Genomic DNA, 228,782 nt, shown 5'->3' on the forward strand with positions numbered 1-228,782 from the left:
GCGCGCGTTCGCGGTGGGGAACGCGCCGATCACCCCGGCCCGGCAGGCCGCGATCACCAGCTCGGGGCCGGACACCCGCAGCATCGGCGCCGCGATGACCGGCAACCGCAGCCGGTCTGCGATCGACGCGGGCAGCCTGGACGGGGGTGGGGACGACGTCATGGCAGTCGGCCCTCCGGCACGGAGGTCAACATCGAGATCGAGGTCAGTTCCACAGCGCGGCGATCTTTCCGGCGACGCGGCGACCCTGGGTGCGGCCCGCGACCGCCGCCGGGCTGCGGACAGCGGGATCGAGCAGGTCGGTCCCGAACGCGGCCAGCGCCTCGTCGTCGGGTTGCACCACCTCGACGCGGCCGGTCAGCTGCTCGACCTGGTCGTCGAAGCCGGGCTCGACCATCGGCGCGACGACCAGCACCCGTCGGTAGGACTGCGCCAGGTCCATGTTGGTGAACCCGCGCACGCCGCCGTCCATGTAGCGGGCGTCCCCGATGGTCACCGGCGGCCACACCCCCGGCACCGCGCAGCTCGCCGCCACCGCGTCGACCAGCTCGACCCCGGAGTCCTTGTCGAACACGACCGACTCCCCGGTCCGCGCATCCACCGCAACCAGGTACAGCGGCCACCCCGGCCAGTCCTGCTTGGGTAACCGGGCCGTGATGACCACGCGGCGGGCCTCCTCGGACACGGTCTGCGCGCTGAGCGCCAGTGCGCCGATCCGGCGGCGCAGCTCGCTGACGTCCGCCGTCTCCTCGGCCAGCGAGCCCATGGTCCGCATGAGATCGTCGAGGGAGGTTCCGTTGGGAGCCAGCTCCTCGTTCTGCCGGGCCGGGTCGGCCTGCCGCTCGAACAGCTCGGCCAGGGTCAGCCCACTGCCCAGCTGGGCACCCACGGTGGACCCCGCCGAGGTACCGATCACCAGGTCGGCGCCGGTCACGTCGGCGCCCTCCTCCGATAAGCCGAACAGCACCCCGGTCTGCCAGGCGATGCCGGCCAAACCACCGCCGCCCAGCACCAGTGCGCGTTCCTGCTCCATGGGGCGACGCTACCGCGCGCGCACAGGCCACACCCAGCGAACCGGGACCGGCGCGCCTCAGGTCAGAGGTCCAGCTCACGGTGCCGGGCACCGGTCGAGCGGGGATGATTGGCCGTGGCGCTACCCCCGGAAACCGCGATCGGAGCTGACGTGGCGGACCCCCACACCCCGGTACTGCGGGTGACCGGCGTGGACTTCGTCCGGGAACGCCGGGAGATCCTCGCTGGGATCGACCTCACGGTGCGCGCCGGGGAGCACTGGGCGTTGCTCGGCGCGAACGGTGCCGGCAAGAGCACGCTGCTCAGCCTGTGCGGCGCGGTACAGCACCCGACCAGGGGAACCGTCGAGGTGCTCGGCTACCAGCTCGGCCGGGTGGACATGCGGGAACTGCGCGGCTGGATCGGCCACGTCGACCCGCGCCAGCCGCTGGACGTGCGACTGACCGTCGAGCAGGCGGTGCTCACCGGCGCGACCGGCACGAACGGCCTGATCCCACGCTGGAAGCCGACCGCCGAGGAGCTGCGCCGGGCGGACGAGCTGATCGGCCTGCTCGGCATCGCAGCGCTGCGCAACGCCGGGCTGACCACCCTGTCGCAGGGCGAGCGGGGCCGCACCCTTGTGGCTCGCGCGCTGATGCCGGAGCCGCACCTGCTGCTGCTCGACGAGCCGAGCACCGGGCTGGACCTGGCCGCCCGGGAGCGGCTGCTCACCGCGATCGACACGCTGCGCGCCGAGCACCCCGAGCTGGCCAGCGTGCTTGTCACCCACCACCTGGAGGAGCTGCCGGCCAGCACCACCCACGCGATGCTGCTCGCCGGGGGCGCCACCCTCAGCTCCGGACCGGTCGACACGGTGCTGACCAGCGAGAACGTCAGTGCCTGTTTCGATCACCCGGTGCTGATCACCCGCTCGCTGCGGCGCTGGGGCGCCCAGGCTCAGCCCGCCGGGCACACCGAGCTGCCCGAGTGGCAGGCCGACCAGCTTGCCGCGCCGGACCTCGGCCGCCCGCACCGCCCGAACCCCACGCACCGCTAGCGCCCCACGCACCCGCTAACGCCCCCGGCGGACCCAGAACCAGCCCGCTGCCACCAGGTACAGCGCCGGGAGGAGCACCACGGTGGCGGCGCCGAGCCAGGAACTGAGGCCGGCCAGGGCGAGTGCCGACGCACCGCCCAGCGCGGCGGCCCGTGCGGCGAACCGGGTCGCGCCGCGGGGTGAGGCCGTGGTCAGCCAGCTCCACGCCCAGCCGCCGATACCCAGCACCGCGGCCAACAGCGCGCAGGCCAACAGTGCACCCACCGGCAACGCGGTCAGCGACGTTTCGGCCGCCCCGGCGCGGACGATCAGCCCGCCCGCCGCGAGTGCACCGCCGGCGACGAGCGCGGCCCGCACGGTCAGCGCGCCCCCGCCACTCAGGTCCAGGTGCTGTGTGCTGCTCATGACATCCAGCGTGACCCGACAGACCTGTCACGTCCATTTCACGTTTCTTCACCGCAACGTACAATCTGACTACATGATTGACCGACGGCTGCACGTGCTTCGGATGGTCGACCAGCTCGGCACCATCACGGCGGCGGCCGGGTTAACCGCCACCGCGTCGACCGGCCGGCCAGGGCCGCGACTACGCCGGCCGACCGCGCTGCGCACCGCGAGGAACGCGATCAGACCGAGCGGTGACAGGAAGATGGTCAGCAGCAGGATCAGGCTGACCGGCACGGCGGGTACGGCCAGCGAGCGCGCCTCGAAGTACATCCAACGGCCGAGGAACAGGTCGAACGCGACCAGGTGCGCCCAGATCGCGGCCGCCCCGTAGGGCTGGCCGAGGAACGCTCGCAGCGACGGCAGGTCCGGCTGGCTGACCACCCGCCACAGCTCGCCGAAGTGCGGCAGCGCAACAACGAGGTAGACCGCCAGCGGCAGCAGCGTCACCCACGGCGAGGCGAGCACCCTCGGCGTCACCGACCAGCGCGGCGCCAGGATCATCAGCGCCCAGAACGGCGCGGCCAGGTAGAACGTGAGCTGGAACAGGGTGTCCGTCATGCCGTCACCCCGGTCCGCGCGGCCGATCCGCCGGCGCCGGGCGATCCGCCGCCCGGTCGGCGGCGCAGCACCCACCCGCCCGCCGACAGCGTGCCGACGACGAGCACGGCGAGCGCGACCAGCGTCGCCGCGTCGGGCCGGACGAGCGACTGACCGCGCTCCGCCTGCCAGGTGAGGACGGCGACCATCCCGGCGTACGCCGCCGCCGCGATCACGATCAGCTCGGCACGCAGCCGAGACGACCGCAGCCACGACAGCCGCACGGCCAGCACGGTGAGCAACAGCGCCAGCAGCGGCAGCGCCTGCAGTGCGTGCATCCCGACGAAGTGCGGGATGCGCAGGTCGCCGCCGGTGGTGCTCCAGCCGGTCAGCGGCATACCGGGACCACCGTCCGGGACCCCGACACTGTGCGCACCGATCATCCGCTCGACGCCGCCGACGGTCCTCGGCACGGTCTGCGCGGGCGTCGAGGTCATCAGCGCGCCCAGTGCGAGCCCGACCAGCGAGATCAGCGCGCCGAGGCGGATCGCCCACCGGCTCGCGGGGTCGGCGACCGGCGCCCGCAGCACCAGCCCAGTGAGGACCGCGGTGCCGATCCAGAGCGCGGCGATGGTGCCGCCCATGGTGATCCACAGCGCGCTGTCCAGCGGGGTGGACATGTTGAAGTGGCTGGGCCGGCCGCGCACGACCTGGACCACGATGACCACGTACTCGACGGCCAGGAGGACCACGATCGCGCTGGACACCACCGACGCGAGGCGCCGCCGCGTCGCCAGCAGCGAGTACAGCCAGGCCCAGGTCAGGCCGTATACGGCTATCGAGATCGCGAACTTCAGCGGCTTCAGCCAGATCGGCGCGCCGAGCAGGATCCGGTCGTCGACGGCGAGGCCGACCGCCGAGACGACCGCCATCACGGCCATCACCCCGGCGAACCACGCCATCGGTCGGTGCCACCCGCGCACCCGGTCGGCCAGCTGTTCCATGGTGTCTCCCATGATCGGATAGTGGAACTATCTATTATGGGAAGCTAAGGTATCCATCTGGTCCGCGTCCACCTTTATCGCGGAATGTCCGGCGGAGAGGTCCGAGTTCATGCGAATGGCCGAGCTGAGCGCCGAGTCCGGTGTTCCGGTCGCGACGATCAAGTACTACCTGCGCGAGGGCCTGCTGCCGCCCGGCGAGCGGACCAGCCCGAACCAGGCGCGGTACGACCGGGAGCACGTGCGCAGGCTGAAGCTGGTGCGGGCGCTGCTGGACGTCGGCGGGCTGTCCATCGCCCGGGTCCGCGAGGTGCTGGACGGGATCGACGAGCACGACGACATCCACAAGGTGCTCGGCACCACGCAGCGCGCCCTGCAGCTGAGCCGCATCGCGGTCGACGAGCCGACCCGGGAGTGGGCGATGGCGCTGCTGGCGAAGGTGGGCGCGCTGCGCGGCTGGGAGCTGCGGCCCGACAACCCGGTCGTCGACTCGGCCGTCGGCACCCTCGGCGCGTTCGCCGCGCTGGGCCGCACCGAGCTGGTCGAGCGGCTGGCCGGCTACGCGGAGCTCGCCGACCAGGTGGCCGCGCTCGACCTCGCCGGCATCCGGGGCCTGCCCGAGCGGGAGACCGTCGTGGAGGCCGCCGTGGTGGGCACCGTGCTCGGCGACGCCCTGTTCGCCGCGCTGCGCCGGCTCGCCCAGGAGCACGCCTCGGCCACCAGTTGGCCCGCCAGTCCCTCCTAAAGCGCGCGCAGCGCGGCGATGCGCTCGTCCAGGGGCGGGTGGGTGTGGAACAACTTGTTCAGCCGGGACAGCTTGCCCTCGGACTTCTCCCTCGGCGTCGGGGTGCCGTACACCGTCGAGAGCCCGCCGGAGCTGATCGAGCACAGCCGCTCGCTGGCCGCCCGGATCGCCTCGTCAGTTGGTAGTGGGTGAGGTCGGCCGGCTGGCACCGACGAAGTCGCGGCGCCGGATCGGGCCAATCGTCACGGCCTGCCCCACGTCCGGCGCATTGATCATCGCGGTGCTCGAGATGGCCAGTCCGACGTGCCCGACCGAGCGCGGACCGCCACCGAAGAAGACCAGGTCACCCGCCTTGATCGGCTGGTCGGCCGACAGCCGGGGGCCGGCGTTGTACTGCGCCTGGGCGGTCCGCGGGATCGGCACGCCGGCCGAGGCGTAGGCGGCCGAGGTCAGCCCGGAGCAGTCGAACCCGCCGTCGGCGCGGCTGTTGCCACCCCACCGGTACGGCTCGCCGAGCTGAGAACGGGCGAACGCCACGGCGGCCGACGCCGCCGGCATCGTCAGCGGGCCCCGCACGCAGATGATCTCGTCGGGGCCGGAGCTGACCATGGCCGCGTGCAGCTCGGCCAGGTCGGTGATCTCCCTGGTGCAGGCCACCGGCCCGGCGCGCTGCCGTTCCGGCCCGCGCTCGCCGTCCGGGACCGGGGCGCGCTCATCGTCCTGGCCGCCGCGGTGTTCGTCGGACTCGCCGTTGGATTCGCCGTTGGGTTCGCCGGTGGGTTTGTCTCCGGATCCGCCGGTGGGTTCGTTGTCGGAGTCCCAGCCCGATTCCCACTCCCAGTCGTCGGGGTCCCTCGTGGCCCCGGCGCCCGCGCCCGCGCTGCCGCCCTCGCCAGAGCCTGTGTTGCCAGTGCCAGAGGTGCCAGAGCCTGTGTCGTCGAGGCGGCCCGATGCGGTCCGCTCGGCCACCGCCGAGCTGGGCAGCGTCCCCGGCTCCGCCGCCGGGTGCACGCCGCCCTGCGAGCCGCCGAACACCGCGGCCAGCACGACGTACAGGGGCGCCACCACCGCCAGTACCCCGCCGATCAGCGCCGCACGGCCGGCCAGGTCGCCCCGCCCGGTGCGTACCAGCACGCCGCGGGAGTGGCCGGGCCAAGACATGAGGCCAAGGGGACACCGCCGAGGCCCGGCCGCGGGGCGGAACCGGCCCGGCCGTATGCGATCGCGAACACCGGCCGGCGGCCACCGCCGACCTACCGGGCCGACTCCGGCTCGCCCGACCCCTGAGCGGATTCCGGAGCGGATTCCGGAGCTGATTCCCAGGGCCGCGCCGGCGGGACCCCGAGCGCCGCGGCGTACTGCTCGTTCAGCCCGTTCCAGCCGTAGTCGAGGGCCTTCGTGCCGACCACCGGACCGAATGGGGCGCCGGCGAGCAGGGCGTCCGCCACGTCCAGGCAGATGTGCCAGCCGGCGGCCAGCGCCGAGGACCAGGCACCGTCGGCGAAGCTGTGCCGCAGCACCAAGCGGGTGCCCTCGGCCGTGGGCAGCAACTCCCAGCGCAGGACATCCGACCCGAACGCGTGCTCGAGCAGCCGGGGTGGCTCGACCCGCAGCACGGAGCCGGTCATCGGCTGCTCGGTACCGTCGGCGTCGAGCAAACCGAGGATGGCGGGACCTTCGCTGGTCAGGTCTCGATCGGGCAGGTAGGGAGCCCACTCGCGGAGCTGACCGCGCTCGGACAGCGCCCGCCACACCTTCTCCACCGGGTGGCGCAGGTCGCGGGTGAACACCAGGGTCCAGCCGTCCTGGGTCTCGACCCGCTGCACCGGAGCGAGCGGGCTGGGTTGATAGGTGTTGTTCGGCATGGCTTCAACATGCCCCATCACGTATATACCTGTCAAAGAATATTGTCGCGGTTACCCCGTAGGAAGGAGCCAGATTCCCTTTGCCCGCCGTCGCGAGGACCGTCGGTGCCAGCACCGCGAAATGAGGTGACCCACCGTGCTCGAGAGCTTCCTGTCGGTCTTCCGGAGCTACCAGCGCGAGCTGGTCTGCGGGTACTGCGGGAGCGTGATGGCCTGGATCGGGTTGCGGCCGTTCCGGCATCCCTCGGTGCGCCACGTGGGCGGCCACGACGTCTTCCCGATGGGCGAGGCGCTGTCCATGCGGGTGGCGCGCACCCGGCTGGCCGACGCCGAGCGGGCCGCCCGCGATCCGCTGTTCAGCCGCGACCCCGATCTGCCCTGCTTCATCGAGCACACCGAGCGGCAGATCAACTACCTGCGGGTACAGGGCGGCGAGCCGGTGTACGAGTTGATCTGTACCGAGTGCGGCGCGAACTACATCCGCTCCATGCCCGACCTGAGCACCCAGGTCCGCCGGGCGCCGTCCGGCAGGGTGCCGATCCGGTAGCCGACGGCTGCTCCACGGCCGGCGCGGACGCGCGCCGCGGCCGAACGCCTGCTCCCGGAGACTGAACCAGCCGAGATCACTCGTCTCCACCCGGCCACGGCGCGGCCGGGGACACTAACGTGAGCGGCATGCCGCATTTCGACGTCGTCGTTCTCGGAGCCGGACCGGGCGGGTACGTCGCCGCCATCCGGGCCGCACAGCTGGGCCGCCAGGTGGCCGTCATCGAGGAGAAGTACTGGGGCGGGGTGTGCCTCAACGTGGGCTGCATCCCGTCGAAGGCGCTGCTGCGCAATGCCGAGCTGGCGCACATCTTCACCAAGGAGGCCAAGACCTTCGGCATCACCGGCGAGGTGTCCTTCGACTACGGGGTGGCGTTCGACCGCAGCCGGATCGTGGCCGACGGCCGGGTCAAGGGCGTGCACTTCCTGATGAAGAAGAACAAGATCACCGAGTTCGACGGCCGCGGCACGTTCCGAGACCCCCACACCATCGACGTGGCGCTGTCCGGCGGCGGCTCCGAGACGGTGACCTTCGACGACGTGATCATCGCGACCGGCACCGAGACCAAGCTGCTGCCCGGCACCTCACGCTCCGAGCGGGTGGTCACCTACGAGGAGCAGATCCTCACCCGCGAACTGCCCGGCAACGTGATCATCGCCGGCGCCGGCGCGATCGGCGTGGAGTTCGCCTACGTGCTGAGCTGTTACGGCGTGCAGGTCACCATCGTGGAGTTCCTGGACCGGATGCTGCCGCTGGAGGACGCGGACGTGTCCAAGGAGCTGGCCAAGCGGTACCGCAAGCTGGGCGTCGAGGTGCTCACCTCGACCCGCGTGGAGTCCGTCTCCGAAGACGCCTCGGGCGTCACCGTCACGGTCACCGGCAAGGACGGCGCGACCAGGCAGCTCAAGGCCGACAAGCTCATCCAGGCGATCGGCTTCGCGCCCCGGGTCAAGGGCTACGGGCTGGAGAACACCGGCGTCCAGCTGACCGAGCGCGGCGCCATCGCCATCGACGACCGGATGCGCACCAACGTGCCGCATGTCTACGCGATCGGCGACGTCACCGCGAAGCTGATGCTGGCCCACGTCGGCGAGGCACAGGGCGTGGTGGCCGCCGAGACCATCGCCGATGCGGAGACGTCTCTGCTGGACTACGTGATGATGCCGCGCGCCACCTTCTGCCAGCCGCAGGTCGCCAGCTTCGGCTACACCGAGGCGCAGGCCCGCGAGCTGGCCGCCGAGAAGGGCTGGAAGGTCAAGGTCGCGCAGTTCCCGTTCACCGCGAACGGCAAGGCCCAGGGGCTCGCGGACCCCGGCGGGTTCGTCAAGCTGATCAGCGACGAGACCTACGGCGAGCTGCTCGGCGGGCACCTGATCGGCCCGGAAGTCACCGAGCTGCTGCCCGAGCTCACGCTGGCGCAGAAGTGGGACCTCACCGCGAACGAGCTGGCCCGCAACGTGCACGCCCACCCGACGCTGTCCGAGGGCCTGCAGGAAGCCTTCCACGGCCTGCTGCACGGAATGATCAACTTCTAGTCCGGCCCGTACCCCGTGAGTGGCGAGTGGTCCTATCGGACCACTCGCCACTCACGACCGTTACAGCGCGGCTTTGACCGCCTCGAGCGCCTTGGCGACCGCTTCCGCCGCCGCCGGCACCGCGATGCCGAAACTGACGTAGCCGTGCACCAGGGTCTCCGCGTTGTGGAGTTCCACCGGTACACCGGCCGCGCGCAGCAGCTCGGCGTAGCGCACCCCGTCGTCGCGGATCGGGTCGTACTGCGCGGTGGCGATGTACGCCGGTGGCAGGCCGGCCAGACTCTCCGCGTTCGCCGGGGCGAGGGTCGCCGGCCGGGCGTCCGCGTCGTGGCCCTTCAGGTACAGCTCGAGGAAGGCGAACGTGTCGGCGGCGGTGAGCACCGGGGCGTGGGCGTTCTCGGTCATCGACGGCAGCGCGAAGTCCAGCGTGGTCGCCGGGTACCAGAGCAGCTGGAACTTGACCGGCGGCCCACCGGCGTCGCGCGCCAGCTGGGACACCACGGCGGCCAGGTTGCCGCCCGCCGAGTCACCGGCCACCGCGAGCCGGGACGGGTCGGCACCGAGTTCGGCGGCGTGCTCGGACACCCACTTCAGCGCGGCGAACGCGTCGTCGACCGCCGCCGGGTACGGGTGCTCCGGGGCGAGCCGGTAGTCCACCGCGACCACCACGGCGCCGACCCCGCCGGCGATCGCCCTGGCCGTCGCGTCGTGGGAGTCCAGGTCACCGATCACCCAGCCGCCGCCGTGGTAGAAGACCACCACGGGCAGGTCGCTCGGGTCGGAGACGGGCCAGTAGATCCGGGTCTTGATCCCGCCGGTGATGGTGCGGTCCTCGACGCGGGGCAGCTCCGCCGGCGGCGGCATGGCGGCCATCCGTTCCCGGATCGCGTCCCGCACCCCCTGGTAGCCGACCTCGGCGATACTCGCCATCGGCAGCGCGTCCAAGACCAACTTCATGACTGGGTCAATGGGCATGGTCGAACCCTACGGCCGCGCGCCCCGACCCGCCCATGGATCTTGACGCTCGCCCGGACCCGCGCCCTCGGGCCGGTTCAGCCACTCTCAGCGTGGCTCGACATGGCCGTCCAGGCGGTTCGGGCACCTTCCCGGACATCTTCCCGGACATCACTGGCCCATCCAGGCACGGCGGCTTGACAACATGGAACGTTCCAGGTTATATCGGTTCACCGACCGTTTTGGGGGAACTGCCGCCGACCCACCGGCCGCCGCGGCAACGGTCGACCAGGGGGCCACCGTGTGTTCATCGTTCACCGTCGGCCAGACGTGACAGCCGTGCTGCCCAGCCCGCCTGAAGCCGGCTACTTCGCCGAGCACACCGTGCATTCACTCGCCGCCGCTCTGCGCGCCGGCCAGGTCTCGCCCGGCGAACTGGTGGATCACGCACTGTACGCCGCGGGCCGGTTGGCGCCGATGTTCAACGCCTTCGTGACCATCGACGCGTGCGGCGCCCGGGAGGCCGCCGAGTGCGCCGCCGCCGAGCTGGCCAGCGGCATCGACCGCGGTCCGCTGCACGGCATCCCGGTCGCGGTGAAGGACATGGTGGCCACCGCCGGCCTGCGCACCACGATGGGCGCGCGCCACTTCGCCGGGTACGTGCCGGCGCGGGACGCCGAGTGCGTGCGCCGGCTCCGGGCGGCCGGGGCGATCGTGGTGGGCAAGACGACCACCCACGAGTTCGCCTACGGTGCCACCGGCGACCGCTCGGCGAACGGCGCGGCGCGCAACCCGTACCGCCCGGGCCACATGTCCGGCGGGTCCAGCGCGGGCTCGGCGGTCGCGGTGGCCGCCGGCATCGTGCCACTCGCGGTGGGTACCGACACCGGCGGTTCGGTGCGGATCCCGGCCGCGCTGTGCGGCATCGTCGGACTGCGCCCCAGCCACGGCGCCGTGCCGACCGGCGGCGTCTTCCCGCTCGCACCCTCGCTGGACACGGTCGGCCCGATGGCTCGCACCGCCGCCGACTGCCGGGCACTGTGGCACGCCCTGTCCAGCCCGGCGCTCGATACCGAGCCGCGCGGGTCGGCCGGGCCGGACGACCGCCCGGCACCGGAGCGGCCGCGGATCGGCTGGCTCGCACCGGACCGGATGTGCCCCACCGACCCCGAGGTCACCCGGGCCGCCCGCGCGAGGTTGGACGACTTCGCCGCCGACGTGGTGGACGCCGCGCTGCCGGACCCTGACGACATCCGGCGGGCCTACTCGACCCTGCAGGGCTTCGAGGCGCACGCGGTGCACGCCGCCCGGCTCGCGGTGGCCGCCGACCAGTACGACGACGAGGTGCGCGGCCGGTTACGGGCCAACGCCCGGATCTCCGCGCCGGAGTACCAGGACGCGCGAGCGGTGCAGCGGCGGGCCCGACGGGCGGCCAGCGAGCTGCTCGCCGAGCACGACCTTCTCGCGCTGCCGACGGTCGGCATTGTCGCGCCCCCGGTGGGTACCCGGTCGGTGTGGGCGGGAGATCAACGGGTCGAGGTCCGCGACGCGCTGCTCGGACTGACCCTGGCGTGGAGTGTCACCGGGATGCCCGCGCTGTCCATCCCGGCCGGGCTGGTGGACGGCCTGCCGGTCGGACTGCAGCTCGTGGCCCCGGCCGGCGGTGAGGACCTGCTGCTGCGCATCGCCGAGCGGGTCGACGCGGAGCTGATCGACGTCTGAGCTGATCAGACGCTCACACAGACCTGGTGCTGCCCGCACAGACCCTGCAACCTCTGTGCGGATCGCGCTGGCTCTGTGCGAGCCGAAGGAGCGCTAGGCGGGGACGTGCTCGAGCAGGCCGAGGTGCGCCAGCGCGGCGCGCAGCACGGTCACGTCCGACTCCTCCGCCGGCACCAGCGGCAGCCGCAGGCCGCCGACCCGGTGCCCGAGCAGGTTGAGCGCGGCCTTCACCAGGATCGGGTTGCTGTCCAGGAACAGCACGCGGTAGATCTCCCGTAGCGAGGCGTCGATCTCGGCGCGGTGCTCCGGCTCGTCGACCATCCGGCGCATCTGGTCACCCACCACGTGGCTGGCCACCGAGATCGCCCCACAGCCGCCGAGGTCCAGGGTGCGGGCGAAGGTCTCGTCGTTGCCGGTGTACAGCCCGAGGCCGTCGACCTGCGCCAGGTTGTCGTTGTTGGCCTGCTTGACGTAGTCGATGTGCTCGATCTGGGCCAGCTCGGCGAGCAGCTCGTTGGGCAGGTCGAGCACCACCCGGGACGGGATGTTGTAGAGGATCACCGGCTTGTCGGTGGCGGCCGCGATCTCCCGGTAGTGCGCCACCAGGCCGCGCCGGTTCGGCTTGTTGTAGTACGGCGTCACCGAGAGGATCGCGTCGGCGCCCAGCTCGGTGGCCCGCTCGGTCATGTGCACCGAGTGCCGGGTGTTGTTCGACCCGGTGCCGGCCACGATGGTGGTGCCCCCCGGCCGGTTGCGGCAGGCCAGCTCGACGACCCGCAGGTGCTCCTCGCTGAGCAGGGTGGGGGCCTCGCCCGTGGTCCCGCAGACCACGAAGCCGTCCGAGCCGTGCGCCGCGAGGTGGTGCATGAGGCCGACGAAAGCCCCCTCGTCGACGTCGAGGTTCTCGTCGAACGGGGTGACGATCGCGGTAAGGATGGCGCCTAACGACATGCCGACAGCTTCTCGCGTGCGGACCGCGGTGTCGAATCGCCTTAACGCCATTCGACGGACGCCCGGGTCGTGAGTGGCGAGTGGTCCCCCAGGACCACTCGCCACTCACGGGGTTACGGCAGGTGGACGTACTCGTACTCGAACGGCTGGCCGTTGATGCCGGTGTTCGGCGGGGCGATCCAGCCGGCGATCTTGCCGGGCTCGTACACCGGGCGCATCAGCGAGCGGACGTGCGCCTTGTCCTCCTCGGTGGGCAGCCAGCAGCTCTCCTTGGCCTTCCAGGAGTCGGCGCCCACCAGCTGCCCGGCCGGCGTGATGTGGTGGTCGGAGAAGAACCCGACCTGTCGGTTGAAGCCGACGTGCGGCAGCGAGAGCTGCCGGTCGATGCCGGCCTTTTCGAGCACCCGGTTCCACCGCTTCATGCCGCTCTGGCAGTCCTTGACGTACTCCGTACGCAGGTCGTGGTTCAGCGCCAGCAGCGCGGACACCTCGTCGGTGGTCAGCACGCCGTCCCGGACGACGTCGACGTGCGCGGCGTCGTCGGTGAGCAGGTGGTCGTCGCGGCGGCGCTCCTCCTGCCAGCGGCCCTTCAGCCCGGCGGTGAAGTAGTTCGCCGCGTTGGTGGACTGCTCGGAGCCGAACAGGTCCAGCGACACCGAGTAGTGGAAGTTGATGTAGCGCTGGATCACGTCGAGCGGGATCCCGCCGTGCGCGGCCACCTCGTCGGTGTCGTACTCGCGCATCAGCTGCGCGGTCCGCCCCACCACCCGGTCCACCCCGGTGGTGCCGACGAACATGTGGTGCGCCTCCTCCTTGAGCATGAACTCACAGGTGCGCGACAGCGGGTCGAACGCCGACTCCTTCAGCGTGCCGAGCTGGTACTTGCCGTCCCGGTCGGTGAAGTAGGTGAACATGAAGAAGGACAGCCAGTCCGGGGTCTCCTCGTTGAACGCGCCGAGGATCCGGGGCGAGTCGAGGTCGCCGGAGTTACGTTGCAGGAGCGCCTCGGCCTCCTCGCGGCCGTTGCGGCCGAAGTAGGCGTGCAGCAGGTACACCATCGCCCACAGGTGCCGCCCCTCCTCCACGTTGACCTGGAACAGGTTGCGCAGGTCGTAGAGCGACGGCGCGGTCTCCCCCAGCCGGCGCTGCTGCTCGACCGATGCCGGCTCGGTGTCGCCCTGGATGACGATGAGGCGCTGCAGGTCGGCGCGGTACTCGCCGGGCACCTGCTGCCAGACCGCCTCGCCCTTCTGCTCGCCGAACGCGATCCGCCGGTCCGCGTTGCGCTCGGCGAGGAAGACACCCCAGCGGTACTCCTCCATGGCCACGTGGCCGAAGTGCGCCCAGCCCTCCCGACCGACGTCGACCGCGGTGCGCAGGTACACGTCGTCGGTGGGCAGCGCCGGGCCCATCGTCTTCCACCAGTTCAGGAAGTTGGGCTGCCAGGACTCCAGCGCGCGCTGCAGCTTGCGGTCGCCGGCCAGGTCGACGTTGTTCGGGATCTTCTCGCTGTAGTCAATGCTCATCGCTGTTCCCCGTCGCTCAGACGCGCTTGCGGTCGAATTCGGCGCGGCGGCCGGTGCCGTAGCGGCGCAGCGCGCCTTCCGGTCCGGACGCGTTGGGCCGTACGAAAATCCAGTTCTGCCACGCGGTGAGCCGGGAGAAGATCCGCGACTCCATGGTCTCCGGGCCGACGAACCGGTGGTTCGCCTCCATGCCGGTCAGTGCATCGGGCGACAGCGACCGGCGCTCCTCCAGCATGATCCGGATCTCGTCCTCCCAGTCGATGTCGTCCGGGGAGTCGGTGACCAGGCCCAGCTCCAGCGCCTCGGTGGCCAGCAGCCGGCGCCCGGTCTCCTGGCGCAGCTTGGCCAGGAAGTCGTCGTCGCCGTAGAACCGCGAGCCCAGTCGGGACAGCCCGTTCGACATCGGGAACGCACCGAAGTTGGACTCGGAGAGCACCAGCTGGGCCGGCTCACCCTCCTCGGTGCCCTCCGGGGAGTCCTCCTCCAGCAGGCCGTCCAGCATGTACTGCCGGTCGCAGGCCAGTGCCAGCTCCAACAGCGCACCGGCGAAGCACGAGCCGGGCTCGATCAGCGCGATCAGGCTGCGGCTCGTCACGTCCAGCCGCTTGAGTACCCGCTTGAAGTAGTGCCGGATCTCGTTGACCAGCCAGTCGCCCGGGTTACCCGCGGAGCCCGAGTGCTCGGCGATGACCCGCTCGAACGCCAGCGCGTCCTCCACGTCGCCCCTGGTGCGGATCACCCAGGTGCCCAGCTCCAGCTCGTTGGCCCGCAGCCAGAGGATCAGGTCGTCCAGCTCGCGGGTCATCGCCAGCGGCCAGAAGTCCGCGCCGAGCTCGTGCACCCGCGCCACGGTGTCCGGGGTGTCGCCCTCCGGGCCGGCCACGGTGATCTCCACCTGGCCCTGCTCCCGGTCCAGCTTCGCGGTGACGTGCCGGTAGCGGATCTCGTCCTCGGTGCGCACCGGCTCCAGCGGCGGCAGCGTGATGCCGGCTGCACCGGCAGGGCGGCTGGAGCCGGCCGCGGCTTCGGCGGCGCGCTCGGCGACCAGCTCGTCCCACTGGCGTTTCGGGATGACCTCGTCGACCAGCTTCCACTCGACGGCCTGCTTGCCGCGCACGCCTTCGGGCTTGGTGGCGAACACGTCCGCCCGGTCCTTGCGCACCCGGCGCTTGTCGGTGACCCGGGTCAGACCGCCGGTACCGGGCAGCACGCCCAGCAGCGGGACCTCCGGCAACGACACCGACGAGGAGTTGTCGTCGATCAGCAGGATCTTCTCGCAGGCCAGCGCGAGCTCGTAACCACCGCCGGCGGCAGTGCCGTTCACGGCGGCGAGATAGGTCTGGCCGGAGTTCGCGGTGGCATCTTCCATGCCGTTGCGGGTCTCGTTGGTGAACTTGCAGAAGTTCACCTTCCAGGGGTGACTGGACTGGGCCAACATACGAATGTTCGCGCCGGCGCAGAAGTTGCGGTCCTTGGCGCTGGTCACCACGACCGCGCGCACCTCCGGGTGCTCGAAGCGCAGCCGCTGCGTCGCGTCGTAGAGCTCGATGTCCACGCCGAGGTCGTAGGAGTTCATCTTGAGCTCGTAACCGGGGACCAGCCCGCCGTCCTCCGCGATGTCCAGCCGCAGGTAGGCGATCTCACCCTGGAGATCGAGCTTCCAGTGCCGGTACCGCTCCGGGCTCGTCTGGAACGACACCTGGGGTTCGTCGGTGCTCATCCTGGTCCGCTTCCGTCGACAGGTGTGGTGGGAGTATGTCCAATACTCTACAGAACCCTGTCATTACGTCAAGCGTTTGTAGAAAGTCATCTAGTCGATGTGTGCTGGGAGCCCCGACTCGGTGTGCTGAGAGCCCCGACTCGCGGTGTAAGGGGTCAGGCGTCGGCGGGGTCGGGTTGTGTCCGGGCCAGGACGGCGCGGGCCATGGTCACGTGCACGGCGTCGACCATCTGGCCGTTGACGAGCCCCACCCCGGACTCGGCGGCCTCCAGTACCGCGCGGGCGTGGTCCAGTTCGGCCGCCGACGGGGTGAACACCTCGTGCGCGATGCTCACCTGGATCGGGTGCAGGCAGATCTTGCCGGGGTAACCGAGCTCCCTGGCCTGCTCGGCGTCGCGGCGGAACGCCTCGGCGTCGCGGACCGCCGCCACCACCTGGTCCAGCGCGGCGACGCCGGCCAGCCGGGCCGCCAGACACACCTGACTGCGGGCGTAGAGGACCTCGGTGCCGCCCGCGGTGCGCCGCCCACCCAGGTCGGCGATGAAGTCCTCGGCCCCGAAGTACGCCGCGTCCGGGCCTTCGGCGAGCAGCGGGCGGGCATCCGCCACGCCGAGCGCGCTCTCCAGCCCGACGATCACCAGCGCGCCGGCAGGCAGCGCGGCCCGCAGCTCCGCGAGCTCACCGGGGTGTTCGTACTTGGGCAGCACCACGCCGTCCAGCTGCGCCGCGCCGTCCTGGTGCGTCGCCCCGATCGCGCCCGCCGCGGCAGCCACGTCCGCCTCGTACCACGGCGTGCCCACCCCGTTGATCCGCAGCAGCACCCGGTCGGCGCCCGGCCGCTCGGCCGCCAGCGCACTCATCGCCGTGGCCCTGGCCTCCTCCTTGGCCGACGGCGCCACCGCGTCCTCGAGGTCGACGATCACCGCGTCCGGGCGGCTGCGCACCACCTTGGCCAGCATGTCCGGCCGGTGCCCCGGTACGAACAGCACGCTGCGCGGACTGAACCCGTTCACGCGGCCGGCTTCCTGGCCACCAGTGACTTCAGCGTCGCCACGATCACGTCCTCCTCGCGTTGGTTGCGCACGGTGAACCGGGAGGTCACCACGCCGCCGTCGCTGCCCTTCGGTTCCACCGCGAGCACCTCGGTCTCCACGTGCAGAGTGTCGCCGATCCGGGTCGGCGCGACGAAGCGCAGCTCGTCGATGCCGTAGAACGCCTTCATCGCCGGCGGCCAGAAGGTGACCAGCCCGAGCGCCACCGACAGCACCAGCGCGCCGTGCGCGATCCGGCCGCCGAACCGCCCGTCCGCCGCCGCGTACTCGACGTCGGTGTGGATCGGGTGCCAGTCGCCGGAGAACATCGCGAAGCTGACCAGGTCGGTCTCGGTGATGGTGCGACCGCCGGTCAGGTGGGTGTCGCCGACCGAGATGTCGTCCAGGTATGCGGTGATCAACTAGCGTCCTCTCCGGAGGGACCGTCGCCCGGCGACTCGGCCGGGCGCCGGTGCATCAGACCGGTGCGCCTGGCCCGGCACACCAGCTCGTCGCGCTGGTTGTAGGCGCGGTGCTCGAAGACCACGATGCCGGCGTCCGGCCGCGACTTCGACCCGCGCGCCTCGACCACCTCGGTCTCCACCCGGACCGTGTCACCGGGGAACACCGGCGCCGGGAACCTGATCGCGTCCATGCCGAGCTGGGCCACGATGGTGCCCAGGGTCAGCTCCGGCACGGACAGCCCGACCACCAGCGCGACGGTGAACATGCTGTTGACCAGGGGCCGGCCGAACTTGGTGCCGGCCGCGTAGTCGGCGTCCAGGTGCAGCGGCGCCGGGTTCATCGTCATCGTCGTGAACAGCACGTTGTCGGTCTCGGTCACGGTGCGCCGGGTGGCGTGCTGCACCACGGTGCCGACCTCGAGCTGTTCGAACCAGCGCCCGGTCACCGGACGTGCGCTCATGCTCTGTTCCCCTCTCCAGTGGAGTCCGGCCCGAAGTCCGGCGCCCGGCCGGACCGGAATGCCGCGAGCCCCTCGGCGGCGGCGCTCGAGTGGCGCAGGTGGTCGACCAGGGTGGCCCGCTCCGCGGCCAGCGCCTCCGCCACCGGCGTGTCGATCGACGCCCGGTACAGCCGTTTCTGGCCGGCGAGCGCGGCGCCGCTGTGCCGGGACAGTCGGGCGAGCAGCTGCTCCAGCGTCTGCTCCAGCTCGGCGGGCGCGGCCACGTGGCTGACCAGGCCCCAGTCGAACGCGGTCGCGCCGTCGATCATCTCGCCGGTGTAGAGCAGCCGCCGGGCCAGCGCGCCGGGCAGCGCCCTGGGCAGCCGCACCGACCCGCCGGCGCCGGGGAGCAGCCCGTACTCCAGGTGCCGGTCGCCGATGCGCGCGTCCGCCGACACCACCGCCAGGTCGCAGCCCAGCAGGATCTCGCAGCCGCCGGCCAGCGCGTAGCCCTCGACCACCGCGACGGACACGAACGGGCCGGCCTCCAGCGCGTCGATCATCGCGCCGATCTCGACCAGGTACCCGGTGACCGCCGTCTCGTCACCGAGGATGGTCTCCAGGTACTTCAGGTCGGCGCCGGCGGACAGTGTGCCGCCGGCGCCGCGCAGTACCAGCACCGAGCAGCCCTTGCGCGCGGCGACCTCGAAGGCGTCCCGCAGCCCGGCCAGCACCGCCGGGCTCAGCGCGTTCATCGCCGTCGGCCGGTCGATCAGCACTCGTGCCACCACCCCGTCCACCTCAACGCGGACGTCCACAGGCTCCCTCTCTTCGCAGTTCAGGACCTGTGAGTGGCGAGTGGTCTCCTGGGACCACTCGCCACTCACGGGTCAGCGGCGGATGGTGATGCCGGCCTTGTCGCGGTCCCAGAACTCGGCGAGGCGCTCGGTGGCATCCACCTTCAGCTTGTACTTCTCGATCTTCTCGCTGGGTGTCTTGGGCAGCGCCTCGATGACCTCGAGGTAGCGCGGCACCATGTAGTACGCCATGTTCTCGGCGCAGAACTCGATCAACTCGGCGAAGTCCAGCGGGGTGTCTGGCGCGGGCACCAGGTAGGCCATCACGTCGTCCTCACCCAGCTCCGACGGCACCGGGACCGCGGCCGCCTCCAGCACGGCGGGGTGGCGGCACAGCACCATCTCCACCTCGTAGGCGGAGATGTTCTCGCCGCGGCGGCGGATCGCCTCCTTCTTGCGGTCGGAGAAGTACAGGTAGCCGTCCGCGTCCAGGTGCCCCCGGTCGCCGGTGTGGAACCAGCCGTCGGTGTGCGCGGCGGCCGTGGCATCGGGCATCTTGTAGTAGCCGAGCATCACGCTGCCCGGTTCGTTCGGCCGGAGGCAGATCTCGCCGACCTCGCCGGGCGGCAGCACCCGGTCGGCCCCGTCCTCGCCGGGGTCGACAGGGTTGTCGGACACGATCCGGACGCTCATGTAGTCGCGCACCCTGCCGGCCGAGGGCACCTTCTCCCTCGGCTCGTCCGGGCCGAACACGGTGACCGCGCAGTTCTCCGTCATCGCGTACACCGAGGTCACCGCGATGCCGTAGCGCTCGGCGAACCCGTCCACCAGCGTGCGCGAGATCGGCACCAGCATGGCGCTGCGCACGGTGTGCTCGCGGTCGCCCTCCGAGCGCGGTAGCTGCCAGATGATGTTGGCCATGGCGCCGAGGGCGTTGAACACGGTCGCCCCGGACTCGCGGATCTCGTCCCAGAACCGCCGCGCGGAGAACCCCGGCGACAGCGCCACCGACGCCTCGGCCCACAGGGCGGCGTAGATGGTGAACCACAGCGCGTTGGCGTGGAACACCGGCAGGCAGGTGTAGAGCACGTCGTCGCGGCGGTACCGGGTCAGCGAGGCCATCTGCCGGCCGACCGCGTGCCCCTGCGAGTGCGGGCTGACCGCGCCCTTGGACGGGCCGGTGGTGCCGGAGGTGTACTGCAGCAGGTGCGGGTCGGCCGCCTTGACCTCGGCCATACCCGGCGGGTCGTCGTCGGGTCCGGTGGCGGCGAACTCGCGCAGCCGGTCCGGCCCGAACACCTGACGTACCCTCGTGGCCTTGGCGGCGGCGGCGGTCGCGCGCTCGCGCAGCTGGTCGGACACGCACAGCAGCACCGAGTCGGACTGCTCCAGCAGGTAGGTCAGCAGCTCGCCCTTGGCGGCGGTGTTCAGCGGCACGGCCACCGCGCCGATCTTGCCCAGCCCCCAGATCGCCCAGAGCAGCTCCGGCTGGTTCGGCAGCATCAGTGCGACGTGGTCACCCTTGCCGATGCCGGCGCGCAGGAAGCCGTGCGCGTAGCGGTTGGTCAGCCGGTGTGCGTCGGCGTAGCTGTCGGTGTGCCCGCCGAAATGGAGGAACGGGCGGTCCGGGATGCGCGCGGCCTTCTCGGCCAGGACGTGGCCGATGGTGCGGTCCCGCAACGGATAGTCGAACATGCCCAGCTACCCCTCCTCGACCACGCGGATCACGATGTCCAGCGCCGACGGGTCCTCCATCGCGCTGGTGTCGCCGGTCGGGCGCCCGTGCACCACGACGTCGCGCAGCAGCCGGCGCATCAACTTGCCGGTGCGGGTCTTCGGCATCACCGGGGTCAGGTAGATCGCGGCCAGCCGGGCGTAGCCACCCAGCTCGGCGACCACCCGGCGGTCCAGCTCGGCGCGCACCTGGTCCGGGTCGGGATCCCCGCCGGCACCGGGTTCGGGGCGCAGCGTCACAAACGCGACCGGCACGGTGCCCTTGGTGTCGTCCGGGATGCCCACCACCGCCGCCTCGACCACGGCCGGGTGCCCGGTGACCGCCGCCTCGATCTCCATCGTCGAGATCCGGTGTGCGGCCACGTTGATCACGTCGTCGGCCCGGCCGAGCACCCACAGGTGTCCGTCGGCGTCGCGGACCGCCTCGTCGTTGGTGGCGTAGCGCCCGGGGAACCGGCCGAAGTAGGTCGACAGGTAGCGGTCGTGGTCGTCCCACACGGTGCGCGCCAACGTGGGGAACGGGCTGGTCAGCACCAGGTTTCCCTTCACCCCGGGCGGTACCGGCAGACCGTCGTCGTCCAGGATGTCGAAGGTGTGGCCGGGCACCGCGGTACCCACCGAACCGGCCTTGATCGACTCCACCCCGTACACCGGGTAGCTCCACGTCGAGCCGGTCTCGGTCTGGCCGTAGGCGTTCACGATCGGCACGTCGAACGTCGTGGTGGCCCAGTCGAACGTGTCGACGTCGAACGGCTCGCCCTGCGCGGTGATCAGTTTCAGCGCCGGCAGCGGGTGCGCGGCGGCCACGTCGTCGCCGAAGCGGCGCAGCATCCGCAGCAGCGTCGGCGCGGCGAGCACCTTGGTCACCCGGTGCCGCTGGCAGATCTCGTAGAACCGCGCGGTGGACGGGGTGTCCAGCGCGCCCTCGTAACAGGCGATCGTCATGCCCAGGGCCAGCCCGCCGACCACGGCCTGGATCGGGAAGGTCAGCCAGCCGACGTCGGCGGCCACCCAGTAGACGTCGCCGGGTTCGTAGCCGGCCTGCCAGTGCGCGTTCGCCCAGGTGCCGAGCAGGAAGCCGCCGACGCTGTGCACCACGCCCTTCGGCCGTGACTCGGTGCCGCTGGTGAAGATCAGGAACGACGGCTCGTTCGGGTCCAGTGGCACGCACGGCGTACCGGCCCCGCCGGCCTCGCACACCGAGGCGTAGGAGTGCTCGCCGTCGCGCAGAGCGGTAGTGCCGGCGGCCAGGTCGCCGGTGCGGTCCACCACGACGGTCGCGCGCAGGTCCGGGGTGCGGGTGCGGGCGGCACGCAGCGTGGCCAGCAGCTCGACGCGTTTCGCCCGCCGGTAGACCGCGTCGGCGACGACCACCACCGACGCCCGGGACGCGATCAGCCGCGCGGCCACCGCCTCCTCACCGAAGCCGGCGAACAGCACGGTGTAAATCGCGCCGATCCGGTTGCAGGCCTGGATCGCGGTGAACGACTCCACCAGGTTCGGCAGGTAGAGCGCCACCACGTCGCCCTTGTGCACGCCCAGCTCGAGCAGCCCGGCGGCCAGCGCGGTCGTCTCGGCGGCCAGCTCGGCGTAGCTGTAGGTGCGGGTGTCGCCGGGTTCGCCCTCCCAGATCACCGCGGGCCGGTCCGCGGTCTCCGGGTCCTCCGCCCAGCGGTCCAGGCAGTTGTCCGCCACGTTGAGCCGGCCGCCATCGAAGTACCGCGCGTCCGCCAGCTCGCCGGTGCGCACCGTGTGCCACGGGGTGGACCAGCGCTGTTGGCGCGCCACCCAGGTCCAGTAGTCGTCCGGCTCCAGCTCGCGGGCCGCGCGCAGGGCATCGACCCGTTCGGGCACCGACCACTCCGGGCGCAACGGCCGCAGCGGCGTGTCGATCAGCTGGGCGAGGCTGTCGGACATCGTCGTCCTCCTGAGGCTCGGGCGGGCCGCTTCGTCACGGACGTCCGGTCAGACCGGACTGATCAGGTGGTGGCGACGGCCGGGCTGGCGGGTCCAGCGGTCCGCGTCGACCAGCCGGGCGGACAGCTCCGCGCGCAGCCGATCGGGCTGCACGACGGCGTCGACGATCAGGTCGCTGCCCATCCGCAGCAGGTTGATGTCGGCGCGCTGCTCGACGGTGCGGGCGGCCACGAACGCGGCCCGCTCCGCCTCGTCCTCGATCGCCGCGATCTTGTTCGCGTACACCGCGTTCACCGACGCCTCGGCCGACATCGGGCCGATCGTGGCGGTCGGCAGCGCCAGGGTCGCGCGCGGCTCGAAGCCGGGGGCACACATCGCGTAGAAACCGGCCGCGTAGGCCTTGCGCAGCACCACCGAGTACTTGGGCACCTCGGCCGAGGCCATCGCGGCGATCATCTTCGCGCCGTGCCGGATGATGCCGGCCCGCTCCACCTCGACGCCGACCATGAACCCCGGCACGTCCTGCAGGAACACCAGCGGGATGTTGAACGCGTCGCACAGCGAGATGAACTTGGCCGCCTTGTCCGCCGAGTCGACGAAGATCGCCCCGCTGCGCACCTTCGGCTGGTTGGCCACGATGCCGATGACCCGGCCGTCGAGCCGGGCCAGCCCGGTGACCAGCTCCTGCGCCCAGCGCGCCTTGATCTCGAAGAACGTGCCGCCGTCGACGAGGCGGTCCACCACGTCCCGCACGTCGTAGCTGACGTTGGGGTCGACCGGCACCAGGCCATCCGGCCACTCGGGCTGCTCGGGCTCGACCGCCTCGACCCGGGCCGGCGCGGCGCGGAAGTCGTCCGGCAGGTAGGACAGCAGCAGCCGGGCGGCGGCGACGGCCTCCCAGTCCTCGTCGAACACCTCGTCGCCGCAGCCGGAGACCTCGGCGTGCATCATCGCGCCGCCCATGGCCTCCAGCGTGGTGCGCTCGCCGGTCACCTTCTCCGCGACCCTCGGGCTGGCCAGGTACATCGAGGCGTTGCCGTTGACCATGCCGACCCAGTCGCAGAACGCCGGCATGTACGCCCCGCCGGCCGCCGACGGACCGTGCAGACAGCACAGCTGCGGCACCCGCCCGGACAGCCTGACCTGCAGGTTGAAGATCGCCGACGCGCCCCGGCGGCCGGGGAAGAAGCCCATCTGGTCGGTCAGCCGGCCGCCGGCGGAGTCCACCAGGTAGACCACCGGCAGCAGGTCACGGTCCGCGCGCTCCAGGATCCGGATCTGCTTCTCGCAGGTCAGCTCACCCCAGGAGCCGGCCTTGACGGTGAAGTCGTGCGCGATCACCGCGACCGGCCGCCCGTACACCCGCCCGACCCCGGTGATCACCCCGTCGGCCGGCAGGTGGTCGGCGGCGGCCGAGGTGGCCAGCAGCCCGTCCTCGACGAACGTGCCGGGGTCGAACAGCACGGCCAGCCGGTCGCGCACCGGCAGCTTGTCCGGCCAGCGCGCCGGGTCGCCACCCTTCAACGCGCGCTCCGCGGCCCGCTCGACGTCGGAGATGCCGGGCGCCCCGTTCGCACTGATCGCCTCGGTACTCACACATCTCCCCTGGTCACGCCATGCCCCTGGTCAGTATCTCCAGCTGGATCTCGTCGGTACCGCCGCCGATGCGCAGGATGCGGACGTCGCGGTAGTGCCGGGCGACCGGTGACTCCTCGACGAAGCCGGCGCCACCGAACAGCTGCACCGCGTCGTCCACGATCCGGTTGGCGGAGATCGCGGCGAGGTACTTCGCCCTGGCCACCGAGCGGGCCGCCTCCGGATGACCGGCGTCCAGCCGGGCCGCCGCCTGGTAGGTGATCAACCGGGCGGCCTCCAGCTCCACCTCCATCGCGGCGAGCCGGTGCCGGATCGTCTGCAGGTGGGTCAGCGGCTCACCGAACGCCTCGCGCTGCCCGGCGTACTCGCGGGCCAGGTCCAGGCATTCGGCGGCGTGCCCGATGCCCATCGCGGCCAGCGCGACGCGCTCCAGCTGGAACGCCTCCATGATCTGGTAGAAGCCCCGGTTCTCGGTACCCAGCACCGCATCGGCGGGCAGCGCGACGTCGTCCAGCAGTACCTCGCGGGTGTCCGAGGAGTGCCAGCCCATCTTCGCCAGCGGCCTGCCCAGACTCAGGCCGTCGGTGCCGCGGCCGACCAGGAACAGCGTCAGCCCACCTCGGCCGGCATCCCCGGTGCGGGCCGCCACGATGATCAGGTCGGCCAGCCCGGCGTTGGTGATGAACATCTTGCGGCCGTTGAGCAGCCAGCCGTCCTCGGTGCGCCGGGCGGTGGTGCCCACGCGTGCGACGTCGGAGCCGGTGCCCGGTTCGGTCACCGCGATCGCGGCCACCGCCTCGCCGGCCGCCAACGGGGCGAGCCAGCGGTCCTGTTGCGCCGGGGTGCCGTGCCGGATCACGTGCGGCGCCGCCATGTAGGCACTGACCAGCGCGGTCACCGCGATTCCGCCGCTGGCGCGGGCCAGTTCCTCGGCGAGCAGGGCGACCGCGAGCCCGTCCCCGTCCGCGCCGCCGTGGGCCTCCGGGGTGATCAGCCCGAGCAGCCCGGCCGAGCCCAGCTGCTTCCACAGCTCGGCGGGGAAGCTGCCGGCCTCCTCGGCGGACTCCACCAGCGGGCGCACCTGCCGGTCCACGAACGCCCGGGCGCTGGCCTGGAAGTCCTGGTGCACCTGGTCGAGCTCCCAGCTCATCAAGCCTCCGACCGCTGAACGCCGATGTTCCGACCGCTGTTCGGTCTCGTCGGCAGAAATCCCGACCGACCGGGCGGTCGGGTCCTATAGAATCCGAGCCACCGGTGGCTGTCAAGTACGGTCCCGGGAGCGCGGCGGCGCCGCGCGGATACGGGCTCGACGGGAGGCACGCATGACCGAAACGGCGATCAGCCGGGCGGACGTCCAGCGCGCCCGGGTCACCTCCGTGTCGGCCGAGATCTTCAGCAGGCGCGGCTTCCGGGCCACCTCGATGAACGAGATCGCGGCCGCCGTCGGACTGTCCAAACCGACGCTCTACCACTACTTCCGCAGCAAGGAAGAGCTGCTCGTCCGGATCTACGCCGACGTGCTCGACGAGAGCCTGGCGATGGGGCAGCGGACCGTGGCGGACGCCGCCACCCCACTGGACGCGATCCGCGACCTGATCACCTCGCGGGTGGTCTACACCTGCGAGCACCAGGCGCTGCTGAAGGTCTGCTTCGAGGAGGAGCACGAGCTGCCGCCCGAGCTGGCCGAGGAGGTGCTGCTCCGCCGCCGGGCGTTCGAGCAGTTCTTCGTCGCCGCGCTGGGCCGCCACCTCGCCGAGCACCCCGGCGTGCGGCTGCCGATGGCGCCCAAGGTGTACGTGAACATGTGCCTCGGCGCGGTCAACTGGTGCTACAAGTGGTACCGCCCCGGCGGCCCGTCCACCCCGGACGAGCTCGGCCGGCAGATGGCCGACACGCTGACCGCCTCGCTCGCCTGACCCCGCCCGCCCCCTGCCGGCACTCAGGTTTGTGCAGGCAGGCCACTCGGACCATTTGGCTACCGGCGACCGGGGCCACGCGGCTAGCGTCTGAGGTCTCAACCACATACTGCTCTGGAGGCGACATGCCACTGCCCCCGCCCGATTCCAGTGCGCTGCGCAAGGTGTCCGACGACTACGGGCTCGGTCTGACGCCGGCGGACGCGGAGTCGTTCCAGCCGTTCGTCGCGGCACTGCTGGCGTCCTGGGACGCCGTCGAGGAGCTCTACAACGAGACCGCGCCCAAGGCCCCCGAGCGCGACTGGCAGCACCCCGCCGACGCCGACAACCCGTACAACGCCTGGTACGTGACCACCGAGCTGACCGGTGCCCCGGAGGGCCCGCTGGCCGGGCGGAAGATCGCGATCAAGGACAACATCACGGTCGCCGGCCTGCCCATGACGAACGGTTCGAAGACGGTCGAGGGCTTTGTGCCCACCCGGGACGCCACCGTGGTCAGCCGGGTACTCGCGGCCGGCGCGACCATCGCCGGCAAGGCCGTCTGCGAGGACCTGTGCTTCTCCGGGGGCTCGCACACCTCGCGCTCCGGCCCGGTGCGCAACCCGTGGGACGAGACCCGTTCCACCGGCGGCTCGTCCAGCGGCAACGGCGCACTGGTCGCCGCCCGGGTGGTCGACCTGGCGATCGGCGGCGACCAGGGCGGCTCGGTCCGCATCCCGGCCTCGTTCAGCGGCATCGTCGGGCACAAGCCCACCCACGGCCTGGTGCCCTACACCGGGGCCTTCCCCATCGAGCAGACCATCGACCACCTCGGCCCGATGACCCGCACGGTGGCCGACGCCGCGCTGCTGCTGTCCGTCCTGGCCGGCCGCGACGGCAACGACCCCCGCCAGCCGGCCGACCTGACCGTGCCGGACTACCTGGCCGCGATCGCGGAGTCAGCCGAGGGGCTGCGGGTCGGCGTCGTCACCGAGGGGTTCGGGCACGAGAACTCCGAGCCTGGCGTGGACGCGGCGGTGCGCGCTGCCGTGGACACCCTGCGCGGCGCCGGCCTGAGCGCGGCGGAGGTGTCCATCCCGTGGCACCTGCACGGCCCCAAGATCTGGGACGTGATCGCCACCGAGGGCGCGGCCGCGCAGATGGTGGACACCAACGGCTACGGCATGAACTGGCAGGGCCTCTACGACCCCGAGCTGATCGAGCACTACGGCAACCAGTGGCGGGCGGCGCCGCACGAGTTCTCCCAGACCGTGCAGCTGGTGCTGCTCACCGCCGGCTACGCGAGCGGACTCGGCCGCAACAAGCACTACGCGATGGCGCGCAACCTGGCGGTCCAGCTGCGCCAGGCCTACGACGACGCGCTGGACCGCTTCGACGTGCTGGTGCTGCCCACGCTGCCGCTCACCGCGACAGTGATCCCCGGCCCGGACGCACCCCGCGAGGAGGTGCTCGCTCGTGGCCTGGAGATGCTCGCCAACACCTGTCCGACGGATGTGACCGGACACCCGGCGTGTTCCGTCCCCGCTGGTCTCTCCGACGGGCGGCCGGTTGGCATGATGATCGTCGGCAAGCATTTCGACGACTCGACCGTGCTGCGGGTGGCACACGCCTACGAACGGGCGGTCGACGGCTTCCCGGCTCCGCCGGGGGTCAGCGTGTCCGCCGGGCAACAGGCCTAGCCGCGCGCTGCCGCCGTCAGGAGAGAGAGGGGAACCCATGTCCGGCCCGTCGACACGACCGGGCGGGTCGGGCGCCGCCGCCAATGGCCACGACGCCCCGCCCACCGAGCCGGGAACCGGACCCAACCAGGTCGTGGTGATCCGCGCCGCCGACGCCGAGACGCTGGCCGGCCCGACCATCAAGATCCGGCTGCTGGCCGACAGCTCGGCGACCGGTGGCGCGCTGAGCACGCAGCGGGTGACCATGGCCGAGGGCGCGGACGGCGCGACGCCGCACCTGCACCGGATGTCCAGTGAGCTGTTCTACGTGCTGTCCGGGTCGGCGGACGTGCTCACCGGCGACCGGGTGATCACTGCCTACGAGGGTGACCTGGTCGTGGTGCGGCCGGAGACGCCGCACGCCTTCGCCGCCACGCCGGGGCATTCGGCCGACCTGCTGATCGTGATCACGCCGGGGGTGGAGCGGTTCGAGTACTTCCGCCACCTGGGCCGGATCGCCACCGGTGAGGCGACGGCGGAGAGCCTGCTCGACCTGCAGGACCACTACGACACGCAGTTCCTGGTCAGCCCACCCTGGCGCGCCGCCCGGGCCAAGCCGACCAGCTGACCCAGCACACCGCGACCGGCCGGCCAGCCCCACACTGACCGGCCGGCCGGCCGCCGGCCGCCGTGCGAGCACTCCCGCGAGTCGGGGCTCTCAGCACACCGAGTCGGGCCTCTCAGCACATCGAGTGGCGCAGCGGAATTCGTCAGCGCGAGTCGCGGATTCCGTCCGACGGACCGCGGCCGGACCCCTCGGCCGCCGGACGATCTACCGGCCAAGTCTCCGGCCCGCGGGTACAGTCCGCCGCAATGCCCTGGTGTGTTCGAGGAGGACCCGCGACAGTGCCCGTCACCCGACTCCTGGTGGCCAACCGGGGCGAGATCGCCGTCCGGATCCTGCACACGGCCGCCGCGCTCGGGCTGCCCACCGTCGCGGTGTATGCCGCCGACGAGGCCGACGCGGAGCACCCGAGGAGGGCGGACCGCGCGGTCGCGCTGGCAGCCACCGGCCCGGCCGCCTACCTGGACATCGCCGCCCTGGTGACGGCCGCGGTCGACTCCGGCTGCGACGCGGTGCACCCGGGTTACGGGTTCCTGTCCGAGCGGGCGGACTTCGCGGCGGCCTGCGGCAAGGCTGGGCTGACGTTCGTCGGGCCGTCCCCGGAGACGCTGGCGCTATTCGGCGACAAGGCCAGGGCGCGACAGCTCGCGGCGGAGGTGGGCGTCGACGTGCTGGCCGGTACCGACGTACTCACCGGCGCCGACCCGGCCACCGACCTGGCCACCGCCCAGGAGTTCCTCGCCTCGCTGGGCGCCGGCGGAGCAATGCTGGTCAAGGCGGTGGCGGGTGGCGGCGGCCGGGGCATCCGACCGGTGCACGGGCCCGACGAGCTGGCCGAAGCACTCGACCGCTGCCGCTCGGAGGCGGTGCACAGCTTCGGCGACGGCGGGCTGTACCTGGAGCGGCTGCTGCCCGGCGCCCGGCACGTCGAGGTGCAGCTGCTCGGTGACGCCGAGGGCACGGTGATCGCGCTGGGCGAGCGGGACTGCAGTGTGCAGCGGCGCCGCCAGAAGCTGCTCGAGATCGCGCCGGCCCCCGGCCTGACCGCGGCGGCCCGCACCGGGCTGCGCGACGCCGCGGTGCGCCTGGGCCGGGCCGCCGACCGGCTCGGGCTGGCCACCGCGGAGTTCCTGGTGACCGGGGACGAGATGGTGTTCCTCGAGGTCAACGCCAGGCTGCAGGTGGAGCACACGGTCACCGAGGAGGTCACCGGGCTGGACCTGGTGGAACTGCAGCTGCGGGTGGCCGGCGGCGCGACTCTGGCCGAGCTGAGCCTGGATCCGGAGCACCCGCCGGTGGCCAGGGGCATCGCGGTGCAGGCCAGGGTGAACGCCGAGACGCTCGGCGCGGACGGCTCGGTGCACCCGGCCGGCGGCACCCTGACCCGCTTCGCGCCACCCACCGGGCGCGGGGTGCGGGTGGACACGCACGCCGGCACCGGCCGCGAGGTGAGCCCGCGCTACGACTCGCTGCTGGCCAAGGTGATCGTCTCCGACCCGGGCGCCGGCGCCGACCAGGCCGGGCTGGCCCGGGTAGCCGCGCTGGCCGGGCATGCGCTGGCCGGGTTCGAGGTGGTCGGCACCGCGACGAACCTCGGCCTGCTGCGCGCGCTGCTGGCCCACCCGGGGATCGGCAACGGCGCCCTGCACACCGGTTTCGTCGACGAGCACCTGACCGAGCTGCTGGCCGCCGGAGACCGGTACGACGCACCGCACACCACCGGCGCACCGCACACCACCGGCGCACCGCGCACCACCGGCACACCGGACACCGCCGCCACGCCGGAAAACGAGAACCCCGAGACGGCGTACCCCGAGGGCACCGTCACCGCCCCGCTGGCCGGCGTCGTGGTGGAGCTGCCGGTGGCGCCCGGCGAGCACCGGGGTGGCGGCGGCACCCTGGTCGTGCTCGAGTCGATGAAGATGGAGCACGAGGTGCGCGCGGCCGGCCCGGTCACCGTGCGGGAGGTGCTGGTGACCGTCGGCGACGCGGTCGCCGAGGGCACCCCGCTGCTGAGCACCGACCCCGCCGAGCGCACCGACGGCGACCTGGCCGATGCCGCCACCGAGGACCTGGACCGGATCCGCCCGGACCTGGCGGAGGCGCGCCACCGCCACCACGTCGGGCTGGACGAGGGCCGACCGGAGGCGGTGGCGCGGCGGCACGACAGCGGCCGGCGCACCGCCCGGGAGAACCTGGCGCAGCTGTGCGACCCGGGCACGTTCACCGAGTACGGCGCACTGGCCATCGCCGCGCAACGCCGCCGGCGCACGGTCCCCGACCTGATCGCCCGGACCCCGGCGGACGGCCTGGTCGCCGGCACCGGCGTGATCGGCGGACTGCGCTGCGCGGTGCTGTCCTACGACTACACGGTGCTGGCCGGCACCCAGGGCGTGCAGAACCACCGCAAGACCGACCGGCTGCTGGAGTTGGCGCACCGCCAGCGACTGCCGGTGGTGATGTTCGCCGAGGGCGGCGGCGGGCGCCCGGGTGACACCGACCAGCCCGGATTCACCGGGCTGGATGTGTCGACGTTCCGGCTGGCCGCCGAGCTGGTCGGCCAGGTACCCACGGTCGCGGTGGTCAGCGGCTACTGCTTCGCCGGCAACGCCGCACTGGCCGGGGTGTGCGACGTACTGATCGCCACCGAGGAAGCCAGCCTCGGCATGGGCGGTCCGACGATGATCTCCGGCGGCGGACTGGGCGACGTGGAACCGGGTGCCGTCGGGCCGATGTCGGTACAGGTGCCGAACGGTGTGGTGGACCTGCTGGTGGCCGACGACGCGGCCGCGGTCGCCGCCGCGCGCCAGTACCTGGCCTACCTCGGCGGCCCGGACGCCGGGCCGGCCGCCGGCTGGGAGTGCGCCGACCAGCGCCGGCTGCGCCACCTGATCCCGGAGAACCGGGTGCGCAGCTACCCGATCCGCCCGGTGCTGGACACCCTGTTCGACACCGGCAGCGTGCTGGAGCTGCGCGCCCGGTACGGCGTCGGCATCCTGACCGCGTTCGCCCGGATCGAGGGCCACCCGGTCGCCGTGATCGCCAACGACCCGACCCACCTCGGCGGCGCGATCGACGCCGAGGCCGCCGACAAGGTCACCCGGTTCCTGGGCATCTGCGACGCATACCGGCTGCCGGTCGTCTCGCTGTGCGACACCCCGGGGTTCATGGTCGGCCCGGACGCCGAGACCACGGCGACCGTGCGGCGGTTCGGGGCGATGTTCGTGGCCGGCGCGCAGCTGCGCTCGCCGCTGTGTGCCGTGGTGCTGCGCAAGGGTTACGGGCTGGGCGCGATGGCCATGACCGGCGGCAGTTTCCGGGCGCCGCTGCTGATGGCGGCCTGGCCGACCGGCGAGTTCGGCGGCATGGGGCTGGAGGGCTCGGTCCAGCTGGGCTACCGTGCCGAACTGAACGCGATCGACGACCCGAAGGCCCGGCACACCCGCTACACCGAACTGGTCGAACGCGCTTACCAGCACGGCAAGGCATTGAGCACGGCCGCCGCGTTCGAGATCGACGACGTGATCGACCCGGCGGAGACCCGGACAGTGCTGTCGCGGGTATTCGGTTGGAAGAAGTGAGCGTGGGCGCGGCGAAACGAATTCGGATGGCCGACGTGGCCCAGGCGGCCGGCGTCTCGGTCAGCACCGTCTCGCACGTGCTCAACGCGACCCGCTTCGTTGCCGAGGAGACCCGGATCCGGGTGGAGCAGGCCGCCGTCGGTCTCGGCTACGCGATGCGGTTGCGACGCGAGGCCCCGACCGGCCCGACCATCGGGCTGGCACTGACCGGAGCGTCCAACCCGTATCTGGCCGAGCTGATCCTGGGCGTCGAGTCGGAGGCCCGCCGGGCCGGCTACGCCATGCTGTTCTGCGACACCCACGACGAGGCGGACACCGAGCGGGACGCGGTCGCGCTGCTGCAGTCGCGGCGGGTGGACGGCATCGTGCTGGCCCCCACCCGGGGTTGGGAGCGGCTCACGCTGCCGTTGCTGCACCGGCACAACACCCCGTTCGTGCTGGTCGACCGGTTCGCCGAGGTGCCGTGCGACCAGGTCGGTACGGACAGCGAGGCGGCGGCCTGCCGACTCGTGGAGCACTTGATCAAGATCGGGCACAGTCGGATCGGCATGCTGGTCGGGCTGCCCGGCCTGTCCACCAGCGTCGAGCGCGTGCGCGGCTACCAGCGGGCCCACCGGACCCTCGGGCTGGGGCTGCACCCCGAGCTGATGGTTGACGGCGATTCCTCGGTGCCTGGCGGCCGGCGGGCCGCGCTGCGCCTGCTCCGCCGCGAGCCTCGGCCCACCGCACTGTTCGCCGCGAACAACGCGATGACCATCGGGGCGTTGCTGGCGTTGCGCGAGGAGAACCTGGCCGTCGGCCGGGACATCGCCCTGGTGGCCTTCGACGACCTGGAGTGGGCGGAGGCAATGAGCCCGCCGCTGACCGCCGCCGCCCAGCCGTTCCACGCGATCGGCGCCCGCGCGGTCCAGCTGCTGACCCGCCGCCTCGACGACCCACTGGCCAGCCGGGAGATCGTCCGTCTGCCCGCGTCACTGGAGCACCGGCACAGCTGCGGCTGCGGCGTCCCGCTCACGGGCGCTGACTCGTCCAGTGCATGGAGAGCGAGGTCGCGGCCCGCACGGTCCTGATCTCGACGAGCTCACCCAGGATGGTGGCGCGGTCGAACACCACGGCGCTGTCGCCGAGCCCGAGGGTGACCCGGTCACTGAGAAATACCGGTGTGCCCGCCGGCTGCCCGAGGTGCTTGGCCAACGGCGCGGTGAGGACACCGGGGCTCAGCCGTTCGCGGGCGCTCTGCACGACGACTCCCGCCGCGGCCAGGGCGCTGTACAGCGGGGTCGCGGTGAAGTCGACGTCCGAGAGTGCGTCGGCGAGCACCGCCGGGACCCAGGACACCTGGTGGATCGCCGGGGTGCCGTCGAGCCGGCGCAGGCGTTCGATGCGCAGTGCCGGTACGGCCGGGTCGACCCCGAGCTGGTCGGCCACCCGGCGCGGCGGGCGGCGCCGGCTCCGGCCGAGCAGCGCCGTCTCGACCGCGTGGCCCTGGGCGCGGAGATCGTCGGCCAGGCTCTGCATCGAACCGAGGCTGTAGCTGGCCTTCGGCGCGGCGACGAAGGTGCCCCGTCCCGCCTGCTGGCTGACCAGCCCCCGCTCGGTCAGCAGTTGCAGCGCCTGCCGCAAGGTCATCAACGTGACCCCGTACGCGGCGCTCAGCTCCCGTTGGGCGGGTAGCGGCTGACCTGGCTCGTAGAGCTCCGACTTGATCTTGGCGTCCAGGTCCTCGGCGATGGCGGCGTACTTGGGTCGCCGTCGCTCGCTGCCGTTCACCCTTGCCCCATCAGCCGCCGGTGGAGTCCAACGCCGCACGCATCCGCGCCACGCGGGCGCCGATCTCCGTCGCCCCGGCCCCGTCGAGCACCCTACGCATCAGGGCGGACGCGACCACGACACCGTCCGCGGAGCGCGCCGCGGTGGCCGCGTGCTCCGGGCTGGAGACACCGAAGCCGAGCAGCACCGGCAGGTCGGTGAGCTGGGTGAGCGAGCGCGCCAGCTCGGGTCCGGAGTCGTGCAGCTCGGTCCGTTCGCCGGTGGTGCCCATCAGGCTCACCGCGTACACGAAGCCCCGACTGCGGCGTGCGATCTCCCGCCGCCGTTCCGAACTGGTCGAGGGGGCGGCGAGCAGCACGAGGTCGACGCCGTGCCGCCGCGCCGCCCCGGAGAGCGGTGCCACCTCGTCGACCGGCACGTCGGGCACGATCAGCCCGGTCACGCCCGCGTCGCGCAGGGCACCGCAGAACCGGTCCGGGCCGTCGTGGAAGACCAGGTTCGCGTAGGTCATCGCGACCAGCGGCACGGACAGCTCGAGCGCCGCGACGTCGTCGAGGATCCGGCCGACGGTGGCTCCCCTGCTCAGCGCCCGGTCCGAGGCCCGCTGGATGGTCGGGCCGTCGAGCATCGGGTCGGAGAACGGCAGCCCGATCTCCAGCACGTCGGCGCCGGCCTGCTCGCTCGCGCGCAGGTAGTCGGTCCAGTTCTCGGTGATGCCACCGGTCACGTACGCGGCCAGGACCTTACGCCCCGCGTCCCGGGTCGCCCTCGTGGTGGTCTCCAGGGAGCTCAGCACGGTGTTCATCCCAGTGGTCATGACACCTCCATCAGGGTCGACATGTCCTTGTCGCCGCGGCCGGACAAGGTGAGCAGCACCGTCGACCCGGCCGGGATCTCGCCGCTGGCCGCCGCGCGCAGCACCCACGCGACGGCGTGCGCGGACTCCAGCGCGCACAGGATCCCCTCGGCCCTGGCCAGCCGGTGGACCGCGGCGACGACCTCCGCGTCGTTCACCGTCACGTAGCGGGCCCGACCGAGGTCGGCGAGGTAGGCGTGCTCAGGGCCGACCCCGGGGTAGTCCAGCCCCGCCGAGATCGAGTGCGCCTCGGTGATCTGGCCGTGCTCGTCCTGCAGCACCATCGACCGGAACCCGTGCAGCACGCCGACCGCACCGAAGGTCAGCGCCGCCCCACCCTCGGCCTCGACGCCGACCAGCCGCGCCGGGGTGTCGAGGAAACCGGCGAACGTCCCGGCCGCGTTCGACCCGCCGCCCACACAGGCGACCACGTAGTCCGGCACCCCGGCGGGCAGCTCGGCGGCGCACTGGCTCCGCGCCTCGTCACCGATGACCCGCTGCAGCTCACGCACCATCCAGGGATACGGGTGCGGCCCGAGCACCGAGCCCAGGCAGTAGAACCCCTCCTCGACCGAGGCCACCCAGTGCCGTAGCGCCTCACTGCACGCGTCCTTCAGGGTGCGGCTGCCCGAGCTGACCGGCACCACCTCCGCGCCGAGCATCTCCATGCGGAAGACGTTGAGCCGCTGCCGCTCGATGTCCCGCTCCCCCATGAACACCGTGGCCCGCATGCCCAGCAGCGCGGCCGCGGTCGCGGTGGCGACGCCGTGCTGGCCCGCGCCGGTCTCCGCAATCAGCCGCTGTTTGCCCATCCGCTTGGCCAGCAACGCCTGCCCCAGCGCATTATTGATCTTGTGGGATCCGGTGTGCATGAGGTCTTCACGCTTGAGCAGCAGGGTGACGCCCAGCTCGGCCGACAGCCGCGTCGACGGGGTCAGCGCGGTCGGCCGCCCGGCGTAGACGGACAGCACCCGGTCCAGCTCGGCGTGGAAGGACGGATCCGCCCAGGCCGCCCGGAACGCCCGCTCGACCTCCTCGCACGCCGGCACCAGCGACTCCGGCACGTACCGGCCGCCGAACTCGCCGAACCGCCCCGAACGTCCCGGATCACGGGCGTCCGCCCCTTTGACCGCACTCCCCGCCTGAGTCATACCCACCCTCACTGTTCTAGAACTGTGTAGTCCCAGGTGTACCACATCTGGCGTCAACAGTTCTAGAACAATCTAGCCGCGCGGCCAGCCCGATCCACGCGCCACACAGACCCGCTACGAACCGCACAGACCCTGCAGCCTCTGTGCCGCCGGCACCCGGTCTGTGCGACCTGAGCGAGGAGTTCGAGTGGGCGCTGCGCAGGCTGGTCACCGGGGTCGGCACTATGGGCACATGGCACAGGTAACCGTCACCGCGCAGCGGGTGATCCACGGGCCGGTCGAGCAGGTCCGCACCGCGATCGCCGACTACCAGAGCACCCGGCCGAAGATCCTCACCGACCACTACAGCGACTACCAGCTCAAGGGTGGCGGGCACGGCGCCGGCAGCCTGGTGCACTGGAAGCTCGCGGCCACCGAGAAGCGGGTGCGCGACCAGCTCGTCGAGGTCAGCGAGGCCGACGGCGCGCTGGTCGAGTCCGACCAGAACTCCAGCATGGTCACCACCTGGACGGTCAGCCCGGCCGACGGCGGGCACAGCACCGTCGAGGTGCACACCACCTGGAACGGTGCCGGTGGTATCGGCGGATTCTTCGAGCGCACCTTCGCCCCGGCCGGCCTGCGCCGGATCTACGACGGCGTGCTCGGCAACCTGGACTCGGTCATCCAGTCCGACTGACCGGCGCGAATCGAAGTGTCGGAAGGGTCAGCCCTGACTTCAGCGCGGCTACCCCTTCCGACACTCCACCCCCCACCTGCCGGAGAAAACGATTCCCCAGCCGAGGGGTTAGGCTAACCTAAGTTCGTCGGGGAGCCAATGCTGGGGACCGAGAATGACCGAACAGACCGCACAGGCCCGAAACCAGCTTGTCCAGCCTCGCCACTCGCGGGGGTGGTAGGTCAACGGCCACGCAGCGGGGTGCCCCAGTCGGTCTGCTCGCGCAGCTGGCGCTTGAGGATCTTGCCGCCCGGGTTGCGGGGCAGCGGATCCTCGCGCACCACGACGAACTGCGGGATCTTGAAGTCCGCGAGCCGATCGCCGAGGTAGGCCAGCACCTCACCGGCGTCGACGGTGCCGCCCGGCGCGGCCACCACCACCGCGCCCACCTTCTCGCCCATCACCGGGTCCGGCACCCCCACCACCGCCGCGTCGACCACCCCGGGCGCTCCGGCCAGCGCGTTCTCCACCTCGACCGAGTAGACGTTCTCGCCACCCCGGTTGATCATGTCCTTGGCCCGGTCCACCACGTACACCAGGCCTTCACCGTCGATCCGGGCCAGGTCACCGGTGCGCAGCCAGCCGTCGACGAAGGTGTCCCTGCTGGCGTCCGGCTTGTTCCAGTACCCGGGCACCACGTTCGGCCCCCGGATGAGCAGCTCGCCGACGCCGGCACCGTCCGGCGCATCGACCGCGAGGTCCACCACCGGCGCGGCGAACCCCACCGAGTCGGCGTGCTCGGCGGCCCACTCGTGCGGCAGGTACGTCGAGATCGAGGCCGTCTCGGTGAGCCCGAAGCCGTTGCCGACCCGGGCGTTCGGGAACCCCCGCATGATCCGGTGTACCAGGTCCGGCGCGATCGGGGCTCCGCCGTAGGACAGCCTGCGGACGGCGGTCACATCGAAGTCGCCGAAGTTCGGCTGTGCCATGGCCAGCGCGTAGATCGCCGGCACGGTGGTCAACAGGTTGATCCGCTCGTCCACCACGGTCCGCAGGAACTGCTGCACGTTGAAGGTCGGCAGTACCACCGTGGTGCCGCCGAGTGCCAGGTGCACCAGCAGCTGGCTGTTGCAGCCGGTGACGTGGAACAGCGGCACCGAGATCAACCCGCGCTGCTCGGCACCGGTCGAGCGGTCCACCTCGATCACCCGCAGCGCGGTCTCGACGTTGGACAGGAAGTTCTCCTGGGTGGTCATCGCACCCTTGGGGAACCCGGTCGTGCCGCTGGTGTAGAAGATCGCGGCCAGGTCGCCGTGCTCGAGGTGCTCCGCCGCCTGGTGCGGCCCCTCCGGCAGCGGCTCTCCGGGGCGCAGCACCACCGCCGCGCCGGAGTCCGACAGCACGTACTCGATCTCCGGCTCGGCGAACCGGGTGTTCACCGGCACCGCCACCGCACCGGCCAGCTGGGTGCCGAGGAAACCGAGCACCCAGTCGATCCCGGCCGGCAGCAGGTTGGCCACCCGGTCGCCCCGGCCGACCCCGGCGTCGGCCAGTCCGCCGGCCACGCTGGCGGCCCGGTCCCACAGCTGTCGATAGCTCAGCCGATCCGAGTCCGGGCGGCCGACCTCGACCAGCGCCTCGGCGTCCGGCGACCGCTCCACGCTGACGCGGAACATCTCCACCAGCGAGGACGGCAGACCGGTGTAGTGCGCGAGGCCCCGGTCGTCCCGGGTGATCCCGGCCGAGTCGAAGGGCGCGTTGCCGCGCGGCACGGACCGGGCCGCCTCCGGGCCGGCCGAACCCACCGGACTCACCCCGCCGCCGTGAAGTAACGCCTCGGGTTGTCCACCAGCATGGTGTGGATCTGGTCCTCGGCCACACCCTGCTCGCGCAGTGCGGGCAGCACGTCGTTGCTGATGTGGCGGTAGTGCCAGTTCGGGGCGGCCGCCTTCAGCATCTGCTGGGACGCCTCACCGGAGAAGAAGTCCATGTAGCAGGCGGCGTCGTGGCCGAGCACGATCCGGTCCGCGTAGCCCTGCGCGCACAGCGCGACGATGGTGGCGATCCGGTCCGCGGTGGGGTTGTACATGTCCAGGCCGAAGCGGTCACAGCCGATCGACGCGCCCTGATCCATGATCCACTTGAGATAGCCGGTGTCGTTGCTGTCCCCGGCGTGCCCGACGACCACCTTGGTGAGGTCCACGTTGTGCTTGGCGTAGAAGTCCAGCGCGAGCCGGCCGGTCTGGTGGGCGGCGTTGGTGTGCACGGTGATCGGGACGCCGGTCTCCTGGTGCGTCTCGCAGATCGCCGTCTGTACCCGGGTCTGGTCCGGGGTGAGCCCCGCCTCCTCCACCACACACTTGAGGAACGCGGCCTTGACGCTGGTACCGCTGATGCCCTCGCGGATGTCGCCGACGAACATCTCGGTCATCAGCTCCGGCCCGCCGAGCAGGGTGTCCGGGCCGCGGTAGTGGAAGAAGTGCGGGATGTGGTCGAAGGTGTAGAGCCCGGTGGCGGCGATGATGTTGATGTCCACATCGGCGTTGACCCGCTGCACGCGTGGGATGTAGCGACCCAGTCCGACGACGGTCGGGTCGACGATGGTGTCGACGCCGGCGGCCTTGAGCTTGCCGAGCTTGGCCACCGCGTCGGCAACGCGTTCGTCCTCGTCCCACCAGTGCTGGCCGTAGTTCTGCATCACATCCGCGGTGAGTACGAAGACGTGCTCGTGCATGAGCGTCGTGCCCAGCCTGTCCAGCTCGACCGGACCCCGGACCGTTTCTACCGCCGCCATCTAGCGCACCTCCCGCGCCCAGCCCCGGTGCTGGGCTACCTCCCACCTCACGCTGGGCGGGTTTCATCATCATGGTGGGGTGTCGAGCGCGGGGTCAATGCGACCGGCCGGGCGGCAGCTAAGGTCCCGTCGTGGCCGTCCCCGAGCTCAACACCGCTGGGCCCCACACCGCTGGGCCCAGCAGTGTGGAGCTGTTCAGCGGCGGCGGCGGGTTGGCGCTTGCCATGCACCGGGCCGGGTTCCGTCACCTGCTGGTCAACGAACTGGAGCGGCGGCCCTGCGAGACGCTGCGGGTCAATGGTGCCGCGAGCCGGCCTGACGCCCCGGACGGTTGGCCGCTGGTGCCCGGTGACGTGCGGGCGCTCGACTTCACGCCGCTGGCGGAGCGGGTGGACGTGGTGGCCGGCGGTGTGCCCTGTCAGCCGTGGAGCCTCGGCGGCGCGCACCGCGGCTGGGACGACCAGCGCAACCTGTGGCCGGAGCTGTTCCGCTGCGTGCGGGAGACCCGGCCGAAGGCGGTGCTCGCGGAGAACGTCCGGGGGCTGCTTCGGCCGTCCTTCCAGCCGTACTACTCCTACATCCTGCGCGAGCTCGCGCTGCCGTTCGAGCGGCGGGTGGACGGCGAGGACTGGCGGGACCACGACCGCCGGCTGACGAAGTCACTGGACCGGGACCGGGTCGACCCCGCGGAGCGCTACGACGTGTGGTGCCTGCCGGTCAACGCCGCCGACTACGGGGTGCCGCAGGTCCGGCAGCGGGTGTTCGTGGTGGCCTTCCGCCGTGACCTCGGGTTGACCGACTGGCGCCCGCCCACCCCGACGCACTCCGAGGCCGCGCTGGCCGCCACCCAGGCCGACGGGTCCTACTGGGCGCGGCACCGGCTGCCGGACGGACCGCCCTTTGCTCTGCGCACCTATACCCAACAGCCCGGTGGCGCCGGGTCGGCGAACGGGTCGACGAGCGAGCTGGCCGCGTGGCGCACCGTGCGGGATGCCATCGCCGACCTGCCCGAGCCGCCGGAACCGTTCGAGGACCGCGTCGAGCACCCGGACTGGCTGCACCACTACGGCTGGCCCGGCGCCCGGGTCTACCGCGGCCACACCCCGAACGAGCTGGACCGCCCGGCCAAGACTGTCAAGGCCGGGGTGCACGGGGTGCCCGGCGGGGAGTCCGTGCTGCGCCGCGACGACGGTACGGTCCGGTACCTGACGGTGCGCGAGGTGGCCCGGATCATGACCTTCCCGGACAACTGGTGGCTGGCCGGCCCGCGCGGCGAGCAGATGCGCCAACTCGGCAACGCCGTGCCGGTGACCCTGGGCGAGGCGATGGCCACCGCCGTGCACGCCGCGCTCGCCGGCCGCGGCACGGCGTGAGTACCCCGGGGGCCGATCGCCCAGTGTTGATCTTCGATCTCGGCGGTGTCCTGATCGACTGGAACCCCCGGTACCTGTTCGACACGCTCATCGCCGACCCCGCCCGCCGCGAGCACTTCCTGACCGTGGTGTGCCCGCCCGCGTGGAACCTCGAGATCGACCGCGGCCGCCCCTTCGAGCAGGCGGTCCGCGAGCGAACCGAGCAACACCCGGACTGGGCCCCGTACATCCACGCCTACTGGCGGCGCTGGGAGGAGATGCTGGGCGGCCTCATCCCGGGCATGGAAGGCCTGGTCGGCGAGCTGCGCGCCGCGGGTGCGGCGCTCTACGCGATCACCAACTGGTCGGCCGAGACGTTCCCGCTGGCCCGTGAGCGGTTCCCGCTACTCGGCGTGTTCGACGGCGCGGTGGTCGTCTCCGGCGAGGTCGGCCTGGTCAAGCCCGAGCCCCGGATCTACGAGCTGGCACTGGAGCGCTTCGGTCTGCGGCCCGAGCAGTGCCTGTTCATCGACGACAACGAGCCCAACGTCGCCGGCGCCCGCCGCGTGGGGATCGCCGCGACCCGGTTCGTCGACGCGGCGACCCTGCGCGCCCACCCCGCCGTGGCCGCCCACCTGGTCACCCCGTAACCCAGGGGCCGCCGCTCTCGGCCGCACACCCGTGCTGTACGCCGCACACCCGTGCTGTACGCCGCACACCCGTTGCAGTGGGTGCGCGGCGCACAAAGGGGGTGTGCGGCGGGCCAGGCGCGGCTACTGGTCCTTCGACGCCAGGCCGGGTGGCGCGGAGCCGATGGCGCGCTGGATCGCCTCGGCCAGCGCGAGCGCGGTCTCCTCGGTGAGCTCGAGCGCGACCCGGGCGGACGGGCCGAGCGCCGGGTTGAGCACGTCGATGTTGACCGTGTGCCCGTACTGGGCGTGCACCGGGTGGTCCACGTAGACGGTCGCCTCCTGGGCGCCGAACCAGCCCCGCGCGCCCTTGGCACTGCCGTCGACAGAGATCTTCTCGGTCAGGTAGGTGCACATGGCGGCCTCCTCAGGCGGACAGGTTGGTGCCGAAGAAGTCGAGGATCTTGCTCCAGCCGTCCACCGCGGCCTCCGGCCGGTAGGCGGGCCGGTCGACGGAGAAGAACGAGTGCCCGGTGCCCTCGTAGCTGTGGAACTCGTGCGGCTTGTCCAGCTTGCTCAGCTCGGCGTCCAGCGCCGCCACCGAGTCCTGGTCCGGGAACCTGTCGTCCTTGCCGAACAGCCCCAGCAGCGGTGCGCTCAGGTTCGGCGCCAGGTGCAGGATCGGCTGCATGTGCTTGGGCATGCCCTCCGGCGGGTCCTCCACGACGAAGGCGCCGTAGCAGTCGACGGCCGCATCCACCGGCAGCGAGCAGGCGGCCAGGAACGTGTGCCGCCCGCCCGAGCAGTAGCCGATCACGCCGATCTTGCCGTTCGCGCCGTCCAGACCCTTCAGGTGCACCGATGCCCCGGACACGTCGCCGACCAGCCGCTCGTCCGGCACACCGCCGAGCGCACGCACGGCGGCCGCCGCGTCGTCCGGGTCGGCGCCGGGCGCCTCCCGGGCGTACAGGTTCGGGCACAGCGCGTTGTAGCCCTCCACCGCGAACCGGCGGACGATCTCCTTGGTCGACGCGTCGTAGCCGGGCATGTGGTGGATCACCACCACCCCGCCGCGGGACCCGCCGTCCAGCGGGCGGGCCAGGTAGGCCTCGATCTGGTCGCCGCCGTGACCGCTGATGGTGACCGTGCCGGCGACGATGGCGTTCGTCAGCCCGTCCGTGTTGGGGGAGCTCATGACTGGTTCCTCTCGGTGCTCGGGTCTGGTGTCCCGGTGTTGGGGTCGGGCGTCTCGGTGCTCGGGTCGGGCGTCTCGGTGCTCGGGTCGGGCGTCTCGGTGCGGACCACGCCACCCCGGAAGACCGAGGCGAGCGCGGAGATCACCGCCATCACGGCGGCCGCTGTGAACACCGTAACCAGACCGTGGTGGAACGGCTCGGAGATCAACTGAGGAAAGAACTCAGTTCCGGTCAGGGTCTCCCGGTTGGCGGCCGGCAGCGTGGGCAGCACCCCGCTGGGGCCGAGCAGGTGCGCGATCGGGTTGGCGCCGAGGAACGCTGCGAACAGGGTGCTCACCGGCGGCAGGTTGGCCACGTCGGCGGCGACCGCGACCGGCACGCCCTGGGCTCGCAGCCCGGCCGACAGGGTCTGCGGCAGGGTGCCGGCCAGTCCGACGACCATGAGCGAGAAGAACACCCCGATGGACAGCGCGGTGCCCGAGTTCTGGAAGGTCGACCGCATGCCGGACGCGACGCCGCGCTCCCCGGGCGGCACGCTGCTCATCACCCCGGACGTGTTCGGCGCGGAGAACATGCCCTGCCCGATACCGCTCAGTGCCAGCAGCGTCGCGAACACCGGGTAGGAGAAGTCGACCGGCAGCGCCTGCAGCCCGAGGAACGCACCGGCCATCAGCAGCAGCCCGCTGGTGGCCAGCGTCCGCGAGCCGAACCGGTCGGACAGGAAGCCCGAGGTCGGCCCGGCGAGCAGGAAACCGGCGGTCAGCGGCAACATGTAGATGCCGGCCCACAGCGGTGTCTGCTCGAAGCTGTAGCCGTGCAGCGGCAGCCAGATGCCCTGCAACCAAATGATCATCATGAACTGCAGGCCGCCTCGGGCGATGGCGGTGAGCAGGGCGGCCAGGTTGCCGGCGGCGAACGCGCGCACCTTGAACAGCCCCAGCCGGAACATCGGCTCGGCCACCCGGGTCTCGATCACCGCGAAGATCACCAGCAGCAGCGCGCCGACCGCGATACCGCCGCGGACCATGGGGTTCGACCAGCCGGTGGAGTGCCCGCCGTAGGGCTGGATGCCGTAGGTGATCGAGGCCAGGATGATCCCGGCGCCGGCCGCGAAGGTGATGTTGCCCGGCCAGTCGATCCGGGCCGCCCTCGGGCTGCTCACCTCGCGCAGGCTGCGGTAGGACCAGACGGTGCCGAGCAGACCGAACGGCACGCTGATCCAGAACACCGCCCGCCAGTCGATCTCGGCGAGCAGGCCTCCGGCGAGCAGGCCGAGGAACTGGCCGGCCAGCGCACTGATCTGGTTCACCCCGAGCGCCATGCCGCGCTGCTCGGACGGGAACGCGTCGGTCAGGATGGCCGCCGAGTTCGCGGTGAGCATCGAGCCGCCGACCGCCTGCAGCACCCGCCAGCCGATCAGCCACAGTGCGCCCTGCCCCCCGTGCAGCGGGTCGAACGACAGCGCCACGGACGCCACACTGAAGATCATGAAGCCGCGGTTGTACATCTTGACCCGGCCGAACATGTCACCGAGCCGACCCAGCGCCACCACCAGGACGGCCTGCACCAGCAGGTAACCCAGGATCATCCAGAGCAGGTAGCCGATGTTGCCGGGGTCCAGCGGATCCAGCCCGATGCCGCGGAAGATCGCCGGCAGCGCGATGATCACGATCGAGCCGTCCATCGTGCTCATCAGCACGCCGAGTGTGGTGTTGGACAGCGCCACCCACTTGTACCGGTCGTCGCGAACCGAGGACGGCTCGAGTAACTCGGTCACCGCCGCACCACCAGGTCGATAGTTAGCACAACTACGTAACTTAGCCCGGTCGTCAGAATCCGTCGACATCCGCAAGCTCACCGCCACCTGCCGGATCACGCGAACGCCGTCGCGGCATCGTTCGGCGACAAGCGGCTGTCCACCGACGCGATCTACCAGGCGCACAACGACTTCCACCTGCGGGCTCGGTCTTGTTACCGAGCTGCACACGGTGCAGGTTGAACGACGCGAAAACGTGCCTACTGTGCAGCTCGGTAACAGGCGGCCGCTCAGCTACCGCCGCGCGACGCCGCCCCGGTCCGCTGAGCGGCTAGTGCTGTTCCGGCTCCGGCTCGGTGACCACGGCCAGCACCTGGCCGGTGTCGACCTGCGCGCCGGCCCGCACCGGGAGCTCGGTCAGGGTGCCGGTGCGCGGGGCGGCGATGGTGTGCTCCATCTTCATCGCCTCCAGCACGACCAGCGGCTGACCCGCCGTCACCTCGGCGCCGGCCTCGGCGAGTACCCGGAGCACCGAACCGGGCATCGGCGCGAGCAGCGAGCCGGCCGCCACCGCCTCGGTCGGGTCGGGGAACCGGGGCACCTCGCGTAGCGCGCTCGACCCGTCCGGGCCGTCGACGTACACCCAGACGCCGGCCCCGTCCACCCGGTGCACCGCGTACGCCCGGCGCACCCCGTCGACCTCCAGGGTCACCGAGTCCGGGCTCGTCGCGAGCAGCCGCACCGACTCCCCGACCGGCTCGCCGTCGACGGTGACCCGCAGCCCGTCACGGCCGAACCGGTACACCACCTCCAACGTCTGTTCCCCCTCGGCGTAGCGCACCCGCTGCCCGGCCCCGCCGACGTTGCGCCACCCCGACGGCACACCGGGCAGCACGGTCGCCGCCGCCCGGCTGGCCGCCTGCCCCGCGAGCGCCGCCGCCACCGCGCGCACCCGTGAGTGGCGAGTCGTCTCAGGGGACCACTCGCCACTCACGGGGTCGTGGCGGGTGAGGTAGCCGGTGTCGGTGCGGCCGGCCAGGAAGTCGGGCTCGCGCAGGATGGTGACCAGCAGGTCGCGGTTGGTGGTGACGCCGTGGATCCGGGCGCCGGCCAGCGCGCGGGCCAGCCGGCGGGCGGCGTCGGCGCGGGTGCGGCCGTGCGCGATCACCTTGGCCAGCATCGGGTCGTAGTGCGGGCCGACCACCGAGCCCGGCGCCACGCCGGCGTCCACCCGGATACCGGGACCGGGCGGCACCGCGAAGTCGTGCAGCGTGCCGGTAGCGGGCAGGTACCCGGCCGGCACGTCCTCGGCGTAGAGCCGCACCTCGATGGCGTGCCCACCGATCCGCGCGCCGAGCACCTCCGGCGGGAGCGCCTCCCCCTCGGCGATCCGCAGCTGCAGCTCCACCAGGTCCAGTCCGGTGATCAGCTCGGTGACCGGGTGCTCCACCTGCAGCCGGGTGTTCACCTCGAGGAAGAAGAACTCCCCGGCCGCCGTGAGCACGAACTCCACGGTGCCCGCGCCGGTGTAGCCGATCGCCTTGCCGGCCGCCACCGCGGCATCCCCGAGCGACGCGCGCAGCGCCTCGTCCACCGCCGGCGACGGCGCCTCCTCGACGATCTTCTGGTACCGCCGCTGGATGGAGCACTCCCGCTCGAACAGGTGCACCACGGCCCCGTGGCTGTCGCCGAGGATCTGCACCTCGACGTGGCGGGGGTCGGCCACGTAGCGCTCCAGGAACACCGTGCCGTCGCCGAACGCGGACGCCGCCTCACGGCGCGCCGAGTCCACCGCGTCGGCCAGCTCGGCGCCGGAGTGCACCACCCGCATCCCCCGGCCGCCGCCGCCGAACGCGGCCTTGACCAGCAGCGGGAAACCCACCTCGGCGCCGGCGGCGGCCAGTTCGGCGACGTCCAGCTCACCGTCGGGGTCGAACACCGCGCCGGGCAGCACCGGCACCCCGGCGGCATCCATCAGCGCCTTGGCGGCCACCTTGTCGCCCATCGCGGCGATGGCCTCCGGCGACGGCCCGACGAAGGTCAGCCCGGCGTGAGCGCAGGACCGGGCGAACCCGGCGTTCTCGGACAGGAAGCCGTAGCCGGGGTGCACCGCGTCCGCCCCGGTGGCCCCCGCGGCGGCCAGCACCGCGTCGGCGCGCAGGTACGTGTCGGCCGGGCTCACGCCGGGCAGCCGGACGGCCTCGTCGGCCAGTGCGACGAACGGTGAGTCGGCGTCAGCGTCGGAGTACACCGCCACCGTCGCGATACCGAGCGACCGCGCGGTGCGGAACACCCGGGCGGCGATCTCGCCCCGGTTGGCCACCAACAGTTTCGTGATCATCGTGCTCACATCCGGAAGACGCCGAAGCCGCGCCGGCCGGCGACGGTGTTGGAAGAGGCGGCGGACAGCCCGATGCCGAGCACGGTGCGGGTGTCGCGCGGGTCGATGATGCCGTCGTCGTAGAGCCGCGCGGTGACGTAGAACGAGTGCGACTCGGACTCGATCTGCGCCTCGATCGCGGCGGTCCGCTCGGCGTCGGCCCGCTCGTCGAACGACCGCCCGGAGGACGCCGCCGAGGCCCGCCCGACGATGGACATCACCCCGGCCAGCTGCGCGGCACCCATCACCGCCAGCTTGGCGCCGGGCCAGGCGAACATCAGCCTCGGGTCGTAGGACCGACCGGACATGCCGTAGTTGCCGGCGCCGTAGGAGGAGGCCATGTTGACCGTCAGGTGCGGCACCGTGCTGTTGGCAACCGCGTTGATCATCTTGGCGCCGTCCTTGATGATGCCGCCCTGCTCGTAGCTGGCGCCGACCATGTAGCCGGTGGTGTTCTGCAGGAAGACCAGCGGTGTGTCGGTCTGGTTGGCCAGCAGGATGAACTCGGTGGCCTTTTTGGCCTCCTCGCTGAACAGCACGCCCCGGTGGTTGGCCAGCACCCCGACCGGATAACCGTGGACGGTCGCCCAGCCGCAGACCAGCGCGGTGCCGTAGCGCGGCTTGTACTCGCCGAACTCGGAGCCGTCGACGGTGCGCGCGAGCACCTCGCGCGGGTCGAACGGCACCTTGCCGTCGGCGGAGACGATGCCGAGGATCTCGTCCGGGTCGTAGCGCGGCGGCTCGGGGTTCAGCGCGGGCGCCGGGCCGAGCTTGTGCCAGTTCAGCTGCGACATGATCATGCGGCCGAGCCGGATCGCGTCCAGCTCGTCGACGGCGAAGTGGTCGGCCAGCCCGGAGACGCGGGTGTGCATGTCCGCACCGCCCAGCTCCTCGTCGTCGGCGACCTCGCCGGTGGCCATCTTGACCAGCGGCGGGCCACCCAGGAACACCTTGGCCTGCTGGTCCACCAGTACCGCGTAGTCGCACATGCCCGGTACGTACGCCCCACCGGCGGTGGAGTTGCCGAACACCAGCGCCACGGTGGGTACGGCGGCCGCGGACAGCGCGGTCAGCTCGTGGAAGATCCGCCCGGCCGGCACGAACAGGTCGGCCTGGGTGGGCAGGTCGGCACCGCCGGACTCGACCAGGTTGACAACCGGGAGCCGGTTCACCCTGGCTATCTCCAGCGCGCGCAGCGTCTTGCGCAGCGAGTACGGGTTCATCGCGCCGCCGCGCACGGTGGGGTCGTGGGCGATGATCACGCACTCCACACCGGAGACCACGCCGATGCCGGTGACCACGCTGGCGCCGACGGTGAACTCGGTACCCCAGGCGGCCAGGCTGGACAGCTCCAGGAACGGCCCGTCCGGGTCCAGCAGCAGCTCGATGCGTTCCCTGGCGAGCAGCCGGCCCCGGTCGCGGTGGCGCTGTTGATAACGTTCGCCGCCACCCGCCGCGGCCAGCTCGAGCTGTTCGGTGAGCTGGTCCAGCACCTGCAGCTGGGCGGCACGGTTGGCGCGGTAGGAATCGCCGGTGGTGTCCAGCAGTGACGTCAGCACGGGCATCGGACGGCTCCTATGTGACTCTCAGTTCACTAGGACGCTATCTCATCAGGTGCAATACTGGCCAGATGGCGGCCAGCCCACCCGAGCACCCCGGCTCACCGAGCCGTCGGCGGCAGCGCGATCCGGAGCGCAAGGCACGGATTCTGTCCGCCGCCGCCGAACTGGCCGCGCGGCGCGGTTTCCACACCATCGCGATGTCGGACATCGGGGCCGAGGCCGGCATCGTCGGCTCCGGCGTGTACCGGCACTTCGCCAGCAAGACGGCCATCCTGGTCGCCCTGCTGGACCAGGTGATGAGTCGGCTGCAGGACGGCGCGGCAGCCGTCGCCGGCCGCGCCACCGACGACCGGAGCGCCCTGTCCGCGCTGGTCAGAGACCACATCCAGGTGGCCATCGAGGACCGCAGCGTGCTCGCCGTGTACCACCGGGAGGCGCACAACCTGCCCGAGGACGACCGCAGGAGGCTGCGCCGGGCGCAGCGGCTCTACCTCGAGGAGTGGGTGCACGTGCTCGCGCCGCTGCGGCCCGAACTGACCGACGCCGAACTGCGGGTCGCGGTGCACGCGGCGGTCGGCGCGATACAGTCCACACTGTTCTTCCGGGCCGGCCTGGCACCGAGGCGCCTCGCCGAGCTGCTGGACGGCCTGGCCCACGGCTGCCTCGGCGTCGCCTCCGCCACTAGTGAACCCGTAATCACTACGCCGGCCTGATCTCAGATTTTTCCGATTTCGCCTCGCCGGCTGTCGATCCGGGCCTCGGTCGTTCGTGTAGAGGGTGAGCGGCCGACAGCCCGCCGGCCGCGACTCGAGAGGATCCGACATGAAGCAGTACCTGCTCAGCGTGATTCAGCCGGACGGCGACCCGCCCCCCGCCGAAGTGTTGCAGGCGATCGTGCGCGATCTCGACGTCCTGCACCAGGAGCTCCGCTCCGCCGGCGCGTGGGTGTTCGCCGGTGGGCTGCACCCGCCGGGCACAGCCACCGTGGTGCGGGTCTCCGGCGACGAGACCCTGCTGACGGACGGGCCGTTCGCGGAGGGCAAGGAGCACCTGGGCGGGCTGTGCATCATCAAGGCCGCCGACCTGGACGAGGCTCTCGAGTGGGGCCGCAAGGCCAGTAGGGCGACCACGCTGCCGATCGAGGTGCGGCCCTTCCAGGGCGAACTGGACCAATGACCGCCGGCCCGACTCCGGGCGCGGCGTCGGCCCCGTCGGCCTCCGGCCCGCCGGTGCTCCCCCGTACCGAGATCGAGCGGGTGTTCCGCGAGGAGCACGGTCGCTCGGTGGCCGTCCTGGTCCGCCTCTTCGGCGACATCGACATCGCCGAGGAGGCGGTCCAGGAAGCGTTCGCCGCCGCCGCGGCGCGCTGGCCGGACACCGGCCTGCCGCCGAGCCCGGCCGGCTGGATCATCACCACGGCCCGCAACCGGGCGGTCGACCGCCTGCGCCGGGAGTCGTCCCGGGACGACCGGCACACCGAGGCGGCCCAGCTGTACACCCGCACCGAGCGGCACCTGACCGAGGAGGGCCCGGTGTACGACGATCGACTGCGGCTGATCTTCACCTGCTGTCACCCGGCGCTCGGTCCGGCCGCGCGGGTCGCGCTGACCCTGCGGCTGCTCGGCGGGTTGAGCACCGCCGAGATCGCGCGCGCCTTCCTGGTCCCGGAGCCGACCATGGCGCAGCGGCTGGTCCGGGCCAAGGGGAAGATCAGGGACGCCCGGATCCCGTACCGGGTGCCCGCCGACGCCGACCTTCCAGACCGGCTGCGCGCCGTGCTCGCGGTCCTCTACCTGATCTTCAACGAGGGTTATACGGCGAGCTCCGGTGACCGGCTGGTCCGCGACGAACTGTGCATCGAGGCCATCCGGCTCGGCCGGCTGCTCGCCGAGCTGATGCCGGACGAACCGGAGGTGCTCGGGCTGCTCGCACTGATGCTGCTCATCGACTCGCGCCGGGCCACCCGCACCGGGCCGGGCGGCGAGCTCGTGCGGCTCGCCGAGCAGGACCGCGGCCGGTGGGACCGCGAGCTGATCACCGAGGGCCAGCGGATCGTCCGGCGCTGCCTGCGGCGCAACCAGCCCGGCCCGTACCAGATCCAGGCGGCCATCAATGCCGTGCACAGCGACGCGCCGGTCGCCGCCGACACCGACTGGCGGCAGATCGTGGCGCTGTACGACCAACTCCTGGCGCTCGCCCCGAGTCCGGTGGCGGCACTGCACCGCGCGGTCGCGGTCGCCGAGGTGGACGGACCCGCCGCCGCACTCGCCCTGGTCGACGACCTCGACCCCCGGTCCGACAGGGGACGCGAGCCCGGCTCGGTGGCGGGCGCGGGCACCGGGCCTGGCGCGGGGTTGGCGGGCCACCACCTGTTCCACGCCGTCCGCGCCGACCTGCTCCGCCGGCTGGGCCGCACCGGCGAGTCGGCCCAGGCCTACGAGACCGCGCTCGCGCTGACCGAGAACACCGCCGAGCGCGCACACCTGCACCAAGCCCGCCGGACACTGACCTGAACACGCACAGCCAGATACCATCCCCGGCCCGCACAGACCGGGTGTAGGCCGTACATAGGCTGCAGCATCTGTGCGGCAGGTACACCGTCTGTGCGAGCCACTGCCTCAGTCGCCGAGTGAGTCCAGCCTGTCGACGCCGAGTTTGCTCAGGTAGTCGGCGACCGCGGCGGCGGAGCTGGTGCGGATCGCGAGGTAGCCGTCCGGCCTGATCAGCACCAGCTCACCGACCGAGGCGGTGTAGGCCCGCGCGGCGTGCCCGCCGTTGTCGAGCACATCCGTTCCGATGCCGACGACGCGGACCGGGCCGGCGGGCTGCTCGGGCCGCACGTCGAAACCGAGCAACGTCCAGTGCGGCCCGCGCAGCAGGTCGAACAGCCGGACCGGCCGGCCGGTCACCGTCACGCACGGCGCGTCCGGAGCACGGTCGCCAGCCACCGGGCCAGCCGCCGCCCCAGCCACCGAGCCAACCGCCGGACCCCCCGCGACCTCCCCCTCGAAGGCCACCGGTGCCAGTGGGCCGCCCCGGTAGCTCAGTCCCAGTTGCAGCGTCTCCTTGCCCGCCTCGCCGCGGCTGCCGATCGGGACCCGCAACAGCCGACTGGACAACCCGAGCACGCCGGCGGCCACCGGCAGCCGCTCGGCCTCGTAGCTGTCCAGCAGCGCAGGGTCCGCGCCGGCCAGCACGTGGGCCAGCTTCCAGCCGAGGTTGGCGGCGTCCTGGATACCGGTGTTCATGCCCTGCCCACCGGCCGGCGAGTGCACGTGCGCGGCGTCGCCGGCCAGGAACACCCGCCCGACCCGGTACCGGTCCACCATCCGGACGTTGAGCCGCCAGCGGGACAGCCAGCTCGCCCCGCGCAGCCGCACCCTGCCGGTACCGACCGCCTCGTCGACGACGGCCTGGAAGGCGTCCAGCGACGGCTCGACCGGATCACCGGGCAGCAGCGGTGCCTGGAACTGGAAGGTGTCCGTCGCCGGCAGCGGGCACAGCGCGAGCATCCGCCCGGTGGCCCCGAGGAACATGTGCCAGTGGTCGCGGTCCAACCCGTCCAGCACCACGTCGCCGAGCAGCATCCGCACGTCCTCGTCGGTCTTGCCGAGGAACGACACACCGAGCAGCTCCCGTACCGCGCTGGACCCGCCGTCGCAGCCGATCACGTAGCTCGCCGCGATCCGGGACCCGTCGGCCAGCTCCACCGACACGCCCTCGGGGGACTGCGCCAACCCGACCACCTCGGTGCCCCACTCCACCTCGACGCCATGGCCGGAGAGCAGCTCGCGCAGCGTCTCCTCGACCCGCCACTGCGGGATCACCAGGGTGCGGGCGTACGGGCTGTCCGGGGTGGGCTCGACGCCGGGGTGCGGATCGACGTCCTGGTGGGTGCCGTCGGCGGCGTGCCGCCGGATCGGCAGCCGGAACCGGCCGGTCGCAATCAGCCGCCCGCTCACCCCCAGGCCGTCCAGGATCTCCAGCGTCCGAGGTTGCAGTCCCTTGCCCCGGGACCCGCTGGACGGGTTCACCGCGGCGTCCACCACCCGGACCCGGACACCCCAGCGAGCCAGCTGACTCGCCGCCATCAGCCCGGTGGGCCCGGCCCCAACCACCAGTACATCCTGTTCGCGCATGGACACAGGCTAACAAAAATGCGACTACGTCTTAAAGTTGACTACGTCTCATTCGAGGCTGAGTGTCATACTGAGCCGCATGAGGACTCTGCGCGAACGGAAGAAGGCGCGCACCCGGGCCGATCTGCAGCGGCACGCCCTGCGCCTGTTCCGCGACCAGGGCTACGCGGGGACCACCGTGGACGAGATCGCCGCCGCCGCCGAGGTCTCCCGGGCCACCTTCTTCCGGTACTTCCCGAGCAAGGAGGACGTGGTCCGCTACGACGATGTGGACGCGGTGCGGGACGCCGCTTTCGCCGCCCAGCCGGCCGGCACCCCGCTGCTGGTCGCGCTGCGCACCGCCCTGCGCGCCACGTTCGACCAGCTCGGACCGGAGAAGCGCGAGCTCGAGGAGCTCCGGATGAAGATCGCCCGCACCGTGCCCGAGCTGCGCGACCGCAACGACGTCACCGTGGCGCGGGCCGCCGAGCAGGTCGCCAGGTCCACCGGCCGCGACCCGTCCGACTTCGACGTACAGCTGTGCGCCGGGGTGATCCTGGGAGCCCGGCTCGCCGCTCAGTCACTGTCCGACCGGACCCCCGGACTCAGCTTCCTGGAGGCGATGGACGCCACCCTCGCCCGCCTGGAGACCGGCGTGCCACTGGCCGGCGAGCCGATCGTGCACCCGGCCTGACCAGCGCCGTCTCGTGCCGCCTCCTCAGCTCTTGCCGCCGCCCTGCTCGGCGGCCAACACCGCGGCGCCGACGATCCCCGCGTTGTTGAGCAGCTTCGCCGGCACCATCTCGGTGCGCACGTCGACCAGGTGCAGCCACTGGTCGGCCTGCTTGCTCACCCCGCCGCCGACCACGATCAGGTCCGGCCAGAACAGGGCCTCCATGTGCTGGAAGTACCGGGTCAGCCGGGCCGCCCAGTTCTTCCAGGACAGGTCCTCGCGCTCGCGGGCGGAGTCGGCGGCCCGCGACTCGGCGTCGTGCCCGTCGATCTCCACGTGACCCAGTTCGGTGTTCGGCACCAGACACCCGTCCATCACCAGCGCCGAGCCGATCCCGGTGCCGAGGGTGGACACCAGAATCACGCCGTCCCGGTCCTTGGCCGCGCCGAACCGCACCTCGGCGAGCCCGGCGGCGTCCGCGTCGTTCACCACGAGCGCATCCCGCCCGGTGGCCTTGCCCAGCAGCTTGTGCGCGTCGGTGCCGATCCACGCCGGGTCCACGTTGGCCGCCGTGCGCACCAGACCGTGCTGCACCACGGCCGGGAAGGTGCAGCCGAACACGCCGTCCCACTTGAAGTGGTCGAGTACCTCGCGCACCGTCGCCGCCACCGCGTCCGGGGTGGCCGGCTGCGGGGTCGGCACCCGGAACCGGTCGTCCGCCAGCTTGCCGCGGCGCAGGTCGACCGGCGCACCCTTGATACCGGACCCACCGATGTCGATCCCGAAGCCGTGCTTGCCCATGCCCGGCAGCCTACGTCGACGGCACCGCCGCCCGAGCCTCCGGACGGCTCCGCCGCGCGAGGTCAACAAGAAGAGGTGAACCCGGCGCGGTCGTGAGTGGCGAGTGGTCTCATGGAACCACTCGCCACTCACGGGCTTTCCGGATCAGCGCAGGGCGACGGTGCCCTTGCCGAGTACCACCACGCCGCCGTCGGACACGTGGTAGGAGTCCCGGTCCCGCTCCAGGTCGACGCCGAGGTGCGCGCCCGCCGGCACCACCACGTTCTTGTCCAGGATCGCCCGGCGGACCACCGCGCCGGCGCCCACCCGCACGCCGTCGGCCAGCACCGACTCCTGCACCACCGCGCCCTGCTCCAGGTACACCCCGGGGGAGAGCACCGAGTGCACCACCTGCGAGCCGGACACGATGCAGCCGGCGCTGACCATCGACTCCTGGGCCGAGCCGCCGCTGACGAACTTGGCCGGCGGCCGCTGCGCGGGCAGCGCGAAGATCGGCCAGTCCGCGTTGTACAGGTTGAAGATCGGGTGCGTGGAGATCAGGTCGCGGTGCGCCTCGTAGTAGGCGTCGATCGTGCCGACGTCGCGCCAGTAGCCGTGATCCCGCTCGGTCTCGCCGGGCACCACGTTGGCGTTGAAGTCGTACACCGCCGCCAAACCGCGCCCGACCAGCTGCGGGACGATGTTGCCGCCCATGTCGTGGCGGGACTCGGCATCGACGGCGTCCCGGTCCAGCGCCTCCCGCAGTGCCTCGGTGGTGAACACGTAGTTGCCCATGGACACGTACGACTCGTCCGGCGAGTCCGGCAGCCCCGGCGGGTCGGCCGGCTTCTCCAAGAACTCCGAGATCGTGGTGCCGTCCTCGGTGTGGATCACTCCGAACGCGCTCGCCTCGGACCGCTTCACCCGGATGCCGGCGACGGTCACCCCGGCGCCGGACTCGATGTGCTGGTCGATCATCTGCGACGGGTCCATCCGGTACACGTTGTCCGCGCCGAACACGGCGACGATGTCGGGTGACTCGTCGTTGATCAGGTTCAGGCTCTGGTAGATCGCGTCCGCGCTGCCCAGGTACCAGTGCGGGCCGCGGCGCTGCTGGGCCGGCACCGGCGTGACGTAGCCGCCGGTCAGCGAGGCCAGCCGCCAGGCGGTGGAGATGTGCCGGTCCAGCGAGTGCGACTTGTACTGGGTCAGCACGGCAATCTTGTGCACCCCGCCGTTGACCAGGTTGGAGAGCACGAAGTCGATCATCCGGTGTACCCCGCCGAACGGGACCGCCGGCTTGGCCCGGTCCAGGGTGAGCGGCATCAGGCGCTTGCCCTCACCTCCCGCCAGGACGATCCCGAGCACCCTTGGCCGCTTGGCCATCTGCATTCCCCTCACGCTGGTCGGTCAACGCTGGCTTTCCAGACTCCGGTAGATCGCGACCGTGCGCGCGGCGATCGCCCCCCAGCCGTACTCCTCGACGGCCCGCTTCCGGCCCGCCAACCCCATCGCCCGCGCCCGCTCCGGGTTGTCCAACAGCTCATTGACCCGCTGCGCGAAGGCGTCCTCGAAACCACGCGGGTCGGCCGCGCTGTAGGGCACCAGCAGACCGGTCACCCCGTTGCGGACCACGTCCGGGATGCCGCCGACGTCGCTGGCCACCACGGCGGTCTCGCAGCCCATCGCCTCCAGGTTCACGATGCCCTGCGGCTCGTACACCGAAGGACAGGCGAACACGGTCGCCCCGGACAGCAGCTGGATCACCTCGTCGCGCGGCAGCATCTGCTGGATCCAGTGCACCCCGTCGCGGCTGGCCTGCAGCTCGTCCACCAGGCCGATGAACTCCTTGGCCAGCTCCGGGGTGTCCGGCTCGCCGGCGCACAGCACCAGCTGCGCCTTCGGGTCGAACTTGGCCGCCGCCCGGACCAGGTGCGGCACGCCCTTCTGCCGGGTCACCCGGCCGACGAACAGCACCGTCGGGCGGTCCGGGTCCAGCCCGTACCTGACCCAGGCGGACCGGTCGTCGGTGTACTGGTAGATCTGCGAGTCGATGCCGTTGGGCACGATCCGCACCTTCTCCGGGTCCACCGTCGGATAGACCTTGAGGATGTCCGAGCGCATCCCGTGGCTCACCGCGATGACCGCGTCGGCGTTCTCGATCGCGCTCTTCTCCGCCCAGCAGGACAGCGCGTAACCGCCGCCGAGCTGCTCCACCTTCCACGGCCGCAGCGGCTCCAGCGAGTGCGTGGTGACCACATGTGGGATGCCGTAGAGCAGTTTTGCCAGGTAGCCGGCCATGTTCGCGTACCAGGTGTGGCTGTGCACCAGCTCCCGGTCGGCCACGGCGGCGGTCATCGACAGGTCGATGGACAGGGTGGCCAGTGCCGGGTTCGCGCCGGCCATCGCGGAGCTCGGGGTGTGCCCGTGCGCCCCCTCCCGGTCCTCGCCCCAGCACTGCACGGTCAGGTCGACCAGCGGGCGCAGCTCACGGGACAGGAAGTCCACGTGCACCCCGGCACCGCCGTAGACGTTCGGCGGGTACTCCCTGGTGAGCAGCCCTACCTTCATTCAGGCATCGCCTCCCAGCGCGGCGGAGACCACGTCCTGGGCCTCGGATTGGATCTGGGCCAGGTGCTCCGGGCCCTGGAAGCTTTCCGCGTACACCTTGTAGACGTCCTCGGTACCGGACGGGCGGGCGGCGAACCAGCCCGACTCGGTGACCACCTTCAGCCCGCCGAGCGGCGCGCCGTTGCCGGGTGCGGCGGTCAGCTTCTGGGTGATCGGCTGGCCGGCCAGCTCGGTGGCGGTCACGTCGTCGCCGGAGAGCTTGCCGAGGCGGGCCTTGGCCTCCCGGGTGGTGGCCACGTCGATGCGGGCGTAGGCCGGCGCGCCGAACCGGTCGGTGAGCTCGGCGTAGTGCTGGCTGGGGCTGCGCCCGGTGGTGGCCAGGATCTCCGAGGCCAGCAGCGCCATGATGATGCCGTCCTTGTCGGTGGTCCACACCGTGCCGTCGGACCGCAGGAAGGACGCGCCGGCGCTCTCCTCGCCGCCGAAGCCGATGCTCCCGCTCAACAGGCCCGGCACGAACCATTTGAAGCCGACCGGCACCTCCACCAGCCGCCGGTCCAGGTCGGCCGCCACCCGGTCGATCATGGACGAGCTGACCGCCGTCTTGCCGACCCCGGCATCGGCCGGCCAGCCGTTGCGGTGCCGGTACAGGTAGCCGATGGCCACCGCGAGGAAGTGGTTCGGGTTCATCAGGCCGTGGTCGGCGGTGACGATGCCGTGCCGGTCGGAGTCGGCGTCGTTGCCGGTGGCGATCTGGAACTCATCCTTGCGCGAGACCAGCGACGCCATCGCGTACGGCGACGAGCAGTCCATCCGGATCTTGCCGTCCCAGTCCAGCGTCATGAACCCGAACTGGGGGTCCACCGCCGGGTTCACCACCGTCATGTCCAGCTTGTAGCGCTCGGCGATGGCGCCCCAGTAGGCCACCGACGCGCCGCCGAGCGGGTCCGCCCCGATCCGCACCCCGGCGCCGCGGATGGCGTCCAGGTCCACCATCGCCGGCAGGTCCTCGATGTAGGTGTTGAGGAAGTCGTACTGGCGCACCCGCTCGGAGCCGATCGCCCGGTCGAACGGCGTCCGCGACACGCCTGCCAGCTTCGCCTCGAGCAGCTCGTTGGCCCGGTCGGCGATCCAGCCGGTGGCGTCGGTGTCGGCCGGGCCGCCGTTGGGCGGGTTGTACTTGAAACCGCCGTCCGGCGGCGGGTTGTGCGACGGGGTGACCACCACGCCGTCCGCCAGCGCGGACGGGCCGGGCGCGTTGAACCGCAGGATCGCGTGCGACACCGCCGGGGTCGGCGTGAACCCCGGGACGCTGCCCGCATCCGCGTCGACCAGCACGTCCACCCCGTTGGCCGCGAACACCTCGATCGCGGTGCGCCAGGCCGGTTCGGACAGGGCATGGGTGTCGCGGCCGATGAACAGTGGCCCGGTGGTGCCCTGCCCGGCCCGGTACTCGCAGATGGCCTGGCTGGTGGCGGCGATGTGGTCGTCGTTGAAGGTCGCGTTCAGCGAGGAACCGCGATGCCCCGAGGTGCCGAACGCGACCCGCTGCGCGGCCACCGAGGGGTCCGGGTGCTCGTCGTAGTAGGCGCCGATCAGTTTGTCGAGATCAACGAGGTCCTCGGGAAGCGCCGGTGTGCCGGCGCGCGGATGGACGGCCATCTGTGCCTCCTCTGCGTCGGGAAGGTCCGCCGAGGAGCGGGTAGCGGCCCGATCGCCGCTATCCGCTGCCGCCGAGCTTCAGCTGGTGTGCCTCGGCCGGCGACCGGCGGCCGTCAGTGTGGCAAGCGTGCCAGGTCCGCGGCTCCTACGATGCCCGCTTCGCCGCCCAGTTGCGCAATAAGAACCTTGGCGAGCGGCCGGCGGCCGCGCCCGGTGAGCCGTTCCAGGTACGCCTTCTCCACCGGTTCACGCAACAGCTCCCCCGCGTCGGCCACCCCGCCACCGATCACGAACACCGCCGGGTCCAGCGCGGCGGCCAGGTCGGCCATGCCGTAGCCGATCGAGCCGGCGATCACCCGGTAGATCTCCAGCGCGGCCGGGTCGCCCTCCTGGGCCGCCCGGGTGACCTCCGGGCCGGTGATCTTCTCCGGGTCACCGCCGGCCAACTCCAGCATCCGCTGGGCCAGCGACGGCGAGATGCGGGCGAAGTCCTGCGCGTCCCGGACCAGGGCACGGCCGCTGCCGTACTGCTCCCAGCAACCCCGGTTGCCACAGCCACAGCGCAGTCCGCCCTCGATGACCACGTTCATGTGGCCGATCTCGGCCGCGACGCCGAACTCGCCGCGGACCAGCTGACCGCCGATGATGATGCCGCCGCCGATGCCGGTGCCGATGGTCAGCACCACGACGTTCTGCTCACCCTTGGCGGCACCGAACCGCACCTCCGCCCAGGCCGCGCAGTTCGCGTCGTTCTCGACCACGACCGGCAGCTTCAGCCGCTCGGTCATCTCGGCACCGAGCGGCTCCGCCCGCCACAACAGGTTCGGGGTGAACAGCACGGTGGACCGGTCGGCCGAGACGAAGCCCGGCGCGCCCATCCCGACCGCGTCCACCTCGTGCCGCTCACGCAGCTGCCACACCAGGTCGGCGATCGCGTCGTTGACCGAGCCGGGTGTGCCGGCCGGCGTGTCCACCCGCAGTTTGTCGATCATCACGCCGTCTTCGTCGACCACGGCGGCCGCCACTTTCGTGCCGCCGATGTCGACTCCGATGACCAGCCCCATCGCCTGTCTCCCTCTGCTCAAGTAACGCCGCTGGCCAGCCGATCCCGCACCCCGGACGCGGGGTCAGAGCATGTCCTCGAGCTCCTTGCCCTTGGTCTCTTTCACAAACTTGATCACGAACAGCACCGCAAGGAAAGCGAACAGTGTGTAAATGCCGTAGGCGAAGCCCAGACCGATGCTGGCCAGCGGCGGGAACGTCACCGAGATGATGAAGTTGGCGATCCACTGCGCGGCGGCGGCCACCGCCAGCGCCACGGCCCGGATCTTGTTGTTGAACATCTCGCCCAGCATCACCCAGACCACCGGGCCCCAGGAGCAACCGAAGAACACCACGAACAGGTTGAACGCCACCACCGCGATCGGTCCGGCACCACCCAGGTGTGGCTCACCGTCGACCACCGGCGCGGTGCCGAAGATGATCGCCAGCGTGAGCAGGCAGACGAACTGGCCCGCGGCGCCGACCAACAGCAGCGGCTTGCGGCCGATCCGGTCGACGAGCGCGATGGCGATGACCGTGGTGAGGATGTTGGTCACCGAGGTGATCACGCCGGTGAGCAGCGCGTCCTGCTCGGTGAAGCCGACCGACTGCCAGAGCACGGTCGAGTAGTAGAAGACCACGTTGATCCCGGTGAACTGCTGGAACACCGAGAGCAGGATGCCGACCCAGACGATCGGCAACAGCCCGCCACCGGACTTGCGCAGCACCGACATGCCCGCGTGCTCATCCTTGCCGACCAGTGTCTGGACGATCTCGGCGATCTTCGCCTTGACGTCGCCGCCGACGAACCGGCGCAGCACCGCACCGGCCGTGACCAGGTCGTTCTTGGCCACCAGGTAGCGCGGCGACTCCGGAATCGTCAGTGCCAGCACGCCGTAGACCAGCGCCGGGACGGCCAGCGAGAGGAACATCCAGCGCCAGGTGGCGATGCCGAACCACAGTGGGTCGGACGCCGCGCCGGAGACGGCCACCAGGCCGAAGTCCACCAGCAGGGCGACGAAGATGCCGGACACGATGGCCATCTGCTGCAGTGAGCCGAGCCGCCCGCGCAGCCGCGCCGGCGAGATCTCCGCGATGTAGGCCGGCGCGATCACCGACGCGGCGCCCACCCCGGCACCACCGACCAGCCGCCAGAACGCGAGGTCGTAGATGCTGAACGCGAAGCCCGACCCGAACGCGCTGACCAGGAACAGCACCGCGGCGATCACCATCACCCGGATCCGGCCGTACTTGTCGGCCAGCGACCCGGCGAACCAGGCACCCAGCGCCGCGCCGAGCAGCGCAATCGCCACGGCGAGGCCGAGCAGGAATGCACTGGCATGGAAGGCGTCACCGACCGCCTTGACCGCACCGTTGATCACGGCCGTGTCGAACCCGAACAGGAACCCGCCTAGCGCGGCGGTGCCGGCGACCAGGACGGTCCGGCCGGTATTCGGGCCCGTCTCGCCCACCTGCTGTGCCCCACCATCGGATGCTGTGGCCATCTCGATCCTCCTTGATCTTGGCAGCCCACACCGCGTGCAGCCTAGTGTGGTCTGGGCCACACCTTGAAATCAAGACTTGCATGCGGAAAGCCATACCCATGCTAGTTGCGTTCGACCATTCGGCGCATCCGCCGTGCAGGTCAGAGCGCTAGTCGGCGACCCGCGCGACGTCCACGGAATTGTCCCGCGCCGCCGCCAGGACAGCCGGCGACGCGCCGCCGGAAGCGATCACCAACGCCCCGAGGAGTTGCGACCGGGAGCCCAGCTCGGCCAGCACCATCTGCACCGCCTGCGCCGCACTCGGGATGCCCTGGCGCTTCAGCGCGCGCTGCATGGACTCCACGATCAGACCCTCGGCCTGCGCCAACTCGCCGCCGACGATAATCCGATCCGGGTTGAAGATGTTGCACAGGTTTGCCACCGCCACACCCACGTGGTGCCCCGCGTCCTCCAGTACCCGCCGGCACGCCACGTCGCCGCCCTGGGCCAGCGCCACCACGTCCGCGATGGCCAGCCCGGTGCCGTGGGTGGCCGCCAACTGGCCGAGCAGTGCCGGGGTGCCGACCAGGGTCTCCAGGCAGCCCCGGTTACCGCAGCGGCACAGGGCACCGAACTCATTCATGGTGGCGTGCCCGATCTCGCCGGCGGTACCGATCGAGCCCTGATACAGCTCGCCGCGGATCACCAGGCCGGCGCCGACCCCGTCGGACAGCTTCAGGTAGGCCACGTTCTCCGCGCCCCGGCCGGCGCCCCAGCGGTCCTCGGCCAGCGCGCCGAGGTTGGCGTCGTTGTCCACCCGGACCGGCACCCCGAGCGTCTCGGTGGCCAGCGCGGCGGCGTCCACCCCGACCCAGCCGGGCAGCTGCGAAGGGGCGCCGACCTCTCCGGTCCGCACGTCGATCGGCGCCGGCAGCCCCATGCCGACGCCGACCACCAGCTCGCGGCCAAGACCCAGCGTGGGCAGCAGCCGGTCCACGATCCGACCGATCTCGGCCAGCCCGTCGTGCACCCGGTGATCCCACTCCAGGGTCACCCGTTCCTCGGCCAGGATCTCGTAGGCCAGGTCGGCGATCGCCACCGTCAGATGGCGGTGGCCGAAGTCGGCGGCCACCAGCACGCCGGCGCCCCGGGACAGCCGCACGGCCTGCGCGGTGCGGCCGTGGCTGACCGTTGGAGACACCCTTAGCAGGCCGGACGTGGTCAGCTCGCGGACGATGTTCGACACCGTGGAGGGCGCCAGCCCGGTGAACCGGGACAGCTCCGCCTGCGTCATCGTCCCGCTGAACTGCAGCGCTTCGATCAGCCGCGCCTGGTTCGCCTCCTTCAACGAGGTCGGCGAACCGGGACTGGGCCGGCGTGCACTGGGCTCCACTTCGCGGATCATATCCATCAGGCGCACGACTGCCAGGCCGTTCTAGGCCGTTAGCGTTCATCTCGTGGCCGCGCGAGCGCGCTTTGCTCTACGTAGCCTGTTGCGTATTCCTACGCAGAGCAAAGGGCCGCTCCAGCGAGGGTTTTACCGGCGCACCAGCGAGCGGATCAGGGCGATCAGCGCAACGGTCCGGGACCGCCGGGCCCAGGCGAGCACCGACACCACCGCGAGGACCGCGACCGGCGGGACCAGCACCGGCCCGGAGCCGAAGAAGATCAGCGTGATAGCCACAGCGCCGACCATCAGCGCGACCTGCGCCAGCGCGGCCAGTCCGCAGAGCACCGGGATCAGCAGCGCCACCGCGCCCAGGATCTCCAGGGTGCCGACCAGGTACATGCCGGTGGTGCCCAGGCCCATCATGGTGAAGCCGGCGACCGCCATCGGGTCGGCGGTGACCTTCGGGACCGCCGCCATCACGAACACGCCGGCGGTGAGCACCTGCAGCACCCACAGCGCCACGTTCGCGCCGCGCGCCCGCCCAGCCCGCCCGGCCCGGGCGGTGGTGATCGGAGTGCTCGTCTGAGTAGTCATAACCCTGTCCTCCAGCTCGACGCTCTGTTGCCACTGCGTCGAACTGGCTGGCCGGGTTTTGACACGCGCCGCGCTCTTCGGCGACGCTTCACCCGAACGGCTCAGCGGGTGGTCACCGGCACCGCGACCGGGCCGCGCAGGTTGAGCCGGCCGTTCCAGGTGAGCTCGCCGGCCAGCGCCAGGGTGGGGAACCGCCGGATCAGCCGGCCGAGGGCCACCCGCCCCTCCAGCCGGGCCAGCGCGGCCCCCAGACAGTGGTGCGGGCCGCCGCCGAAGGACACCTGGCCGCGCGCGTTCGGCCGGTCCAGGTGCAGCTGGTCGGCGTCGGGGCCCCAGAACTCCGGGTCCCGGTTCGCGGAGGCCAGCCCGGCTATCACGAAGGACCCGGTCGGGATGACCCGGCCGCCGACCTCGTAGGGCGCCACGGTGATCCGCCGGGACTGCTGCACCGGGCTGTCGTAGCGCAACAGCTCCTCGACGGCATTCGCGTCCAGGTCGGGGCGCCCGGCCAGCAGGGCGAACTGGCCCGGGTTGCGCAGCAGCGCAGTGGCTCCGTTGGCGATCAGGTTGACCGTGGTCTCGTGGCCGGCCACATACAGCAGCACGACCTGCGCGACCAGCTCTTCGTCGCTCAGGACGTCGCCGTCGTCCTCGGCCTGGATCAGCGCGGTGAGCAGGTCGTCACCGGGAGAGGTGCGCTTGTCGGCGATCACCTCGGCGATCCGCGCGGAGAGCTCCTGGCCGGCCGCCACGATCGCGGCGATCACCTCGGGGTCGGTCACCGGTTCCAGTGAGCGGACCAGGGTGCCGGCCAGCTCCCGCAGCCGGGCATGGTCGGTGTCCGGCATGCCGAGCATCTCGCAGATCACCGTGAACGGCAGCGGATAGGCGAGCTCCGCGACCAGGTCGGCGCGACCGTCCTCGGCGATCCGCGCCTCGATGCGGTCCAGCGCCTCGTCCACCAGCTCGGTCATCCGGGGCTCCAGCGCCTCGATGGCCCGCACGGTGAAGGCCTTGCTGACCAGCTTGCGCAGCCGGGTGTGATCAGGTGGGTCCCGGTCCAGCATGGATGCGGCGGGGCCCGAGCCACCCTCGCCGGCCGCCGCCGCGCGCTGCTCGCGCACCGGGCTCGGCCCCGCGTTACGGTCCTCCACCGAGTTCTTGGACCGCAGCAGCGCGACCACATCACCGTGACGGCCCAGGATCCAGAAACCCAGCGGGTGCTGGTGGACCGGCTCCTTGGCCCGCAGCTCGGCGTAGTGCGGGTAGGGATCGTCGGCGAACCCCGGGGCGAACGGGTTGAACACGTACCCCTCGTCCGAGTTCGGTTGGGCCTCCGCGACGGTCTCCGACATCGTGAGCCCCTACCTTCCTTGCCGCTGACCACACCGACAGCGCGTTCGCATACCGTGAGTATGTTCTAGTCGCTGGGAATGTCCACGTCAAGCGAAATAGGCGTCAAGCGAAATAGGGCTGGGCGGCCGACCTGACGGCCTGAGCAGGCCCGACCTGCTCCGACTTGACACCACCGGACGCGATGACCCTATATTTCCGACAGCGTTGACGAAAAAGGTCCCCGGTTCACCGACGCAGCGGGCACCCTTCTGTCGAACGTACGGGCAAGAGCCCTCGGTCAGCGATATCGGGAATGGACGACGAGTGGAGCGCGCGGTGTCGATACCGAGGCTGGGCGTGATCAGCGGCGTCATCAGCGGCGTGATCAGCGGCGTGATCAGCAATGAGTCCGGCGGTCCGCCCTGGGGACCGGGCGACGCCACACCGGCCCCGCCCGGGTCGACCGAGCGGCCCAGCCGCCGCGACCTGGCCGAGCTCGGCGGCATCTTCCGGATGCGCCGGCTCATCGAGCCGGAGCTCTGTGCACAGGCGTGCACGCTGCACACCGACGCCGACCTCGACGAGCTGGCGGCCATCATCCCGGACTACCACGACACCAGCGTCGATCCGGACGAGTTCTACCGCGCGCACCGCGAGTTCCACGTCCGGCTGCTCGCCCCGGCCGCCACCGCGTGGGATCTGCGCGTCCTGCGACCGCTCTGGCAGGAGACCGACCGCTGCGTCCGGGCCCTGCTGGACCAGCTCGGCATGCACCCCGCACTGATACCGGGCGGCGCCCCGCCCTGCAGCGAGCTGCTGGACAGCTTCCGCACCCGCGATCCCGAGCAGGCCCGGGTAGCCAGCCGGCGCCATCTCGACCTGAACGCCAGGCGGGTGCGGGAGTTCATGACCGGATCCAACTGACCGGGGTCAGTCCAGCTTCTTGAACAGCTCCGGCGAGCCGGCGGTGATCGCGGTCATGCCCCCGACGGTGAAGTCGGTCAGCAGGTCGATGATCGTCTCGGTGTCCGGCTCGTTGCCCTGCCAGGACAGGGCGTTCAGCGCCTCCGCCATGCCGACCGCCATGGTGATCAGCGCCTCGGCCGACCGACCCAGGTGGATGCCGCGCCGGGCGAACCTCCGCTGCAGCGACTCCACGTACACCCCCGTCACCCGCCGCCGGATCTGGGTGAGCACCGGATCCCGGGTGCGGATCGCCTCCTGCACGAGCTGCCCGGCATCCGGGTGCAGGTCCAGGTAGCGCAGCACCTGACCGAAGTGGGCCCGCACCCAGGTCCTGTCGTCAAGCTCGGCGTCGAGCTCGGGAGGCGTGCCGAACAGGTTGTCCAGCTCCTCCATCACGCCCAGGACGACAGCGTCGAACAGCGCGTTCTTGTCCCCGAACTGCTCGTAGACGGCCTGCCGGGTGACCCCGGCGCGCTGGGCGATCTCCTCGATGGTCGCCGCTCGCAGACCGGCCCGCGCGAACACCGGGCGGGCAGCCGCCAGCACCAGCGCACGCTGCTCCCCGGCGGGCACCTTGCGCGGGCGGCCAGGCCCACGCCGAGTCTGATCGGACATCACGGACAGCCTAGTTCGCCCAGCCCGGAGTGGGTCGCGGCCGGCGGCGGGAGCAGTCGACCGTCGACCACTTTCGGGGTCACCGGACCCGCTCGACCAGGCGTGCCGACCCGATACTCAGGCCATCCTTGATACACACGAGCGGGTGATATCTTCGCGTCCCCCAGCGTGCGCTACGGTACAGATCGGTCACGTTCAGTCATGCTGCGCGTTGGCTCGCATTCTCCCGCGCTCGCCGTCGCGGCCCCCGGAAAGGACCGTCGGTTTGTCCGCCCCGCCGAACCACGCGCCCGACCCTTCGTGGTGGCGCGGCGGGCCGCGACAGCCGCGCCCCGGGCTGGCCGAGCTGGTCCTCGGGGTGGCCACGACCTCGGTCACCGAGCATGACGCGGAGGCCCTGCTGCGCGGGGTGTGTGGGCAGCTGACCCAACTCTGCGGGCTCGCCGGCTGCGCCGCCGTGGTGTTCGACGGGTCCACCGGCGCGGTACGCATCCTCGTCGCCTCGCACCCGGAGGCTGAGCAGCTGACCCGGCTGGTGCAGCAACTCGGCCTCGGTATCGGCTCGGCCGCGATCAGGGCCGGCCGGGACACCGCCCTGGAAGACCTCACCCAGTCCGCCCGCGCCGGCCTCGCCGAGGCCGCCGCCCGGGTGGGGCTGCCGGTCACGGCGGTGGTGGCGCTGCGCGGCGCCGACGAACTGGTCGGCTGCCTGCAGTTGTTCGGCCGCACCATGGACACGCTGGCCAGCGGGTTGCTCAGCGAACTGGCTCCACTGGCCGACGTACTCGGCGCCGCGCTCGGCAACATCGAGGCCTACCGGCACTCCGCGTCGCTGGTCGCCAGCCTGACCACCGCGCTGGACCGGCAGGGCCCGATCGAACAGGCCAAGGGCATGCTCGCCGAGCGCCACGGGGTCGACCTGGATGCCGCCTACCGGATGCTGCGCGAGCAGGCCCACCGGCGGGCCACCACGGTCGTCGCGGTAGCCGCCGAGTTGGTCAACCTATCCTGGCGGGCCACCGGAGCGATGGCCGAGCACACCCCGGTCGGCGAGCCGCGGCCCCGGCTCGAGGTGCCCGAACAGAACGGCGGCGAGCTCACGGCGGAGTTATCCCCGTCCGCCGCCACCGAGGCACCGCTGCCCGAGCAGCGCGGCGGACCGGCCGAGGTCGAGTCGCACCCCGCCACCTGAGGGCATAAAAGTGGCTGGCGTCGCTATCGCAACGCCAGCCACTCACGAGCTTTGACCTGGACGGACCTACGCGGCGGTGACCCCGGCCGCGCTCACCGCGGCGGTGCGCAGCGAGTCCGGCACGGTGAACCGGTCACCGTACTTCTTGGCCAGCTCGTCGGCGCGGGCCACGAAGCCGGCCTTGCCGCCCGGGTAACCGTCGATGTACTGCAGCACGCCGCCGGTCCACGGTGGGAACCCGATGCCGAAGATGGACCCGATGTTGGCGTCCGGGATCGAGGTGAGCACGCCCTCGTCGACGCAGCGCCACGTCTCCAGCGACTCCACGAACAGCATCCGCTCAGACAGCTCGTGCACGTCCACGTCGTGGTTGTCGGCGCCGAGCTCGGTACGCAACCCCGGCCAGAGCGCGCCGCGCTGACCGTCGACGTAGTCGTAGAAGCCGGCCCCACCGGAGCGACCGGGCCGCTTGAACTCGTCCACCATCCGGTCCACCACGGCCTCGGACGGGTGCTCCACCCAGGTGCCGCCGTCGGCCTCGACCGCCGCCCGGGACTCCTTGCGGATCTTCTGCGGCAGGGTCAGGGTCAGCTCGTCCATCAGCTGCAGCACCGGGGCCGGGTAGCCGGCCTGCGAGGACGCCTGCTCGATGGTCTGCGGGTCGATGCCCTCGGCGACCATCGCGATGCCCTCGTTGATGAAGGTGCCGATGACCCGGCTGGTGAAGAAGCCGCGGCTGTCGTTGACCACGATCGGCGTCTTCTTGATGCCGAGGGTGAGGTCGAACGCCTTGGCCAGCGCGGCGTCCGAGGTGCGCTCGCCACGGATGATCTCCACCAGCGGCATCTTGTCCACCGGGGAGAAGAAGTGCAGCCCGATAAAGTCGCCCTGGCGGTCCAGACCGGCGGCCAGCTCGGTGATCGGCAGCGTCGAGGTGTTCGAGCAGAGCAGTGCGTCCGGCTCGACGACCTTCATCGCCTCCCGGAACACCTCCTGCTTGAGCTTGACCGACTCGAAGACCGCCTCGATGATCACATCGGCGCCGGCCAGGTCGTTGTAGTCGTCGGTCGGGGTGATCCGCTGCAGCAGCGCCTCACCCTTCTCCAGGGTGACCTTGCCGCGCTTCACACCCTTGGCGACCAGGCTCTCGGAGTACTCCTTGCCCTTCTCGGCGGCGGCCAGCGACACGTCCTTGAGCACGACCTCCCAGCCGGCCAGGGCGCACACGTAGGCGATCCCGGCGCCCATCATCCCGGCGCCGAGCACCGCGACCTTCGTGGGCTGCCACTTGTCGTGGCCGTCCGGGCGGGACTTGCCGTTGTTGATCGCCTGCAGGTCGAAGAAGAACGCCTTGGTCATGTTCGTCGACACCTGGCCGACGACCAGCTCGGTGAAGTACCGGCCCTCGATGCGCAGCGCGGTGTCGAAGTCGACCTGCGCGCCCTCCACCGCGGCGGAGAGGATGTTGCGCGGCGCCGGCATCGGCGCGCCCTTGAGCTGCTTGCGCAGGTTGGCCGGGAACGCCGGCAGGATGGCCGCCAGCTTCGGGCTGGCCGGGGCACCCCCGGGGATCTTGTAGCCCGGCTTGTCCCACGGCTGGGCCGCCTCCGGGTTGGCCGCGATCCAGGCGCGCGCCTTGTCCAGCATCTCCTCCGGCGTCGCGGCCAGCTCATCGACGATGCCGACCTCGAGCGCCTTGGCCGGGCTGTGCCGCTGCCCCTGGGCGAGCACGCCCATGAAGCCGGCCGCGATGCCCAGCAGCCGGGTGATCCGGGTGACCCCGCCGCCGCCGGGCAGCAGGCCGAGGGTGACCTCGGGCAGTCCGTAGACCACGCCCTTGGCGTCCAGCCCGATGCGGTGGTGGGTGGCCAGCCCGATCTCGAGGCCGCCGCCCAGCGCGGTGCCGTTCATCGCGGCGACCACCGGCTTGCCGAGCGTCTCGAGCTTGCGCAGCTGGGCCTTCACCTCGGTGACGTTCTTGAACACCTCCGGCGCGTCGGCCGGCGTGGCCTTGATCAGGCTGTCCAGGTCGCCACCGGCGAAGAAGGTCTTCTTCGCGGACGTGATGATCACGCCGGTGATGTTGTCCTTGTCCTTGGCGAGCGCGTCGACGCACTCGCCCATGGCCGCCTTGTAGCGGTCGTTCATCGTGTTTGCGCTGCGGCCGGGATCGTCGAGGGTGACGACGACGACGCCATCGGCGCCCTTCTCCCAGCGGACCGCGTTCTGCTCGCTCACGGTGTTCAGACCCTCTCGATGATGGTGGCGATGCCCATGCCGCCGCCGACGCACAACGTGGCCAGGCCTCGACGCAGCTCGCGGCGCTCCAGCTCGTCGAGCAGGGTGCCGACGATCATCGCGCCGGTGGCACCGAGCGGGTGGCCCATCGCGATCGCACCGCCGTTGACGTTGGTCTGGTCGTGCGAGATGCCCATGTCCTTGATGAACCGCAGGGCCACAGCCGCGAACGCCTCGTTGATCTCGAACAGGTCGATGTCGTCAGCCGTGAGGCCCGCCTTGGCCAGCGCCTTGCGACTGGCCGGCGCCGGGCCGGTGAGCATGATCGTCGGATCCGCGCCCGAGACCGCGGTGGACACGATGCGCGCCCGGGGAGTGAGCCCGGCGGCCTTGCCGGCCGCCTCGTTCCCGATCAGGCACAGCGAGGCGCCGTCCACGATGCCGGAGGAGTTGCCGGCGTGGTGCACGTGGTTGATCTTCTCGACCCAGTGGTACTTCTGCAGCGCCACGGCGTCGAAGCCGCCCTGGTCACCGACCATCGCGAAGGAGGCCGGCAGCGAACCCATCGTGTCCAGCGTGGAGTTGGCCCGGATGTGCTCGTCCCGGTCCAGCACGGTCAGCCCGTTGCGGTCGCGCACCGGAACCACGGAGCGCGCGAAGTAGCCGTTCGCCCAGGCCTTGGCCGCCCGGGTCTGCGACTCCACCGCGAAGGTGTCCACGTCCGTGCGGGAGTAGCCCTCCAGCGTGGCGATCAGGTCGGCGCCGATGCCCTGCGGCACGAAACCGGTGGTGTACGAGGTGTCCGGGTCCATCGCCCAGGCGCCGCCGTCCGAGCCCATCGGGACCCGGGACATGGCCTCCACGCCGCCGGCCAGCACCAGGTCCTCCATGCCGGAACGGACCTTCAGCGCCGCGGTGTTCACCGCCTCGAGGCCGGACGCGCAGAACCGGTTGAGCTGGACGCCCGCCACCGTGTCCGGCAGACCGGCGGCGATCGCGGCGGTCTTGGCGATGTCACCGCCCTGGTCGCCGACCGGCGAGACGACTCCGAGAACCAGGTCGTCGATGGTCGCCGGGTCCAGTTCGGGGAACCGGCGACGGATCTCGTCGATCAGGCCGACCACCAAGGAGATGGGCTTGACCTCGTGCAACGAACCGGAGGCCTTGCCTCGGCCGCGGGGGGTGCGGATCGCGTCGTAGATGTACGCGTCGGGGATGCCCCCGGTAGAGCTACCGGTGCTCATAGCTGATGAACCTCTCCAGGCTCGGGTGCGGCATTGCAGTCAACTCCTTTGTTACAGCAGCACTGTCATATAGGTCAAGCACTCGGTAGGCTTCCTTGCCGTGACCGCCGCCTCATCCGCCGCAACCGAAGAGCTCACCATCGACCAGTTGGCCAGCCGCAGCGGGATCAGCGTGCGCACCATCAGGTTCTACGCGGGCAAGGGCATGCTGCCGCCGCCGAAGCTGCGCGGCCGCCTCGGGCTCTACGGACCTGATCACCTGAGTCGACTGGACCTGATCTCCGAGCTCATCGGCCTCGGCTTCACCCTGGCCGCCATCGAGGGCTTCCTGGCCACCCTGCCGGAAACCATCGCGGTCGAGGACCTGGTGCTGCAGCGGGCGCTGCTCGCGCCGTGGGTGCCGGAGCGGCTCGAGTCCGTCACCGCCGACGAGCTGGACCGCCGCGCCGGCCGCGAGCTGAGCCCGGAGGAGCTCGCCTCGCTGGAGGCCCTCGGCGTGCTCGAGCTGCAACAGGACGGCACCGTCATGCTGCACGGCGCGGCCGCCCTCGCCTCGGCGCTGGCCAGCCTGGACATCGGGCTGCGCCCTGAGCTGCTGCGCCGCTCGCACGAGCTGATCGGCCGGCACACCGCGGCGCTGGCCGAGGACCTGATGCGGCTGTTCCAGGACGAGGTGCTGCAGCCCTACCGGGACCGGGGCCGGCCGGTCGCCGAGCGGGCCCACATGCGGGAGCTGTTCACCCGGATCAAGCCGATCACCGTGCAGGGCGTGGTGACCGCGTTCGGCCGCGCGATCAACCGCACCATCCGGGAGCGCTACACCGACGCCGGCTAGCCGCCCGGTAACGAGCGGTACGGGGTGGGCGAATTTCCTTCCTGAGTGAAGCCCCGGCTGTCCTACGCTGGCGGCTCGTCCCGAGGAGGACCCATGCGCAGCGACCTTTTCGCCCCCAGCCATGCGGAGGCACAGACCACCAAGGCCGGTCTGACCCTGCAGAACTCGAAGATGCTCAAGGTCGCGCTGAACGGCGATGTGATCGCCAGGCAGGGCGCGATGGTGGCCTACCAGGGCCAGATGAACTTCGAGGGCCTCGGCTCCGGTGGCATCGGCAAGTTCATCAAGCAGCAGCTCACCGGCGAGGGCATCCCACTGATGCGGGCCACCGGCCAGGGCGACCTGTTCCTCGCCGACCGGGCCGCGGACATCTTCCTCATCGACCTCGAGGGCCAGAACGACGGGCTCACCATCAACGGCGCCAACGTGCTCGCCTTCGAGTCCACCCTGAGCTGGGACCTGCACCGGGTGCAGGGCGCCGGGATGCTGTCCACCTCGGGCCTGTTCAACTGCCTGTTCACCGGCGCCGGCCGCATCGCGATCACCTGCAAGGGCTCGCCGGTGGTGCTGAACGTGGACCAGCCGACCTACGCCGACCCGCAGGCCGCCGTGTGCTGGTCCGCTGGGCTGCGCACCGGGTTCCACCGGGCCGACCAGCTGGGCCTCGGCACTCTGCTCGGCCGCAGCAGCGGTGAGGCGTTCACCATGAGCTTCACCGGCCAGGGCTTCGTCGTGGTGCAGCCGTCCGAAGAGGTGGCCGGCAGTTTGGTGGGCGGCACCGGCAGCGGTCAGCAGGCCGGTACCACCGGCAGCGGCCTCGGCGGCGTACTGGGTGGGATGCTCGGCGGCCGGTGACCCCGGAACGCGCGCCCAGCCGCTGAACAGGGCCGCTGAGCAGGGCCGCTGAGCAGGCGCACCGGGCCGACCGGTCCACTGGGCGGACCGGTCCACCGGGCGGACGGCCCTAACACCTTTCGAGTGACACCTGTTCTTGGGACACTCCCAGGATGCCCCGCGACTGGCCGCTGACCGGGCGCTCGGGCCAGCAGGCCCGGGCGGTGGCCGCGCTGCGCGAGTCCGGCGGCGTGGTGCTCGCGGGCGCCGCCGGGGTGGGCAAGACCCGGCTGGCCAGGGAGATCACCGCCGACGCCGGTCGCCGCGGCCGGACCACCCGCTGGGTCGGCGCGACCGCGTCATCGCGCAACATCCCACTGGGGGCGTTCGCCGCACTCGTCGCCGAAGCCGGCGGCGGGACCGAGCTGACCCTGCTCGGACGGGTCGGCGCCGCGCTGCGCGGGGCGGTCGAGGTGCTCGCGGTGGACGACGCGCACCTGCTCGACGACGTGTCCGCCACGCTGCTGCACCAGCTGGCGCTCGAGCGCACGGTCCGGCTGGTCGTGACCGTGCGCCAGGGCGAGCCGGCGCCGGACGCGGTCACCACCCTGTGGAAGGACACCCTCCTCGAGCGGCTGGAGGTGCCGGGCCTCGACGAGCGGGACACCGTGGCGCTGGTCGAGTCCGTGCTCGGCGACGAGTTGGAGACGGCGAGCGGGCAGCGGTTGTTCGCGGTGACCAGGGGCAACGTGCTGCTGCTGCGGCACCTGGTCGCCGGCGAGCGCAGGTCAGGGCGGCTGGCGCCGGTCGACGGGCAGTGGCGCTGGCTCGGCGAGCCGGAGATCGGCCCGGAGCTGCGGGATCTGATCGACGCCCGGATCGGGCTGCTCACCGAGCAGGACCGGCGGCTGCTGGAACTGGTGGCCTTCGGTGAACCGGTCGGGGCGGAACTACTGGGCTCGCTGGTCGGGCACCCGGTGGTGGACTCCGCCGCCGAGCGCGGCCTGATCGTCGTTTCGCTCGCCGACCGGCGGTTGGAGGCCCGGCTGGCGCACCCGCTCTACGGCGAGGCGGTCCGCGCCAGGGCCGGCTCGCTCCGGGCGCGGCGCCGCCGGGGCGAGCTGTTCCGCGCGCTGGCCTCGACCGGTCACCGGCGCACCGGCGACGTCCTGCGCCTGGCCGTGCTCTCGCTGGACAGCGACACCCCGGCGGACGCGGCGCTGCTGGCTGACGCGGCGACCGAGGCCGCCGCGCTGTCGGACTGGGGGCTGGCCGAACGACTGTGCCGGGCGGCCTGCGACGCGGGCGGCGGGTTCGAACCGCGACTCGCGCTGGGGCTGACGCTGTCCTGGACGGTCCGCCCCGACGAGGCGGAGCCGGAGCTCGAACTGGCCGCCGCGCTGGCCGCGACCGACGAGCAGCGCGCCAGGGCGGCCGGCCTGCGCGCGGCGAATCGCGGCTTCCTGCAGGGTCGGCCGGGCGAGGCGATCGCGCTGCTCGACGAGGCCGGAGCGGCGCTCGGCGACGGCGACCCGGCGGCGCGCCTGCACCTGGACGGGGTACGGGCCATGTTCGAGCTCGCGCTGGACCGGCTGGGCGAAGGGCTCGCGCTCGGCACCCGGGTACTCGGTTCCCCGGGGGCACAGAGCTTCGCGGTCAGCTGGGCCGGTTACGCGGTGGTCTGCGCGAACGCGCTGCGCGGGCGGACCGACCACCTCGACGAGCTGGTGGACCGGGTGGTGACGGCCGCGGTGAGTTCCTCGGAGACCGCGCCCATGCAGTTCAACGTCCGGTACTGGCAGGCCTACGGGCTGGGCCTGGCCGGGCACCCCGGCAGGGCCCGCGAGCACCTGGCCTGGCTGCGCGAGCTGCCTGGCCGGTACGCGACCATGGCCCGGGATGCCACCGGTGGGCGGATCGCGCTGGACAGCGGCCAGGTCCGGACGGCGGCCCGGCAGCTGCGCGCCATCCTCCCGTTCTTCCCAGGTCGCGGCGGCGGCTGGACGGCACTGTTCGAAGCGGCACTGGCGCAGGCGCTGGCCATGGCCGGCGACGCGACCCAGGCGCGGGACGCGCTGGCCAGGGCCGAACTCTCCCGCCATCCGTTGATGCGCTGCGTGGAACCGGAGATAACGCTGGCCAGGGCGTGGGTGGCGGCCGCCGAGGGCGCCGTCGGACAGAGCATCGAGCTGGCCGTCGCGGCCGCCGAGCTCGCCGGTGCCTCCGGGCAGCTGGCGGTCGAGGTGGTGGCCAGGCACGCCGCCGTGTGCTTCGGCGACACCCGGCAGGCCGCCGCGCTGGCCGGGCTCGCCGATCGGGTGGACGGGCCCCGCGCACCCTCGGCGGCCGCGCACGCCGCCGCCCTCGCGGCACGTGACCCGGATGCGCTGCTCGCGGTGGCCGGGGAGTTGGAGCGGTCCGGACTGGTGCTGCTTGCGGCGGACTGCGCCGCACAGGCGGCCGAGGAGTTCCGGGCCCAGGGTCGCGCCGCGCCGGCCGCGTTCGCCGGTGCGCGGGCCGCTGCGCTCGCCCAGCGCTGCGAGGACGCCCGCACGCCGGCGCTGCGGGCCGGCACCGCGCCGCCGATCAGTGCCAGGGAACGCGAGGTGGCCACCCTGGCCGCCACCGGCCTGTCCAACCGCCAGATCGCCGAGCGGCTGCACGTCTCGGTCCGGACCGTCGAGGGGCACATCTACCGGGCCTGCACCCGGTTGGGCCTGGCCGACCGCGCCGCGCTGGCCGACCTGGTCGGCTCGCCGATCAGCCGGGCCTGACGTCCAGCTCGGTCCGGTGGCCCTGCCCAAGGCGGACCACCCGGTCGGCCGGCCCGGCTGGCCGCACGGACCGGTCGGGCTCGGGCCCGACCGGTCGGGTCGGCCGGGCCCGAGCCCCACCGGTCCGGGGGTCAGCCGGGCTTGATGTTGAGGTTGCGGTGGAAGACGTTGCCGGGGTCGTAGCTCGACTTGATCCGGGCCAGCCGCTCGTACTTCGCCTCGCCGTAGGCGGCGTGGACCCGCGACTCGTCCTGCTCGGTCAACGCGTTGATGTAGCAGCCGACGCCCGGGGTGTGCGGCCGCAGCGCCTCCCAGCAGGACCGGGCCCACGCACGGTCGGCCACCAGCAGCTCCGGCTCCGGGCACACGCCGACCATGAACACGGCGTACTTCGGCGTGCGCCGGCCGCTGAACGCGGTGTCCTCCTCGCCGAACTCCGAATACGCCCCGTCCAGCCGGTAGAACAGCATCACCGACAGCGGCGAGCTGCGTAGCGGCACCTGCTCGGTGATGACCTCGATCGCCCCGTCGGTGATCTCGTCCAGATAGGCCGACTTCTCGTAGCAGTGCATCCCCCACGCGTCCGCCTCGTCGAACAGCTGCTGCACCGCCGCGAACGGCATCGGGGTCACGAACTCGACCAGCGGCGGCAGCTCGGCACGGATGCCGGCGACGACCTCCGCGTGCTGCTCGGCGCTGCCGAATCCGGTGACCAGCAGGGCGTAACCGGGCTGGCCCTGGTACTGCTCCGGTACGAACGGGGCCGGCGGCGCGTTCAGCCCGGCGATCAGCACGTTGAGCCGCCGGTCCAGGCCGGGGATGACCTCGCGGGCCAGCCGGAGCACCTGCGCGCCCTGCTCGAGCCCCCAGAACAGGAACCCGAGGTGCACGATCGGGCCGACCTCGTGCAGCCGGAACTCGAACTCGGTGACCACGCCGAAGTTGCCGCCGCCGCCGCGGATCGCCCAGAACAGGTCGGCGTGCTCGTCGGCCGAGGCCCGCAGCACGCTGCCGTCGGCGGTCACCACCTCGGCGGAGACCAGGTTGTCGATGCTCAACCCGCCCAACCTGGTGAGCCAGCCCATGCCGCCGCCGAGGGTCAGCCCGCCGACACCGGTGTGGCTGACCATGCCGCTGGGCACCGCGAGGCCGTGCTCCTGGGTGGCCGCGTCCAGGTCGGACAGCAGCGCGCCGCCACCGACCCGCACCAGTTTCGCCACCGGGTCCACGCTCACCCGGTTCAGCGGGCTGAGGTCGATCACGAGGCCGTCGTCCACGGTGCTGGCGCCGCTCATGCTGTGCGCACCGCCGCGCACCGCGATCTCCAGCCCGCGCGCGACGCCGAACTCGATCGCCAGCGCGACATCGGACGCAGAGGCGCACCGGACGATGACCGCCGGCCTGCGGTCGATATCGCCGTTCCAGACCCGGCGGACCTCGTCGTAGTCGGCGGAGCCGGGGGCACTCAGCTGGCCGTCGATCGAAGTCCGCAGGATGTCGAGGCCACTGCCGAGCGTGCTGGTCATGTCAGCCAGCGTGACGTGGGACAGTCCGCGCGTCACGGGTAGCCGACTACCCGACCGTCGCCGGTGGACTACGCGTTCGTCAGGTCATCACCCGGGTGGACGCCGATCTCGAGAGGGTGCCCACCGCCGAGGCGCGCCCCGAGCCGGCGGCCTGACGGCGCACTAATGTCGGTGACATGGCCGCACCCACCGACTCCGAGGTCTTCACGTTCCCGGTCAACGTGCGCTACATGGAGGTCGACGTCCAGGGCGTGGTCTTCAACGGCTGGTACCTGACCTACTTCGACGACGCCATGACGGCGTTCCTCAACCACCGGGGGCTGCCGTACCTGGAGATGATGGCCGCCGGTTACGACGTCCAGCTGGTCCGCTCGGAGATCGACTACAGGTCCGGGGTGCGGTTCGGCGAGTCGATCGTGGTGGCGGTGGCCCCCTCCCGGTTCGGCCGTACCAGCTTCGCCCTGGACTTCCAGGTGCGGCGGGACAACGGCGAGGCGACTACGAACGGCCGGATCGTGTACGTGGTGGTCGGCCTCGAGAACGGCACGGTCCTCGGCAAGCGGGAGATCCCGCCGCTGATCCGGGACGCGCTCGGCGACCCCCGGCCCCTGCACTGACCCCGTGAGTGGCGAGCGGTCCCAGGGGACCACTCGCCACTCACGACCCCGGCTCAGCGCTTGCCGGTCACCGACGCCAGGTAGTCCGCGATCCACCCGTCGGACTGGTGGGCGGCCCAGACGCGCGCCACCTCGGGGTCCTCGTCGACGCGGTACCTGGCGATCCGTTCCACGGTGTCCCGGCGCAGCTGGGCCTTGGTCAGCGCGAAGGTGTCCGGCGGGCTCGCGGTGGCCAGCTCGGTGGCGGCCGCGACGGCGCGCTCGAGCAGCTCGCCGGGCTCCACGACCTCGTCGACCAGTCCGAGGGCGAGTGCGTCGGGCGGCGTGAAGGTGTCCGCACCGAAGACCAGCCGGCCGGCCGTCTTGGCACCGACGGCGTGCACCATGATCTCCAGCGGCACCCGGGGGAACGGCACGCCGACCTTGAACTCCCGGACGCCGATCTGGCCCTTGCCGGTCGCCATCAGCCGCAGGTCGGCGCAGCAGGCCAGCACACAGCCGCCGGCGATGGCGTGCCCGTTCACCGCCGCCACCAGCGGCCGCCCGAAGGTGAACACGGCGTGCAGCGCCTCGCTCAGCGCCGGCAGGAACTCGGCGAGGTAGTCCGCGCCGCCGTCCAGCAGGCTGCGCAGGTCGACACCAGCGGAGAAGGCCCGGCCCACGCCGGTGAGCACGACCGCGGCCGGCTGCTCGGCGGCCAGGGCCGTGAAAGTTTCGGTGATGTGGCGCAGCAGCACAGTGTCCATCACGTTCACGGGCCCGTGCGCGATGCTCAGCACGGCGACCGACCCGGCGTCCGTTCGCTCGATCATTTGGGAAACCTACCGTCCCCAGCCCCCGCTGACCGGCCAACTCTGGCACGCTGCCGAAGGAAACATAGGCCCCGCCGCATGGGCTGCAGCGAGCTGTCCGGTGAGGTCGTCCGTAGGGCACACAAGCCTTGAACACAGACGCGGGAGTTGAGTCATGGCGCAGGAGGTACGCGGGGTCGTCGCGCACACCAAGGGCAAGCCGGTGTCGGTGGAGACGATCACGGTGCCGGATCCGGGTCCGGGCGAGGCGGTGGTGAAGGTGCAGGCCTGCGGGGTCTGTCACACCGACCTGCACTACCGGGAGGGTGGGATCAACGACGAGTTCCCGTTCCTTCTCGGGCACGAGGCGGCCGGGATCGTGGAGTCGGTCGGCAGCGGCGTCACCGATGTCGAGCCGGGCGATTTCGTGATCCTGAACTGGCGGGCGGTGTGCGGTACCTGTCGGGCCTGTAAGCGCGGGCAGCCGTGGTACTGCTTCTCGACGTTCAACGCCGAGCAGCCGATGACGCTGGCCTCGGGCCAGGCGTTGTCCCCGGCGCTGGGCATCGGCGCGTTCGCGGAGAAGACGCTGGTCGCGGCCGGGCAGTGCACGAAGGTGAACCCGGCGGCGAAGCCCGAGGTGGCCGGACTGCTGGGCTGCGGGGTGATGGCCGGCATCGGCGCGGCGATCAACACCGGTGGCATCGGCCGGGGCGACTCGATCGCGGTGATCGGCTGCGGCGGCGTGGGCAACGCGGCGATCGCCGGCGCCCGGCTGGCCGGGGCCACCACGATCATCGCGGTGGACATCGACCCCCGGAAGCTGCAGTGGGCGAAGGACTTCGGCGCCACGCACACGGTGAACTCGCGCGAGGTCGACCCGGTCGAGGCGATCCAGGAGCTCACCGACGGCAACGGGGCGAACGTGGTCGTCGACGCGGTCGGCCGGCCGGAGACGTTCAAGCAGGCGTTCTACGCGCGTGACCTGGCCGGTACCGCCGTGCTGGTCGGGGTGCCGACGCCGGACCTGATGTTCGAGCTGCCACTGATCGACATCTTCGGGCGCGGCGGGGCCACCAAGTCGTCCTGGTACGGCGACTGCCTACCCAGCCGGGACTTCCCCGCACTGATCGACCTGCACCTGCAGGGCCGGCTGCCGCTGGAGAAGTTCGTCTCCGAGACGATCAGCCTGGACGACGTGGAGGAGGCCTTCCACCGGATGGAGCGCGGCGAGGTGCTGCGCTCGGTGGTGCTGCTGTGAGCGCCTCGGACGCGATCGGGCACCTGGTCACCTCCGGCACGTTCTCCCTCGACGGCGGCACCTGGGACGTGGACAACAACGTCTGGCTCGTCGGTGACGCCAACGAGGTGCTGGTGATCGATGCGGCGCACGACGCCGACGCCATCGCCGCCGCCGTCGGTGATCGGCGGGTGGTGGCCGTGGTGTGCACGCACGCGCACGACGACCACGTCAACCAGGCGCCGGCGTTGGCTGACCGGTTCGGTGCGCCGATCCTGCTCAATCCGGCCGAGGCGCCGTTGTGGCAAATGACCTGGCCGGACCGCAAGCCGGACGGCGAGCTCACGGACGGCGACGTGCTGCGGGCCGGCGGTATCGAGCTGCGGGTACTGCAGACGCCGGGGCACTCACCCGGTTCGTCGTGCCTGTACGCGCCCGAGCTCAGCGTGGTGTTCACCGGCGACACCTTGTTCAACGGCGGCCCCGGTGCCACCGGGCGGTCGTACTCCAGCTTCGACACGATCGTCGAGTCGATCAGGACGAAGCTGCTGACACTGCCCGCCGACACCGAGGTGCGCACCGGCCACGGCGACTCCACCCGGATCGGCGCCGAGTCGCCGCACCTGGAGGAATGGATCACCCGAGGCAGCTGACCCCCGTGAGTGGCTAGCGTTGTCAGAGCAACGCTGGCCACTCACGACTGGTGAACCGCGGCTCAGCTGTGGCTCAGCCGCGGTTCGGGCGGCCGGCCCGGGTGAACGGCAGCACCAGGACCAGCAGCAGGGCGGCCGCGCCGAAGGTCACCCGGAACCCGAACAGCTCCGCCACCGCGCCGAGTCCGACCGCCCCGGCGCCGGTACCCGCGTCGAAGGCGATGTTCCACAGCGCACTGGCCCGGCCGTAGCGTGCCGCGCCGGCCGCCGCGAACAGCGCCACCATCGAGTCGTTCTGCACCAGCCCGAAGCCGAACCCGACGAGCACCGCCCCGGACGCGAGCAGCACCGCCCCACCGACCGACGGCGCCGGTGCCACCAGTACCTCGGCGAGCAGACCGACGACCGCGATCAGCACCCCGGGACCGAGCAGCCGCCCGCCAAGACCACGGCGGTCCACCAGGTGACCGGCCACGACCCGGCCCAGCAGCGCCCCGCCGGCGGTCCCGAACAGCGCAACCGGCACCACCACACCCGGCCCGGCGAACGCCAGCGGCAGGAACGTGATCAGCGCACCCTGGGCGGTCGCGCAGCCCAGCATCGCCAGCACCGGGCCGACCGAGCCTCTCGACCGCGCTCCAGACCCGGTCGGGGCGACGGTCGGCGGCGGTGTCGCGGCCGGCGGCGGCACTAGCCCGGGCGAGGCGCGCAGGTCCGGAGAGGCGAGCGGGTCGGGTTCGGGCAGTGACGTGACCGGGGCGGAGCGCGCGCCCGAGGTGGTGCGCAGGAACGGCAGCAGCGGCACGCCGAGCAGCGGGACGGCCGCCACCACCAACACCGCCGCGAACCCGACGTGCTGCACCACACCCACCCCGGTCGGCAGCAGCACCAGCTGCGGCACCCCGGTGGCCAGCCCGAACAGTGCGGTCGAGCGGCCGTGCTCGGCGGGCGGCACCAGCTCGGCCACCAACGCCCCGCTGGCCACCGTGAACAGCCCGAACCCGACTCCGCGCAGCGCGGACAGCAGCAGCACCGGCGGCAACTCCGCCGACAGCGTGAGCAGCGGCGTCGGCGCCCCGAGCAACGCCAGGCCGGCCGCCAGCACCACGCGGTGCCCGAACCGGCGCAGCAGCCACGGCACGCCGAGCTGGGTCAGCACCGTGGTGAGCATGAACACCCCGGTGCTCACGCCGGCGCCGAACGCCCCGGAGCCACCCGTCGACACCCACAGCGGCACCACCGAGAGCAGCAGCGAGTAGCCGCAGGTGGCCAGGGTGCAGACGCCGAGCAGGAGCCGGAACGGGCGCCGTGACGCGCTCCGGCCGGGTGGGTCCAGTAGCCGGCGGGTCACGCCGGCACCGCCGCTGCCGCTTCCGCTGCCACCGGCGCTGCCACCGGCGCTGCCACCGGCGCTGCCACCGCCGCCGCGGCGCCCAGGGTGCGACGAACCGGCGGAACAGCCAGTTCGATCGCGCGCCGGGACATCGCTGCCTACGGTAGATCGCGTGCCCGGTTCGACGAAACTCTTCACCGACGCCGACTACCCGGCCGACCCCTACCCCGGCGTCACCCCGGACTGCTCGTTCGTCCACCTCGACGGGGTGGCGCGGCGGCTGGACCCGGACCCGACCCGCTACGCCGGCTGGCGGGTCAGCACGGACGGCGGTCGTGTCGAGGATCTGGACGACTGGCTGGCCGCCCAGGGTGCGCCGCCTCTCGCGGCCCGGGTGCCGGTGCTGAGCTACGGGTCCAACCGGTGCCCGTCGAAGATCACCTGGTTGCGCCGGCAACTCGGGCTGAGCGGGCCGGTCGTCGTACTGGACGTGCTGACCGAGGGCGTCGCGGCGGTGTGGGCGGCCGGGCTGCGCACCCGGGACGGCCAGCGACCGGCGGTGCTGGCCGCCGCGCCCGGGGTCACCGAACGGCACGCGCTGTGGCTGGCCACCCCGGCGCAGGTCGCGGTGCTGGACCGCTGCGAGGGGCGTGGCGAGCGGTACCGGCTGGTCCGGTTGCGCACCGGGCGGGTGCGCGGCGCGGACGGCACGGTGTTCGACAGCCCGTGGTGCTATCTGGGCGCCGGGCCGATCCGGGCGCCGCTGCTGGTGGCCGGCGCGCCGGTGCGCTGCGCGGAGCTGCGCCAACAGGACGCGTGCCGGCTGATCGGCACCGCCGCCGCCACCGACGGGCTGGACGCCGACGAGGTGAGCGGAGCGCCGCACCCGGACCAGTGGCCCGCCACCCTGTTCGGCTACGGGTTGCTGCAACCGGGGCGGTCCGGCTGGCCCCTCGTCGCGCCGCACGCCGCCGGGCCGGGCCGGGCCGCCCGCGCGCGCGGAACCAGGTACGACACCGGGCTGGGCTGGCCGGCGATGTTGCTCGGCGAGCACCCGGACGTCCCCGGCACACTCACCCCATTGCGTGATCCGGTCGGGCTGCTGCCGGCGCTGGACGAGTACGAGGGACCCGACTACCGGCGGGTACGCCTGACGCTGCCCCACGACGGAGCCGTGACCTGGGCATATGCCTGGGTAGGCGACCGGGGCCGGCTGCGGGCGACGGGCCGCGACGACACGCCCGGGTGTACCGCGGCGACGAATTCGGCGGCCGGCTCGGGGATTAACGGCCAGCCGATCGGGGTACAGGACACAGAAATCAGGCGGTAAGGGGCCCGATTCGGGGGATCCCTGGCCGGTGAAGGGAACGCGATGAGCTCAGCTGCCGACTCGACGGCACAGAACGAACCCGACGAACGGATAGTTCGGCGGGCGGTCGCCGGTGCCGCGATGGGCAACGCGGTGGAGTGGTTCGACTACGCCATCTACAGCTACCTGATCACCAGCGTCGGGCTGAACTTCTTCCCGGACAGCAGTCCGGCCGCCCGCACCCTGCTGACCTTCTCCGGTATCGCCATCCCGTTCGCGCTGCGCCCACTGGGCGGCATCGTGCTCGGCCCGCTCGGTGACAAGTTCGGCCGCCAGCGGGTGCTCTCGATGACGATCCTGTTCATGTCCGGTGCGACGTTCCTGATCGGTCTGATCCCCAGTCACAACACGATCGGCGTCGCGGCGCCGATCCTGCTGGTGGTGCTGCGGCTGATCCAGGGCTTCTCCACCGGCGGCGAGTACGGCGGCGCGGCCACGTTCATCGCCGAGTACGCCCCGGACAAACGGCGGGGCTTCTTCGGCGCGTTCCTCGAGTTCGGCACGCTCGGCGGCTTCGTGCTCGGCGCCGCACTGGCCACCACCTTCCAGCTCTCCCTGTCCGAGGCCGCGATGAACAGCTGGGGCTGGCGGATCCCGTTCCTGCTCGCCGCGCCGCTCGGTCTGGTCGGCTTCTACCTGCGGAACAAGCTGGAGGACACCCCGGCCTTCCAGCAGCTCTCGCACGGTGAGACCCAGCGGGTGCCGCTCGGGGAGATGCTCTCGAACAACTGGCCGCAGATCCTGAACCTGATCGGCATCGTGATCCTGCTGAACGTGGCGGACTACACGGTGCTGACCTACATGCCGACCTACCTGACCCAGGTGCTCGGGATCAGCGACGCCGAGTCGAACCTGACGTTGATCGGCATCATGCTGGTGATGATGGCGCTCATCGCGCCGGTGGGCGCACTGTCCGACCGGGTCGGCCGCAAGCCGATGCTCCTCACCGCCGCGGTCGGGTTCCTGGTGCTCAGCTACCCCGCTGTGGCGCTGATCAACCTGAAGAGCGTGCTGCCGGTGACCATCGGCCTGGCCGTGCTCGGGCTGCTGTTGCTGCTGATGCTGGGCACGATCGGCTCCACGTTCCCGGCGATGTTCCCGACCAGGAACCGGTACGGCGGCATGTCCATCGGCTACAGCGTGTCCACCGCGCTCTTCGGTGGCACCGCGCCGCTCGCCATCTCCGCGCTGATCACCAAGACGGGCAGCACGTCGATCCCGGCCTTCTACATCATGGTGGCCGCGGTGATCGCGATCGTGCCCATCGTGCTCATCCCGGAGACGGCGCGGAAGTCCATCTCGCACGCCACCGAGGTGCCCGGTACCCGGCCGGAGTTCGCGCACGCGTAGCGCCCACATACCCCCCGGGGAGCACAACGACCTGCTGGTCGACGCGGCGACGCACAGCGCCTAGCCGACCAGCAGGTCGACAATCAGGTAGACGTTCAGCACGATGACGAGCGCCGCGATCAGGCTGGCCGCGAGCGTGGTGACGCGCCGGTTGACCAGCGCGCCCATCACGTCGACCCGCCGGGTCAGCAGCACCATCGGCACGAGCGCGAACGGGATGCCGAAGGACAGCACAACCTGCGAGGCGACCAGGCTGCCGGTGGTCGGCAGGCCCAGCCCGAGCACCACCAACGCGGGCAGCATGGTCAGGGCGCGGCGCAGGAAGATCGGGATGCGCCGGCGGATGAACCCCTGCATGACCACCTGGCCGGCGTAGGTGCCGACGCTGGACGAGGACAGTCCGGAGGCCAGCAGCGCCACCGCGAAGGCCAGCGCCGCGCCGCCACCGACCAGGTCACCGAGCCCGGCGTGCGCGGCCTCGATGGAGTCGACGCCGGAGTGCCCGGTCGACCCGGACTCGGCACTGAACAGCGACGCCGCGATGACCAGCATGCACAGGTTGATCACACCGGCGGCGCCGAGCCCGGCGTACACGTCGAGCCGCTGGAACCGCATGACCTCACGCCGCTCGGCGTCGTCACGCACCGCGATCCGGTTCTTGGTCAGTGCGGAATGCAGGTACACCACGTGCGGCATGACGGTGGCGCCGATGATGCCGGCGGCCAGCAGCACGCTGCTCGAGTCGGGGAAGATCGGCAGCAGCCCGCTGAGCGTGCCCCGGACCGACCCGCCGACGGTGACCAGGTCGTAGGCGAAGCCGAGGAAGACGAGGGCGAGCAGCCCTGCGATGGCAAGCTCGAACCGCCGGTAGCCGCGCTGCTCGAGGGCCAGGATGCCGAACGCGATCACCGCGGTCATCAGCCCGGCCGGGAACAGCGGCACCCCGAACAGCAGGTTCAGCCCCACCGCGGCACCGACGAACTCGGCGAGGTCGGTGGCCATCGCGACCAGCTCGGCCTGCACCCACAGCCCGCGCGAGACCGGTCGGGGAAGGTACTCGCGGCACAGTTCGGGCAGGTCACGGCCGGTGGCCACGCCGGTCTTCGCGGAGAGGTACTGCACCAGCATGGCCATCGCGTTGGCCACCACGATGACCCACACCAGCTGGTAGCCGTACTGCGCGCCGGCCTCGAAGTTGGTGGCGAAGTTGCCGGGATCGACATAGGCCACGGCCGCCACGAAAGCCGGGCCGAGCAGCGCGAACGCACCCCGGAACCGACCCCTGGCACGCAGCTCGCGCAGGGATGCCCCGGGCTGCGCCAGCTCCGGCGCCGCGCCGGGACGAGACTTCGTCATGCCTAACTTTAAGATGTGGAGCGACGAACAACAAGGCGAACACCAGACGGACCTCAGGTTCCGCCGTCGACACCGACCCACATCGCATTGACCAGCGCCGGACCCAGCTGGCGAACCGCCGCGGTGGACAGCTCACCCACCCGGACCAGGTAGGACCCGCCGTACGGAGCGCGCTCGACCACCTCGAGCCGGGCGCCGAGCTGGATACCCTCGGCGGTCAGGTGCCGCAGCATGCCCGGGTCGACGTCGTCGACGCGGACGAACTCACCGGCCGTGCCCGGCTCCACGGTGGACAGCCGCCGCGCGCGCAGCGGCTCCAAGCGGCCCTCCTTGGTGGGGATGGGGTCGCCGTGCGGATCCAGCCTGGGGTGGCCAAGGCGCTCGGCGATCCGGTCGAGCAGACGGTCGGACACCGCGTGCTCGAGCACCTCGGCCTCGTCGTGGACCTCGTCCCAGCCGTACCCCAGCTCGGTCACCAGGTACAGCTCGATCAACCGATGTCGCCGGACCACGCCGAGCGCGACGTGCCGACCGGTATCGGTGAACTCGATGTTGCCGTATTTCGGGTGCTCCAACAGCTCGAGTTGGCAGAGCTTGCGCACCATCCCGGACACCGACGATGCGGAAACACCCAGCCGCTCGGCCAGCCGGGTCGTGGTGATCTTGCTTTCCTCGCGCTCTTCGAACGCGTAGATCACCTTCAGGTAGTCCTCAACTGACGCCGAGTACCGCTCGGACTCGGAACTCACGGCTATCAGCGTAGGCGAACTTGCCTGGATCGCCACGGGCGGTCCGAACATGAGTGGCTGGCGATGCCCCGTTGCAACCGCCAGCCACCCACACCTGTCAGCCGATCGCCGGGCCGAGCCCGAGCGACTGCGGCGTGCTCGAGTCGGGCGAGGGCTGCCGCAGCCCCTCGTCCAGCGGGCCGAACTCGGTCATCAGCGAGGCGCTGCCGCCCCACGGCGTCTGCTCCTCGGCGACCAGCGAGTTCGTGGTGAGCAGCAGCCCGGCCACCGAGGCGCCGTTCTGCAGCGCGGAGCGGGCCACCCGCAGCGGGTCGATGATGCCCATCTCGATCATGTTCCCGTAGCGGCCCTCCAGGGCGTCGAAGCCTTCGTCCGGCCCGATCTCCACGCCCATCCGCTGCACCTTGGCCACCACCTCCTGACCGGGGTAACCGGCGTTCGTGGCGATCAGGTAGGCCGGCTCGGTGAGCGACCGGCGCACGATGTCCGCGCCGATCGCATAGTCGCCCTTGAGGTCCAACGCGTCGAGCGCCTTCTCGGCGTGCACCAGCGCGGCCCCGCCACCGGCCACGATGCCCTCCGCCATGGCCGCCCGGCAGGCGGACAGTGCGTCCTCCACCCGGTGCTGCAGCTCCTTCAGCTCGGCGTTCGTCGGCGCGCCGACCCGGATGACCGCGATCTTGCCGGTGAGCGCGCCGATCCGTTCGGCCAGCACGTCCTCGTCCACCCCGTACTGCGCGCGCCCCATCTCCGAGCGCAGCTGGGTGATCCGGAAGCCGAGGTTCTCCGCCGTACCGGCGCCGCCGACGATGGCGGTGCTGCTGTCGGTGACCCGAACCTGCTCGGCGCGCCCCAGGTGCTCCACCCCCATGGTCTGCAGGTTGAAGCTGGCGTACTTGCTCAGCACGGTGCCGCCGGTGATCGCGGCGATGTCCTCCAGCTTGTGCAACCGGCGGTCACCGAAACCGGGGGCACGGACCGCGCAGGCCTGGAAGGTGCGGTTCACGTGGTTGTGCACCAGCATGCTGAGCGCGGTGCCCTCGATGTTCTCCGCGATGATCAGCAGCGGCCGCGGCGCGCGCATGATCTTGTCGAGCAGCGGCATCAGGTCCCGGACCTGGGTGATCTTCTCGTTGGTGATCAGGATGTACGGGTCGTCCAGGACCGCCTCCAGCCGGCCGGGGTCGGTGACCAGGTAGGGCGAGACGAACCCGTTGTCGAACTCGAAGCCCTCGACGAAGTCCACGCTCATCCCGTACTGGGCGGCCTCCTCGACGGTCACGATGCCGGTCTGGCCGACGGTGTGCAGCGCCCGGGCGATCACCCGGCCGACCATCACGTCGTCGTTGGCCGAGATGCCGGCCACGTGGGCGAAGTCCTCCTCGGTCTCCACCAGGTGCGCCACGGACTGCAGGTGCTCCACCAGCGCGCCCACGGCGAGGTCGATACCCCGCTTGACCAGCACCGGGTTACCGCCGCTCCCGATCGCCTTCATGCCCTCGCGGACGATGGCCTGGGCGATCACGGTGGCTGTGGTGGTGCCGTCGCCGACCATGTCGTTGGTCTTGATGGCGGCTTCCTTGACCAGCTGGGCGCCCATGTTCTCGAACTGGTTCTTGAGGTGGATCTCCCGTGCGATGGTCACCCCGTCATTGGTCACCACCGGGCTACCGGTGATCTTCTCCAGGATGACGTTGCGACCCTTGGGGCCGAGCGTCGACTTGACCGCGTCGGCCAGCTTGTCGACCCCCGCCTGCAAGAGCGCGCGGGCCTCCTCGTCGAAACGTAGCTCCTTTGCCACCGTGTCTCCTTAGGAAATGTCAGTGCTGGTCAGCGAGTGAGGATGGCGCGGCCGCGGGTCCGGATCAGGGGACGAGGATGGCGCGGCCGCGGACCCGACCGTGGTCGAGATCGTCGAGCGCCTCTACCGCCGCATCGAGCGGGTACTGCCTGGTGTGCAGGGTGACCTTGCCGGCCTGGGCCAGGACCATCAGCTCGGCGAGGTCGTTGTAGGTGCCGACGATGTTCCCGATGACGTTCTTCTCGCCGCCGACGAAGTCCAGCGTGGGCGCCCGGAACTCGCCGCCGTAGCCGATGATGTACTGCGAGCCGGCCGGCGCGGTCATCTGCCACGCGTCCTGCTCCGCGCCGCCCTCTGCGACGAAGTCGAACACGACGTTGGCCCCGTTGCCGCCGGTCAGGTCCTTGACGGCGTCGATGTGGCTGCCGTCGGCCAGTACGGTCTCGTCGGCGCCGATCTGCTTGGCCAGCTCCAGCGCCTCCGGGCTGCGGTCCACCACGATGATCTTGGTGGCGGTGAGTGCGGCGAGGGTCTGGATGCCGATGTGGCCCAGCCCGCCGGCGCCCTGCACCACGGCGGCCGTGCCCGGGTACAGCGACGGCACGGCCTTGCGGACCGCGTGGTAAGCGGTGATGCCGGCGTCGGCCAGCGCGGCGACGTCGGCCGGGTTGGTGTCCGGGTTGAGCTTGACGCAGGCCCGGGCGGTGGTGCGCAGGAACTCGGCCATGCCACCGTCGTTGTCGGACAGACCGGGGAAGAACGCATCCTCACACTGCATGTCCCGCCCGGCGCGGCAGGCCAGGCACAGCCCACAGCTCGGCTGCGGATGCAGGATCACCGTGTCCCCGGGGGCGACGTTGGTGACGCCCTCACCGACCGAGTGCACCCAGCCGGCGTTCTCGTGGCCGATCGTGTACGGCAGGTGTGGGCCCATCGCCTCGGCCCACTGGCCCTCGATGATGTGCAGGTCGGTTCGGCAGACCCCGGCCCCACCGATCTTCACGATGACGTCGAGCGGTCCGGAGAGCGTCGGCTCCGGAACGTCCTCGACCACCGGTGGCTTGTGGTAGTCGTGCAACCGCACTGCCTTCATGTGTCCTCCTTCGTCGGACCCGTGAGTGGCGAGTGGTCCTGGGGGACCATTCGCCACTCACGATGCTTGATCAGGCCTGGGTGCCGGCGGAGCCTGTCACGAGTTCTTCCCCGGGTGCCTCGGCGTCACCGGTGGCGGTGTTGGCGCCGAGCTGGGCTTCGGCCGGTACCGGGATGTCGTAGAGCCGGGCGGCGTTGAGCCCGAGGATCTTCTTCTTGCTGTCGGTGGTCAGCCTGGGGTAGTCGGAGAACTGGTCCTCGTCCGGCATCTGCCAGTCGACGAGGCCTTCGACCTGCCACTTCGGGGTCCAGATGTTGTAGTCCCCGCCGTAGAGCATCTTGTCCTCGCCGACCCAGAACAACAGCTCGCCCATCACCTTGGCGAAGAACTTCGGCCGCGCGTACATCAGCCCGCCGACCACCACGCTCAGCCCCGCGTAGACGTTCGGCTCCTGCACCGCCATGAAGCAGAAGTCCTCGATCCGCGGCAGACCCACGTGCTCGACGATGAAGTTCAGGCCCTGGAACGACGTCGCGGCGGTATCGACGTCACGCACGTCGAACGCGTCCTTGTCCAACGGCCAGATCGTCGGGCCCTTGTGCACGTGGATGTTCTTGATGCCGAGCTCCTGGGACTTCTCCAGGAACCGGAACGCCTCCGGGTCCCGCAGCGTCCAACCCCGCGAACCCTGGCGCCACTCCGCCGTGTACAGCTTCACACCGGTGAAGTTGTAGCGCTTGTGGTCCTCTTCCAGCTGCTTGATGCCGGCGTCACCCTCGCGCGGGTCCCAGCGGCCGTTCACCAGGAGCTTCCCGGGGTAGCGCTCCGCGAGCGCCCCGTTGCGCTCCAGCGTGTTGAACCCGTCCTTGTACCACTCCTTCAGGTACGTCGACTGGAAGATCGCCACATCCACGTGGCCCTCGTCGAAGACGTCCCGGACGAAGTCCTCCTCGGTGACCTTCAGGTAGTGGTTCCAGTCCCAGTGCGTCTCGGGCGGGCCCAGCTTGTGGTAGCCGTAGAAACAGTCGATCCAGCCCTTCGCGTACTGCTCCGCCCCCGGCACCCAGTTTTCCTCACTGGCATCCCAGAAATGCGAGTGGGAATCCACCACGAAGTACTTCTCGCCGTCCTTCTCGTACATTTCCAGAGTCCTTTCGAGTGCGGAAGGCCCGTGAGTGGCGGGCGTGGCCGGGCCACGCGCGCGCCACTCACGAGCCGCAGGCAGTTAGGTGGTGGCCTTCAGGTCGAAGCCGATGTACTCGGCGGCGTCCTCCGGGTTGGCGAACATGATGGTGCGGTCGTCGAGGTGCACCATCCGCCCGTAGTGGGTGGACATGTTCTCCTCGAACTCCGCCGCGTCGAACCAGCCCTCTTCCTCACCTGCCGCGTCGTCCACGTCGGCGTAGACCAGGTCGAACCGTCCCGTGCCGTCGATCCGGATCATCGAGGGCAGCGGGGTCACCGTCACGTTGTCCAGCTTCCGCAGCACCTCCGCGACCACGGCGCCCACCTGGTTGTTCATCAGGGTGAAGCCGCACTTGTTGGATGCGGTGTTGTCCGACTTGAACGGACTCTCCGAGGTCTTGAACGCGGTCACTGGTTCAGCTCCTTCGGTGTGTCGAGGCCCAGCTCGGACAGGATTCCGGTGAAGCGGTGCTTGGCCCGGTCCAGCGCGTCCTCGAACCTGGGCGGCTTGAAGTCCGGTTGCGACCACAGCGGCTGCAGGGTGCGGGCCGCCTCCAGGCACTGCGGCACCCAGTTGGACAGCCAACCGTTCATGATCTCTTTGTTGTGCTCGGCGAACTCGCGGTCGCTGACCCTCGGCTCGAACATGGCAATGGTCATCCGCAGGTCACGCTGCGCGTAGTCGTGCTCACCGGCGCCCATGACGGTGGGGGTGACGAAGTCGCCGTTGCCGGCCGCGCACTGCTGAACCAGGCCGCTGCGGAACAGCTCACCGACCAGCGGCTCGAACACAACGTTCGCCGCGAAGATCGTCTCGCCCCAGTCGTCCTGGATCGCGGGGAGTGCCTCGGTGACCCTCCGCACGCCCTGCCAGATCGGGTCGGAGTTCCACGCCTCCAGGTGCGCGCTGCCGTCGAAGCGCTCGATCTCCTCGGAAAGGGTGAGGTTGTACAGCGCCAGGTCCTGGGCGAACCGGATCTTGTGCATGCCGTTCACCGCCATGGCGGTGTTGTGCATGTTCGTCGGGCCCGACCGGTTGGCGTGGGAGAACACGTACAGGCCGAGGATGTGCTCGACGTGCATCCAGGCACCGACGTTGTGGGCCACGAAGTGCACCCAGTTGTTGTTCCACTGGTCGAACGCCTTGGCCTGCCGGGCGTTGTCGATGTTCTGGTTGAGCTGGCGGACGACGTTCGCGCCGTAGCGGTAGAGCGTCATCTCCCACTCTTCGTTGGGGTCGCGGAACTCGTGCCAGCCGTGCGCCGGCCAGACGAAGTCCTTCGGCAGGCCGCCGGACCCGACGCCCTTCGGCGGCTCCGGGTCGTCGACACCCCAGGCCTTGAGCTTGGTCCAGGTCAGCGGGTAGCCCGTCTCGCCGTCCGCGAAGCCGTAGATCCAACCCTGGGCCAGGTAGTGCCGAGGATCCGGCTGCACCTCGACGGTGACGTCCTCGTAGTGCGTCTGCTTGCGCTTCTGCGGCTTGAAGTAGTTGTACCGGCGGGCGGTCGAGTCGGGGAACTCCTTGGCGCCGGCCTCGGCGTCGGTGAAGTTGACCTTCGGTACCGACCGTTCCTGTGCGGTTGTCATAGCGCTCTCCTCGCCCCGGCCGAGCCGGGAGATCGTTACTGCCCGGGTTCGCCCGTCGTGGTGAACTTGTCGTAGTAGATCCGCGCCTCAGCGACGCCGAGCTTGGCCAGCAGCGGCATGGCCGCCTCGACCATCGGCGGCGGCCCGCAGACGTAGGCGTCCTGCCCGGCGAGGTCGGACTGCAGCCGCTTGACCACCTCGGTGATCAGCCCGGTCTCGCCCTCCCAGCCGCACTCGGCGGTGGGCTCGGACAGCGCCGGCACGTACCGGAACCCCGGCAGCGACTCCTCCAGTGCCCGGAGCTCTTCCTCGAAGCACAGGTCGGCCCGGGTGCGTGCGCCGTAGTAGAAGGTGGCCTTGCGGGCGATGCCTCGGTCGGACATGGACCGCAGCAGGGACAGGATGGGTGCCATCCCGGCCCCGCCGCCGACGAAGACCAGGTCCGAGTCGTGGCTCTCCCGCAGGGTGAACACCCCGAACGGCCCGCTCACCGTCAGCTGGTCGCCGACCTTGAGCTCGTCGTCCAGGTATCGGGAGAACAGCCCGTCCGAGTACACCTTGATGACGAACTCCAGTCGGCCTTCCTCCCGGCTGGAGGTGTTGGCCATGGAGAACGACCGGTGCTCGTCGGTACCCGGCACCGCGATGTCCATGTACTGCCCGGGGAAGAACTTGACCTCCTTGGGCTCCAGCAACCGCAGCACCAGGTGCCGCATGTCGTGGGTGACCGCATCGTTCCCGACGACCTCGGCGACCGCCGAGACGATCGGCAACCCGGACCGGATCATCTCCTCGTCGTAGTTGAGCAACTCGATGGTCAGGTCCTCGTAGGCATGCGCCCGGCAGAGCAGGGTGTAGCCCTCGTCCTTCTCGTAGTCGGGCAGCGCGAACGTTGAGTACGAGTCGTGCTCGACGTCCTCGCCGTCGAGGATGAACGACTTGCACGCGGCGCACTGGCCTTCCTTGCAGCCGTGCATCAACATCACGCCCTGCTCGGCGGCGCCGCGCAGGATCGTCTGGTCCTCGTCCACCTCGATCTCGATGCCGACCGGTTCGAACCGCACCACGTGCTTGTCCGCCATCGCGTTTCCTCTTATTCGGCGAGTCGGGCGTCCCAGCACACTGAGTCGGGCGTCCCAGCACACCGACGGTGTGCTGGGCGCCCCGACTCAGGGTGCTGAGAGCCCCGACTCGCTGTGCTGGTTCGCCCGACTCGCGGAGCGGCGGTCAGGTCTGGGCGGGTGCCGGCCGGCCGGCCGGTCCCTGCCTGCGGTAGTCGGCCGCCCAGGCTTCGCGCTGCTCGGGCGTCATCTCGTTGAGCACCACGTTCGGGCTCGCCAGCGGCGGGCACCGACGCAGGTGGTCCAACGTCCACATCTTCGACGGGTCGAGGTTCAGGTGCGGCTGCGCGACCAGGGTCTTTCCGTCGTCGCGCACGAAGCCCATGTCGGACACCACGTCGGCCCAGTTCCAGCCGTGGTACAGCGTCTCCCACTCGCGGTGGCCGACCAGCCGACCCATGTTCGGCGTCTCACGGCCCTGGTAGATGGGCCGGAAGGCGGTCGTGTCGGTCCACGCGCAGACCTCGTGGCAGTACGTGCGCACCACGCCGTCGACCTCTTCCATGACCATGTCCTCGCGGACCAGACACGGCACCATGCAGGTCCAGCAGCGGTTCGGGTACACGTAGTCGACGTCCTCGAAGACGATCGGGTTGTGCCCGTTCGGCGTGGCGAGGCGGTTGTAGTTCTCCCACCACTTGCCGTACTTCTCGTACCAGCCCGGGTACTTGTACTCGAACCACTCGAAGTCGTCGTCGGTCATCGCGTCGATGCGCCAGTAGTTGGCCAGCCAGCCGGTGGCGAAGAACTGCGCGACCTCGTGGACGTAGCCCTTCTCCCAGATCTGCTTCCACGACTCTTCGATCAGGTCGTGCGGGATGACCAGGCCGTACTTCTCCAGCGGCACCAGGTAGCTGCGGTAGTAGTCGTCGTAGATCCAGCGGCGCCACATCTCCGCGTAGGACTCGCGCTCCTTGCGGCGGTCCTTGGTGCCGTACTCGATGAACGTGCCGATCGCGGCGTCCACCACGCGGTGGTTGTTCCACCACGCGTAGCGCAGGTCGCGCTCGAGCAGCTGGTGGTTGCTCTCGTCCGACAGCGCCATCAGCAGCGTGGCGTAGCCGTTGGAGATGTGCCGCGACTCGTCCGACTGCACCGAGTGGAACACCGTGGGCAGCAGGTAGTCGCCGTTCGCGGCCGCCTCGGCCGGCATGGCCACGAACAGCGTGTTGGTGAACGCCGTCTCGGCCACGATGGTCAGGTAGATGCTGGCCGCGGTGATCGCGTCGCCGGTGATGAAGCCTTCCGCGAACTGCCGCCCGATCGTGCCGCAGTAGTCGTTGTGGAAGTTCCGCAGGCTCGAGTTGAAGCCGGCCGGGTCGATGTAGTTGTTCATGTAGATGCGCTTGAGGTTCTGCTGGATCGTGCTGTGCCGAACCTCGTCGATCATCTGGATCGCCTGGCCGTTGTGCAGCTCCGGGTTGGGCACCGTGTGGAACAGCATCGGCATCGACCGGGCGGCCGAGATCTCGGGCAACGGGATGATGCTCAGGAAGAGCTTCTGCCACTCCAGCCAGCGCTCCTGCACCTGGCGGAACATGTTGCCGCGGATCGCGCCGTCCTGTGCGCCGTAGACCCGGTGATCCTTCTCCTCCTGCATCGGGAAGTAGGACCGCAGGACCTGCTTGAGCGGGTCCTTCTTCTGCGCCTTCTGGAAGGTGTAGTCAGTGCCGTACTTCTGGTACGGCGTGTGGTACATCGGTTCCCAGGAGAGTTCCTGGATCTTCTGGTGCGCCTTTGCCACGCTTTGGCGACTCATGGGTCACTCCTCGCCCCTGCTCGGGTAGGCCAGGTGCGCTTGCCCTGACCACATGCCTCGTGACTCCGCCTGGCGAAGTCCTTCTTGCTGGTGGCGTGCGTTCTGAGGAGGACTGTCGGTGGCTTTCGGCGGCGCTTCCGGCGGTGTCCTCCCCGTGCTAGGGATCACACCGGGTCACGGGAGTGACCGGGGTCTCATCATGAGACGAGGACGGGCTCCCTCGATCGGGTGAACACCGCACGGCGCGAGTTCGCGAAGACAGGTGACCGCGGTCTCATCATGAGACATCGGCCGGCCAGCTCGAACGCCTACCGTTCATGGCGCTAGCGGCGTAACTTCGAGATGGTTGCCCTCGACGTGATACCGCAGCACCACGTCACCGACGGAGTTGGCGAGGAGGCAGCCCGTATTGCCCGACGCGTCCAGACCACCACATCCAGGACACGCTCCTAGTCCGCGACTGGCCGCCAGTCGCGAACTGGCCCATGCCCGCGAGTGCTTCCTGACCTTCGACAACGTGACACCCGGTGTCGTCCGCCCGCCGATCATGGCGTCCTGGCGACGGTCCCGGGACTTCCACGTCTCCGCCGACCATTTCGAGCTGCAGTACGCGCCGAACCCGGACCGGGCCGCCTCGCTGGCGCACAGCGCGAACCGAATCATCTCCGAGGCCAGCGCACAGTTCAGCAACGAGCCGGTCAGCGTCATCCTGACCGACTCCGAAGGCGTCGTGCTGGAGCGCCGGACCGGCGACTCGCGGCTGCAGCGAGCCCTGGACCAGGTGTCGCTGGCGCCCGGGTTCAGCTACGCCGAGGAGTTCGTCGGCACCAACGGCATCGGCACCGCGCTGGAGGGGCGCGGCCCGGCCCAGGTGTTCGGCCACGAGCACTACGTGGAGAACCTGGAGGAGCTGGCCTGTGCCGGTGCCCCGATCCACCACCCGACCACCGGCAAGGTGCTCGGCGTGGTCGACCTGACCTGCTGGCGCACCGACGCCAACCAGATGATGGTGGCCGCCGCGTCGACGCTCGCCCGGCGCATCGAGGAAGCGCTGCTGGAGCACACCGGCCGCCGGGAGCTCGCCCTGCTGCAGGACTACCTGGCCGCCTGCCAGCGCAACCGGGGCCCGGTGCTGGCGATCAGCAACGACCTGGTGATGCTCAACGACGCCGCCCGCCAGCTCATCGACCCGATGGACCAGGTCACCCTGCTCGGGCTGGCCAGTGAGGCGCTGGCCGCCGGCAAGCCCAGCCAGTTCAGCTGCCCGCTACCCAGCGGCGTCACCGCGCGGGTGCACTGCCGGCCCAGCTGGAGCGATGCGTCGGTGATCGGCGGCGTGGTGAACGTGCACCTGTTCACCCGGGTGGCCGCCAACACGCCGAGTGTCCTGCCGACCCCCGGCCCGCTGCCCGGCATGGTCGGCGTCGGCGCCCTGTGGACCACCTGCTGCCAGGAGGTGGAGACGCACTTCCGGTCCCGGGAGTGGCTGCTGCTGGAGGGCGAACCGGGCACCGGCAAGTTCACCGTGGCCAGGGCCACCCACCTGGCCCACACGCCGGGCGGACACCTGCGGGTGTTCAACGCCGACGAGCTCGCCGTCGAGCTGACCGGCGCGGCCGGTTCGGCAGGTTCGGCTGGCGCGGCCGGTTCGGCCGGGGCGTCAGCCAGTGGCGGCGATACGGAGCAGGCCGACGTCGGGACAGCTACCAGCCGATGGCTCGACAGCGTGCGCGAGGAGCTGACCGACGGCCGGGGCACGGTGATCCTGCGGCACGTGGACCGGCTCCCGGACGAGGTGCTGGACGAGCTGAGCGCGCTGCTCGGCCTGCTCGACGCATCCCCGCAGTCCCGGGACGGCGAGCGGCAGTGGGTGGTGGCCACCCGGTCCTCCACCGGGCCGGTGGACGGCGCGCTGGAGCGGCTGGTCAGCCGGTTCCCGCACTCGGTGGCGGTGCCGCCGTTGCGCCACCACATCGACGACCTGCGCGAACTGGTGCCGTTCCTGATCTCCCGGCTCACCCGCGGTGCCAGCCTTCGCTGCTCACCGGACGCGATGCGAGTGCTGATGCGCAACCGCTGGCCGGGCAACACCGAGCAGCTCTACCAGGTGATCCGCAAGGTGGTGACGCACCGCAGGACCGGGGTGATCACGCCGGCCGACCTGCCGCCCGAGGTACAGGCGACCAGCCGGCGGGTGCTCACGCCGCTGGAGTCCATCGAGTGCGACGCGATCATCGCCTGCCTGCGCGGGGCGGACGGCAACCGCGCCGAGGCCGCCCGGCACCTGGGCATGTCCCGGGCCACCATCTACCGCAAGATCAGGGAGTACGGCATCGTGATCCCCCCGTCCAAGGGCTGACCGAGGGAACCCCGCCCCGCCGCCTTCCGCGAGTCGGGGCTCTCAGCACACCGAGTCGGGGCTCCCAGCACACCTGAGGAACTCAGCGGCTCACGGCTCGCCGAACACGGTCGCCCGGATACGGGCGAGCTCGTCCCTGGTCTCCTCGAACTTCTGCCGGTTGCCGTCCGCTCTCGGTTCGATGCTCAGCGCGCGCAGCAGCTCGGTGGCGTGCAGGCCGGGGTCGCCTGCGTCGCTGAAGGTGGGGTGCAGCCCCTGTTCAGCGAGGTGGTGGAAGACCAGATTCACGACGGTCCACGGGTTATAGCTCTCGTTCGACGCCACTGGATCCACCTGGCCGATCGTTGACCCGGAGGATGACAGCAGGCGTCTCATCTTGCGACTGTTGTCCTCCGCCGGTGTGGCTGGACCCAGTGCGGCCGATCACAGCGGGGCCGCGACCGGGACCGCGGCGGGCCGGGATGCGATATAGGTGGAGCACGGAGCAAACCCGAGGAACACTGAGCTACCTGGGCGGCCGGCCACTGAACGGCTCTCAGCCAAGAAGGGGAGGCCGGTTTTCGATGGTCGCCATTCTGGAAGCCGCCCGCCACCTGCGCTGGCTGCTCCCGGTGAACCACTGGTCGCCGCTGCTCGGGTTGCTCGGCGTCATGGTTTGTCTGCTCGCCTGGGGCCCGGTCGCCAGGCTCACCGGCTGGCGGCGGTGGCCCACCCTGTTCGCCATGGTCTCGCTGGTCGCCGTGTTCACGCTGACGCTCGCGCCCAAGGGTTGGGAAGGTAACCACCGCTCGCTGGCCCAGTGCCTGCCGTCCGACTGGGCGGAGTTCGGCTCCTCGGCCGGCCATGTCGGCAGCGGGGTGGAGAGCTGGCTGAACATCGCCATGCTGATGCCGCTCGGCTTCGGACTGATGCTGGCCAGCCGGCGGGTGGTCTGGCCGAGTCTGCTGATGGTGCTGCTGCCGGTGGCGATCGAGCTGACCCAGGTGCTGATACCGGGGCGGGAGTGCTCGGTGTCGGACTGGCTCGCCAATTCGCTCGGCGGGCTGATCGGGGTAGCCGTCGGCTGGCTCACCCAGCGCTGGCTCCGGGCCCGCAAGGCCGCCCGGCCCAGTGCCCCGCCGACCCCTCAGCCGGACGCCTTGACCAACTCGTAGCGGGCCAGCGCCTCGAGCCGTTCCGCCGCGTGGTCCACGATCGGCTCCGGGTAGCCGGGAGGAGGGCCGCCGGGCAGCCGCCACGGCTGGTGCACCGCCTTGCCGGGCACCTCCCGCAGCTCGGCCACATAACGGCGCACGTAGCCGCCGTCCGGGTCGAACCTCTCCCCCTGGCTGGTCGGGTTGAAGATCCGGAAGTAGGGCGCGGCGTCGGTGCCGGAGCCCGCCGTCCACTGCCAACCGTGCTGGTTCGATGCCAGGTCGCCGTCCACCAGGTACCGCATGAAGTGCCGCGCGCCACGCCACCAGGGCAGGTGCAGGTCCTTCACCAGGAAGCTGGCCACGATCATGCGCACCCGGTTGTGCATCCAGCCTTCGGCGCGCAGCTGGCGCATCCCGGCATCCACCACCGGGTAGCCGGTGCGCCCCTCGCACCACGCGGTGAACAACCGCTCGGACTCCGCGCCGTCGTCCCAGGGCAGCGCGTCGAAGCGGCGGTCGGCGTTGTGCCGGGCGGTGCGCGGGTGGTGCCCCAGCACGTCGGCGTAGAAGTCGCGCCAGGCCAGCTCGGCGCGGAACGTGCCGGCGGCCGACTCCGGCACCTCCGCCCGGTCCGGGTTCGCCAGGTCGGCGAGCAGGGTGCGCGGGTGCACGCAGCCGAAGCGCAGGTACGCGGACAGCCGCGAGGTGCCGGGCTTCGCGGGATGGTCCCTGGCGCGCTCGTAGTCGGCCAGTGCGCCGTCCCGGAACGCGGCCCAGGCCCGGAGCGCCGCCGCCTCGCCTGGCGCTGGCAGATCGGCGGCACAGTCGGCCCAGTCGGCGGTCCAGTCAACGGCCCGGTGAGCCCGGTCAGCGGCCCGGTCGGCCCGGTCGGCTGACCCGAGGGGAACGGGCCCGGGGAGCGGAGTGGCGAGCCCGGTCGGCGGGTCCAGCCAGTCGAGGGTGTCGGTCCCGGTGGCCGCAGGCGCCCGCCAGCCGTGCGCGAGCCAGGCCCGCTGGAACGGGGTGAACACCCGGTAGGGCAAACCGTCGGCCTTGCGCACCCGGCCCGGGGTCACCGCGTAGGGCGAGCCGGTGCGCACCAGCTCACCGCCGTCGGCCGCCAGCGCGGCGGCCACCCGCTCGTCGCGCGCCCGCCCGTACGGGCCCGCGTCCGTGCTGACGTGCACGGTCCGCGCGCCGACCTGGCGGGCGACCCCGGGCACCACCCGAGCGGGGTCGCCTCGGCAGACCAGCAGCCGGCCGCCCAGCGCGGCGTCCAGCTCGCGCAGGCAACCGGCCAGGAAGATCCGTCGGGCCGCCCCGGACGGCGTGAGCAGCCGGGCGTCCAGCACGAACAGCGCGAGCGCGCGGGGCGCCGCGTCGGCGGCGGCCAGCAGCGCCGGGTGATCAGCCAGCCGCAGATCCCGCCGGAACCACAGCACGGCGGTGTCGGTGGGCACCCGAGGTCAGCCTCCAATCAGCAGCTCAGCCCAGATCAGCCCCGGTCCGGGACCGCGATGTAGTTCCGCTCCGGCGAGCCGGTGTACAGCTGGCGCGGGCGGCCGATCTTGGTCTGCGGGTCGTGCATCATCTCGCGCCAGTGGGCGATCCAGCCGGGCACCCGGCCGAGCGCGAACAGCACGGTGAAGAACTTCGTCGGGAAGCCCATCGCCCGGTAGATCAGCCCGGTGTAGAAGTCGACGTTCGGGTACAGCTTGCGCTCGATGAAGTAGTCGTCGGCGAGCGCGCGCTCCTCCAGGGCGAGGGCGATGTCCAGCAGCGGGTCGGATACGCCGAGCTTCTTGAGCACCTCGTCCGCGCTCTGCTTGACGATCTTCGCGCGCGGGTCGTAGTTCTTGTAGACGCGGTGCCCGAAGCCCATCAGCCGGGCGCCGTGCTCGCGGTCCTTGACCCGGCTGATGAACTGGTCGATGTCGCCGCCCTCGACGTCCCGGATCCGGGTCAGCATCTCCAGCACCGCCTGGTTGGCCCCGCCGTGCAGCGGCCCGAACAGTGCGTTGATGCCGGCCGAGATGGACGCGAACAGGTTCGCCTGCGACGAGCCGACCATCCGCACGGTGGACGTGGAGCAGTTCTGCTCGTGGTCGGCGTGCAGGATGAACAGCACGTCCAGCGCGCGGACCAGCTCCGGGTCGGCCTCGTAGGGCTCGGCCGGGAAGCCGAAGGTCAGGCGCAGGAAGTTCTCCACCGCGCCCAGCGAGTTGTCCGGGTAGAGGAACGGCTGGCCGATCGACTTCTTGTAGGCGTACGCGGCGATCGTCGGCATCTTGGCCAGCAGCCGGACGGTCTGAAGCTCCACCGCCGCGTCGTCGAACGGGTCAAGGCTGTCCTGGTAGAAGGTCGACAGCGCGCTGACCGCGCTGGACAGCACCGGCATCGGGTGTGCGTCGCGGGGGAAGCCGTCGAAGAACCGCTTCAGGTCCTCGTGCAGCAGGGTGTGCCGACTGATCTTGTTCTTGAACGACTCGAGCTCGGCCTTGGTGGGCAGCTCGCCGTAGATGAGCAGGTAGCTCGTCTCGGCGAAGGTGGAGTGCTCGGCCAGCTGCTCGATGGGGTAACCGCGATAACGCAGGATTCCGGCGTCGCCGTCGATGTAGGTGATCTCGGAGGCGCAGGCGGCGGTGTTACCGAAGCCGTTGTCCAGGGTCACCATCCCGGAGACGTTCAGCAGCTTACCCAGCTCGATGGCCGAGGAGCCTTCGGTCGGCTCGACGATCGGCATCTCGTACTCGCCACCCGGGTAAGAAAGGACAGCGGTTTCGTGGGCTGTGTCGCCCTTGGATGAAGACATGTGGAGGTTCCCTCTCACACTCGGATGACGCTTTGGGTTCAATCCCAAACTAGTGCCTGCACCGCTAATTCGGCGTCTTGAGCGGGGCGGACGCGCTCAGTTCCGCGGCGGTCGGTGGCTCGGCCCCGGGACGGGCACAGGTCCGCGCGGCGGCCAGCGCGGCGAAGCTCAACACGTCGTGCCATGCCTGTAGGTCCAGGTCGGCAAGTCGGTTGCGGTCGAGCGCCCCATGTGCATACAGCCTGGCCAGCAGCGCGGCGTGGGCGGTGTCGCCGGCGCCGATTGTGTCCACAACCACAGTGGGAGCGCCCGGCACGTCGATCGTGCCGGCGGGGGTGACCGCGGTCAGCCCGTCACCGCCGCGGGTGATCACCACGGCGGTGACCCCGGCTTTCAGCCACTCGTCCGGGTGATGCAGGCCCAGCCAGGAGGCGTCCTCGTCGGACACCTTGAGCAGGCCGACGGAGGACAGCCAGCCGCGGAAGCGCTGCCGGTAGGCGTCCGGGTCATGGATCAGGTCCGGCCGGATGTTCGGGTCCAGACTGATCAGCCGGCCAGCCTCGGCCTCCCGGCGCAGCACCGTCTCGTACACGCTCGCGCCGGGCTCGAGCACGAGCGACAGGGTGCCCAGCGCCACCGCGGCGGTGTCGGCGGGCAGCGGGCCGGGGTCGGTGATCAGCCGGTCGGCGGTGCCGTCGGTGTAGAAGCCGTAGCGCGCGGAGCCGGAGGGTTCCAGGCCGACCACCGCGAGCGTGGACGGCTCCGGGCCGCGCTGGACCAGCGAGATGTCCACCCCGGTGCGGCGCAGCCGGTCCAGCATCGCGTTGCCGAACGGGTCGGTCGACATCCGGGACAGGAACCGGGCCGGCACGCCGAGGCGGCCGAGCGCCACGGCCACGTTGTACGGCCCACCACCCCAGCGCGGGAGCAACGGGCCGCTCGGGTCACGGGTACCCGGGCTCGGTACCAGGTCGACCAGCGCCTCACCACCGACCACGATCATGAGCTGACCCGACCCTTACCTCGATCACGAAACGGCAGCTGGGAGCGAACCTGCGGTCGACACTGACTCACCACGCTCGGAGTCTGGCAAGCGGCGCGAACCGTGTCGACCGCCGGAGGGCCAGTTGCGCGAATGATTACGCGGAACGCGCGGGGTGCTGGGTCACTCGTGCGTCCGATCGGGGTCGACCCGCCCGACCACGAGATGGTTGACCAGCCAGCACAGCACGCCCACGTAGCTGAACGCGGTGAGCAGCGCGACCACGAAGGCCGCCAGGAACGGCACCCAGAGCGCACCGCCGATGCGCGCGGCGACGTCACCGGTCAGCGCGTAGATCCCGGTGCCGAGGATGTCCCCGACCACGAAGAACAGCAGCAGTTTGGGGCCGATCGCCCGCTTCAGCTCGGGCTGTCGAGGTGCTTCCGCCAGGGATGACGCCGCATGATCCACCATCCTGAGACCTGCTCAGCAACGGTGGCGGGTGTCACCCTGTATGACCGGATAACGGCCCCGGGGCGCGGTAGCGCCAGAAGGTGGGCAGCAGGACGGCCGCGATCACGGTGGCCACGATCACCGCGACACCACCGCCGGCGGCGGCGGGGCCGGTACCGACGGCGGCGGCGGCCGGGCCGTGCCAGATGTCGGCGAGGCGGGGGCCACCGGCCACCACCACGATGAACACACCCTGCATCCGGCCGCGCATCTCGTCGGTGGCGACCACCTGCAGCATCGTGGACCGGAACACCGCGCTGACCAGGTCGGCGGCACCGGCGAGCGCCAGGCACGCCACCGCCAGCCAGAGCAGGTGGGTCAGCCCGAAGATGGTCACCCCGAGGCCCCACACGCAGATCGCCACGATCACCGCCACACCCTGGCGGCGGACCCGGTGCAGCCAGCCGGAGAACAGCCCGCCGGCCACCGCGCCGATCGCGATCGCGGCGTACAGCAGGCCGAGGGCGAGACCGCCGCCGGCCGGGTCGTGGAAGGTCCGCTCGGCCATCTCCGGGAACACCGCGCGCGGCATGCCGAACGCCATCGCGATGAGGTCCACCAGGAACGACATCAGCAGGATCTTCTGGGTGGCCACGTAGCGGAAGCCGGCGATCACGTCGCGCAGCCCGGCGGTGGGCCGCACGCCGCGCTCGTTGGGCAGCGGCGGCATCTTCGGCAGTCGCCAGGTCGCCCAGAGCGAGGCGAGCAGCGCGATGGCGTCGACCAGGTACAGCGTGGAGAGGCCGATCAGCGGGATCAGGGCGCCGGCCAGCACCGGGCCGACGATGGCGCCGAACTGGAACACCGTCATGTTCAGCGCGTTGGCGGCCGGTAGTTCGGGGGTCGGCAGGATGCGGGGCAGCACGGCACTGCGGGTCGGCTGGTTGATCGCCAACAGACCCTGCTGCACCGCGAACATGCACAGGATCAGCCACACCGAGCCGAGCCCGCTGGCCGAGGTCACCCACAGCAGCAGCGACATCAGCGAGATGCCGGCGCCGGAGGCCAGCAGCAGGGTGCGGCGGTCGATCGCGTCGGCGATCGCGCCGCCCCACAGCCCGAAGACGACCAGCGGAACCAGCCCGAACAAGCCGGTCAGGCCGACGAAGCCGGAGGACTGGGTGAGGTTGTAGATCTGCACCGGGACGGCGACGACGGTGAGCTGGGCGCCGATCGTGGTGATCACACCGGCGCCCCACAGCCGGCGGAACTCCACGGTGTTCAGCGGCCGGGTGTCTGCCAGCGCACCGCGGAACTTGCCGGCGAGAACCCTGGTGGCACCGGGTCGAGGGGCGTCCGGGTCGACCGGGACGGTGATTTGCTCGTGCGTGATGTGCTCGTGCTCGGAGGGCCCCGGTTTTCGGGGCCCCGGATCATGAGGCTCGGAAGGGCGCGCAGGTGTCACGTTAAAGACTTAGCACGGCGAACTATCGAGTTTGTTCCCGATTCGGCGGGTGATGTCCCCGGCCGCACCGGTCAGGGCGCCAGGCGGTGGATCGTCCAGCGTTGGTCGGGGGTGCGGTCGTAGGTGAGCCGGTCGTGCATCCGGTCCTTGCGACCCTGCCAGAACTCCACCCGGTCCGGGCGCAGCAGCCAGCCTCCCCAGTGCGGCGGCACCGGCACCAGTTCGGAGTCGGAGAACCGCCGGGTGACCGCGTCCAGCGAGTCCTCCAGGGCTTGGCGGCTGGACATCACCACCGACTGCGGCGAGGCCCAGGCGCCGAGCTGGGAGCCCCGGGCCCTGGTCGCCCAGTACCGCGCGGTCTCCTCCCGGCTGGCCCGCTCCACGGTGCCGCGCACGTTCACCTGGCGCTGCAGCGCGTACCACGGGAAGGTCACCGACGCCCGCTGGTTGGAGCGCAGGTCGCGGCTCTTCGCCGAGGTGTAGTTGGTGTAGAAGACGATGCCCCGGGTGTCGATCCCCTTGCAGAGCACGCTGCGGGTGGATGGCGAACCGTCCAGATCCACGCTCGCCAGCACCATCGCCGTCGGCTCGGCCAGCTCGGCCGCGGTGGCCTCGGCCAACCAGGCGGCCAGTTGCAGGTCCCAGCGCGGTGCCAGGTCCGCCGCGTCCAGCGTCGTCCTGAGCTCGTCCCGCACCCGATCGACCCGGTCTACCGTCATACCGACCCCTTCCGCCCCGGACCTGACCGTAGGTGGGCACCCGCACTGATCGCCAGGGCTGATTGGCCCGCGGTTCTGATCGAGTGGGGTGCTGATCTCCAGAATCCCATGTGGTACGGATGCGCCCATGGCGTTTCCCCCGCTCGTGGTGCCCACCGGACTCGAGCTGATTGGCCAGGTGACCGGCGAGGACTCGCCGAACCGCACCGGCAGCCGGTTCGGTTTCCTGGCCACTGACCTCGGCATCCTCTGGGATGACGGCGAGGGCGGCGTGCTCGCGGCCTTCGGCGACACCTACGGCGATGGCTGGGCGGGACCCGGAGCCGGCGCCCGGACCGCCGACCACCGGCGCAACGTGCTGGGCCGGTCCACCGGTACCGAGCTGCGCGCCGGCCTGGTGCTGGACGAGATGACCGAGGACCGCCCGGGGCACGCCGCCGAGATCCTGCCGGCCGACCCGCACCGGCGCCTCGAGTCCACGGTGATCCCCACCGCCGGCATCGCGGTGGACGGCGTGCAGTACATCCACTACATGTCGGTCAAGGTCTGGGGCGTCCCCGGTGGCTGGCGCACCAACTACGGCGGCATCGCCTACTCCCGCGACCGGGGCATGACCTGGCACAAGGACCGCGACGCGCGCTGGCGCAACACCTGGCTGCGCGGCCGGCAGCCGTTCCAGATGGGCGCCTTCACCCGGGATCCCGCCGACCCGGCGTGGGTGTACCTGTTCGGCACCCGCAACGGCCGCTTCGGCGACGTGCACCTGGCCCGGGTGGCGGCCGGGCAGGTGGCCGAGCCGGGCAGCTACGAGTACTGGACGGGCAGCCACTGGAGCGAGTTCTGGCACCGGGCCAGGCCGGTGGCGGCCGGCCCCTGCGGCGAGCTCTCGGTGGCCTACCACCGGGGTCTCGGTTGCTGGCTGATGGTGCACCTGGACGACCGCGCGGGGCGGATCCTGTTGCGCTCGGCGGCGGCGGTGACCGGTCCGTGGAGCGACGGTCAGACCCTGGTCTCCGGTCAGGAATACCCGGCGCTGTACGGCGGGTACCTGCACCCGGGCGCGCTGGACGGTGACGAAATCTACTTCACGATGTCCCAATGGGGGCCGTACAACGTCTACCTGATGCGCGCTGACCTGGCCAAAAAGTGACTCGATAAGTATATCTACCATGCGCGTTAGTGATCCCTAACACTGGGCATTGCACAGGTGGCCCGGGGGGAGCAAGGTTTCCCCAACCGTGTGACCTGCGCCATGGCCGCTCCGCTGACCTGCGAGGCTGAGGCGCACAAGCGGTTTCCCACACCGGTGTTGGGAACTGACGAGGAGGACCCGTGTCCACAGCTGCCAGCGTTGCCTCCGCCACGAGCGGGACCACGCCGACCGCATCCACCGGGAGCCCGGAGGTACCGCCTCCGCCACCCGGGTTCAAATCGGGGCTCGAGGGCCATGTGGCCTTCCGCACCGAGATCGCCGAGCCGGACAAGGACGGCGGAGCCCTGCGTTACCGGGGCGTCAACATCGAGGACCTGGTCGGCCACGTGACCTTCGGCAACGTATGGGCGCTGCTGGTCGACGGCCGCTTCGGACCCGGCCTGCCGCCGGCCGAGTCGTTCCCCATCCCGGTGCACACCGGGGACGTCCGGGTCGACGTGCAGGCCGCGCTGGCCATGCTCGCGCCGTACTGGGGCTACCGCCCGCTCCTGGACACCGCCCCGGAGGAGGCCCGCGAGCAGCTCGCCCGCGCGTCGGTGATGGCGCTGTCCTACGTGGCGCAGTCGGCGCGTGGCATCGGCGTACCGGCGGTGCCCCAGGCCCGCATCGACGAGTGCACCACGATCACCGAGCGCTTCATGACCCGCTGGCGCGGCGAGCCCGACCCCGCGCACATCAAGGCGATCGACGCGTACTGGGTCTCCGCCGCCGAGCACGGCATGAACGCGTCCACCTTCACCGCCCGGGTGATCGCCTCGACCGGGGCCGATGTCGCGGCGTCGCTGTCCGGGGCGATCGGCGCGATGTCCGGTCCGCTGCACGGCGGCGCGCCGGCCCGGGTGCTGCCGATGATCGCGGAGGTCGAGAAGACCGACGACCCGGCCGGCCTGGTCAAGGGCATCCTGGACCGCAGGGAGAAGCTGATGGGCTTCGGTCACCGGGTGTACCGGGCCGAGGACCCGCGCGCCCGGGTACTGCGGCGCACCTGCCAGGAGCTCAAGGCACCGCGCTACGAGGTGGCGGTCGCCCTGGAGCAGGCCGCGCTCACGGAGCTGCGGGAACGCCGGCCGGACCACCCCATCGAGACGAACGTGGAGTTCTGGGCGGCGGTCATCCTGGACTTCGCCGAGGTCCCGCCGCACATGATGCCGGCCATGTTCACCAGTGCCCGCACCGCCGGCTGGTCGGCGCACATCATGGAGCAGAAGCGGGAGAACAAGCTGGTCCGCCCGTCCGCGCAGTACATCGGCCCCGGCCCGCGCCGCCCCGAGGAAGTCGAAGGCTGGGCCGAGATAGCCCACTCCTGACCGTTCTTAGTGGCTCGCACAGACCGCGAACAGGCCGCACAGACCCTGCAGGGTCTGTGCGGCCGTCACGGGCTCTGTGCGAGTGGGGAACGACCGGGGCTCAGCGGGCCAGCTTCTCCACCGGGCTGAAGCGGGCCGGGCGGCCGGCGGTGTGCTGTTCCAGCCAGGCCGCGCGTTGGGTTCGCTTGCGCTGGTCCAGCCGGTCGGCGTAGCCGGGGACGAAGCGGCGGCCGAGCTCGTTGCGCAGGTTGGGCAGCAGACCTCTCAGCGGCAGCAACCGCCGCCAGGCCGGTGGCACCGCCAGCTCGCCCGCCGTGAAGGTCTCCTCGGTCAGGAAGAACCTGGTCCAGTCCCGCACGGTGCGCTGCTCGGCGGCCTTGCGCGCGCGGTCCGCCTTCGAGATCTCGTCGGACGGGCCGAACGCGGCGACGAACGACTGCGCGAGCATCCGGCTGTCCGGGCCGTCGCTCGGGTCGTCGGCGATCAACATCAGGTAGGACAGCCGCCACCAGTCCTCGACGGTCTCCGGGTAGAAGGCCGGCTCGACACCCATCAGGTAACCGATGTAGCGCCAGAAGTGCATGTGGTCGAGGATCTCGTCGTTGCTCGGCCAGTAGCCGATCAGCTTGGTGTGCTCGTTGAGCAGGAACGACGTCAGGATCGTGCCGAACTGGGCGTTCTGGCTCAGTGGGGCGCCCAGGCGCTCGGCATCCCACTCGCGGTGCCCGCCCACCCGGCGGCGGATCATCGAGTGCATCACCCGGATGGTGACCGCCGTCTTGCGACCCGCACCGCCCTGGCGCAGCGCCCCGGGCTCCGAGGTGTCGATCCAGAACCGGCAGGTCTCCAGGTAGCGGCCGAACGCGGTGCCCCCGGTGTAGCTCCCGGTCAGCACCAGCGGCTTGTAGATCATCTCGAAGCGGTAGCCCTCCAGGGAGATGAGCCCGAAGTAGTAGAACGCGTCCACCGCGTAGCGACGGAACACGGCCGCGCCGCGCTCGACCCGGTCCCAGTCCAGCCAGGCCGGCTCGGTGTCCAGGTGCTCGAACAGCGCGACAAGCTCAGCGGGGGCGTCCGGCACGGCGGCGATGCCGTGCTCCAGAGCCCGGTCCATCAGCCGGCGGGCGTCCCGGGCGTAGCCGCCGTCGAACGCGGCACTGATGTACGCGTCGGAGAGCGGGTCGGCCCTGGCCCGGTCCCGGCCCAGCTCGGTGGCGACCTCGTCGGGCAGTGCGAGCGGGCCGGACACGAAGCGCCCGAACACGCTCATCAGCTGCTGGCTCCGCTTGCTGCCGCGGTTGGCGAAGTAGCGGAACGAGCTGGGCACCTCAGGTGTCACGACGGACGGCCGCGTGGTGGTCATAGTGGTCACGGTAGCGCATTAAATAGACACTTGACAATATTATCTGACCGACATCCCGTCCGACATAAGCTGACCCGGTGACCGAGCAGCCAGTGACCGAGGAGCCGGTGACCGAGGAGTCCCACGGTCGACCGAGGGGCCGGCCGCGCAAGGACTCCGGCCCGGCGCCGATCGACGACGTCCTCGCCGCCGCGCTGCACGCGTTCGCAACCCACGGCTACCAGGGCGTGTCGGTGCGCACCCTGAACCGCGAGCTCGGGGTCAGCCACAACCTGCTGCACCAGCGCTTCGGCTCCAAGGAGGCGATCTGGTACGCGGCCGTGGACTGGGGTTTCGGCCGACTGACCGAGGAGCTCGTGCGCTCCGGACAGAACCAGCCCGACCCGGTGCAGCGGCTCCGGGCGTTCATCCGGTCCTTCGTGGCGTTCTCCGCCCGCAACCCCGACCTGCTCCGGGTGGCCAACTCGGAGGGCGGCACGGCCACCGAACGACTGGACTACCTGCTGCGCACCTACGTACGGCCCACCATGGAGCGGATGGTCCCGACGTACCGCGAGCTCGTCGCGTCGAAGCGGGCCCGCCCGGTACCACCCGAGGCGATCTACTACCTGATCACCTCAGGAGCCGGCGCGATGTACAGCAACGAGGCCATGACCAGGTCGTTGTTCCCCGCCGAGGCACTGGACCCGGACCGGGTCGAGGCGTATGCGGAGAGTGTCACCAACATCATCATGGACGGCCTGATCCAGTAGTCCGCCCGGTCCGACCGCGCGCGAACTGGGAGCGGGCGAGCGACACTGCTCACCCTGTGCGGCCGCGGGCGGCCCGGATTGAGACACTCAGGTACGTGACGACGTCTACGAGCCCGACCACCCTGGAGATCCCCGCCGACCTGAAGCCGTCCGACGGCCGCTTCGGTTGTGGACCGTCGAAGGTACGTCCGGCCCAGCTCGAGGCGCTGGTCCGCGACGGGGCCGCGGTCATGGGCACCTCGCACCGCCAGAAGCCGGTCAAGTCGCTGGTCGGCCGGGTCCGCGCCGGGTTGAGCGAGCTGTTCTCGCTGCCCGAGGGCTACCAGGTCGTACTCGGCAACGGCGGCACCACCGCGTTCTGGGACGCCGCCGCCTTCGGCCTGGTCCGGGACCGTTCGCTGCACCTGACCTACGGCGAGTTCTCCGCCAAGTTCGCCACCGTGACCAAGGGCGCGCCGTTCCTGGCCGACCCGGTGGTGGTCACCGCTGCGCCGGGCAGCGCGCCGGTCCCGGTGAGCGACCCGTCGGCCGACGTGCTGGCCTGGGCGCACAACGAGACCTCCACCGGTGTCGCGGTGCCCGTGCTGCGCCCGGCGGGCACCACCGCCGGCCAGCTGGTCGCCATCGACGCCACCTCCGGCGCCGGCGGCCTGCCGGTGGACATCGCCGACACCGACGTGTACTACTTCGCGCCGCAGAAGTGCTTCGCCGCCGACGGCGGGCTGTGGCTGGCGCTGATGAGCCCGGCCGCGCTGGAGCGGGTCGCCGAGCTGGGCGCCTCGGACCGCTGGATCCCGGAGTTCCTCTCGTTGACCACCGCTGTCGACAACTCCAGCAAGGACCAGACGTACAACACCCCGGCCGTGGCCACGCTGTTCCTGCTCGCCGACCAGATCGACTGGATGAACGGGCTCGGCGGCCTGGACGGCTGCGTGGCACGCACCGCCGACTCCTCCTCGCGGCTCTACGAGTGGGCCGAGAAGTCGTCCTTCGCCACGCCGTTCGTCGCCGACCCGGCGCACCGTTCCCAGGTCGTCGGCACCATCGACTTCGACGACTCGGTGGACGCCGCCGCGGTGGCCAAGACGCTGCGCGCGAACGGCATCGTGGACACCGAGCCGTACCGCAAGCTGGGCCGCAACCAGCTGCGCGTCGGCATGTTCCCGGCCGTTGAGCCGGCGGACATCAGCGCGTTGACCGCCTGCATCGACTGGGTCGTCGAGCGGCTCGGCTGAGCACCCCGACAACCGGACACCGACAGACAAACAAAAAGGCCCGTCCCCGGCGCTGGACCGGCGGCGGGCCTTTTTGTGCCCCGAGAGTGGTATGGGTGAGCTGAGCTCAGCGGCGGATGCGGGCGTGCCGGCGGGGCGGCGGCGGCGTCCACCACCCGACCGGTTGGCGGACCGGGCGGCGCGATCGGCGGTCGACCAGCACCGCCAGTGCCACCAGGAACGGCAGCGCCAGCAGGGCAATCACCAGGAACAGTGCGCCACTCATGCAGACCTCCGGTTGCGCATCTGTCTTGATCTCCGGGAGTACAGTGATCACCAGTCCTGGTTTACCGAGACCGTAGTCAACGCGCGTTTTCTACGCACGTAAAAATCGAGTGAACCCTGACACGGAAGGTGCACGCGTGACGGAGCGGCGGCACGGGCTGGCCCGCATCCAGGTGGCTGCCACGCTGCGTCGGATGCGCGAGCAGGCCGGTGTGAGCAGGGACGCGGCGGCCCGCGAGCTCTACTGCACGGTGTCCAAGATCGGTGACATCGAGACCGGCCGCTCCGGGGTGAAACCGGCCGAGCTGGAGAAGCTGCTCGACCTCTACGAGGCGACCGGCGAGGACCGGGGCGAGCTGATCGAGACCGCCCGCACCTCGCGCAGCCGGCGCAAACGCGACGCCTCGCGGTCCAACATCCCGAGCAGCGAGAGCCGCTACATGGACCTGGAGTCGCAGGCCCGTTCGGTCACCTTCTTCTCGCCGGAGCTGCTGCCCGGCTTCCTGCAGACCGACGGCTACGCGCGGGCGCTGGTGGAGTGGTCCGGCCAGCACGACATGGCCGAGGTCAACCAGCGGATGTTCCTGCGGGTGGAGCGGCGCAAGCTGATGACCCGGCTCGACCCGCCGCCGGCCGCCTACTGGTGTGTGCTCGGCGAGGCGGCGCTGCGGGCCAACGTGGGCGGCCCCGTGGTGATGGCGGAGCAGCTCGACTACCTGCTGGAATGGTCCCGCACGATGCGCCACCTGATGATCCAGGTGCTGCCGCTGGGCTCCGGCGGGCACGCCATGATGGGCACCACCCACACGCTGCTGCGGTTCGACCCGCCGGCGCGGGAGATCCTGCACGTGGACACCCATCCACGGAACGTGTTCTTCGACAACGAGGCCGACGTCACCGCCGCGGCCCACAGCCTGGAGCTGATCAAGGCCCAGGCGGTCGGGCGCGAGGAGAGCCTCGCGCTGATCAGGCGGGTGCGCAACGACTACAAGGAGATGAGCGGGCATGCCACGCTGGAATGAGTGGTTCACCCCGCGGCACTCGGGCAACGGCGGTAACTGCGTCGAAACGTTGATCACTAAAAATGCGGTGTACGTACGTAACTCGAAGCGACCCGCCGAGGCCCCCGTCGAGTTCACCCACGACGAGTGGCGGGCCTTCATCGCGAGCGTCCACGATTCGGATGACTACACTCTGCCGGGCTAGGCTGCATCTCCCATGGGGCGTCCGACCCCAGGTCGGCGCGCCTCCCGGATAGGCAGCGAGCCGGCCACTACCGTCACTCGGACGAGCGTAAGGGCGAGCGGAGGGCTGGATGCGCGCGCTACGGGTCGTGGGGTACGGAGAGGATGGCGTCGTCATCCTCGAAGACCCGGACCGGCGCGAGCGTTTCACCGTTCCGGCCGATGAGCGGCTGCGGGCCGCGGCGCGCGGCGACGTCCAACGACTCGGTCAGATGTCGATGGAGTTGGAGAGCCAGTTGCGACCACGTGAGATCCAGTCCCGGATCCGGGCAGGCGCGTCCGTGGAGCAGGTAGCCGCGGCCGCCGGCGTCCCGCTGCAACGCATCGAGCGGTTCGCCTACCCGGTGTTGCTCGAGCGTTCCCGCACCTCGGAGATGGCGCGCCAGGCGCACCCGGTGCGCGAGGACGGGCCCGACCTGCGGACCCTCGACGAAGTGGTCGAACACACCTTCGGGCTGCGCGGCCAGGAGTACAGCCAGGTCGAGTGGGATTCCTTCCGCGGCGAGGACAACAAGTGGGTGGTCGCGCTGAGCTGGTCGGTCGGCCGCTCCGAGATGACCGCGCGCTGGACCTACCACCCGGGGGCGCACGGCGGCACGGTCACCGCGCTGGACGAGCACGCCACCGATCTGGTCGACGGGCACCTCTCCCGGCCGCCCCGGCGGGTCGGCCCGGTGATCGACTTCAGCAAGCCGGATGGCGCCGAGGAGACCGACTCGCCCCCGGCCACCAGCACCCCGGCCCCGAAGGCAAGCTCGCCCAGCACCACCGAGCGGTCCACCGCCGCCAATGACCGACCCACCGACCGGGCCAACTCCGGTGCCGCGGAGCGGGCCGCCAACCGCGCCACCGGAACCGACCAGTCGGCCGGCCGGCGCGCCACCAAGACCACTACCGGCTCCGGTCCGCGCGGCCGGGCCGAGGCCGCCAAGTCCGGCCAGGGCGACGGCGGCTCGAACGCCGGCGCCGCCGAAGCGGCCAAGCCGGACAGTTCGACCGGGGCGGCGGCCAAGCGCCCCGCCAGCCGCAAGGCCAAGCCGGTGATGCCGTCCTGGGAGGACGTGCTGCTCGGGGTCAAGCGCAGCTAGAGCGTGTCTCTCAATCCTATGCCGAGTGGCGTGGTGGCCAGGTGGGCGCATCGCAAGGCGGCGCCTTCTTCGGAGTCGCCGTCGGTGCGCAAGTCCTTGGTCAACCGAACGCCGCGCTGGATGATCATGACGGCAACCAGTGTGACGTTCAGTTGACCTTCGATCATGCCGGCAGCCAGCCGGCTCGGTGCTCAGTTGGAGGCGCCGAAGATGACCTCCACGAGCAGCCCGAGCCAGGCGAGCACCAGGCCCACTGCAACGCCGTAGCCGATCCAGCGCCAGAACGGGACCCGGTGCATCAGCCAGATCGACGGCGCCATGCCGAGCCCGATGAGCACGTTCGCCGGTACCGCCAGCCAGCCGAAGGACGCGGCGAGCGCATCGGTCAGGATGACGTCGAGCGCGCCGACCATCGCCGCGACCAGCGCGGTCACCGTCAGGCCGGTGGCCCACGGGGTGGGCTCCGGCCGGTTCACCCGACCTCTCGCGCGCGAGCGGCGTAGAAGGCCAGCGCCGCCGCGGTCGCCACGTTCAGCGAGTCCACCCCGTCGGCCATCGGGATGCGCACCCACTCATCCGCGGCGGCCAGCGCGGCCTCGGTCAGTCCCGGCCCCTCCGCGCCGAGCAACAATGCGATCCGCCCACCGGCCAACCCGGCAGCCGGCAGCGGGCGGGCCGACGGGCGCGGGCTCAGCGCGACGATGCGCCGTCCGCCGGCCCGCAGCAGGTCCAGCGAGCCCGGCCACGGCGGGTCGGCCGGCAGCGTGGCGAACGGCAGCCGCAGCACGTGACCCATCGACACCCGGACGCTGCGCCGGTACAGCGGGTCTGCGCAGTGCGGCCCGAGCAGTACCCCGTGCACGCCGAGCGCGGCGGCGTTGCGGAACAGGGCGCCCAGGTTCTCGTGGTCGTTGACGCCCTCCAGCACCGCGAGTACCCGGCCCCGCGCGGCCAGCGCGACGGCGTCCGCGGGGGAGGTCCGGTCGGCGACCGCGAGCACGCCGCGGTTGAGGTGGAAGCCGACCACCTCGGTCATCACCTCGGCGCTCGTCGCGTAGGCCGGCACGTCGGTGTGGCCGGCGCCGGCCAGGTGATCGGCCAGGTCGTCGGCCAGGTCGGCCAGCCGGGCGGGCACCCCGAGCAGCGCGCGCAGCGGGTACGGCGATTCGAGCAGCCGGCGCACGACGATCACACCCTCCGCGATCACCAGACCCCGCCCGCCGGGGCGGTCCGGGCGCCGGTCGGCGGTGGTCAGGTCGCGGAAGTCGTCGAGGCGGGGGTCCGCCGGGTCGTCGATCGTGATCATCCGTGCCACCCGGGCATCGTTCCAGTACCGCCGCGGCGGCATCCGGGAACCCCGCTGGTCGGCGCGTTTTGAGGCCGTCTCAGGCGCCGGGCACGATGTTGCTCACAACCCTCATCATCCGGACAGCCGTAGCATCCGCGCCGTCCGTGTGTCACGGTGATAGGCCCGTCCGGAACCCGCCATTAACCCGAACGAGGAGGGCCGTGTGGGCCGAGATTTGGCCCGAAGTTCATTCACCCGACGCGAACGACAGCAGTACCGGGGCAAGGTGCACCGATGCCTGAGCGCACTGTCCACGATGCTGCGCGATGGCGCCTTTGCCGGTGACAGCGAGGCAACGACCGGCCTGGAGGTCGAACTCAACCTCGTTGATCAGCGGCTCGATCCCGCAATGCGCAATGTGGCGGTGTTGGACGGGGTCGATTCACCCGAGCTGCAGTCCGAGCTGGGCCGGTGGAACGTCGAGCTCAACATGCCTCCTCGCCCGCTCCCCGGCGAGCACGGCCGCTATCTGGAGCACCACCTGCTGGACATGCTCGCGGAGGTCGAGAAGCAGGCCGAGACGGTAGGCGCCCGGGTGATGACCATCGGCATCCTGCCGACAATCACCGAGGAGCACCTGGTCGCCGAGCGGATGTCGCCGTCCACCCGCTACACCGCGCTCAACGAGCAGATTCTGAACGCCCGGGGCGAACCGGTCCGCCTCGACATCGAGGGCGTCGAGCTCGACGGGGACCCGGCCGAGCGGCTCCAGATGGACTTCGACTCCATCGCGCCGGAGGCGGCCTGCACCTCGTTGCAGCTGCACCTGCAGGTACCCCCGGACGCCTTCGCGGCGCACTGGAACGCGGCCCAGTGCGTGGCCGGCGTGCAGCTCGCGGTCGGCGCGAACTCCCCTTTCCTGCTCGGCCGCCGGCTCTGGGCGGAGACAAGAGTTCCGCTGTTCCTGCAGGCCACCGACGTGCGCTCGGTCGAGCTGCGCAACCAGGGGGTGCGGCCGAGGGTCTGGTTCGGCGAGCGCTGGATCAACTCCATCTTCGAGCTGTTCGAGGAGAACGTCCGCTACTTCCCCGGTCTGCTGCCGGTCGGCGGCGACCAGGACCCGCAGACCGAGCTGGCCGCCGGCCGGGTGCCCGCACTGGACGAGCTGCGGCTGCACAACGGCACCATCTGGCGGTGGAACCGGCCGATCTACGACGTCGCGGACGGGGTACCGCACCTGCGGGTGGAGAACCGGGTACTGCCGGCCGGGCCGAGCGTGGTGGACATGGTCGCCAACGCGATGTTCTTCTACGGCCTGCTGCGGGTGCTCACCGACCGGGACCAGCCTCCGCTGTGGTCGCAGCTGCCGTTCGCCGCCGCCGAGGAGAACTTCAAGGCGGCCGCGCGGGAGGGCATGCACGCCACCCTGTACTGGCCGGAAGAGGGCTGGGTAAGTCCGGACGAGCTCGTGTTGCGGCGGCTGTTGCCGATGGCCGCCGAGGGCCTCGCGCAGTGGGGTGTCGCGGACGCGGTGTCCCGGCGGTACCTCGAGGTGATCGAGCAGCGCTGCCGGGCCCGGTGCACCGGAGCCGGCTGGCAGCAGCGCACCGTGGACGCGCTGGAACGCCGCGGCATGGACCGGCCGGACGCGATCCGGGGCATGCTCGAGCGCTACCTGGACGGCATGGGCAACAACGCCCCGGTACACACCTGGCCGCTGCCGAAGTCAGTGCGAGCCCGGTAGCACCGGTCCCGGCTGTCAAGACCTGAGCGCGGAACATTCGCGATTGCAAACGCTCGCGACCATTCCGCCCATCTCGCTGGACGGCCGTTCCTATAGTCGTTTTCGTCAGTCCCGGTGACGGAAAGTGCCAGCCGGCGCCGGGATTGACCGCGGACAGTGACGGCTCCGCACGTCGACATGGCGCTGTTGACAGACCCAAAGCCCGTCGGTCCGGGGGTATCCAGGCACGGCAGCCCCCGCAACCGAAGTACCTCCGGACCGACGAACCAATCTCCAGCACCACCCGAGGCCCGTCCCCCGACGGGGTGAGGGCTAGTCAGCGTGTCTTTTTACGGATGAGGAGCGGCCATGTTCCGACGCAGGCGCGAGGCCTCCTTCCGGCCTCCGGCGTCGAGCGCCTGGTGGCCGGCCGGGGTCGACTCGACCGGCTCGAACCCCGCTCCCGCGCTGCCGACCGGCGACCCGTTCGGCGGCTGGCCCGCGTTCCCGGTCAACGGCACCGACCCGACCGATCCGGTACTCGGGCAGCCCGATCCGCCGGCCAGCTGGGCCACCCCGGCCGCCGCCCCGCCGCCCCGCTCGGCCGCCGCGTTCCCGGCCCCGGCCGCCGCGTCCGCCGCGCCGGCCGCGTTCCCCGCCCCGCCGGCCGCCCCGATACCCGCCGCTCCCCCGGTGCCCGACGCGCCGGGTGCCGAGCTGCCCACCACCTGGATGCCGCTGCTCACCCACGCTGACGACAAGCAGCCGTTCCAGACCAACCCGGAGGCCGACCCGGCTGACTCAGACCGGGCCGACTCCCCCCGAGAGTCCCGTCGGGTCCGCAACGGCCGCCGCCGCGCCGCCAAGCCCCGTGCCACCTCGACCGACCCTGAGCTGCCCGAACCGGCCGCCAGCCCGGAGTCCAGGGTGGCCGCCACGCCGATCGGCTTCCCGGCCCCGGAGGTGCCGGCCGACGCCGCCTTCGCCAACGGCGCCACCACCTGGCTGGACCCGGTCGCGCCGCTGAACCCGATGGAGGCCGCCGCGCTGGCCGGTGCGTTCGCCGCCGACTACCTGTCCTGGGACGAGGCCTCCCCGGACCGCCGAGGCCAGGTGCTCGCCCAGTACCTGCCCTCCGACGTGGTGGGGAGTGCCGCGCTGCTCGGCTGGTCCGGCAAGGGGCGCCAGCGCGCGGAGTTCTCGCTGCCCGGCGCGGTGCACCCGGATGGCGACGGCCGGGTGGTGGTCGACGTGCGGGTGCGGGTCACGCCGTACCGCGCGGTCGGGCAGCCGGCCGACCCCGCCCCGGCCGGTGAGCTGGAGGTGGCCGGGGTGCCCGCGGTCGCGCCCGCCCCCACCGCGCGCGGCTGGAAGAGCCTGGACTCCTACTGGGTGCGGATGACCGTGCCGATCACCCGCGACCAGGGCCGGCTCGTGGTGGACACCTGGGACGAGCAGCTCGACCAGGACGGCGAGGACTCCGCCGATCACGCCGACGAGAACGCCGACCTCGCCGAGGACCTCGATGACGTCGATGACGTCGTGGGTGTCGGATGAGCCAGCTGCGGGCGCCCCGGCTCGCCGGCGTGGGCGGGGGCGTCGGCACCACCACGCTGGCCACCGCGCTGCGCGGCTACGACCGGGGCCGTGCCGCCGACCAGGGCGTCGAGGTACTGGTCGCCCGCTCCACCGGCGGCTCGCTGCACCAGGCCGCGACGGTGATCGCCTGGCTGGCGTCGAACAGCCGGCCGCGCCCGGTGCTGGCCGTCGTCGCGGACCAGCCGGCGCCGATCCGGGGTCCGCTGCGGGCCCGGCTGCGGATGATCGAACCGCAGGTCAGCGCGCTGGTCGTGGTGCCGTACGTGGTGCACTGGCGCGAGCTCACGGACCCCCTGCGGGAGGCCGCCCGACTGTCCGAGTGCCCCGCCGACCAGCTGCCCAAGGCGCTGCGCGGTTACGGCGAGGCGCTCGCCGGGCTCGCGGAGGCGGTGCTGCGCTCCGGGCTGCTGACCGGCGCCCGCCCCGGCGGCCCGCACACCCCACCGCCGGCCAACCGGACCACCGGGCCGATCGGTCGCACCCTGCCCACCCGCGCCCTGCCCGACCGGACCCTGCCGAACCAGGCCGTCCCGAACCAGGCCGTCGCCGCCAACACCGGCGCCTACCCGGCAGTCGGCAGCACCGGGCCACACGCCGCACTCCTCGGCACCGGGCCACACGCCGCCGTCACCGGCACCGGCGCCTACCCCGCCGTCACCAGCACCGGCCCGCACACCGCCGTCGACCGCTCGCTCGCTCCAGCCGCCGCCCCCGGAGGACGCTGATGATCGCCGCTCGCACCGCCCTCGTCACCCCGACCGGGACCGCGCCGAACCCGCCGCCACAGGCACCGCCGGGTATCAACGAGCTGGCCAACGAGCTCATCGGCTGGCTCAAGTGGGGCGTGCTGGCCGTCGGCATCACCGGGATCCTGGTCTGCGCCGGAATGATCATCATCGGCCGGCGGCACCGCGGCGGGCTGGCCCAGGAGGGACTGCTCGGCTCGCTCTGGGTGCTCGGCGGCCTGACGCTGGCCTCGCTGGCCGCCGTGCTGGTCAGCGCGTTCGCGGGCGCGGTGACCCAGTGATCGGCACCGCGCACGCCGCCGCCGCGCTGCTCGCCGACGGCGCGCCAGGACCCTCGTTCGCCGCGATCGTGGAGTCCGCCGCCCGGGCCGCCGCCACCCTGGTCGGCGACGCGGCGAGCTGGTGGACGGTGCCCAGTACCTCACTGCTGCAGCCGGCGGTGCTCGGCGCGCACAACGCACTGCGCCCGGTACTGCTGCTGGTACTGACCGCCTCGGTGCTGGCGCAGTCCATCCGGATCATCGTGATGCGCCGGGGCGAGCCGCTGTTCGCGGTGTTCGGCGGCCTGGTCAAGTTCGCGGTGGCCGCCGCGCTCGGCGTCACCGTGCTCCAGGGCGCGCTGTGGGCCGGCGACGTGCTGGCCACCAACCTGCTCGGCACCTCGGCGGTCGACTTCGGCACCACGATGCGGGAGGCGCTGACCGCCCGCCGGGGCGGCCTGGCCGAGCCGTTCCTGCTGTTGCTGCTCTCCGTGGTGGTGTTGGCGCTGGCCGCCGCGCAGTGGATGGCGATGGCGCTGCGGCAGGTCGCACTGCTCGCGGTGGCGGCCACGCTCCCTCTGGCCGCCGCCGGTTCACTGACCGCGATCACCCGCAACTGGCTGTCCAAGCTGATGCCGTGGGCGCTGGCCATGGTGGTGTACAAGCCGGCCGCCGCCCTCATCCACGCGGTCGGCGAGCAGTACCTGACGCAGCTGGCGGAGCCGGGCGGCCCCGGGGTGAGCACCGTGCTGGCCGGCATCGTGGTGCTCGCGCTCGGGGTGGCCGCGCTGCCGATGTCGCTGCGGCTGCTGTCCTGGTCCTCGGTGCGGATCTCCACCGGCGGTCTGTCCGGCGACGCGATGGCCGGCGCGGTCGGCGCGATCCGGCTCAACTCGCGCAGCGCCACCTCGGCATCGGTGCAGCTGGCCACCTTCATGGAGAACGCCGGCCCGGGCAGCCACCAGCGGCTGATCACCGGGGCCGGCCCGGTCCACTCGCCGGGCGCGATCGCCGGAGCCAGGGCGACCACTGCCGGGGTGTCCCCGCGCGCGGGGAGCGCGCCGCCCGCGGAAAGCACGCCGCCGTCCCCGTTCGAACGGGGCCTGACCCAGCAGATCCCCCGCTACGTCGAGCCCGCCGCCGGCCCGATCGCAACTCTCACCCCGACCGCGAGCACGCGAGGAGCCCGGCGATGAGCAGCTACCCCGAGCAGCGCCCCGAGCCCCGGCTCTACGGGCACTGGCGGCCCGAGCGCGGCTGGGGCGTCGGCTCGCTGGGGCCGGCCCAGACCAGCATCGTGTTCGCCACCGTGCTGGCCCCGGTGCTGGCCGCCTCGGTCGCACCCAAGGCCGCCGTCGGGCTGGCCCTGGTCTCGATCCTCGTGGTGCTCGCGGTGACCGTCCGGGCCGGCGGCTCGACGGCGGCCGAGGCGATGACGCGGCGGTTCCGGTTCACCACCGCACGGGCCAAGGGCTGGACCGAGCTGTCCGGCGGCCTGCTCACCGAGCACCCCCGTGCGCACGACCTGCCCGGCCCGCTGGCCCCGCTGGTGGCGCTGGACACCGACGACGGGCGCGGCGGCCGGCAGGCCCTGGTGCTGGACCGGCACACCGGCACCCTGTCCGCCGTGCTGCGCTGTGCGCCGGCCGGGCTGGACCTGGCGGACCGGGCCAGCGCCGACGAGTGGGTGGCCTGCTGGGGCGCCTGGCTGGCCGACCTCGGGCACCGGCCGGTGATCCGGCACGTCGCGGTCACCGTGGACAGCGCACCCGGCGGCCTGGCCGACACCGACTACCTGCGCGGGCGGCTCGCCCCGGACGCCCCGGTTGCGGCCCGGAACCTGATGCGGGAGCTGATCGAGCTCTCCCCGTCGACCTCGGCGCAGACCGACACCCGGGTCACCGTCACGCTGGACCCGTCCCGCGCCGCACCCCGCCCGCCGGACCTGCTGGCCTCGGTCGCCGAGGTCACCCGGTGGCTGCCGGGGCTGGAGGCCGGCCTGTCCTCCTGCGGCGTCGCGGTGCTCGGCCGGGAGTCCGTCTCCAGCCTGACCTCCCGGATGCGCTCGGCGTTCGACCCGGCGTCCCGGGACGAGATCGCGCGCCAGGGCGAACAGCAGCAGCTGCAGCAGTGGTCGCAGGCCGCCCCGATCGCGGCCAACGAAACCTGGGACACCTACCAGCACGACTCGGGCATCTCGGTGTCCTGGGCGCTGCGCGAGGCTCCCCGGCAGGCGGTCAGCGCGCGGGTGCTGGTGCCGTTGCTGGCCCCCGGTCCGTACTCCCGCCGGGTCAGCCTGCTGTACCTGCCCTACCCCGCCGACCAGGCGGCCGCCCGGGTGGAGAGCGAGGTCACCGCCGGCCAGATGCGGCGGGCCTGGTCACAGCGCACCCGCCGCGACGAGACGCAGCGCGACCGGGACGACCGGGACCGCGCCGTGGCGGCCGCCCGCGAGGAGGCCGAGGGCGCCGGCGTCGGCCGGCTCACCGTGTACGTGACCACCACCGTCACCGACCCGTCGGAAGTGCCAGGGGCCATCGCCGACGTCGAGCAGCGGGCCGGCGCGGCCAAGCTGCGACTGCGTCGGCTGTGGGGCGCCCAGGCATGCGGGTTCGGCGCCAGCCTCGGGGTGGGCCTGAACCCGACCGAGCTGGCCAGCCGCGGCCGGGGTCGGTGAGCCGGCGATGACCAACTACGACGGACTGTTCGGCCGGCCGGTGCCCAGGGCCTGGGGCTGGCCGGTCGCCGGCGGCGGCCGCGCCCCGCACGTCGAGGGCGGCACCCTCTACGCCGGCACCAGCAGCCAGCTCTGCGGTCTGTTCCCGTTCGCGGTCAGTTCCGGCAGCTCGGTCCGGGGGGTGCCGATCGGCCGGCACCTGCTGACCGCCGAACCGGTCGGGCTGGACCCGGCGGAGTGGCTGCGCCACGGCCTGGTGTCCAACACCGGGGTATGGGTGCAGGGCCAGCCGGGCATCGGCAAGTCGGCGATCATCAAGCGGATGCTCACCGGGCTCGTCGCGTTCGGTGGGATCGCGGTGGTGCCCGGGGACGTCAAGGGCGAGTACACCCCGCTGGTCGAAGCACTGGGTGGCGCCGTCTGGCGGGTCGGCCGGGGGTTGCACGCGCTGAACCCGCTGGACGCCGGCCCGCTGCGGGCGGAGCTGGCGGCGGCAACCGGGTCGGCCCGCGAGCGGCTCGCCGAGACGGTCCGGGTACGCCGGCTGACGCTGCTGGAGGCGCTGGTCTCCATCGTGCGCCGCGGCGAGGTGGACGTCACCGAGCGGCGGCTGCTGGGCGCCGCACTGGACTCCTCGGTGACCGCATGCGCCCGGCAGTCCGCACCGGGCGAGCCGATCGTGCCGGACGTGCTTCGCGCGCTGTCCGAGGGCAGCGAGGAGCTGCGCGGCATCGTGGCCAGCCCCGGTGCCGCCGGGTACCGCCGCGCGGTCCGCGAGCTGGTCAACACGCTCGCACTGCTCTGCGACGGCACCCTGCGCGGCATCTTCGACCGGCCCTCCACGATCACCTCCGACCTGGCCACGCCGGCCGTGTCGCTGGACCTGTCGGCGCTGGACGACGATGACGACGACGCGCTGGCCGCCGGCATGCTGTGCTCCTGGGCCTGGTCGACCGCGGTCGTCGACGGCGCCAAGGGGAACGGCCAGCAGCGTTCGGTGGCCGTGGTGCAGGACGAGCTGTGGCGGGCGCTGCGGGTAGCTCCGGGGCTGGTGGAGCGGTCCGACCGGATCACCCGGCTGAACCGCCACCGCGGCGTCATCTCGTTCCAGGTGACGCACTCGATGGACGACCTGGAGACGCTGGCCACCGCGACGGACCGGGCGAAGGCGCGCGGCATGGTGGCCCGCAACGCCACCCTGGTGCTCGGTGGGATGGCCGAGCAGGAACTGGACCTGTTGCGCCGGATCACCCCGCTGTCCGAGGGCGAGGCGGCCCTGGTCACCTCGTGGGCGGCGTCCCCGACCTGGGTCGGCGGCGCGCTGCACCCCGGCCGCGGCAAGTACCTGATCAAGTCGGGTGAGCGGATCGGGCTGCCGGTCTCGCTGCGGCTGACCCCGGGTGAGCAGGCGCTCTACGACACCGACGGCGCGTTCGCGCCCGGCCGGCGGGCGGCCGGGTCCGGCCCGGTCGACGGCGCGGCGGGCTACGGCTCGATCGGGCAGGTGCTCGGCGCCGCCTCGGCGGTGGGGGCGGTGTCCGGGCTGGTCCCGAACGGCGCGGGCGGACCGAGCGACCCCGGTTCGGCGATACCGACGGGCCGTCCGGCCCATGCGCATTCGGCGCGGTGAACGATGCTCCGGACAGCAGGGTGGATGCGCGGCCTCGGTGCTGTCGCCGTGGCGATGGCCGCCCTGCTGACGTTGCTGATCATGACCGCCGCCGGGGACGACGCCGGGCCCGGGCTCACCGGGGTCGACCCCGCCAAGGTCCCGGAGCTGGCCAAGCAGATGCTGCCGGTGATCGACGACGTGGTGCGCAACCAGTGCCCGGAGCTGCCGCCGGTGTGGGTGGTCGCCGAGGTGATGGCCGAGTCCGGCTGGAACCCGCACGCCTGGAGCAACGACAGCAACGGCGGCGCCGCCGGGCTGTACCAGATCAACCAGCGCAACTGGGTCGTCGCCGGCGGGCAGCAGTGGGCGTCCTCGCCGCCGCCGGCCAGCTCGGACATCTACCAGCCGGAGACCCAGTTGCGGGTCACCATCCCGTGGGTGTGCGCGAACCTGCGCGCCGTCACCGGGCACCTGCGGGCCACCGGCAAGCCGACCTCGCCGTTGGACGCCATGCTGGTCTGCCACATCGCCGGCTGCGGGCGGGTGACCGGCAGCTCCGCCGGCGTCCCGAGACCCGGTGAGGCGGGCTGCGGCGGCGCCTGCGTGAACCTGATCAACCGCTACCTCAACCACATCCACCAGTTCGTGGCCCAGTTCAGCGCCCCGGTGGAACCGCCGCCGCTGCCCCAGCCACCTCCGCCGGCACCGGCACCGGCACCGGCTCCGACTCCGGTCGTGCGGCCGGCTCCGGACGAGGTGCGGGCGCTGGGCGCGGTCCAGGCCCAGGCGGCAGTCGCCGGCGCTGACGCGCGGATCGCACCGGCGTCGGTCGCCGGTCCCGGTGGCCTGGGCGGCGCGGTGACCGTCGGTGGCATCACCACCGCCGCGCTGCCCGCCGCGCCGGCCGCGTTCCTCGGGCCGAGGACCGGCTGCACCCAGCACGACCCGACCACCTCGGGTTGCCTGACCGCCGCCACCCGCTACGGGCTGGCTGCCGAGGCGGCCGCGTTCGGCGACTACCACCAGGGACCGTCGGTCAGCCGGGCCAGCTGCTGGGACGCACACGCCTGGAACCCGAGCAGCGACCACGCCAAGGGCCGCGCCTGCGACCTGTTCCCCGGCGCGGCGGGGAGCTTCGCACAGGGCGCGCCGCTGTCGCAGGGCTGGCGGGTGGCGAACTGGTTCCGGACGAACGCGGCCGCGCTGCACGTCAGCTACCTGATCTGGCAGGGCCGGTACTGGGACCCGAGCACCGGTGACCAGGGCGGCTGGGGCGAGCGCTACGGCGGCGGCGGGGTTTACAACGTGCGGGACGCAACCGGTGGTCACTACGACCACGTACACGTGAGCTTCGCGGAGTGATCATGGGATTGACACGCCTGCCACTGGTCGCCGGAGTGGCCATCGCCGTCCTGCTGGGCGGGATCTGGCTGATGGTCGCCGGCCCCGACCACGACCCGTCGTCGGCCTGGACGCCGGATCAGGGCACGTTCAGCCCCGCCGACCGGGACACGCTGGGCGCCGCGCCGGTGCGCCCCGGCGCGGTGCCGGCCGGCCCGGACCCGGCCGTCGACTTCGCCGACCCGCGCGCGGTGGCCAGTGCCTACGTCGTCGCCGCGTACAGCCTGCGGGGCAGCGACGCCGGCACCACCAACCGCAGGGCCACCCCGTACGCGGCGCCCAGCACACCGCCCAACACGGTCGGGGTACTCGTGCTCGCGCCGCCCCCGGCCGGCCACACCAGCGCCGTCACGGTCACCGACGTGGTCCAGGTCAACGGCGAACCGACCGACACCCGTCGGGGCTACCTGGTGGGTTACCGCACCTCGGAGCGGCCCGCCCCGGCCGGCGCGGCCGCCGCACCCGGGGACCGCACCACCCGATACCTGTTGCTCGTCCGCCAGTTCGACGGGCGCTGGCTGGTTGCCGGTGACACCACCGACGGCCAGGTCGGCGAGCCGTGAGCCGGAAGGAGTTCTGCTCATGACCGAGTCCGAGAACCACCCCGAGGTGACCGACAACGGCGCTGCCGGCGCTGCCCAGGATCGGGGTGACCGCTCCGGCGCCGCCCGGCCGGCCGGCCGCCGCCCGGTGAGCATCCTGCCCTGGGAGGCCGCCGAGCCGAGCTCCGAGCAGTCCAACCGCCCTGGCCGGCCGGCCCGCCGGTCACCGGTACCGCCGAGCGGGCTGCTCTCCGCACCCGCACCGGCCAACCGCACCGAAGCGGACGACCCGTTCGCCGCACTGCCGCCGTGGCTGCCGCCGGTGCGCCGCCCCGCGCCGGGCCGCCCGTTCCGGCCGGGCCGGGGCACCGGGCCGGACCGCGGCGCCGGACCGGGACACCGAGGCGATCCCGGACATCGGAGGGAATCGGGTTACCGGGACGAGCCCGGTTACCGGGGTGAGCCGGGTTACCGGGACGAGCCCGGTTACCGGGACGAGTCGGGACCCGGGCGCTCTGAGCAGACCGGTGCCCATCCGGCGCCGCGGCTGCCGCTCGGTCCGCCGGGCCCGCGCACGCCGTCCGAATCGTGGCTGCCGCCCGGTCAGCCGCCGTCCTTCCCGCAGGCATTGGAGCCACCAGCGAGGCCGTCCGACCGGCGCACACCCTCGACCAACCGAGCGCCCCGGTCCGGGTGGACCTCGCTCGAGCAGCCGTCCCCGTCGGCCGAGCCCGGCGGTGCGGTGCCCCCGGCGGGACGAGCCGCCCTCTCGGCGGCCGTCGGCACCGGGGTCGGCGGGTCCGGACTGTCGGTCGAGCCGGTCATCGGCCGCGAACGGCCGGCCGCGCCCCACCCGGCCGCTCCCGAACCGACCGGTCCGGCGACCGCCGCACCCGCACTCCGGCCACCCGCGGCCCAGCCACCCGCACTCCAGCCACCCGCAACCCAGCTACCCGCGCCGGCCGCGCAGGAACCGGCCCCCGCCCGAGCGCCAGCCACCACCCAGGCTCCGGCCACCACCCAGGCATCGCTCACCACCCAGGCATCGCTCACCACCCAAGCACCGGTCACCAAGGTCCCGGCACTGCCCGAGCTGGAGCCGCGGCGCCGGCTCACCGCCGACGCGATCCGGCACGAGCAGATCGTCTCGCCGGACCAGGAGGTGCCCCGGATCGGCTGGCGGAAGGCGGTGTACTCCGTCACCGGCGGCCGGGTCAACCCGGGTATCGGCGCCGCCGAACGCGAGTGGCTGCAACTGCTCGACCGGGTCCGCCGCCCGATGGCGGGCGCCCGGCAGATCGCGGTCACCTCGATCAAAGGCGGGGTCGGCAAGACCACGGTGGCGGCATGCCTCGGGCTGATGCTGGCCGAGTACCGGGGCGACGGGGTCGTCGCGGTGGACGCCGACCCGGACGCCGGCACCCTCGCCGACCGGCTCAGCGGAGCGGCCTCGGTCACCGTCCGGGACCTGCTAGCCAGCCTGGACAAGATCAAGTCGCTCAGCCAGCTCGGCGAGTTCACCACGCTGGCCGGCCGACTGCGGGTACTCGCCGGTGAGCAGGACCCGGCGATGGGCGAGGCGTTCCGGTGCGAGGAGTACCAGCGGGTGTGCCGAGCGCTGGCGCGGTTCTTCGACATCGTGATCACCGACTCCGGCACCGGCCTGGTGCACTCCACCATGCGGGGAACGCTCGAGCTGGCGGACCGGCTCATCGTGGTCGGTTCGCCGACCGTGGACGGGGCGAGCCGCGCGAGCAAGACGTTGGACTGGCTGCTGGCGCACGGCCACGAGCGGCTCGCCGAGGAAGCCGTGCTGGTGCTGTGCCTGGACCGGGGCAGCAACCGGGTGGACCGCGCCCAGCTCTACCAGCACTTCTCGGAGCGCTGCAAGGACGTGGTCGAGATCCCGGCCGACCCGCACCTGTACTCCGGCGGGCTGATCGACCCGGGGCTGCTGCAGCCGGCCACCCGGGAGGCCTACCTGAGGCTCGCGGCGGTCGTCGCCGACGGGTTCTCGGCGCGGGGCTCCCTGGCGCCGATCGGCGGGTGACACGCGGGCGATATGCCGTGATATGCATCGGGGCCCCGCCCAGTGAGGTTGCCGGACGAGGCCCCGATACGTTCCCGAACTGACGCGCCGCTCCCACCACGAAGCGACGTGTATTAAGTTAGCCTAGCCTTCCTTTCCACGCAAGACCCCGTCGCGGATCAACCCCCGACAGAGGGACACCGGCCGGTGCGGGCGACCGAGACACGGCCTCGGACAGCGCCGAGGTTCCACCGGGATCCGGTCTTCATCATGATCAAATCGGACTGACGTGGAACTCGCCGGTTCAGCCGGCGGTCGAGGTCACACCCGAGCCGGCCAGGGCCCGATCACGGCGGCGCAGCGTCCGCCGCAGCACGAGCACGACGACCACCACCGCGAGCACCGACGCCGCGCCACCCACCACGGTGGGCGCCCGGCCGCCCCATTTCTCGCCGAGCAGCCCGAGCAGCGGCGCGCCCAGCGGCGTACCGCCCAGGAACACGAGCATGTACAGACCCATCACCCGCCCGCGCATCGACGGCTCGATGGACAGCTGCACACTCGAGTTGGCCGCCGTGGTGAACACCAGCGAGGCCAGCCCGGTGGGCACGAGCACCGCGGCGGTGGACACCAGCGTCGGCATCAGCCCGGCCACCGTCTCCAGCACGCCGAAGACCAGCGCCGCGCCCACCACCAGCCGTAGCCGGGGCCGGCCGACCCGCCGCGCCGCGAACGAGGCGCCGATCAGCGAGCCGACCGCGAGCACCGTGGTCAGCATCCCGTAGCTCGCCGCGTCGCCGTGGAACACGTTGCGGGCCAGCAGCGGCAGGGTGAGGTAGAAGTTGATGCCCAGCGTCGACACCACGAACACCAGGGCCAGCACGCCGATCAGCACCGGCCGCCCGGCCACGTAGCGCAGCCCCTCGACCAGCTGACCGCGCGCCCTGGGCACCCGGGGGGACCGGAACAGCTGCTTCGGGTCCATCGCGAGCATGCCGCTGAGCACCGCCACGAAGCTCGCCGCGTTCAGCAGGAACACCCAGCCGGTGCCGATCGCGGTGATCAGTAGACCGGCCACCGAGGGCCCGACGATGCGCGCGGTGTTGAACGTCATCGAGTTCAGCGCGACCGCGTTGCCCACCTGCCCGGGCCCGACCAGCTCGGAGGCGAACGCCTGCCGGGCCGGCACGTCGATCGAGGAGAACACGCCGAGCAACAGGCACAGCAGGTACACGTGCCACAGCTGCGCCAGGTTGCCGACGTCGAGCAGGCCGAGCACCAGCGCGCACAGTCCCATGCCGCTCTGGGTCATCAGCAGCATCCGGCGCTTGTCGTAGCGGTCGGCCAGCACGCCGCCCCACAGCGAGAACAGCAATGTCGGGGTGAACTGCAGTGCACTGGCCACGCCGAGCGCGACCGGGCTGTTGTGCGAGAGGTCGAGCACCAGCCAGTCCTGCGCGATGCGCTGCATCCAGGTACCGACCAGCGAGACCACCTGGCCGCCGGCGTAGAAGCGGTAGTTGCGCACCCGCAGCGAGGCGAACATGCCGGCGCGCTCCGGCACCGGGCGCTCCGGGAGCAACTCCGGCTCGGACAGCTCCAGCTTGGACAACTCCGGCAGGGGCACCGGGGGATCCGTCGCACCGTCCACCGGAGCCCCGGTCGCGGGATCAGCCGCGAGGTTCGCGGGAGGGTCTGACGTCGCCGCGTCGGGCGGCACGGGCGGCGGGCGCTCCGGTGCCGGGGTCGCGGGTACGACCGTGCTGCGGGTGGGCAGGGTTTTCGGGGTCCGCAGCTCAGTCACTTTGTCAGGCGCCCGCCATTCTGTCGATGATCTCGGTAGCCCTGGCCAGGGTTTCCCGTTCCGAGTCGGTGAGCTCGGCCAACCGCTTGTTCAGCCAGCGTTCCTTGGCCGTGACCTCGGCGGCCAACAGCGCGGCACCCGAGGTGCTGAGCTCGATGATGGACTGGCGCCCGTCGGTCGGGTGGTCCCGCCGGGAGACCCAGCCGGCTTCCTCCAGCGCCGCGATCACCCTGGTCATCGATGGCGGCCGGACCCGCTCAGAGGCGGCCAGCTCGCTCGGCGTCATCGACCCGCAGCGGTGCAGCGTGGCCATCGCCGAGATCTGGGTGAGCGACACGATCTCGTCGGTACGTTGCGAGCGGAGCCGACGGTTCAGCCGGACCACCGACAGCCGCAGCTGTCCGGCGAGGTCCGAGCCGGTGTCGTGGACGAGCTCCATGTCCTTAGCTTACCTTACGAAAGCGGCGCATCATGCTCCTGTGCCCACGCTGGGTGACATCCATCGCCTGATCGGCGGAACACTGTCCCACAGGTGGCCGCATCCGGTACGACTGTGGCTCCCCTAACCCGTCCACCGCCGGGATAGCGAGGTCAGCCGGTCGGCGTAGCGTGTGCGATGTGTACGACCCACCGCCACCGCCAGCTCGGCTGGTCGAGACCACCCGGATCGTCGGTGCCATGACCGCGGTGTGGTTCCTGGTGTGGGCAGGGCTGCTGATCGCACACCTGACCGGCGGCCGCCCGCTCGACATCTGGTTCGACACCACGCTGTGCGGCTGGGTCCTCGGCGTGTTGGGTTACTCGGTCTTCCGGTGGCAGCGCTGGGCCGCCCGCACCGGCCGCCGGGGTGCCCAGCGGGTCACGGACTGAGCTCGGACCGGGCCGCGAGCAGCGCGCGCACCGGGTCGCTGGCGTGCCAGCGGTTGTCCTGCCACCACACCGGCACGTCCAGCCGGCGGACCTCCGGGCGGCTGAGCTCGACGGTCAGCCGCTCGTGCAGCCACAGCGAGCCGTCCGGTACCGGCACCCGGAGGACCGCGCAGACCGCCACCACCTCGGGCAGCGCCGCCCAGGCAACCTCCCGGCCGGCCGGGCCACCCGAGCCACCCGGGCCGGCCGAACCGGCGGCCGGCGAGCCTGACGCGCCGCCCGGGTCGACCACGCGCCCGGCCACCACCTCGGAGGCCAGCGGCAGGTCGAGCAGGTCGGCCAGCGCCTCGACACCGTCGACGTCCAGCCGGCCGGCCACCGTCTCCCCCGGGGGCAGCGCCGGCGCCAGCCAGGACCGGTCGAGCAGCACGGCGTGGTCGGCCTCGAGCACCGAGCCGTCCGCCGCGCGCAGCCGCTCCGGCGGATCCAGCTCACCGACCTCGACCCGGTCGGCCAGCACGGCGTCGGCAAGCTCGGCGTAACAGGCCCAGGTCAGCGCGGCGTCCGGGGTGCGCTCGGGGTCGCCGAGGCGGGTGATCAGGTCGGCTGCATCGGCGGTGTCGGCCACCGTGGCGTCACCGCGGACACCGATCACCGCGAGCAGCCCGTCGTCGCCGACCGCGTCTCGCACGGCGGCCGGGACCGTGTCGAACAGCCCGGCCAGCGAGCCGGCGGACGGCAGTCGCCAGTACCGGGCCCGGCGACCGGCCAACCGGGCGTGCCGGGCCAGCCACCACGCGGTGTACCCGCCGGGAGCCCGCAGCGCCGGCCGGTAGTGCGGGTCGGCGGCGAGCACCCGCAGCGCGGCCGGCCAGGCGTCGTCGGCCACCAGGTCCAGGTCCCGGACGGCGACCAGCTGGGACGGCCGCTCCTCGGCGGCGTCCCACCAGAGTTCCTCGTCCGCCAGGTCGTGGTCCGGTTCGGTGGCGTTGTCGTCGACCACCAGCGCGAACGAGTCCAGCACGCCCACCGCGGTGAGCACCCGCCTCGGCCAGCCGTCGGCCAGCTCGGCGGCCAGCACGCCGATCGGGGTGCCCGGCTCCAGCAGTGGCGCGAGCACGGCGTCCGGCAGCATCAGCTCGTCGGCCCGGCACGGCTCGCCGTCGGTGTCCGACAGCGCCAGCCCGGCCAGCCACGGGCGGGCGGCCAGCGTGTCCGGCCCGGTCTCCACCTCGGCGAGCAGCCCGAGCACCAGGCCGACCAGCGCCCGGGTGTCCACACCGTCCTCGGCCTCGGCCACCGACCGGGTCACCGCCTCGGCCACGCTGTCGTGGTCCAGCAGCTCGGCCGGCCCCGCCTCGGCGGTACCCAGCCGGTACAGCAGTGGGTGCACCGCGTCCGGGTGCACGATGCGCAGACCGGGCAGCTGCACCTCGGCCACCGCACCGGCCAGCCCGGCTGTTCCGCTGCCGGGGCCCGCGCCCGCGCCGGCCGTTCCGCCGCCGGACGCTCCGAGGCCGGCGAGCGCCAGCGCGGTGCGCGGGCCGGTGACCGTGCGCCCGTCCACCAGCGGCACCGGCAGCGCGGCCAGCTCGTCGCGGGCCGACGGCAGCCCGTCCACCGCCGGGGCCAGCGCGGCGTACAGCTTCCGCCACCAGGCCGGCGCCCGCCGCACCCCGGCCAGCCGCTCGGCGAGGCCGGCCAGCGACAGCGTGCCCACACCCAGCTCGGTGAGCACCGCGCGGGGCGCACCGGCCACGCTGTCCGCGAGCAGGCCGGGCACCACGTCGGTCAGCAGCGCGGTCAGCGGCCCGGTCAGCGGCCCGGTCAGCACAGACGCCGGCGCCGGCAGGTCGAGCAGCACACCGTCCTTCGGCGCCACGTCCGGGCCGAGCGCCGTCGGCAGCCAGGCGGCGTCGGTGAGGACGGTGCCGACCGCCGCCCGCAGCACCGCGTCCAGGTCGGAACGGGGGAAACCGGGGCGCGGGGCGAGCTCGGTCCGGTCCGCCGGCGCCACCGTGAGTACGAGTTCCCGATAGGCGTCGGCGGCACGCGCCACCACGGCGTCGGTGGCCGGCCCGGTCCGGATCCGCCGCCGGGACGGCTGCATCGGCAGGCTGGCCAGCAGCCGGGCCGGCAGCGCCAGCCGCTCGTCACTCGGGGTCGGCGCGTGCAACACGTCGGAGTCCAGCGGGCGCGGCCGGCCGTCGGCGTCCAGCGGCAGCGCCCAGCACACCGACCAGTCCGCCCGGTCCTCCGCCGCGCGCCCGGCCGACCGGTCGGCGAGCTCGTCCCAGCGACCGCTGCGGCGGACCAGCAGCCACCGGTCCGCACCGGGTTCCAGGGTCACCGTGCCGTCCGGGTGGTCGGTCCTTCGGTGCACCACCGCTGTGCCGCCGGAGCCGATCACGGTGAGCTCCACCAGCCACGGCAGCGCGAGCAGCAGGTCGGCGGCGGCGGACTCGGCGCCGGTGAGCACCTCGCCCGGGTCGGTGCCGGCACCCTCCACCGGCAGCCGCACCTCGGTGCTGTAGCCCTCCGGCGGCGCCGGCTCGGTCGGGGACAGCGGCCAGCACAGCCGCAGCACCGGCGGCCGACCGTCCCTGCGGCGCAGTTCCTCGGCCGCCACCCCGGGCAGGGCGGCGACCTCGGCGGCGGTCCGGGCGGCGGAGAACGACACGCCGCCGCCGGACGAGGCGATCCGCGGCTCGCGGCTCACCCCGAGCACCGCCGCGAAGCCGACCCCGAACCGGCCGACCGACTCCGAGTCGCGCTTGGTGGAGGCCCGCAGCGAGGCCAGCGCGGCCACGCCGGCGGCGTCCAGCGGCGCCCCGGTGTTGGCCACCCACAGCTCGACCGGGCCGCCGCCGGTACCCGGGACCAGCCGCACCAGCAGCCGACCGGGCGCACCGGCGCGCTGTGCCGCGTCGGCGGCGTTCTGCGCCAGTTCGACCAACCAGCGGTCCGCGTAGCCGCCGAGCAGCAGGTCTTCCTCGGCGTTCGCGTCCTCCCGGAACCGGGTCGGCGAGTCGGCCCAGGCGGCAAGCGTGCCGGCCCGCAGCGCGGCGGTGCCGAACGGATCTAGAACCAGCTCGGACCGCTCAGCGTTCACCGGGACACTAACGGGGCTCCAGCTCCACGCCGTCGTCGTAGACCAGCTCGCCGATCGGCGACAGCGGGCCGCCGTCGGACTCGACGTCGGAGTGCGCGCCGCAGCCGTACTCGGCGTGCACCACGGCGCCGTCGGCCGGGGCGTACTCGTTCGCGCAGGCGCCGAAGGCGGCGCGCAACGAGCCGGCGAGCGGCAGGTAGAACCCGCAGGTCCCGCAGGTGCCGGGGGCGGCCTTGGCCATGTCGGCGCGCGGGCCGTGGTCGCCGTCGCGCCAGCGCTCGGTGGCCTCGACCCGGCCTTCGCGGCTGAGCACCTTGGGCCGGCCGAGACCGACCTCGTGCGCCGTCTCCTCCACCGCCGGGTCGTCCGAGTGCAGGTAGCCGGGCACCAGCCGGGCATCGTCCGGGTCGGTCGGCAGCAGGTCGCCGACGCCGAGGTCGCCGGCCCGGACCCGCTCCTGCCAGGGCACCCAGGGCGGGGCGACCAGCGCGTCGGGGCCGGGCAGCAGCACCGTCTCGCTGATCGTGACCCGCTCGTCCGGGCCGCCGACCGCGACGGTCACCCCCCACCGCCAGCCCCGGTAGCCGGGCTGCGCGGCGGCGAAGTAGTAGGTGGCGGAGTGCTCGTCCTCGCCGAGGACCTCCTCGAACCCCAGGATCGCCGCCTCGCCGGCCAGCTCGACGGCCGCCGCACGGGCCTCGTCCACCGAGGCCATCAGCCTGGGGTCGGTCGGTACCGAGGGGGCGGCATCCGTCAGGGCCGGCACAGCTTCCTCCGGGGCTCGGTCGTATTCGGGAGATGCGGAGATCACGGGGTCAATTGTGCCACTCTCGGCGGCATGCCCCCCCTGGTGACCCGTGTGCTGGTCGCCGTACTGCTGCTCGGTGCGCTGACCGGCTGCCTGCCGACCGGCTCCGAAGGGGCCGAGGCGAGCACCGAAGCGAGCACCGAAGCAAGCACCACGGCGATCACCGAGGGCCTGGCAGCCGGGGTACCCCGGCTGCACCCGGAGGTCCTCGGCACGCTGCCGCACAACACCGCCGCGTGGACCGAGGGTCTCGAGATCGACGGCGGAGTGCTGTACGAGAGCACCGGGCTGGCCGGGAAGTCGCGGCTGAGCGAGCTGGACCCGGACACCGGCCGGCTGGAGCGCGCCAGCCCGCTGCCGGCCGACCTCTACGGCGAGGGGGTCACCGTGCTCGGCGACCGGATCTGGCAGCTGACCTGGAAGGACGGCGTGGCGCTCGAGTGGGACCGGGCCACCCTGACGCCGGTCCGCCAGGTGCCGTGGACCGGCGAGGGCTGGGGGCTGTGCCACACCGGGGACGGCCGGGTGATCGCCAGCGACGGCACCGACGTGCTCCGGGTGCGCTCCGGGACCGACCTCGCTCCGCTGGGCACGCTCACCGTGCGGGTCGCCGGACGGCCACTGCCCGGGCTGAACGAGCTCGAGTGCACACCGGGCGCGGTGTGGGCGAACGTCTACCGGACCGACTGGCTGGTCCGGATCGACCCGGTCAGCGGGGCGGTCACCGCGGTGGTGGACGCCGCCGGGCTGCTTCCCGTCGACCAGCGCGGCGGCACCGACGTGCTCAACGGCATCGCCGCGATCCCCGGCACCGACGAGTTCCTGCTCACCGGCAAGCTCTGGCCAACCCTGTTCCGGGTCCGTTTCGTGTCCTGAGGCTTCGTGTCCTGAGGCTTCGTGTCCTGAGGCGCGGGCGGCTCGCCGACATGCGGTTTTCAAGATCAGGTCGACACCAGTCCGGTTCTCCCGAAGGAAAACAAGACTCACGTCGACCTCGGTGCGCGATCGGCACCCCAGCGCACCCCGGGGCGAATCCGACAAGATCACCCGTCTCGGCCCAACGGGTACCCGGCCGGGCTAGTCCTTCGTGGCCGCGCCGGGCGGCGGATGCGGAACAATGGCCAGGTGCGCAAGTCCCGGGATGAAGAACCGCCTCGGGTGGCTCGCGCGGGCTGGTCCTCCGGGGCGCGCCGCCGCAAGATGTGGGTGACGGTCGACGGGGGGCACACCCGGGGGCCACTCCGTGACCCGCTGCGCACCGACGAGCCCGCGCCGGCCGACCGCACCGACGGGCCCGCCTACCCCGGCGACCAGCGGTACTACGCGGACGAACCGCGCTACGCCGGCGAGCCGCACCACAGCGGCGGCTATCCCGACGACGGGCGCTACGCCGACGACCAGCACTACTCCGGCGGCTACACCCGCGACGCCCACTACACCGACGACCCTCCGCACTCCAGCCTCCCCCGGTACAGCGACGCCCCGCGCCACACCGACGCACCCCGGTACGCCGCCGACCCGCACCGCTACGCGAGTGACGACGAGCCGTTCGACTACGAGCAGCATGTCGACGACCCGGAACCGGCGCCGGAGCCCGAGCAGGGCGACACGCCGAGCGCGCACCGGGCCGAGTCGTCCATGCCGCGCAAGCTGACCGTCACCCGGGTGGCCGCCTGGCGCAGCCGGCAGCTCACCGGACAGGGCGTGCGGGCGTTCCAACGGGCCGCCGAGGCCGACGGCGCCGGGCGCTCCGGGCTCACCGCGCTGACCTACGCCACGATGCTCAACTACGCCAACGACGCGGCGATCGCGGTGGCGTTGGCCAACACGCTGTTCTTCTCCGCCGCCACCGCCGAGAGCAAGACCAAGGTGGCGCTCTACCTGCTCATCACGGTCGCCCCGTTCGCGCTGGTGGCACCGGTCATCGGGCCGCTGCTGGACCGGCTGCAGAAGGGCCGGCGGGTGGCACTGGCCGCGTCCTTCGTCGGGCGCGGCGTGCTCGCCCTGGTGATGGCCTTCCACTTCAACGACTGGGGCCTCTACCCGGCGGCGCTGGGTGTGATGGTGCTGTCCAAGTCGTTCACCGTGCTGCGCGCGGCGGTCACCCCGAGGGTGCTGCCGGAGGCCATCACGCTGGTCACCACGAATTCCCGGCTGACCACGTTCGGGCTGGTCGCGGGGGCGGTGTTCGGTGCCGGGGCGGCCGGCTTCGCCAAGCTCACCGGTTCCCAGGGCGCCCTGGTCTACACCGCCGTGCTGTGCGTGCTGGGTGCCTGGCTGTGCCTGCGCATCCCGCGCTGGGTGGAGGACACCGAGGGCGAGGTGCCGGCGTCGATGCGGGGGCGGCCGGCCGGCGCCAAGCGGCAGCCGATGGGCCGCCGGGTCGTGGTGTCGCTGTGGGCGAACTGCGCGATCCGGGTGCTCACCGGGTTCCTGACGCTGTTCATCGCGTTCGTGGTCAAGGCGCAGACCGTCCAGGACCCGTCCCGCCAGCTGGTGCTGCTGGCCATCGTCGGCGCGGCGGCGGGTGTGGGCAGCTTCGTCGGCAACGGGGCCGGGTCCCGGCTGGACTTCGCCCGCTCGGACGCGCTGGTGTTCGGCTGCGTCGGGGTCAGCGTGGCGGGCGCGGTCGCGGTGGCGGTGTTGCCCGGGATACCGGTGGCAGCGGTCTGCGCGCTGCTCGCGTCCACCGCGAGCGCACTGGCCAAGGTGTGCCTGGACGCGGTGATCCAGCGTGACCTGCCGGAACGCTCGCGGGCGTCGGCGTTCGGCCGCTCCGAGACGGTGCTGCAGCTGGCCTGGGTCTTCGGCGGGGCGCTGGGTGTTCTACTTCCACCGGTGTACTGGATCGGTTTCACCTCGATCACCGTGGCGGTGCTGCTGACCGGCGGTCAGGCCGTGCTGGTCAGCCGGGGCAGCTCGCTGCTGCCGTGGATCCGGCACCGCGAGCAGCCGGTGTTGGGAGCGTCCTGACCATGTCTGTCCCCCCGCGCGCCAGCCGGTTGATCGGGTTTGCGCTGGTCGGCGGCGCGCTGCTCACCGGCTGCGGGCAGAGCGGACCGCCCTCGGTGGAGTTCAGCTCGGCCGCCGGCACCGTCTCGACCGGCCCGGCGCAGTACTGCGACCTGGCGGTCACCCAGTGCGCCAACCACCCGGACGCGGTGATCAAACTCGCCGTACCGCCCGGTGCGCCGCTGCGGATCAACGTGCCCACCGACGTGGCGGCCGCCCCGTGGCACGTGGTCTTCTCCTACCGGGTGGCGAACGGCGGCTCCGTGGACGGTCGAAGCCCGGTGTTCCCACCCAAGGAGCGCACCGACTACCAGCTGGTGCTCCCCGACCCGGCCGACCAGCTGCTGACCGCTCAGGTGCAGCAGTTCGGCGGCAACCCCAGCACCGGCCCGGACGGCGAGATGTCGTTCCCGATCCGCGGCAGCTGGGTCCTGGCCACCAGCTGACCCGCCGCGGCGATCAGCCGGCCTTGCGGAGCTGACCCGCCGCGGCGCTCAGCCGGCCTCGCGGAAGGGTGCGCCCAGCCGGAGCTCGACCCGGGCACCGCCCAACGGCGAGCGGTCCATGGTCATGGAGCCGCCGGAGTCCACCGCGATCCGCCGCACGATGTCCAGCCCGAGCCCGGTGGAGCCGGCCCCGGAGCGCCCCCGCCCCAGCTGCGCGGCCGGCGGAAAACCCGGCCCGGCATCGTCCACGATCAGCGACCCGCCGCCGTCCGGTGCCACCGTCACGATCAGCCACATGGGCGTGCCGTTCGGGGTGTGCGCGAAGACGTTGCCGAGCAGTGCGTCCAGGGCGGCCCGCAGGTCGGACCGCGACACCCGCACCGGTACCGGCTCCTCCGGCGCGCCGATGCCGATCACCCGTGCGGTGTCCTCGGCCAGCGCGGACCAGAACCGCACCCGTTCGCTGGCCACCGCGACCAGGTCCGCCTCGGCGGCGCCGGGCTCGCGGCTCCAGCGGACGGTCCGGATCACCTCGTCCACGGCCTGGCTGAGGGCGATGAGGTCGGAGTCCAGGCGGGCGGCGGCCGTTCGGTCGGGCAGCCCGTCGACCCCGAGCCGCAACGCGGTGAGCGGGGTGCGCAGCCGGTGGGTGAGGTCCGCCGAGCGCACCCGCTGGGCTTCCATCAGGTGCTCGACCCGCACCGCGAGCCGGTTCAGCGCGGCGCCGACCCGGTGGATCTCCGGTGGGCCGCCGGGCTGGATCCGGGCGCTCAGGTCACCCTCGGCGATGCGCTCCGCGCCGGCACCCAGCGCGTGCAGCCAGCCGACCTGGCGGCGGACCAGTAGCTCGGCCACCAGCACCCCGCCGAGCAGCAGGGCCAACGCCAGCCCGACGACCAGCAGCCAGCTGCCCAGCGCGGCCCGCTCCCAGCTGGAGTCCGGCATCGCCACCCGGACCACCGAGGACGACCCCCCACCGGGCCCGCGCGCCGGCAACAGCACGTCCACCCGCCCGTCCAGCCCGATCGTGGCCGCACCCCGGCGGGCGGCCGCCAGCACCTTCGGGTCCAGCGGCGCGGGCACGCCGAACACCCGGCCGTCCGGACGGTAGATCGACACCGCCAGCCCGGCGTCCATCGGCTCGGTGGGCAGTGTCCCGGCCGCCACGGTGTCCGCGACCGGCACCAGACCCTGCGCCCGGATGACGGCGTCCAACAGCGCGCGGTGCTGGTAGTCCGCCCTGGTCAGGATGAGCACCGGCGCCATCAACACCAGCAGCGAGACGCCCAGCAGCACCGCGACCACACCGGTCAGCTGGCCACGCACGGCTCACGCCCCTGGCGCGTCCAGCCGCAACCCGACACCCCGGATGGTGTGCAGGTAGCGGGGCGCCTTGCCGCTCTCCCGCAGTTTGCGGCGCAGCCACGACACGTGGACGTCGACCGTCTTGTCCGCCTGGCTGTACGGCGAGCGCCAGACCTCCGCGAGCAGCTCCCGCTTGCTGATCACCTGACCGGCCCGGCTGGCCATGTAGGCCAGCAGGTCGAACTCCTTCGGCGACAGCGGCAGCGGCTGGCCGTCCAACTCGGCGGTGCGCGCGCGCAGGTCGATGGACAGGCCGCCCAGCACCAGGTTCGGCCGGTGCCGCTCCGTTCGGCCGCCCCGGCGCAGCACCGCGCGGACCCGGGCCAGCAGCGTGCCGAACCCGAACGGCTTGACCAGGTAGTCGTCGGCGCCGGCGTCCAGCACCCTGATCATCCTGCTCTCCTCGTCGTGGCAGGTGACCACGATGACCGGGATGTCCGGGACCGCCGCGCGCAGCATGGGGAGCAGCTCGAGCCCGTTCAGATCGGGCAGGGAGAGATCGAGCAGCACCAGGTCCGGGCGGTACCGGATGGCCGCCCGTAGCCCGGCCATCGCGGTGTCGGCGGAGGTGGTGGCATGGTCCGACGCGCCGAGGGCCTGAACCAGCCCCAAGCGGGTGTTGAGGTCATCCTCGATGACCAGAACGTGCGGCACGGCGGGGAACCTAGCCGCGATTGCTATAACACTGGTGGCCCATAGAGTAGACTCTGCCACGCTCCGTGGCGGACCGGGGGAATTTTGCCGGCCCGACTCGTCCGAGCCACGAAAAGGGCTCGCCCAGTAGGGCGTCTTCGCGGCACTTTAGGGCTTCTTTAGCCCGGTGTTATTGATCAACATGCGAGAATCAGGCGACGAACGACGCTCCGCGCGCCCCACACCACCGCGTTCAACCGACGCGCCGTGCCGAGGGCGAAGAGCGCAACCACTGGGAGGTGCGGTGTGCGGTCATTCCCTACGGCGTGCCCTGCCCTGCCAGCCGCGGCACCTCGAGGGCCCGTCGGAGCTCGGGTTCCGATGACTAACCAGGCGGAAGAGTCGACTCAACACCTTGACGGCGTCGCCCACGCGATCGCGGGCAACCCGCGCCTGTGGCGCACCCTGCTGTTCGCGCACACCCCGGACACGAGCGGCGACTGCCACGCCTGCTTCGGGGTCCGGTGGCCCTGCGGCACCCGGACCCTGGCCGAGCGGGCCGAGGAGATCCACGCCGCCAGCTGATCTTGCCCCTGGGGCCGGGGGCCGGGCGCCGCCGCAGGCGCCTGCGCGAGCCCGCCGCCGCAGGCGCGCCCCGCCGCCGCCACCGTCGCCAACGCGCACCACCGTCGCCAACGCGCCCCGCCGCCGCCGGCGCGCCCGCCGCCAATGCGATTGTTACCGAGCTGCACACCAGGCAGGTTCTGGCGGCCCGCGACCGGCCTCCTGTGCAGCTCGGTAACAACAGGCACGCTCAGCTCGGCCCGCGACCGGCCTCCCGTGCAGCTCGACAACAACAGGCACGCGCAGCTCGGTTCCACCGCCGACTCCGCGAGCTCTAGAGCGGGCCGCGGACCCGGCCGGACTTGGTGGGGAAGTCGCGGCCGACCGGGCGCGGGGTGTCCACCGGCACCTCGGGCAGCCAGCTGTGACCCGGGCCGGTCCAGCCGCGCTCGCGCACCAGCTCCCGGGCCGCCTCGGCGTACTCGCCGACCAGCTGCTCCAGGTAGAGGTGCCCGTCCAGATGGCCGGTCTCGTGCTGGAAACAGCGGGCCAGCGTGCCGGTGCCGGCCAGCGCGATCCGGTTGCCGGCCAGGTCGAAGCCGGCGACCTCGGCCGTCGCCGCCCGCCGGGTGGGATAGCTCTCGAACGGGACGGACAGGCAACCCTCCATATCCACCTCCGGGTCGCCGGCCGGCGGGATCTCCGAGGTCGCCAGCTCCGGGTTGACCACCACACCGGCGTGCCAGACGTTGTCCGCATCGGGGCAGTCGAAGACGAAGACCCGCAGGTCGACGCCGATCTGGTTCGCGGCGAGGCCGACGCCGCCGGCCGCGTACATCGTCTCGAACATGTCCTCGGTCAGGTCGCGCAGCGCGCTGTCGAACTCGGTGATCTCGCGGGTCGGGGTGTGCAGTACCGGGTCGCCCGCGATCCGGATGGCATGGATGGTCACTCCGCCGATCCTGCCTTGCGCCGCGGGCGGCGCGGGCACCTGTCAATGACATGTCTACGAACCGGTGGCAGTCTGGGGTGTGACGTCCGGGCCGCGTTGACCGGCCGGCCACCAGTGCTGCCCATCGGAAGGTGCTCATGCCCGCGCAGGACCTGGATTTCCAGACCTCGGTGTTCGACAAGGACTACATCACGCTCGGGGACCGCCGTGAGGCGATCGTGCGCGGCGGTCGGCACCTGTTCGACCGGCTGCCCCGGGCGTTCGACGGGGTCGGTCAGATCGGTGTCATCGGCTGGGGTCCGCAGGGGTCGGCGCAGGCACAGAACCTTCGTGACTCCCTCGACGGCGCGGTCCGGGTCACCGTCGGCCTGCGCGCCGGCTCGCCGTCCTTCGAGGCCGCCCGCGCCGCCGGCTTCAGCGAGGCGGACGGCACCCTCGGTGAGATGTACGAGGTGATCGCCGGTTCCGACCTGGTCATCCTGTTGATCGCGGACGCCGCCCAGGCCGAGCTGCACGAGCAGATCTTCGCCGCGCTGCGCCCCGGTACCACGCTCGGGCTCTCGCACGGCTTCCTGCTGGGGCACCTCACCGACCTCGGCGAGCAGTTCCCGGCCGGCGTCGACGTGATCGCGGTATGCCCGAAGGGCATGGGCAAGTCGGTCCGCGCGCTCTACGTGCAGGGCCGCGAGGTCAACGGCGCCGGCATCAACGCCAGCTTCGCGGTGCAGCAGGACGTCACCGGCCACGCCACCGACCGCGCGCTGGGCTGGGCGGTCGCGCTCGGCGCCCCGTTCACCTTCCAGACCACGCTGCACTCGGAGTACCTGTCCGACCTGTCCGGCGAGCGCGCGATCCTGCTGGCCGGCGTGCACGGCATCGTGGAGAGCCTCTACCGGCGCTTCCGCGACCAGGGTCTGACCGACGAGGACGCCTTCCGGCACTCCGTCGAGTCGGTCACCGGGCCCATCTCCCGGATCATCTCCAAGGACGGCCTCGACGGCGTCTACCACCGCCTGAACGTCACCGACCGGGCCGTGTTCGCCGACGCCTACTCGGCCGCCTACCCGGTCGGCCTGGAGCTGACCCAGGAGATCTACGACGAGGTCGCCTCCGGCAACGAGATCCGCAGCGTGGTGCTGGCCGGCAAACGGCTCGCCCGCTTCCCGATGGGCAAGATCGACCAGGCGGACATGTGGCAGGTGGGCGCGAAGGTCCGCGCGGACCGGGTCGAGGCCGACATCCCGCTCGACCCGTTCACAGCGGGTGTGTTCTGCGGCGTGATGATGGCCCAGGTCGACGCACTGATCGAGCGCGGCCACCCCTACTCCGAGATCGCCAACGAGTCGGTCATCGAAGCCGTCGACTCGCTCAACCCCTACATGCACGCCCGCGGCGTCGCGTACATGGTCGACAACTGCTCCACCACCGCCCGCCTCGGCTCCCGCAAGTGGGCCCCGCGCTTCGACTACCTGCTCACCCAGCGGGCCTACCCGAGCATCGACATCGAGGGGGAGACCCTCGACACCACCCCGTTCGAGGGCTTCGAGAAGCACGTCATCCACCCGGTGCTGCGGGTCTGCGCCGAGCTGCGGCCCTCGGTCGACATCTTCGTGGAGTAGGCCGGTGGGGTAAGCCAGTGGAGTAGGCCACTCGCGGGGCGCTTCCCGTGGCGGTCGGCCGCGGCGGACGGTAGAACAAGGTCGTCTCGACGTCGTAGGCCGGCCGGCCCGGCCGGGTGGTGCGGAGGTTGGATGGATGTCTGGCCTGGTTCGCGCTACCCGCTGGGGGCGACCTACGACGGCGGCGGCACCAACTTCTCGATCTTCTCCGAGGTAGCCGAGCGGATCGAGCTGTGCCTGTTCGACGACGAGGGCAAGGAGACCCGGGTCGAGCTGCCCGAGCGGGACGGGTTGATGTGGCACGGCTACCTGCCGAGGGTGGGCCCGGGGCAGGTGTACGGCTACCGGGTGCACGGACCGTACGACCCGGCCGCCGGCCTGCGCTGCAACCCCGCGAAGCTGCTGCTGGACCCCTACGCGAAGGCCATCGACGGGCGGATCGAGTGGGACGAGGCGCTGTTCTCGTACCGGTTCGGCGACCCGGACTCGTACAACGACACCGACTCCGCGCCGTACGCGATGAAGTCGGTGGTGGTCAACCCGTTCTTCGACTGGGCGGACGACCGGCCGCCGCGCATCCCGTACCACCAGTCGGTGATCTACGAGGCGCACGTGCGGGGCATGACGATGGCGCACCCCGACATCCCCGACGAGGTGCGCGGCAGCTACGCCGGGCTGGCCCACCCGGTGATGATCAAGTATCTGCGCGAGCTCGGGGTGACCGCGGTCGAGCTGATGCCGGTGCACCAGTTCGTGCACGACTCCACCCTCGCCGAGAAGGGCCTGTCCAACTACTGGGGCTACAACACGATCGGCTTCTTCGCCCCGCACAACGGGTACGCCTGCTTCGGTAGCCGGGGCGAACAGGTGCTGGAGTTCAAGACCATGGTGCGCGCGCTGCACCGCGCCGGCATCGAGGTGATCCTCGACGTGGTCTACAACCACACCGCCGAGGGCAACCACCTCGGCCCGACGCTGTCCTTCCGGGGCATCGACAACCAGGCCTACTACCGCCTGGTCGACGGCGACGAGAAGCACTACTACGACACCACCGGCACCGGCAACAGCCTCAACGTGCGCCATCACGAGTCACTGCGGCTGATCATGGACTCGCTGCGCTACTGGGCCACCGAGATGCACGTGGACGGGTTCCGGTTCGACCTGGCCTCGACGCTGGCCAGGGAGTTCTACGACGTGGACCGGCTGGCGGCGTTCTTCGACCTGGTCAACCAGGACCCGGTGGTCAGCCAGGTGAAGCTGATCGCGGAGCCCTGGGACGTCGGCGACGGCGGCTACCAGGTCGGCGGCTTCCCCGCGCTGTGGACGGAGTGGAACGGCAAGTACCGCGACACCGTGCGGGACTTCTGGCGGGGTGAGCCGGCCAGCCTCGCCGAGTTCGCCTCCCGGTTCACCGGCTCCTCGGACCTGTACGAGGCGGACAACCGCCGGCCCATCGCCTCGATCAACTTCGTGACCGCGCACGACGGGTTCACCCTCAACGACCTGGTCTCCTACAACAACAAGCACAACGGCGACAACGGCGAGGACAACCGGGACGGGGAGAACCACAACCGGTCCTGGAACTGCGGCGTGGAGGGACCCACCGAGAACGGGAAGATCATCACGCTGCGGGAGCGGCAGAAGCGCAACCTGCTCGCCACCCTGCTGCTGTCCCAGGGCGTGCCGATGATCGCGCACGGCGACGAGCTGAGCCGCACCCAGAGCGGCAACAACAACGTGTACTGCCAGGACAACGAGACGAGCTGGGTCGACTGGCAGGCCGCCCGGGAGCACGCCGTGCTCACCGAGTTCACCGCCAAGCTCACCGCGCTGCGCGCCGCCCACCCGGTCTTCCGGCGCCGGCGGTTCTTCCAGGGCCGGCAGATCCGCGGCTCGCGCATCGAGGACATCGCCTGGCTGCGCCCCGACGGCGAGCAGATGACCGACAAGGACTGGGAGGTCGGGCACGCCAGGACAGTGGCGATCTTCCTCAACGGCCAGGGCATCCCGGAGCGCGACGAGCTCGGCCAGCGGATCGTCGACGACTCGTTCCTGCTGCTCTGCAACGCCCACCACCAGGCGGTCCCGTTCACCCTGCCGGACCAGAACTACGGGCACGGCTGGGAGGTCGTGATCGACACCGCCGACCCGCTGCTGGCCAACGCGCGCCGCAAGCAGCGCGAGGCGGTACCGGGCGGCCGGCTGCGCGTTCTCGGCCGGGCCATGATCGTCCTGCGCCGGCTCTACTGACGCTCTACTGACCTCCGCCGGCTCTCGGGGTCAGGCTCTCGGCTCCGGCCCGGGGTCAGGCTCTCGGGTCAGGAGACGGGCCGCCAGGTGCCGTCGGCCGCGACCTGGCCGAACACCACGTCGGCGAAGTGCACCCCGAAGCCGATGGTGCCCGGCTCGGCCAGTTCGGCGACCAGCCGGCGCCGGGCATCGGCGGCGGCGACCGGGTCGTGGTCCGGTGCGGCACCCCAGTCCGGATGCTCGATCTGGATCGACGAGTGCATCGCGTCGCCGAAGGCGATCAGCCGCTGCCCGCCCGAGGAGATCACATAGCTCGCGTGCCCCACGGTGTGCCCGGCGGCGGGCAGCAGCCGCACCCCGGGAAAGATCTCCTCACCGTCGGCCGCGGTGCGCACCCGGGGAGCCAGCGCCGCCAGCTGCTCGGCGCTGGTGCCGGCCGCCTCGGCGAGGTGGCGCCCCGACCACTCCGGCTCGGCGATCCGGTACTCGGCGTTGGTGAACGCTGGTCGGTCGCTGCCCGGCGCCGGGTGCGCGGCCCAGCCGACGTGGTCGAGGTGCAGGTGGGTGATGGCCACCGCCTCGATCTCGTCGGGACGGCGGCCGAGCTCGGCCAGGTTGTCCAGCAGCGCACCGCCGTAGACGGCGCCGTGCGGGTTACCCGGCTCGGCGGGCGCGGACCGGGGGCCGAACCCGGCGTCGACGAGCAGCGCCCGGTCACCGTGTTCCACCAGCAGGCCCCCGATGCTGGCCACCAGGTTGCCGGAGTCGTCGAGGTACTCGGGGTGCTCCGCCCAGGTCTGTTCGGTGCTGGCCGGCAACCAGGCGCGCGGCGCGAGCTGAACCGCGCCGTCGGGCACGTAGGTCACCGTCAGCTCGCCGAGGCGCAGTGCGCGGAGCCCCGCCGGCCGCCGCAGCCGGTCACTGGTCCCGGTCCCGGACTTTGACACGAAGTTGGTCATGCCCTGAAACTAAACTTCTAACTGTAAAGATTCAAGCTATAAATATGTTTGCTTGAGGCATTTGCTAGGCTGAGCGGGTGAGCAGCCCGGATCCCCAGGTGGCCGCCGAGCGTGAGCTCTGCGGCCTGGTCACCGGGCTGTCCCGCCAGATCGGCGACCACGTCCGCGAGCGTGCCGTGAAGCTGGGGCTCACCGCGCCGCAGGCCACCGCGCTGCGTGAGCTGACCGGGCCGATGACCATGTCCGAGCTCGCCGAGCGGATGGGCTGCGAGCCCTCCAACGCCACCTTCGTCATCGACAAGCTGGAGAAGCAGGGCCTGCTCGAACGCCATCCGCACGCCACCGACCGGCGCGCCAAGCAGCTGGTGCTCACCGTCGAGGGCGTCGCGCTGCGCGAACGCCTCATCGAACTGCTCATTCAGGACTCGCCGCTCGCCGGCCTCACCCCGGCGGAGCAGCGCGTCCTGCAGGGCCTGCTGCACCGGGCCGTCACCCGGCTCTGAACCAGCCGGGGCGGGAAGGTCTCCCGTGCCCTCACGCGAGTGGTGGCCCTGCTCGACGAGTTCCTGACCAGCGTGTGGAGCCTCGATGCTGGTCAGAACCGGGAGGTGGCCCCCGCGACGACTATGCTGCCCGCCAATGAGCGGCGGTTGATGGACGATGGGCTTCGGCGACTACCTCTACAGCCATCTGTCCAATTTGCTGTTGGACAGCTTCCAGCACGTCAGCGCGGTGATCCAGTCGATTGTGCTGGCCACGGCCATCGGTGTGCTCGTCGGCATCGCGGTCTACCGGGGTCCGATCGGCTCGGCCGTGGCCACCGCGCTCACCAGCGCCATCCTGACCATCCCGTCGTTCGCGCTGATCGGGGTGCTCATCCCGGTACTGGGGTTGGGCGTCAAACCGACGATCACCGCGCTGGTGCTCTACGCACTGCTGCCGATCGTGCGCAACACCATCGTCGGGCTGGACAACATCGATCCGGCGATCACCTCGGCCGCACAGGGCATCGGGATGAACCGGTCCCGGGTGCTGACCCAGATCGAGCTGCGGCTGGCCTGGCCGTCCATCCTCGCCGGGATGCGGGTGTCCACCCAGATGCTGATGGGCATCGCCGCGATCGCCGCCTACGCCAAGGGGCCGGGACTCGGCGTGCACATCTTCTCCGGGCTGTCCCAGATCGGCAGCGCTAACGCCATCAACAACGTCGCGGCCGGCACCCTCGGCATCGTCATCCTCGCGCTGATCCTGGACGGGATCTACGTGCTCATCGGCCGACTCACCATCTCGAGGGGGATCCGTGACACGGACAGCTGAGGAACGCGACGCGGGGACCGCGGGCGCCGTCTCCGGGGTCGAGATCCAGCTCGAGCACCTGAGCAAGCACTACCCCGGCCAGGAGGGTGCCGCGGTCGACGACGTCTCGATGCACATCCCGGCCGGCGAGATCACGATCTTCGTGGGGCCGTCCGGCTGCGGCAAGACCACCACCATGAAGATGATCAACCGGCTGATCGAGCCGAGCTCGGGCACCATCACCATCGGCGGCCAGGACGCGCTCTCGCTGGATCCCGACAAGCTGCGCCGCACGATCGGCTACGCCATCCAGCAGGCCGGGCTGTTCCCGCACATGACGGTGGCGCAGAACGTCGGCATGGTGCCCAGCCTGCTCCGCTGGCCCAAGAAGCGGATCGCCGACCGCGTCGACGAGATGCTGGACCTGGTCGGGCTCGACCCGGGCCAGTTCCGCGACCGGTTCCCCCGGCGGCTCTCCGGGGGCCAGCAGCAGCGGGTCGGGGTGGCGCGGGCCCTCGCGGCGGACCCACCGGTGCTGCTGATGGACGAGCCGTTCGGCGCGGTCGACCCGATCACCCGGGGCAACCTGCAGGACGAGCTCATGCGGCTGCAGACCGAGCTGCACAAGACGATCGTGTTCGTCACCCACGACTTCGACGAGGCGGTCAAGCTGGGTGACCGGATCGCGGTGCTGGGGCCCCGGTCGACGATCCTGCAGTACGACACCCCGGACGCGATCCTGGCCAACCCGGCCAACGACACGGTGGCCGGGTTCGTCGGCGCGGGCGCCTCGCTCAAGCAGCTGACGCTGATGCGGGTGCGCGACGTGACACTCACCGAGGAGGCCATCACCGCGCGGCCGGACGAGACGCCGGCGCAGATCCGCGAGCAGCTGGAGGCGCGGGACCGCAAGTACGCGCTGGTGCTGGACGACCGCGACCGGCCCCAGCGCTGGGTGCACATCGGCCAGCTCAGCGGTGTCACCTCGCTCGCCGAGGCCGGCCGGCCGATCACCGACTGGGTCACCACGCAGTCCACCCTGCAGGACGCATTGGAGGCGATCCTGGCCGAGGGTGGCGCCGCGGTGGTCACCGGGGAGCGCGGCCGCTACGCCGGCACCATCGACATCCACACCGTGATGGACACGATCAGCCACCTGCGCGAGACGCACGAGACCAAGGCGCCCGCCCCGGCCGACGAGCCGTCATGAGCACCGCCACCGAAACCGCCGCGCCGGCCACCGGTGCGGCGCGGGCGGACTCCGCCGCGCGCCGCGCCGAGGCGATCCGGCTGTGGTTCCAGCCCGTCGTCGCGGCGCTGCTGGTGGCCGCGATGCTGACCTGGGTCGCCGTGGGCAACTTCGACGAGATCGAGGTCCAGACGGCGAACTTCCCGGCCATCGGCCGGCTGACCCTCGAGCACATCGAGCTGTCGCTGATGATCACGGTGATCGTGCTGCTGGTCGCGGTGCCGCTGGGTACCGCGCTGACCCGGCGCTGGGGCAAGCCGGTCGCCCCGCTGTTCCTGGCCATCGCCAACATCGGGCAGGCCGCACCCTCGATCGGCGTGCTGGTGCTGTTCTACCTGGCGGTGTACGAGGCCGGCTGGTCCGGCTTCTGGATCTCGGTACTGCCGATCGCCTTCTACGCGCTGCTGCCGGTGCTGCGCAACACCATCCTCGGCATCGAGAGCGTCGAACCGGCGCTGATCGAGGCCGGCCGCGGCATCGGCATGTCCCGCCCGGTCGTACTCGCCCGCCTGGAACTGCCGCTGGCCATGCCGTTCATCCTGGCCGGTCTGCGCACCGCGCTGGTGCTCGCGGTCGGCAGCGCGACGCTGGCCACCTTCGTCGGCGGCGGCGGGCTCGGCGAGATGATCGACACCGGCTACAAGCTCAGCCGGACGCCGGTGCTGGTGATCGGGGCGGTGCTCGCGATGGCGCTGGCGCTGCTCATCGACTGGCTCGGCGGCCTGGCCGAGCGCTGGATCGGGCCGAAGGGCCTGCGGTGAGGGCCTGGTCGAGGCCCGTCGCGGCGGCGCTCGCCGCCCTGGTCTGCGCGGTGCTCGCCGGCTGCGGGCTGACCTCGGGTGCCGCGGTGCCCGGTCGGGTCGGCCCCGGTTCGATCACCCCGGTGCCGGCGCTCGAGGGGGTGCCGATCACCGTCGGCTCCAAGGACTTCAGCGACAACATCAACATCGCCTACCTCATGATCTACGCGCTGCAGGCCGCTGGGATGAAGGTCCAGGACCTGACGAACATCCAGGGCTCCAACAGCGCCCGCACCGCGCTCAAGACCGGGCAGATCGACCTCTACCCGGAGTACACCGGCACCGCCTGGATCAACTACAACGGCCACACCCAACCGATCGTGGATGCCGAGGAGATGTTCCGGGCCGTCGCGGCCGAGGACGCCCGGCAGGGCATCAGCTGGGTCGACATGGCCCCGGCCAACAACACCTACGCCATGGCCATGGGTCCGGGGGTGACCCAGAAATCCGGCCTCAAGACTTTGTCCGACCTGGCGAAGTTCGCCAAGGCGAACCCCGAGCAGGCCACCGTGTGCCTGGAGACGGAGTTCGCCAGCCGCACCGACGGCTGGCCCGGCATGATCGCCAAGTACGGCTTCACCGTGCCGCCGTCGAACGTGCACGTGATGGGCACGGGCGCGGTGTACCCGTCGACCGCGTCCGGGCAGCCGTGCGCCTTCGGCGAGGTGTTCACCACCGACGGCCGCATTCAGGCACTGCACCTGACGGCACTCGACGACGACCTGCACTTCTTCCCGAAGTACAACGTGTCGGTCTCCATCCGCTCGGCGGTGCTGGAGCGGTACCCGCAGATCGCCGGCGTGCTCAAACCGGTCATGGACAAGATCACTAATGACGTGATGATCGAGCTCAACGCGGAGACCGACGTACAGGGCAGGGACTGGTCCGAGGTCGCCAAGGACTGGCTGCAGCGCAACGGGTTCGTCACCAACGCCCAGTAGGGGCCGGGCGCCTCAGGTGCAGACCAGGTGCCAGGTGATCAGGTCGTGCAGCTCCCGGGCCTGGTCCTCTGCCTTGCAGCCCAGCTCGTAGAGCGTGTAGAGCACCCTGATCCCGACCGTGGTCGAGGAGGCGACCGACTCGCCGGCGGTCGCCAGGTAGGACACACTGGTCACCCGGGCGTACGGCACCGAGGTGAGCGCCCGGCGGTCGTCGCACGAGGTCGTCTCCACCATCAGCAGCCGGCGGTTGGTGACCGCGAGCAGCCGGACGCCGGTTTCGCAGCCCCGGTAGATGCCGTCCAACGCCTCCCCGTCGAACAGGCTGTCGTAGATCACCCCGAGGTCGGTCCGGTCGTCAGTGGCGGGCGTCTGGACGCCCGCGCAGGTGAGGTCCATCGCCGGACTCATGGGTACTCGGGCCACGGTGGGCCTCCTCAGTCTCGCCCCCTGTGATATCCCCGCTACAGGCGGTTACCCCGCCGATATGCAGGGCAAACGGCACCGGGGCGGACCGCGCAAGGCGTACCTGGATGGTCCAGACTAGGCCGAACGGAGGAACACCGAGATGGCCCAGCGGCCCCGCCGCCGGCGCACCCCAGCGGGGCCGGCGCACCGCGGCGTGTTACCGAGCTGCACACGGTGCAGGTCGTCGGCGACCAGAACCTGCCTGGTGTGCAGCTCGGTAACGACAGGCCGCGCGCGGTGCACGCTCGCGGCCCCGGCTGATGCCCGGAATGCTCCGGTGCGCCATGCCGTTGGCCATGACGAGGGTCACTTCCGAGAACCGCCACCGAAGGTGAGTGAATCGATGAGCTCTGCAGCAACGCCGGTACCGCTGGGCACCGTGGGCGTCTGGGCCGGGACCTGGGCGCTGACCGCCGACCGCGCGGCCGAGATCGAGCGGTTGGGTTACGGCGCCATCTGGGTCGGCGGCTCCCCCGAAGCCGGCCTGGAGCTGGTGGAGACGCTGCTCGCGGCGACGTCCACGATCTCGGTGGCGACCGGCATCGTGAACATCTGGAGCTCGGACGCCCGCGTCGTGGCGGACTCCTACCACCGGCTCGAGGCCGCCTACCCCGGCCGGTTCCTGCTGGGGGTCGGGGCCGGCCACCGCGAGGCGACCAGCGAGTACGTCAAGCCGTACCAGGCGCTGGTGGACTACCTGGACGTGCTGGACGAGCACAAGGTGCCCAGCGACCGCCGGGTGCTCGCCGCGCTCGGTCCCCGGGTACTGCGGCTGGCCGCCGACCGCGCCGCCGGCGCACACCCCTACCTGGTGACCCCGGAGTACACCAGGTCCGCCCGCGAGACGGTGGGCGCGGCACCGCTGCTGGCCACCGAGCACAAGGCGACGCTGGGCACCGACCCCGAGCAGACCAGGGCGGCGGCCCGGCCGGCGGTGCGGAACCCGTACCTGAGCCTGTCGAACTACCTGGCCAACCTGCGCCGGATCGGCTTCTCCGACGCCGACCTCAGCGACGGCGGCAGCGACGCGCTGATCGACGCACTGGTGGCTCAGGGCTCGGCGGAGCAGGTTGCGGCGCGGTTGACCGAGCACCTGACCGAGGGCGCGGACCACGTCGCCGTGCACGTGGTGCCCAGCGCGGACGACCCGCTGCCGCAGCTGACCGAGCTGGCACCCGCGCTCGGCCTCACCGCGCGGGGCTGACGCAGGCGGCCGCCCGGGCTGATCACGCGGGGTCGGCCGGACCGGGCACAGTCAGGTCGGCGCGGTCAGGTCGGCAGCGCGGTGCTCACGCAGAGGCCGCGCACGGTGACCGCGAGCAGTACGACGGCGGCGGCGAACAGCACGACGATGGCCACCAGCAGCCAGAGCGTGCTGGCCGCCGTCACCCGGCCGACCACGTTCGCCCCGGACCCACGCGACCGGGCCGGTTCCGGGGCCATCGATTCCGGGGCTACCGATTCCCGGGCCGCCGGCTCGGTGCGGGCCGGTTCCGAGCCGGCCGATCCCGGGGCCGGCGGCTGAGGTCGGGCCGGTTCCGGTGCCGAGGGGTGGCCCGGTTCCGGGCGCGACGCCGGGCGTTCCGGGGCCGTTTCGGCGGCCAGCGGCAGTCGGGGGGTGGAGACCGGTCGGCTCGGCGGCCGACCCGGCAGCCGGGGGCTCGAGATCGGCCGGATCGGCGGCGGCGCCCACGCCGGCGCACCGGGGTTCGACGGCGCTCCCGGGTTCGACGGCGCTCCCGGGTTCGACGGCACGGCCGGCGCGAACGGGCCCGCCCCGGGACGCCGGTGTTGCGCGGAATGCCTCAGCGCCGCCGGCGGTGGACCGGGCGAAACAGCACCCGGCTCCGAACCGGCGGAACCGGAACCCGGGCCGACCGACCCGGCTGGCGCGGCCCGCTCGGCCCGTACCCGCCGCAGCAGCTCCTCGACCGGGATCGACGCCGTCGGCGGCTCGTCGTCCGGCGGCCGCCGGGGCTCGCGCACCACGGCACCCCCCGAGGCTCGACGGACCTGCCAGGCACCCGCTCCGGGCAGGCTAACCGATCAATGACGACCGGCGACCGTTCGACACTCGACGATGCGCGGCCGCGTTCACCGCTGGACGGCTCAGCCGTCCAGGTCCCGGGCCACAGCGCGGACCACCTCGGCGGCCAGCTTCGAGGAACGCCGGTCCGGGTAACGGCCCCGCCGCAGGTCAGGCTGCACCTTCATCTCCAGCAGCTTGATCATGTCCTCGATCAGGCCGTGCAGTTCCTCGGCGGGGCGTCGGTTCGCCTCCACCACCGATGGCGGGGCGTCGATCAGCCGAACGGACAGCGCCTGCGGGCCACGCCGGCCCTCGGCCATCCCGAACTCGACCCGCTGCCCAGACTTCAGTGCTTCCACCCCGGACGGCAGAGCTGCCTTACGGACGTAAACGTCCTGGCCCCCGTCCTGGGAGAGAAAGCCGAAGCCCTTCTCAGCGTCGTACCACTTGACCCTGCCGGTCGGCACCCTGCTCACCCGTCCCTTGCTGAAAACATAACGAACGCGCCCCGAGCGACGTCGGAGCGCGCCAAACCCCAGCCTAGCGTCCAGCGGGGGTCCGGCACCCAACTTATGCACGTCCTTCTGAGCGACTCCCCCACCGCGGGGGCAGAAAGCGTCCCCTACTCGGGCCCGGTCCGCGCGGCGGCGGTCAGCCCGAGCAGCTCCACCGAGCGGGCCCGCATCTCGACCTTGCGGACCTTGCCGGTCACCGTCATCGGGAACTCGTCCACGACGCGCACGTAGCGCGGGATCTTGTAGTGGGCCAGCCTGCCGGTGGCGAACTCGCGCACTACCTCGGCGGTCAGCGCCTCGGCACCGGCCCGCATCCGGATCCAGGCGCACAGCTCCTCGCCGTACTTCGCGTCCGGCACGCCCACGACCTGCGCATCCAGTACATCGGGGTGGGTGTAGAGGAACTCCTCGATCTCCCGGGGATAGATGTTCTCCCCGCCGCGGATGACCATGTCCTTGATCCGGCCGGTGATGTTGAGGTAGCTCTCCTCGTCCATGATCCCGAGGTCGCCGGTGTGCATCCAGCGGCCGGCGTCGATCACCTCGGCGGTCTTGGCCGCCTCGCCCCAGTAGCCCAGCATGACCGAGTAGCCCCGGGTGCACAGCTCACCGACGGTGCCCCGGGGCACGGTCAGCCCGGTCTCCGGATCGACGACCTTCACCTCCAGGTGCGGCAGCACCCGCCCCACGGTGGACACCCGCCGCTCCACCGAGTCGTCCGCCCTGGTCTGGGTGGACACCGGCGACGTCTCGGTCATGCCGTAGCAGATCTGCACCTCGGTCATCCCCATCCGCGCGATGACCTGCTTCATCACCTCGACCGGGCACGGCGAGCCGGCCATGATCCCGGTGCGCAGGCTGGCCAGGTCGTAGGACTCGAAGTCCGTGACGGCGAGCTCGGCGATGAACATGGTCGGCACCCCGTACAGCGAGGTGCAGCGCTCCTTCGCCACCGCGGCCAGGGTCAGCTCCGGGTCGAACCCCTGCGCCGGAATGATCATCGCGGCGCCGTGCGAGGTGGCCGCCAGGTTGCCCATCACCATGCCGAAACAGTGGTAGAACGGCACCGGGATACAGATCCGGTCCTCCTCGGTGTAGCCGCACAGCTCACCGACGAAGTAGCCGTTGTTCAGGATGTTGTGGTGGCTCAGCGTGGCGCCCTTGGGGAAGCCGGTGGTGCCCGAGGTGTACTGGATGTTGATCGGGTCGTCCGGACTGAGGTTCGCCTGCGCCTCCACCAGCCGGGCCCGGTCCGCTCCGGCCGAACCGGTAGCCAGCACCGCCCAGTCCGGCGACTCCAGCAGCACCACCCGCTCCAGCGCCGCGCAGCGCGGCCGCACCTCCTCGATCATGGCCGCGTAGTCGGAGGTCTTGAAGGCGCTCGCGGCGACCAGCAGCCGCACCCCGGCCTGGTTCAACACGTACTCCAGCTCATGGGTGCGGTAGGACGGGTTGATGTTCACCAGGATCACGCCGAGCTTGGCGGTGGCGTACTGGACCAGCGTCCACTCGGAGCGGTTCGGCGCCCAGATCCCCACCCGGTCGCCCTTGACCAGCCCGGCGTCCAACAGCCCGAGCGCGAGCACGTCGACCTCGGCGACGAACTCCCGGTAGCTCCACCGCCGCCCCGTGGCCACCTCGACCATGGCGTCCCGATCAGGGAAAACGGCGGCGGTGCGGTCCAGGTTGTCGCCGATCGTGTCGCCCAGCAACGGCAGGTCGGACATACCCGAGGCATAAGACGGCACAGCGGGCACAGACGGCACGGCGGGGACGGGCGGGGCGGCCGAGCTCACGGCGTCTCCTCACAGACAACGACGGGTGCGGGCCACCATCCTTGACCAGGCCGATGTCGGGCGCCAGTGGTCGCGGAGCCCTGGCCGCCCTGGTGAACCACCTCGACCTGACCGAGGGTGGCCACCATCCTGCGGTCGCCGCTGGAGGTGCTGCTCGCTTGCCAGCGGGCCGGCACCGGCACCGACGTGAGCGCCGAGCTCGCCGCACTGGACGTCCCGGTGCTGGTCGTGCACGGCGACATCGACGCGTCCGCCCCGTTGGAGGTCACCGGCCGGCCGACCGCCGAGCTCATCCCGGACAGCCGCCTGGTGGTCTACCCCGGCGGCCCGCACGGGCTGTACCTGACCCACCGGGACCGGCTGAACAAGGAACTTCTCGACTGGCTCGCCGGCTGAGGCCGATGCTGGCGCCTGAGGAGGGCGCGGTTCCGCTCCCCGTCGGGAAGTGCTGCGCGGCGGTGTGACTCATGGCGCACATTTCGGGCCGAAATGTGAGCCATCGCGCACACGGTTGAAAACGTCGCCGTCGCCGTCGCCGTCCCGGCCGGTTACGGGGTGGCCTGGGGCTCCCGGATGGCCAGCACGGCGGCCAGACTGATCAACCCGACCACGATCATGTAGAGCGATACGGACAGCGAGGTCCCGGTGCTGGTCTGCAGCGCGGTGGCGATCAGCGGCGCGAACCCGCCCCCGACCACGGCGCCGACCGCGTAGCTGATGGATGCTCCGCTGTAGCGGTAGCGCGCCTCGAACATGCCGGCGAACAGCGCCGGCTGCGGGCCGAACGTGGCGCCGAGCCCGGTGCACAGCACGATCACCGCGACCAGTAGCCAGATCGGCTGCTTGGTGTCGAAGAGCAGGAAGAACGGCACCGCCCAGACCACCAGCAGCACCGAGCCGAACAGGTACACCGGCTTGCGCCCGGTGCGGTCGGACAGGATCGCCGAGCCCACGATGGTAACCAGCCAGACCACACTGCCCGCGATCACCACCGCGAGCAGCAGGTTGCGGCCGAGTTTGAGCACCGTCGTGCCGTAGGACAGCAGGTAGGCCAGGAACACGTAGCCGATCGCGGTGTTCGCGATGAAGCTGACCGAGGCCAGGAACAGCTCCCTGCCGCGCTCCCGGAACACATCCACCACCGGCACCTGGCTCTGTGCCTGTTCGTCGCGCAGGGTGCGGAACACCGGGCTCTCCTCGACCTTGAGCCGGACGAACAGCCCCACACCCACCAGCACGATGCTGACCAGGAACGGCACCCGCCAGCCCCAGGCGGTGAACTGGGGGCCGGACACCGTGTTGCTGAGCAGGAAGAACATCAGCTGGGCCAGGATCAGGCCGCCGGGCACCCCGATCTGCGCGGCCGCGCCGTAGCGGCCGCGCTTGCCCATCGGCGCGTGCTCCACCGCCATCAGGGCGGCGCCGCCCCATTCCCCGCCGGCCGAGAGCCCCTGCAACAGCCGCAGCAACAGCAACAGGATCGGCGCCCACACCCCGATCTGCCCGTAGGTGGGCAGCAGCCCGACCCCGACCGTGGCCAGCCCCATCAGCAGCAGCGAGGCGATGAGCATGCGCTTGCGGCCGATCCGGTCGCCCCAGTGTCCCCACAGCACGCCGCCCAGCGGGCGGGCCAGGAAACCGACCCCAAGGGTGGCGAAGGCGGCCAGCGTGCCGGACGCCGGGGATAGCGTCGAAAAGAACTGCGAGCCGAATATCAGCGCGGCCGCTGTGCTGTAGATGAAATAGTCGTACCACTCGACGGTGGTGCCGACCGCGCTCGCGGCCGCCACCCAGCGGAGCTGCCGGGGATCGGTTTCCGGGACCGAGGCAACGGACCGCTCTGGATTCATGCGCTAGTCCCCTCGGAAAGGCCGCGCGGGCCACTGGTCCACCCCGACCAGTGATCTCACTCTTTCACGAAAGAGTGACCTTCTCCTAGAGCCCTGCGGTAAACAGCAACCGGTCCGCGGTGCCCTCGACCGCGCCGCCCCTGATCACGTTCGGGGTGGCCTGCCGAATGATCCACTGCTTCAGGGTGGCCGAGGCGGTGTCGCCGAACCGCTGCTTGTACAGCGCGGCCACCCCGGCCGCGAACGGCGCGGACATCGAGGTGCCGGAGTACGAGCTGGTACCCCCGCCGGGCACCGGCGCGATGATGCCCTGGCCCGGGGCGTACAGCGAGACACAGGGCCCGGTGCTGGAGGTGCTGGCCCGCTGGTCGTCGATCGTGGAGTTGGCCACCACCAGGGCGGCCGGGGAGTCCCTCGGGGCGAGGTCGCACGAGTCGTCGCCGGTGTTGCCCGCCGAGGTGGACACGAACACCCCGGAGTTGGCGAGCCGGCTCACGGCGGCGCTGAGCGTGCTCGAGGGGGCCTGCGCGTAACGCCAGGACAGCACCGCCACCGCCGGCTTGCGCGCGTGGCTGGTCACCCAGTCCACCCCTTCGATCAGGTTGGACAGCTTGCCGCCGCCCCGGCAGTCCAGCACCTTGACCGCGTGGAGTCGGGCCTGCTTGGCCACGCCGTAGGTGGTCGACCCGGCGATGCCGGCCACCACGGTGCCGTGTCCGTCGCAGTCACCGTCCGGCCCGCCGGCGAAGTTCACGTCGAACGACGCGCGGCCGCCGAAGTCGGGGTGGGTCGTGTCGATGCCGGTGTCCAGCACGTAGATGTTCACCCCGGCACCGGTGCCGTGGGTGGTGTAGCTGTCCGAGAGCGGGAGGTTGCGCTGGTCGATGCGGTCCAGGCCCCAGTTCCTCGGGTTGTCCTGGCGGTGGGCCAGCGCGGGGCCGTCGTTGTCGCCGGGTGCGGTGCGGGGTCCCGGCGGCGCGGGCCTCGGCGGCGGCACGGGCTTCGGGTTCGGCGGGGCCGGGGCGGCTGGTGGGCGCTGGCGGGCGCCCGGCGAGGTCGCGTACGGCGACGTCGCGTATGGCGTGGTCTCGGCCGGCGCGCTCGCGTACGGCGTGGTGCCGGTGGCCGGCGAGGTGGCCGCCGCTGGACTGTCGGCAGGTGCCGCGTACGAGCCGGTGCCGGTGGCCGGCGAGGTGGCGTCCGGCTGTTGCGTGTAGGTCCCCGCGCCGTCGCCGGGCGTGCCGCTGTCGGGCGGGGTGCTGCCGGGCGGGGTGCTGCCGGGTGGGGTGCTGTCGGGCGGGGTGCTGCCGGGCGGGGTGCTGCCGGTCTCGACGGCCTGCGAGGTGGCGTCGGGTTCCACCGAGAGCACGCCGGGGCGGGTGCGCAGCCGGGTCGCCTCGGCGTCGGTCAGCGGCGCGGCGAAGCCGAGCACCGCCTGGTTGAACCGGGCGGTCGGCGCGGTGCGAGCCTCGGCGGCGACGCCGTCCACGTTCTGTCCGGCGGCGACCTGCACCACGTATCCGCTGGTCGGCACCGGAGCCGCCACGGCTGGTACGGGCGCGAGGGCCGGCAGCAGCATCCCGACCGACGCGGTCACGGTGGAGAGCGCGCACTTCAGCCCGGGAACGATCACAGAGAGCAACGTTAAAGACCATTTAGGGATTCATCAATGACACGACACGGGGCTCCTGTTGTTTGAGAGTCTAACGAGAGCCAGAATCACTACTTTGGGTGACCATATTGCCTCTGATTCACCGGACCGCCGGGTGGACCTGCACCTCGGTGGCCTTGACCGCGTACCAGAGCGGCACCCCCGGAGACAGCGGCTCGGCGGCGCCCAGGTCGGCGACCGCGCCCGGCGTCACGTCGGCGGCCAGCCCAGCCACCCAGGCCGGCCCGCCGTCCAGCGGCTCCGCCCGCAGCCGCACCACCTCGCCGCGCGGTTCCATGCCGGCCAGGCGCACCTGCACCACGTTGCGCGGGCTGCCGTGCGGGCGGTCCCGGAACACCGCCACCGCGGCCGGCGGGAACACCGCGACCGCCGGCGCACCGGCCACCGGGTCCTCGCCGGTGTGCAGCCCGGCCACCACGGTGCCGTCGGCGGTGCGCAGCCCACCGGGAGCGCCCAGCCCGGGCACCAGGTTCAACCCGGCGATGCGAGCGGCGAACGGGCTGCGCGGCCGGGTCAGCACGTCCCGGGTGGCGCCCTGCTCGACGATCGAGCCGCCGGTCAGCACAACCACCCGGTCGGCCAGCACCAGCGCGTCCAGCACGTCGTGGGTGACTAGCAGTGCCGTGCGGGCCACGCCGCCGTCCGGGCCGCGCACCACCCGGCGCAGCAGCGCGCGCAGCGCCGGCGCGGAGTCGATGTCCAATGCGGCGAGCGGCTCGTCCAGCAGCAGCAGCTCCGGCTCGCCGGCGAGTGCGCGGGCCAGCGCGACCCGCTGCGCCTGGCCGCCGGACAGCTGCGACGGGCGCCGTCGACCCAGCTCGGCGACGTCCACCTCGGCCAGCAGGTCGCGGGCCCGGTCGGCCGCCGCCCGCTTCGACACGCCGTGGCAGCGCGGCCCGAACGCCACATTGGCCACCGCGGTCAGGTGCGGGAACAGCAGCGCCTGCTGGGCCAGCAACCCGACCCCGCGCTGGTGCGTCGGCACGTGCACGCCGGACCCGGTGTCGGTGAGCGTGCGCCCGTCCAGCACCACCCGCCCCTCGTCCGGCCGCAGCAGTCCGGCCAACACACCGAGCAGCGTGGACTTGCCGGCGCCGTTGGGCCCGAGCACCGCGACGATCTCACCCCGGGCCACCGTCAGCGACACGTCCAGGGTGAACTCGCGGCGCCGCACCGAGGCGGTCAGCTCGAGGAACCCGCCGCGCCCGGTCGGCTCGGCGGCGGTCGGCGCTCCGGTGCTCAACGCAACCCCTCGGCGACCCTGGGCCGGGCCACCGCGATCACCACGATCGCCACCACCACGAGCACCAGGGACAGTGCGATCGCGCCGTCGGTGTCGATCTCCCGCTCCTGGTACACCAGCAGTGGGAGGGTCTGCGTGGTGCCCTGCAGGCTGCCCGCGAAGGACACCGTGGCGCCGAACTCGCCGAGCGCGCGGGCGAACGCCAGCACCAGTCCGGAGCCGAGGCCCGGCAGCACCAGCGGCACGGTGACCCGGCGGAACGCGGTGAACGGCGCGGCGCCGAGCGTGGCCGCTACCGTCTCGTACCGTTCACCGGCGGTGCGCAGCGCGCCCTCCAAGCTGACCACCAGGAACGGCATCGAGACGAACGTCTGGGCGAGCACGACCGCCGCCGTGGTGAACGGCACGGTGACGCCGAACCACAGCTCCAGCAGCCGCCCCGCCGGCCCGGTCCGCCCCAGCGTGTAGAGCAGCGCCAACCCGCCGACCACCGGTGGCAGCACCAGCGGCAGCAGCACCACCGGCCGGGCCAGTCGGACAACCCGGGAACGGGACCGGGCCAGCACGGCGGCCAGCGGGCCACCGAGCAGGAGGCAGACCACGGTGGAGATCGCGGCGGTCTCCAGCGACAGCCGCAGCGCGGCCAGCGCGGCGTCACTGGTGACCAGCTCGGGCAGCCGGCTCAGGTCGGCGCGCAGGATCATCCCGACCACCGGGAACGCGATCAGCAGGAAGCCGAGCACCGCCGGCACCCACAACGCCACCGGCAGCCCCACGCCGACGGTGTGCCGGTCATCCGGTTCCGGCCGCCGCGAAGCCCGGCCCGAGCGGCGGGAGAACCGGCCCTGGCCCGGCCGGCCCCGGGTCAGCGGGTCGGTCATAGCCTCACGGCGTGCCGAAGCCGGCGTTCTTCAGCACCTGCTGCCCATCCGCCCCGCGCACCAGCGCAACGAACTTGGCCGCAAGGTCCGCGTTCGGCGCGTTCTTGAGCACCGCGATCGGGTACTGGTTGGGCGCCTTGGCCGCCTCCGGGAAGTCCACGCCCTCGACCTTGCCCTTGCTCGACTTCACGTCCGTCACGTAGACCAGCGCGGCGTCGGCGTCCCCGGTGGAGACCTTGCTCAGCGCGGAGCGCACGTCGACCTCCTGGCTGACCGGCTTCAACGTGACCCCGGTGGCCTTCTCGACCTGGGTGGCCGCACTGCCACAGGGCACCTGCGGCGCGCAGACCACCACCTTGAGGTCGGGCTTGGTCAGGTCGGCGAAGGTGTGGATGCCCTTGAGGTCGCCCGGTGCCACCGCGATCTGCAGCACGTTGGTGACGAACACGCTCGGGTCGCCGCTCACCAGGCCGGCCTTGGACACCGTGGCCATCGTCGAGGTGTTGGCCGCGGCGAAGACGTCGGCCGGGGCACCGTTGACGATCTGCTGGGCCAGGTCGGAGGAGCCGCCGTAGTTGAACCGGACGGTCGAGCCCGGGTTCTGCGACTCGAAGGTCTTGCCGAGCTGGTTGAACACGTCGGTCAGCGACGCTGCGGCGGACACGGTGAGCGTCGCGGCGCCCGGCGCCGCCGAACCGGACGGTCCGCCGGACTGCGACGCCCCCCCGCCGCCGCAGCCGGCCACCAGTGCTGAGGCGAGCAGCCCGCTCGCCACCATCACCAGGCTCTTCTTCATGGAGCTCCTCCAGGGGTTTCCACCACGACGTGCGTTGACTTGATCACCGCAACGGCCATCGAGCCCGGCTGCAACCCCAGTTCCTTGACCGCCTCCGTGCTCATCAGCGACACCACCCGGTGCGGTCCGCACTGCAGCTCCACCTGGGACATCACCCGGTCCGAGATGATCTCGGTGACCAGCCCGACCAGGTGGTTGCGCGCCGAGCGGCCGACCGTGGACGGGTCCGGCGCGGCGTGCGCCTGGGCGCGGGCGAACTCGGCCAGCCGGGCGCCGTCGATCACCTTGCGGTTCGAGGCGTCCACCTGCACCGGCAGAGTCCCCGCGTCGACCCACCGACGTACGGTGTCATCACTGACACCGAGCAGGCGAGCGGCCTCGGCGATCCGGAACTGCGGCACGGTGCGAATTTTACCTCCGTGGCCGCGGATTCGCGCACCACCGTGCACTGCGCTGTACCTGGTGCCTCTCAGCGCCGTACTCAGGGGAAACGACCGTCCGTGGGTCGGCCGACCCGGCGCCGCGCCCTTATCCTGCCGAGGTGGACTTCCAGCCGAGCGACACCGCAGTCGACTACACCCAACGGATGCGCGCCTTCCTCGACGAATCGGTGCTGCCGGCCGAGCCGATCTACGAGTCGTGGCGCGCCGAGCGGCGGGGCACCCCGAACGAATGGGACACCCCGCCGATCCTGGAGCAGCTCAAGGACGACGCCCGGTCCAGGGGTCTGTGGAACCTGTTCCTGCCGGACGTGTCCAAGCTGTCCAACCTGGACTACGCGCACGTCGCCGAGGTGTCCGGCTGGTCGCCGGTGATCGCCCCGGAGGCGATCAACTGCCAGGCGCCGGACACCGGCAACATGGAGACGCTGCACCTGTTCGGTACGCCGGAGCAGAAGGAGCAGTGGCTGGTCCCGCTGCTGGACGGCGAGATCCGCTCCGCGTTCGCGATGACCGAGCCGGACGTGGCCTCGTCCGACGCCACCAACGTGCAGACCTCGATCCGCCGCGATGGGGACGACTACGTCATCAACGGCCGCAAGTGGTGGATCTCCGGCACCGCCGACCCGCGCTGCGCGGTCTTCATCGTGATGGGCAAGACCGACCCGGACGCCCAGCCGCACCGCCAGCAGTCCATGGTCCTGGTGCCCCGCGACACCCCGGGCGTGGAGATCATCCGGAACCTGCCGGTGTTCGGCTACCAGGACCAGCATGGGCACTCGGAGATCCAGTTCACCGACGTGCGGGTCCCGGTCTCGAACCTGCTCGGCGAGGAGGGCGGCGGGTTCGCCATCGCGCAGGCCCGGCTCGGCCCGGGGCGGATCCACCACTGCATGCGGCTGATCGGGATGGCCGAGCGGTCCGTCGAGGCGATGGTCGCCAGGGCCACCTCGCGGGTGGCGTTCGGCCGGCCGCTCTCCGAACAGGGTGTGGTGCGCGAGCAGATCGCGAACAGCCGCCTGGAGATCGAGCAGGCCCGGCTGCTGGTGCTCAAGACGGCGTGGCTGATCGACCGGGGCGGCGCCCGCTCGGCGCGGACGGAGATCGCCGGCATCAAGGTCGTGGTGCCCCGGATCGCCTGCGCGATCATCGACCGGGCCATCCAGATCCACGGCGCCGGCGGCATGAGCGACGACTTCCCGCTGGCCTACTTCTACGCCTGGGCCCGCGCGCTGCGCATGGCCGACGGGCCGGACGAGGTACACCTTCGCTCGGTGGCCCGCGAGGAGTTGAAGAAGGCCCGGTAGCGCCTCGGGGCGTCCTGCCCGACCTGCCGGGGTGCCCCGGCGACCCGGTAGACGTGCACCACGTGGTCGACGTCGGTGCTGGCAAACAGATACCGCCCGCTCGCGTTCGTGCCGATGTCGATCGCCCGAGATGTTTGTCCCCGGTGTTACCGGCTTCGGGGGAGTTCGGAGCCCAAATCCGCGTTCGCGGTTCCCCCCCGCGGATGTCTCAGCAGATGCGGATCATGCCTATTGCCGCAGGTCAACCGGGCTCGCTTCACTCGGTGTGAGCCAACTTCACGCGGGTAGGCTCGTTGACGTGACTACCACCGAACTCGGTCTGCCCGGGTTGCGAACCGCGCCGGGCGCCGCCCCGGCGCGGCCCGACGACCCCCGGTTGATCGACCGGTTCGGCCGGGTCGCGACCGACCTGCGAGTGTCGCTGACCGACCGCTGCAACTTGCGCTGTACATACTGTATGCCAGCAGAAGGCCTGGACTGGGCGCCTACCGAGGAGCTGCTCACCGACGACGAGATCGTCCGGCTGGTCGGCATCGGGGTGCACCGACTGGGTATCAACGAGGTCCGGTTCACCGGCGGCGAGCCGACTCTGCGGCGCGGCCTGGAGTCGATCCTGACCCGGGTTTCGGCGCTGACGCCCCGCCCGGAGATCTCGCTCACCACCAACGGGATCGGGCTGGCCCGCCGCGCGGAAGCGCTTGCGGCCGCCGGAGTGGACCGACTGAATGTGTCGTTGGACACACTGCGCCCGGAGCGGTTCAAAGCGATCACCCGGCGGGACCGGATCACCGACGTGCTGGACGGGATGGCCGCGGCCCGCGCCGCCGGGCTGAACCCCGTCAAGGTGAACACCGTGCTGCTGCGCGGGGTGAACGACGACGAGGCGGTGCCGCTGCTGCGCTACTGCCTGGACGCCGGCTACGAGCTGCGGTTCATCGAGCAGATGCCGCTGGATGCCCAGCACAGCTGGCAGCGGTCCGAGATGATCACCGCCGCGGAGATCCTGTCGCACCTGCGGGAGGCGTTCACCCTCACTCCCGACCCGACCGAGCGCGGCGGCGCGCCGGCCGAGCGGTGGCTGGTGGACGGCGGCCCGGCCGTGGTCGGCGTCATCGCCTCGGTGACCAGGCCGTTCTGCGGTGACTGCGACCGCACCCGGCTCACCGGAGACGGCCAACTACGCTCCTGCCTGTTCGCCCGGACCGAGACCGACCTGCGCGCCCTGCTGCGGGGCGGCGCCGGCGACGACGAGATCGCGGCCGCCTGGCGCACCGCGATGTGGGCCAAGGCGGCCGGGCACGGGATCGACGACGCCGGGTTCCTGCAGCCGGATCGCCCGATGAGCGCTATCGGAGGTTGAGTGTGGTCACCGTGCGGTACTTCGCGGGCGCCAAGGCGGCCGCCGGGGTCTCGTCCGAGAGCGTCGCGCTGAACGACGGCGACACCGTGCGCGACGTGCTCGCGCTGCTCACCGTCCGGCACGGCGCCGCGCTGGCCCGGGTGTTGGACGCGTCCAGTCTGCTGCTCGACGAAGTGGCGGTGCGCGACCGCTCGCTCCGCCTTCCCGCCGGCGCCACCCTCGACGTCCTCCCCCCCTTCGCCGGCGGCTGACCCCCCACTCCCCTAGTTACCGCGAGTCGGGGCTCTCAGCACACCGAGTCGGGGCTCTCAGCACACCGAGTCGGGGCTCTGAGCACACGGCCAGGCGCCGGTTCCCGCGCTCCGGCACGCTGGACGGATGTCGGGTTGGTCAGCGGGCGGCAACGAGGCTCGCGTCGTGGTGGTCACCGGGGCGAACCGCGGTCTGGGGCTCGAGGTCGTGCGGCAGTGCGCGGCGGATGGGGACACGGTGCTGCTCGGCAGCCGTGATCTCGCGGCCGGCGAGCGGGCCGCCGCCGAGTTGGCGGCCGCAGGGGTGCCGACCGGTCGGGTACTGCCGGTCGAGCTGGATGTCACCGACGCCACCGGGCTGGTCCGGTTGGCCACCCGGCTGACCGGCGAGCTCGGCCTGGACCGGATCGACGTGCTGGTCAACAACGCCGCGGTGCACTACGACACCTGGCAGAACGCAGCCAACGCCGACCTGCGGGTGGTCCGCGAGTCGCTGGAGACGAACGTGGTCGGTGCCTGGCAGACGACGCAGGCGTTCCTGCCGTTGCTGCGGCGCAGCGCGCACCCTCGGGTCGTGATGGTCAGCAGTGAGGGTGGATCGCTGGCTTCGATGGGCGGCGGTATCCCGGCGTACCACGTGAGCAAGGCGGCGCTCAACGCGTTGACCCGGACGCTGGCCGGTGACCTGGCCCGGGACCGGATCCTGGTGAACGCGGTGTGTCCGGGCTGGACGGCCACCGATATGGGTGGTGCGGGTGGCCGGCCGGTTGCCCTGGGCGCGGCGAGCATCCGGTACGCCATGGACCTGCCGGACGGCGGCCCCACCAGCACGTTCACCCGGGACGGCCGGCCGATTCCCTGGTGATGGGTGTGCTGGGAGTCCCGACTCGGTGTGCTGTGAGCCCCGACTCGCGGTGACGGAAACCCCGACTCGCGCTGACGGTGGGTTAGTGGACGGCGGAGGGGAGGGTGGCGGTGTACGAGGGCCACCAGCCGGCGGGGGTGCGGACGGACTCGGCGGCCAGTACGGCGTGCACGATGGCCCGGGTGACGCAGTCGGCGCCGGCGGCCAGCAGCTCGTGCAGCTCGGCCAGCTCCGGTGCCGGGCGCGCGGTCGTGGACAGCGCGAACGTGGTGTCACCGTCGACCATGGTGTGCACCGGACGCACCGCGCGGGCCAGCCCGTCCGCCCCCATCCCGGCCAGCAGCGTGCACTGCGCCTTGGTGAGCGTGGCGTCGGTGCCCAGCACGGACAGCGTGGTGGCCCGCAGCGGACCGTCCAGCGCGCTGCGCAGCAGGCCGCCCTCCAGCGCGGCGGCCAGCTCGGCCGGGTCCGGGGCGCGCAGCCCGGCGAACTCCGTGTCCAGCCCGAAACGGGCGCCGTACAGCTCGCCGGTCGCCTGGTGCACCGCCGTCCCGGCCGCGTTCAGCACCACCAGCGCGGCCACGGTGGCACCGCTGGACAGCACCGCACTGGCCGTGCCGATACCGCCCTTGAGCGCGCCGACCACAGCACCGGTACCGGCACCGACCACGCCGCACGGCACCGGCCCCGTACCGGTGGGACCGATCGCCGCGCGGTAGGCGGCCAGCCCCGTCCCGGCGTCCGGGCGGGCACCGAAGGAACCCCCTCGGCCCAGGTCGAACACCACCGCGGCGGGCACGATCGGCACGATCTGCTCGGGTGCCGGGCCGACCGGGTAGCCCACCCCGTCCGCCTCCAGCCCGCGCATCACGCCATCGGCCGCGGCCAACCCGTACGCGCTGCCGCCGGACAGCAGCACCGCGTTCACCCGCTGCACCGTCCGGCGCGGGTCCAGCAGGTCGGTCTCCCTGGTACCCGGGGCGGCGCCGCGCACGTCGACCCCGGCGACCGCGCCGGCCGGCGGCGCCACGATCACCGTGCTGCCGGTCAGCAGCCCGCTCTCAGCGACAGCAGCGGCACCGGCACCGGCACCGGCACCGCGCAAGGTGACGTGCCCGACCCGGAGGCCGGGCACGTCGGTGAACCCGTTGGTCGGCCCGGGGTAGGGACCGCTCAGCTCCTCCGGCCCTTGATCACCCGCAGCACGACGAACAGCAGGATCAGGCCCAGCGCCACCGGCGCCAGCCGCTTGAGCACCGGCGCGCCGGCGGTGTCCAGCAGGTCGATCGCGTCGACCTCACTGCGCGTCGGCTCCTGCGCACTGACCAGCTTCGGTCCGGCGCCGTTGGTGCTGGCCGAAGCCGGCGTCGAGGTGGCGGTGGCGACCGCCGCCGAGCCGACCTCCGGCGCCTTGCCGGTGGCCGGCGCCTCGGCACTGCCCGGTGTTCCCGACGCGGCGGAGGTCCCGGTGGTGGCCGACTTGTCGGCCGGGGCCGCGGCCGCCGCCGGCGCCGCGGCCGAGGTCGCGCCCGGGCCCAGCTTCTTCGCCAGGCAGGACGAGAACTGGCCGACGATCTTGTCGCTGACGTCGGCCATCACACCGCGGCCGAACTGCGCCGGCCGCCCGGTGACGGTCATGTCGGTGACCATCTTGATGGTGGTCTGGGTGTCGCCGTCGGCGGTCAGCGTGCCGGTGACCGTGGCGCTGGCGGTGCCGTTGCCCCGCGAGTCGCGCCCGGAGGCCTCGATCACCACCGTGTGTGCGCTGTCGTCACGCTTGACGAAAGTGCCCTTGCCCTTGTAGGTGAGCGAGATCGGCCCGAGCTTGACCTTGACCGTCCCGGTGAACGAGTCGTCCTCGTAGGACTCCAGGGTCGCCCCCGGGAAGCACGGCGCGACCTTGCGCGGGTCATTGAATGCTTCCCACGCCTCGTCGATGCCGGCCGGAACGGTGAACGTGTTCTCCAGCTGCATTGGTTCCAAACTCCGTCCGAAACGCCGTGAACGCCCGCCCAGCCGGGTCGGCCGGGGCGGGCGCCCACGAATCAGTGGTTGTTCAGCCGGCCGCGGTCAACACCGCGCGGCCGGTGAGCACCCTGGCCAGATGCTCACGGTAGTCCGCCGCGGCATCGGCGTCACTGGGAGCCGAGGTGCCCTCGGTCGCGTGCGCCGCCGCTGCCTTGGCGCTGTCCTCCGTAGCGGGCTGGCCGACGAGTGCCCCCTCGACCCCGCTGGCCCGGATCGGCGTGGTCCCCATGTTGGTCAGACCGACCCTGGCCTCGGAGATCACGCCACCGTCGACCTTGAGCGCCACCGCGACGGCCACCATGGACCAGGCCTGTGCGGTGCGGTTGAACTTCTCGTAGTGGTGCTTCCAGCCGGTGTAGCGCGGGAAGCGGATCTCCACGAGCAGCTCGTCCTCGGCGAGTGCGGTGGTGAAGTAGTCGAGGAAGAACTCCGACGCCGCCACGGTGCGCCGCCCACTGGGGCCGGCGAGCACGAACTCGGCCTCCAGGGCCAGCGCCACGGCGCCGAGGTCACCCGCCGGGTCGGCGTGCGAGAGCGCGCCGCCCAGCGTGCCCCGGTGCCGCACCTGCGGGTCGGCCACGGTGGCCGCCGCGTCCGACAACAGACCGACGTGCTCGCGCAGCAGCTCGTCGCGCACCACGTCGTGGTGGGTGGTCATGGCGCCGACCGCGATGCGGTCGCCGTCCTCGCGGACACCGCGCAGCTCCGCGATCCCGCCGAGGTCCACCAGCAGGGTCGGCGCGGCGAGGCGCAGCCGCAGCACCGGCAGCAGGCTCTGCCCGCCGCCGAGCACCTTGGCGTCCTCACCGCCCTCGGACAGCGCACGTACCGCCTCGTCCAGCGTGGTCGGCCGGACGTAGTCGAACTGGGCCGGGATCACAGAACCTCTCCTTGCGGGTTGTTCGGGTCGATGGAGCCCAGCCCGGCGCCCGGCGAATGGACGTCGGTCGGGGTCTCCTGGGTTGTGTTGCCCTTCGCCGCCTGGATGGCCCGCCACACCCGCTGCGACGTGGTGGGCATCTCGACGTTGGTGACACCGAGGTGGCGCAGTGCGTCGATCACGCCGTTGACGATGGCCGGCGTCGAGGCGATGGTGCCGGCCTCGCCGACCCCCTTGACGCCCAGCGGGTTCGACGTCGCCGGGGTGCTCACGATGGCGGTGTCGAAGCTCGGCAGGTCGGCCGCCGACGGCAGCGTGTAGTCGACGAGGGTGCCGGTGACCAGGGTGCCCTGGTCGTCGTAGGTGGCCTCCTCGAACAGCGCCTGCGCGATGCCCTGGGCGAGGCCACCGTGCACCTGCCCCTCGACGATGAGCGGGTTGACCACGGTGCCCACGTCGTCAACGCAGACGTAGCGGCGCAGCCTGACCTGGCCGGTCTCGGTGTCGACCTCCATCGCCGCCAGGTGGGTGCCGTGCGGGAAGGAGAAGTTCTCCGGGTCGTACACCGCGTCGGAGTCCAGCGAGGGCTCCATGTCCTCCGGGTAGTCGTGCGCCATGAACGCGGCGAACGCGATCTCCTGGATGGACTTGCCCTTGTCGGTGCCCCGGACGGTGAAGTTGCCGTCGCTGAACTCGAGGTCGTCCTCGGACGCCTCGAGCAGGTGGGCGGCGATCTTCTTCGCCTTGACGACCACCTTCTCGGCGGCCTTGACGATGGCGATGCCGCCGACCACGAGCGACCGCGAGCCGTAGGTGTCCAGCCCCTTCGGCGAGACCTGGGTGTCACCGTGCAGGACCTCGACGTCCTCGTACGGCACCCCCAGCTGGTCGGCGACGATCTGGCTGAACGCCGTCTCGTGGCCCTGCCCGTGCCCCGAGGCGCCGGTGATGACCTCGACCTTGCCGGTGGCCAGCATCCGGATGCTGGCGGCCTCCCAGCCGCCGGCGCCGTAGGCCAGCGAGCCGAGCACCCGCGACGGGGCGAGCCCGCACATCTCGGTGAACGTGGAGATCCCGATGCCGAGCTGGATCCGGTCGCCCGAGCGCCGCCGTTCCTCCTGCTCGTGGCGCAGGCCGGCGTAGTCGAACGTGGCCATCGCCTGGTCGGTGGCCTGCTCGTAGTTGCCCGAGTCGTAGGTCAGCCCGACCACCGTGGTGAACGGGAACTCACCGTGGGTGATCCAGTTCTGCCGGCGCAGATCCATCGGGTCGCGGCCGAGCTCAACGGCGAGCTCGTCCATGATCCGTTCGATGGCGAAGGTGGCCTCCGGCCGGCCGGCGCCCCGGTAGGCGCCGGTGGGCGTCTTGGTGGTGAACACAGGGGTGCAGGTGAACTTGAGCGCCGGGAACTTGTAGATCGCGTTGAACATGAATGCGCCGAGGACCGGTACGCCCGAGCCGACTAGGTCGAGGTAGGCACCCATGTCGGCGAGCAGGTGCACGTCGAGGCCGGTGACCGTGCCGTCCCTCTTGGCGGTGATCGTGATGTCCTGGATCTGGTCCCGGCCGTGGTGCGCGGCGAGCAGCGACTCCGAGCGGGTCTCGGTCCACTTGACCGGTTTGCCCGTCTTCTGCGCCAGCACGACGCAGAGCATCTCCTCGGGCACGACGGCGAGCTTGCCGCCGAAGCCGCCCCCAACGTCGGGGGCGATGACGCGGATCTTGCTCTCTGGCACGCCGAGGGTGACCGTGGTCATCGTGCGCAGGATGTGCGGCACCTGGGTGGCGGCCCACAACGTCATCTGCTCACCCGTCGGGTCGCAGACGACCGAGCGCGGCTCCATGAACGCCGGGATCAGCCGCTGCTGGAGGAACCGGCGCTTGACGACGATCGAGTCGGGATCGGCCTCGGCGGCGGCGAGTGCCTCGTCGAGGCTGCCGCCGGTGCCTGCCGCTCCCGAGTCGAAGACCCAGGTGGCGTTCTTGTTCGTGCCGAGGTCGGGGTGCACGAGAGTGGCACCGTCGGCGACGGCGGCTTCCATGTCGAGTACCGGCTCGAGCGGTTCGTAGTCGATTTCGACCAGGTCGGCGGCGTCGCGCGCGGTGGCGGCGTCGCGCGCCACCACCACGGCCACGCCCTCACCGGCGAAGTGCACCGTGCGGGACGCCAACAGCGGGCGTTGCGGGGCCTTCTCGTCCGGGGTGAGCGGCCAGACATGCGGCAACCCGACGGCCTCAACGCCCAGGTCGGCGGCCGTGTAGACGCCGATGACGCCGGGAGACTGCTCGGCGGCCGTCTTGTCCAGGGACGCGATCGTCGCGTGGGCCAGCGGCGAGCGGACCACGTGCATGTGCAGGGTGCCGTGCGGCGTGATCGAGTCGGTGTACCGGCTGCGGCCGGTGATGAGTCGGGCGTCCTCCTTGCGGGTGCGCGCACGGCCAACTTCAGTGGTGGTGGGTGCTGGGGTCTGTTCGGTGACGGTCATCTAGCTAGCGCCCCCGGCTACCGATGCTGAGGTGGCGGCCGATTCGGCGGTGTCCGGCGTGGCGCTGGCCGGCTTCATCTTCTGCGCGGCGTCGCGCACCGCCTTGACGATGTTCTGGTACCCGGTACAGCGGCAGAGGTTGCCCTCCAGGCCGTGCCGCACCTCGTGCTCCGACGGGTCCGGGTTGTCGCCGAGCAGATCGATCGACTGCATGATCATGCCGGGGGTGCAGTACCCGCACTGCAACGCGTGGTTGTCGTTGAACGCCTTTTGCACCGGGTGCAACTGGCCGTCGCGGGCCAGTCCCTCGATGGTGGTGACCTCGCTGCCGTCTACCTGGACGGCCAGCACTGAACACGACTTCACGCTCTGCCCGTTGAGATGGACCGTGCAGGCTCCACAGTTGCTCGTGTCGCAACCGATCACGGTCCCGGTCTTGCCGAGTCGTTCACGGAGGTACTGGACGAGCAACATGCGGGGCTCGACATCGTCGGCGTACTCCACGCCGTCGACCGTGACCCGAACCTGTGCCATGAGCCTCTACTCCTCACCGCGACCGCGGAACGGCGCGCAGCTCTTGCCGGGAACGACCGAGACCCCACCGACGGTTGGTGATGCGCGCCAGCGGACGCCACGGTGCCGCTCACTCTCTTGTGGCAGCCAACACATCGAACTCCGGATGATCGGAGGTCGCAAGATCAGGTGACGCATGGGACGACCAGCGAGAATAGGTCACACTCGCGTTTCCCCCGGTGCCTGTGACGGCGCTGCCGCGGCTGCGGCGCGAACCGTCGAACGGGTCCGCTGACGCGGGTCTGAGGTCCGGTCAAATCCACCCATTTGGGCCAACGTGATCGGAGCGGGCGAACCTGTGTGCGCCAGTCCTACCGGATTGCGCTCGGCTGGCGACGCTGCGTCACCCATCTGCCCGGTGGTTACTGTCGCTACTACCGCCTAGCGTCGAAAACCGACCGATCGTCGCGCGCCGCATCTCGCGCCCGCGCCCGATCGGCCTGACTAGCGGGGGTGTCGCGGTGCCAGGCTGGCTCGGCGTCGGTCTGGTCGCCGCCTTCGGACTGGTGGCGGTGCACCGCGGCATACGCCGGGACATGCCAGGCGCGATGATGGCCGCCGGCATGGCCGTCATGTCGGTCGGGATGGCCGGCATCGGCCCGACCTTCGTACACGGGCCCTGGTGGGCCGCCGGGTTCGCGGCGGTGGCGGTGTGGCCGCTGGTCAAGCCCCCGAGGGCAGGTGTGTGCGGCGGTCCGCTCGCCCACCTGCTCGGCGGCGCCGCGATGATCTATATGTGTGCGCTACCCACGATGCGGACAGTGGGCGGCACCGGGGCCGCGCTGACCGCCAACACCGTCGCGCTGACCCCGACCGGCCACCACGGGAGGGCCGGCATGGGCCCGATCGACCTACCGGGTGCTCCGATGGCCGTCCCCGGGCCGTTCGGCGCCGCGCTCGCCCTGCTCGGCTGGGCGCTGGCCTGCTACTTCCTGCTCGGCACGGTGACCGCGCTGACCCGCCGGGACGCCGGTGGCGCACTGACCGCGCCCCGGACCGCGGTGCTGGGCGAGGCTGTCATGGGCTTCGGCACCGTGGTCATGCTCATCGCGTTCACCTAGGCACGCCATTGCGGGTCACTCGGCGCCAGCGGTCCGACCAACGATCCAGGCCGGTGATCATCGGGCGCAGCGGCGCGAGGGTTCGACTCCGGGCGGCCCCCCACCACAGACCGGTGCCGTAGCCCAGGTCGTCGGCTCGGTGGGCGAGCACGTACCGCACCGGGTCCAGCCCCGGCTCTCCCGGCTCGGGACGGTGTCGGTGCCAGTCCAACAGCCCGTCGGCCAGCGCCGCGACCAGCACCGCGCGGCGCACCCGGCCCGACACCAGGCACCCCAGCCCGGCAACCGGCCACCAGTGCCGGACGAGCAGGCCGGCGGACTGGTTGGCCGCGCTGGACAGGCCCAGTCCGATGAGCAGCGCGGCCACCCGACCGGGCTGGCGCAGCCGCGCCGGGTTCGTGGCAGGCGGGTTCGTGGCAGGCAGGCTCACGGCAGGCGAGCTCACGGCAGGCAGGCTCGCGGCGGGCGGGCTCGCGGCGGCTGTTGCCGGCGGCGCCAGGGTGCGGCGCAGCCGCCACCAGGCGAACCCGGTCACCGCGGCGGCAGCCAGCGCCCCGGACCGCCGCTGCGCGCCGACCAGCACACACACCGCCGCCGCCCACGGGGCCAGCACCATCGGCGGGACCGAGCCCGGGTGGCGCAGTGCCAACGGAGCGGCCCCGGTGCCGTAGAAGGCCTTGCGGACCCACCAGCCGACCGGTCGCGCGCGGTGCTCGTGGGCAACCACCGCGGCGGGCTCGTAGCGCAGCCGCCAACCGGCCGCGTGCAGCCGCAGGACCAGGTCGACGTCCTCCGCGACGTGCAGCTCCTCGTCGAACCCGGAACCCAGTGCTGCCCGCCGGACCAGCAGTGCGGCGCTGGGCACGTACGCAACCCTGGAGCGGGGCACGATCGGGCCAGGGTCCGGGCCGAGGTCCAGCGAGGAGCGCAGCCGTTCGTAGCGGTCCAGCCAGCCCACCGCGCCGCCGGCCGGGGGCAACGCGGCGATCCGGGGCGCGGCCAGGGCTACTGCCGGGTCGGCCAGGTGGGCCAGCAGCGGCGCCAGCCAGCCGGGTTCGGGCACCACGTCGGAGTCCAGGAAGGCCACCAGCGCGGTGCCGGCGGCGGCCGCACCGGTATTGCGGGCGGCGGCCGGGCCGCGCGAGCTCGGGTGTCGGATCAGCCGGACGCGGCTGCGCAGTACCGACTGCTCGACAATGGCCCGGCAGGCGCCCGAATCGGCGGAGCCGTCGTCGACCACGATCACCTCGGCCAGGGCGGGCGCGAGCGTGTCGGGCGCGGGCATGGCGGGCGCGAGCGCGGCGGGCGTGGCGAGCGCGAGCGCGAGCGCGGCGAGCAGCCTGCGCAGGCCGTCCGGGCGGTCCTTGACAGGCACCACGACGGTCACGTCGGCGGGCCCGGGACCAGCGGGGACGCCCAGGTCGAGCAGCGCGGGGTGGGCGATGCCGGCATCCAGCAGCCGCCGCGCCAGTCGCGCCGAGGTGGCGTCCCGGACGACGAGGTCCGCGCAGCCTGGACAGGCTCCCGCGTCGAGTAGCCGGCGGGCCGCCGGTGCCAGATGCAGCAGCCGACCGGAGGACATTCCGAGCAGGGCCGCGCCGCCGTCCAACCGTCGGGTCCGCCGGTCCAGCCGCACCGCGAACCCGTCGGGGAGCCGGGTGTCGGTCACCTAGTGTCCTGAGTCGGAGTTCCTGTGCCGAATTCGGTGATCCAGGCGGCGGCTGGCAAGGCCGCAGATCGCCTGGATATCGGGCATATCCAGGCGATCGAGAACGCAGCCAGGCGTCGTCTGGGTGCCGAAGTCGGTACAGAGAACTTCCGACTCAGGAGACTAGGCATCCGCGAGTTCGCTTTACTCTGCGTAGGCATACGCAACAGGCCCGCGCACCTGGCGCGCCCCGGACCCGCCGGTCCGCTCACCCGATGAACCCGCCGTCGGCGTGTACTACGGTGCCGGTGACCGCGGAGGACTCGGGCTGGCAGAGCCAACAGACCGCCGCCGCCACCTCGGCCGGGTCGAGCAGCCGGTCGACCAATTGATGTTTGCTGAACTCGGCGGTCGACTCCAGCCCGTACAGCGCGGCGGTGGCGGCCAGCATCGCGGTGTCGGTGGAGCCCGGCGAGACGGCGGTCGCGGTGACCCCGGTACCGCGCAGGTCGGCGGCCAACCCCCGGACCAGCCCGAGCACCCCGTGCTTGACCGCGCAGTACGGGGCGAGGTGCCACAGACCGCGGTGCGCGGCGGACGACGCTATCGCCACGAACCGCCCGGTACGCGGCTCGGGCTGGGCCAGCAACGCCGGGACGGCCGCCCTGACCAGGTGGAGCACGCCACGCAGACACACTTCGTACAGCGCGTCCCACTCCGCGTCGGTGGTCTCCCACAGCGGTTTGCCGCCGCCCATGGTGGCCGCCGCCGCAACCGTCGCGTCCAGCCCGCCGAACTCGGTCACGGCCAGCCGCACGGCGTCGTGCAGCGCCGACTGGTCGCGCACGTCGGCGACCACCGGCAGGACGGCGTCGGGGTGCTTGGCCGCCACCGCGTCCAGGTCCTCGCGACAGCCCAGCGGATAGTCCAGGTCCGGGTGGTCCTCGCAGCCGTCCACCGCAACCACCCGCCAGCCGTCGCCGGCCAATCGGTGCACCACGGCCGCGCCGATCCCCCGCGCCGCCCCGGTCACCAGCGCTACTCGCCCGATATGTGCCACACCGGCGATCGTGTCACGCTGGCCGCATGCTCGACACTCGACTCGACGCCGGACCGGTGCTCCCCGCCTACGGCCGGCGCTCGCTGGCCGAGCTCACCCCTTCCCTGTTCACCGCGCTGGGCGTGCCGGGGCTGGCCAACCCGCTCGGCATCGCGCCGGCCCGGCGGGTGTGCCTGCTGCTGGTGGACGGTCTCGGCGCGAACCAGCTCGCCGAGCACGCCGCCGACGCGCCGTTCCTGGCCGGGCTCGCGGCGCACCCGAAGGAGGCCGGCGCCGGTTCGCTGACCGCCGGGTTCCCGTCCAGCACACCGGTCAGCCTGAGCACACTGGGCACCGGCTCGCCGCCTGGTGGGCACGGTGTCCTCGGCGTGAGCTTCGAGGCCAGCCACGGCGAGCTGCTGGACTCACTGCGCTGGACAACGCACCGCGGCGGGCACCCCGTCGACCAGCGCGAGGAACTTCCGCCGGAGTGGGTGCAGCCGCTGGAGACCACGCTGCACCGCGCCGCCGGGGCGGGTGTCGAGGTGCGGGTGGCGTCCGCCCCGATGTTCGACGGCTCCGGGCTGACCAGGGCGGCGCTGCGCGGCGGGCAGTTCCGTGGCGTGCACGCGCTGGGTGACCTGGCCGCCGAGCTGATCACCGCGCTGAGCGCCCCCGGCCCGGTGTTCTGCTACGGCTACCACGCGAACCTGGATGCGCTCGGGCACGTGTACGGGCCCGGCTCGCTGCAGTGGCGCCTCGAGCTGACCATCGTGGACCGGGTGACGGCGCTGGTCGCCGAGGCGCTGCCGCCGGACGGCCTGCTCGTGGTCACCGCCGACCACGGGATGATCACCGTCGACCCGGAGCAGAAGTTCGACGCGGACACCGACGCCGCGCTGCGCGCCGGGGTGCGGCTGCTCGGTGGCGACCCCCGGTCCCGGCACGTCTACGCCGCGCCCGGGGCGGCGGACGACGTGCTGGCGGCCTGGACCGAGCGGCTCGGTGACCGGGCCTGGGTGCGGACCGGTGACGAGGCGGTGGCCGACGGCTGGTTCGGGCCGATCGCGTCGCCGGAGGTGCGGTCCAGGATCGGCGACGTGGTGGTCGCGGTGCGCGGCTCGGCGGCGGTGGTCCGCTCCAAGGCGGAGAAGTTCCTCGCCGCGCTGCCCGGCCAGCACGGTTCGCTCACCGCCGCCGAGCAGGACATCCCGCTGCTGCTGCTGCGCGGTTGAGCGCCCTTTGCTCTGCGCACCTATACGGAACCGATCGCGGTCGGGTACGTGTTGTCCGGCAGCCACTCGCCCCGCCCGGACGGCAGCAGGTCGAGGGTCTGCCACACCGGGTTGATCAGGTCGATGCCCCGGCCGGTGCTGTCCGGGTAGTCGGCGCTCTGGGTGTAGGCGTGCCGGACCTCGTCGCCGACCCTGGTGAAGACGCTGACGGCGGGGAACTGGCCGCCCCGGGAGCCCTCGACCCCCAGGTCGGGGATCAGGGTGGAGTCGAACCCGGACACCAGCCGCAACCCCTGCCAGCCGCGCCGCCGACCCCAGCCGCGCAGCTTGTCGATCGGCGCCCTGGCGATGACTGCCAGCCCGGCGCGGCGCCCGATGTGCTGCGCGACGCCGTGCAGCCCGTCCACCCACATCGAGCACATCGCGCACGCCGCGTCGTCCTCCGGGTGGAACATCAGGTGGTACACCACCAGCTCGTCGTGCCCGCCGAACAGCTCGGCGAGTGTCACCGCCGACATCGGCCCGTCGGCGGCCAGGTCCATCGGCCCCTCGGTGAGCTGGTAGCCCGGCAGCACCGGCCCGGCGGGCAGCGCCCGGCGCCGGGCGGCAACCGCCTCGACCTGGTCACGCAGCGCCATCTCGGCCATCACCAGTGCCTGCCGCGCGGCCCGGTACTCCTCGCTGGCCGCGGCCGGCCACATCGGCGGTGTGTCCGCCTCGACGTGCAGCGTGATGCTCTTGAGCTTGGTCCACCATTCCGTGTCGGTCATGCTCCGCGCACCGCCTCGGCCAGCCGCGCCAGCATCATCGTCCAGCCGCCCGAGTGGTCCGCGACAGCGGCGGCCGGCAGGCCGCGGTGCACCAGTCGCACCCGGGTGCCGGTGTCGATCGGCGACAGGGTCACCTCGACGGTGGAGCCGCCCGGCGGCACGACCGCGTCGGGGCCGCTGAACCCCCAGGTGAACACCACCCGTTTCGGTGCGTCCACCTCGACGAACTCGCCCTCCATGGAGAACCGCCGATGCTCCGGGCCGGCCCCTTCGTGCACCTGGTGGCAGACGCCGCCCGGACGCGGGTCCAGGGTGGCCTCGACGGCCAGCCAGCGGGTGAGCTTCGCGGGATCGGTGAAGAACTCGAAGACGGTCTCCGGAGCCGCGTCGATGTCAATCTCCCGGATCAGCGGCTCAGCGGTCCCGGTCGGCATCTTTTCTCCTCTGCTCGGCTTCGGCGGCGACCTTCAGAACGGCGAGCCGGTCGTCCCAGAACTCCTCGAAGAAGGCCCGCGCCTCGGTGAACCCCTCGAACCGGGTGCGGTAGAGGCGGCGGGTCCCGTCACGGCGCTCGTGCAGCAACCCGGCGTCCCGGAGTACCCGCAGGTGTTGCGAGACGGTCGGTCGGGACACGTCCGGGAAGTGCGCGGCGATCGAACCCGCCGACGCCTCCCCGACGCGGACCAGCCGCAGGATCTCCCGCCGGCGCGGCTCGACCACGGCTTCCAGTACGGCTTGCATGAGAGATAATGTAGGCAATCACTTACGTAGGTGTCAAACTACGGATCGGGTTGTTGCGTATTCCTACGCAGAGCAAAGCGCCGCGGACCGCCCGGTCAGCAGGCCCCGTCCACCGCCACAACACACCCCTCGACCAGGGCGGACAGCATCGCCACCCCCTCCTCGGCGCTCGCCCCGGCCGGATCGCCCAGCACCCCGTTCGCACTGACCGCGCGCACCCCGCCGGCGCGCATCGCGGGCAACAGCGTGGCCAGCGGACCGGTATTTCCCGGCTGCGCCAACTCGAGCCGCACCAGCTTCGGGGCCAGCGCCAGCAGCAACGACGTCTCGGTACGCCCGGCGTGGCCGTCCCGCACGAAGCCGGCGCCGGCGGGCAGCCCGCAGCCGTGCCAGCGCACGTCGCGCCCCTCCGCGCGCAGCAGCTCGACCGCCGAACGCAGCACGCCCACGTTGCCGCCGTGCCCGTTGACGAACACCAGCCGCCGCGCCCAGCGCCCGGCCGAGCGACCCAGCTCGACCAGCACCGAACGCAGTGCGTCCTGCCCGATCGAGACCGTGCCGGCGAACATCTCGTGCTCCCCGGACGCCCCGAAGCTCACCGAGGGCGCCACCAGCACGTGCTCGCCGAGCCTGGCGGCCGCGCCGCGCGCCACCGCCTCGGCGATCCGGGTATCGGTGTCCAGCGGCAGGTGCGGGCCGTGCTGCTCGGTCGAGCCGACCGGGACCAGCAGGGTCACCGTCGCCGGGCCGTCCAGCTCCGGCCAGGTCCGCCCGCCCAGGTTCATCGCGCCTGTCCTAGCAGTCGTGCCACCCGGTCCCCCTCGATGATCGCCGCGTCCAGCCGCCGAGGTGCGAGACAGTCCCCGACCCGGTGTACCAGCGGGCCGGCCGCATCCAGCTCACGCCACAACTGATCCTCCGGCTCGCCGGGCAACGCGCACACCACGGCGTCGAGCTCCCGCCGTTCGAGCACTCCGGTGGGATGGTGCAGCACCTCGACCGTGACCCGACCGTCGGCAGCCGCGGCACCGAGCACGACCCGGTCGGTGGACTGCCGCAGTCCGGCCTCGGCGGCGCGGCGGCGGAACCGCTCCCGGTCCAGGGTGAGCCCCAGATCCTGGCCCACGACCAGTGCCGGCGTCATCATCTCCACGGCGCAACCCCGGGCGGCGAGCAGCTCGGCGACCGAGGTGGCCTGGTGGAAGCCCAGCTCGTCGTACACCAGCACCTGACCGGCCGGCGCGCACCGCCCGGCCAGCACATCGCGCACGTCGACGACGCCGGGCACCGCCCACCCCGGCGGCGCCGGCCGCGACCCGGTGGCGAGCACCACGACGTCCGGAGCCAACCGCCGGACGAACGCGGCGTCCACCTCGACGCCGGTCCGCACCGCGACCCCGAGCTGGGCGCACTCTGCCAGCAGGTCGGCCACCACCTGACCGAACTCCACGCGGCCCGGGGCGCGCGCCGCCAGCAGCACCTGCCCACCGGTGACCTCTGCGCGTTCGCACAGGGTGACCCGGTGCCCCAGTGCGGCCGTGGTCGCGGCGGCCCGCAGCCCGGCCGGGCCGCCACCCACCACCAGCACCCGCCGCCCGGCCGCCGGCGGTGCGACCGGGACCGACTCGCGCCCCGCTCCCGGGTTCCGCACGCACCCCAGCCACCGGTTCATCCCCACCCGGGCGACGCACTCCTGGTTGCAGCCGAGGCAGGTCCGCACCGGCTCGCCGCGCACCGCCCGGCCGGCGAACTCCGGGTCCGCGAGCTGCCCGCGCACCACGCTGACCAGGTCGCAGGCCCGGTCCGCGAGCGCCTGTCCGGCCTGCGCCGGCGTGGTGAACCGGCCGATCCCGACCACCGGCAGCCCGCTGGCCTCGCGCAGCGCGGTCGCCACTTCCAGTGCGTAGCCCGCCGGCTCGCCCATCGGTGGCGTGATCCGGTACTGCGTCGAACCGGCCACCCCGACCGCGGTGTTCAGGTAGTCCAGCTGCCCGGTGCCGGCCACCAGCCGGGCCACCTCGACGATCTCGGCCAACCCGAGCCCGGCCGCGCCGGCACCCGGCAGGTCGTCGCAGCCCAGCCGGACGCCGAGTACCCGGTCCGGGCCGAGCGCGGCGCGCACCTCGGTCAGCAGCTCGAGCAGGAACCGGACCCGCCCGGCCGGCGAGCCGCCGTAGTCGTCGGACCGGTGGTTGGTGGCCGGGGAGAGGAACTGCCGGACGATCGAGGACTGCGAGCACTGCAGCTCGACGCCGTCGAAGCCGCCCGCCACGCAGCGGGCGGCGACCTCGGCGTAACCGCTGATCAGCTCAGTGATCTGGGCGGCGGTCACCGCGACCGGCACCTCGCGGAACAGCCGGTCCGGTACCGCCGACGGCGCCCACACCGGCCGCCGCGAGTACATCCCACTGGACTGGCCGCCGTTGTGGTTGAGCTGCGCCAGCACCGGGACGCCGTGCGCGTGGACCGCGTCGGTGAGCCGGCGGTACCCGGGCAGCACGGCCGGGTCGTAGCCGCGGATCAGCTTCTCGTACGGCCGGTCACCCGGGTGCACGGTGTGCTCCTCGGTGACGACCAACCCGCTGCCACCGGCCGCCCGCGCCGCGTAGTAGGCCGCGTGCCGCTCGGTGGGCAGCCCGTCGACGGCGAAGTTGGTCAGGTGCGCGGCGAACACGATCCGGTTGCGCAGGGTCAGCCCGCCGACCCGCAGCGGGGTGTCCAGGCCCGGAGGCGGCGTCTCGGCGACCCGTGCCAGCGCTGTCCTCCTCCGTCGGATCCGTGAGTGGCGATTTGGGCTATAACCCGACTCGCCACTCACGGGTCCGACAGCTGCACGGCGACCTTCCAGGACTGCCTCGTACACGGTGCGGGGTGCCACGCAGTCGCCGGCGCGCGGCAGGTCGGGGCAACCCAGCCAGAGCGTGTCCTCGGGCAGCCGGTGCGCGCAGTCGATCACCGCGGTGCACGGCACGGTCCGCCGCAACCCGCTGTGCACGTCCTCGAGCTCGGCACGGCCGTCGGCCACGGCGCGGAGTGTGCTGTACAGCTCGAGGGACACCCCGGCGCGCCGCAGGCGGGCGTTGGCGTCGGCCAGGTCACCGGTGCGGGCGAGCTGGGTGCCGGCCACCGGGTCCGGGGTGACCAGTACGCACCGCAGCCCCGCGGCGGCAACCTGCTCGGCGACCCCGACCCCGGTCCAGTCGCCGATCGGGTCGTGCACCACGATGTCGGCCGCCGCCGGCAGCGCCGCGCGCACCGCATCGGCGGCCGGCACCGGGCCCGACCCGAGCACGTCGGCCTGGAACGCGGCGGCCGGCCGGACCAGCACACCGGGCCCGACCCGGAACGCCGGCGGGGACGGCCGCGACCCGGTACACAGCAGTACCCGGACGCCGTCCCGGGTTGCCGCGCCCAGCACCGCGGCGTCGACCTCCGTGCCGGTCCGCACGTCCACCCCGAGCCGGGCCAGCTCGCGCTCCCACCAGTCGACGAGCAGCCCGAACCGGGCCCGCCCCGGCAGCGCGGCCGCGAGCCGCGCCGCACCGCCGAGCAGCACGGCACGCTCCACCAGCCGCACCCGGTGCCCGCGCAGGGCCGATACCCGCGCGGCCTCCAACCCGGCCGGCCCGGCGCCCACCACCAGTACAGACCCGCCGGCCCGACCGCCCGGCCCGGCTCCGCGCATCGGGACAGGCCCGCCGGCGGGTCCACCCGGCACCGCCGGCGGGGCCTCCTCGAACCCGGTCCCCGGCTCGCCCTCGTCGGAGATGACCGGGTTGCGCGGGTCCCGCACCGCGCTGTGCTGGTTGGACAACGTGGCAGGCCGGATCCGCTCCGGGGTGCCAGCTCTGGCTAACGTCACGAGCGTCGGGTCGGCCAGTTGCGCCCGGGTCATCTCGACCAGGTCGGCGGTGTCCTCGGCGAGAGCCGCGCACGCCATTCCGACGTCGACCACGCTGCCCTGCAACACCACCGGCAGCGCCGACCCCGCGCCGCGCAGCGCGGCCCGCACGGTGGCGGCCAGCGCGCGGTTGAAGCCCGGCGGCGTGTGCCCGTCCGGGCGGGTGGCCGACAGGCTCAGCGCGCTACCCCGCACCGGGACGACGTAGTCGAGCAGCGGGGCGAGCGACGGCAGCAGCGCAGTGGTGCCGGCCGGGGTGATGCCGCCCCACGGGGCCAGCTCGTCGGCGCACAGGCGCAGGCCGAGCAGTGTGCCGTCGGGCAGTGCGGCACGGACGGCGGTCAGCACCTCGTGCAGCAGCCGACCCCGATCGGACCCGTACCCGTCGGCCCGGTGGTTGGTCAGCCCGGACAGGAACTGGCGCAGGATCGAGTGCTGCCCGGCGTTGAGCTCCACACCGTCGCACCCGACCGACCCGGCCAGCGCGCCGGCGTCGGCGAACCCGACGATCAGCTCGTCGAGCTCCGGGCGTTCCATCGCCAGCGGCACCTCACGGCTGACCACGTCGGCCACCCGCGACGGTGCCCACAGCGCCCGCTGGTGGTACGCCGAGGAACCCTGCCCACCGGCGTGCCCCAGACCGGCCAGCACCAGCGACCCGTGCGGCCGGCAGGCAGCCACCACGTCCGCCCAGCCGGGTCCGCAGACCGACGCCAACGGCGCCCGTTCGTAGGGCCAGTCCGACTCGTGTACCGAGGCCGTCTCGGTGACGATCACGCCGGCGCCACCGGCGGCGCGCAGCGCGTAGAACGCCGTGTGCCCGGCCGACAGCGCCCGCCCGGCGGCCAGGTTGGTCTCGATCGGGCCGAACAGCACCCGGGACTGCGCGGTCCGCCCACCCAGCCGCCCAGCGCCGGTTAGCCGCCCAGCACCGGTTAGCCGGCCAGCGCCGGTCAGCTGGTCCGCGCCGGTCAGCTGGTCCACGCCGGTCAGCTGGTCCACGCCGGTCAGTCGCCCACCGGAGTCGGGCACCGAGGTGCGGCGGTCAGCTTCCGGCGACCGGCACCGCGGGCAGCTCGGACATGTCGGCCAGCGGGCTGGCATCACAGGCCCGGTCCGGCCGCCGGGGCGGCGGCGCGAGCATGATCGGCACCGGCTCGCGGGAGTTCACCCGGGAGTTGCGCGGCGCCGACCGCGAGTGGTCCACCTCCGACTTCGGCAGCTGCAGCGAGTCGCCGCGCGCGGCCAGCGCCGCATCGGCGTTGCCGAGAACGCACTCCGGGTCCGGTCCGTCCAGTGGCAGCCCGGTGAAGAACTTGGCCGCCATGCAACCGCCCTGGCAGGCGTCGTAGTGCCCGCAGGAACGACACGCACCACCGGTCTGCGGCTGGCGCAGCTCGGCGAACAGCTCGGAGTGCCGCCACACCTCCTGGAAACCACCGGGCGAGCGCACGTTGCCGGCCAGGAAGTTGTCGTGGATCGCGAACGGGCAGGCATACACGTCACCGACCGGGTCGATCAGGCACACCACCCGCCCGGCACCGCACAGGTTCAGCCCGGGCAGCGACTGGCCGTAGGCGGACAGGTGGAAGAACGAGTCACCGGTCAGCACACCGTCGCCGCGCGCAACCAGCCAGTCGTAGAGCTGACGCTGCTGGGCCGCCGTGGGGTGCAGCTCGTCCCACACGTCCGCACCGCGACCGGAGGGGCGCAGCCGGGTGATCCGCAACTGGGCGCCGAACTTGTCCGCGATGGCCTTGAACTCGTCCAGCTGGTCGACGTTCTGCCGCGTCATCACAACGCTGATCTTCGGCTGGCCGAAGCCGGCCTCGGCCAGGTTCTCCAGCGCGCGCATCGCGGTGGCGTACGAGCCGGGACCGCGCACGTGGTCGTTGACGTCGGCGGTCGCGCCGTCCAGCGAGATCTGGACATCCACGTAGTCGGTACGGGCCAGCTGTGCGGCTCGCACCTTGTCCAGCTTGATCCCGTTGGTGGAGAACTTCACCCCGACGTTGTGATCGATCGCGTAGTCGAGCAGCTCCCAGAAATCCGGGCGCACGGTCGGCTCGCCGCCGCCCACGTTGACGTAGAAGACCTGCATCTTCTGCAGCTCGTCCACCACCGCCTTGCACTCGGCGGTGGACAGCTCACGGGGGTCACGCCGGCCGGAGGACGACAGGCAGTGCACGCAGGCCAGGTTGCAGGCGTAGGTGAGCTCCCAGGTCAGACAGATCGGTGAGTTGAGCCCGTACTGGAAGTGCTCGGTCAGCTTCATTGCGCCTCTGCCTCACTGTTCCGCGGCGGCCGCGGCTCGATGGTCCCCGCCTGGGCCAGGCCGGCCAGGGCCCGCAGGTACGCCGGCCGCTGGGCGGTCGCCACCCCCGCCGCCTCGATCGCGGCGTGGACGTCCGGGTGCCGCTCCAGCCCGGTGACCACCTCGACCAGCTCAGGGGTCTTCAGGAAGGACAGCTTGCGGGTACCGAAGTGGTAGACCAGCGCCCCGAACGGTTCCGGGCGCAGCGCCACACTGGGGCTGCACCGGTACCCCCGGGCCGGGTCGAACGCCTGACCGGCACTGCTCGCATCCCGGTCAGGCTCCACCGCTGGCACCGCTTCGGCGCCCGTCTGTACTACTGCTTCCGGCATCGGAGGATGGCTCTAGTAGACCCCGCACATGCCGTCGATCGAGACCTCCTCGACCAGGGTCTCCTCCACGAGGGACTCTTCGGTGGCGCTGTCGACGTGCTCACTGGGGCTCATCGGACTCCTCCATCACGCAATAATCGGCCTCCGCACGTTATTGACCATTAGCGCGGTTACGCAAGGGTGGCGTAGCTCGCCTCGCCGGTCGGCCGGTGCGCACCCGTCCGGTCGGGCAGGCTCGGCGGCCGGCGCGCGGACCGCTCGCCGGACGCGTCAGCTGGGCGGACACCGGCGACAGCGCGCCGCCCCCGGCTACCGGCAGCCAGGAGCTTGCGTCGTACCCCGGTACCGCCGCCAACCGCGGCCCCATGATCTCCGGAGCTGTCGGCACCGTGCCGGTGTGTCCCTCGAGCACCGGGGACGCCGGGACGTCGGTCAGGAGGTCGCGCCGACGTGGATCGGACCCTCCCGGTCGGCGAGCCGGTTGCCGCCGCCACCCCAGTGCAACGCGATCATCTCGGCGGCGATGGACACCGCCGTCTCCTCCGGGGTGCGGGCGCCCAGGTCGAGGCCGATCGGACTGGCCATCCGGGCCAACTCCTCCTCGGTGAGCCCGACCTCACGCAGCCGTTCCAGCCGGTCCTCGTGGGTGCGCCGGGAACCCATCGCGCCGAGATAGCCGAACTCGGGCAGCCGCAGCGCCACCTCCAGCACCGGCACGTCGAACTTGGGGTCGTGCGTCAGCACGCAGATCGCGGTGCGGCCGTCGATCCGCCCGGCCTCCGCCTCCGCCTTGAGATACCGGTGCGGCCACTCCACGACCACCTCGTTGGCGCCGGGGAACCGGCTGGAGGTGGCGAACACCGGGCGGGCGTCGCACACCGTGACCCGGTAGCCGAGGAACGAGCCCATCTGGGCCACCGCCGCCGCGAAGTCGATCGCGCCGAACACGATCATCCGGGGCGGCGGCGCGAACGACTCGACGAAGACGTCCAGCCCCTCACCCCGGCGCTGCCCGTCCACGCCGTAGTGCAGCATCGCGTTGCGGCCGGCGTCCAGCAGCCCCCGCGCATCGTCGCGCAGCGCGTCGTCCAGCCGCGCCGACCCGGTGCTGCCCTCCACCCGGTCCGGCCAGAGGACCAGCCGTTTCCCGATCCGTTCGACCGGCCCGGCGACCACGGTTGCCACCGCGACCGGGTCCTCCGCCTTGATCGCCTCGACCACCTCGCGCAGCTGCGGGAACGTCTCCTGGTCGATCTTCTCCACGAACACGTCGAGGATCCCGCCGCAGGTCAGGCCTACCGCGAAGGCGTCGTCGTCGGACACCCCGTAGCGCTGCAGCACGGACCGGCCGTCCCCGAGCACCTGGTTGCCCAGCTCGTAGACCGCGCCCTCGACGCAGCCCCCGGAGACACTGCCCACCGCCTCACCACCGGTGCCGACGAGCATCGACGCACCCGGCTGTCGGGGCGCCGAGCGGAAAGTGGCCACCACGGTAGCCAGCGCTGTCGACTTCCCGCCGTCCCACCAGGACACCAGCGAGTCCAGTACGTCACGCATGGGCCATCACCTCCAACAACCGCTCCAGCGTGGCCAGACTGTGCCCGGCCAGCAGCTCATCCAAGTGTGGCAAGGCCGCAACTATTCCCCCTTGGATCGGGGCGTAGCCGTCCTTGCCCGCGTGCGGGTTGACCCAGATGATCCGGTGGGCCAGCCGGCGCAGCCGGGACAGCTGCTCTGCGAGCGTCGTCGGCTCGCCCCGCTCCCAGCCGTCCGAGAAGATCACCACGACCGCCCGGCGGGCCACCCCGCGCTGACCCCAGCGGTCGATGAATGCGCGCAGCGCATCGCCCAGCTTGGTGCCGCCGGACCAGTCCGGGATGGCCCGGCCGGCGGCGGACAGCGCGCGCTCGGCGTCGCGGTGCCGCAGCTCACGGGTGATCCGGGTCAGCCGGGTGCCGATGGTGAACACCTCGGCGCCCGAGCCGGCGGCCGGCATCCGGCGCACCACCACGTGCGCGAACCGCATCAGGGTGTCCGCGTACGGCGCCATCGAGCCGGACACGTCGATCAGCAGTACGACCCGGCGAGGTCGCCGTCGCGGCGCGCGGCGGCGTAGCTCCCGGATCTCACCCTGGTTGCGCAGCGCGGCGCGCAGGGTGCGGCCGGGATCCGGGGTGCCCCGCTTCGCCGGCCGGCGCCGCCGCGAGGTGCGCATCGGCGGGTCGGCGCGCAGCAGGGACAACAGCGCACGCAGGTGCTCCCGCTCGGCCGCGGTCAGTTCGGCCAGGTCACGGTGCCGGAGCACCTCGGTGGCGCTGGCCGCCACGCGCAGCCGGGTGATCTCCGGACCGTCGGGGTCCGGGTCGTCCTCTTCGGCCGGCTCGTTGTCCCGGGTCAGCGCGGCGAGCTGGGACGGCGGTGGCGGGCGCTGGTCCTGCACGGTGGTCCGCTGCCCGCGCAGGGTCGGCTCGAACCAGGCCTCGAACGCCGCGTCGTAGCGGCCGATGTCGTCGGGGTCGGCGCACAGGGTCAGCCGACCGGCCCAGTAGGTCTGTGGCTTGCTGGTCACGTCCAGCTCGTCCAGCGCGGTGAGGAAGGCCGCGACCCGGTCGGTGGTGACCGCCAGACCGGCGTGCCGCAACGCGGCGGCGAAGCCGACCAACCCCGGTACCGGGTCGGCGTCGCGGTCACCACAGCCCCCCGGGCCGACCAGCCCGGCGAGCGGGGTGGGTAGCGGGCCTCCGAACTGGCTCATCGGTGTTATGCCAGCACCGCGTCGAGCTGGGCGCGCACCCGGTCGGCGTCCTCCCGGTACTTCAGTACCGCGCCGAGTGACGCCGCCGCCGCATCCATGTCCAGCTCGCGGGCGCCGAGCAGCTGCAGCGCCTGCGCCCAGTCCAGCGACTCGGCCACCCCGGGCGGCTTGAGCAGGTCGAGCTGGCGCATCTTGCGGACCGCGCCGGCGACCTGGGCGGCGAGGCGCTCGGGCACCCCGGGCAGCCGGCTGCGCAGGATGGCGATCTCCCGGTTCACATCCGGGTGGTCCAGCCAGAGGTAGAGGCAGCGCCGCTTGAGCGCGTCGTGCACCTCGCGGGTGCGGTTGGAGGTGAGCACCACCAGCGGCGGCCGCACGGCACGGATCTCACCGACCTCGGGGATGGTCACCGCGTGCTCGGTGAGCACCTCGAGCAGGAAGGCCTCGAACTCGTCGTCCGCGCGGTCCACCTCATCGATGAGCAGCACGCTCGGCGTGGTCTGCAGCGCGCGCAGCACGGGCCGGGCGATCAGGAACCGGGGGTCGTAAAGGGATGCCTCCACCGCCTCGGCGTCCAGTCGCTCCTCAGCCGCGCCGGCAGCCGCCTCCAATGCCCGCAAATGCAGTAATTGGCGGGGGAAATCCCAGTCATAGAGAGCCTGACTGGCGTCGATACCCTCATGGCACTGCAGCCGGATCAGCTCGGCGCCGAGGACCTCGGCCATGGCCTGGGCCAGCGCGGTCTTGCCGGTACCCGGCTCGCCTTCGCAGAACAGTGGGCGGTTCATCCGCAGCGCAAGGAACGCGGCGGTGGCCAGCCCGTCGTCGGCGAGGTAGCCGGTGGCCCGCAGGGCTGTCGCCAGCTCGGCGGGGGACGCCGGGGCGGCCCGGTGCTGGTTGTGGACGGGGTTACTCACCGGACCAGCATGACCGAGCGCACCGGTCGGGTGCCAGTTGAACGCTCGCCGTCCGCAACGTTTTAATAGTGACACAGATCATGTGATCTGTATCACACCTTCCAGATTTGAACTAACTTGGCTCCAGCGTATCCGTCTCGTGATAAACCCGTTATGACCTGCATGAATGCGAGGTGTGATGACGAACACGTGCGTGATCGTCGCGCTTACGTGACGAGGCTCGCAATCGGGTTTCTTGACGTATACCCACCCAAAGTACGTAGCGTGCTCCTCGGCCGGTGAAACGCCGGTTGAACAAATGACACCTGAGGCGCTGCACGGAACCTTGCCCAGCACCTCAGGGGCCACCGAGAGGAATGACCACTGGGCAAGGGTGGGGGAACCATTTAAAGGTGTGTAAACCACACCAGCGGGATTTATTCGGTGGGAACCGTCGGGCGCAACACCTGCGCCCGGACCCGGCAGCTAACCCTACAAGTGCGGTGTGGAGAGCGTCATGACCCGATCTCGAGGCACCTCCCGCGCCCGAAGTTTCGGCTCGCGGAATCTGGCTCGTGTCGTCGTCGCCGGCATCGTTGTCGCTGGTACTCCCCTAGTCCTCGCGGGAACCGCGAACGCCGCCCCGGACGACGTCTGGGACCAGATCGCCAAGTGCGAGAGCGGCGGTAGATGGAACACAAGCACCGGAAACGGATACTCCGGCGGACTCCAGTTCTCTCCGTCGACCTGGCGCGCCTACGGAGGCTCGGGTAGTGCCTCTGGCGCCAGCAGGGCGCAGCAGATCGCTGTTGCCGAGCGGGTTCTGGCCGCACAGGGCTGGGGCGCATGGCCCAGCTGCTCGCGCAAGGTCGGTGCCCGTGGCAAGGCTTCCGCGCGCACTGTGTCGCAGCAGACCTCCGCCACCAAGACCGCCAAGACTCAGGTGAAGCCGAACGCACCGGTGGCCAAGCCGAATGCACCGGTTCTGGCGGCCGCTCCGGCTACACCCGCCAAGCCCGGCGTAGTCACGCCCGCCGCACCGGCAACGCCCGCCAAGCCCGGCGCCAAGTACACCGTCGTACCCGGTGACAGCCTGTCGAAGATCGCCCAGACCCGGAACATCCCCGGTGGCTGGCAGGCGCTCTACGACCACAACAAGGCCGTTGTGAGCAACCCGAGCCTGATCAAGGCCGGACAGCAGCTCGACCTCGGCTGAATTTCAGTTTTCAACACGCGAGCAGTTTTCAAACACGCGGGCTCCTGAGCTGGACGAGCTCCCCGTGACGAGTGGCCCGGCGGTCCCGACGACCGCCGGGCCACTCGCACGTCGCCGGTACGTCATGTCGCGCGCCGGTATCGCGGCTCGCCGCGCGTGAGCCGCTGCCCGCGTCGTTGCGGTGCTGCGTGGTGCGGGGCGCCGCGCCGTTGCGGTGCTACGCCGTTGCAGCTGCCCCGTTGCGACCAAGGAGTACCCGCCCCACCGGACCCTAAACATCGGATCGGCACCAGTTTCTCGGGCTATTTTTCGCCAAGATTGACGAAGAAGTCACACGGCGCATGCCTATACGACATTTGCGGACAGGCCGGACGACAATCACGGCGCCACCATTCCGATTCCGCCGCACTCACCACCCGCGAGCCTCCGTCGCACAGAGCGATTGGGGCGACACAGAGCGAACAGAGCCGCCACAGCCGTTGCAAGGGCTGTGCGGAACTCGAACGGTCTGTGCGAGCGTCCGGAACGGCAGACACCCGCCGGCGCCCGGCTACGGGCAGTTGACCCACTCGTCGGTGCCGTCACTGAACCGCTGGCGCTTCCAGATCGGCAGCTGCCGCTTCACCTCGTCGACGAGCTCCGCGCACACCGCGAACGCCTCCTGGCGGTGGTCGGCGGCGACCGCGCAGGCCAATGCCACGTCACCGATGCTCAACGGGCCGATCCGGTGGCTCACCGCGATGGCCCGCACCCCGGTGGCGCGCGCGGCGACCTCCTCGGCCACCTGGCGGATCACCTTCTCGGCGGTGGGGTGCCCGCTGTACTCCAACTCGTCGACGTTCCTGCCGCCGTCGTGGTTGCGCACCACGCCGGCGAAGGTCACCACCGCGCCGGCGGCGACGTGGCCCACCAGCTCGGCGTGCTCATCGACGCTCAAGGGGGTCTCGACGACCACGGCGCGAAGTACCTGGGTGGACAGCACGGTCATCGGTGATCGCCTCCTCTCAACTGGTCCACGGCGTGCTCCAGCACCCCGTCCAACACTGCCAGGCCGTCCCGCACCCCACCGGTCGACCCCGGCAGGTTGACCACCAGGGTGCGTCCGGCCACGCCGGCCAGCCCCCGGGAGAGCACCGCGGTGGGAACCTTCGGGGCCCCGGCGGCTCGGATCGCGTCGGCCAACCCGGGCACCTCGTAGTCCAGCACCCGGCGGGTGATCTCCGGGGTGGCGTCGGTCGGCGAGATCCCGGTTCCGCCGGTGGTGATGACCACGTCCGCCCGGTCCGCGACGGCGGCCCGCAGCGCGTCGCCGACCGGCTCGCCGTCCGGCACCACGGTCGGGTCCGGGCAGTCGAAACCGTGCTCGCGCAGCCAGTCCACGATCAACGGGCCGCCCCGGTCCGCGTAGACGCCGGCGGCCGCCCGGTTCGACGCGGTCACCACTCGGGCGGTACGCGGCGACTCGGGGCCAGGCGCGGGGGTGCCGGGCGCGGCCGAGGGACTGTCAGGCGCGGGGCCGGCGAGCGCGGGGCTGCCGGGTGCGGGGCTGCCGGACGCGGGGCCGTCGGACGCAGGGCCGTCGAGCGGGGGGCTGCCGGGTGCAAGGTCGTCCGCGGCGTCCAGCGCGGCGGAGTTGTCGGGCGCGCCCATCAGCGATCGTCCGGCCGGGTCCAGCTGCCCGTCTTGCCGCCGTCCTTGCGCTCCACCCGGACCCCGTCCAGCACGGCGGCCGGGTCGACCGCCTTGACCATGTCGTGCAGCGTCAGGCCGGCCACCGCGACGGCGGTCAGCGCTTCCATCTCCACTCCGGTGCGGTCGGTGGTCTTCACGGTGGCGGTGATGCGTACGGCGGCCGGGTCCAGCCGCAGGTCGACGGTGACGCCGGTCAGCGCGATCGGGTGGCACAGCGGCACCAGGTCCGGGGTCCGCTTGGCGCCCATGATGCCCGCGACCCGGGCGGTCGCCAGTGCGTCGCCCTTGGGCAGCCCGTCGCGGCGCAGCAGCTCGACGACCTCGGCGGTGGTCCGCAGCACGCCGGTGGCCACCGCGACGCGGGCGCCGGGCACCTTCTCGGATACGTCGACCATCCGGGCCGCGCCGGCCGCATCGACGTGAGTCAGCTCCACTCCACCGACCCTACGTCCGGCGTCGGGCCGCTCACAGGTTGCCGCGCGCTTGTGATCTGTATCACTTGCGAGTCCAGGACGTTTCGTTTCCCCGTCGTGTCTCGTTCGTTATCAGGTCGGCCCGTGAACTGCACGGACAGTCACATCTCGCGCAACCGTGGGATGCCGAATATCTCAACCGGGTTAAGCGCGCCCCCTTTGCGATCCGGCGATCGTCGCCTAGCGTCACCTCCGGTCCGCCGATCCCCAGCCTTGCCCGGCGGCCCCCGGTGCCCGCCGCGCGCTCCCCTGTCCAGCGGTCATCGGCCCCCGAGCGAAGCGTTGGACAGGGACGGGAGTCTCGGCCACGGCCGGGACAGCCGCCAGCTCCCCGGCGGTATCCCGGGTCGCGCGACCAAAGTGGAGACCACGCATGTCTCGATTCGGTCCGCGCTACCGAGGCCGCCACCGAAAGCCGTCGACCACCGGCAACACGATCGCCAAGACGGCCCTCGCCGGCGCCGTGGTGAGCGCCCCGCTGGTCACGGCGGGTCAGGCGCAGGCCGCGCCGGACAACGTGTGGGATCGGGTCGCCCAGTGCGAGAGCGGCGGTAACTGGGGCATCAGTACCGGCAACGGCTTCCAGGGCGGGTTGCAGTTCACCCAGTCCACCTGGCGCAGCTTCGGCGGTTCCCAGTTCGCCTCGACGGCCAACCGAGCGAGCCGGGAGGAGCAGATCGTCATCGCCGAGAAGGTGCTCGCCGGGCAGGGCTGGAACGCCTGGCCGGTGTGCTCCCGCAAGGCCGGCGCACGGGGCAGCTCGGCCACACAGCGCACGGTCGCGGTCAAAGCCCCGGCGAAGGCGCACCCGGCCAAGCCGACCCCGCGCCTCGGTACCCGCGCCCACGGCACGGACCGCCCCGCCGAGACGCCGGCCGTCCCAGTGATACCCGCGCCCCGACAGCCGTCCGAGCAGCTCCCGGCTGTGCGACCGGCCGTCCAGCCGCCCGCCCCGGCCGCGCCCCCCGCGCTGGCCCCGCTGCTGGCCGCCGCCACCCAGCCGGACGCGAAGCCGGCGCCGGCCCTCACCGCACTGCCCCAGGTGCACCGGCCCGCCGACACCGCCGCCCCGGGGGTGGTGCTCGCCGCCGCCCCACCGGCAATCGAGAAGGCCGCACCGGCGCCCGCCCCGGCTCCTGTGGCGGCCGCTCCGGCCCCTGGCGCTCTCGCGGCCGTCCAGACTCCGGTAGCGGCCCCGGCTCCCGCGGATCCCAAGCACGCCGCGCCCGCTCCGGTGGCGGCCCCGGCTCCCGCCGGACCGAAGCACGCCGCGCCCGCCCCGGTGGCGGGTACTCCGGGCGCCGGGCACACCTACCTTGTGCGGCCCGGCGACACCCTGTCCGGGATCGCCGCCGCGCAGCGGGTCCCCGGCGGCTGGCAGTCCATCTACGAGGCCAACCGGGGCGGCCTGCACAGTGCCAACCTGATCCGACCCGGTCAGCAGCTCAACCTCGGCTGACCGCCGAATCTGCATGATCAAAGTAACCTGGGTCCGGTCTGACCGTAGTCGAGACCGGACCCAGGTTACTTTGATGTTCGAGTGACACCACACAAACGATTAAGCTGCATCGGACCTGGCGCGCACAACGGGGGTGCACCGCACAAGGCCTCCCGTTACCGAGCTGCACACCAGGCAGGTTCTGGCGCCGGAAGATCAGCCTCCTGTGCAGCTCGGTAACCACAGACACCAGGACCGCCCCGCCGCTGCACCGGGCCAGGCAGCCGCACTCCACGGCTGTGGCACAGACCGCCCGCGGGTCGCACAAACGCGGCATGGCGGTTCCAGCCTGTGTGCGAGCCACAAGGACTCTGTGCGAGCCACAGCCACTCGCGCTCAGTGCGCGCCACAACGCGCTCCCGGGCGCGTCACAACCCGCCCCTGACGCGGGAGCGGAGCGACACCAGGACTCCCCAGAGCCACGACGACCCCGCGGGGCTCAGGAGGCCTCGCGGACCGCCCTGGCGACCTCGGTGGCCACCGAAAGGTCGAACACGCTGGGCACGATGAACGACGGGTTCGGCTCGGCAACCACGGCGCCGATCGCCGCCGCCGCGGCGCGCAGCATCTTGTCGGTGATGGTCCGGGCCTGCGCGTCGAGCAGGCCGCGGAAGAAGCCGGGGAAGGCCAGCACGTTGTTGATCTGGTTCGGGTAGTCCGAGCGGCCGGTCGCCACCACGGCGGCGTGCCGCTGGGCGAGGGCCGGGTCGACCTCCGGGTCCGGGTTGGCCAGCGCGAACACGACCGAGTTCGACGCCATCGAGGCCAGCTCGGTCTCGCCGAACAGGTTCGGCGCGGACACCCCGATGAACACGTCGGTACCGACCATCGCCTCGGCCAGGGTGCCGGAGCGGCCGTCGCGGTTGGTGTGCTCGGCGATCCAGGTCAGGTTCGAGTCGGACTCCAGACCGCCGCGGCCGGGGTGCACGATGCCGTCCACATCGACCGCCAGCACGTCACCGGGGCCCTCCGGCAGCATCAGCCGGATGATCGCCGAGCCGGCCGCGCCGACCCCGCACACCACGATCCGGCAGTCCGCGAACGACTTGTCGACCACCCGCAGCGCATTGCGCAGCGCGCCGAGCACCACGATCGCGGTGCCGTGCTGGTCGTCGTGGAAGACCGGGATGTCCAGCATCTCGCGCAGCCGGGCCTCGATCTCGAAGCAGCGCGGCGCGGCGATGTCCTCGAGGTTGATCCCGCCGTACACCGGGGCGATCGCGCGCACCGTCTCGATGATCTGCTCGGTGTCCTGGGTGTCCAGGCAGACCGGCCAGGCGTCGACCCCGGCGAACCGCTTGAACAGCGCCGCCTTGCCCTCCATCACCGGCAGTGCGGCCGCCGCGCCGAGGTTGCCCAGCCCGAGCACCGCGGAGCCGTCGGTGACCACCGCGACCGTGTTGCGCTTGATGGTCAGCCGGCGGGCGTCCTCCGGGTTCGCCGCGATCGCCAGGCAGATCCGTGCCACCCCCGGGGTGTACGCGCGGGACAGGTCGTCCCGGGTGCGCAGGCTGACCTTCGGGTTGACCTCGATCTTGCCGCCGAGGTGCACGAGGAACGTCCGGTCGGAGACCTTGCGCACCTCGACGCCGGGCAGCGCGGCGAGGGCATCGGTGATCTCCTGAGCATGACTTTCGCTCAGTGCGTTGCAGCTGATGTCGATCACGTTGTGGTCGACGCTGGCGTCGACCACGTCGAACGCGGTGACGACCCCGCCGACCTTGCCGACAGCGGCGGCGAGATCACCCGCCGCGCCGGCCGACGGCGGGGCGGAAACTCGGGCGGTGATCGTGTATCCGGGACCAGGAGCTGGCACCCGGTCAGCCTACGACGTCTGGCGCTCGGTGAACTCCCAGAGGGCCGCCGGGGTGTCGACATCACGCGGGTCGGCCAGGTCGCCGCACTCGACCAACCGCAACGCCGGGTGTCCGGCCAGGTAGCCACGGGCGCCGGCATCTCCGCGAGCACTATCCCGCACGCCGGCCCAGTGCGACCGGCCCAGCAGTACCGGGTGACCGGGTACCCCGCGGTAGGAGGCGCGCGCCAGTACCTCGGGACCGGTCGAGGCGGCCTCGGCCAGCCGGGCGATCGCGGCGGCACCGACCCCGGGCAGGTCGACGAGGTGGACCAGCACGGCCGAGGGCTCAACCGCGGCGGACGACTCGGCGGTGATCGGTGACTCGGTGAGCTCGGCCGACCGGGCCAGCGCATCGAGCCCGGCGCGCAGTGACGCGCCCATGCCCTCGGCCCAGTCGGCCGCGACGACCGCACGCACGTCGGCGGGCAGCAGCTCGGCAACCTGGTCGGCGGCCGCGCCGAGCACCACCACCAGCGGCGTGCAGCCGCCGCCGCGCAGCGCGTCCAGCGCGCGGAGCAGCAACGGCCGGCCGGCGAGCTCCACCAGGGCCTTGGGCCGGCCCATCCGGCGCCCGGCGCCGCCGGCGAGCAGCAACCCGACCGGCGGCATCGCGCTCAGCGGTTGATCTCGGTGACCGGGTGCTCGTAGGGAACGGAGCTCAGCGGGAACTCCAGATCCCCGAACGGGGACAGCGAGCCCTGGGTGGGCGCCGCCAGTTCACTGACCGGGTGGCCACCGTCGGGCAACTCCGGCCAACTGGGGTCGATATGCTCCGGACGAGCCGACTTGGCCACCGTCTCCTCCTGGTCTCAGGTAACAGGGAACGCGGTCATGCCCCGGCCTCGAGGCACCCCGCACGCGACCAAGGCTACCGTGGAGCAGATGCCCGGCACTTCCCTGCTCGACTGGCTGCGTGCCAGCGACGACTCGGCGCTTACCGCGCTGCTTCGGGCGCGCCCTGATCTTGCGGTGCCACCGCCCCCGGACCTGACCGTGCTGGCGACCAGGGCGGGCATCCGGGCCTCGGTGAACAGGGCCTGCGAAGACCTGGACACGGTGACTCTGGCGGTGCTCGAAGGGCTGGCGGTGGCCGGCGCGGACGCCGAGCCGGTGCGACCGGACCGGGTCCGCGCGCTGTTCGGCACCCAGATCCGGGTAAAACGCATGTCGGCCGCGCTGGACGCGCTGCGGGAGCGGGCGCTGATCTGGGGTGACACCGAGATCCGGATGCTGCCGGCCGCGCTCGAGGTGACGTCGCGCTATCCCGCCGGGCTCGGTCGGTCGGTCGCCGCGCTGGCCGACCCGGCCGAGCTGCGGAGGCTGCTGGCCGACACGCCGGAGGCGGAGCACCGGGTATTGGACGCGCTCGCCGCCGGGCCGCCGATCGGGCGCAGCAAGGAGCCCGGCGCCGGCGTGGTGCAGCGGCTGCTCGCCAGGGGTCTGCTGCTGCGGGTCGACCCGGAGACCGTCGAGCTGCCCCGCGAGGTGGGGCTGGCGCTGCGTGGCCCGGCGCCGCTGGGGAGCCTGGTCGCCGACGAGCCGAAGCTGGACGTCACCGACCGCGGCCCGGAGCGGGTCGACGGCACAGCCGCCGGCGCGGTGCTGGAGTTGCTTCGCCGCGCTGAGCTGCTGCTCAACGCCTGGTCCGAAGAGCCGCCGCCGGTCCTGCGGTCCGGCGGGCTCGGCGTCCGTGACCTGCGCAAGACCGCCAGGGACCTGGGCCTGGAGGCACCCGAGGCGGGCCTGCTGATCGAGGTGCTGGTGGCCGCCGGGTTGATCGCCGACTCGGAGGGTTCCGGTTCGGCGACCGCCGGCTCGGAGTGGGTACCCACCACGCAGGTCGACCTGTGGGCCGCCGGTGGCCCGGAACAGCGCTGGCTGACGCTGGCCAGGGCCTGGCTGACGTTGCCCCGGCTGACCGGTCTGATCGGTCAGCGCGACGACGCCGACAAGATCCTCGGGCCGATGTCGGACGAGCTGCGCCGTCCGCTGGCGCCCCGGGACCGGCGGCGGGTGCTGGACACGCTCGCCGAGCTGCCGCCCGGGCAGGGCGTGGTCAGCTCCGAGCGCCTCGCCGCCGTATTGGCCTGGCGGGCGCCCCGGCGCGGCGGCCGGCTGCGCGACGAGCTGGTGCTCTGGACGGTGGCCGAGGCGACCCTTCTGGGCGTGGTCGCGCTCGGTGCGCTGACCGGCCCCGGGCGGGCGCTACTCACCTCGACGGACCCGGCCCCGGTACTCGCCGCGCTGCGCGCCACGCTGCCCGAACCGGTGGACAAGGTGTTGCTGCAGGCCGACCTGACCGCGGTCGCCCCGGGTCCGCTGCGCGCCGATGTGGCCGAGGACATGGCGCTGATCGCCGATGTCGAGTCGGCCGGCGGGGCCACCGTCTACCGGATCACCGAGGCCAGCATCCTGCGCGCGCTGGACACCGGTCGCGCACCGGCCGAGCTGCACGAGCTGTTCAGCACACGCTCGGCCACCCCGGTGCCGCAGGGACTGACGTACCTGATCAATGACGTGGCGCGGCGGCACGGTCGACTGCGCGGCGGCACCGCCCGCTCGTTCCTGCGCGCCGACGATGCGGTGCTGCTGGCCGAGGTGCTCGCACACCCCTCGTCGGACGCCTGGGAGCTGCGCCGGATCGCGCCGACGGTGCTGATCAGCGAGCTGCCGCTGGTGTCACTGCTGGACGGGCTGCGCGCCGCCGGGTTCAGTCCGGCCGCCGAGGCCGGCGACGGTACCGTCCTCGATCTGCGCCCCCGGGGCCGGCGGATCCCGGCGAAGCCCCGCCCGGCGGCCGCCCGGACCAGCCTGCCCACGCCGGACGACAAGCAGCTCGCCGCGCTGATCGCGTCGATCAGGGCCGGCGAGCAGGCGGCGACCATGCGGCCGTCCACCGCCGGCGGGGCCAACGGCACCAACGGCTCGGCCGCAACCCTGGAGCTGCTGCAGGGCGCGGCGCGGCAGCGACGCAGCGTGTGGATCGGCTACATCAACTCACTCGGCGTGGCCAGCCGGCGCATCGTCGAGCCGGTCAGCGTGGGCGGCGGGGTGCTGGAGGGCTTCGACCGCCAGCAGGGCGACCTGCGGCGGTTCATGCTGCACCGGATCACCTCGGCGGCGGTCGTGGAGGACTCCGGGCAGCACGCCGAGGAATCGCCCTAGCAGCGCAGCGCGCTGAAGAACTCCGCGCGCCGACCCGCTAGGCGCGGGCCATCCAGTACTGCATGGCGTGTTCGACCAACCCGATCAGCGTCTGCTTGGTGGACTCCCGGTCGCGGGCGTCACAGCTCACCATCGGGATCCCCGGGCTGATCGCCATCGCCTCCCGGACGTCGTCGATCCGGTGCGTCAGCAGGCCGTCGAACCGGTTCAACGCCACCACGTAGGGCAGCCCCCGGTCCTCGAAGAAGTCCACCGCGGCGAAGCAGTCGGCCAACCGGCGGGTGTCCACCAGCACGACCGCGCCGATGGCACCGCGCACCAGGTCGTCCCACATGAACCAGAAGCGGTGCTGCCCGGGCGTGCCGAACAGGTAGAGGATCAGGTCGGAGTCGAGCGAGACCCGCCCGAAGTCCATCGCGACGGTCGTCGTCCGCTTGTTCGGCGTCGACCGGAGATCGTCCACCCCAGCGCTCGCCTCGGTCATGACCGCTTCGGTGGTGAGCGGCACGATCTCCGACACGGAGCCGACGAACGTTGTCTTCCCGACCCCGAAGCCGCCCGCAACGACGATCTTCGCCGATGTCGTTGCGGCCCTGGCGACGGCCTGTGACGACCTAGAGACGGCGGAGTCCACTGAGCACCCTTTCCATCAATGCGAGGTCAGGAACGTCGCCGTTGCCACTGACCGTCTGATGCACCACCACGAGGCCGAGCCCCGCCATGTCCCCCAGCAGCACCTTTGCCACCCCGAGCGGTACCGAGAGCAGCGCGGCCACCTCGGCGACCGAGCGGGCCTGGTCGCACAGTTCGGCGACCGAGCGGTGCTCGAACTGCAGCACGCCGAGCTGGTCCCGGCCCCTGGCGCTGGTGGACACCAGGGTCTCGAGCTCCAGGGCGTAGCCGGACCGGGTCCGGCCTCTGGTCCAGGTGTACGGCCGCACGACCGCCGAGTGGCCGGCCTCGGCCGAGTAGTTCGACTCGGCCGGCGGCTCGTCGATCTGGACTCCGTCCCAGGACGGGGCCGGATCACGGTCGGCCGGCATCGACTCGGTATCGGGGCCCGAGCCCTCCTGCTTCTCCTCGGCGCGGCGCCGTCCCCAGCGCCGAGGCCGGGAGGGCCTGCCGCTGTCGAAGCTGAAGCCGTTCATCACGTCGGCGAACGTCGGCTCGGGGCGTCCTCGCCCGTCCTCAGGACCGGTCGTCATCGCAACTCACCGCTCCTGCCGCTGACCGTGTGTCTCGGGGCCATCTAGCGCCCCAGGGAACCCTGCAGCTCGGCGCGCAGCTCCGGGGTGAGCAGCTGCCCGACCCGGTCGACCAGCAGCGTCATCTCGTACCCGATCAGCCCGATATCGCAGGTGGGCGACGCGAGCACCGCAAGGCAGGAGCCATCGCTGATCGACATGAGCAGCACGATGCCACGTTCCATCTCGACCACGGTCTGCACCACGCCGCCGGCCTCGAAGCACCGCGCGGCGCCCTGCGTCAGGCTGATCATTCCGGAGGACACAGCGGCCAACTGGTCAGCCCGATCACGCGGTAACCGGGCCGACGCGGTGAGCAACAAGCCGTCGGCGGACACGACCACCGCGTGGGCCACACCAGGCACCCGCTCGGCAAAGTTGGTGACTAACCACCCGAAACGGTTCGGGTCCGGACCGGTCACGAGTTCTCCTCCCCGAAGTTCTCCTGCGATTGACGCCCGCCGGTGCTGGCCGGCTCAGTGGATCGGCGGTGCCGGCTCTCCCGGCCCTGCCGGACGCCCTGCTGATAGCTGGCCAGCCGGCCTCGAACCTGTTCCGCACTGCGTGCCGGGATACCCGGTGGGGTGCCCCCGCCGTCCTCGCTCGGGCCACCCGGGATGAGGTTCGACCGGGGCTGGCGCTTGGGCAGGCCGGCGGTGGTGAGCTCGGACCTGACCGGCTCCGGCATCGGCTGCAGGGTCGACTCGTCGCCACTCCAGCCGGCGCCCGGGTCGGCCGGCTCGTCACGGCCGAGACCGGTGGCCCCGCCGCCCTTGCGGGCGCCGACCTCCCAGTTCTCCCGGAACCATGCCGACGCCATCGCCTCGAAGATCGGCGACGACTCGTCCTCCCGGTCCGGGGTGGCGGTCGCGGTCTCCGACCGATCGGCCACCGGCGTCCGGTTGGCCAACCGCTCCGACCGGCTCGATGCCACGTCGGACCGGCCGCGCGGTGCCTCCGGCGACGCGTGGACGGGGTAGCTCCGGTTCTCGGCCGGTGCGGCGCCCGACTCCGCCGGAGGTGCGGGCAGTGGGCTCGCCGCGGTGGGCTGAGCCGTCTCGCCGGCGTCCGGCTGGGCCGGGGCCTGCGGCCGGTGCCGAGCCGGCGCCTGGCGCGGGCCCTGCCCGGCCGGGGCCATCGGGAACTGGCCGCTGGCTGATCCGGTCGGCTGACCCGGCTGACCCGGCTGACCGGGCTGACCGGGCTGACCGGGCTGACCGGCCTTCTGGCCGAACCGCATCGGCGGCGGCGGGCCCTGGCCGGCACCGCGCAGATACGGCCGTTGCGGCATCCGGCGCTGGGCGTCCATCGGCGGCTGCCCGTTCGCCGGCATCGGCCGGCTGCCCTCGACACCGTCCTGCCTGGCCACCATCGGCCGGCTGCCCTCAACACCGTTCTGCCTGGCCACCATCGGCCGGCTGCCCTCAACACCGTCCTGCCGGGCCGGCATCGGCCGGCTGCCCTCGACACCGTCCTGCCGCGCCGGCATCGGGCGACTGCCCTCAACACCGTCCTGCCGCGCCGGCATCGGGCGACTGCCCTCAACACCGTCCTGCCGCGCCGGCATCGGGCGACTGCCCTCAACACCGTCCTGCCGCGCCGGCATCGGGCGACTGCCCTCAACACCGTCCTGCCGCGCCGGCATCGGGCGACTGCCCTCAACACCGTCCTGCCGCGCCGGCATCGGGCGACTGCCCTCAACACCGTCCTGCCGCGCCGGCATCGGGCGACTGCCCTCAACACCGTCCTGCCGGCGGCGGTTGTCGCCCCGCTCCGGACGTGCCGCCGGGGCGGCGCCGGGCGCCGGTCGATCTGCGTCGCGCTGACGGTCGGCGGCCGGTGCGTCGGCGTCCTGCCTGGCGTCGGTGAACTGCCTGGTGGTGGCCTCGTCGGTGGCGCCGACCTCGGTGAGCCCGGCGGAGTTCCGCACCGCGTCCGCCCGGCCGGCCGGTGGCTGCTCCCGCACCCCGTCCGGCCTCGGTGTCGCTCCGGTCAGTGCGGCCCCGACCGCGCGGCGGGGCAGCCCGCCGGTCTCGCTCGGCGCCGACCGCCTTGGCAGGCCAGCGGGGTCGGCATCGGGGCCACCCTGCCTCGGCGACCCGTTGGCTCCGGTGGAGTTGACCCCGCCGAAACCGGTTCCGGTGCCGTTGACCCTGCCGCCGGTGCCGTTGACGCCGGCCCGGTTGCCGCTGGTGCCGTTGATGCCGGTGCCGTTGACCGCGACGCCGTTGGCCAGCCCACTAGACGCCGAGACGCCGGCCCGGCTCACCGCCTGGCTGGAACCGGTGGACAGCGCATTGGTGGTGCCGATGCGGTCCGCCACCACGTCGGAGGCGATCAGCTCGCTCGGCAGGGTCACCGAGGCGGTGACGCCGCCGCTGGTGCCGCGCGCCTGGTCGGTGCCAGCCAGGCGGACCCCGACACCGTGGCGGGTAGCCAGTCGGCCGACCACGAACAGGCCCATCCGGCGCGACGCGGACACGTCGACCTCGTTCGGCCCGGACAGTCGGTTGTTGGCCGCGAGCAGATCGGCGCCGGGCATGCCGACACCCTGGTCGGCGATCTCCACCAGCACGTTGCCCTCGGCGGTCATGCTGCTGCTGACCACCACCTGGGTGTCCGGCGCGGAGAACGCGGTCGCGTTGTCCAGCAGCTCGGCGACCAGGTGCACCATGTCGCTGGCCGCGCGGCCCACGACGGCCGCCGTCGGCGGCTGCTGCACGACCACCCGCTGGTACTGCTCGATCTCGGACACGGCGGCACGGAGCACGTCGCCGATGGGTACCGGCGCGCTGCCCCGCTTGGCCAGGTCGCTGCCGGCCAGGACCAGCAGGTTCTCGCTGTTGCGCCGCATCCGGGTGGCCAGGTGGTCGAGCTGGAACAGGCTGGCCAGCTGCTCGGAGTCCTGCTCGTTGCGTTCCAACTGCTCGATGAGCTGCAGCTGCCGCTCGACCAGGCCCTGGCTGCGGCGGGACAGGTTGACGAACATGCTGCTGACGTTGGTCTGCAGCGCGGACTGCTCGGCGGCCAGCCTGATCGCCTGTCCGTGCACCTCGTCGAAGGCTCTGGCCACCTGGCCGATCTCTTCGATGCTGGTGACCGGGACCGGCTCGACTGTCGCATTCACCGTCTCACCGGCGCGCATGCTCTGCACGGCCGCCGGCAGCCGGCGCTCGGCCACGTCCAGCGCGGTGGTCCGCAGCACCCGCAGCGGCTTCAGCATCGAGCGACCGATCAGGTACACGACCGTGGCCGCGCCGAGCAGCGCCAGCAGCAGGATCACCGAGTCGATACCCGCGGAGTTGCGGGCCGCGTCCTGCTGGGCGGCGCTGGCGTTCTTGATGTCGCCGCGCAGCCCGTCCTCTGAGGTCCGCATCTCCGCAACTACGGACTTGTACGCCTGGTCCCAGTCGGCCGGGCTGATGCCGAGCTGACCCTTGGCCCCGACCCGGCTGAGTGCGGCCTGCTTGAGCTGTTGGCGCTGGTTGTTGGCCCCGTCGTTGGTGAACCCGGCGTAGCGGTCCTGCTGCTCGGCATCCAGCGCGGCGCGGAACTGGCCGATCGCGGTGCCCAGTACGGCGTCGGTCGCGCGCACCGTGTCGGCGTCGACCGGCAGCATCTGGCCGCGGGCGATGGCCACCGCGATCACCGCGTGCTGCAGCGCGAGCTGTTCCTTCGCCGAGGTCAGGGCGGTGAGGCTGGCGGCGAGGCCGGCCAGCGCGGGAGTGTTCAGCTGCCGGTCCAGCGATGCCTCGAACACGGTCAGCGGGTTGATCAGGCCGGTGTACAGCGAGATCACCCCGGGCGCGTCGACGCCGGTCCCGTTGACCTGGTCGCGGATCTGGGTCAACCGGTCGAGGTTGTCCTTGGCCTGGCTGTAGGCGGTCTGTGCGGCCCCACCCATGGCCGACGGGTCGCCCACGTCGGCGGCCAGGTCGCCCGCCGCGCTGTCGGTGCCGGCGAACGCGCTGTGCAGGACGTTCTGGTCGCCGCCGCGGTTGCCCTGCACGAACGCCGACGCCTGGTCGCGCTCCTGCTGCAGCGCACCGATCAGCGTCGCGGCCTTGCCTTCCAGCTCGACGAACTGGTCCACTGAGGCCAGTTCGCTCGCCTGGTGGGTGTGCTCGACGATGCGTGCCACACCCAGGGCGACACCGAGCAGCGTCGGAACCAGGAGGACCGCCGCCAGCTTGACCGGCAGGCTCCAGTTCCTCGGCTGCAACCGCTCGAAGCGGCGGCCAGCCGTGTCTTTGCTGGTCATGTCAGCGCCTTCCTGAAGCGCACGGGGCGGTGTGCCAGGGCGTAGAGCACCGGTTCAGCTGTCTGTCCCCCACCGACTCGATCAAAGTCGCCGACACGCTAGAAAAAGCGGCGGGCGCCGCCAGAAGGCTGACTATGATCTTCTTGGCATGCTGTGTCCTTCAAGGGCGCGAAGTATAGCGCGGGCTTGAGCAGCCTCCGTCACACGAGGGTCGGGAAGCATCTACCGCCCCATTGGCGTTTGCAACCTACGGGGCTTCCATGACCTACTTGGCCAGCCGTGCCCCCCGCTGACCGCAGTACAGCGTGACCGCACCCCCGGCGGAAAGGATCTGTCCGTGACCGACGGACCGCTCATCGTCCAGTCCGACAAGACCCTCCTGCTCGAGGTCGACCACCCGGCCGCGGCCGAAGCCCGTGCCGCGATCGCGCCGTTCGCCGAGCTGGAGCGCGCGCCCGAGCACGTCCACACCTACCGGGTCACCCCGCTGGCGCTGTGGAACGCCCGTGCCGCCGGGCACGACGCCGAGCAGGTGGTCGACGCACTGGTCCGGTTCTCCCGCTACGCCGTACCCCAGCCGCTGCTGGTCGACGTGGTTGACACGATGGGCCGCTACGGGCGGCTGCAGCTGGTCAAGTCCCCGGTGCACGGCCTGGTCCTGGTCTCCCTGGACCGCGCGGTGCTGGAGGAGATCCTCCGGCAGAAGAAGATCGCCCCGATGCTCGGCACCCGCATCGATGACGACACCGTGCTGGTGCACGCCAGCGAACGCGGCCACCTCAAGCAGGCGCTGCTCAAGGTCGGCTGGCCGGCCGAGGACCTGGCCGGCTACGTGGACGGCGAGCGGCACGCGATCGCGCTGGACCAGCAGGACTGGACACTGCGCGACTACCAACGCGACGCGGTCACCGGCTTCTGGGCCGGCGGCTCCGGGGTCGTGGTGCTGCCCTGCGGCGCAGGCAAGACGCTGGTCGGCGCGGCCGCGATGGCCGAGGCGCAGGCCACCACGCTGATCCTGGTGACCAACACGGTGGCCGGGCGGCAGTGGAAACGGGAGCTGGTCGCCCGCACCTCGTTGACCGAGGACGAGATCGGCGAGTACTCCGGCGAGCGCAAGGAGATCCGCCCGGTCACCATCGCCACCTATCAGGTGATGACGCGCAAGTCCAAGGGCGAGTACCGCCACCTCGAGCTGTTCGACTCCCGCGACTGGGGGCTGATCATCTACGACGAGGTGCACCTGCTGCCCGCGCCGGTGTTCCGGATGACCGCCGACCTGCAGTCCCGGCGCCGGCTCGGGCTGACCGCGACCCTGGTCCGCGAGGATGGCCGGGAGGGTGACGTGTTCTCGCTGATCGGTCCGAAGCGCTACGACGCACCGTGGCGCGACATCGAACAGCAGGGCTGGATCGCGCCGGCCGACTGCGTCGAGGTCCGGGTCACCCTGACCGACGCCGAGCGGCTGAGCTACGCCACCGCCGAGGCCGACGAGCGCTACAAGCTGGCCGCCACCGCACGCACCAAGGAGGCAGTGGTCAAGGCCATCCTGGACCGCCACCCCGGCGAGCCGGCGCTGATCATCGGCGCCTACCTGGACCAGCTGCACGAGCTGGCCGCCAAGCTGGACTGCCCGGTAATCGAGGGGTCGACCAAGAACAAGGAGCGCGAGGAGCTGTTCCAGGCGTTCCGCACCGGCGAGATCCCGAGGCTGGTGGTCAGCAAGGTCGCCAACTTCTCCATCGACCTGCCGGAGGCCTCGGTCGCCGTGCAGGTGTCCGGCACGTTCGGCTCCCGGCAGGAAGAGGCCCAGCGGCTGGGGCGGCTACTGCGCCCCAAGGGTGACCACCGCCAGGCGCACTTCTACTCGGTGGTCTCGCGCGACACGCTGGACACCGAGTACGCCGCGCACCGGCAGCGCTTCCTCGCCGAGCAGGGCTACGCGTACCGGATCATGGACGCCGACGACATCCTCGGACCGCCGATCCCCGAGGTGGGCGGCAACCCCGAGAGCGGCGTCCCGGAGACCGAGGGCGGCGAGGTAGAGGGCAACGCCTGACCCCAGGCCGCCGCGCGGCCGGGTATGCGGCGGCCCGCCACCACCGAGTTCAACCGGAGCGGGGTTTCCGACCCTCTTCGAGGCCGCCACGGTTGAACTCGACGGGGCGCGCGGCAGCCTGGAACGTCCGGCGGTCCGGGGTTTCGGCACCCCGGGCCAGGGTCGCGACCAGGGACGAGTCCGGGTTCGGCCCTGAGGCCCCGGCGTCACGGCGGCGGCACGCTTGAGCCATGGACGAGCACAGCACCAACCCGACCACCGCGAACCCGGCAGACGGCGAACCGGCCGACAGCAACACCCCGCCGGCCGCCACCGCTGAACTGGCCGACAGCAACACCGCGCCCACCGACAGCTACGCCCCGCCCGCCAGCGGCTACGCCCTGCCCGCCGCGGCCGCTACGCCCGCCTACGACCCGCCCACCAGCAACTACGCCCCGCCCACCGACAGCGATGCCCCGCCCGCCGGTACCCGCCGTACGCCGATCCGACTGCACCGCAGCCGCGACGAGCGGATGATCGCCGGAGTCTGTGGCGGCCTGGCCGAGACCCTGGGCATCGACGTGGTGATCCTGCGGCTGGCCCTGGTGCTGGCCACCGTGCTCGGCGTCGGTGCCGGCGTCATCCTGTACGTGGCGTGCTGGATCCTGATGCCGGCCAGCCCGCTCACCGGGCCGACGGCGGCACCCGCCGCGCTCGTACCGGCCCAGGTCGGCGAGGCCGAACCGGCGCCGCGCGCGTCCTGATGTGCCCGGGCAACTCCACCGCCCAACCGGGTATTACTACGGATCCGCCTACCCGGTCCCGTGGTTACGTTGGTGCCATGCAGCCCAGTGGCCAACCGGTACCGCACCGCAACGGGAGGGCGCTGTGGATCGCGGTCACCGTGGCCACCACCCTGCTGTCCGGTGTGCTGACGCTCGCCGGGCTGAGCTTCGGGCTGGTCTCGCTGGCGTTCTTCGACGACCCGACAGCACCGGGGGCCTACCCGGCGCTGTTCGGCATGATGCTGTTCGCGGCGTCCTGTGTGGCCACGCTGGCCGTCCCGCTGGTGTTCTGGCTGTGGGGCCGCCGCGCCGGCGCCCCTGGCTTGATCACCCGGCGGCTGCTGCTCTGCTCGGCCGGCTACCTGGCGCCGCTCGCGCTCGGCATCGTCCAGTTCGGCTTCCTCATGCGCTGAGCGCCGGCGAAAGCTGGTGGGGAACGCCGCGGGGGCGGCACCGGAAAACTCCGGCACCGCCCCCGACGGACGTAGCGACGTACAGGTTGAGCTGGACTCAGAAGTCCATGCCCCCACCCATGCCACCGGTGGGGTCACCAGCCGGTGCGGCGTGCTTCTCCGGCTTGTCCGCGATCACTGCCTCGGTGGTGAGGAACAGTGCCGCGATCGAGGCCGCGTTCTGCAGTGCGGACCGGGTGACCTTGGCCGGGTCGATGATGCCGGCCTTGATCAGGTCCTTGTACTCGCCGGTGGCGGCGTCCAAGCCCTCGCCGGCGGGAAGGTTGCGCACCTTCTCCGCCACGACGCCGCCTTCGAGGCCGGCGTTGATCGCGATCTGCTTGAGCGGGGCCTCCAGGGCAACGCGGACGATGTTCGCCCCGGTTGCCTCGTCACCGTCGAGGCCGAGGCCATCGAACAGCGACCCGGCGCCGGCCTGCAGCAGGGCAACCCCGCCACCGGCGACGATGCCCTCCTCCACGGCGGCCTTGGCGTTGCGCACCGCGTCCTCGATGCGGTGCTTGCGCTCCTTGAGCTCCACCTCGGTGGCCGCCCCGGCCTTGATCACCGCAACACCGCCGGCCAGCTTGGCCAGGCGCTCCTGCAGCTTCTCCCGGTCGTAGTCGGAGTCGCTCTTGTCGATCTCGTTGCGGATCTGCTGGACCCGACCGGCGATCTGGTCGGCGTCACCGGCACCGTCGACGATGGTGGTCTCGTCCTTGGTGACCACCACCTTGCGGGCCCGACCCAGCAGCGTCAGGTCGGTGTTCTCCAGCTTCAGGCCGACCTTCTCCGAGATGACCTCACCACCGGTCAGGATGGCCATGTCGGTCAGCATCGCCTCACGACGGTCACCGAAACCGGGGGCCTTCACCGCGACGGACTTGAACGTGCCGCGGATCTTGTTCACCACCAGGGTCGCCAGGGCCTCGCCCTCGACGTCCTCAGCGATGATCGCGAGCGGCTTGCCACCCTGCATGACCTTCTCCAGCAGCGGCAGCAGGTCCTTCACGGTGGAGACCTTCGAAGAGATCAGCAGGATGTAGGGGTCCTCCAGCTCGACCTCCATCCGCTCGGCGTCGGTCACGAAGTAGGGCGAGATGTAGCCCTTGTCGAAGCGCATGCCCTCGGTGAGCTCAAGCTCGAGCCCGAAGGTCTGGCTCTCCTCGACGGTGATGACGCCTTCCTTGCCGACCTTGTCCATCGCCTCGGCGATGAGCTCGCCGATGGAGTTGTCGGCCGCGGAAATCGAGGCGGTAGCGGCGATCTGCTCCTTGGTCTCGACCTCCTTGGCGGTCTTGAGCAGCTCCTGCGCGACGGCCTCGACAGCCTTCTCGATGCCCCGCTTGAGCGCCATCGGGTTGGCACCCGCGGCCACGTTGCGCAGACCCTCGCGCACCAGCGCCTGAGCCAGCACAGTGGCCGTGGTGGTGCCATCACCGGCGATGTCGTCGGTCTTCTTGGCAACTTCCTTGACCAGCTCGGCCCCGATCTTCTCCCAGGGGTCCTCGAGCTCGATCTCCTTGGCGATCGACACACCATCGTTGGTGATGGTGGGCGCGCCCCACTTCTTCTCGAGCACGACGTTACGGCCGCGCGGGCCGAGCGTCACCTTGACGGCGTCGGCGAGAGTGTTCATGCCGCGCTCGAGCCCGCGGCGTGCCTCCTCGTCGAACGCGATCATCTTGGCCATGCGATGTGGTCCTCCGATAGGGATGACGCGGTGTCGGAAACGGTGCCCGCGACGGACGACCGGCAACCCTGCGCTCGGTCTCACCGACTCCAACTGGCACTCACAGGTGTCGAGTGCCAATGCCGTGTTTAGCACTCTCATACGGCGAGTGCAAGACGACAGGCCCTCGCCGAGTTGATGAGCACCACCGACCCGGCGGCCCCGGGAGCGGGTCCACCCGGACACCGTGAGCTGCCCCGTTCGCTATACAACACGCGCGCGCACACCCGCTCGCGAGCGAGGGACCGATCGGCGAACCGGTCGGTCCCTCGCTGTCCTCGGACTCAGAGGCGGCGCACTGCCTCCGCCTGACTACGGCCGTCCCGGCCGGCCGTTGTCTCGAACTCCACCCGGTCACCCTCTTCGAGCGTCCGGAAGCCATCCATCTGGATGGCGCTGTAGTGCACGAAGACATCGGGCCCACCGTCGGTGGCGATGAAGCCGTAGCCCTTCTCCGAGTTGAACCACTTGACCGTGCCCTGGGCCACGGCATCCTCCTGTTGTTGCGGACCAACTCCAACCGACGCTACCCAAACCGCCCCCTCCCCGAGAGTCCCGTCTCAGAGTCCGGGAGGGCAGGATGCGCTCTGTGGGCAAAGCTCAGAGAACCGTCGAAGAACACCGCGCGGCCGTCGCCGCACTACTCGGGCAGACCCCGGTCGAGGACCGGCCGCTGGCCGCCGCACTCGGCCTGGTCCTCGCCGAGGACCTGCGCGCGACCATCGCACTGCCGCCGTTCGACAACTCCGCGATGGACGGCTACGCGGTGCGGGCCCACGACGTGGCCGACGCCACCCCCGAGCGCCCGGTGCAGCTGCCCGTACCCGAGGACATCCCGGCCGGGCGGACCGACTCGCCGCCGCTGCTGCCCGGTACCGCGCACCGGATCATGACCGGGGCCCCGATGCCGCCGGGTGCGGACGCCGTGGTCCAGGTCGAGCACACCGACGGTGGCGTGCACTCGGTCCGGGTGGACCGGTCGGTCGCCGTCGGCACGCACGTCCGCCGCGCCGGCGAGGACACCGACGCCGGCGCGCTGGTACTGCCGGCCGGCACGCCCCTGACGGCTCCCCGGCTCGGGCTGGCCGCCGCCGTCGGCGCCGCCACCGTGGCGGTCCGGCGGCCGCCGAACGTGCTCGTGCTGTCCACCGGCTCGGAGCTGGTCAGTGCGGGGCAGCCACTGCGGCACGGGCAGATCTACGAGTCCAACGGCGTGATGCTGGCGGCGGCGGTGCGGGACGCGGGCGGGCACGCCGAGCAGTTGCGCTTCGTCCCCGACGACGTGCCCCAGTTCCTTACCGCACTGACCGACCGGATCACCTCCGCCACGGCCGAGGGCAACCCGCCGGACCTGATCCTGACCTCGGGCGGGGTGAGCGCGGGTGCCTACGAGGTGGTCAAGGACGCGCTCGCCGACCGAGGGGTGGAGTTCGTCCGGGTGGCCATGCAGCCAGGCGGGCCGCAGGGTGCCGGCCGGCTCGACGGTCCGGGCGGGCCCGGCGTCACCGTCGTCACACTGCCCGGCAACCCGGTCAGCTCGCAGGTGTCGTTCGAGGTGTTCGTGCGCCCTGCGTTACGGGCCGCGATGGGCCATCCGAGACCCACTAGGCCACTCGTGCGGGCTGCGCTGAGCGAGACTCTGCACTCCCCGGCGGGTAAGCGGCAGTTCCGTCGCGGCGAGCTGGACGCCGCCGCGGGCACGGTCCGGACCGTGGGCGGCCCGGGCTCCCACCTGCTGTCCGCGCTGGCCAGGGCCAACTGTCTGATCGTCCTCGACGAGACGGCCGAGGTGCACGCCCAGGGCACGGAAGTTGATGTCTGGGTCCTGGATAGCTGATCAGGTGACAGCCGCCCGGCTACTCCAAGCGATGCTCGACGGAGCGTAATAACGCGTCATTTCATCGAGTGTGACGAAGGTCACAGCCCAAAAGGGCAACGATTGCTAGCCCTAAGGCGTCAACATCAGTGGAGCGTTCGTCCGAACGGTCCATGTCCAGCGCCTTTACCGCGAATGGGCTGGACCACCGAGCGGGCGCTCGGGAATAATTTGCCCCACGGCGGCTCACCCACCGCCAACAGACCTACCGCTTGTCGCTGGGGAGCGGACGAGCGGTTCCACGGCCGGGGTCGCTGTCTCGGGGGATGGCGGCTCCGGCCTTTTACTTGCCCGGAGCTGCCCGGCTGGAGCGCCGGGCTCTTCCCGTTCTCGGCTCCTGGCTCCCGGCAGCTGCCGTTCCCGCGGCGCTGGGCCACGCGAGCCACGGCTAAGGTGACCGCCACCAGACCGACGTGGGCCGGCGGGCCCGCCCGGCGTACCGTCAACGGCCGGGCGACCGCCCCGGCGCCGCATCGCTGGAGGATTCGACTCACCCTGATGGCCGGCACCGAACCCGCACCTACCGGACTGAGCCACTTCGTCGGCCTGATCCGCGCCTCGATTCCCCCCATGCACCCCGGCGGCCGGCCCATCGTGGCCGGCGTCGGCGCGGCCGCGCTGCTGGCCAGGGCACTGACCGGGCGCGGCACCGTGCTCGGGGTGGCCGCCACCGCCGCCGTCGCCGCATTCTTCCGCGAGCCCGTCCGGGTCACCCCGGACCGGCCTGGCGCGATCGTGTCCCCGGCCGACGGCCTGGTGGCCATCGTCGACGAGTGCCCGCCGCCGGCCGAGCTCGGGCTGCCGCCGGCACCGCTGCCCCGGGTCAGCGTTTTCCTCTCCGTGCTGGACGTGCACGTGCAGCGGATCCCACTGGACGCCCGGGTCGAACGCGTCGTCTACCGGCCGGGCAAGTTCCTCTCCGCCGACCTGGACAAGGCCAGCGAGGACAACGAACGCAGCTCGATGCTGCTGCGCGGCGCCGACGGGCAACAGGTCGGCGTGGTGCAGATCGCCGGCCTGCTGGCCCGGCGGATCGTCTGCCAGGTCAGCGAGGGGGCCGAGGTCGCCGCCGGCGAGACCTACGGGCTGATCCGGTTCGGCTCCCGGGTGGACACCTATCTGCCCGCCGGCACCCGGGTCCTGGTCGCGCCCGGGCAGCGCACCATCGGCGGCGAGACCGTGCTGGCCGATCCGACCTGCTCCGAACCGGCGAGCTGACCCATGGCCAACGGCTCCCGCGGCGTCCGGCTGCTGCCGAACGCGATCACCGTGCTCGCACTGTGCTCCGGGCTGTCCGCGGTGCAGTTCGCGCTCAGCGGGCGCTTCGACCTGAGCATCGCCGCGCTCACCGCGGCGGCCATCCTCGACAGCTTGGACGGCCGGATCGCCCGGCTGCTCGACGCCACCAGCAAGATGGGCGCCGAGCTGGACTCGCTGGCCGACTGCGTGTCGTTCGGGGTGTCCCCGGCGCTGGTGCTGTTCATCTGGCGGCTGGAGGGCAACCGGCTGGGCTGGGTCGTGGCGCTGGTGTTCGCGGTGTGCGCGGCACTGCGGCTGGCCCGGTTCAACACGCTGCTCGACGACACCGAGCAGCCGCCGTACGCCAAGGAGTTCTTCGTCGGGGTGCCCGCGCCGGCCGCCGCCCTGGTCGCGGTGACCCCGCTGCTCATCGAGATCCAGTTCGGCCGGGGCTTCTGGTCCGAACCGCTCGTCATCGGCATCTGGATGCTGCTGGTCGCGGCGTTGATGATCAGCCGACTGCGCACGCTGGCCATGAAAACCGTCCGGGTGCCCGCCGAGTTCATCGCCCCGCTGCTGGTGCTGGTCGGGCTGGCCGCCGCGGCGATCATCACGGTGCCGTTCATGGCGCTCGCACTGGCCGTGTTCCTCTACCTCGCGCACCTGCCGTACGGCGTCTACCGATACCGCTGGCTGGGCCGACACCCGGAGGCCTGGTACCTCGCGGCGCGGCAGCGCAGGGCCGCCGTGCGCGCGCTGCGTGGTCCCCGGCCGCTCGGCTTGCGGCCGCCGCTGCGCCGTCGGGTGGCCGGCGCCGCCAGGGCCAGTGCGGCCGCGCTGAACAACCGGCGCCGCCGCGAGGACGACGTACCGACCAATGGCCAGGTCACCGGTACCGGCGGCCATGTCAGTGGCGTCGGCGGCGCGGGCGGGGTGAGCGGTGTCGGCGGCGGCGTCGGGCCGGTGGAGAACCTGCCCCGCCGAAGCGGCCGCCGCCTGGGCCTGCGCAAGACCCGCCGCCCCCGCTGACGGCCCGGCCCAGCAGCTGCTCTAGCTGCTCTAGCTGATTGCCACCGCCCGGTCGGCGCGCTGTTTGACCACCAGGTTCAGCACCACCAGCGCGGCAACCAGCACCGCCGTCAGGTGGACCGGCGCCGGCGACCACGGCGTGGCCAACACCAGCACCGCGACCAGCGGGTACGCGACGTTCAGCGCACCCACCCGACCACCCGGGCGCGGGCGCACGTGCAGCAGCCAGACGGTGAGCAGGAACACCGCGACCGGTACCGCCGTGGCGAGCCCGGCCAATACCGGTGCCAGCTGCGTCCTGCCGCTGTCGAAGTCGACCGCCACCTCCAGCCCAGCGCCGACGGCCGCCGCCGACCCGAACACCAGATAGTGCCCGTAACCCCAGCCCAGCGCCGTTCTGAGACCGGTCAGCAGCCGCTCCGCCGGCTCGTCGAAGTACAGCCACCACATCGAGAACACGATCACGATGCCGGCCGCGGCCACCCCGAGCAGCGCGCCGAGGTGTTCCCCCTCGGCGAGCGCCTCCTGGATCGCCGAGGCGGCCGCGAGCACCACCTCACCCAGCACGATCAGGGTGAACAGGCTGTACCGCTCGGCAATGTGCCCGGGGTGCCAGCTGGTCGGCCCGTACCGCTCGGCCCACGCCGGCACCGCGATCTCGGCCACCGCGAGCACCACGAAGCTGACCACCAGCAGACCGGGCGGCAGCAGCAGCCGCAGTACCCAGCCCAGCTGCACCACCGCGATCCCGCCCGCGTAGCGCAGGGTGCAGGGGCGCTGCCACCGGTTGGTCGCCCCGGCCCGCAACCACTGCGCCACCATGGCCAACCGCATGATCACATAGCCGACCGTGACGATCGTGAAGTCGCCCCGGTCGAACGCGGCGGGCACGCCGGCCGCCAGCACCAGCGCACCGGTGATCTGGATCAGCGTCGTCACCCGGTACAGCGCGTCGTCGGTGTCGTAGGCGGAGGCGAACCAGGTGAAGTTCATCCAGGCCCACCAGATGGCGAAGAACACCATCAGGTAGCCGAGCAGCCCGGCGCCGACGTGCTGCTCCGCGAGCGCGTGGTGCAGCCGCGCCGCCGCCAGGGACACGGCGACCACGAAACACAGGTCGAAGAACAGCTCGAGCGGCGTCGCCGCCCGATGCGGCTCGGCGGGCTCCCTGGCCCGCATCACCCTGGTCCAGCTCAGCCCCGGCGCCCGGTAGCCGTCGAGGGGGCCGTCCCGGTGGCCGTCCTGATCGCCGCGGCCGTCGTCTTGAGTCACCGCGCGATCATGCCCGGTCCGTCAACGCCGCTGGTAGTCCCGGGTGATGATCACGATCAGGCCCGGGGTTGCGTTTGCGATGCCTCCGAACCTCGGCGCCGCCCGCATGCCGAAGCTGCTGGCCAACGACTGGGCGGCGCTCAGCTCACGGGCGTTGCCCGGCTCGTAGTAGACGGTGCTGGTACCGATCGCGCCGAACGGGTAGTTGCCGACCTCGGTGACCTGCCAGCCGGAGTCGCGGAAGTCCGCCGCCGCCCGCTGGGCCAGGTCGCGGATCCTGCTGTTGTTGTAGACCCGAACCGGCGCCTTGACGACCTTGCGCGGCGCGTGGGCGGCACCGGACCCGCCCGAGCGACCCGTGCCGGCCCCGTTGTCGGCCGGCAGGCCCACGCCGGGCAGCGGCTTGGGAGCGGCCGGTGCCGGTGCGATCTTGGGGGCCGGGGCAGGCGCCGCGTTGGGCGCGGGGGCCGGAGCAGGGGCGGGAGCGGGAGCCGGGGCAGGTGCGGGAGCCGGGGTTGCCGGCGGCGGGGCGGCGATCGGTACCGGAGCTGGCGCAGGGGCTGGCGCAGGGGCTGGCGCGGGTTCCGGAGCCGGAGCCGGGGCGGCTTCCGGCTTGGCGGCGGGGGATGGCGACGGGCTGACCGGCGCGGTCGACGCGGCGGCGTTCACCGACGGTGGCGGTGGCGCCGCGTTCGCGCGGTCTCCGCCGCCGGCCAACGAGACCAGGCCGACCACGGCGGCTACCGCGGCGACACCGAGCATCACGAACCCGCCCATACGCAATGGGGATGGGCCGCCTCCCGGCGGGCTGGGCTCGGTCATCTCGACCTCCCGGTCACTCGTGATGTCGGTTCACTGGCCACGCGCGAAGATCAGCGCGCGTCAACTCCGAACCGGCGAGCCGCACGGGTCCGCTGCCGACTCGCGCGCAGCCGGCGCAACCGCTTCACCAGCATGGGGTCGGCGGCCATCGCGGCAGGCTTGTCGATCAGCGCGTTGAGCACCTGGTAGTAGCGGGTAGCTGACATGTCGAAAAGCTCACGGATCGCCTGTTCCTTGGCACCCGCGTACTTCCACCACTGAGCCTCGAAAGCGAGGATTTCGTGTTCCCGCCGGGCCAGTTCGTCACTGGGGGCCCGGCGGTCCGGTAGTACCTCGACGGAATCCATTAACGCACCTCGACGGATCGGGGACCGAGCACAATTACCTAAACAACATCCTTGTGATTCGGGGGGTATTAGACCACGGACCGCCGACAGGGTCTGGCTCCGACGCACCCGTAACTGGGTGTGGGAGGCACCCGATAGGGTCGCGCGCATGGCCGTCCGTCCCATTCGCATCATCGGCGACCCCGTGCTGCATACACCCACCCGCCCCGTGACGGAGTTCGATGACGAACTTCGCACCCTGGTGGTGGACATGTTCGACACCATGGAGGCGGCCGACGGGGTCGGGCTCGCCGCCAACCAGGTCGGCGTCGACCTGCGGGTGTTCGTCTACGACTGCCCCGACGAGGTGGCCGGCGTGCAGTTGCGCGGGGTCGTGGTCAACCCGATGCTCGAGACCACGGAGCTCCCGGAGACCATGCCGGACCCCGACGAGGACTGGGAAGGCTGCCTCTCGGTACCCGGCGAGCAGTTCCCGACCGGCCGGGCGGACTGGGCCAAGGTGATCGGCGTCGACGTTGACGGCGCGCCGGTCGAGGTCGAGGGGCGCGGCTTCTTCGCCCGCTGCCTTCAGCACGAGACGGATCACCTGAACGGCCTGCTCTACGTGGACCGCCTGGTCGGCCGGCACGACAAGGCCGCCCGGCGAGCGCTCAAGCGCCACGGCTGGGGCGTACCCGGCCTGGCCTGGGACCCCACCGTCTCCGAGGCCGCCGACGCCTGACCCCGGCACCCGCACCCCCCCGTCCGGCACCCGCGAGGCGGGGCTCTCAGCACACCGAGTCGGGGCTCCCAGCACACTCCGCGAGTCGGGGATTTAGTCCCGGCGAGTCGGGGATCAAGTCCCGGCGAGTCGCCCGACACCTGCTGTCGAACTCGCGCCTCCGCCGGCGGCGGAACACTGGGCCCCACCCGCGCGTTTACCGCTGCAAAGGTGTAATCAAGGCGGTTGGGGCCGACATGGACGAACTGGACGCCTACTCACGCACGGTCAGCGCGGTGGCCGCTGAGGTCACCCCGCACGTAGCCAGCCTGCGCGTCGGTCGAGGGCGCGCCACCGGCGCCGGGTCCGGCGTGGTGTTCACCGACGACGGACTGCTGCTGACCAACGCACACGTCGTCGCCGACGCCAACCGGGGCGAGGCGGAGTTCACCGACGGTACCGAGACCACGTTCGACGTCGTCGGCACCGATCCCCTGTCCGACCTGGCGGTGCTGCGCGCCCGGAACGCCACACCGCCGGCCGCGAGGCTCGGTGACGCGGACCAACTCGTCGTCGGCCAGCTCGTGGTCGCCGTCGGCAACCCGCTCGGGCTGTCCGGCTCGGTCACCGCCGGCGTGGTCAGCGCACTGGGACGGTCGCTGCCCACCCGGAGCGGGCAGGCCGGGCGAGTGATCGAGAACGTCATCCAGACCGACGCCGCGCTGAACCCCGGCAACTCCGGCGGCGCGCTGGCCAACTCCCGGGGCGAGGTGGTCGGGATCAACACCGCGGTGGCCGGCGTCGGACTGGGGCTGGCCGTACCGGTGAACGCCACCACGCGCCGGATCGTCGCCACGCTCCTGAGCGACGGCCGGGTGCGCCGGGGGTACCTGGGTGTGGTCGGCACGCCGGCTCCGGTGCCGGCCGCGGTCGCGGAGCGGTACCAGCGGAGCAAGGGGCTGCGGCTGGTCGAGGTGGTGGCGGACAGCCCCGCCGCGAAGGCCGGACTGCGGGCCGGCGATCTGGTGCTGTCCGTCGGGCGGGAGCCGGTGACCGACGCGCAGGGCATCCAACGCCAGCTGTTCGCCGAGTCGATCGGCGTGGCGCTGCCGGTGACCGTCCTGCGCAACGGCGCCATGGTGGACGTCGTCGCGGTGCCCTCCGAGCTCACCGGCTGACAGGGTGTGCTGAAACGCCCGACTCGGTGTGCTGAGAGCCCCGACTCGCGGGAATGTGACGGGGTGACGTGTCTGGTGAACGCGGGGCGGTGGCGTTGGCCTGGCGGGGGTGGCGATCGCGCGTTACGGTCGGAGAACACAACTACAGATCGCGGGAGCTCGTAAAGCATCGGGCTGAGAGGGCGGCTTGCTGTTCACAGCAGAGTGCCGCCGACCGCACGAACCTGTCCGGGTAATGCCGGCGTAGGGAGGAATCGCCATGACTGCACTTGACGATCGCACGGTCACCCCCAGCGTCACCACAGGCCCGATCCAGGGGTCTCACAAGGTGTACGTCGAGGGCCCGGACGACCTGCGGATCCCGGTCCGCCGAGTGGATCTGACCAACGGCGAGCACTTCGACCTGTACGACACCTCCGGCCCGTACACCGACACCAACGCCACCATCGACCTGCGCGCCGGCCTGCCGAAACTCCGCCAACCATGGATCGACGCGCGCGAACCCGTCAACGGCGCAGCCACCCAGCTGGCCTGGGCCAAGGCCGGCATCGTGACGCCGGAGATGCGGTTCATCGCGGTCCGCGAAGGGGTGGACGTCGAACTGGTCCGCTCCGAGGTGGCGCGGGGCCGGGCGGTGATCCCGGCCAACCACAAACACCCCGAGTCCGAGCCGATGATCATCGGCAAGAAGTTCCTCGTCAAGATCAACGCGAACATCGGCAACTCCGCGGTGACCTCCTCCATCGAGGAGGAGGTGGACAAGATGGTCTGGGCCACCCGGTGGGGCGCGGACAACGTGATGGACCTGTCCACCGGCAAGAACATCCACAACACCCGCGAGTGGATCATGCGGAACTCGCCGGTGCCGATCGGTACGGTGCCGATCTACCAGGCACTGGAGAAGGTCAACGGCGACCCGGCGAAGCTGTCCTGGGAGGTCTACAAGGAGACCATCCTCGAGCAGTGCGAGCAGGGCGTCGACTACATGACCGTGCACGCCGGCGTGCTGCTGCGCTACGTGCCGCTGACGGCCAAGCGGGTCACCGGCATCGTGTCCCGGGGCGGTTCGATCATGGCGGCGTGGTGCCTGGCGCACCACCGGGAGTCGTTCCTCTACACGCACTTCGAGGAACTCTGCGACATCCTGCGCACCTACGACGTGACGTTCTCGCTGGGTGACGGGCTGCGGCCGGGTTCCATCGCGGACGCCAACGACACCGCCCAGCTGGCCGAGCTGAAGACCCTGGGCGAGCTCACCCACATCGCCCGCGGCAGGGATGTGCAGGTGATGATCGAGGGCCCGGGCCACGTCCCGATGCACAAGATCGCGGAGAACGTCCGGCTGGAGGAGGAGTGGTGCGGCGAGGCGCCGTTCTACACCCTCGGTCCGCTGGCCACCGACATCGCACCGGCCTACGACCACATCACCAGCGCGATCGGCGCCGCGATCATCGCCCAGCACGGCACCGCGATGCTCTGCTACGTCACCCCGAAGGAACACCTCGGGCTGCCCAACCGGGACGACGTGAAGGTCGGCGTGATCACCTACAAGATCGCCGCGCACTCCGCCGACCTGGCCAAGGAGCACCCGCACGCACAGTCCAGAGACGACGCGCTGAGCCAGGCCAGGTTCGAGTTCCGCTGGGCCGACCAGTTCAACCTGTCGCTGGACCCGGACACCGCGCGCAGCTACCACGACGAGACGCTGCCCGCCGAGCCCGCGAAGACCGCGCACTTCTGCTCCATGTGCGGGCCCAAGTTCTGTTCCATGAAGATCACCCAAGACGTCCGGGACTACGCCGAGAAGCACGGGCTGACCAGCGTCGAGGCCATCGAGGCCGGCATGGTGGAGAAGTCCGACGAGTTCGGCGAGACCGGCGGCCGGGTGTACCTGCCGATAGCGAGCGAGTAGGCCAGATGGCAATTGAGCAGACCGTGGGGCGCACCCCGCCGAGGGCGATGACGATCGCCGGCACCGACTCCGGTGGCGGCGCCGGCATCGCGGCCGACCTGCGCGCGTTCACCGCCTGCGGGGTGCACGGCTGCCTCGCGGTCTGCGCGGTGACCGTGCAGAACTCCATCGGGGTCACCGGAGTGCACAAGATCCCGCCGGAGACGGTGGCCGCGCAGATCCTCACCGTGGCCGGCGACATCGGTCTGGACGCGGCGAAGACCGGCATGCTGGCCAGCGCGGAGATCATCGAAGCGGTGGCGCGCGCGTGTGACCAGGCCGGCATCGGGGCGGCGCACCGAACGCCGCTGGTGATCGACCCGGTCGCCGCGTCGATGCACGGCGACCAGCTGCTGGCCGACTCGGCGCTCGACGCGTTCCGCGGCCTGCTGTTCCCGCGCGCCACGGTGATCACGCCGAACCTGGACGAGGTGCGGCTGCTGATCGGCCTCGACGTGCACGACCGCGCCGCGCAGTACGAGGCGGCGAAGCTGCTCTACGAGCTCGGGCCGAGGTACGTGCTGGTCAAGGGCGGGCACCTTCGCGAGGACGCGGATGTCTGCGTCGACCTGCTCTACGACGGGCACACCTTCACCGAGCTGCCCGGGCCCCGGTTCGAGACCGGCAACACGCACGGCGGCGGCGACTCGATGGCCTCGGCGATCACCGCCGGCCTGGCGCACGGGATGGCGGTGCCGGACGCGGTGGCCTTCGGCAAGCGCTACATCGTGGAGGCGGTGCGGCACTCCTACCCGCTGGGCGCCGGGCACGGGCCGGTGTCCGCGCTCTGGCGGATCAAGGACGAACCCGGGTAGCCGACTTCCGCGGCGCGCCGGGATCGGCCAGGCTCAAGGCCGAGGGCGAGTTCCGGTCCAGGGTCGTGCTGCTGGAGTTCCCGAGCTACGACGAAGCACTGACCTTCTCCGGCTCGGACGCCTACCAGGCCGCCCGCAACATCCGGCTGCGCTGTGCCGACTCGGCCATCCTGGCCATCGAGGGCCGGGGCTGGCGCTGCTCGGCGAGGGTGGGGTCCCGGACGCGCAGGCCGCCTGGGGAGTCGACATCCTCCTGCTGATGGCCACCGCGAGCGTGGTCGAGCACAGCTCACGCGAGGAGGAGCCCGGCTCGGGCCAGGAGTGGAACTCGCTGGCCGCCGCGCTGGAGGAAGCCTCGCCGGCCAGTACCCCCCGGGTGAGGGCGCCTACCTGCACGCGGTCGCGCACGGCACCCAGCAGGTCTTCCTGGTCGGCGCGCTGTGCGCCGGGGCAGCCTTCCGCGCCGCCCGTGTTGATCAAGGAGATACCACTGCGCGGCAAGCCCGCCCCGAACCAGGACACCGAGAAGGAACCGGCCGCCGCGACCTCGTGAGAACCGGAACACCCGCACACGACGGACAGCCAAGCGTCGGCCCCGGACCGCGGAGCATGAAGGAGACCACCATGAACACCCATTACCCCATCCTCATCGTCGGCGCCGGACTCGGAGGCCTCACCCTCGCGCGCGTCCTGCACGTGCACGGCATCGAGGCCGCCGTCTTCGATCTCGAAACCGACCGCCACGCCCGCACACAGGGCGGCATGCTCGACATCCACACCGAGAACGGCCAGGTGGCGCTGCGCCACGCCGGGCTGATCGACGACTTCGGCGCACTCGTACATCCGGGCGGGGAAAGCGAACGGGTCCTGGACAAGCACGCCGCCCTGCACTGGGAGCAGGTCAACGACGGCACCGGCGACCGCCCCGAGGTCGACCGAGGACAGCTGCGCGACCTGCTGCTCGATTCACTGCCCGAGGGCACCGTGCGCTGGGGACGCCAGGTCACTGCTGCCACACCGCTCGGCAGCGGCCGGCACGAAGTGACCTTCGCCGACGGCGCCACCCTCACCAGCGACCTGCTCGTCGGCGCCGACGGCGCCTGGTCCCGGATTCGCCCGTTGGTCTCCGACGCCTGGCCGACCTACACCGGAATCTCATTCGTAGAGGCCGACCTGCTCGACGCCGATGCCCACCACCCGAAGGAGGCCGCCGTCGTCGGCAACGGAACGCTCTTCGCGCTCGACGGCGGCAAGGGCTTCCTCGGCCACCGCACGACCAGCGGCAAACTGCATATCTACACCGCATTTCGAGCCCCCGCGGACTGGCTCGACACGATCGACTTCAACGACATCGAGGCCTCGAAGGCAAGGGTGCTCGCGGAGTTCGAGGACTGGGACGAGAGCTTGACGGAGCTGGTCGCCAACGCCGACGGTCGACTGGTGCCGCGTAAGATCAACGCGCTGCCGGTCGGCCACCGCTGGGAGCGCGCCCCGGGCGTGACGCTGCTGGGCGACGCCGCCCACCTGATGTCGCCGTTCGCGGGAGAAGGAGCCAACCTCGCCATGCTCGACGGAGCGCTCCTCGGCCAGGAAATCGTCGAGCACCCCGGCGAGACCGAGCAGGCCCTCACCGCTTACGAGGACGCGCTCTTCCCGCGCAGCGCCGCCAAGGCACAAGAATCCGTCGAAGGCCTCGAACTCTGCTTCAGCGAGAATGCGGTCGACCGGCTCGTCGAGATGTTCAGAACAGCTCCGGCGGACAACGCCTGACCGTGCCGGGAACGGTCAGCATGCGGCCCTGGCCCGGCAATGGTCGAATGGGGCGTGCCCGTTCTGCAGCGAGACGACGTCCACATCCAGTACGAGGACCACGGGTCCGGTTTCCCGGTGCTGGCGCTCGCGCCGGGCGGGATGCGCTCCGCCTCGTCGTACTGGGACCAGATGCCGTGGAACCCGGTCGAGGAACTGGCCGGCAGCTACCGCGTCATCACCATGGACCAGCGCAACGCCGGCTCCTCCACCGCCCCGGTAACCGGCAGGGAGAGCTGGGCGACGTACACGGCCGACCAGCTCGCCGTGCTCGACCACCTCGGCATCGACCGCTTCCACGTGGTCGGCATGTGCATCGGCGGGCCGTTCATCCTCGGCCTGCTCAACGCCGCGCCGCACCGGGTCGCGGGCGCGGTGATCCTGCAGTCGATCGGGCTGGACGACAACCGCGACGCCTTCCGCGAGATGTTCGACAGCTGGATGGCCGACCTGGCGCCAAAGCACCCGGAGGCCGGCCCGGCCGCCTGGGCCGCGTACCGGTCAGCCCTCTACGAGGGCGACGATGTGCTGTTCAGCGTGCCGGAGTCGTTCCTGCCGACGATCACCACACCTGTCCTGGTGCTGCAGGGCAACGACGAGTACCACCCGCGCAGCGCGTCCCGGCTGCTCGCCTCGTCGGTGCCCGGCGCGCAGTTCGTCGAACAGTGGAAGGACGCGGAGCACCTGCCGGCCGCCGCCGCGGCCATCGCAGCGTTCCTGGCCGCCGCCTGAGGCACCCGGGGTGATCGGCCGTGCGCGGGCGGTGAACGCGTCGTCATAGAGTTCGGCGCATGCCACTGTTCGCCTTCGAAGGCACCGCGCCCACCGTCGACCCGTCGGCCTGGATCGCGCCCACCGCGACGCTGGTCGGCGACGTGCGCGTCGAGGCCGAGGCCTCGGTCTGGTACGGCGCGGTGCTGCGTGCCGACTTCGGCCCGATCATCATCCGGGCCGGCGCCAACATCCAGGACAACTCGGTGCTGCACGGCAGCGAGGACCCGCTGGTCATCGGGGTCGGCGCCACGGTCGGGCACCTGTGCGTGGTGCACAACTGCATCGTCGGCACCGAGGCGCTGATCGGCAACGGCGCCATCGTGCAGGACGGCGCCCGGATCGGCGACCGTGCCCTGGTCGGCGCCGGAGCTCTGATCCCGCCGAACATGGTGGTGCCCGACGACCAGATGGCCCTCGGCGCGCCGGCCACGCTGCGACCGCTCACCGAGTCCGCCGGCTGGTGGGTCAAGACGAACCCGGCCGTCTACCGCGCGCTGGCCGCCCGACACAAGACCGGGGCGACGGAAGCATGAAGCTCTACGCCGAGCGCCCCGGCCGGGTGGCCCGGCAGCTGTTGGCCGACCTGCTCGGGCTGGCCTGGCTGGCCGGTTTCGGCTGGGCCGCCGCGGGGGCCAGGGAGCTGATGCTGCGGCTGCAGGTCCCGGCCAACAGCCTCACCAACGCCGGGACCAGCATCGGCGACGCCTTCGCCACCGCGGCCCGGACCGCGGCCAAGGTGCCGTTCGTGGGCGCCCAGCTGGCGGCCGCGCTGGACACCGGCCGCGCGGCGGGCCAGTCGCTGGCCGGCGTTGGCGAGCAGCAGCTGACCACCATCGCCGAACTGGCAACCGGCACCGCGGTCCTGGTCGCACTGGTCGGCGCGCTGCCGGCGCTGGTGCTCTGGCTGCCGCTGCGGATCCGGTACGCGCGGCTGGCCGGCGCCGCCGTGGCCTGCCGGGAGCGCAACGCCGACCTGCTCGCGCTGCGCGCACTCACCGCTGTGTCGGTGTGCCGGCTGCGCGCGGTCACCGAGGACCCGGCGTCCGGCTGGCGGCGCAACGACCCGGACGTGGTGCGCCGACTGGCCGCACTGGAGCTGCGCCGGCTGGGGCTGCGCGCCCCTCGCTGAGCCGGCCCCCGGTTCAGCGCACGGTGATCTGCCGGGTGTCGCTGATCGGCGGCCGGCCCTCGCCCCCGGAGGCGTCGTCCTGGTACACCCGCAGCGTGTAGTCGCCCGGTTCCAGGGTCAGCTCGAACGAGTACGGGCTGAACTTCTGCCCCTCCGCCGTGCTGGTGAAGCCGTGTTGGACCACCGCCGACCCGCGCAACACCTGCCAGAGCACGGTCGCCTCGAACACCGCCGCCTCACCGGACACCCGGAACGTCCGGCCGACCCGTGCGCCGTAACCGGGGTTGTCGATCTGCACCGGGGACCGGACCGTGTCGGGGTCGTCCCTGGTCCGGGGTTCGGCGATGGCCACCCGGCCCCAGAGCAGGGGCACCGACCTGCCGCCGACCAGGACGCGCACCGGGTCGGCGGAGCCCAGCGCGCCCTGCACCGTGTACACGAGCTGGCGCACCGCCCAGTCGGCCAGCTCGGCGGACGGCTGGTTACCACCGGCGGTCAGGTCGACAGTGATCACGCCGGCGGTGTGCCGGACCGGGGTGCGCAGTGCCCAGCCGCGCGGCCACGCCGAGCGGTACGCCGGGTCGGTCCCGGTATCGTGGGCCAGCAGTTCCCGTACCGCCGGCGAGCCCAGCTCCTCGCCCGCGCCGGCCCGCACCTGGTGGAACTCCCGGTACAGCCGGTCCCCCACCGAGGTCTGACCGAGGTAGTAGACCGGCACCGCCCTGACCCCCGGGGCGTTGTGGCCGGAACCGGTCGGGTCCGGCGCGGCCGATGGGCCGGCCTCGGCCGAGTCGCTCGACGGTGGCGAACTGGCCGGCCCGGAGCTCGCGGGCCCCGAGCTGGGCGACTCCGAGCCGCCGCCGGCCGGCCCGGCACCGGTCGGTGGACCGCAGCCGGCCAGGAACGCCGCTACCGCGAGCGCAACCGCCGAGGGAACGGCGGCCCGCCACCGCGCACGCCGCGCGAACCGCTGGCCAGAACCGGGCATCCGAAAGACTTACCAGACACCACCCGCCGCACCGCGGTTCGGCACCCGACCGTGCTCGCTCCGCTGCCGCTACCTCAGTTGTTGTAGCTCTGCGCCGGCGCGCCCGTCCGGGTGTCCGACGGGCTGGGTTCACCGAGCAGTTCGGTGATCTCCCGACCGCTCCCGCCAGCCAGCCGGGCCACCTGGGCCGGGCTCAGGCCGGCCTGGCGCAGTCGCCGGGCGGCGCCGGCCAGCTGTTCGCGCTGGACGTCCATCGACTCGTGCAGCTGGTCCAGCTGTCCCTTGCTCGACTCCAGGTCGTCCACCGCGCGCAGTGCCCGCGCCGGGTCGGCGAGCAGGACCCGGAGCAGCCGGTCCTTCATCGCCCCGGCGCTGGTCAGGCCGTCAGCGCTCGCCCCTTGCGGAGCGGCCCCGTCCGAAGCGGCGCCGTTCGAACCGACACCGTTCGGAGCTCCGCCGTCCGAAGCGGCGGCCCCGTTCGTGCCGGCGCCGTTCGAAGCGGCGCCGTCCGGCGCGACCCCGTTCGTGCCGGCGCCGCTCGCGGGGATCGGCGTCGGGACCGGCATGGCGTCGGGACCAGGCGCCGGCGCCGCGACCGGCAGTTCGAGCTCGATCGCCGGCTCCTTGCCCTGCAGCGCGGAGGCGACAACGCCGACCAGCGTCATGACCAGCGCGGCCAGGAACGCCGCGAACAGCCCGTGCTGGAACGGCCCGGAGATCAGTTCCGGGAAGAACTCCTTGCCGGTCAGGGTGGCCACGTTGGCCGCCGGCAGGTGCTGCAGCACGCCGCTCGGGGCCAGCAGCTCCTGGATCGGGTTGAAGCCGAGGAACGCGGCGAACAGGCTGCCCACCGGGGGCAGGCCGGCCACCTGGTCCGCGACCGCGCCCGGCACGCCCTGCCCACGCAGCCCGGAGCTGAGCGCGCTCGGCAACGTGCTGGACAGGCCGACGATCATGAACGTGAAGAAGATGCCGATCGACAACGCCGAGCCGGAGTTGAAGAACGTGGCCCGCATGCCGGACGCCGCGCCGCGCTGGTTGGCCGGCACCGCCCCCATCACCGCCGAGGTGTTCGGCGCGGTGAACAGGCCGGAGCCGATTCCGTTGAGCAGCAGCACCGACGCGAACAGCCAGTACGGGAAGTTCACCGGGATGATCATCAACGCCACCATGCTGGCCGCGACCAGGATCAGCCCAGCGGTGGCGAAGATGCGCACCCCGTACCGGTCGGAGAGCACCCCGGAGACCGGCCCGGCGATCAGGAAGCCGACGGTGAGCGGCAGCAGGTAGATACCGGCCCAGAGCGGAGTCTGCTCGAAGTTGTAGCCGTGCAGCGGCAGCCAGATGCCCTGCAGCCAGATGATCAGCATGAACTGCAGGCCACCGCGCCCGATCGAGGTCATCAGCCCGGCCAGGCTGCCCAGCGCGAACAACCGCCCCTTGAACAGGTCGATGTGGAACATCGGCTGCTCGATCTTGGTCTCCAGCACGCAGAACGCCGCCAGGACGACCACGCCGCCGATCACCGCACTCAGTACCCACGGGTTCGTCCAGCCGGTGGGGTGACCGCCGTAGGGGTTGATCCCGTAGACGATGCCGGCCAGCAGTACGCCCAGCCCGACCGCGAACGTGACATTGCCCCACCAGTCGATCTTGCCGGCCAGTCGCTCACCGAGCTCGTGCAGCGAGCGGTAGGACCAGATGGCGCCGACCACCGCGATCGGCACGCTCACCCAGAACACCGCGCGCCAGTCCCACTCGGCCAGCACGCCGCCGAGCACCAGACCCAGGAACGAGCCGGCGATGGCGGACACCTGGTTGGTACCCAGTGCCATGCCACGCTGGTGGGCGGGGAAGGCGTCGGTGAGGATCGCAGTGGAGTTGGCGAACAGCATGGCGCCGCCGACCCCCTGCACGACCCGCCAGCCGATCAGCCAGAGCGCGCCGGTACCGCCGTTGAACGGGACCAGGGCGAGCGCGACCGATGCGACCGCGAAGACCACGAAGCCCATGCTGTAGATCTTGACCCGGCCGAACATGTCGCCAAGGCGGCCGAGCGTCACCACCAGCACCGCGGAGATCAGCAGGAACCCCATGATCATCCACAGCAGGTAGCTGAAGTTGCCGGGCGCCAATGGGTCCAGCCCGATCCCCCGGAAGATCGCCGGGAGGGAGATCAGCACGATCGACGAGTTGACCGTTGCGAGCAGCATGCCCACGGTCGTGTTCGACAGCGCGATCCACTTGTAGCCGGGATGGTCTCGCGACCACCTGCGCGGCGGTGGATTCGTCGTGCTGTTGGTACCGGGTCGCTCCGCCAGACCGCTGGACATTCGCAACCTTTCGCTCGCCCTGCGAAGTATGTTAGTTGCGCAACGCAACCTAAGCTACCCTATTGAGCGACACCCATTTGTATTGTGCATCACCCGCTCGGCGGCCACTGATGCCACCAGACTCGGCACGACCACTCGTCCGTGCGGGATCGAGCAACCCGTTCGAGGTTGATGATGGCGCAGCGGCCGGGCCCTCGGGCACGCGAGCTATGGTCACCGCGTGACGTGGGACGCCGCCCGCGAGAAAGAGGTCGACCGCCTCGAAGAGCAGCTCTCTGTGTTCAACCGGCGATCCCGACACTTCCTGCGCAGCTTTGCCAGCCGGGTACACCCCGGGATCGACGCCAGCACCTACGCGGTGCTGCTGGTCATCGCACAGGGTGCGCCGCTGCGGTTGAACGACCTCGCCGAAGAGTTCGGGCTGGACAAGTCGACGATGAGCCGGCACGTCACGACCCTCATTCGGCTGGGCCTGGTGCAGCGCGACCCGGACCCGCTGGACGGGCGGGCCTTCCTGCTGAAGCCGTCCCCGGACGGACTGCACCGGCTGGCCGCCGCGGTGGCCGCGCGGCGCGGCGAGTGGCGCGGCCGGCTGGACGACTGGAGCACCGACGAGCTCGCCGACTTCGTCAACGGCCTGCTCCGGCTCAACTCCGACCTGGAGCGTCGCCGGGGCAACGGACCCTGACCCCCGGGCCGGTCAGTCCACCGCGGGGCTGGAGGCCTGCGCCCAGTAGCGGCGCGGGATCCGGCCGGCGAGCCTGGCTGCCCGACCGGCCTCGACGGCCAGGCGCATGGCGTGCGCCATCCGCTCCGGGTCGCCGGCGCGGGTCACCGCGGTAGCCAGCAGTACCGCATCGCAGCCCAGTTCCATGGCCAGCGCCGCCTCCGACGCGGTGCCAATGCCGGCGTCCAGCACCACCGGCACTCCGGCGGCGGCCACGATCATCTCGATGTTGTGCGGGTTGCGGATGCCCAGCCCGGTGCCGATCGGCGAACCCAGTGGCATCACCGCCGCGCAGCCGGCCTGCTCCAGCTTGCGGGCCAGCACCGGGTCGTCGTTGGTGTAGGGCAGCACGGTGAACCCGTCCCGGACCAGCTGCTCGGCGGCGTCCAGCAGCTCGATCGGATCGGGCAGCAGGGTGCGCTCGTCGGCGATCACCTCGAGCTTGACCAGGTCGGTCCCCAGTGCCTCGCGGGCCAGTCGCGCGGTCAGCACAGCCTCGGCGGCGGTCCGGCAGCCTGCTGTGTTGGGCAGCGTCTCGATGCCGAGGCGGCGCAGCAGATCCAGCACCCCGGTGCCGGCGGCGGCGTCCACCCGGCGCATCGCCACCGTGGTCAGCGCCGTACCGGAGGCGACCAGCGCGCGCTCCAGCACGGCCAGGTTGGCGGCCCCGCCGGTGCCCATGATCAGCCGGGATGCGATCTTGCGGCCGCCCACCACCAGCGGCTCATCCACAACGGATTCGGTCACGGTCAGCCTCCCTGGACAGCGGTCAGAACCTCGACGCGGGCATCGGCGGCCAGCCGGTAGCGGGCCCAGTCCGTCCGGGGCACCAGCTCGTCGTCCACCGCGACGGCCACCCCCGTGGACGGCGCGCCCAGCACAGTCAGTGCGTCGGTCACGGTGGCCTGCTCGGCGACCTCGTGCGGCCGTCCGTTGATCAGGATCTGCATCGGTTACCTCCTCGCGGTTGGGCCGGTGAGCGCGGTTCGGGTCAGCCGGGCCGGGTCGGCGACCAGTGCCGCCGCCGGCACCGGCTCGCCGGCCAGCAGCGCCAGCACGGCGGCGACGGTGATCGGGGCGAGCAGAATGCCGTTGCGGCCGTGCCCGGTGGCCACCAGTGGACCGCCCCTTGACGTGCCACCCAGTGAGCCGATCAGCGGCAGGTTGTCCGGCGTGCCGGGGCGCAGCCCGGCGGTAACCTCGACCAGCGCGTACTCGGCCACCCCTGGCAGTACCCGCTCGGCATCGCGCAGCAGGTCACGCACGCCGCCGACGGTCGGCTCGGTGTCGAACCCGGTCTCGTACTGGGTCGCCCCGATGACCAGGCCACCGCCGTCCCGGGGCACCCCGTACACCGGCCGGCCGTCCACCACCGCGCGCACCGTCCGGCTCGGCGGGGGCAGCGCGCCGGGCCGGTGCCGCAGCCGCAGGATCTCCCCCTTGACCGGGCGGACCAGGCCGTCCAGGGCCGGGTGCAGTGCCGCGCTGTGTGCCCCGGCGGCCACCAGCACCGCGTCCGCCGGCACCCGCCGCCCGTCGGCCAGCTCGACGCCGTCGGCGGTCACCGCGCGGGCGCCGGCCTCGACGAACCGGACCCCGGCGCGGTCGGCGGCGGCACGCAGCGCGCCCAACAGCACCCGGTTGTCCACCGCCAGATCGCCCGGGACGGACAGCCCGCCACGCACGTCCGGGCCGATGGCCGGCTCCAGTCGGCGCAGCTCGCGGGCGCTCAGCACGTCGACCTCGCGGCCAACCTTCGCCAGGTAACCGGCCAGATCGTCCAGCTCGGCGCGGTCCCCGGCGCCGGCCGCGACCACCACGGTGCCCTCGGTACGCAGTCCGGCCGGCGTGCCGGCGGCGTCGGCGAGCGCGGCCGCGAACGCCGGCCAGCGGCCCAATGAGTCGGCGCCGAGCTCGAGCAGGTCCTCTTCGCCGGGCCAGGCCTCGGTCACCGGGGCGAGCATGCCGCCGGCCACCCAGGACGACCCGCTGCCCGGCGCCGGGTCGACCAGCTCGACCGCCCAGCCTGCCTCGGCGGCCCGCCAGGCGCAGCTCAGACCGATCACCCCGGCGCCGACGATCGCGAGCCGGCCGGCTGGTGTTGCTCTCTGTTCCGTCATCACTCTCGCTCCCTGCGCCGGCATGACCCGGATCAGGTTCGACGGTCGGGACCGCTGCAGTCCCCTCTCAGCCCGGTGCGACGGCACTTTCGGAATGCCCCGGACTCCCGTGCGTAACCGTGCACCACGATACGCGCCGAAGCGCCCGCGCGTTACCGAGCTGCCCACCGGGCGGGTCGATTCGTGATCGAACCTGCCTGGTGTGCGGCTCGGCAACAACGGGACGTACCGTCGCGGGCGTGCCTGCTCTCGATGGTGGAAAACTCCGCGCCCGACTCGCCGACGCCCGGCTGTACCTGTGCACCGGTGCCCGGCGGGATACCCGCGACCTGGCCGAGTTCGCCGAGGCCGCGCTGGCCGGCGGGGTGGACATCCTGCAGCTGCGGGACAAATCCGACGGCGGCGCGCCGCTGGAGGCCCGCGAGGAGATCGCCGCACTGGAGGTGCTCGCCGAGGCCTGTGCACGGCACGGCGCGCTGCTCGCGGTGAACGACCGGGCCGACATCGCGGTGGCGGTCGGCGCCGACGTGCTGCACCTCGGCCAGGACGACCTGCCGGTACCGCTGGCGCGGCGGATCATCGGCGACGACCCGGTGATCGGCCGCTCCACGCACGCGGTCAGCGAGGCGGCCGAGGCGGCGGTGCAGGACGGGGTGGACTACTTCTGCACCGGTCCCACCTGGCCGACGCCGACCAAACCTGGCCGGGCGGCCCCGGGACTGGACCTGCTCCGCACGGTGGCGGCCACCGGCACCGAGCGTCCCTGGTTCGCGATCGGCGGCATCGACCGCGCGTCGCGGCTGGACGAGGTGCTGGCCACCGGCGCGCGG

Annotated in this window: 206 protein-coding genes, 2 pseudogenes and 2 riboswitches (2 of these 210 only partly in view); of the genes and pseudogenes, 87 read left to right on the plus strand and 121 right to left on the minus strand. The window is 71.9% G+C overall.

The genetic code is table 11. The features are described from left to right. Positions 1–162, minus strand: partial view of an NAD(P)H-dependent flavin oxidoreductase gene (locus ACTXG6_RS02160; RefSeq protein ID WP_445186069.1) — the 5' portion only. 816 nt of this gene lie to the left of the window's left edge; only the first 162 of its 978 coding nucleotides appear in the window; its start codon is at positions 160–162; its stop codon lies beyond the left edge, outside the window. A gap of 43 nt (positions 163–205) precedes the next feature. Continuing rightward, a complete protein-coding gene (locus tag ACTXG6_RS02165) occupies positions 206–1,033 on the minus strand; it encodes a patatin-like phospholipase family protein (RefSeq protein WP_445186070.1) in 828 nt (275 codons plus the stop codon). 150 nt (positions 1,034–1,183) lie between these two features. Between ACTXG6_RS02165 and ACTXG6_RS02170 the strand changes: the two genes are divergently transcribed. Further along, positions 1,184–2,068, plus strand: coding sequence for an ABC transporter ATP-binding protein (locus ACTXG6_RS02170; protein WP_445186071.1), 885 nt, complete (start codon positions 1,184–1,186; stop codon positions 2,066–2,068). Positions 2,069–2,083: 15 nt separating this feature from the next. Here ACTXG6_RS02170 and ACTXG6_RS02175 read toward each other — a convergent pair whose 3' ends face one another. The 3 genes from ACTXG6_RS02175 to ACTXG6_RS02185 all read right to left on the minus strand — a co-directional run bounded on the left by ACTXG6_RS02175 (position 2,084) and on the right by ACTXG6_RS02185 (position 4,056). Then, complete coding sequence (locus tag ACTXG6_RS02175) at positions 2,084–2,473, minus strand: hypothetical protein (RefSeq protein ID WP_445186072.1); 390 nt, start codon at positions 2,471–2,473, stop codon at positions 2,084–2,086. Between the two features lie 69 nt (positions 2,474–2,542). After that, positions 2,543–3,073 (minus strand): ABA4-like family protein, encoded by a 531-nt coding sequence (locus tag ACTXG6_RS02180; protein ID WP_445186073.1) that lies wholly within the window; start codon positions 3,071–3,073, stop codon positions 2,543–2,545. Continuing rightward, a complete protein-coding gene (locus ACTXG6_RS02185) occupies positions 3,070–4,056 on the minus strand; it encodes a hypothetical protein (protein ID WP_445186074.1) in 987 nt (328 codons plus the stop codon). Before ACTXG6_RS02185 ends, ACTXG6_RS02180 begins: the two co-directional genes overlap by 4 nt. Before the next feature lie 109 nt (positions 4,057–4,165). Between ACTXG6_RS02185 and ACTXG6_RS02190 the strand changes: the two genes are divergently transcribed. Beyond that, complete coding sequence (locus ACTXG6_RS02190; RefSeq protein ID WP_445186075.1) at positions 4,166–4,798, plus strand: MerR family transcriptional regulator; 633 nt, start codon at positions 4,166–4,168, stop codon at positions 4,796–4,798. 174 nt (positions 4,799–4,972) lie between these two features. On the opposite strand, the gene ACTXG6_RS02195 is transcribed toward ACTXG6_RS02190, so the two are convergent. Then, positions 4,973–5,959 carry a C40 family peptidase gene (locus tag ACTXG6_RS02195; protein ID WP_445186076.1) on the minus strand — a complete coding sequence of 329 codons (987 nt, stop codon included), beginning with the start codon at positions 5,957–5,959 and terminating at the stop codon, positions 4,973–4,975. 92 nt (positions 5,960–6,051) lie between these two features. After that, a complete protein-coding gene (locus ACTXG6_RS02200; protein ID WP_445186077.1) occupies positions 6,052–6,663 on the minus strand; it encodes an SRPBCC family protein in 612 nt (203 codons plus the stop codon). Positions 6,664–6,799: 136 nt separating this feature from the next. Here ACTXG6_RS02200 and ACTXG6_RS02205 point away from each other — a divergent pair, with 136 nt between their 5' ends. Both ACTXG6_RS02205 and lpdA read left to right on the plus strand, forming a co-directional pair. Continuing rightward, complete coding sequence (locus ACTXG6_RS02205) at positions 6,800–7,210, plus strand: hypothetical protein (protein WP_445186078.1); 411 nt, start codon at positions 6,800–6,802, stop codon at positions 7,208–7,210. A 128-nt stretch (positions 7,211–7,338) separates the two neighbouring features. Next, positions 7,339–8,745, plus strand: a complete 1,407-nt coding sequence (gene lpdA, locus ACTXG6_RS02210; protein ID WP_445190326.1) for a dihydrolipoyl dehydrogenase — start codon at positions 7,339–7,341, stop codon at positions 8,743–8,745. 60 nt (positions 8,746–8,805) lie between these two features. Here the strand turns inward: lpdA and ACTXG6_RS02215 are convergent, their stop codons facing one another. Further along, the gene (locus ACTXG6_RS02215) at positions 8,806–9,720 is read right to left on the minus strand and encodes an alpha/beta hydrolase (protein ID WP_445186079.1); all 915 of its coding nucleotides are present in this window, start codon (positions 9,718–9,720) and stop codon (positions 8,806–8,808) included. A gap of 318 nt (positions 9,721–10,038) precedes the next feature. On the opposite strand from ACTXG6_RS02215, the gene ACTXG6_RS02220 reads away from it, so the two are divergent. Beyond that, the gene (locus ACTXG6_RS02220) at positions 10,039–11,421 is read left to right on the plus strand and encodes an amidase (RefSeq protein ID WP_445186080.1); all 1,383 of its coding nucleotides are present in this window, start codon (positions 10,039–10,041) and stop codon (positions 11,419–11,421) included. Between the two features lie 93 nt (positions 11,422–11,514). On the opposite strand, the gene dapA is transcribed toward ACTXG6_RS02220, so the two are convergent. The 11 genes from dapA to ACTXG6_RS02275 all read right to left on the minus strand — a co-directional run bounded on the left by dapA (position 11,515) and on the right by ACTXG6_RS02275 (position 24,747). Further along, on the minus strand, positions 11,515–12,372 hold the full coding sequence (dapA, locus tag ACTXG6_RS02225; RefSeq protein ID WP_445186081.1) for a 4-hydroxy-tetrahydrodipicolinate synthase: 858 nt from the start codon (positions 12,370–12,372) through the stop codon (positions 11,515–11,517). A 113-nt stretch (positions 12,373–12,485) separates the two neighbouring features. Further along, positions 12,486–13,898, minus strand: a complete 1,413-nt coding sequence (gene boxB / locus ACTXG6_RS02230) for a benzoyl-CoA 2,3-epoxidase subunit BoxB (RefSeq protein WP_445186082.1) — start codon at positions 13,896–13,898, stop codon at positions 12,486–12,488. Positions 13,899–13,914: 16 nt separating this feature from the next. Further along, the gene (gene boxC / locus ACTXG6_RS02235) at positions 13,915–15,618 is read right to left on the minus strand and encodes a 2,3-epoxybenzoyl-CoA dihydrolase (RefSeq protein ID WP_445186083.1); all 1,704 of its coding nucleotides are present in this window, start codon (positions 15,616–15,618) and stop codon (positions 13,915–13,917) included. 155 nt (positions 15,619–15,773) lie between these two features. Further along, on the minus strand, positions 15,774–16,631 hold the full coding sequence (locus tag ACTXG6_RS02240) for an HpcH/HpaI aldolase/citrate lyase family protein (protein WP_445186084.1): 858 nt from the start codon (positions 16,629–16,631) through the stop codon (positions 15,774–15,776). Further along, positions 16,628–17,071: a MaoC/PaaZ C-terminal domain-containing protein gene (locus ACTXG6_RS02245; protein WP_445186085.1), complete on the minus strand. Its 444-nt coding sequence runs from the start codon at positions 17,069–17,071 to the stop codon at positions 16,628–16,630. Before ACTXG6_RS02245 ends, ACTXG6_RS02240 begins: the two co-directional genes overlap by 4 nt. Continuing rightward, positions 17,068–17,574, minus strand: coding sequence for a MaoC family dehydratase (locus ACTXG6_RS02250; RefSeq protein ID WP_445186086.1), 507 nt, complete (start codon positions 17,572–17,574; stop codon positions 17,068–17,070). The genes ACTXG6_RS02245 and ACTXG6_RS02250 overlap by 4 nt, the downstream gene beginning before the upstream one ends. Next, positions 17,571–18,371 (minus strand): enoyl-CoA hydratase/isomerase family protein, encoded by an 801-nt coding sequence (locus ACTXG6_RS02255; protein ID WP_445186087.1) that lies wholly within the window; start codon positions 18,369–18,371, stop codon positions 17,571–17,573. The genes ACTXG6_RS02250 and ACTXG6_RS02255 overlap by 4 nt, the downstream gene beginning before the upstream one ends. 72 nt (positions 18,372–18,443) lie before the next feature. Further along, positions 18,444–20,045: an AMP-binding protein gene (locus ACTXG6_RS02260; RefSeq protein ID WP_445186088.1), complete on the minus strand. Its 1,602-nt coding sequence runs from the start codon at positions 20,043–20,045 to the stop codon at positions 18,444–18,446. 6 nt (positions 20,046–20,051) lie between these two features. Continuing rightward, complete coding sequence (locus ACTXG6_RS02265; protein WP_445186089.1) at positions 20,052–22,001, minus strand: AMP-binding protein; 1,950 nt, start codon at positions 21,999–22,001, stop codon at positions 20,052–20,054. 48 nt (positions 22,002–22,049) lie between these two features. Beyond that, a complete protein-coding gene (locus ACTXG6_RS02270) occupies positions 22,050–23,597 on the minus strand; it encodes an acyl-CoA carboxylase subunit beta (RefSeq protein ID WP_445186090.1) in 1,548 nt (515 codons plus the stop codon). 13 nt (positions 23,598–23,610) lie between these two features. Beyond that, positions 23,611–24,747 (minus strand): acyl-CoA dehydrogenase family protein, encoded by a 1,137-nt coding sequence (locus ACTXG6_RS02275; RefSeq protein ID WP_445186091.1) that lies wholly within the window; start codon positions 24,745–24,747, stop codon positions 23,611–23,613. A 172-nt stretch (positions 24,748–24,919) separates the two neighbouring features. Between ACTXG6_RS02275 and ACTXG6_RS02280 the strand changes: the two genes are divergently transcribed. The 5 genes from ACTXG6_RS02280 (at position 24,920) to ACTXG6_RS02300 (ending at position 32,447) form a co-directional block, all read left to right on the plus strand. Next, the gene (locus ACTXG6_RS02280; RefSeq protein WP_445186092.1) at positions 24,920–25,513 is read left to right on the plus strand and encodes a TetR/AcrR family transcriptional regulator; all 594 of its coding nucleotides are present in this window, start codon (positions 24,920–24,922) and stop codon (positions 25,511–25,513) included. Positions 25,514–25,638: 125 nt separating this feature from the next. After that, the gene (locus tag ACTXG6_RS02285) at positions 25,639–27,192 is read left to right on the plus strand and encodes an amidase (protein WP_445186093.1); all 1,554 of its coding nucleotides are present in this window, start codon (positions 25,639–25,641) and stop codon (positions 27,190–27,192) included. 37 nt (positions 27,193–27,229) lie between these two features. Continuing rightward, positions 27,230–27,799 carry a cupin domain-containing protein gene (locus tag ACTXG6_RS02290; protein WP_445186094.1) on the plus strand — a complete coding sequence of 190 codons (570 nt, stop codon included), beginning with the start codon at positions 27,230–27,232 and terminating at the stop codon, positions 27,797–27,799. 278 nt (positions 27,800–28,077) lie between these two features. After that, positions 28,078–31,377, plus strand: coding sequence for a carboxyl transferase domain-containing protein (locus ACTXG6_RS02295; RefSeq protein ID WP_445186095.1), 3,300 nt, complete (start codon positions 28,078–28,080; stop codon positions 31,375–31,377). 26 nt (positions 31,378–31,403) lie between these two features. Further along, a complete protein-coding gene (locus ACTXG6_RS02300; RefSeq protein WP_445186096.1) occupies positions 31,404–32,447 on the plus strand; it encodes a LacI family DNA-binding transcriptional regulator in 1,044 nt (347 codons plus the stop codon). On the opposite strand, the gene ACTXG6_RS02305 is transcribed toward ACTXG6_RS02300, so the two are convergent. From ACTXG6_RS02305 to trpB, 3 genes are read right to left on the minus strand one after another with little or no spacing between them, the layout of a single operon-like run. Continuing rightward, positions 32,389–33,147: a GntR family transcriptional regulator gene (locus ACTXG6_RS02305; RefSeq protein WP_445186097.1), complete on the minus strand. Its 759-nt coding sequence runs from the start codon at positions 33,145–33,147 to the stop codon at positions 32,389–32,391. The genes ACTXG6_RS02300 and ACTXG6_RS02305 overlap by 59 nt on opposite strands. Before the next feature lie 10 nt (positions 33,148–33,157). Further along, a complete protein-coding gene (gene trpA / locus ACTXG6_RS02310) occupies positions 33,158–33,964 on the minus strand; it encodes a tryptophan synthase subunit alpha (protein ID WP_445186098.1) in 807 nt (268 codons plus the stop codon). Beyond that, entirely contained in the window at positions 33,961–35,154 is a 1,194-nt protein-coding gene (gene trpB, locus ACTXG6_RS02315; RefSeq protein WP_445186099.1) for a tryptophan synthase subunit beta, read from the minus strand. The genes trpA and trpB overlap by 4 nt, the downstream gene beginning before the upstream one ends. A 232-nt stretch (positions 35,155–35,386) precedes the next feature. On the opposite strand from trpB, the gene ACTXG6_RS02320 reads away from it, so the two are divergent. After that, positions 35,387–35,830, plus strand: coding sequence for an SRPBCC family protein (locus ACTXG6_RS02320; protein WP_445186100.1), 444 nt, complete (start codon positions 35,387–35,389; stop codon positions 35,828–35,830). A 221-nt stretch (positions 35,831–36,051) separates the two neighbouring features. On the opposite strand, the gene ACTXG6_RS02325 is transcribed toward ACTXG6_RS02320, so the two are convergent. After that, positions 36,052–37,614 (minus strand): class I adenylate-forming enzyme family protein, encoded by a 1,563-nt coding sequence (locus tag ACTXG6_RS02325; RefSeq protein ID WP_445186101.1) that lies wholly within the window; start codon positions 37,612–37,614, stop codon positions 36,052–36,054. 5 nt (positions 37,615–37,619) lie between these two features. After that, the gene (locus ACTXG6_RS02330; RefSeq protein ID WP_445186102.1) at positions 37,620–38,603 is read right to left on the minus strand and encodes a phosphotriesterase family protein; all 984 of its coding nucleotides are present in this window, start codon (positions 38,601–38,603) and stop codon (positions 37,620–37,622) included. A gap of 131 nt (positions 38,604–38,734) precedes the next feature. On the opposite strand from ACTXG6_RS02330, the gene ACTXG6_RS02335 reads away from it, so the two are divergent. Both ACTXG6_RS02335 and ACTXG6_RS02340 read left to right on the plus strand, forming a co-directional pair. After that, a complete protein-coding gene (locus tag ACTXG6_RS02335) occupies positions 38,735–39,976 on the plus strand; it encodes a DNA cytosine methyltransferase (RefSeq protein ID WP_445186103.1) in 1,242 nt (413 codons plus the stop codon). Positions 39,977–39,999: 23 nt separating this feature from the next. Further along, positions 40,000–40,605: an HAD family hydrolase gene (locus ACTXG6_RS02340; RefSeq protein ID WP_445186104.1), complete on the plus strand. Its 606-nt coding sequence runs from the start codon at positions 40,000–40,002 to the stop codon at positions 40,603–40,605. Between the two features lie 123 nt (positions 40,606–40,728). On the opposite strand, the gene ACTXG6_RS02345 is transcribed toward ACTXG6_RS02340, so the two are convergent. The 5 genes from ACTXG6_RS02345 to ACTXG6_RS02365 all read right to left on the minus strand — a co-directional run bounded on the left by ACTXG6_RS02345 (position 40,729) and on the right by ACTXG6_RS02365 (position 47,481). After that, positions 40,729–41,001 (minus strand): DUF6295 family protein, encoded by a 273-nt coding sequence (locus tag ACTXG6_RS02345; RefSeq protein ID WP_445186105.1) that lies wholly within the window; start codon positions 40,999–41,001, stop codon positions 40,729–40,731. Between the two features lie 10 nt (positions 41,002–41,011). After that, on the minus strand, positions 41,012–41,755 hold the full coding sequence (locus ACTXG6_RS02350; RefSeq protein WP_445190327.1) for a dienelactone hydrolase family protein: 744 nt from the start codon (positions 41,753–41,755) through the stop codon (positions 41,012–41,014). A gap of 20 nt (positions 41,756–41,775) precedes the next feature. Continuing rightward, positions 41,776–43,557: an MFS transporter gene (locus ACTXG6_RS02355; RefSeq protein ID WP_445186106.1), complete on the minus strand. Its 1,782-nt coding sequence runs from the start codon at positions 43,555–43,557 to the stop codon at positions 41,776–41,778. A 310-nt stretch (positions 43,558–43,867) separates the two neighbouring features. After that, a complete protein-coding gene (locus ACTXG6_RS02360) occupies positions 43,868–45,877 on the minus strand; it encodes an ATP-binding protein (protein ID WP_445186107.1) in 2,010 nt (669 codons plus the stop codon). Between the two features lie 5 nt (positions 45,878–45,882). Next, positions 45,883–47,481, minus strand: a complete 1,599-nt coding sequence (locus ACTXG6_RS02365; RefSeq protein WP_445186108.1) for an acyl-CoA carboxylase subunit beta — start codon at positions 47,479–47,481, stop codon at positions 45,883–45,885. Positions 47,482–47,546: 65 nt separating this feature from the next. On the opposite strand from ACTXG6_RS02365, the gene ACTXG6_RS02370 reads away from it, so the two are divergent. From ACTXG6_RS02370 to ACTXG6_RS02380, 3 genes are all read left to right on the plus strand, one after another. After that, entirely contained in the window at positions 47,547–48,191 is a 645-nt protein-coding gene (locus ACTXG6_RS02370) for a TetR/AcrR family transcriptional regulator (RefSeq protein WP_445186109.1), read from the plus strand. Positions 48,192–48,300: 109 nt separating this feature from the next. Continuing rightward, entirely contained in the window at positions 48,301–48,654 is a 354-nt protein-coding gene (locus ACTXG6_RS02375) for a YciI family protein (protein WP_445186110.1), read from the plus strand. Then, a complete protein-coding gene (locus ACTXG6_RS02380) occupies positions 48,651–49,991 on the plus strand; it encodes an RNA polymerase sigma factor (RefSeq protein WP_445186111.1) in 1,341 nt (446 codons plus the stop codon). Before ACTXG6_RS02375 ends, ACTXG6_RS02380 begins: the two co-directional genes overlap by 4 nt. A 105-nt stretch (positions 49,992–50,096) precedes the next feature. Here the strand turns inward: ACTXG6_RS02380 and ACTXG6_RS02385 are convergent, their stop codons facing one another. Next, a complete protein-coding gene (locus ACTXG6_RS02385; protein WP_445186112.1) occupies positions 50,097–51,617 on the minus strand; it encodes an FAD-dependent monooxygenase in 1,521 nt (506 codons plus the stop codon). Positions 51,618–51,696: 79 nt separating this feature from the next. Here ACTXG6_RS02385 and ACTXG6_RS02390 point away from each other — a divergent pair, with 79 nt between their 5' ends. Then, a complete protein-coding gene (locus tag ACTXG6_RS02390; protein ID WP_445186113.1) occupies positions 51,697–52,290 on the plus strand; it encodes a TetR family transcriptional regulator in 594 nt (197 codons plus the stop codon). Between the two features lie 24 nt (positions 52,291–52,314). On the opposite strand, the gene ppgK is transcribed toward ACTXG6_RS02390, so the two are convergent. From ppgK to ACTXG6_RS02435, 9 genes are all read right to left on the minus strand, one after another. After that, the gene (ppgK, locus tag ACTXG6_RS02395) at positions 52,315–53,070 is read right to left on the minus strand and encodes a polyphosphate--glucose phosphotransferase (protein WP_445186114.1); all 756 of its coding nucleotides are present in this window, start codon (positions 53,068–53,070) and stop codon (positions 52,315–52,317) included. 144 nt (positions 53,071–53,214) lie between these two features. After that, on the minus strand, positions 53,215–54,435 hold the full coding sequence (gene glgC / locus ACTXG6_RS02400) for a glucose-1-phosphate adenylyltransferase (RefSeq protein ID WP_445186115.1): 1,221 nt from the start codon (positions 54,433–54,435) through the stop codon (positions 53,215–53,217). 24 nt (positions 54,436–54,459) lie between these two features. Continuing rightward, positions 54,460–55,620 carry a glycogen synthase gene (gene glgA, locus ACTXG6_RS02405; protein ID WP_445186116.1) on the minus strand — a complete coding sequence of 387 codons (1,161 nt, stop codon included), beginning with the start codon at positions 55,618–55,620 and terminating at the stop codon, positions 54,460–54,462. Further along, complete coding sequence (pgm, locus tag ACTXG6_RS02410; protein WP_445186117.1) at positions 55,621–57,282, minus strand: phosphoglucomutase (alpha-D-glucose-1,6-bisphosphate-dependent); 1,662 nt, start codon at positions 57,280–57,282, stop codon at positions 55,621–55,623. It abuts the gene before it with no gap. A gap of 113 nt (positions 57,283–57,395) precedes the next feature. Beyond that, positions 57,396–58,346 (minus strand): ROK family glucokinase, encoded by a 951-nt coding sequence (locus ACTXG6_RS02415; protein ID WP_445186118.1) that lies wholly within the window; start codon positions 58,344–58,346, stop codon positions 57,396–57,398. Positions 58,347–58,409: 63 nt separating this feature from the next. Then, on the minus strand, positions 58,410–59,828 hold the full coding sequence (locus ACTXG6_RS02420) for a sugar porter family MFS transporter (RefSeq protein ID WP_445186119.1): 1,419 nt from the start codon (positions 59,826–59,828) through the stop codon (positions 58,410–58,412). Between the two features lie 148 nt (positions 59,829–59,976). Next, on the minus strand, positions 59,977–61,218 hold the full coding sequence (locus ACTXG6_RS02425; protein WP_445186120.1) for an ROK family transcriptional regulator: 1,242 nt from the start codon (positions 61,216–61,218) through the stop codon (positions 59,977–59,979). Positions 61,219–61,344: 126 nt separating this feature from the next. Then, a complete protein-coding gene (locus tag ACTXG6_RS02430) occupies positions 61,345–61,791 on the minus strand; it encodes a DoxX family protein (RefSeq protein WP_445186121.1) in 447 nt (148 codons plus the stop codon). Positions 61,792–61,892: 101 nt separating this feature from the next. Beyond that, positions 61,893–63,146 carry a cytochrome P450 gene (locus ACTXG6_RS02435; RefSeq protein ID WP_445186122.1) on the minus strand — a complete coding sequence of 418 codons (1,254 nt, stop codon included), beginning with the start codon at positions 63,144–63,146 and terminating at the stop codon, positions 61,893–61,895. Positions 63,147–63,462: 316 nt separating this feature from the next. Here ACTXG6_RS02435 and ACTXG6_RS02440 point away from each other — a divergent pair, with 316 nt between their 5' ends. After that, positions 63,463–64,050 carry a GntR family transcriptional regulator gene (locus ACTXG6_RS02440; protein ID WP_445186123.1) on the plus strand — a complete coding sequence of 196 codons (588 nt, stop codon included), beginning with the start codon at positions 63,463–63,465 and terminating at the stop codon, positions 64,048–64,050. 6 nt (positions 64,051–64,056) lie between these two features. Here the strand turns inward: ACTXG6_RS02440 and ACTXG6_RS02445 are convergent, their stop codons facing one another. After that, complete coding sequence (locus ACTXG6_RS02445; RefSeq protein ID WP_445186124.1) at positions 64,057–64,707, minus strand: TetR/AcrR family transcriptional regulator; 651 nt, start codon at positions 64,705–64,707, stop codon at positions 64,057–64,059. Between the two features lie 265 nt (positions 64,708–64,972). On the opposite strand from ACTXG6_RS02445, the gene ACTXG6_RS02450 reads away from it, so the two are divergent. After that, on the plus strand, positions 64,973–65,899 hold the full coding sequence (locus ACTXG6_RS02450; RefSeq protein ID WP_445186125.1) for an ANTAR domain-containing protein: 927 nt from the start codon (positions 64,973–64,975) through the stop codon (positions 65,897–65,899). Between the two features lie 66 nt (positions 65,900–65,965). Here ACTXG6_RS02450 and ACTXG6_RS02455 read toward each other — a convergent pair whose 3' ends face one another. Both ACTXG6_RS02455 and ACTXG6_RS02460 read right to left on the minus strand, forming a co-directional pair. Then, complete coding sequence (locus tag ACTXG6_RS02455; protein WP_445186126.1) at positions 65,966–68,137, minus strand: 3-hydroxyacyl-CoA dehydrogenase NAD-binding domain-containing protein; 2,172 nt, start codon at positions 68,135–68,137, stop codon at positions 65,966–65,968. A gap of 5 nt (positions 68,138–68,142) precedes the next feature. After that, positions 68,143–69,381 carry an acetyl-CoA C-acetyltransferase gene (locus tag ACTXG6_RS02460; protein ID WP_445186127.1) on the minus strand — a complete coding sequence of 413 codons (1,239 nt, stop codon included), beginning with the start codon at positions 69,379–69,381 and terminating at the stop codon, positions 68,143–68,145. 100 nt (positions 69,382–69,481) lie between these two features. Here ACTXG6_RS02460 and ACTXG6_RS02465 point away from each other — a divergent pair, with 100 nt between their 5' ends. From ACTXG6_RS02465 to ACTXG6_RS02475, 3 genes are all read left to right on the plus strand, one after another. Further along, entirely contained in the window at positions 69,482–70,216 is a 735-nt protein-coding gene (locus tag ACTXG6_RS02465; RefSeq protein WP_445186128.1) for a MerR family transcriptional regulator, read from the plus strand. A 93-nt stretch (positions 70,217–70,309) separates the two neighbouring features. Continuing rightward, positions 70,310–71,071: an AIM24 family protein gene (locus ACTXG6_RS02470; RefSeq protein WP_445186129.1), complete on the plus strand. Its 762-nt coding sequence runs from the start codon at positions 70,310–70,312 to the stop codon at positions 71,069–71,071. Between the two features lie 152 nt (positions 71,072–71,223). After that, positions 71,224–73,824: a LuxR C-terminal-related transcriptional regulator gene (locus tag ACTXG6_RS02475; RefSeq protein WP_445186130.1), complete on the plus strand. Its 2,601-nt coding sequence runs from the start codon at positions 71,224–71,226 to the stop codon at positions 73,822–73,824. Between the two features lie 131 nt (positions 73,825–73,955). Here ACTXG6_RS02475 and ACTXG6_RS02480 read toward each other — a convergent pair whose 3' ends face one another. Next, the gene (locus ACTXG6_RS02480) at positions 73,956–75,350 is read right to left on the minus strand and encodes an FAD-binding oxidoreductase (RefSeq protein WP_445186131.1); all 1,395 of its coding nucleotides are present in this window, start codon (positions 75,348–75,350) and stop codon (positions 73,956–73,958) included. Positions 75,351–75,526: 176 nt separating this feature from the next. On the opposite strand from ACTXG6_RS02480, the gene ACTXG6_RS02485 reads away from it, so the two are divergent. Next, a complete protein-coding gene (locus ACTXG6_RS02485) occupies positions 75,527–75,967 on the plus strand; it encodes an acyl-CoA thioesterase (RefSeq protein ID WP_445186132.1) in 441 nt (146 codons plus the stop codon). 53 nt (positions 75,968–76,020) lie between these two features. Here the strand turns inward: ACTXG6_RS02485 and ACTXG6_RS02490 are convergent, their stop codons facing one another. Further along, a complete protein-coding gene (locus tag ACTXG6_RS02490) occupies positions 76,021–76,779 on the minus strand; it encodes an enoyl-CoA hydratase/isomerase family protein (protein ID WP_445186133.1) in 759 nt (252 codons plus the stop codon). Positions 76,780–76,933: 154 nt separating this feature from the next. Here ACTXG6_RS02490 and ACTXG6_RS02495 point away from each other — a divergent pair, with 154 nt between their 5' ends. Both ACTXG6_RS02495 and ACTXG6_RS02500 read left to right on the plus strand, forming a co-directional pair. Continuing rightward, positions 76,934–78,019: an S-(hydroxymethyl)mycothiol dehydrogenase gene (locus ACTXG6_RS02495; RefSeq protein WP_445186134.1), complete on the plus strand. Its 1,086-nt coding sequence runs from the start codon at positions 76,934–76,936 to the stop codon at positions 78,017–78,019. Beyond that, a complete protein-coding gene (locus ACTXG6_RS02500; RefSeq protein WP_445186135.1) occupies positions 78,016–78,651 on the plus strand; it encodes an MBL fold metallo-hydrolase in 636 nt (211 codons plus the stop codon). The genes ACTXG6_RS02495 and ACTXG6_RS02500 overlap by 4 nt, the downstream gene beginning before the upstream one ends. Before the next feature lie 73 nt (positions 78,652–78,724). Here ACTXG6_RS02500 and ACTXG6_RS02505 read toward each other — a convergent pair whose 3' ends face one another. Then, positions 78,725–80,002, minus strand: coding sequence for an MFS transporter (locus tag ACTXG6_RS02505; protein ID WP_445186136.1), 1,278 nt, complete (start codon positions 80,000–80,002; stop codon positions 78,725–78,727). A 154-nt stretch (positions 80,003–80,156) separates the two neighbouring features. Here ACTXG6_RS02505 and ACTXG6_RS02510 point away from each other — a divergent pair, with 154 nt between their 5' ends. Continuing rightward, positions 80,157–81,314, plus strand: coding sequence for a gamma-glutamylcyclotransferase (locus ACTXG6_RS02510; RefSeq protein ID WP_445186137.1), 1,158 nt, complete (start codon positions 80,157–80,159; stop codon positions 81,312–81,314). Positions 81,315–81,356: 42 nt separating this feature from the next. Then, positions 81,357–82,703 carry an MFS transporter gene (locus ACTXG6_RS02515; protein WP_445186138.1) on the plus strand — a complete coding sequence of 449 codons (1,347 nt, stop codon included), beginning with the start codon at positions 81,357–81,359 and terminating at the stop codon, positions 82,701–82,703. A gap of 60 nt (positions 82,704–82,763) precedes the next feature. On the opposite strand, the gene ACTXG6_RS02520 is transcribed toward ACTXG6_RS02515, so the two are convergent. The 9 genes from ACTXG6_RS02520 to ACTXG6_RS02560 form a co-directional block, all read right to left on the minus strand. Continuing rightward, positions 82,764–84,059 carry an Nramp family divalent metal transporter gene (locus ACTXG6_RS02520; protein ID WP_445186139.1) on the minus strand — a complete coding sequence of 432 codons (1,296 nt, stop codon included), beginning with the start codon at positions 84,057–84,059 and terminating at the stop codon, positions 82,764–82,766. Positions 84,060–84,112: 53 nt separating this feature from the next. After that, positions 84,113–84,808 carry a metal-dependent transcriptional regulator gene (locus tag ACTXG6_RS02525; protein WP_445186140.1) on the minus strand — a complete coding sequence of 232 codons (696 nt, stop codon included), beginning with the start codon at positions 84,806–84,808 and terminating at the stop codon, positions 84,113–84,115. Positions 84,809–84,905: 97 nt separating this feature from the next. Beyond that, the gene (gene groL, locus ACTXG6_RS02530; RefSeq protein ID WP_445186141.1) at positions 84,906–86,609 is read right to left on the minus strand and encodes a chaperonin GroEL; all 1,704 of its coding nucleotides are present in this window, start codon (positions 86,607–86,609) and stop codon (positions 84,906–84,908) included. 64 nt (positions 86,610–86,673) lie between these two features. Continuing rightward, a complete protein-coding gene (locus ACTXG6_RS02535) occupies positions 86,674–87,702 on the minus strand; it encodes an NAD(P)-dependent alcohol dehydrogenase (protein WP_445186142.1) in 1,029 nt (342 codons plus the stop codon). Between the two features lie 70 nt (positions 87,703–87,772). After that, complete coding sequence (locus tag ACTXG6_RS02540) at positions 87,773–88,843, minus strand: amidohydrolase family protein (protein ID WP_445186143.1); 1,071 nt, start codon at positions 88,841–88,843, stop codon at positions 87,773–87,775. An 84-nt stretch (positions 88,844–88,927) separates the two neighbouring features. Then, entirely contained in the window at positions 88,928–89,299 is a 372-nt protein-coding gene (mimD, locus tag ACTXG6_RS02545; protein WP_445186144.1) for a propane 2-monooxygenase effector subunit MimD, read from the minus strand. After that, entirely contained in the window at positions 89,296–90,474 is a 1,179-nt protein-coding gene (locus ACTXG6_RS02550) for a toluene hydroxylase (RefSeq protein ID WP_445186145.1), read from the minus strand. The genes mimD and ACTXG6_RS02550 overlap by 4 nt, the downstream gene beginning before the upstream one ends. A 35-nt stretch (positions 90,475–90,509) precedes the next feature. Then, on the minus strand, positions 90,510–91,556 hold the full coding sequence (locus ACTXG6_RS02555) for an FAD-binding oxidoreductase (protein WP_445186146.1): 1,047 nt from the start codon (positions 91,554–91,556) through the stop codon (positions 90,510–90,512). 145 nt (positions 91,557–91,701) lie between these two features. Beyond that, complete coding sequence (locus tag ACTXG6_RS02560) at positions 91,702–93,354, minus strand: methane monooxygenase (protein ID WP_445186147.1); 1,653 nt, start codon at positions 93,352–93,354, stop codon at positions 91,702–91,704. Positions 93,355–93,871: 517 nt separating this feature from the next. Here ACTXG6_RS02560 and ACTXG6_RS02565 point away from each other — a divergent pair. Then, a complete protein-coding gene (locus tag ACTXG6_RS02565; protein ID WP_445186148.1) occupies positions 93,872–95,713 on the plus strand; it encodes a sigma-54-dependent Fis family transcriptional regulator in 1,842 nt (613 codons plus the stop codon). A 90-nt stretch (positions 95,714–95,803) separates the two neighbouring features. On the opposite strand, the gene ACTXG6_RS02570 is transcribed toward ACTXG6_RS02565, so the two are convergent. After that, positions 95,804–96,037, minus strand: a complete 234-nt coding sequence (locus ACTXG6_RS02570) for a hypothetical protein (RefSeq protein WP_445186149.1) — start codon at positions 96,035–96,037, stop codon at positions 95,804–95,806. 239 nt (positions 96,038–96,276) lie between these two features. On the opposite strand from ACTXG6_RS02570, the gene ACTXG6_RS02575 reads away from it, so the two are divergent. Continuing rightward, positions 96,277–96,867, plus strand: coding sequence for a VanZ family protein (locus ACTXG6_RS02575; protein WP_445186150.1), 591 nt, complete (start codon positions 96,277–96,279; stop codon positions 96,865–96,867). Here the strand turns inward: ACTXG6_RS02575 and ACTXG6_RS02580 are convergent. From ACTXG6_RS02580 to pdxH, 6 genes and pseudogenes are all read right to left on the minus strand, one after another. Continuing rightward, a complete protein-coding gene (locus tag ACTXG6_RS02580; RefSeq protein WP_445186151.1) occupies positions 96,840–98,309 on the minus strand; it encodes a cryptochrome/photolyase family protein in 1,470 nt (489 codons plus the stop codon). The two genes, ACTXG6_RS02575 and ACTXG6_RS02580, sit on opposite strands and share 28 nt — an antisense overlap. A 35-nt stretch (positions 98,310–98,344) precedes the next feature. Continuing rightward, positions 98,345–99,661 carry a citrate synthase gene (locus ACTXG6_RS02585; RefSeq protein ID WP_445186152.1) on the minus strand — a complete coding sequence of 439 codons (1,317 nt, stop codon included), beginning with the start codon at positions 99,659–99,661 and terminating at the stop codon, positions 98,345–98,347. A gap of 64 nt (positions 99,662–99,725) precedes the next feature. Further along, positions 99,726–100,664, minus strand: a complete 939-nt coding sequence (locus ACTXG6_RS02590) for a carbohydrate kinase family protein (protein WP_445186153.1) — start codon at positions 100,662–100,664, stop codon at positions 99,726–99,728. A 231-nt stretch (positions 100,665–100,895) separates the two neighbouring features. Next, positions 100,896–101,117, minus strand: a pseudogene (locus tag ACTXG6_RS02595) (amino acid permease); the annotation flags it as partial. Positions 101,118–101,148: 31 nt separating this feature from the next. Further along, positions 101,149–102,561 (minus strand): MFS transporter, encoded by a 1,413-nt coding sequence (locus tag ACTXG6_RS02600; RefSeq protein WP_445186154.1) that lies wholly within the window; start codon positions 102,559–102,561, stop codon positions 101,149–101,151. A gap of 71 nt (positions 102,562–102,632) precedes the next feature. Then, complete coding sequence (pdxH, locus tag ACTXG6_RS02605) at positions 102,633–103,280, minus strand: pyridoxamine 5'-phosphate oxidase (RefSeq protein ID WP_445186155.1); 648 nt, start codon at positions 103,278–103,280, stop codon at positions 102,633–102,635. Positions 103,281–103,407: 127 nt separating this feature from the next. On the opposite strand from pdxH, the gene ACTXG6_RS02610 reads away from it, so the two are divergent. Continuing rightward, a complete protein-coding gene (locus ACTXG6_RS02610) occupies positions 103,408–104,430 on the plus strand; it encodes a DUF4185 domain-containing protein (protein ID WP_445186156.1) in 1,023 nt (340 codons plus the stop codon). A 182-nt stretch (positions 104,431–104,612) separates the two neighbouring features. Then, positions 104,613–105,800 carry a citrate synthase 2 gene (locus tag ACTXG6_RS02615; protein WP_445186157.1) on the plus strand — a complete coding sequence of 396 codons (1,188 nt, stop codon included), beginning with the start codon at positions 104,613–104,615 and terminating at the stop codon, positions 105,798–105,800. A 100-nt stretch (positions 105,801–105,900) separates the two neighbouring features. Here the strand turns inward: ACTXG6_RS02615 and ACTXG6_RS02620 are convergent, their stop codons facing one another. Continuing rightward, positions 105,901–107,163: an oxygenase MpaB family protein gene (locus ACTXG6_RS02620; protein WP_445186158.1), complete on the minus strand. Its 1,263-nt coding sequence runs from the start codon at positions 107,161–107,163 to the stop codon at positions 105,901–105,903. A 77-nt stretch (positions 107,164–107,240) separates the two neighbouring features. Between ACTXG6_RS02620 and ACTXG6_RS02625 the strand changes: the two genes are divergently transcribed. After that, entirely contained in the window at positions 107,241–107,915 is a 675-nt protein-coding gene (locus ACTXG6_RS02625; protein ID WP_445186159.1) for a TetR/AcrR family transcriptional regulator, read from the plus strand. A gap of 95 nt (positions 107,916–108,010) precedes the next feature. Next, complete coding sequence (gene serC / locus ACTXG6_RS02630) at positions 108,011–109,150, plus strand: phosphoserine transaminase (protein ID WP_445186160.1); 1,140 nt, start codon at positions 108,011–108,013, stop codon at positions 109,148–109,150. A gap of 106 nt (positions 109,151–109,256) precedes the next feature. Here the strand turns inward: serC and ACTXG6_RS02635 are convergent, their stop codons facing one another. After that, positions 109,257–109,466, minus strand: coding sequence for a hypothetical protein (locus ACTXG6_RS02635; RefSeq protein WP_445186161.1), 210 nt, complete (start codon positions 109,464–109,466; stop codon positions 109,257–109,259). Between the two features lie 85 nt (positions 109,467–109,551). Between ACTXG6_RS02635 and ACTXG6_RS02640 the strand changes: the two genes are divergently transcribed. From ACTXG6_RS02640 to sepH, 3 genes are all read left to right on the plus strand, one after another. Continuing rightward, a complete protein-coding gene (locus tag ACTXG6_RS02640; RefSeq protein WP_445186162.1) occupies positions 109,552–110,436 on the plus strand; it encodes a helix-turn-helix domain-containing protein in 885 nt (294 codons plus the stop codon). Continuing rightward, positions 110,420–110,620, plus strand: coding sequence for a DUF397 domain-containing protein (locus ACTXG6_RS02645; RefSeq protein WP_445186163.1), 201 nt, complete (start codon positions 110,420–110,422; stop codon positions 110,618–110,620). The genes ACTXG6_RS02640 and ACTXG6_RS02645 overlap by 17 nt, the downstream gene beginning before the upstream one ends. Positions 110,621–110,729: 109 nt before the next feature. Beyond that, positions 110,730–111,746 carry a septation protein SepH gene (gene sepH / locus ACTXG6_RS02650; protein ID WP_445186164.1) on the plus strand — a complete coding sequence of 339 codons (1,017 nt, stop codon included), beginning with the start codon at positions 110,730–110,732 and terminating at the stop codon, positions 111,744–111,746. Here sepH and ACTXG6_RS02655 read toward each other — a convergent pair. The 3 genes from ACTXG6_RS02655 to ACTXG6_RS02665 are packed head-to-tail and all read right to left on the minus strand — an operon-like array spanning position 111,743 to position 113,061. Beyond that, complete coding sequence (locus tag ACTXG6_RS02655) at positions 111,743–111,913, minus strand: hypothetical protein (RefSeq protein ID WP_445186165.1); 171 nt, start codon at positions 111,911–111,913, stop codon at positions 111,743–111,745. The genes sepH and ACTXG6_RS02655 overlap by 4 nt on opposite strands. Before the next feature lie 24 nt (positions 111,914–111,937). Further along, on the minus strand, positions 111,938–112,222 hold the full coding sequence (locus ACTXG6_RS02660) for a DUF2537 domain-containing protein (protein ID WP_445186166.1): 285 nt from the start codon (positions 112,220–112,222) through the stop codon (positions 111,938–111,940). Beyond that, positions 112,219–113,061 carry a TrmH family RNA methyltransferase gene (locus tag ACTXG6_RS02665; protein ID WP_445186167.1) on the minus strand — a complete coding sequence of 281 codons (843 nt, stop codon included), beginning with the start codon at positions 113,059–113,061 and terminating at the stop codon, positions 112,219–112,221. Before ACTXG6_RS02665 ends, ACTXG6_RS02660 begins: the two co-directional genes overlap by 4 nt. A gap of 196 nt (positions 113,062–113,257) precedes the next feature. Here ACTXG6_RS02665 and ACTXG6_RS02670 point away from each other — a divergent pair, with 196 nt between their 5' ends. The 10 genes from ACTXG6_RS02670 (at position 113,258) to ACTXG6_RS02715 (ending at position 125,644) form a co-directional block, all read left to right on the plus strand. Continuing rightward, positions 113,258–114,778, plus strand: coding sequence for a glutamate--cysteine ligase (locus ACTXG6_RS02670; protein ID WP_445186168.1), 1,521 nt, complete (start codon positions 113,258–113,260; stop codon positions 114,776–114,778). 348 nt (positions 114,779–115,126) lie between these two features. After that, on the plus strand, positions 115,127–116,314 hold the full coding sequence (locus ACTXG6_RS02675) for a hypothetical protein (RefSeq protein WP_445186169.1): 1,188 nt from the start codon (positions 115,127–115,129) through the stop codon (positions 116,312–116,314). Then, positions 116,311–117,081, plus strand: a complete 771-nt coding sequence (locus ACTXG6_RS02680) for a hypothetical protein (protein ID WP_445186170.1) — start codon at positions 116,311–116,313, stop codon at positions 117,079–117,081. Before ACTXG6_RS02675 ends, ACTXG6_RS02680 begins: the two co-directional genes overlap by 4 nt. Next, entirely contained in the window at positions 117,081–117,383 is a 303-nt protein-coding gene (locus ACTXG6_RS02685; protein ID WP_445186171.1) for a hypothetical protein, read from the plus strand. The genes ACTXG6_RS02680 and ACTXG6_RS02685 overlap by 1 nt, the downstream gene beginning before the upstream one ends. Then, a complete protein-coding gene (locus ACTXG6_RS02690; RefSeq protein ID WP_445186172.1) occupies positions 117,380–118,558 on the plus strand; it encodes a hypothetical protein in 1,179 nt (392 codons plus the stop codon). Before ACTXG6_RS02685 ends, ACTXG6_RS02690 begins: the two co-directional genes overlap by 4 nt. After that, the gene (locus ACTXG6_RS02695; protein WP_445186173.1) at positions 118,555–120,039 is read left to right on the plus strand and encodes an SCO6880 family protein; all 1,485 of its coding nucleotides are present in this window, start codon (positions 118,555–118,557) and stop codon (positions 120,037–120,039) included. Before ACTXG6_RS02690 ends, ACTXG6_RS02695 begins: the two co-directional genes overlap by 4 nt. A 7-nt stretch (positions 120,040–120,046) precedes the next feature. After that, the gene (locus ACTXG6_RS02700; RefSeq protein WP_445186174.1) at positions 120,047–121,669 is read left to right on the plus strand and encodes a hypothetical protein; all 1,623 of its coding nucleotides are present in this window, start codon (positions 120,047–120,049) and stop codon (positions 121,667–121,669) included. A gap of 24 nt (positions 121,670–121,693) precedes the next feature. Then, positions 121,694–123,013: a hypothetical protein gene (locus ACTXG6_RS02705; RefSeq protein ID WP_445186175.1), complete on the plus strand. Its 1,320-nt coding sequence runs from the start codon at positions 121,694–121,696 to the stop codon at positions 123,011–123,013. Positions 123,014–123,015: 2 nt separating this feature from the next. After that, positions 123,016–123,615: a hypothetical protein gene (locus ACTXG6_RS02710; protein WP_445186176.1), complete on the plus strand. Its 600-nt coding sequence runs from the start codon at positions 123,016–123,018 to the stop codon at positions 123,613–123,615. A gap of 19 nt (positions 123,616–123,634) precedes the next feature. Beyond that, positions 123,635–125,644 (plus strand): nucleotide-binding protein, encoded by a 2,010-nt coding sequence (locus ACTXG6_RS02715; RefSeq protein ID WP_445186177.1) that lies wholly within the window; start codon positions 123,635–123,637, stop codon positions 125,642–125,644. Between the two features lie 283 nt (positions 125,645–125,927). Here ACTXG6_RS02715 and ACTXG6_RS02720 read toward each other — a convergent pair whose 3' ends face one another. Together ACTXG6_RS02720 and ACTXG6_RS02725 are read right to left on the minus strand one after the other, a co-directional pair. After that, positions 125,928–127,169 carry an MFS transporter gene (locus tag ACTXG6_RS02720; protein ID WP_445190328.1) on the minus strand — a complete coding sequence of 414 codons (1,242 nt, stop codon included), beginning with the start codon at positions 127,167–127,169 and terminating at the stop codon, positions 125,928–125,930. 262 nt (positions 127,170–127,431) lie between these two features. Further along, complete coding sequence (locus ACTXG6_RS02725; RefSeq protein ID WP_445186178.1) at positions 127,432–127,866, minus strand: MarR family winged helix-turn-helix transcriptional regulator; 435 nt, start codon at positions 127,864–127,866, stop codon at positions 127,432–127,434. Positions 127,867–128,045: 179 nt separating this feature from the next. Between ACTXG6_RS02725 and ACTXG6_RS02730 the strand changes: the two genes are divergently transcribed. After that, the gene (locus tag ACTXG6_RS02730) at positions 128,046–128,297 is read left to right on the plus strand and encodes a DUF2530 domain-containing protein (RefSeq protein WP_445186179.1); all 252 of its coding nucleotides are present in this window, start codon (positions 128,046–128,048) and stop codon (positions 128,295–128,297) included. On the opposite strand, the gene ACTXG6_RS02735 is transcribed toward ACTXG6_RS02730, so the two are convergent. Continuing rightward, positions 128,287–131,409 (minus strand): sacsin N-terminal ATP-binding-like domain-containing protein, encoded by a 3,123-nt coding sequence (locus ACTXG6_RS02735; protein ID WP_445186180.1) that lies wholly within the window; start codon positions 131,407–131,409, stop codon positions 128,287–128,289. The genes ACTXG6_RS02730 and ACTXG6_RS02735 overlap by 11 nt on opposite strands. A 7-nt stretch (positions 131,410–131,416) precedes the next feature. After that, a complete protein-coding gene (locus ACTXG6_RS02740) occupies positions 131,417–132,175 on the minus strand; it encodes a DUF3027 domain-containing protein (RefSeq protein ID WP_445186181.1) in 759 nt (252 codons plus the stop codon). A gap of 72 nt (positions 132,176–132,247) precedes the next feature. Here ACTXG6_RS02740 and ACTXG6_RS02745 point away from each other — a divergent pair, with 72 nt between their 5' ends. The 3 genes from ACTXG6_RS02745 to ACTXG6_RS02755 all read left to right on the plus strand — a co-directional run bounded on the left by ACTXG6_RS02745 (position 132,248) and on the right by ACTXG6_RS02755 (position 135,675). Next, complete coding sequence (locus ACTXG6_RS02745) at positions 132,248–133,093, plus strand: glutaminyl-peptide cyclotransferase (protein WP_445186182.1); 846 nt, start codon at positions 132,248–132,250, stop codon at positions 133,091–133,093. 282 nt (positions 133,094–133,375) lie between these two features. Beyond that, positions 133,376–135,190, plus strand: coding sequence for an MFS transporter (locus ACTXG6_RS02750; RefSeq protein WP_445186183.1), 1,815 nt, complete (start codon positions 133,376–133,378; stop codon positions 135,188–135,190). 2 nt (positions 135,191–135,192) lie between these two features. Beyond that, a complete protein-coding gene (locus ACTXG6_RS02755) occupies positions 135,193–135,675 on the plus strand; it encodes a DUF2771 family protein (RefSeq protein ID WP_445186184.1) in 483 nt (160 codons plus the stop codon). A 48-nt stretch (positions 135,676–135,723) separates the two neighbouring features. On the opposite strand, the gene ACTXG6_RS02760 is transcribed toward ACTXG6_RS02755, so the two are convergent. Both ACTXG6_RS02760 and ACTXG6_RS02765 read right to left on the minus strand, forming a co-directional pair. After that, positions 135,724–137,001: a sensor histidine kinase gene (locus ACTXG6_RS02760; RefSeq protein ID WP_445186185.1), complete on the minus strand. Its 1,278-nt coding sequence runs from the start codon at positions 136,999–137,001 to the stop codon at positions 135,724–135,726. Between the two features lie 3 nt (positions 137,002–137,004). Next, on the minus strand, positions 137,005–137,694 hold the full coding sequence (locus ACTXG6_RS02765) for a response regulator transcription factor (RefSeq protein WP_445186186.1): 690 nt from the start codon (positions 137,692–137,694) through the stop codon (positions 137,005–137,007). Positions 137,695–138,054: 360 nt separating this feature from the next. Here ACTXG6_RS02765 and ACTXG6_RS02770 point away from each other — a divergent pair, with 360 nt between their 5' ends. Further along, positions 138,055–138,258 (plus strand): hypothetical protein, encoded by a 204-nt coding sequence (locus tag ACTXG6_RS02770; protein ID WP_445186187.1) that lies wholly within the window; start codon positions 138,055–138,057, stop codon positions 138,256–138,258. 313 nt (positions 138,259–138,571) lie between these two features. On the opposite strand, the gene def is transcribed toward ACTXG6_RS02770, so the two are convergent. After that, on the minus strand, positions 138,572–139,189 hold the full coding sequence (gene def / locus ACTXG6_RS02775; protein ID WP_445186188.1) for a peptide deformylase: 618 nt from the start codon (positions 139,187–139,189) through the stop codon (positions 138,572–138,574). A 137-nt stretch (positions 139,190–139,326) separates the two neighbouring features. Here def and ACTXG6_RS02780 point away from each other — a divergent pair, with 137 nt between their 5' ends. Then, the gene (locus ACTXG6_RS02780) at positions 139,327–140,808 is read left to right on the plus strand and encodes a ketol-acid reductoisomerase (protein ID WP_445186189.1); all 1,482 of its coding nucleotides are present in this window, start codon (positions 139,327–139,329) and stop codon (positions 140,806–140,808) included. A 132-nt stretch (positions 140,809–140,940) separates the two neighbouring features. Further along, positions 140,941–143,058 (plus strand): glycogen debranching protein GlgX, encoded by a 2,118-nt coding sequence (gene glgX / locus ACTXG6_RS02785; protein WP_445186190.1) that lies wholly within the window; start codon positions 140,941–140,943, stop codon positions 143,056–143,058. Between the two features lie 68 nt (positions 143,059–143,126). On the opposite strand, the gene ACTXG6_RS02790 is transcribed toward glgX, so the two are convergent. Beyond that, entirely contained in the window at positions 143,127–144,017 is an 891-nt protein-coding gene (locus tag ACTXG6_RS02790; RefSeq protein WP_445186191.1) for an MBL fold metallo-hydrolase, read from the minus strand. Between the two features lie 77 nt (positions 144,018–144,094). On the opposite strand from ACTXG6_RS02790, the gene ACTXG6_RS02795 reads away from it, so the two are divergent. The 5 genes from ACTXG6_RS02795 to ACTXG6_RS02815 all read left to right on the plus strand — a co-directional run bounded on the left by ACTXG6_RS02795 (position 144,095) and on the right by ACTXG6_RS02815 (position 148,303). Beyond that, on the plus strand, positions 144,095–144,520 hold the full coding sequence (locus ACTXG6_RS02795) for a MarR family winged helix-turn-helix transcriptional regulator (protein WP_445186192.1): 426 nt from the start codon (positions 144,095–144,097) through the stop codon (positions 144,518–144,520). Between the two features lie 157 nt (positions 144,521–144,677). Further along, positions 144,678–145,334, plus strand: a complete 657-nt coding sequence (locus ACTXG6_RS02800; RefSeq protein ID WP_445186193.1) for an ABC transporter permease — start codon at positions 144,678–144,680, stop codon at positions 145,332–145,334. Continuing rightward, complete coding sequence (locus tag ACTXG6_RS02805) at positions 145,318–146,523, plus strand: betaine/proline/choline family ABC transporter ATP-binding protein (RefSeq protein WP_445186194.1); 1,206 nt, start codon at positions 145,318–145,320, stop codon at positions 146,521–146,523. Before ACTXG6_RS02800 ends, ACTXG6_RS02805 begins: the two co-directional genes overlap by 17 nt. Further along, positions 146,520–147,323 carry an ABC transporter permease gene (locus tag ACTXG6_RS02810; protein ID WP_445186195.1) on the plus strand — a complete coding sequence of 268 codons (804 nt, stop codon included), beginning with the start codon at positions 146,520–146,522 and terminating at the stop codon, positions 147,321–147,323. The genes ACTXG6_RS02805 and ACTXG6_RS02810 overlap by 4 nt, the downstream gene beginning before the upstream one ends. Further along, positions 147,320–148,303, plus strand: a complete 984-nt coding sequence (locus tag ACTXG6_RS02815; RefSeq protein ID WP_445186196.1) for a glycine betaine ABC transporter substrate-binding protein — start codon at positions 147,320–147,322, stop codon at positions 148,301–148,303. The genes ACTXG6_RS02810 and ACTXG6_RS02815 overlap by 4 nt, the downstream gene beginning before the upstream one ends. Before the next feature lie 12 nt (positions 148,304–148,315). Here the strand turns inward: ACTXG6_RS02815 and ACTXG6_RS02820 are convergent, their stop codons facing one another. Next, positions 148,316–148,726, minus strand: a complete 411-nt coding sequence (locus ACTXG6_RS02820) for a hypothetical protein (RefSeq protein ID WP_445186197.1) — start codon at positions 148,724–148,726, stop codon at positions 148,316–148,318. A gap of 385 nt (positions 148,727–149,111) precedes the next feature. On the opposite strand from ACTXG6_RS02820, the gene ACTXG6_RS02825 reads away from it, so the two are divergent. Beyond that, on the plus strand, positions 149,112–149,972 hold the full coding sequence (locus tag ACTXG6_RS02825; protein ID WP_445186198.1) for an LLM class F420-dependent oxidoreductase: 861 nt from the start codon (positions 149,112–149,114) through the stop codon (positions 149,970–149,972). A 65-nt stretch (positions 149,973–150,037) separates the two neighbouring features. Here ACTXG6_RS02825 and ACTXG6_RS02830 read toward each other — a convergent pair whose 3' ends face one another. The 3 genes from ACTXG6_RS02830 to ACTXG6_RS02840 all read right to left on the minus strand — a co-directional run bounded on the left by ACTXG6_RS02830 (position 150,038) and on the right by ACTXG6_RS02840 (position 153,078). Next, the gene (locus ACTXG6_RS02830; protein WP_445186199.1) at positions 150,038–150,754 is read right to left on the minus strand and encodes a hypothetical protein; all 717 of its coding nucleotides are present in this window, start codon (positions 150,752–150,754) and stop codon (positions 150,038–150,040) included. Between the two features lie 123 nt (positions 150,755–150,877). Continuing rightward, positions 150,878–151,264 carry a cold-shock protein gene (locus ACTXG6_RS02835; protein WP_445190329.1) on the minus strand — a complete coding sequence of 129 codons (387 nt, stop codon included), beginning with the start codon at positions 151,262–151,264 and terminating at the stop codon, positions 150,878–150,880. 155 nt (positions 151,265–151,419) lie between these two features. Next, on the minus strand, positions 151,420–153,078 hold the full coding sequence (locus ACTXG6_RS02840; protein WP_445190330.1) for an AMP-binding protein: 1,659 nt from the start codon (positions 153,076–153,078) through the stop codon (positions 151,420–151,422). Between the two features lie 147 nt (positions 153,079–153,225). Here ACTXG6_RS02840 and ACTXG6_RS02845 point away from each other — a divergent pair, with 147 nt between their 5' ends. After that, on the plus strand, positions 153,226–153,504 hold the full coding sequence (locus tag ACTXG6_RS02845; RefSeq protein ID WP_445186200.1) for an alpha/beta fold hydrolase: 279 nt from the start codon (positions 153,226–153,228) through the stop codon (positions 153,502–153,504). A 152-nt stretch (positions 153,505–153,656) separates the two neighbouring features. Here the strand turns inward: ACTXG6_RS02845 and ACTXG6_RS02850 are convergent, their stop codons facing one another. The 6 genes from ACTXG6_RS02850 to ACTXG6_RS02875 form a co-directional block, all read right to left on the minus strand. Then, a complete protein-coding gene (locus ACTXG6_RS02850) occupies positions 153,657–154,958 on the minus strand; it encodes an MFS transporter (RefSeq protein WP_445186201.1) in 1,302 nt (433 codons plus the stop codon). Positions 154,959–155,043: 85 nt separating this feature from the next. After that, positions 155,044–156,591 carry a S8 family serine peptidase gene (locus ACTXG6_RS02855; protein WP_445186202.1) on the minus strand — a complete coding sequence of 516 codons (1,548 nt, stop codon included), beginning with the start codon at positions 156,589–156,591 and terminating at the stop codon, positions 155,044–155,046. A gap of 118 nt (positions 156,592–156,709) precedes the next feature. Then, a complete protein-coding gene (locus tag ACTXG6_RS02860) occupies positions 156,710–157,873 on the minus strand; it encodes a sulfate/molybdate ABC transporter ATP-binding protein (RefSeq protein ID WP_445186203.1) in 1,164 nt (387 codons plus the stop codon). Then, positions 157,870–158,643 carry an ABC transporter permease gene (locus tag ACTXG6_RS02865; RefSeq protein WP_445190331.1) on the minus strand — a complete coding sequence of 258 codons (774 nt, stop codon included), beginning with the start codon at positions 158,641–158,643 and terminating at the stop codon, positions 157,870–157,872. The genes ACTXG6_RS02860 and ACTXG6_RS02865 overlap by 4 nt, the downstream gene beginning before the upstream one ends. A gap of 115 nt (positions 158,644–158,758) precedes the next feature. Next, entirely contained in the window at positions 158,759–159,550 is a 792-nt protein-coding gene (gene modA / locus ACTXG6_RS02870) for a molybdate ABC transporter substrate-binding protein (protein WP_445186204.1), read from the minus strand. Next, entirely contained in the window at positions 159,547–159,951 is a 405-nt protein-coding gene (locus ACTXG6_RS02875) for a TOBE domain-containing protein (protein ID WP_445186205.1), read from the minus strand. The genes modA and ACTXG6_RS02875 overlap by 4 nt, the downstream gene beginning before the upstream one ends. 140 nt (positions 159,952–160,091) lie before the next feature. Between ACTXG6_RS02875 and ACTXG6_RS02880 the strand changes: the two genes are divergently transcribed. From ACTXG6_RS02880 to ACTXG6_RS02895, 4 genes are all read left to right on the plus strand, one after another. Then, entirely contained in the window at positions 160,092–161,297 is a 1,206-nt protein-coding gene (locus ACTXG6_RS02880; protein ID WP_445186206.1) for an acyl-CoA dehydrogenase family protein, read from the plus strand. Between the two features lie 298 nt (positions 161,298–161,595). Next, positions 161,596–162,657: a GTP 3',8-cyclase MoaA gene (moaA, locus tag ACTXG6_RS02885; protein ID WP_445186207.1), complete on the plus strand. Its 1,062-nt coding sequence runs from the start codon at positions 161,596–161,598 to the stop codon at positions 162,655–162,657. A 2-nt stretch (positions 162,658–162,659) separates the two neighbouring features. Beyond that, on the plus strand, positions 162,660–162,908 hold the full coding sequence (locus ACTXG6_RS02890; RefSeq protein WP_445186208.1) for a MoaD/ThiS family protein: 249 nt from the start codon (positions 162,660–162,662) through the stop codon (positions 162,906–162,908). A gap of 127 nt (positions 162,909–163,035) precedes the next feature. After that, complete coding sequence (locus ACTXG6_RS02895; RefSeq protein ID WP_445186209.1) at positions 163,036–163,773, plus strand: SDR family NAD(P)-dependent oxidoreductase; 738 nt, start codon at positions 163,036–163,038, stop codon at positions 163,771–163,773. 82 nt (positions 163,774–163,855) lie between these two features. Here ACTXG6_RS02895 and ACTXG6_RS02900 read toward each other — a convergent pair whose 3' ends face one another. From ACTXG6_RS02900 to ACTXG6_RS02920, 5 genes are all read right to left on the minus strand, one after another. After that, a complete protein-coding gene (locus tag ACTXG6_RS02900) occupies positions 163,856–164,950 on the minus strand; it encodes a P1 family peptidase (RefSeq protein ID WP_445190332.1) in 1,095 nt (364 codons plus the stop codon). After that, complete coding sequence (locus ACTXG6_RS02905; RefSeq protein WP_445186210.1) at positions 164,947–165,747, minus strand: SRPBCC family protein; 801 nt, start codon at positions 165,745–165,747, stop codon at positions 164,947–164,949. The genes ACTXG6_RS02900 and ACTXG6_RS02905 overlap by 4 nt, the downstream gene beginning before the upstream one ends. An 82-nt stretch (positions 165,748–165,829) precedes the next feature. After that, positions 165,830–166,681: an FAD binding domain-containing protein gene (locus tag ACTXG6_RS02910; protein WP_445186211.1), complete on the minus strand. Its 852-nt coding sequence runs from the start codon at positions 166,679–166,681 to the stop codon at positions 165,830–165,832. Then, entirely contained in the window at positions 166,678–169,167 is a 2,490-nt protein-coding gene (locus ACTXG6_RS02915) for a xanthine dehydrogenase family protein molybdopterin-binding subunit (RefSeq protein ID WP_445186212.1), read from the minus strand. The genes ACTXG6_RS02910 and ACTXG6_RS02915 overlap by 4 nt, the downstream gene beginning before the upstream one ends. Further along, entirely contained in the window at positions 169,168–169,701 is a 534-nt protein-coding gene (locus tag ACTXG6_RS02920; RefSeq protein WP_445186213.1) for a (2Fe-2S)-binding protein, read from the minus strand. It abuts the gene before it with no gap. A 500-nt stretch (positions 169,702–170,201) separates the two neighbouring features. Between ACTXG6_RS02920 and ACTXG6_RS02925 the strand changes: the two genes are divergently transcribed. Next, positions 170,202–170,801: a DUF5134 domain-containing protein gene (locus ACTXG6_RS02925; protein WP_445186214.1), complete on the plus strand. Its 600-nt coding sequence runs from the start codon at positions 170,202–170,204 to the stop codon at positions 170,799–170,801. Here the strand turns inward: ACTXG6_RS02925 and mftF are convergent. Continuing rightward, positions 170,794–172,470 (minus strand): mycofactocin biosynthesis glycosyltransferase MftF, encoded by a 1,677-nt coding sequence (gene mftF, locus ACTXG6_RS02930; protein ID WP_445186215.1) that lies wholly within the window; start codon positions 172,468–172,470, stop codon positions 170,794–170,796. The genes ACTXG6_RS02925 and mftF overlap by 8 nt on opposite strands. A gap of 247 nt (positions 172,471–172,717) precedes the next feature. Then, positions 172,718–173,482: a mycofactocin-coupled SDR family oxidoreductase gene (locus ACTXG6_RS02935; RefSeq protein ID WP_445186216.1), complete on the minus strand. Its 765-nt coding sequence runs from the start codon at positions 173,480–173,482 to the stop codon at positions 172,718–172,720. 53 nt (positions 173,483–173,535) lie between these two features. Between ACTXG6_RS02935 and ACTXG6_RS02940 the strand changes: the two genes are divergently transcribed. Next, positions 173,536–174,723 (plus strand): alkaline phosphatase family protein, encoded by a 1,188-nt coding sequence (locus ACTXG6_RS02940; protein WP_445186217.1) that lies wholly within the window; start codon positions 173,536–173,538, stop codon positions 174,721–174,723. Positions 174,724–174,743: 20 nt separating this feature from the next. Here the strand turns inward: ACTXG6_RS02940 and ACTXG6_RS02945 are convergent, their stop codons facing one another. From ACTXG6_RS02945 to ACTXG6_RS02995, 11 genes are all read right to left on the minus strand, one after another. Next, on the minus strand, positions 174,744–175,493 hold the full coding sequence (locus tag ACTXG6_RS02945) for a DUF899 family protein (RefSeq protein WP_445186218.1): 750 nt from the start codon (positions 175,491–175,493) through the stop codon (positions 174,744–174,746). Further along, complete coding sequence (locus tag ACTXG6_RS02950) at positions 175,490–175,927, minus strand: SRPBCC family protein (protein ID WP_445186219.1); 438 nt, start codon at positions 175,925–175,927, stop codon at positions 175,490–175,492. Before ACTXG6_RS02950 ends, ACTXG6_RS02945 begins: the two co-directional genes overlap by 4 nt. Beyond that, entirely contained in the window at positions 175,908–176,234 is a 327-nt protein-coding gene (locus ACTXG6_RS02955; protein WP_445186220.1) for an ArsR/SmtB family transcription factor, read from the minus strand. The genes ACTXG6_RS02950 and ACTXG6_RS02955 overlap by 20 nt, the downstream gene beginning before the upstream one ends. 95 nt (positions 176,235–176,329) lie before the next feature. Continuing rightward, positions 176,330–177,019 carry a mycofactocin biosynthesis peptidyl-dipeptidase MftE gene (gene mftE / locus ACTXG6_RS02960; protein ID WP_445186221.1) on the minus strand — a complete coding sequence of 230 codons (690 nt, stop codon included), beginning with the start codon at positions 177,017–177,019 and terminating at the stop codon, positions 176,330–176,332. Continuing rightward, positions 177,016–181,167: a mycofactocin system FadH/OYE family oxidoreductase 2 gene (locus tag ACTXG6_RS02965; protein WP_445186222.1), complete on the minus strand. Its 4,152-nt coding sequence runs from the start codon at positions 181,165–181,167 to the stop codon at positions 177,016–177,018. The genes mftE and ACTXG6_RS02965 overlap by 4 nt, the downstream gene beginning before the upstream one ends. A 13-nt stretch (positions 181,168–181,180) precedes the next feature. Beyond that, positions 181,181–182,410, minus strand: a complete 1,230-nt coding sequence (gene mftC, locus ACTXG6_RS02970) for a mycofactocin radical SAM maturase (RefSeq protein ID WP_445186223.1) — start codon at positions 182,408–182,410, stop codon at positions 181,181–181,183. After that, the gene (gene mftB, locus ACTXG6_RS02975) at positions 182,407–182,736 is read right to left on the minus strand and encodes a mycofactocin biosynthesis chaperone MftB (RefSeq protein WP_445186224.1); all 330 of its coding nucleotides are present in this window, start codon (positions 182,734–182,736) and stop codon (positions 182,407–182,409) included. The genes mftC and mftB overlap by 4 nt, the downstream gene beginning before the upstream one ends. A gap of 57 nt (positions 182,737–182,793) precedes the next feature. Then, positions 182,794–182,895, minus strand: a complete 102-nt coding sequence (gene mftA / locus ACTXG6_RS02980) for a mycofactocin precursor MftA (RefSeq protein WP_445186225.1) — start codon at positions 182,893–182,895, stop codon at positions 182,794–182,796. Between the two features lie 318 nt (positions 182,896–183,213). Beyond that, a complete protein-coding gene (locus ACTXG6_RS02985) occupies positions 183,214–184,338 on the minus strand; it encodes an XdhC family protein (RefSeq protein WP_445186226.1) in 1,125 nt (374 codons plus the stop codon). Continuing rightward, positions 184,331–185,536 carry a vWA domain-containing protein gene (locus tag ACTXG6_RS02990; protein ID WP_445186227.1) on the minus strand — a complete coding sequence of 402 codons (1,206 nt, stop codon included), beginning with the start codon at positions 185,534–185,536 and terminating at the stop codon, positions 184,331–184,333. The genes ACTXG6_RS02985 and ACTXG6_RS02990 overlap by 8 nt, the downstream gene beginning before the upstream one ends. Before the next feature lie 5 nt (positions 185,537–185,541). Next, positions 185,542–186,453: an AAA family ATPase gene (locus tag ACTXG6_RS02995; protein ID WP_445186228.1), complete on the minus strand. Its 912-nt coding sequence runs from the start codon at positions 186,451–186,453 to the stop codon at positions 185,542–185,544. A 496-nt stretch (positions 186,454–186,949) separates the two neighbouring features. On the opposite strand from ACTXG6_RS02995, the gene ACTXG6_RS03000 reads away from it, so the two are divergent. Further along, a complete protein-coding gene (locus tag ACTXG6_RS03000) occupies positions 186,950–187,648 on the plus strand; it encodes a LysM peptidoglycan-binding domain-containing protein (RefSeq protein WP_445190333.1) in 699 nt (232 codons plus the stop codon). Between the two features lie 550 nt (positions 187,649–188,198). Here ACTXG6_RS03000 and ACTXG6_RS03005 read toward each other — a convergent pair. Together ACTXG6_RS03005 and moaC are read right to left on the minus strand one after the other, a co-directional pair. Then, positions 188,199–189,091: pseudogene (locus tag ACTXG6_RS03005) on the minus strand (molybdenum cofactor biosynthesis protein MoaE). 206 nt (positions 189,092–189,297) lie between these two features. After that, the gene (moaC, locus tag ACTXG6_RS03010) at positions 189,298–189,774 is read right to left on the minus strand and encodes a cyclic pyranopterin monophosphate synthase MoaC (protein WP_445186229.1); all 477 of its coding nucleotides are present in this window, start codon (positions 189,772–189,774) and stop codon (positions 189,298–189,300) included. 412 nt (positions 189,775–190,186) lie between these two features. Between moaC and ACTXG6_RS03015 the strand changes: the two genes are divergently transcribed. Next, complete coding sequence (locus ACTXG6_RS03015) at positions 190,187–191,272, plus strand: transglycosylase family protein (RefSeq protein WP_445186230.1); 1,086 nt, start codon at positions 190,187–190,189, stop codon at positions 191,270–191,272. Between the two features lie 478 nt (positions 191,273–191,750). On the opposite strand, the gene ACTXG6_RS03020 is transcribed toward ACTXG6_RS03015, so the two are convergent. From ACTXG6_RS03020 to ACTXG6_RS03030, 3 genes are read right to left on the minus strand one after another with little or no spacing between them, the layout of a single operon-like run. Continuing rightward, positions 191,751–193,127 carry an NAD-dependent malic enzyme gene (locus ACTXG6_RS03020; RefSeq protein ID WP_445186231.1) on the minus strand — a complete coding sequence of 459 codons (1,377 nt, stop codon included), beginning with the start codon at positions 193,125–193,127 and terminating at the stop codon, positions 191,751–191,753. A 9-nt stretch (positions 193,128–193,136) separates the two neighbouring features. Continuing rightward, positions 193,137–193,778 (minus strand): nucleotidyltransferase family protein, encoded by a 642-nt coding sequence (locus ACTXG6_RS03025; protein WP_445186232.1) that lies wholly within the window; start codon positions 193,776–193,778, stop codon positions 193,137–193,139. 5 nt (positions 193,779–193,783) lie between these two features. Then, complete coding sequence (locus tag ACTXG6_RS03030) at positions 193,784–193,963, minus strand: hypothetical protein (protein ID WP_445186233.1); 180 nt, start codon at positions 193,961–193,963, stop codon at positions 193,784–193,786. 88 nt (positions 193,964–194,051) lie between these two features. Here ACTXG6_RS03030 and ACTXG6_RS03035 point away from each other — a divergent pair, with 88 nt between their 5' ends. Next, a complete protein-coding gene (locus ACTXG6_RS03035; protein WP_445186234.1) occupies positions 194,052–196,334 on the plus strand; it encodes a helicase-associated domain-containing protein in 2,283 nt (760 codons plus the stop codon). 37 nt (positions 196,335–196,371) lie between these two features. Here the strand turns inward: ACTXG6_RS03035 and ACTXG6_RS03040 are convergent, their stop codons facing one another. The 4 genes from ACTXG6_RS03040 to ACTXG6_RS03055 are packed head-to-tail and all read right to left on the minus strand — an operon-like array spanning position 196,372 to position 201,839. Then, positions 196,372–196,968, minus strand: a complete 597-nt coding sequence (locus ACTXG6_RS03040) for a GTP-binding protein (protein ID WP_445186235.1) — start codon at positions 196,966–196,968, stop codon at positions 196,372–196,374. Next, the gene (locus ACTXG6_RS03045) at positions 196,949–197,539 is read right to left on the minus strand and encodes a DUF742 domain-containing protein (RefSeq protein ID WP_445186236.1); all 591 of its coding nucleotides are present in this window, start codon (positions 197,537–197,539) and stop codon (positions 196,949–196,951) included. The genes ACTXG6_RS03040 and ACTXG6_RS03045 overlap by 20 nt, the downstream gene beginning before the upstream one ends. A gap of 44 nt (positions 197,540–197,583) precedes the next feature. Next, positions 197,584–198,000, minus strand: coding sequence for a roadblock/LC7 domain-containing protein (locus ACTXG6_RS03050; protein WP_445186237.1), 417 nt, complete (start codon positions 197,998–198,000; stop codon positions 197,584–197,586). Then, complete coding sequence (locus ACTXG6_RS03055) at positions 197,997–201,839, minus strand: nitrate- and nitrite sensing domain-containing protein (protein WP_445186238.1); 3,843 nt, start codon at positions 201,837–201,839, stop codon at positions 197,997–197,999. The genes ACTXG6_RS03050 and ACTXG6_RS03055 overlap by 4 nt, the downstream gene beginning before the upstream one ends. Positions 201,840–202,176: 337 nt before the next feature. On the opposite strand from ACTXG6_RS03055, the gene ACTXG6_RS03060 reads away from it, so the two are divergent. The 3 genes from ACTXG6_RS03060 (at position 202,177) to ACTXG6_RS03070 (ending at position 205,072) form a co-directional block, all read left to right on the plus strand. Continuing rightward, complete coding sequence (locus ACTXG6_RS03060; protein ID WP_445186239.1) at positions 202,177–203,895, plus strand: DNA repair helicase XPB; 1,719 nt, start codon at positions 202,177–202,179, stop codon at positions 203,893–203,895. Between the two features lie 230 nt (positions 203,896–204,125). Further along, positions 204,126–204,638: a PspC domain-containing protein gene (locus ACTXG6_RS03065; protein ID WP_445186240.1), complete on the plus strand. Its 513-nt coding sequence runs from the start codon at positions 204,126–204,128 to the stop codon at positions 204,636–204,638. A gap of 77 nt (positions 204,639–204,715) precedes the next feature. Continuing rightward, positions 204,716–205,072 (plus strand): hypothetical protein, encoded by a 357-nt coding sequence (locus tag ACTXG6_RS03070; RefSeq protein WP_445186241.1) that lies wholly within the window; start codon positions 204,716–204,718, stop codon positions 205,070–205,072. A 97-nt stretch (positions 205,073–205,169) separates the two neighbouring features. On the opposite strand, the gene groL (ACTXG6_RS03075) is transcribed toward ACTXG6_RS03070, so the two are convergent. Beyond that, on the minus strand, positions 205,170–206,804 hold the full coding sequence (groL, locus tag ACTXG6_RS03075) for a chaperonin GroEL (protein WP_445186242.1): 1,635 nt from the start codon (positions 206,802–206,804) through the stop codon (positions 205,170–205,172). A 323-nt stretch (positions 206,805–207,127) separates the two neighbouring features. Further along, positions 207,128–207,331, minus strand: coding sequence for a cold-shock protein (locus tag ACTXG6_RS03080; RefSeq protein WP_445186243.1), 204 nt, complete (start codon positions 207,329–207,331; stop codon positions 207,128–207,130). A gap of 92 nt (positions 207,332–207,423) precedes the next feature. On the opposite strand from ACTXG6_RS03080, the gene moeA reads away from it, so the two are divergent. The 3 genes from moeA to pssA all read left to right on the plus strand — a co-directional run bounded on the left by moeA (position 207,424) and on the right by pssA (position 210,987). Continuing rightward, positions 207,424–208,680, plus strand: a complete 1,257-nt coding sequence (gene moeA / locus ACTXG6_RS03085; protein WP_445186244.1) for a molybdopterin molybdotransferase MoeA — start codon at positions 207,424–207,426, stop codon at positions 208,678–208,680. 537 nt (positions 208,681–209,217) lie between these two features. After that, positions 209,218–209,937 (plus strand): phosphatidylserine decarboxylase, encoded by a 720-nt coding sequence (locus tag ACTXG6_RS03090; protein ID WP_445186245.1) that lies wholly within the window; start codon positions 209,218–209,220, stop codon positions 209,935–209,937. A 3-nt stretch (positions 209,938–209,940) separates the two neighbouring features. After that, entirely contained in the window at positions 209,941–210,987 is a 1,047-nt protein-coding gene (gene pssA, locus ACTXG6_RS03095; protein ID WP_445186246.1) for a CDP-diacylglycerol--serine O-phosphatidyltransferase, read from the plus strand. Positions 210,988–211,017: 30 nt separating this feature from the next. Here pssA and ACTXG6_RS03100 read toward each other — a convergent pair whose 3' ends face one another. From ACTXG6_RS03100 to ACTXG6_RS03110, 3 genes are all read right to left on the minus strand, one after another. Next, the gene (locus tag ACTXG6_RS03100) at positions 211,018–212,166 is read right to left on the minus strand and encodes a low temperature requirement protein A (RefSeq protein WP_445190334.1); all 1,149 of its coding nucleotides are present in this window, start codon (positions 212,164–212,166) and stop codon (positions 211,018–211,020) included. A 114-nt stretch (positions 212,167–212,280) separates the two neighbouring features. After that, positions 212,281–213,081 (minus strand): LytR C-terminal domain-containing protein, encoded by an 801-nt coding sequence (locus tag ACTXG6_RS03105; RefSeq protein ID WP_445186247.1) that lies wholly within the window; start codon positions 213,079–213,081, stop codon positions 212,281–212,283. A gap of 50 nt (positions 213,082–213,131) precedes the next feature. Next, positions 213,132–213,428, minus strand: a complete 297-nt coding sequence (locus ACTXG6_RS03110; protein ID WP_331087457.1) for a DUF3263 domain-containing protein — start codon at positions 213,426–213,428, stop codon at positions 213,132–213,134. Positions 213,429–213,576: 148 nt separating this feature from the next. On the opposite strand from ACTXG6_RS03110, the gene ACTXG6_RS03115 reads away from it, so the two are divergent. The 10 genes from ACTXG6_RS03115 to ACTXG6_RS03160 all read left to right on the plus strand — a co-directional run bounded on the left by ACTXG6_RS03115 (position 213,577) and on the right by ACTXG6_RS03160 (position 221,784). Continuing rightward, positions 213,577–214,149 carry a peptide deformylase gene (locus tag ACTXG6_RS03115; RefSeq protein ID WP_445186248.1) on the plus strand — a complete coding sequence of 191 codons (573 nt, stop codon included), beginning with the start codon at positions 213,577–213,579 and terminating at the stop codon, positions 214,147–214,149. A 236-nt stretch (positions 214,150–214,385) separates the two neighbouring features. Beyond that, positions 214,386–215,306: a S1C family serine protease gene (locus ACTXG6_RS03120; RefSeq protein WP_445186249.1), complete on the plus strand. Its 921-nt coding sequence runs from the start codon at positions 214,386–214,388 to the stop codon at positions 215,304–215,306. 141 nt (positions 215,307–215,447) lie between these two features. After that, positions 215,448–215,575: riboswitch (TPP riboswitch) on the plus strand. Further along, on the plus strand, positions 215,566–217,218 hold the full coding sequence (gene thiC, locus ACTXG6_RS03125) for a phosphomethylpyrimidine synthase ThiC (RefSeq protein ID WP_445186250.1): 1,653 nt from the start codon (positions 215,566–215,568) through the stop codon (positions 217,216–217,218). Its footprint overlaps the riboswitch before it by 10 nt. Before the next feature lie 5 nt (positions 217,219–217,223). Then, positions 217,224–218,072 (plus strand): bifunctional hydroxymethylpyrimidine kinase/phosphomethylpyrimidine kinase, encoded by an 849-nt coding sequence (gene thiD / locus ACTXG6_RS03130; RefSeq protein ID WP_445186251.1) that lies wholly within the window; start codon positions 217,224–217,226, stop codon positions 218,070–218,072. Next, a complete protein-coding gene (locus tag ACTXG6_RS03135; RefSeq protein ID WP_445189890.1) occupies positions 218,045–218,332 on the plus strand; it encodes a DUF1330 domain-containing protein in 288 nt (95 codons plus the stop codon). The genes thiD and ACTXG6_RS03135 overlap by 28 nt, the downstream gene beginning before the upstream one ends. After that, positions 218,332–218,625 carry a hypothetical protein gene (locus ACTXG6_RS03140; RefSeq protein ID WP_445186252.1) on the plus strand — a complete coding sequence of 98 codons (294 nt, stop codon included), beginning with the start codon at positions 218,332–218,334 and terminating at the stop codon, positions 218,623–218,625. Before ACTXG6_RS03135 ends, ACTXG6_RS03140 begins: the two co-directional genes overlap by 1 nt. 71 nt (positions 218,626–218,696) lie before the next feature. Next, positions 218,697–219,842, plus strand: a complete 1,146-nt coding sequence (locus tag ACTXG6_RS03145) for an FAD-dependent oxidoreductase (RefSeq protein ID WP_445186253.1) — start codon at positions 218,697–218,699, stop codon at positions 219,840–219,842. A 54-nt stretch (positions 219,843–219,896) separates the two neighbouring features. Beyond that, positions 219,897–220,613, plus strand: a complete 717-nt coding sequence (locus tag ACTXG6_RS03150; RefSeq protein WP_445186254.1) for an alpha/beta fold hydrolase — start codon at positions 219,897–219,899, stop codon at positions 220,611–220,613. 59 nt (positions 220,614–220,672) lie between these two features. After that, the gene (locus ACTXG6_RS03155; protein WP_445186255.1) at positions 220,673–221,188 is read left to right on the plus strand and encodes a gamma carbonic anhydrase family protein; all 516 of its coding nucleotides are present in this window, start codon (positions 220,673–220,675) and stop codon (positions 221,186–221,188) included. Continuing rightward, the gene (locus tag ACTXG6_RS03160; protein WP_445186256.1) at positions 221,185–221,784 is read left to right on the plus strand and encodes a hypothetical protein; all 600 of its coding nucleotides are present in this window, start codon (positions 221,185–221,187) and stop codon (positions 221,782–221,784) included. The genes ACTXG6_RS03155 and ACTXG6_RS03160 overlap by 4 nt, the downstream gene beginning before the upstream one ends. A 13-nt stretch (positions 221,785–221,797) precedes the next feature. Here the strand turns inward: ACTXG6_RS03160 and ACTXG6_RS03165 are convergent, their stop codons facing one another. Both ACTXG6_RS03165 and ACTXG6_RS03170 read right to left on the minus strand, forming a co-directional pair. Then, positions 221,798–222,772 (minus strand): Gmad2 immunoglobulin-like domain-containing protein, encoded by a 975-nt coding sequence (locus ACTXG6_RS03165; protein ID WP_445186257.1) that lies wholly within the window; start codon positions 222,770–222,772, stop codon positions 221,798–221,800. A 74-nt stretch (positions 222,773–222,846) separates the two neighbouring features. Beyond that, positions 222,847–224,985 (minus strand): MFS transporter, encoded by a 2,139-nt coding sequence (locus ACTXG6_RS03170; protein WP_445189891.1) that lies wholly within the window; start codon positions 224,983–224,985, stop codon positions 222,847–222,849. A gap of 340 nt (positions 224,986–225,325) precedes the next feature. Between ACTXG6_RS03170 and ACTXG6_RS03175 the strand changes: the two genes are divergently transcribed. After that, positions 225,326–225,793 carry a MarR family winged helix-turn-helix transcriptional regulator gene (locus tag ACTXG6_RS03175; RefSeq protein WP_445186258.1) on the plus strand — a complete coding sequence of 156 codons (468 nt, stop codon included), beginning with the start codon at positions 225,326–225,328 and terminating at the stop codon, positions 225,791–225,793. 12 nt (positions 225,794–225,805) lie between these two features. On the opposite strand, the gene ACTXG6_RS03180 is transcribed toward ACTXG6_RS03175, so the two are convergent. The 3 genes from ACTXG6_RS03180 to thiO form a co-directional block, all read right to left on the minus strand. Beyond that, positions 225,806–226,564, minus strand: coding sequence for a thiazole synthase (locus ACTXG6_RS03180; protein WP_445189892.1), 759 nt, complete (start codon positions 226,562–226,564; stop codon positions 225,806–225,808). A gap of 17 nt (positions 226,565–226,581) precedes the next feature. After that, the gene (gene thiS, locus ACTXG6_RS03185; RefSeq protein ID WP_445186259.1) at positions 226,582–226,782 is read right to left on the minus strand and encodes a sulfur carrier protein ThiS; all 201 of its coding nucleotides are present in this window, start codon (positions 226,780–226,782) and stop codon (positions 226,582–226,584) included. A gap of 3 nt (positions 226,783–226,785) precedes the next feature. Continuing rightward, positions 226,786–227,952: a glycine oxidase ThiO gene (gene thiO, locus ACTXG6_RS03190; protein ID WP_445186260.1), complete on the minus strand. Its 1,167-nt coding sequence runs from the start codon at positions 227,950–227,952 to the stop codon at positions 226,786–226,788. Next, a riboswitch (TPP riboswitch) is annotated at positions 227,945–228,073 on the minus strand. Its footprint overlaps the gene before it by 8 nt. Before the next feature lie 118 nt (positions 228,074–228,191). Here thiO and thiE point away from each other — a divergent pair. Then, positions 228,192–228,782: the 5' portion of a thiamine phosphate synthase gene (gene thiE / locus ACTXG6_RS03195; protein WP_445186261.1), read on the plus strand. It continues 90 nt past the right edge of the window; only the first 591 of its 681 coding nucleotides appear in the window; its start codon is at positions 228,192–228,194; its stop codon lies beyond the right edge, outside the window.

Source organism: Pseudonocardia sp. Cha107L01 (assembly GCF_052566575.1).

Bases quoted from the DNA above. Each gene is read 5' to 3' on its own strand.
- ACTXG6_RS02705 (WP_445186175.1), top strand. From the start codon at position 121,694: ATGCGCGGCCTCGGTGCTGTCGCCGTGGCGATGGCCGCCCTGCTGACG.
- ACTXG6_RS02370 (WP_445186109.1), top strand. From the start codon at position 47,547: ATGGCGGCCAGCCCACCCGAGCACCCCGGCTCACCGAGCCGTCGGCGG.
- ACTXG6_RS02800 (WP_445186193.1), top strand. From the start codon at position 144,678: ATGGGCTTCGGCGACTACCTCTACAGCCATCTGTCCAATTTGCTGTTG.
- boxB (WP_445186082.1), bottom strand. From the start codon at position 13,898: ATGAGCATTGACTACAGCGAGAAGATCCCGAACAACGTCGACCTGGCC.
- glgA (WP_445186116.1), bottom strand. From the start codon at position 55,620: ATGAAGGTAGGGCTGCTCACCAGGGAGTACCCGCCGAACGTCTACGGC.
- ACTXG6_RS02825 (WP_445186198.1), top strand. From the start codon at position 149,112: ATGAGCTCTGCAGCAACGCCGGTACCGCTGGGCACCGTGGGCGTCTGG.
- ACTXG6_RS03120 (WP_445186249.1), top strand. From the start codon at position 214,386: ATGGACGAACTGGACGCCTACTCACGCACGGTCAGCGCGGTGGCCGCT.
- ACTXG6_RS03100 (WP_445190334.1), bottom strand. From the start codon at position 212,166: ATGCGGGCCAGGGAGCCCGCCGAGCCGCATCGGGCGGCGACGCCGCTC.
- ACTXG6_RS03015 (WP_445186230.1), top strand. From the start codon at position 190,187: ATGTCTCGATTCGGTCCGCGCTACCGAGGCCGCCACCGAAAGCCGTCG.
- ACTXG6_RS03110 (WP_331087457.1), bottom strand. From the start codon at position 213,428: ATGGATTCCGTCGAGGTACTACCGGACCGCCGGGCCCCCAGTGACGAA.
- ACTXG6_RS02945 (WP_445186218.1), bottom strand. From the start codon at position 175,493: ATGACCGACACGGAATGGTGGACCAAGCTCAAGAGCATCACGCTGCAC.
- ACTXG6_RS02915 (WP_445186212.1), bottom strand. From the start codon at position 169,167: ATGACCGTCACCGAACAGACCCCAGCACCCACCACCACTGAAGTTGGC.
- dapA (WP_445186081.1), bottom strand. From the start codon at position 12,372: ATGTCGTTAGGCGCCATCCTTACCGCGATCGTCACCCCGTTCGACGAG.
- ACTXG6_RS02175 (WP_445186072.1), bottom strand. From the start codon at position 2,473: ATGAGCAGCACACAGCACCTGGACCTGAGTGGCGGGGGCGCGCTGACC.
- ACTXG6_RS02490 (WP_445186133.1), bottom strand. From the start codon at position 76,779: ATGATCGAGCGAACGGACGCCGGGTCGGTCGCCGTGCTGAGCATCGCG.
- ACTXG6_RS02430 (WP_445186121.1), bottom strand. From the start codon at position 61,791: ATGACTACTCAGACGAGCACTCCGATCACCACCGCCCGGGCCGGGCGG.
- ACTXG6_RS02515 (WP_445186138.1), top strand. From the start codon at position 81,357: ATGAGCTCAGCTGCCGACTCGACGGCACAGAACGAACCCGACGAACGG.
- ACTXG6_RS02850 (WP_445186201.1), bottom strand. From the start codon at position 154,958: ATGAATCCAGAGCGGTCCGTTGCCTCGGTCCCGGAAACCGATCCCCGG.
- ACTXG6_RS02590 (WP_445186153.1), bottom strand. From the start codon at position 100,664: ATGATCGTGGTCGGTGGTGAGGCGCTGGTCGACCTGGTACCGAGCCCG.
- thiC (WP_445186250.1), top strand. From the start codon at position 215,566: ATGACTGCACTTGACGATCGCACGGTCACCCCCAGCGTCACCACAGGC.
- ACTXG6_RS02695 (WP_445186173.1), top strand. From the start codon at position 118,555: ATGAGCAGCTACCCCGAGCAGCGCCCCGAGCCCCGGCTCTACGGGCAC.
- ACTXG6_RS03160 (WP_445186256.1), top strand. From the start codon at position 221,185: ATGAAGCTCTACGCCGAGCGCCCCGGCCGGGTGGCCCGGCAGCTGTTG.
- ACTXG6_RS02385 (WP_445186112.1), bottom strand. From the start codon at position 51,617: ATGCGCGAACAGGATGTACTGGTGGTTGGGGCCGGGCCCACCGGGCTG.
- ACTXG6_RS02755 (WP_445186184.1), top strand. From the start codon at position 135,193: ATGTCTGTCCCCCCGCGCGCCAGCCGGTTGATCGGGTTTGCGCTGGTC.
- ACTXG6_RS02190 (WP_445186075.1), top strand. From the start codon at position 4,166: ATGCGAATGGCCGAGCTGAGCGCCGAGTCCGGTGTTCCGGTCGCGACG.
- ACTXG6_RS02360 (WP_445186107.1), bottom strand. From the start codon at position 45,877: ATGATCACGAAACTGTTGGTGGCCAACCGGGGCGAGATCGCCGCCCGG.
- ACTXG6_RS02680 (WP_445186170.1), top strand. From the start codon at position 116,311: ATGAGCCAGCTGCGGGCGCCCCGGCTCGCCGGCGTGGGCGGGGGCGTC.
- thiS (WP_445186259.1), bottom strand. From the start codon at position 226,782: ATGCAGATCCTGATCAACGGACGGCCGCACGAGGTCGCCGAGCAGGCC.
- ACTXG6_RS02655 (WP_445186165.1), bottom strand. From the start codon at position 111,913: ATGATCGAAGGTCAACTGAACGTCACACTGGTTGCCGTCATGATCATC.
- ACTXG6_RS03115 (WP_445186248.1), top strand. From the start codon at position 213,577: ATGGCCGTCCGTCCCATTCGCATCATCGGCGACCCCGTGCTGCATACA.
- ACTXG6_RS03090 (WP_445186245.1), top strand. From the start codon at position 209,218: ATGGCCGGCACCGAACCCGCACCTACCGGACTGAGCCACTTCGTCGGC.
- ACTXG6_RS02415 (WP_445186118.1), bottom strand. From the start codon at position 58,346: ATGGGGCTGGTCATCGGAGTCGACATCGGCGGCACGAAAGTGGCGGCC.
- modA (WP_445186204.1), bottom strand. From the start codon at position 159,550: ATGAAGAAGAGCCTGGTGATGGTGGCGAGCGGGCTGCTCGCCTCAGCA.
- ACTXG6_RS03055 (WP_445186238.1), bottom strand. From the start codon at position 201,839: ATGACCAGCAAAGACACGGCTGGCCGCCGCTTCGAGCGGTTGCAGCCG.
- ACTXG6_RS02520 (WP_445186139.1), bottom strand. From the start codon at position 84,059: ATGACGAAGTCTCGTCCCGGCGCGGCGCCGGAGCTGGCGCAGCCCGGG.
- glgC (WP_445186115.1), bottom strand. From the start codon at position 54,435: ATGGCCAAGCGGCCAAGGGTGCTCGGGATCGTCCTGGCGGGAGGTGAG.
- ACTXG6_RS02480 (WP_445186131.1), bottom strand. From the start codon at position 75,350: ATGACCAGCACGCTCGGCAGTGGCCTCGACATCCTGCGGACTTCGATC.
- pssA (WP_445186246.1), top strand. From the start codon at position 209,941: ATGGCCAACGGCTCCCGCGGCGTCCGGCTGCTGCCGAACGCGATCACC.
- ACTXG6_RS03000 (WP_445190333.1), top strand. From the start codon at position 186,950: ATGACCCGATCTCGAGGCACCTCCCGCGCCCGAAGTTTCGGCTCGCGG.
- ACTXG6_RS02685 (WP_445186171.1), top strand. From the start codon at position 117,081: ATGATCGCCGCTCGCACCGCCCTCGTCACCCCGACCGGGACCGCGCCG.
- ACTXG6_RS03070 (WP_445186241.1), top strand. From the start codon at position 204,716: ATGCAGCCCAGTGGCCAACCGGTACCGCACCGCAACGGGAGGGCGCTG.
- lpdA (WP_445190326.1), top strand. From the start codon at position 7,339: ATGCCGCATTTCGACGTCGTCGTTCTCGGAGCCGGACCGGGCGGGTAC.
- ACTXG6_RS02470 (WP_445186129.1), top strand. From the start codon at position 70,310: ATGCGCAGCGACCTTTTCGCCCCCAGCCATGCGGAGGCACAGACCACC.
- thiO (WP_445186260.1), bottom strand. From the start codon at position 227,952: ATGACGGAACAGAGAGCAACACCAGCCGGCCGGCTCGCGATCGTCGGC.
- ACTXG6_RS02540 (WP_445186143.1), bottom strand. From the start codon at position 88,843: ATGTACGAGAAGGACGGCGAGAAGTACTTCGTGGTGGATTCCCACTCG.
- moeA (WP_445186244.1), top strand. From the start codon at position 207,424: ATGCGCTCTGTGGGCAAAGCTCAGAGAACCGTCGAAGAACACCGCGCG.
- ACTXG6_RS02710 (WP_445186176.1), top strand. From the start codon at position 123,016: ATGGGATTGACACGCCTGCCACTGGTCGCCGGAGTGGCCATCGCCGTC.
- ACTXG6_RS02375 (WP_445186110.1), top strand. From the start codon at position 48,301: ATGAAGCAGTACCTGCTCAGCGTGATTCAGCCGGACGGCGACCCGCCC.
- ACTXG6_RS03170 (WP_445189891.1), bottom strand. From the start codon at position 224,985: ATGCTGCTCGCAACGGTCAACTCGTCGATCGTGCTGATCTCCCTCCCG.
- trpB (WP_445186099.1), bottom strand. From the start codon at position 35,154: ATGACTCAGGCGGGGAGTGCGGTCAAAGGGGCGGACGCCCGTGATCCG.
- ACTXG6_RS02345 (WP_445186105.1), bottom strand. From the start codon at position 41,001: ATGTGCACCTACCTGACCGAGAAGATCTCTGTCGACGGCAGTGCCAAG.
- ACTXG6_RS03045 (WP_445186236.1), bottom strand. From the start codon at position 197,539: ATGACGACCGGTCCTGAGGACGGGCGAGGACGCCCCGAGCCGACGTTC.
- ACTXG6_RS03155 (WP_445186255.1), top strand. From the start codon at position 220,673: ATGCCACTGTTCGCCTTCGAAGGCACCGCGCCCACCGTCGACCCGTCG.
- pgm (WP_445186117.1), bottom strand. From the start codon at position 57,282: ATGGCCGTCCATCCGCGCGCCGGCACACCGGCGCTTCCCGAGGACCTC.
- ACTXG6_RS02460 (WP_445186127.1), bottom strand. From the start codon at position 69,381: ATGAGCACCGGTAGCTCTACCGGGGGCATCCCCGACGCGTACATCTAC.
- ACTXG6_RS02810 (WP_445186195.1), top strand. From the start codon at position 146,520: ATGAGCACCGCCACCGAAACCGCCGCGCCGGCCACCGGTGCGGCGCGG.
- ACTXG6_RS02485 (WP_445186132.1), top strand. From the start codon at position 75,527: ATGGCCGCACCCACCGACTCCGAGGTCTTCACGTTCCCGGTCAACGTG.
- ACTXG6_RS02780 (WP_445186189.1), top strand. From the start codon at position 139,327: ATGCCCGCGCAGGACCTGGATTTCCAGACCTCGGTGTTCGACAAGGAC.
- ACTXG6_RS02285 (WP_445186093.1), top strand. From the start codon at position 25,639: ATGCCACTGCCCCCGCCCGATTCCAGTGCGCTGCGCAAGGTGTCCGAC.
- ACTXG6_RS02905 (WP_445186210.1), bottom strand. From the start codon at position 165,747: ATGCAGCTGGAGAACACGTTCACCGTTCCGGCCGGCATCGACGAGGCG.
- ACTXG6_RS03065 (WP_445186240.1), top strand. From the start codon at position 204,126: ATGGACGAGCACAGCACCAACCCGACCACCGCGAACCCGGCAGACGGC.
- ACTXG6_RS02495 (WP_445186134.1), top strand. From the start codon at position 76,934: ATGGCGCAGGAGGTACGCGGGGTCGTCGCGCACACCAAGGGCAAGCCG.
- groL (WP_445186242.1), bottom strand. From the start codon at position 206,804: ATGGCCAAGATGATCGCGTTCGACGAGGAGGCACGCCGCGGGCTCGAG.
- ACTXG6_RS02955 (WP_445186220.1), bottom strand. From the start codon at position 176,234: ATGCAAGCCGTACTGGAAGCCGTGGTCGAGCCGCGCCGGCGGGAGATC.
- ACTXG6_RS02620 (WP_445186158.1), bottom strand. From the start codon at position 107,163: ATGACCACCACGCGGCCGTCCGTCGTGACACCTGAGGTGCCCAGCTCG.
- ACTXG6_RS02985 (WP_445186226.1), bottom strand. From the start codon at position 184,338: ATGCGTGACGTACTGGACTCGCTGGTGTCCTGGTGGGACGGCGGGAAG.
- ACTXG6_RS02275 (WP_445186091.1), bottom strand. From the start codon at position 24,747: ATGAGCTGGGAGCTCGACCAGGTGCACCAGGACTTCCAGGCCAGCGCC.
- mftA (WP_445186225.1), bottom strand. From the start codon at position 182,895: ATGAGCCCCAGTGAGCACGTCGACAGCGCCACCGAAGAGTCCCTCGTG.
- ACTXG6_RS02745 (WP_445186182.1), top strand. From the start codon at position 132,248: ATGCCCCCCCTGGTGACCCGTGTGCTGGTCGCCGTACTGCTGCTCGGT.
- mftC (WP_445186223.1), bottom strand. From the start codon at position 182,410: ATGAAGCTGACCGAGCACTTCCAGTACGGGCTCAACTCACCGATCTGT.
- ACTXG6_RS02180 (WP_445186073.1), bottom strand. From the start codon at position 3,073: ATGACGGACACCCTGTTCCAGCTCACGTTCTACCTGGCCGCGCCGTTC.
- thiD (WP_445186251.1), top strand. From the start codon at position 217,224: ATGGCAATTGAGCAGACCGTGGGGCGCACCCCGCCGAGGGCGATGACG.
- ACTXG6_RS02585 (WP_445186152.1), bottom strand. From the start codon at position 99,661: ATGTCTTCATCCAAGGGCGACACAGCCCACGAAACCGCTGTCCTTTCT.
- ACTXG6_RS02940 (WP_445186217.1), top strand. From the start codon at position 173,536: ATGCTCGACACTCGACTCGACGCCGGACCGGTGCTCCCCGCCTACGGC.
- ACTXG6_RS03165 (WP_445186257.1), bottom strand. From the start codon at position 222,772: ATGCCCGGTTCTGGCCAGCGGTTCGCGCGGCGTGCGCGGTGGCGGGCC.
- ACTXG6_RS03105 (WP_445186247.1), bottom strand. From the start codon at position 213,081: ATGACCGAGCCCAGCCCGCCGGGAGGCGGCCCATCCCCATTGCGTATG.
- sepH (WP_445186164.1), top strand. From the start codon at position 110,730: ATGCGCGCGCTACGGGTCGTGGGGTACGGAGAGGATGGCGTCGTCATC.
- ACTXG6_RS02435 (WP_445186122.1), bottom strand. From the start codon at position 63,146: ATGTCGGAGACCGTCGCGGAGGCCCAACCGAACTCGGACGAGGGGTAC.
- ACTXG6_RS02165 (WP_445186070.1), bottom strand. From the start codon at position 1,033: ATGGAGCAGGAACGCGCACTGGTGCTGGGCGGCGGTGGTTTGGCCGGC.
- ACTXG6_RS02990 (WP_445186227.1), bottom strand. From the start codon at position 185,536: ATGAGCCAGTTCGGAGGCCCGCTACCCACCCCGCTCGCCGGGCTGGTC.
- ACTXG6_RS02250 (WP_445186086.1), bottom strand. From the start codon at position 17,574: ATGAGCGCACGTCCGGTGACCGGGCGCTGGTTCGAACAGCTCGAGGTC.
- ACTXG6_RS02445 (WP_445186124.1), bottom strand. From the start codon at position 64,707: ATGTCCGATCAGACTCGGCGTGGGCCTGGCCGCCCGCGCAAGGTGCCC.
- ACTXG6_RS02280 (WP_445186092.1), top strand. From the start codon at position 24,920: ATGACCGAAACGGCGATCAGCCGGGCGGACGTCCAGCGCGCCCGGGTC.
- ACTXG6_RS02200 (WP_445186077.1), bottom strand. From the start codon at position 6,663: ATGCCGAACAACACCTATCAACCCAGCCCGCTCGCTCCGGTGCAGCGG.
- pdxH (WP_445186155.1), bottom strand. From the start codon at position 103,280: ATGACGGTAGACCGGGTCGATCGGGTGCGGGACGAGCTCAGGACGACG.
- ACTXG6_RS03140 (WP_445186252.1), top strand. From the start codon at position 218,332: ATGGCCACCGCGAGCGTGGTCGAGCACAGCTCACGCGAGGAGGAGCCC.
- ACTXG6_RS02645 (WP_445186163.1), top strand. From the start codon at position 110,420: ATGCCACGCTGGAATGAGTGGTTCACCCCGCGGCACTCGGGCAACGGC.
- ACTXG6_RS02215 (WP_445186079.1), bottom strand. From the start codon at position 9,720: ATGCCCATTGACCCAGTCATGAAGTTGGTCTTGGACGCGCTGCCGATG.
- ACTXG6_RS02610 (WP_445186156.1), top strand. From the start codon at position 103,408: ATGGCGTTTCCCCCGCTCGTGGTGCCCACCGGACTCGAGCTGATTGGC.
- ACTXG6_RS02320 (WP_445186100.1), top strand. From the start codon at position 35,387: ATGGCACAGGTAACCGTCACCGCGCAGCGGGTGATCCACGGGCCGGTC.
- ACTXG6_RS02420 (WP_445186119.1), bottom strand. From the start codon at position 59,828: ATGGCCACAGCATCCGATGGTGGGGCACAGCAGGTGGGCGAGACGGGC.
- ACTXG6_RS02475 (WP_445186130.1), top strand. From the start codon at position 71,224: ATGCCCCGCGACTGGCCGCTGACCGGGCGCTCGGGCCAGCAGGCCCGG.
- ACTXG6_RS02260 (WP_445186088.1), bottom strand. From the start codon at position 20,045: ATGTTCGACTATCCGTTGCGGGACCGCACCATCGGCCACGTCCTGGCC.
- ppgK (WP_445186114.1), bottom strand. From the start codon at position 53,070: ATGGGCAAGCACGGCTTCGGGATCGACATCGGTGGGTCCGGTATCAAG.
- ACTXG6_RS02195 (WP_445186076.1), bottom strand. From the start codon at position 5,959: ATGTCTTGGCCCGGCCACTCCCGCGGCGTGCTGGTACGCACCGGGCGG.
- ACTXG6_RS02770 (WP_445186187.1), top strand. From the start codon at position 138,055: ATGACTAACCAGGCGGAAGAGTCGACTCAACACCTTGACGGCGTCGCC.
- ACTXG6_RS02425 (WP_445186120.1), bottom strand. From the start codon at position 61,218: ATGGATATGATCCGCGAAGTGGAGCCCAGTGCACGCCGGCCCAGTCCC.
- ACTXG6_RS02185 (WP_445186074.1), bottom strand. From the start codon at position 4,056: ATGGAACAGCTGGCCGACCGGGTGCGCGGGTGGCACCGACCGATGGCG.
- ACTXG6_RS03025 (WP_445186232.1), bottom strand. From the start codon at position 193,778: ATGCCGCCGGTCGGGTTGCTGCTCGCCGGCGGCGCCGGGCGCCGGATG.
- ACTXG6_RS02920 (WP_445186213.1), bottom strand. From the start codon at position 169,701: ATGGCACAGGTTCGGGTCACGGTCGACGGCGTGGAGTACGCCGACGAT.
- ACTXG6_RS02790 (WP_445186191.1), bottom strand. From the start codon at position 144,017: ATGACCAACTTCGTGTCAAAGTCCGGGACCGGGACCAGTGACCGGCTG.
- ACTXG6_RS03035 (WP_445186234.1), top strand. From the start codon at position 194,052: ATGCCCGGCACTTCCCTGCTCGACTGGCTGCGTGCCAGCGACGACTCG.
- ACTXG6_RS02535 (WP_445186142.1), bottom strand. From the start codon at position 87,702: ATGAAGGCAGTGCGGTTGCACGACTACCACAAGCCACCGGTGGTCGAG.
- mftE (WP_445186221.1), bottom strand. From the start codon at position 177,019: ATGAACCTGGGCGGGCGGACCTGGCCGGAGCTGGACGGCCCGGCGACG.
- ACTXG6_RS02575 (WP_445186150.1), top strand. From the start codon at position 96,277: ATGGTCGCCATTCTGGAAGCCGCCCGCCACCTGCGCTGGCTGCTCCCG.
- ACTXG6_RS02300 (WP_445186096.1), top strand. From the start codon at position 31,404: ATGGCCGACGTGGCCCAGGCGGCCGGCGTCTCGGTCAGCACCGTCTCG.
- ACTXG6_RS02365 (WP_445186108.1), bottom strand. From the start codon at position 47,481: ATGCCCGTGCTGACGTCACTGCTGGACACCACCGGCGATTCCTACCGC.
- ACTXG6_RS02700 (WP_445186174.1), top strand. From the start codon at position 120,047: ATGACCAACTACGACGGACTGTTCGGCCGGCCGGTGCCCAGGGCCTGG.
- ACTXG6_RS02290 (WP_445186094.1), top strand. From the start codon at position 27,230: ATGTCCGGCCCGTCGACACGACCGGGCGGGTCGGGCGCCGCCGCCAAT.
- ACTXG6_RS02950 (WP_445186219.1), bottom strand. From the start codon at position 175,927: ATGCCGACCGGGACCGCTGAGCCGCTGATCCGGGAGATTGACATCGAC.
- ACTXG6_RS02390 (WP_445186113.1), top strand. From the start codon at position 51,697: ATGAGGACTCTGCGCGAACGGAAGAAGGCGCGCACCCGGGCCGATCTG.
- ACTXG6_RS02895 (WP_445186209.1), top strand. From the start codon at position 163,036: ATGTCGGGTTGGTCAGCGGGCGGCAACGAGGCTCGCGTCGTGGTGGTC.
- ACTXG6_RS02560 (WP_445186147.1), bottom strand. From the start codon at position 93,354: ATGAGTCGCCAAAGCGTGGCAAAGGCGCACCAGAAGATCCAGGAACTC.
- trpA (WP_445186098.1), bottom strand. From the start codon at position 33,964: ATGACCACTGGGATGAACACCGTGCTGAGCTCCCTGGAGACCACCACG.
- ACTXG6_RS02555 (WP_445186146.1), bottom strand. From the start codon at position 91,556: ATGGCGGACAAGCACGTGGTGCGGTTCGAACCGGTCGGCATCGAGATC.
- ACTXG6_RS02330 (WP_445186102.1), bottom strand. From the start codon at position 38,603: ATGGCGGCGGTAGAAACGGTCCGGGGTCCGGTCGAGCTGGACAGGCTG.
- ACTXG6_RS02720 (WP_445190328.1), bottom strand. From the start codon at position 127,169: ATGTTCGCCTCGCTGCGGGTGCGCAACTACCGCTTCTACGCCGGCGGC.
- ACTXG6_RS03145 (WP_445186253.1), top strand. From the start codon at position 218,697: ATGAACACCCATTACCCCATCCTCATCGTCGGCGCCGGACTCGGAGGC.
- ACTXG6_RS02715 (WP_445186177.1), top strand. From the start codon at position 123,635: ATGACCGAGTCCGAGAACCACCCCGAGGTGACCGACAACGGCGCTGCC.
- boxC (WP_445186083.1), bottom strand. From the start codon at position 15,618: ATGAGCACCGACGAACCCCAGGTGTCGTTCCAGACGAGCCCGGAGCGG.
- ACTXG6_RS02550 (WP_445186145.1), bottom strand. From the start codon at position 90,474: ATGACAACCGCACAGGAACGGTCGGTACCGAAGGTCAACTTCACCGAC.
- ACTXG6_RS02380 (WP_445186111.1), top strand. From the start codon at position 48,651: ATGACCGCCGGCCCGACTCCGGGCGCGGCGTCGGCCCCGTCGGCCTCC.
- ACTXG6_RS02265 (WP_445186089.1), bottom strand. From the start codon at position 22,001: ATGTCCGACAGCCTCGCCCAGCTGATCGACACGCCGCTGCGGCCGTTG.
- glgX (WP_445186190.1), top strand. From the start codon at position 140,941: ATGGATGTCTGGCCTGGTTCGCGCTACCCGCTGGGGGCGACCTACGAC.
- ACTXG6_RS02725 (WP_445186178.1), bottom strand. From the start codon at position 127,866: ATGGAGCTCGTCCACGACACCGGCTCGGACCTCGCCGGACAGCTGCGG.
- ACTXG6_RS02675 (WP_445186169.1), top strand. From the start codon at position 115,127: ATGTTCCGACGCAGGCGCGAGGCCTCCTTCCGGCCTCCGGCGTCGAGC.